Here is a 230686-nt window from a genome sequence, read left to right on the forward strand (position 1 = left end):
CCTGCGCGAACAACTCCGCCACCCGATCGGTCTTCGGCAGCCACTCCTGATCGGTGTACTTGTCGAAGAACTCACCGCTGGCGTACTTCGAGCGCTCGAACCCGGCGAACGCCTTACCCCGTTCGCGCGCAATGGCATTCGATGCGCGCAAGGCGTGATAGAGCACGGTGTAGAAGTAGATGTTGGTGAAGTCGATACCCTCGTCGCTGCCGTAGAAGATGCGCTCACGGGCAAGGTAGCCGTGCAGGTTCATCTGCCCGAGACCGATCGCGTGGGACTCGTTGTTGCCGTGCTCGATCGACGGCACCGAGGTGATCGAGGTCTGGTCACTGACGGCGGTCAACCCACGGATCGCGGTCTCGATGGTCTGCCCGATGTCGGGCGAGTCCATGGTCTTGGCGATGTTGAGCGAGCCGAGGTTGCACGAGATGTCCTTGCCCACATGCGCATAGGAGAGGTCATCGTTGAACGTCGAGGGCGTCGAGACCTGCAGGATCTCCGAGCACAGGTTGGAGTGGGTGATCTTGCCGTCGATCGGATTGGCCCGGTTCACCGTGTCCTCGAACATGATGTAGGGGTAACCCGACTCGAACTGCAGCTCGGCGAGGGTCTGGAAGAACTCGCGCGCCTTGATCTTGGTCTTGCGAATCCGCTTGTCCTCGACCATTTCGTGGTACTTGTCGGTCACGTTGACGTCGGCGAACGGCACCCCGTAGACACGCTCGACGTCGTACGGGCTGAACAGGTACATGTCGTCGTTGTTCTTGGCGAGCTGGAAGGTGATGTCGGGGATCACCACGCCGAGGCTCAGCGTCTTGATACGGATCTTCTCATCCGCGTTCTCCCGCTTGGTGTCGAGGAAGCGGTAGATGTCGGGGTGGTGGGCGTGCAGATACACCGCACCGGCCCCCTGACGGGCACCGAGCTGATTGGCGTAGGAGAACGAATCCTCGAGCAGCTTCATGATCGGGATGACACCCGAGGACTGGTTCTCGATCTTCTTGATCGGCGCACCGTGCTCACGGATGTTGGACAGCAGCAACGCCACCCCACCACCGCGCTTGGACAGCTGCAGAGCCGAATTGATCGACCGCCCAATGGATTCCATGTTGTCTTCGATACGAAGAAGGAAGCAACTGACCGGCTCGCCGCGCTGCTTCTTACCGGAGTTGAGGAAGGTCGGCGTGGCCGGCTGGAAGCGACCCTCCATGATCTCGTCGACGAGATTACGGGCCAGCGCGGTGTCACCGTCGGCCAGCGTCAGCGCGACCATGCAGACACGATCCTCGAACCGCTCGAGATAGCGTTTGCCGTCGAAGGTCTTGAGGGTGTAGCTCGTGTAGTACTTGAACGCACCGAGGAAGGTCGGGAAGCGGAACTTCTTGCCGTAGGCATGCCCGAAGAGGAGTTTGACGAACTCGCGGTCGTACCGGGCGAGGACCTCGGGCTCGTAATAGTTCTCCTCGACGAGATAATCGAGCTTCTCGTCGAGGTCGTGGAAGAAGACGGTGTTCTGGTTGACGTGCTGCAGGAAGTATTGGTGCGCGGCCTCGCGGTCCTTCTCGAACTGGATCCTGCCGTCGCGGTCGTACAGGTTGAGCATCGCGTTGAGGGCGTGGTAATCGAGCTCTCCCGGGTCGTGACCCGCCGGCGAGGCGTGCACACCCGACTTGCTGGCCGAGGTGGTGGTGTCGGTGGTCACGTCGGAGACGGATGCGGTGGGCGACACGAGAACTCCTGTGCTTTCGGGGTGTGCGGACGGGCGTGAAGGACTGATCGGGGTGGGGGTCGGCGTGTGCGGCTTCGACGATGAAACGACTACCGCGTCACTGTAGTGAGAGGGTCGGACAAGTCCGGGCGCTCGAAGGCAGGAGTCGCCGCGAACTCGACGAGACCCTCCCGAACCCGCGAGACGTCGTGGTCGGTGCCCATCAGCTCGAACCGATACAGGTAGGGCACGTGACACTTGCGCGAGATGATGTCCCCGGCGAGGCAGAACTCCTCACCGAAGTTCGTGTTACCCGCGGCGATCACCGCGCGAATCCACGATCGGTTGTCGGGGTTGTTGAGGAACTTGATGACCTGCTTGGGAACGAATCCTCCGCCGATCGCGGTCGATGACCTGCCGCCGCCGTAGGTCGGGCAGATGAGCACGAACGGTTCGTCGACTCGGAACGATTCGATGCTGAGCCGATCGGCGACGGGAATCCGTACCGACCGCAGTCCCAGCTTGCGGACGAAACGATGGGTGTTCTCCGACACGGAGGAAAAGTAGACGACCAATGGCGCGGTGCCCGTCATCTGTCTCACCCCTACCGAGTCTGATGAACGTTGTATTCGGTCAACGGCTATCCGATCAAGGGCCGTATCTGGTTGAACACCGTGATCACATGCGGAATTTCTTGGTCCGGTTGCCTGCCCCGGTGGATCGCACGGGGCAGGCAACCGCGCACGTGGCTGCACGTCGACCCGCCGGCGGTTCGATCCCGACTTCCCCTCCGGATCGAACGAGCGCGGCGGGCTCAGGCAGCGTTGGCGGCGAGCGCCTTGATGCGGTCGGGACGGAATCCCGACCAGTGGTCATCGCCGACCACGACCACCGGCGCCTGCAGGTAACCCAGGGCCATCACGTAGTCACGGGCCTCGTCGTCGGTGCTGATGTCGACGACCTCATAGGACAGCCCGTGCTTGTCGAGCGCCTTGTAGGTGGCATTGCACTGCACACAGGCCGGCTTGGTGTAGACGGTGATGGCCATTGATGAACGCTCCTCGGGTCACGTGATGATCGGCAGATGCTCGTCGGATGGGTGGCGGTCGGTTCGGTTTTCCAGCGTGAAGAACGTGACGCAGGTCACCGCATCTGGCCTTCACCCGCGGCCGCTGACGCCTCTGTGCATCTCGGCCCTGCTGGTGTTGAGAACACTACACCTAGTGCCTGACATTTCAGAGCACCCCAAGAAGTTGTGAATCACATTCATGAAACTCGCAGGTCGCGACGCATGCAGAATCGCGAATCCCGGCGTGTTGCGGTGCCGCCGGGCGTGTCGCGTTTGCGCGCCCCCACGACCCCTGCTCACGGCTCGCAGGTCACCGCGAACCGTGGCGTGGTGGTCAGACGCGGGCGGGCACCTGATCGGCCAGCACGCGCACGGCAGCACCCACGCCGTCGACGACGTCGGCGGGCAGCGCACCGTCGTCGAGTCCGACCGTCTGGATTCCGAAGTCCACTTCTTCCACGACGCGCCCACCGGCGATACCGACCGACTTGCGGGTGTCCTCACGCGACCAGGTGCCCGCGTAGCGGCCCAGCGCAGCTCCGATGACGCCGACCGGCTTGTCCTTCAGCGCACCATTGCCGTAGGGCCGCGACAGCCAGTCGATGGCGTTCTTCAGTACGGCCGGAGTGGAGCCGTTGTATTCGGGCGTGGCCAGCAGAACCGCATCGGCCGCACCCACCTGCGCGCGTAGCCGCGCCACCGCGGGATCGACATCGCCGGCCACCGGTCCGGTCGCGGAATCGAGGTCCTCGTTGTAGAACGGCAGTTGCTCGAGGCCGTCGACCAGGGTCACCGACACGCCTTCCGGCGCATTGTCGACAGCGGCCAAGGCCAACCGACGATTGATCGAGTCCTTGCGCAGACTCCCCACCAGCGCCACCACATGAACGGTCGAATCGGACACGACATCTCCTCCTGCACTCGAGTATCAGTTGATAGAATCAACCGGACCACGGTCCGAATATTTCTGCATGACGTCGAGAGTTAGGTACATCACGTGTCCGAGTCAGAGCACAACGCGCTGTCTCTGCGCCTGTCCGGCACCGGCGAACCCGAACGCGCCGACGCCGCGCGCAATCGCCGCCTACTGCTCGCCGCAGCGCAGACGCTCATCGACACCCGCGGTGCCGCGGCGGTGACGATGGATGCCGTCGCGGCAGCGGCAGGCGTCGGCAAGGGAACGGTGTTCCGTCGCTTCGGCAGCCGGACCGGGTTGATGCACGCCCTGCTCGACCACTCCGAATCCGAGCTCCAGCAGGCCTACCTCTCCGGTCCCGAACCCCTCGGCCCCGGGGCACCACCCCTCGACCGCCTGCTCGCCTACGGGCGGGCGCGGCTGAAGATGACCGTGGATCATCTCGACATCCTCCTCGAGGCCGGCGCCGACAGCGGCGAGTTCATGAAGCATCCGGTCTGGCGCGCTTCCACCCAGCACGTGCAGATCCTGCTGCGCCAGTTGGGTTTCGGCGACGACGTCCACACCGTGGCCATCGCGGTGCAGGCACCGCTGGCGGCATCGTCGGTGCAACACCTCACCGACACCGTGGGACTCGACGTCGCCACCATCACCGATCAATGGGAACGCATGGTGCGGACCCTCGCGGCGGGCTGCGCCGCCCGCTGACCACACCGGCGACGGCCACGGTTTCTCCCCCGGAGACCATCGACGGGCAGCATCCTCGACGCGCGCGAGCGCCCCGATCCCCTTAGCCTGTAGTGGTTCTGCGGGAAGGAAGTGTTGTGAAGGCTGTCATCATCGGGGCCGGTATGGGTGGACTGAGTGCGGCGATCGCGCTCAAACAACTCGGCATCGAGGTCGAGGTGTACGAGCAGGTCACCGAGAACAAGCCGGTCGGAGCGGCGATCTCGGTGTGGTCCAACGGTGTCAAATGCCTCAATCATCTCGGACTCGAGCGGGAGGTCGCCGAGCTCGGCGGCATCGTCGAGACGATGAGCTATGTCGAGGCGAAGACCGGCGACACCATGTGCCGCTTCTCGATGCAGCCGCTCATCGACGAGGTGGGCCAGCGGCCCTACCCGGTGGCGCGCGCCGAGCTGCAACTGATGCTGATGAAGGCCTACGGGATCGACGACATCCACTTCGGCAAGAAGATGATCTCGGTGAGCGACGGATCAGACAGTGGCGACGGATCAGACAGTGCCACAGTCGAGTTCGCTGACGGCACCACTGTCACCGCGGATCTGGTCATCGGCGCCGACGGCGCCAAATCGCTGACCCGCGAATACGTGCTGGGCGGACCCGTCACGCGCCGCTATGCGGGATACGTGAACTTCAACGGACTCGTGGAGATCGACGAGGCGATCGGGCCCGCCACCGAGTGGACCACCTACGTCGGCGACGGTCGCCGGGTGTCGGTGATGCCGGTGGCCGGTGGCCGGTTCTATTTCTTCTTCGACGTCCCGATGCCCGAGGGTGCGCCGTACGAACGGGGCAGTGCCAGAAAGGTTCTCGCCGCCGAGTTCGCCGACTGGGCGCCCGGCGTACAGACGCTGATCGCCGCCCTCGACCCGGCGACGACCAATCGCGTCGAGATCCTCGACCTCGACCCCTTCCACACCTGGGTCAAGGGCCGGGTCGCGGTGCTCGGCGACGCCGCACACAACACCACCCCCGACATCGGACAGGGCGGTTGCTCGGCGATGGAGGACGCCGTCGCACTGCAGTACGCGTTCCGCGACCATCCCGACGACGTACCCGCAGCGCTCGCCGCCTACCAGGCGGCGCGCACCGAGCGCGCAGGCGAACTCGTGCTGCGGGCACGCAAACGCTGCGACGTCACCCACGCCAAGGACCCGGAGAAGACCGCGCAGTGGTATCGCGAACTGCGAGAAGAGGACGGCACCAACATCATCCGTGGGATCGTCGGCAACATCATGGGCGGTCCGGTGACCCCGGTCTGACGAGTGGGGTGTGCCACGATCCCGATCGGCCCGGTCGGACACCCTGCTCGGGCGGCGCGCCCTAACCGGCCGGCACGGCGACCGGCGCGCCGGCGGGGTCGGCAGCGATGGCATCATGCGCGACGAGCGCATCGTGGCGCGACAGCGTCGGTCCCGGGGTGAGCAGTGAGACCACCGACCACGGTGCGAGCGCAGGAGCGTCACCGAGACCCAGGATCCGGCCGGTGGCCAGATCCGCGACGCCGAATCGAATGCCCGAATCATTCAGGTAGAACAGCGATTCGGACCGGGTGCTGTCCGGCTCGTTGCCGGTGACGCGGAGGTACTCACCCGACCCCGGGCGAAGGAAGACCTCGTCGATGCCGGGGCCGCTGCCATCGGCACTGGTCAACGTGACCGGTCGCTGCGACGACTCGATCGGTAATCCGCGGCCGAGGAGCATCGTCGTGGTTGCACGCGGGTCGTCGGCACCTCGGGCCCACGTCGTACACAGCGTCGGGGCCGCCGGCACGTCCACCAGATGCGGTGGACGAGACGGAAACTCGCCGACCGGCAAGGCGGTGCCGGTGTGCGGCACCGCATTGACGACGGCCGGTGCCACCGTCATCACCTCCGCGGCACCACCGTCTTCGGCGAGCCGCAACATCTCGGCAGTGGCCGCTCCGACGGGCTGCACCGCGCCGGCGAGCACCGCGTAATAGTGTGCGGCACCGTCGATCCCGACCGTGCGCACCACCGACCCGATCCGTACACCCGGCGCAGAGATCACCGGCGCCGCCGTGCCGGCAGCGAGGTCGGGGACCCGCAGCGGCGCCACCTCCGGCACCGAGTTGAGCAACCCGGTACTGACCGTGCGCGCCGTGGCCCCCTCGAGTCCGAAGGCCCGCATGACCGCCGGGTCCGCGGTGTCGACCTCGGCGCGCACGGGCACCGGCCGGTCCCCACGCCGGACCGTATACAGCAGGAAGGTCGAACGGCCGTCGGAGGCCAGTACCGCGTCTTCTGGTGCGGCCGTGCGGAATCGGTCACCGAGCGCCGGCCTCTCCCCGATCACCGCCAGCCGCACCGCGTGCGGCCCATCCGGCCGGCCCGCGAGTTGTCGGTCGTCGATCCGGTCGCACACGCTCCACGTCGAGGTCCCGGGGTGTGCCGATCCGGGTAACCCGGCAGGCGCTCCCGGGATACCCAGCAGCGCACCGCGCGGATAGTCCGCCAACTTGCGGTCGCTGACCGACGTCGGAGCGGCGGCGTCGCCGACGATCAGGCGCGCCGAGGCGAGATTGAGAACGGGATGCAAGGTCTCGTCGATCACGACGAAGAGGCCGCCGCTGTTCTTGCTCACCAGGATCGCCGACTTGCCCACACTGCCCTGTGGTTTCACCAGACCCCAGATCCCGAAGCCGGCCAACGCCAGCAGCGCCAGCACCGTTCCGAGTACCAGAGCGCGCATCTGCGAGCGCATCGGATCGTGCAGCATCCGGGCGTCGCGGCGGACCAGAGCGTGCTCGAGTCTGCTCAGCAGAAACCGGTAGCCGTTGACCTGAGCCTTCGTGGTGAGTTGCCGCGCCATGCGATCCCCTCCCTGCGCACACGACGGTGTTGATACCCGATTGGACGCACCCCATGTCCATTCGGTTCCCCCTGTGGACTACCGAGTCACCGATCCGCCTTCGCGGCGATTTGTGCGATTTGGGTAGTACCCTAACCGATACACGCGGATCGGCTCGGCACGATGTGCAGACGTCGTTTGCGCACACCTCGTCCGGGACGGTCGTGCACCGGTATGTCGGGGGAGACAGGTCGAACAGGGGGCACAGGTGGCATCGAACAGGCGGGGGCGGACGGGTTCCGGACAGAACGGGGTGGGCGCGCAGCCGCGAGCGCATCGGCGGGCCGCAGGTCCATCCCCGGTGCGGTGCGTGGTGCTCGTCGAGGTGCTGCTGGCCCTGGGTCTGATGATCTGGGCCGTGAGGGGCGCCCACCTGGGCGGGCCGGCACTGGCGATCGCCGCGGTGGCGGCACTCATGATGATCCCGTGGCGCGAGCACACCTCGCCCCTGCAGCGCATCGGTCGCCGATGCGCCTTCGCCTGGGCGCGTCTGCGTCGGCGCACCGACGACGTCGCCCCCGCACCGTTCGACATTCCGACCCGAACGGTCGTGGGATCACGCGTCGCCGACGTCGACGAGGCGCCGATCGGCGCCCGCTGGGCCGGCGACACCCTGATCACCGCGCTGCGGATCCGCCCCGGCACACCCGTGCTGACCCGGCTCGGCGCGCCGGCCGGCGTCGGTTCGGGGACCGCCGAAGCGCATGTCCCCCTTGACGTTCTCGCCGAGTGCATCGATCCGTTCGACATCCCACTCGCCTCGATCGACGTGGTGAGCCACGGGACCCGACTCCGCGGTCGGGGCCCTGCGGCGTCGACCTATCTGCGGACCCTGGGGCGACTGTCGGCCACCGCCCACCGGAACGTGTTCGTGATCCTGCGACTCGATCCCCGGGACTGTCCCGACGCCGTCGCCCGGCGTGGCGGCGGCGCCGAAGGTGCACTCCGGGCGGCGACGATCACCACCAAACGGGTCGCCCGCCGGCTGACCGAACGCGGGCTCGCCGTCACCGCGCTCTCGGCGGCCGAGATGACCGCGGTCACCGACCATCTCACCGCCGGCCACGAGCTCGACGAGCTGACCGAGGAGTGGGACGGGTTGCGCGGCTCCCGACTGACCACGCGGTCGCTCGCCGTCGATCCGGACGAACTCCCGCGGGTGGCTGCCGACATCTGGTCGCAGCCGAGCGCCGCGACGACGCTGACGATGCGTCTCGGACGAGGCACCGATGGTCGTCTGCGGGTCGCCGCACTGGTCCGTCTCGACGGTGGCCCGGCCGACGATGGGCCGAACGGCAGCGGCCCGAACAGCGGTGACCCGGCCGGCACCATGCGGTTGCGCGGCCGCCAGTTCGATGCGTTCACCACCTCACTCCCGGTGGCATCGCCCTCGCGGCTCGCACGCGCGCTACCCGCGGCCGAAGGCGCACGTGCCGCACGACTCGTCGAGCACCTCGCGCTCCCCGCCGGCGGCTGCGGACAACTCCTCGGCGCCGATCGGAGCGGTCACGCGGTCGCGTTGCCGCTCGTCGGTCCGGGCGTCGAGGTGGTCGTCCTCTCGGGCTCGTTTGCGATGATCGCCCAAACCGTCCTGCGCACGGTTGCGATCGGGGCTCCGGTGGTGCTCCACACGGCCTCCGCGCAGCGCTGGCACCACCTCGTCGCCGCCGTCGCCGATCCCCCGATGCTGCATGTCGCACTCGCCGACAACGCGCCCCGCGGGGTCCGGGTGGATCTCTACGACGGGATCGACCCGCCGGCCGGTCCCCCACCGCCGGGCGTCACGCGTTTCGTCGTCGACGACGGCACGCGCCGTCCCGGATCGGCCGCGACGATCTCACTCATCCAGAATCCGCGTGTGCCCCAACAGATCTCGGTGGTCACCGCGACCGCCCGGACGACGGTGACCATGGTCGCGTTACCCGAGGAGTGGGCGATGATCGGAGAGGCCGCGCGCAACGAGCCGGTGCCCGCCGGACGCGGATAACCCCGATCACCCGTGGATCGGCACCAGGGCGCGGAAGAACACCGCACGCGCCGACGCCGCGCGGACCACCACGTCGGGATCGGCGTCGGTCAGCCAGGCCGCCCGGCCCGCGGTCACCGCCAGCGGTGCACCCCCGGCCGGACGGACCTCGATGGTGCCGGACAGCACCGCGAGGATCTGCGGGCCCGGCATGTCGAAACTGATCGATGACGGCTGCGTCATCCCGGTGCCGTCGAGTTCCACACGGGACAGCCGGAATTCGGGTGCCGGGGTGAGATAGATGCGTTCGGCGCCGACGGTGCGGATCGCCGGGATCAGGTCGGGCACGTCGACCGGCGTGAAATCGAGGACCCGCAACAGTTCGGGCACGTCGATGTGTTTGGACGTCAACCCGCCGCGCAACACGTTGTCGGAGTTGGCCATGATCTCCACCCCGGTGCCGTCGAGGTAGGCGTGCAGGTTGCCGGCCGGCAGGTACAGACCCTCACCGGGTTGCAGTCGCACCCGGTTGAGCAGGAGCGAACCCAGCACCCCGGGATCGTTGGGATACATCTCGCCGAGTTCGAGCAGGGTCCGCAGTTCGTCGCCGAACCCGCTCTCACCCGATTCGAGCACGCGCACCGCAGCGGAGAGCACAGCGGGCGTCACCCGTTGGATCGTGGCCTCCGGCAGGGTGAGCCAGGTGGTGAACAACGCGCGCAGACCGTGTGAATCCGGTTGGCCCACCAGCATTCCCAGGAACGGATCGAGTTCGCTGACCTGCAGCTCGCGCAGCAACTCGACGGTGACCGCCGGGTCGCGGAAACCCGCGAGAGCATCGAACTCGGTGAGCGCGACCACCAACTCCGGCTTGTGCCACGGATCGCGGTAATTGCGGTCACGCGCGTCGAGGGCGAGCCCTTGGGCGTTCTCCCGCGCGAAACCCTCACCGGCCTGGTCGGACGAGGGATGCGCCTGCAGCGACAGCGGTTCGTCGGCGGCGAGGACCTTGAGCAAGAACGGCAGCCGACCGGAGAACCGCTCGACGGTCGGCGCACCGAGGGCGGCGGTCCGATCGGACTCGATCACCGAGAGCAGATCGGCGCCGATCGTCGTCCCGTCGTCCTCGACGACGCACGCCGGACCGGCGCTGTGAGCGCCGAACCACAACTCGGCCTCGGGGTGCGGTGACGGTACCGGTTTGCCACGCAGTGAGGCGATCGCGGTACGCGACCCCCACGCATACGTGCGGACGACTCCCTCGATGACCTTCATCCTTGCTCGGCTCCGATCAGTCGCAGGTACACCGCTGCCATTTCGATACGCAACATCAACACCAACAGGGACGTGAGATCGCCGGGGGCGTCGGCCGGTTCGGCGGGGTCACCACCGACCACGGGCGGGACCTGCGCATCGGCGTCGGCTCCGACGAGGACCTCCGTCGACGCCAGGGCGCCGATGCGACGACGCGTGTCCCACTCGCGGGCGGCGGTGGTGGCCACCATCACCCGCGGTGGGCCATCGCCGCGCGGCCCGTCGATCTGCGGGTCGTAGAACAGGGAGTCGGCGGCCGACCCGGCCTCGGCGACCGACCAGATGTCCCGCGAGACACGTGAAATGTCGGCGAGATCGGCTGTCGCGCACCGACTTCCAGAAACCGCGAAGAGCACCGCGGCGGCTCGATCGGCCACCGCAAGTGTCGCGGGTGAGTCACCGGTCCACATCACCGGCCCCTCGCCGAGCCGAGCGGCGAGGATCTTGGCCTGGTTGTGGAAGGTCTCGCGCGCGGGATGATCGGCGGCAGCCTCGGAGTCGAGCGCGTCGGCGAGGTCGGACACCGTGGGTGCGGATCCGGTGAACCGGACCTGGGTGAGCGCGGTGAACACCGCGAGCAACACTGCCACGAAGCCGGGGAAGCGAAACCGGGGATCGACGTCCACCCGAGGCGAGAAGTCGATCCCATTGCCCCCCAATGCATCCCGTAACGGACCTTCGATGGGCGCACTGATCACGACCTCGGCGCGACGCCGCAACGACCGCGCTGCGGCGTCGGCGAGAGTCATGTCACCGCCATCGATACCGGCGAGAACGACGACGTCGAGCGGACCGATCCAACCGGGCAACGCCGAGGTACACACGATGGGGACGTCGACCCGCGTGGCGAGCATCGCACACACCATCGCGGTGGCGCCGGCGGCCGGACCACCCGGGGCGCACACGATGACCACACTGCGGGGACGCAACTCCGAGAGCGGCTCGGCGACACCCTCACGCACGGCCTCGGCGACCGAGCGCACCTGCGCCCCGGCGAGTGCGGCCGCGTGCAGGAGTCCCTCGGTGTCGGCCGCGATCAGGTCGTCGACGTCGTCGAGATCGGGGGCACCGGTTCGCATGACCCCTACAGTAGTCAGCCGTTCGGCACGGCGCCCACACAGCGCGCGACCCGATGACGGGCGGCCGTCGGCGGTTCGGTGCGCCGGAGTGCACGAGCCATCGGTGGGCACTCGAGGCGAGCGGTCAGTCGACGGGGTCGGGCAGGACCCGGAGGTGGCCGCGCCGGCCCGGGCGCGGTTTGGTGGCACCACCACGCGGCCCGGGATCGGCGGGATGTGCGTCGCGGGTGGGCGCGCGGTGGCGCCCCGGACGCATGTCGTCGAACGCATCGATCGGATCGGGATGGGACATGTCCGCGGCAACCCGCCCGGCACGTCCTCCGGAGCTGGCCTCGCGCACGGCCTCGGCAAGGGCGGTCAGCTCGTAGTCCTCGGCCAACGGCGCCGAGAAACCCCGTTCACTGCGCAGCATCTCCCAGCCGCGGGGCACGGTGATCCGGCGCGCATGCTCGTCGCACAGATCCCAGGAATGCGGTTCGGCCGAGCTGGCGAGGGGTCCGATCACGGCCGTCGACTCCGCATAGACAAAGGTCAGGGTAGCCACCGCGGAACGGGTGCAGCCGGGCCTGCAGCACTGGCGGGGAAGCTTCACGTCATTGAGGTTAGCCCGGCCCGGATCGATCCGGTGATCCCGACACGCGTGAACCGTCGACACCGACACCGCGGACGGGCAACCGACACGAGACAGGCACCGGCACGAGACATTCGGCAGGCGCCCTCCTACACTCGCGCCATGCGATTCGATGGTTTTCGGCCACCGCGCGCCGGTCGCACCGGGCCGGCGCGTACCCCTCGGCGTCGTGAGCGCCGCGGGCGTGGATTGCGGACACCGTTGTTGCCGCCGAGCGTGCCCGCCTGGCGCAGCAAATCCGACGAATTCGACGCGGTGGCCATCGAGGCCTTCGCCGAGATCGATGCGCGGTGGCACGACGAGCTCGCCGGACTCGACATCGCCGTCGACGAGATCCCCCGCATGTTGCCGCGGGATCCGGAGACGATCCAATGGCCCGACGAGGTGACCGCCGACGGCGCGATCCCGCTCGCGCGGCTCATCCCGGCCGGTGTCGACGTCCACGGGCAGCCGACCCGCGCGAAGATCATCTTGTTCCGCAGACCACTGGAGAGCCGCGCGCGTCGCGACACCGAACTGATCGAACTGATCCACGAGGTGCTGGTGCAGCAGGTCGCCACCCACCTCGGCGTCGACGAGGACACGATCGACCGGGGACTCGACTGACCCGGCACGGCGGGACGGCGTCGCTGCGTCAAGATCTCACCGTGGCCGGCCTCGGTGGCCGACGCCGATGGTGATCACCGCACGGTGATCACCATGACCGGCGCTCGCCGGCCGCGGCTCAGATGATGCCGCGCTTGAGGCGGCGGCGCTCGCGCTCGGAGAGGCCGCCCCAGATCCCGAACCGCTCGTCATTGGCGAGCGCGTATTCGAGGCACTCCGCCTTGACCTCACATCCGGAGCAGATGCGTTTGGCCTCGCGGGTCGATCCACCCTTCTCCGGGAAGAACGCCTCGGGATCGGTTTGGGCGCACAGCGCCCGGTCCTGCCACTGCTCCTCCACCGCGTCGAACAGATCGTCGAACTCGTTGGGCACCAACGACAAATGCCGTCGCGGGGCGTCGGACTCGGCGTCGAAGACCCCGACCTGCGGTGCGGTCAGGAACGTTTCGTTCACCGGTCCGAGACTGCGATACAACGCGTCGTCCGAGCCGGTGATGTGTGAAGGATCTTGTGGTTCAAGGGGATTGCCGATCGGGTTGTCGAATGCCATCGTCGGCCCCTCCTGCCTGGGAAGTCGTTGTACTGCTGCTGTCTCGCGCCACGGCGTCACTGCCGCGTCACCCCGTCCACCTGTTCGTCGTTCGATCTTCACCAGTGCCCGGCGTTCCGAGTCGCACTCACACCACGCGAGCACCACATCGACCCGAAGCGACATCCGGTCGAACATTCTATCGAAAACACTTAGCTCTCAGTGATTCTCGATCTCGAACCGAAAATGACACTGATGTGATTACACACGCTGGCGGCCACTCAGGTCAAGCCGAGCGAGAAATCTTCTTAATACCACTGGCCGAGGAAAACCGGAGTCGCGACACGTGGGGAAGATGATTCGTCAGGAATCTCACATCGCCTGCGCGGCCGGACGTCCGGGTTGCGACCTCAGCCGCACCCGGACACCGACCCGTACGGTCTACCGGAAGCGCGGGCGCGGCGCCACCCGGGTCGGTGTCGGTCGCGCGCGTCGGTCGTCGGTTCTGGTTCACCCGCTTGTCGTGGGGTCACCAGAGTCGGGCCGCTGCCGTCGGGTCACTACAGTGGAGCGCTGTGAAGGTGACCGTTCTCGTCGGTGGCGTCGGTGGCGCTCGATTCCTGCAGGGTGTCCGCGAATTGTTCGGGCCGACGCCGTTTCCCGCGCCCGCCGAGGACTCGGCGGGCGACGAGTCGGCAACTCCCCCTGGCCCCCATGAGATCACTGCGATCGTCAACGTCGGTGACGATGCGTGGATGCACGGGGTACGGATCTGCCCCGACCTCGACACCTGCATGTACACCCTCGGCGGTGGCATCGACACCGAGCGCGGGTGGGGGCGCAGGGGTGAAACCTGGCACGCCAAGGAGGAACTCGCCGCCTACGGCGCCGATCCGGACTGGTTCGGGCTCGGCGATCGCGACCTCGCCACCCATCTCATCCGCACCCAGATGCTCGACGCGGGCTACCGGCTCTCCGACGTCACCGCCGCACTGTGCAAACGCTGGCAGCCCGGTGTGCGGCTGTTACCGGCCACCGACGACCGCCACGAGACCCACGTCGTGGTGTCCGCTCCGGGCGGCGAGGACGGCGCCCAGGTGGCGATCCACTTCCAGGAGTGGTGGGTTCGGCACCGGGCCAAGATCCCGACATTCGGTTTCGCCCAGGTCGGTTCGGACGACACGCACGCCGCTGCAGGGGTGATCGAGGCGATCGCCGACGCCGACGTCGTCCTGCTGGCCCCCAGCAACCCGGTGGTGAGCATCGGCGCGGTGATCAGCGTGCCGGGCGTACGCAGCGCGTTGCGCACCACCGGGGCACGCGTCGTCGGCGTGAGTCCCGTCATCGACAACCGGCCCCTGCGCGGCATGGCCGACGAGTGTCTGTCGGTGATCGGGGTCGAGACCACCGCCGAGGCGATCGCGGCACACTACGGCGCGCGCAGCGGCAACGGGCTCCTCGACGGGTGGCTCATCGCCGACGGCGACGAGGCCGCGGTCGAGGGCATCTCCATCGGCGCCGCTCCCCTGCTGATGACCGACCCGATCGCCACCGCGCACATGGTGCGCGCGGCGTGTGCTCTGGTCGGCGTCGACACCCCGGAGATCGCCGGACCGGACTCCACCGGAGCTGATCGATGACCACGGGCGACGGCGCATCTCCGATCACCGATCACCGCGCCCCTGGCATCATCGAGGTGCGCCCGGTGATCGGGTTGCCGGAATTCGACACGACCACCGACCTCACCAGCGAGATCCTCACGGCCGCACCGTGGTTGGCGTCCGGCGACGTGCTGGTGGTGACCAGCAAGGTCTTCTCCAAGACCGAGGGCCGCATGGTGCCCGCCCCCACCGACCCCGACGAACGCGACGCCCTGCGCCGACGCCTCGTCGTGCAGGAATCGGTGCGGGTACTCGCGCGCCGCAACCGCACACTGATCACCGAGAACCGACTCGGCCTCGTGCAGGCCGCCTCCGGCATCGACGGGTCGAATGTTCCGGTCGACGCGCTCGCGCTGTTGCCGGAGAACCCCGACCGCAGCGCCGCCGAACTCCGCGCGTCCCTCGCCGCGGCCGCGGGCATCGATGTGGCGGTGATCGTCACCGACACGATGGGCCGCGCGTGGCGGACCGGCCAGATCGACGTGGCGATCGGAGCGGCGGGGATCGCGGTCACCCATCCCTACGAGGGTGGCGTCGACAGCCACGGAAACCCGTTGGTGGTCACCGACATCGCCGTCGCCGACGAGATCGCGGCCGCGGCCGATCTGGTGAAGGGCAAACTCGCGGGCGTACCGGTGGCCGTGGTGCGTGGATTGCAGCCCACCGACGACGGGTCACGGGCGGCCGATCTGATCCGGCCCACCGACGAGGACCTGTTCCACCTCGGTACCGCCGAGGCGATCGAGCAGGGCCGCCGGGAGGCACTGCTGACGCGGCGGTCCGTGCGCGCCTTCGCCGACACCCCGGTCGACCCGGAATCGATCACCGCGGCATGCGCAGACGCGCTCACCGCACCCGCTCCGCACCACACCCACCCGGTGCGATTCGTGTGGGTCCGCGACGCCGCGCGCCGAACGCGACTGCTCGATGCGATGGGCGAGGCCTGGCGCGCCGATCTCGGCGCCGACGAGAAGACCGCCGAGTCGATCGAGAAGCGCGTCGCGCGCGGGCGCATCCTCTACGACGCCCCGGAACTGGTGATCCCGTTTCTGATCCCCGACGGCGCCCACACCTATCCCGACGAGCGTCGCAACGCCGCCGAGCACACCATGTTCACCGTCGCCGCAGGTGGCGCCGTCACCGCCCTGCTCGTCGCCCTCTCGGTACGCGGACTCGGCTCCTGCTGGGTCGGTTCGACCATCTTCGCCGCGCCCGTGGTGACCTCCCACCTCGAGGTCCCCGCGGACTGGGAACCGTTGGGCGCCATCGCCATCGGCCACCCGGCACAGGAGTCCGGGCTGCGTGGGAGCGCGCCCACCGACGACTGGCTGATCGTCCGGTGAGCGCCGAATCCCTGCACGATTCGGCGGTGGCGACGCTCGAGGACTGGACGGCGCCCTCGCCGGAACAGGACTCACTGCGGCACACCTATCGCGCCTTCCTCGACGCCGCCGCGCAGGCCTGCCTACGCGCTCACGCGCCCGGTCACCTGACCGCGTCGGCGATCGTCTTCGACGCCGGCGCCGACCACGTACTGCTGACCCTGCATCCGCGGGTGGGCAAATGGATTCAACTCGGTGGGCACTGCGAACCCGACGACGCGACCATCGCCGACGCCGCGCTGCGTGAGGCGCGCGAGGAATCCGGCATCGACAGTCTGGAGTTGGCCGGGCTCGCGCAACTGCACACCCATCCGATCACCTGTTCGCTCGGCGTGCCGACACGACACCTCGACGTGCGGTTCGTCGCGGTGGCCCCACCGACGTCGGACGGCGGCCTGCCGCCGATCACGATCAGCGACGAGTCACTCGATCTGCGGTGGTGGCCGGTCGAGGCGTTGCCCGCCGACACCGAGGGCACCGATATCGTCACCCTCGTCGCCCTCGGACGCAGCATCCTCGCACCCTGAGCGAGACACCGGAACGCTGAGCAGACCGGCGCCCCGGAGCGCTCAGACGCGGATGTTCTTGCCGACGGTCACCACACCACCGGCACTGACCGCGAAGCGCTGACGATCGGCCTCGAGGTCGGTACCGAGTTGTTCACCCTCGCCGACGACGACGTTCTTGTCGAGGATGGCGCGTCGGACCACCGCACCCTTGCCGACCCGCACGCCGGGCATCAGCACACTGCCCTCCACGACGGCACCGTCCTCGATCATCACGTTCGCCGAGAGCACCGAGGTGCTCACCGATCCGGCCGACACGATGCATCCGGCGCCGACCACCGAATCCTGGGCGTGACCGCCCTGCACGAACTTCGCGGGCGGCAGATGCAGTGTCTCACCGCGAATCGGCCAGCGACGGTTGTACAGGTTGAACACCGGGTGCACCGACACGAGGTCCATGTGTGCGTCGTAGAACGCGTCGAGCGTCCCGACATCACGCCAGTACCCCCGGTCGCGTTCGGTGGCACCGGGCACCTCGTTGTCGGCGAAGTCGTAGACGAACGCCCGCTGCTGGTTCACGAAGGCCGGGATGATGTCGCCGCCCATGTCGTGATCGGAATCGGAGTCGGCCGCGTCGGCGCGGATCGCCTCCACGAGCGCCTCGGTGGTGAACACGTAGTTGCCCATCGAGGCGAAGGTGACGTCGGGGTCGTCGGGAGTGCCCGGCGGATCGGCGGGTTTCTCCAGGAACCGGGTGATCAGCCCCGACTCGTCGGCATCGATGCACCCGAACGCGCTGGCCTCCGCGCGCGGCACCCGGATGCCTGCGACGGTGACGTCGGCGCCGGAGTCGATATGCGCCTCGACCATCTGCGACGGGTCCATCCGATACACGTGGTCGGCACCGAAAACGACGATGTAATCCGGTTGTTCGTCCTCGATGAGGTTCATCGACTGGAAGATCGCATCGGCGCTGCCGGTGTACCACCGCGGACCCAGACGCTGCTGCGCGGGCACCGGGGTGATGTACTCCCCGTGGAATCCCGATGACCACCAGGTCTGCGAGATGTGGCGGTCGAGTGAATGCGACTTGTATTGCGTCAGAACGCAGATGCGTTCGTAACCGGCGTTGACCAGATTGGACAGGACGAAGTCGATCAGCCGGTAGGCGCCACCGAATGGGACCGCCGGTTTCGCGCGGTCCATCGTCAGCGGGTACAGGCGTTTACCCTCACCGCCCGCAAGGACGATACCGAGCACGTGCGGCTGTGATCTCACACTCACAACTTAACCGCCAATCTGTGCACGGGCCAGACGAACACACACCTCGATCCACGGATGTTCGCGATGTTCTCGCCTCGACGACATCCGGCTCCCGCCGAGTTTGCCCCGCTTTCGTGGCGAACTGCGCGCGCGGGCACTAGCGTCGTCGTCATGAGGGTGGCGATGATGACACGGGAGTATCCACCCGAGGTCTACGGTGGTGCCGGAGTCCACGTGACCGAGCTGGTGCGACACCTGCGCGCACTGATCGAGGTCGACGTGCACTGCATGGGACAACCGCGGGACACCGCGACGGTCTACGCGCCCGACCCGGGGCTCGCCGGCGCCAATGCGGCGATCACAACGCTGTCCGCCGATCTGCGGATGGCGGTGGGTGCCGCCGGTGCCGACCTGGTGCACTCGCACACCTGGTACACCGGTCTCGCCGGGCATCTGGCGGCCGAGTTGCACGGTGTGCCACATGTATTGACCGCACACTCACTGGAACCGATGCGGCCGTGGAAGGCCGAACAACTCGGTGGCGGCTATCGGGTGTCGAGCTGGGTGGAACGCAACGCCGTCGAGTACGCCGACGCGGTGATCGCGGTCAGCTCCGGGATGGCCAACGACGTATGCGAGACCTATCCGCGCCTCGATCCCGATCGAGTCCACGTGGTACGCAATGGGATCGACACGTCGCAGTGGTTTGCCGTCGACGACCCGTTCGGTCCGGACTCGACGTTGACCACACTCGGCGTCGACCCCGATCGGCCGATCGCGGCTTTCGTCGGCCGGATCACGAGACAAAAGGGCGTCGCCCATCTCGTCGCGGCCGCCCACCATTTCGATCCCGACGTGCAGCTCATCCTGTGCGCAGGAGCACCGGACACCCCGGAGATCGGCGCGGAGGTCGAGTCGGCTGTCGCCTCGCTGTCGGCCTCGCGCCACGGCGTGCACTGGGTCCGGGAAATGCTCCCACTCCCGCGCATCCGGGAAATCCTGACCGCGGCAACGGTATTCGTCTGCCCGTCGGTGTACGAGCCACTGGGCATCGTGAACCTCGAGGCCATGGCCTGCGGAACGGCAGTGGTGGCCTCGGCAGTCGGCGGCATTCCCGAGGTGGTCCGCGACGCCGTCACCGGCGTCCTCGTCCCCTATGACCCCGCCGATCCGGTTGCGTTCGAGCGCGGCCTTGCCGACGGCGTCAATGCGGTGGTGCGTGATCCGGCGACCGCCGAATCGATGGGCAAGGCCGGACGCGAGCGGGCCGCCGCGGAGTTTTCCTGGGATGCGATCGCCGAGCAGACCCTCGGGGTGTATCAGGCAGTCACACGCTGAAATCCGGCCCCGACGGATGGGGCCGGTCACCGCGAATGCGGCACACCGTGACGGTGACCGCGACGGTGATCTGCAGGCTGCCACCGTGAGCGCCGGCCACGGCGTCGGCCACCTCGTCGATGTGCGCACGGTTGTGGTGAAATGCCGAGGGCCCCATGGCGACGAGGTCGGCGATCGTCGGCGCGGTCACCGTGCACTTCTCCTGCACCACCCGCCGGTCGACGATGTCGAAAGCCGGTGACAACGCGGCCTCGATCCGATCGTCCTTGTCCGGTCCCACCGTCAGCATGCCCAGCGGGCCCACGAGTTCGGTCAGGTGATCGGGACGGGGGGCCACGATGACCAGATGACCACCCGCGCGCAGGACACGCGCGGTCTCGGCGATGTTGCGCGGGGCGAACACCGACAGCGCCACCGCTGCCGAACCCGACCGCATCGGGATCTGCCGCCACACGTCGGCGACCACACTCGCGGTGGTCGGCTCGCCGCGCGCCGCCGCCCGGGCGCACGCCTTGGACAGGTCGATGACCACCCCACGCGCGTTCGGGGCCCGGCGCAGGCACGCACGGAGGTACACACCCGGGCCGCCCCCGAGATCGACGATCAGGGGGGACTGCTCATCGGCGGGGCACAGACCGGCAGGGCACAGATCGGCGACAGCGGTGGCGGTGGCCTCGACGACCGGCGACAGGACGCCTGCGTCGTGCACACGGAGTCGAGCGGCAACCATCTCCGGGGTGTCGGCACGGAGCGCACCGGAGCGCCCGTCGAGGAGCGCGACGTAGCCATGGCGGGCGATGTCGAAGGAATGGCGCCGACCGCACCGCAGCGCGGCGTGGTCGGCGGTGAGATCCAGGGCATCCGTGCAGATCGGACACCTCAGGTCGGGAAGTAGCTCGGTCAGCGCCGAGCGGGCCTGCGACCCGGTCAGCCGGTGACCCCGCGGAGTTCTTCGCCGAGAGCCGCGGCCTCGTCCGGGGTCAGCTCGACCACCAGACGTCCACCACCCTCGATCGGAATGCGCACGACGATCCCACGTCCCTCCTTGGCCGCTTCCAGTGGCCCATCTCCAGTTCGTGGCTTCATCGCCGCCATTCTCAAACTCCCTTCAGAGTCTCGCGTCGCCGAGGGCTCCCGGCCGTCGCCGGACGATCGTTCCGACATGACGGCGCAGCCCGGATCGCGGCCATGCGGCCGGTGACGGTGGTTGCCGCCAGAGCAATGATACGTGGCGCGCCGACCTGCAGATGCCCACGCGCCCGCATGTCAGTCACGCGTTTCGGTCACGGACCCGGCAGTGGGGTCGGCAGAAGCCGCCCCGGCGCCCTCCGGGAGGGACTCGAAGGCGGCCCCCTGTGGGTCCTCGACACCCGCGGACGCCGTGCCCGCCTCGTGACGACCGATGCCGGCGGCGACCGGGTGCACCGACGCGGCGTCGCGGTCCTGCAGCTGCTGGATCAGCGCGCGGAGATCGTCGATCTCGTCGGCGAGCCGGGCCAGCGCCCAGTCGACCTCGCTCTGCTTGTACCCGCGGACGGTGAGCGCGAACCGCAGTGCGCGCACGTCGTATCCGTTGATCCCGTTCCGCGGAAGACGGGTCAGCGTCGAGGTCGCGTCGACCGGTGGAAGGTCCTCACCGCGACCGAACACGAACCAGACCACGGCGAAGACGACGGCCACCACGACCGCCATGATCAGCAGGTACAGCAAGAGGGTCTGCATGATCCCATGGTGTCAGAGAGGTGACCGGCCGCGCCGCCGTGGCCTGGTGCCACGTCGCGATCACCACGGCCCGAGGCGAGCGCCCGCCGGGCGAGGCGAGCGGCCTACGAGGCGATCTCCTCGTCGTCGGCGGCGATGTCGACCGCGCGCAGGGTCTTCATCGGCGGACGGTCCTCGAGATAGACGTCGGTGGTGTGCGGGGTGAACGTGCCGTCGGGCTCCGCGGTGAACTGCGTCAACCCGACGCCCGAATCCTCGATGCCGCACCGGCGCATCAGGGTGCCCACGATTTGGCGGCTCATCACGCCGAGCTCGATGAGCGGGCGGTTGCGGTGGGTGCGCACCCCGAGATTCACCTGGCCGATGCCCTCGAGGCCGTACCGGTCGTAGGTGTCGATCAGCAGGCCGATCTCCACCCCGTATCCGGGCGCGAACGGCACCGAGGAGAGCATCTCGCGGGTGCCTGCGTACTCCCCGCCGAGGGGCTGGAGCACCGCGGTGAGTTCGGGTTTCTGCGAGGCGAGCAGTGGCCGTGCGACGAGTTCGGTGACGCGGCCGCCGCCGTTCGCGTCCTGCGTGCCCCCGGTGCGCAGGGGGCGGCGGTAGTAGCCCTTGACCAGCTGGATGTCGGGGTTCACCAGCAGGGGTCCGAGCATCTTCGGCACGAACATCGGATCGGGGTCGATCAGATCGGAGTCGACGAAGGCGATGATGTCACCGGTCGCGACGGCGATCGAGCGCCACAGCACCTCGCCCTTGCCCTTGACGGGCTCGAGTTCGGGGACCGCGTCCTCGCGGCTGATCACCTCGGCGCCGGCGGCCCGCGCCCGTTCGACGGTTGCGTCGGTGGACCCGGAGTCCAGCACGATCAGCTCGTCGACGAGTGTTCCGACCAGCGGCCGGATGGTGGCGATGACGTCGGCGACGGTTTCTTCCTCGTTCAGGGCGGGCAGGACCACCGATACCGTGCGTCCGTCCTTGGCGGCGACGAGGTCGTCGATCGTCCAGTCCGGTTGTTCCCAGGTGTGGGTGGTCGACCACGAACCCCGGTCGGCGGTGTCTGCGGGCGCCGGCCACATGGCGGCCTTGTCCCGACCGGTGGATGCCGTCGGTGTCCGACCGGCGACGTGTGGGCGGTTCTGGGTTCGACGTACCTTCTTGGTCATGCGAGTCCCCTGACTGTTCTGGCTGGAGGCCGTGTGCCCGCTATCGCGGCGACCATGTCGACCACGCGGCGGGTGGCGGCGACCTCGTGGACGCGGAAGATCCGGGCGCCGTGTTCAGCGCTCAGAGCGGTCGCCGCGAGTGTGCCCTCCACCCGGTGTTCGAGGTCCACTCCCAGAGTCTCCCCCACAAAATCCTTGTTGCTCAGCGCCATCAGCACCGGCCAACCTGTCTTAACAAGATCTTTTACGTGACGTAACAAGGTCAGCCCGTGGTGGGTGTTCTTGCCGAAATCATGCGTCGGATCGATCACGATCGAGTCACGGGCAACACCCGCGGCCTCGGCCCGACGGGCCGCCGACGTCACCGCTTCGAGCACATCGGCCACGACGTCGGTGACCGCATCGCCGTAGGCGACCCGATGCGGTCGGGTCCGCACCACCGCGCCGCCGGTGTGCGAACACACGATCCCGGCCCGGTGGGCGGCGGCCACCTCGACCAGTCCCGGGTCGGCTCCGGCCCAGGTGTCGTTGATGAGGTCGGCGCCCACCGCACACGCCTGATCGGCGACCTCGCTGCGCCAGGTGTCGACGCTGATGAGCAGATCGGGGTAGCGATCACGAATCCAGGCGATGAACGGCACCACCCGCGCGATCTCCCCCGCGGCGTCGACCTCCTCGCCCGGGCCGGCCTTGACACCGCCGATGTCGACGATGTCGGCGCCCTCGGCCACGACGCTCTCGACCCGTTCCTTGGCCGCGTCGTCGGTGAAACTGGCCCCGCGGTCGTAGAAGGAATCGGGTGTGCGGTTCACGATCGCCATCACCAGCGCCCGATCGGCGGCGACCGGGCGGCCGCACAGGGTCTCGCCCCCGTACTTCACACGTCGCGCGTCCATGGCGACCAGACTACGAAAGCACTCAGTTCTTGGGTGCCTTGGCCGCTGCGACGTCGTCGGGATAGGAGTCGTAGTACTCGACGTATCCGTCGGAGCGTCCGGCGAGCACGTAGAGCGGGTCGTCGCCGACCTTCTCGTAACCCTCGTCGCGCAGCTCGACCTTGCGGTTCTTGAACGTGGAGGTGGCCTCGAGCTGACCGACGATCCGGATGAACAGCGGCATCGCATACGACGGCAGGGCCTCGTAGAGGTGCGACGCCATCTCCTTGCCGTCGAAGCTCGCACCCTCGCGCAGCGTCACCGCCGCCATTCCGGCCTTGCCGTCGGTGCCCGGGACCTCGACGCCGAAGACCACCGACTGCGCGATCGACGGGTGGCCGTCGAGCCCGGCCTCGACCTCGGTGGTCGCGACGTTCTCGCCCTTCCAGCGGAACGTGTCGCCGAGTCGGTCGACGAAGGCGATGTGGCTGAAGCCCTGGTCACGAACGAGATCACCGGAGTTGAACCAGGCGTCGCCGTCCTTGAAGGCATCGCGGACGATCTTCTTCTCGGTTTCCTCCGGATCGGTGTAGCCGTCGATCGGGACGCGGTCGTTGATGCCGGAGATGAGCAGGCCCGTTCCGCCGCGTTTCACCTTGGTCAGCCGACCGTCGGCGTTGCGTTTGGGCTTGCCGTCCTCGTCGTACTCGACGATCGCGTACGGCAACGGACAGAACCCGGCGGTGCGGCTGGCGCTGAAGGCGTTGACGAACACCAGGTTCAACTCACTGGCCCCGTAGAACTCGACGATCCGGTCGATGCCGAACCGCTCGCGGAACTCGTCCCAGATGTCGGGGCGCATGCCGTTGCCGACCACGAGACGCACGCTGTGGGCGCGGTCGGTCGGCTTCTCCGGCTGCGCCAGCAGATAACGGCACAACTCACCGATGTAGCAGAACGCCGTGGCGCGATTGAGGATGACGTCGTCCCAGAATTTCGACGCCGAGAAGTGTTTGCCGATGGCGATACAGGCGCCCGAGGCGAGCACCGAGGACAACGACACCGACAGTGCGTTGTTGTGATAGAGCGGCAATGGCACATACATGGTGTCGCTGGCGCGCAGGCGCACCGCGAGGCCGCCGATACCCGAGAGACTGGCCAGCCACCGGTTGTGGCTCATCACGCTGGCCTTGGGCAGGCCGGTGGTCCCGGAGGTGAAGATGTAGAACGCCTCGGTGGATGCCGGCAGGGTCGCGGTGACCTGCGGGTCGGCCTCCGACCGTCCCTGCGCCGCGGCATCGAGTGCGGCGAAGTCGAGAACGTGCTCGGGCAGTGCGCTCTCGGGAATCGACTCGAAGGCCTCCGCGCAATCCGGGTCATGGACGAACACCCGGGCTCCGAGGAGCTTCATGCTGTGCTCGAGGACGTTGCCGCGCTGGTTGTAGTTGATCATCCCGGCGATCGCGCCGAGCTTGACCGTCGCGAGCATCACGAACAGATCTGTTGGGCAGTTCTTCGACAGGATCGCCACCACGTCGCCGGTCTGCACACCCTTCTCGGCGAGCACCGCGGCGTAGCGGTTCACCGTCCGGTTGGCCTCACCGTAGGTGGTCGACTTACCGCCGAACCGCACGAACGGCCGGTCCGGGTGGTTGGCGGCGTGCTGCGCGAAGATCAGGCCGATGGTGCGCTTGGCGTCAGCGGGCCGCCTGATCAGCCCGGGTGCGTGCTTGATCATCTGGGGCGCCTGCGGCGCCATCTTGAGCACGCCTTTGAACAGATCTGTGATTCCGACGGTGTCCTGGGACGACATCGACTTACTCGCTCTCCGATTGGACGACGATGGCGCGCGCTGTCCGCCGCGAACACACGACGCCAGCTCGTGTGCACACCTTACCGGGCAGTAGCATGACGCAGCGCACCCTCTACCGAATCGGTGACGACGAGCCGGTCCAGCGAACTCTGTGCGACGAATCCCGGCGCCACCAGACCCTGTAACCACGACAACAGCGGCGTGTAGAAACCCACCGGGTCGAGCAGCACCACGGGTTTGGTGTGCATGCCGAGGAATCCACCGGTCCACGTCTCGAACAACTCCTCGAGCGTGCCGATACCACCGGGCAACGTGATGAAACCGTCGGCCCGATCGTCCATCAGCTTCTTGCGTTCCCGCATGGTGTCGGTGATGACGAGTTCATCGGCGTCGAGGTCGGCGACCTCGCGCTGCATCAGGGTCCGCGGGATGATCCCGACCGTCGTACCGCCGGCCGCGCGCGTGGCGTCGGCGACCGCACCCATCATCGACACATTGCCGCCGCCGGAGACCAGCGTGTGTCCGCCCGCCCCGATCGCGGTGCCGAGTTCGGCCGCGAGATCCAGATACTCCTGCCCCACATTGCGTCCCGACGCGCAGTACACGCAGATCGCGCTCATCAGTCCCCCACTCTCTCGCTGTCTGTCCGCGGACCTCATGGTCGGCGAATGGAGTGTTCGTGTCGCCCGGCCGGTGCGTTCCGTGCGTGGCCGGGGCCGTGCCGGTCGGGGCAGCCGGTCAGTCGGCCTCGCCACGCGCGGCGAGGCGCTGCGCCGCCGCCCGGATGACCTCGACCGCCTCGTCGGGTTCATCGACGACGGTCACCAGATCGAGATCCTCGGGCGAGACCATCCCCTTGGCGACGAGGACCTCGCGCATCCAGGCGAGCAGCCCGGCCCAGTGCTCGCGGCCGACGAGCACGATCGGGAACCGGACCACCTTCTTGGTCTGCACCAGGGTCAGCGCCTCGAAGAGCTCGTCGAGCGTGCCGAGACCGCCGGGCAGACAGACGAAGGCCTGGGCGTACTTCACGAACATCGTCTTGCGGACGAAAAAGTAGCGGAAGTTCATGCCCAGGTCGACCCAGGGGTTCAGATGCTGCTCGAACGGCAGCTCGATGTTGAGTCCGATCGACGTCGCCGACGACTCGTGGGCTCCCTTGTTCGCGGCCTCCATGACGCCCGGCCCACCGCCGGTGATCACGGCGTAGCCGGCCGCGCCGAGGGCTCGGCCCACGCGCACCGCGAGCTCGTAGTCGGGTGAGCCGGGTCGTAGTCGCGCGGACCCGAATACCGTGACCGCCTCGGCGACGTCGGAGAGGGCATCGAAACCCGCCACGAATTCCGACTGGATACGCAGCACGCGCCACGAGTCGCGCATGGTGCGCTCGGCCCGGCGCTCGGCGTCGCGCGGATCGACCCACTCGAGCAGCCGACGGTCGGTGGTGCGCTCGTCGCCGTCGGTGCGGCGCACGCGCATGGGGCCGATGTAGCGGGTGCCCTGCTGATCCTCGATGTCGACGTCGGTGACCGGGTCACGCTCTGCGGGCTCGCTGCCAGAAGTCGTCTCGCTGCCAGAAGTCGTCATGGGCGTAACGCTAGCGCGCCCGGCCGATGTCCCCGCCGCACCGACGGGAACCCGGTGCGCGTCAGTTCAGCTCAGGTAGGTCCGCAACAACTCGGTGACCTCGCGGATCTGGGCGACCGGGACGCGTTCGTCGACCCGGTGGGCCAGGCTCGGGTCCCCCGGTCCGAGGTTCACCGCGGGAATACCCAGAGCCGAGAATCGTGACACGTCGGTCCAGCCGTACTTGGCGCGGAATCGCCCCTGCGCGGCGTCGACGAGTGCCGCAGCAGCCGGATGCGACAGGCCGGGCAACGCGCCTGCGGCGGAATCAGTGAGTTCGAGCGTCACCGCACCGGAGGCGAGCGGCCCGGCGAACACCTCGCGAACGTGGTCGAGTGCGCTCTCGATGCTGTGGTCGGGCGCGAAACGGAAGTTGACGTCGACGTGGGCGGCGTCGGGTACGACGTTGCCGGCCACCCCGCCGCCTATCCCGACGGCCGAGAGTCCCTCGCGGTACTCGCATCCGTCGATGTCGACGCGGCGCGGCGAGTACCCGGCGAGGGTGGTGAGCACCTCCCCCAGCTTGTGAATCGCGTTGTCGCCCATCCACGCTCGCGCCGAATGTGCCCGCGTCCCGGTCGCGGTCAGGCGTACCCGCAGAGTGCCTTGGCATCCTGCCTCGATCTGCCCGGCCGTGGGTTCCCCGAGGATCGCCACGTCGCCGGAAAGCCACTGCGGCAGTTCACGTTCGATGACCCCCAGCCCGTTGTACTCGGCGGCGATCTCCTCGCAGTCGTAGAAGATGAGCGTGAGGTCGTGGCGCGGATTGGCCAGCGTCGCCGCGAGATGCAGGAACACCGCGTCACCGGATTTCATGTCCACGGTTCCGCACCCGTGCAGGACCTCGCCCTCGGCGGTGTCGTCGGTGCGCCGGCTCGGCAGATTTCCCGCGACCGGCACCGTGTCGAGGTGCCCGGCGAGGATGACCCGGCTGTCGAGCCCCCGGTCGGTGCGCGCGAGCACCCGGTTGCCGTGACGGACGATCTCGAAGCCGGTGGTCTGCTCCCGGAGCGCGGATTCGACGGCGTCGGCGATGGCCGTTTCGTCCCGGGATTCACTGTGGATGTCGACCAGCGCCGCGGTCAGGTCGATCGGATCGCCATGGAGGTCGAGAGCATTCACGCCCCCACCGTAACGAAGCCGATGGCGCGGCGCCGAAAAGGGTTACACCCGCGTGGTTTACATCGCACGGGTTGCACGACAGGGGTCATGAAGGTCGAAGCTCGGCGGCGCCGAATGACACGTCGAACTGCACACACCACAGCACCACCGCCGGGAACCGGGCGAGGTCGGTGGTCGCGGGCACCGCATACACCTGGTCGCCACGGTTGCCCTTGATCGGGCCGAGGTCGACGCGCGGGGCGCCACCTGCGGTACGCCAGCCGGCGAAGCCGCCGATCACCTCCCCGGCCGAGAGCCACACATGCACATCGGGGCCGGTGGTCGTGTCGAGGTTCTCGATGGCGAGAATCCTTGAGCCATCCGGCTTCTCGATGACCGACACGGTGCCGGTGGTGTCATGTTCGTGGCTGATGAAGGTCCCGGACGAGAGCACCACGGGCGTGGCCGGTGGCGCGCCCGACGCCGGCGTACCGCTCGCGGCGACCGGGATCTCGTCGGCGATCTCGGTGTCGACGAAGACCAACCACGGCTTGAAGATCACGCCGCCGATCACCACCACGACGATCACCACCACTGCCAGCCCGGCGAGCACCCACGGCCATCGCCGGCGTCGGGCCCGCCCGCCCTGGTGCGGAGTCCGGAGTCCACGTTCGGCCATGATGCGACAATACGGACATCGCACGGTCGCGACCAGCGCGTTCGGCCGTTCGGATGATGGCTCGATCGTGTCCGGAGATGATCGGCGAAACGCCTACTCGGCTGTCGTGACCGTCGTAGCGTGGAGGTGTAGCGGAGTGTTCGAACCGAGGAGATGATCGCCATGTCCGCTCGTTCTCATGATTCCCATCGTTTTCACGATTCCCACGGTCAGCATCCTTTGGGAGTGTTGGCGTTCTTCCTGCTCATCGTCGGTTTCGCGAGCCTCGCCGTGCTGCTCGTGTCGGTGGTGGTCGGCAACACCGCGCTGGCCGTCACCGCCGCCGTCGTCGGGCTGGTGGCCTTCGGTGTGGCCGCCACGACCATGACCATGCTGGGCCGGAAGTCGCATCACAGCGCACTGATCCCCGACTACACCGACACCGAGACGGAGCACTACCTGCGCGACTATCGACACGGTGCTTGATCTGGCGGCTCCGCCGCGGCTTGATCTGGCGGCTCCGCCGCGGCTTGATCTGGCGGCTCCGCCGCGGCTTGATCTGGCGGCTCCGCCGCGGCGTGATCTGGCGGCTCCGCCGCGGCGTGATCTGGCGGCTCCGCCGCGGCGTGACTTGGCGGCGTGATCCGGCTGCCGACCGCACGGCGCCCCACCGGTAAGCTCGGGTGCCGTGACGAACAATGGTGCACACGCAGTCGGAATCGCCACGGTGACCAACGGGGGTTCCGCTGATCCCGGCGTCATCCTCGACGTCTGGTTCCCCGAGCCGCAACTCGGTACGAGTGAGCAGAGCGGCACGACGATCCTGGACGACACCGCGACCCCCGGCGATCTTCGTGACCTGGTCGGTGTCGACGCGGTCCGCCGGGTCAAGACCGTAGCCGTATCGACCACGATCGCCGATCTCTCGGCGCCACCGGTCGACGCCTACGACGTCTACCTGCGTCTACACCTGCTCTCGCATCGTCTCGTCGCGCCGCACGGCACCAACCTCGACGGCATCTTCGGCCTTCTCGCCAACGTGGTGTGGACCAATCACGGCCCCTGCCCGGTCGAGGGATTCGAGAAGATCCGCGCCGGACTGCGCGCCCGCGGCAACGTGACCGTGTACAGCATCGACAAGTTCCCCCGCATGGTCGATTACGTCGCGCCCGGCGGTGTGCGCATCGGCGACGCCGACCGCGTCCGGCTCGGCGCACACCTCGCGCCCGGCACGACGGTCATGCACGAGGGATTCGTGAACTTCAACGCCGGCACTCTCGGCGAATCGATGGTCGAGGGCCGTATCTCCGCAGGTGTCGTCGTCGGCGACGGCTCCGACATCGGCGGCGGCGCATCCACGATGGGCACGCTGTCCGGCGGCGGCAAGGAGCGCATCGTCCTCGGCAAGCGCTGCCTGCTCGGCGCGAACTCCGGCTGCGGCATCCCCCTCGGCGACGACTGCGTCATCGAGGCCGGCCTCTACGTCACCGCGGGCACCAAGGTCACCGGGCCCGACGGCACCACCGTCAAGGCCCGCGACCTCGCAGGCCAGTCCAATCTGCTGTTCCGTCGCAACAGCCTCAACGGCGCCGTCGAAGTGGTGCCCTGGAAGGGCGACGGCATCGCCCTCAACGAGGCCCTACACAAGAACTGACACACACCACAGCGCGCCGGGGACCTGTCCGAAACGTTCAAGACACCCGGGGTGCGGTGACCATACGGTGATCGCATGACCGACACCGCACGCATTACAGGACCGATCCTCGATGCCCTGTCCATCGTCGTCGCCGACATGGCGGCCACCGTCGATTTCTATACGCTTCTGGGTCTGCAATTCGAGCCCGGCGCCGCCGATGCCCCCCACGCGGAGAGTGCGGTGGGCCCGATGAGGATTCTCTTCGACACCCGCGCCGTCGTCGGCTCGTTCATGCCCGGGTGGACCGAGCCCACGGGTGGCCATCGGATCGCGCTCGCGTTCGCCTGCGCGACACCGACCGATGTCGATGCCGAGCACGCAACGCTCGTCGCCGCCGGGCACCGGTCGATACTCGAACCGTTCGACGCCGTCTGGCATCAGCGGTATGCGGTCATCGCCGACCCCGACGGCAACCCCGTCGACCTCTACAGTCCGCTGGTCTGAGCACCGCCGGTCCACGCCGTCGGCGGCGCGCCGGTGAGTTCGGCGAAGTCGCGGCACATGTGCGCGTGGTCGGCGTACCCGGCGCGCGCAGCGATACCGCTGAGATCCTCCCCGGCGTCGTCGAGTAGCGCCAGCGCAGTCCGCATCCGCAGGATCCGGGCGAGCGTCTTGGGGCCATACCCGAAGTGCTGCAACGACATCCGATGCAGGGTGCGCGCCGATACCGACACCGTGTCGGCGCATGCGGAGACCGGGACACCGCGTGCAAGCATCAAGGGCAACGTCGGCACCCACGGCGGGGGTGATTGACCGGGCGTGGCGTCGCACAGCGCGGACAGCGCGGCCCCGACGTCGTCGGCGGCCGCGAGCGTGTCCTCCCAGCGTCGCACGTCCGACGACGGCCAGAGATCGCTCAGCGGCACCCGCGAATCCCGGAACTCCGACGCGGGGGCGCCGAGGAGTCCGGGCGCGTACCCGGGCGCGAAGCGCAATCCGGTCATGTCCCGGCGCCGGTCGGTGCCGAAGACATACGGCCCGGTGTCGGGGCCCGCGATCAGGAGCTCCTCGCCGGTCCAGATCAGGTCCATGCATCCGTCGGGCAGGATGACCGACTCGCCGGGAGCGGTGTCGGCGCGCCAGCACGTCGCCGGTCTCGCAGAGCGCTCGGCCAATGTCACCTGCGGTCGCGGCTCAGGCCAGTCGTTGTACCGCGGTGGCGATGCGCTCGTCGGTCGCCGTCAGCGCGATCCGCACGTGGTCGACGCCCGCGGGTCCGTAGAAGTCCCCTGGCGCGGCAAGGATGCCGCGCTGCGCAAGCCAGCCGACGGTCTCCCGGCACGGTTCGCCGCGGGTGGCCCACAGATACAAACCGGCTTCGGAGTGGTCGATGGTGAAGCCGGCTGCGCGGACCGCCGCGGCCAGCTCGGTCCGGCGTTTGGCATAGCGGGCACGCTGGACCTCGACGTGCGCATCGTCGGTGAGCGCTGCGGTCATCGCCGCCTGAATCGGGTACGGCACCATCAGCCCGGCATGTTTGCGTACGGCCAGCAGTTCGGCGATCAGTTCCCGGTCACCGGCGAAGAAACCCGCACGATAGGACGCCAGGTTGGAGATCTTCGACAACGAATGCACCGCGAGCAGCCCGGTGTGATCGCCGTCGGAGACACGCGGGTCGAGCACCGAGACGGCCTCGGCGTCCCACGACAAACCGAGATAGCACTCATCGGAGATGACGACGGTCCCGCGTTCGCGCGCCCACTCGATCACCTTGCGCAGGTGGTCGATCCCGAGGATTTTGCCGGTCGGGTTGGACGGCGAGTTCAGGAACAGCACGGCCGGGCGCGCCGGCCCGAGCGCCACCGTCGAATCGGCACGCACCGGTGTCGCACCGGCCAGCAGGGCACTGACCTCATAGGTCGGGTAGGCGACCTCCGGGATGACGACCATCTCGCCGACGCCGACACCGAGCGTCGCGACCACCCCGGCGATGGCCTCCTTGGTTCCGATCACCGGGAGGATGCTCGACTCGTCCACGCCGACGGCGCCGTAGCGACGACCCAGCGCCGCGGCTGCGGCGTCGCGCAGAGCCGTGGTCCCGATCGTCGTCGGATAGCCCGGGAACTCCGAGGCCTGTGCGAGGGCCTCACGGATGACCGGATCGACGGGATCGACCGGGGTGCCGACCGAGAGGTCGACGATGCCATCGGGATGAGAGTTCGCGGTGGCCTTGGCCTCGGCCAGGGTGTCCCACGGAAAGTCGGGAAGGGCGGCACTGACCCGGCGTCGGGCCGGACGGTCACCGGTCACCGCGAGCTCAGTCCTCGTCCTCGTTCATCGGGGGCAGCTGCTTGATGAAGGGCGGGTCGAAATCGGTCTTACCGACCTTGCTGGCACCGCCCGGCGAGCCCAGCTCGTCGAAGAAGTCGGCATTGGCACTGACGTACGGATCCCATTCGTCGGGGACGTCATCCTCGTAGAAGATCGCCTCCACCGGACACACCGGCTCGCAGGCACCACAGTCCACACATTCATCCGGCTGGATGTAGAGACTGCGACCACCTTCGTAGATGCAATCGACCGGGCATTCCTCCACGCATGCCTTGTCCATCACATCCACGCAGGGTTCCGCGATGATGTAGGTCACCACACACTCCTTTGCTGCAAGCACTTCGGTCGGCCGCCGTCGCACGGCGGGCCGAGATGTACGCGAGGGCTGGTCGCGCCGAGCACGCATGCAGCGGCAATCCGCAGCTCTGAAAGACCGCACACACGTGTTGCCCTAGAGTATCTGCCCACCACGCAGCTCTCCCACACCCGCCCCTGCTCACCGACGGTCGTTGAGTCACAGATCACACCGGGGCCCGATTGCACCCAGGGTGAGGAGAACCCTCCCGCTCACGTCGATGCGCGGTCACCCTGGTCGCGTGAGCACTCCATCGAGGCGATGTCGCGGCCGTCACCGTATCCGGCGCACTCCCCTCGACCCTCGTTCACAGGAGAACTCATGACCTCGACCCTGCCCTCCCGTACCCAGCCATCTCGTACCCAGCCCCCCCACACGCTCCGCCCGGACCGTTCTGCCCGCCACACCGCTGCCCACCTACCGACCCGGCTGCGCCCGGCAGACCTGCTGCGGATCACCGACCAGGGCGTCGCCGACGTCCTCGACGGACGTTACGACCACCTGCTGCCCACCGCCTGGGACCCGGTGGAGCGGTGGTCGACCCGTCTGGAATCCGACGACGACCTCGACCTGTGGCTGATCAGCTGGACGCCGGACCGCTCGACCGACCTGCACGACCACGCCGGATCGCTGGGCGCACTGACCGTGTTGAGCGGCGCACTGCGCGAATACCGTTGGACCGGTGACGATCTCGCGCTGCGCATCCTCTCGGCCGGCGATCAGGCGGCTTTCCCGCTGGGCTGGGTCCACGACGTTCAGCACCACGGGAGCATCCCGCCGGCGCGTGGTCTCACCGTCCCGACGGGCGATACCTCGGTGGCCACTCCGAGCGGCCCGACGCTCAGCGTCCACGCCTACTCCCCGCCATTGACCGCGATGTCGTTCTACGAGGTGACCGAAGGCGGCGCACTCCGCCGGACCCGGACCGAACTGACCGACGAACCGGAATAGAACGCCTATCGTGAACCCATGCCGATGACCATCGACGACATGCTGCTCGTCGCGCGGGAGTCCCTGCAACGACTGCCTGCCGAGGATCTCGACGCCGAACTCGCCGCCGGTGCCGTGCTCGTCGACATCCGCCCGGCCGCGCAACGTGCCGCCGAGGGTGAGGTTCCCGAGGCACTCGTCATCGAACGCAACGTCCTGGAATGGCGATGTGATCCGGCCAGCGACGCACGGATCCCACAGGCCGTCGACCACGACGTGCGGTGGATCATCCTGTGCTCGGAGGGATACACCTCCAGCCTGGCGGCGGCATCGTTGCAGCAGTTGGGATTACACCGCGCCACCGATGTCATCGGGGGATATCGGGCCCTCGCGGCACATCACGATCCCCGGTGAATCGCCGACCCCGATGACCCCGACCGAATTCATCGCCTTCATTCGCTCCCACCCGCTCGGGGTCGTCGCGACCGTCTCGCCGGACGGAGCACCCGAGGCGGCGCTCGTCGGGATTGCCGTCACCGACGCCGCGGAGATCGTCTTCGACACCTCACGGTCATCCCGCAAGTTCGCCAATCTCGCGGCCGATTCCCGGGTCGCCCTCGTGGTCGGCACCACCGAGGAAATCACCGTGCAATGTGAGGGGCGGGCGGACATTCCGCACGGCGAGGCTGCGCAGCGGTGCCGGGACGCTTACTTCGCACAGTATCCGGACGGACGGCAGCGGGCGGCCGATCCCGACATCGTGCACGTGCGCGTCCGACCGCAATGGGTGCGCTGCGCCGACTATCGGCCGGACGGCGGCGGGGTCACCGAGAGGCACTGGTGAGCGGCGCCCCGCTCACGATCGGCAGCCAGACCGCTCACGCCACCGCCGACCACGCCCGGGGTGACGGAATCCGGTCGGCAGCCAGACCGCTCACGCCACCGACGACCACGCCCGGGGTGACGGAATCCGGTCGGCAGCCAGACCGCTGTGCGGATCGCTCAGGGCCACCACGTGCTCGTGCAGTGCCGGGTCGATCCAGGACGACGCGTCGAGGATGTACGGCGGCTGCGCGGTGAGACGTTCGGTCAGGGTGAACCCGGCGCCGGCGGTGAGATCGGCGAGCACGTCGAGGTTGGGCCAGGGACGTTCGGGATTGACGTGATCGGGCGTCAGCGGTGACACCCCACCCCAGTCGTCGACGCCGGAGGCGATGAGTGCCTCGCACTCGGCCGCCGACACGAGGTTCGGCGGCGCCTGGATACGCATGTGCGGACCGAGCACGATCCGCGCGGTCGCGACCGCGGCGAGGAACTCGGTCATCTCCGCGTCCGGGGTACCACGCATCGCGGTGTCCGGCTTGGCCCGGAAGTTCTGCACGATCACTTCCTGGATGTGCCCGCCGGCCGCGGCGATCTCGGCCATCGCAAGCAACGATTGCGCTCTCTCGGTGAGACTTTCACCGATGCCGACGAGGATTCCGGTGGTGAACGGAATCCCGAGGGCACCCGCATCACGCAACACCTGCAGCCGTACCAGGGGATCCTTGTCGGGGCTGCCGTAATGAGGCATGCCCTTCTCGGTGAACAGTCGGCGCGAGGTGGTCTCGAGCATCATGCCCATCGACGGCGCGACCGGGCGAAGGGCGGTCATCTCCTCGGCGCTCATCACACCCGGATTCAGGTGCGGCAACAGTCCTGTTTGTGACAGGACCGCGATGGCGGCGGCGCGGACGTAATCCAGCGTGGAGGTGTAACCACGCTCGGACAGCCATTGCGCGGCCTGCGGCCACCGATCCTCCGGGCGGTCACCGAGAGTGAACAACGCTTCCTTGCAACCGAGTTCGGCACCCCTGCGTGCGATGTCGACGACCTCGTCGAGTTCGAGGTACATGCCCGCACCGGCGCGGGCGAGCTTCCCCGGGATCGTCACGAAGGTGCAGTAGTGGCATCGGTCGCGGCACAATTTGGTCAGCGGGATGAACACCTTGCGCGAGTAGGTGACCTGCCCGGATCGTCCGACGGCCGCAAGGCCCTCGTCGCGGAGATCGGCGGCGATCCGTTGCAGCGCATGCAGATCGGCGCCGGACGCCGACAACAGGGTGCTCACCACCTCGACGTCGGTGATCTCGGTGGTCGTCGCGGCATCGAGTGCCGCGGCCATGCTCATGGACGGCATGGGTGCTCACTCCCCTCGTTCGCTGGTGGTGGCCACTGTCGATCGGGTGACGAACGGCTCCGGCTCGAACGTGCCGTTACGCTCCCGGAACGACAACGCCGTACCCGGCCAGAGCAGTGTCAGCCGACCACTCTCGGGATCGACATACCAACTGTCACAACCGGTCAACCACACCGTATCGGAACTCCGGTCGTCGATCTCCCGGGTGTAGGCGGCCTCGGCGTCGGCGGTGACCTCCAGTGCGGCAACCCCCGCCTCGGCCATGTGATCGAGGGCGCCGACGACATAATCGAGTTGCGTCTCGATCATGTAGATCGCCGAATTGTGGCCGAGCGCCGCATTCGGGCCGTCGAGCACGAACATGTTCGGGAAACCGGCGACCACGGTCGAGGCATAGGAGACCATGCCGTGTCGCCAGTGGTCCGCGAGCAACTCGTCGTCCCGGCCGTGCACGCGCGTGGCGACCGGCGGTCGTGCCGCCTCGAAACCCGTTGCCATCACCAGGATGTCGAGCTCGTGACTGCGGCCGCTGGACGCGCGCGCCTTGGCTTCGACGACCGATTCGAGCGCCCCCGGCTCGAAGACGACGTTCTCACGCAACAGCGTCGGATAGAAATCGTCACTGAGAAGTATTCGCTTACAACCGATCTCGTAGTCCGGGGTCAGTTCGGCACGCAGCACCGGATCGGGGATCTGCGCGCGCAGGTGGGTCAATGCCCGCGCCCGGATCTCGTCGATGTCGGGACGGCGGCGCAGACGTTGCGCGAACGCGGCGTCGGCGTTGCGCAACAGTTCGTTTCGATGTGCGGCCGCCCGCTGCGGATCGACGAGCTCGGCACGCTCGGCGGGATCGAGGCGACGATCCTCCCGCGGCACGATGTAGGGCGGGGTGCGGCTGAAGATGACGAGCTCGGCGGCGCGGGCGGCCACATGCGGCACGATCTGGATCGCCGACGCCCCGGTACCGACCACCCCGACCCGGGCGCCCGCCAGATCGAGGTCGGGCTCCCAGGCGGCCGTGTGGACCACGGTCCCCGGAAAGTCGTCGAGGCCTTCGATGTCGGGGATTCTCGGCTCCGACAACCGGCCCACGGCCAGCAGCAGGATCCGGGCGGTCAGCGACTGCGCACCGTCAACGCCCTCGGTGACCAGATGCCATCGGGCACCCTCGGCATCCCAAGTGGCACTGGCGAGTTCGCGACCGAGGCGGATGTGATCGGCAAGTCCTTCGTCGTGGACGAGCCGGTCGAGATAGGCGCGGATCTCGGCGCCTGCGGGATAGACCGCCGACCAGTCGGCGGGAGGACGGAACGAGAACGAATAGAGGTGACCGGGGATGTCGCAGGCGATGCCGGGATAGATGTTGTCACGCCAGGTGCCGCCGACCGCGTCGGCGCGTTCGAGGACCACGAACGATTCCCTCGCGCGCCGCGCCAGATGCGTGGCCATGCCCAGCCCGGCGAAACCCGCCCCGACGATCGCGACGTCGACCTGGGGTGCGGCCGCGGTCACCGGCCTGCCCGGTGCAGGATCGGCCGGTCGCCGGGCTGCCGATAAGCGGTGGTCCGCTGAACCGGGGTTCGGCCGGCGCGCTCCGCGAATCCGGCGAGGCGCTCGGCGTCGAGGACACGACCGGCCTCCGGTCCGGCCGACGGCATCATCGCGCCGTCGAGGAGCATGCCGCCGATGTCGTCGACCCCACCCCGCAGCACCTCGTCGACGACGTCGGCGTCGAGCTTGGTCCAGGCGACCTGGATGTGGTCGAACCGACCCAGGGTGACCAGCCGCGTGACGGCGTGGATCGCCCGCGTCTCGCGGCGTGAGGCGCTGGCCACCGCGACCGACCGCAGATGAGATGGCGTGTTGTCGGCAACCATCGGCATCAGGATGAGCTCACTGAACCCGCCTGTACGCGACTGGATCCCGCACAGGGTCCGCAGATGGGCGAGGACGTGGCCCGGCGTTTCGACATGCCCGTACAACACCGTCGCCGTCGAAAACAGTCCCGCCTCGTGCGCTGCGGAGATGACCTCGATCCACCCGTCCCGGGTGTACTCGGTCCCGGGCGGTGCGAGGACCGCACGAACCTCGTCGTCGAGGATCTGCGCCGCGGTCCCCGGCACCGAACCGAGTCCGGCGCCGCGTGCGCGGCGCAGGAACTCCTCGACGTCGATGCCCAGCCGGGCGGCGGCGTCGCGGATCTCCGGTGGGCGGAACGCGTGCAGATGGACCGGCGCCGCGGCGGTGATCCGCTCGATCAGGCGCAGGTACCCCTCGGCGGGGGCATCGGCGGGCAGTGGCCCCTGCATGCAGATCTCGGTCGCCCCGAGCCCGTGGGCCTCGACGACCAGATCCTCCAGCGACGGGTCGGTGGTCAGGCTCGCGGCCACCGCGGTGTCGAGATTGCGATTCACCACGTAGGTGAGGGCCTCGGGGTCGGTGACCGCACGGCGGGCCGCGTCGGCGTGCGCGCACAGCTCGTCGAGGAGATCGCCGTCGGCGCCGAGCAGCGCGATCCACTCGTCGTCGGAGAGGTCGGCCGGCGTTCCCACCGGGGCGGCGGACAACCGCTCCAGCGCCGCGGCGACCCGCTCGACGGGCGCCCGATGATCGGTCGCCCACGCGCGCAAAACCATGGACCCACTCTAACCGCAGGGTCCCCGGCGCCCGGGGTGGCTCGGGGCGCTCAGGCGTCCGGACGTGGCAGCCGGCCCGACCAGATGAGCGCCACCGGGATGCCGAGGCCGAACAGCACCAACATCAGCGTCGCGGGAACGGTGGTGCCACCGAGGTAGAGCACCACGTCGCCACCCGGACCGGTGAACGCCGCGACCAGCAGAACCAGAACCCACGCGGCCAACGGCGCGAACCGCAGCGGCGAGTCGGTGGTGCGCGCGGCCAGCCACAGCAGTATCGCGTTCACCAGGCCGGCGACGATGGCGATGACCGGAACTGGCTGTCCCCAGAACCGCAGGTAACAGAACGCGACCGATCCCAGCCCGACCACGACACCGTCGACGATCAGCATCGCGAGGAGGAAGCGGTCGAGCACGCGGGTCACGGTCGCGCCTGTGCGGGACGGCGTTGCGGGGTGAACAGATCGCCGTTGCGGGCAGCGGGCCCTTCCGGTGCGGGGCTGCGCAGGATGAAGTGCTCGACGTCGAAGATCGGCTGAAGGATGTTGTTGGACAAGGCGTATTCGGTCCGCGACGGCGCCACCGTCACCTGCGTCGCGTGCGCGGCCAGGGCATCGACCTTGCGCTGATACACCCCGCCGACGTCGATGGCGGTGGTGATCCGATCGTCGGGGTAGCTGGGCAGTTCGGTGTCATGCGGCATCCGCCAGCCGTCGGGAACGCGGTCGGCCGCCGTGGCGAGACCGGCGCGCAGTGCGCTCGCCTCGGTGACCGACTCGTACACCAGGTACTCGGTTCCGGTCCGCCTCGACGCGATCGGTAGCGCGGCGACCGAGGCCTCGTGCACCGTCATGTGGTCGGGATGTCCGTAGGTGCCCGCGGTGTCGTAGGTGACGACCACCTGCGGATCGAACTCGGCGATCTCGTCGGCCAGCGCCGCGACGACCGCGTCGAACGGGCCCTGCGCCAGTGCACGCGGATGCTCCGCCGACGGCGTCCCGGCCATCCCGGAGTCCCGCCAGCGTCCGGCGCCACCGAGGAATCGCGGGGTGAGCGGTGGCCGACCGGGCGGGGTGAGCGCCTCGAGAGCCCGGGTCAATTCGAGGATGCGGTAGCCGCCGAGCTGATCGGCACCGCCGTCGGCGACCAATTGCGCCCAGCGATCACCGATCACCTCGCCCTCTTCACCCAGGGTGAAGGTGACCACGCGCACGTCGACACCCTCGTCGAGATACCGGGCGATGGTGCCGCCGGTCATGATGGTCTCGTCGTCGGGGTGGGCGTGCAGCAGCAGCAGTCGGCGTCCTGCCGACTCGGACGGTTCGGTCATTTGATGTCCCAGGTGGCGGCGGTGCCGTAGATGGAGGTCTGGATCGGCCCGGACAGCGGCACACCGGTCACCGCCGGCGTCACCCCCACGAGCATGCTGTCCTGGTAGAGCGGCAGATAGATCGCCTGATCGGCCAGCAACGGTTCGGCCTCGGCGAGCATCGGCGTCGGGTCATCGGCCGAGAGCGCATCGCGGGCAAGGGAGATCAGCGCGGGATCGCACACCCCGGAGATGTTGCTGGCGTACACGGTGGTCGCCCCCGACGCGTCCTGGCTGGGTGCGACGCTGGTGGGCGTCGGGGGTGTCGACAGCGACGGCGCGGTCCCGGGCTTGGGCTGATCGCAGTCGACCTGCGAGGCCAGCGCCGCCGCCGGGGGCACACCGAGCCCCGTCCATCCGACGACGAGATCGACGCGTGAATCGGTCAACGCGACGCCGTAGAGGTCGCTGTTGGGCAGGGACACCACCCCGGCGCGCACACCGGCGGAACGCAGTTGATCGACGATGTTCGCCGCGGCCGACGTGGACCGGGGGTCACCGCTGATCGCCCCGACCCGGACCGTCAGGTCCTGGCCGTCCTTCTCGTACGGGATGACGCCGTCGGGCACCGGGGCAACGCTGGGCGCCGCCGCCGTCGGGGTACTGCTACTCGGTGCGGATGAGCTACTCGGGCTCGCCGAACTCGACGGGCCGGCCGAACCCGATGGGCTGGGCGTACCGGATGTCGGGGGCTCCGGAGCGGGTGGCGTGCGCTTGTATCCCGCGGCGGCGAGCAGATCGTCGATCGCCTGCGGAGCCGGGCGTGGACGGTTCACCGGGAAATACCCCGGGTCCGACGGTGCGTACACGGTGTTGGCGTACTGCTGCACCACCCATTCACCCGCACCGGCGAGCGTGGCGAGGTTGGTGTCGATCATCGACAGGATCGCGCGCCGCACCTCCACCCTATTCATCACCGGGGTACGCGCGTTGACGCTGACCGTGAGGGCCCGCGCGGTCGGGCCGCGCTGATCGGTCACCCCGGGTACCGCGGTGAGCTCGGCCGCGGTCGCCGGGCCCGCGCCGACGGTTGCCAGCGCCGAGCCACCCGAACGGATCGAATCGATCATCTGCGAGTCGGTACCGGCCCGGCGCAACACCACCTGATCGAGCTTCGACGGCGTCATCCAGTAGCGGTCGTTGCGGATCAACCGCACCTCGTCACGGGTGGGGTCGAGCGAAAAGATCTGAAAAGGACCGGCCGACACCGGTTTTCCCGAGTCCATGCCGGTCTGGAAACCGGCCGGGGTGCCACGCAGCACGTGGCTGGGCAGCAGGTTGGTGAACAGCTCGCGCCACCGCGGATAGGGCTGGGCGAAGCGGACCTCGACGACCTTGCTCCCCGCACTGGAGGTCACCGAGTCGATCAGCCGATAACCGGCCGGCGCCACCACATTCGGCTGTCGCGACATCTGCTGCCACAGGTAGTTGAAATCGTCTCCGGTGACCGGCAGACCGTCGGACCATTGCGCATTGGTGTGGATGCGGTAGGTGACCGTGAACGGCGCGGTCGAGGTGACCTCCGCCGAGGTCACCAGCGCGTCGTTGCGTTGCCACACAACACCGTCGGGCGTCTGCACCGGAAGGAACGCACTGGGCAGGGTCATCGCGGCGATGGCCGTGGTGACCGGATTCTGGTCGGCGCCCAGATGCGGATTGAAGCCCGTGCCGATCGAGTCGGTGGCGACGTAGATCGTCTTGCCGTCGGGATACTCGGTCGGCGTCTGCGGGGTCGCGGTGTCCCGCACGGGCGGCGGCGGGTTGGCGGTACACGCCGCCACCCCGAGCACCGCCGCGAGGACCGTGAGGACGAGCAGGAGCGATCGCCCGGCCGAATGCGTCACACGACGCCGCCTCGACCGCTCACATCCCACGTCCATCACGAATCCACTCACCCCCAGACCACGACCACGTTCACCCGACCGCGTACGGGACTCAGCCCGCCGCGGCATCCCGCGTCTTGGCGCGCGAACGCTCACGGGCTCGGGTGGTGGCATCGAGATGCACCTTACGCACCCGCACCACCTCGGGAGTCGCCTCGACACACTCGTCGGCGGCACAGAATTCCATCGCGCCCTCGAGCTCGAGATGCATCGGCTTGGCGAGGGTCTCCATCACATCGGCCGACGACTGCCGCATGTTGGTCAGCTTCTTCTCGCGGGTCACGTTGATGTCGAGGTCCTCGGCGCGCGGGTTGATGCCCACGACATGGCCCTCGTAGGTGTCGTCGCCGGGATTGACGAAGAACGTGCCGCGGTCGGCGAGCTGGATCATCGCGAACGGCGTGACGGTGCCCGCGCGGTCACTGACCAGCGACCCGGTGTGCCGGGCGCGGATCTCGCCGGCCCACGCGGCGTACCCGTCGAAGACGGCATTGGCGATACCGGTACCACGGGTCTCGGTGAGGAAGTCGGTGCGGAAGCCGATCAGGCCGCGGGAGGGCACGGTGAACTCCATGCGCACCCAGCCCGAGCCGTGGTTGTTCATCTGGTCCATCCGCCCCTTGCGGGCGGCGAGCAGCTGGGTCACCGCGCCGAGGTACTCCTCGGGCACGTCGATGGTGAGGTGCTCGAACGGCTCGTGCACCTTGCCGTCGACCCGGCGGGTCACCACCTGCGGCTTGCCGACGGTCAACTCGAAGCCCTCACGACGCATCTGTTCGACCAGGATGGCCAGCGCGAGCTCACCACGACCCTGCACCTCCCAGGCGTCGGGCCGGTTGATGTCGACGACGCGCAGCGAGACGTTGCCGATGAGCTCGGTGTCGAGTCGATCCTTGACCATGCGCGCGGTCAGCTTGTGGCCCTTGACCCGACCGGCCAGCGGCGAGGTGTTGGTGCCGATGATGACCGAGATCGCCGGCTCGTCGACCGTGATGCGCGGCAACGGGACCGGATTCTCGGCGTCGGCGAGGGTGTCGCCGATCATGATCTCCGGGATGCCCGCGATCGCGACGATGTCACCGGCCACAGCGGATTCGGCCGGACTGCGCTCGACACCGACGGTGGCCAGCAGTTCGGTGATCTTGGCGCGTTCGATGACGGGCTCGAGCGTCCCGTCCTCCTTGGTGACCGCACGGCACCAGGCGACGGTCTGCCCCTTCTTCAGGGTGCCGTTGTGGATACGCACCAGCCCGAGACGACCGAGGAACGGCGAAGCGTCGAGGTTGGTCACGTGGGCCTGTAGCGGCGCCTCGGGATCGCCCTTGGGGGCGGGCACGTGCTCGAGCAGGACGTCGAAGAACGGGTCGAGGTTCTCCCCGTCGGGCACCTCACCGTTGGCGGGCTGCTCGGTTGAGGCGATACCGGCGCGACCCGAGGCGTAGAGGACGGGCAGGTCGAGCACCTGTTCGGCCGCCGACGCGGCCTCCTCGTCGAGGTCGGAGGCCAGATCCAGCAACAGATCATGCGTTTCTTCGACGACCTCGGCGATACGGGCATCGGGACGGTCGGTCTTGTTGACCACGAGGATCACCGGCAACGACGCGCTGAGCGCCTTGCGCAGCACGAACCGCGTCTGCGGCAGCGGGCCCTCGGAGGCGTCGACCAGCAGCACGACCCCGTCGACCATCGACAGACCACGCTCGACCTCACCGCCGAAATCGGCGTGACCCGGGGTGTCGATGACGTTGATGACGACCTCGGTGCCGTCGGGCTGACGACGGTGGACCGCGGTGTTCTTGGCGAGGATGGTGATGCCCTTCTCGCGCTCCAGGTCACCGGAATCCATCACGCGGTCGACGAGCTCGGCGCGCTCGCCGAACACCCCGGACTGTCGGAGCATCGCATCGACCAACGTGGTCTTGCCGTGGTCGACGTGCGCGACGATCGCGACGTTGCGGAAGTTGGGAGCAGGGCTCACTGAGATCTCTTTCGTGTACGGGGGCGGTCACTCGGCGCACGCGGAACCGGCGCCGGCAGACTGACGACGGCTAACAGCGTATCGGGTCCGCGGGAGAGACCGCGATCACAGCGGAGTGTCAGTGGGTGAACAGCCGGTGCTAGCGTCACCGCATGGGCACGAAAAACCCGGCAAAGGTCGCCGACCTCAAGCCCAAGAAGAAGTGTTGTCGCTCCAAGACCCGCTGCGTACGCTGCCCGGTCGTCATCGCGCGAATGCGCAAACTCGACATCGACTCGATGAGCAAGAAGGACCTCGGCAAGGCCCTCAAGAAGGCACGGGCCGCCTGACCGATCCCTCGCCGACAGCGCCCGTCCCACCGCCGACAGCGCTGTGACCACGCGGAGCGACTACGCAATGGCGTCGACCGCACCGATCACCAACGCCTCGACGTCGATCTCGACCACCGCTGCCATCGGTTCAAGCGCGCGATTGGCCACCAGCACGGCCAACCCGTGAATGGACATCCAGAAACGGACGGTGGCGGTCCACGAATGATGATCACCGACGAATTCCGCAACGACTGAGTGCAATTCGGCGATCATGGGTACCGATAGCGATCGCAGGTCGCCACCGGCCCCGTCGAGAATGTCGTGGCGGAACATCAGCTCGAACATCGCGCGCCGGCGTCGGGCAAAGCCGACGTACGCGTTCGCCGCGGAGACGAGTCGATCCCGCGGAGGCGTTGAGCGGTCTCGCAGTACCGGCGCGATCTCCGTACCAAGGTCGTCGAGTCCGCTACGAGCGACGGCGGCCAGGAGTTGCGCATGCGTCGGGAAGTACCGCCGTGGGGCACCGTGAGACACACCCGCGCTCCTCGCGATCGCCCGCACCCCCAGTGCCGCGAGCCCGTCACTCTCGAGCAACTCCACTCCCGCCGCCACCAGACGAGAACGTGTCGTGTCAGAGGGTTTCTCTTCTTCGGCAGCAACCATGTAGACATTGTCTACCATGGGCGCGTAGACAGTGTCTACGTCTATTCAACGGTCCTTCCATCGACGAGCACAGGGGAAATGCGCATGTGGTACCGGCTGTTCAAGTACGTCCTGATCGGGCCGGCATTGTTGGTGACCTGTCGCCCTCGGATCGTCGGCCGCGATCTCCTACCCCCGACTGGTCCGGTCATCGTCGCGGCCACTCATAGCGCCTTCATCGACTCGCTCCTTCTGTGCCTGGTCCTCCCCCGCCGGTTGACCTTCGTCGCGAAAAGCGAGTACTTCGACCGACCGGGCTTGCGCGGGCGGATGCAGCGATGGTTCTTTCTCGCGGCCGGTCAGACTCCCATCGATCGATCCGGTGGGGACCGTGCCGCCACCACATTGGCCACGGCGACCAGCCTGGTGTCGAGAGGTGGCGCGTGGGCCATCCATCCCGAAGGGACTCGTAGTTGCGACGGCCGCGTGCACCGCGGCCATACCGGCGTGATGCGGGTTGCCCGGGCAACCGGCGCGCCGGTGGTCCCTATTGCCTTGCGCGGCACCGAGCGGGTAAATCCCCCGGGTCGTCTGATGTGGCGCCCGCATCGGGTCGACATCGTCATCGGATTCCCAGTTCCCGTCGACCAGGCAATGGCAGACGACGACCTACGGAGCGCCACCGACCGCCTGATGATCGAACTCGCGGCAATGGCGGGGCGACCCTACGAGAATTCCTACGCCGAACGCCGTCCGCAGGCACCGACGGCAACACCGTGAGCGCTATCGCCGACGTGGAGAGCGCCGTCGGCGAGGTGGAGGGCGCCGTCGGTGAGGTGGAGGGCGCTGTCGGCGCGGATCAGGCGCGGCGTAGCCGCGCCACCAGTTCCGGAACCCACACGGTGTCGGCGGGGACCAGGCGGCCCTCGTCACACAGCGTCGACAGTTCCTCCGCATCGACCCACCGCACCGCCTGATGTTCACGCGCAGTGGGTTCGCCGGCGATCACGCGCGCCCAGCGGGCGATCAACACCAGCTCGTCGGAGAGCACCACCTGATCGCGTAGCTCGAACTCGACGCCGACGGCGATACCCAGCTCCTCCGCGAGCTCACGACGCAAGGCTTCCTCGTCGGTTTCCCCCACCTCGGCCTTTCCGCCGGGCAGTTCCCAGAGACCGGCCAATTCGACCGGCCGCGCCCGTCGCGCCAGCAATATCCGCGTGCCCGAGGAGTCGAGGATGGCGCCGGCCAGCACGTGCCGACGTCTCATCGTCCGATCACCGCGACCCGGTCGGGAATCAACCGCACCAGGACCCGGTCGCCGACCGCGATCGCACCGGCGCCGATCGCGTCGATCTCACCGTGATCGGTGGCCACCCGTACGCGAGGACCTCCGGGGAGGTCGGCGACAACCATCGCCGTGCCGACTGCACCCGATGTCGTGTCGCTCTCCTCAGTGTCACGACCTTCGGCCGGCTCGGCAAGCACCGACTCGGCCCGCAGACCCAACCTCGCGCCCGTTTCCGGCAGATCGACGGCAAGTGCTCCGAAGACGGTGTCGGCCAGACCTTCTCGCTTCTTGCGCCCATCAATGATCGTGGTACACCCGAGGAATCGCGCCGTCCACTCGTCCGCCGGCGCCGACCACAGACCGGCCGGTCGCGCTGTCTGGACGATCTCGCCATCGCGCATCACCGCGACGGAGTCGGCCATCAATGCCGCCTCCGTGTGGTCATGGGTGACGACGATCGTCGGAGTTCCTGCGGCACGGACGATTTCGGCAATCTCCACAGCCAGGCTGTCACGGAGGCGGCGGTCGAGGGCGGCCAACGGCTCGTCGAGGAGCAGCAGCCGCGGCCGGGGAGCCAGCGCGCGCGCCAGCGCCACCCGCTGCGCCTGACCACCCGAGAGCGACTCGACGCGGCGTTTCTCGACGCCGGGGAGTCGTACGAGTTCGAGCATCTGGCCGACCCGAGCGGCGATGTCGGCTCTCGACCACCCCCGAACGCGCAGTCCGTAGCCGATGTTCGCGGCCACCGTGCGTCCCGGAAAAAGCTGACCGTCTTGGAAGACGACCCCGAAATCCCGCCGGTGGGTGGCGATCTCGGCGAGATCGCTTCCGTCGAAACGGATCGTCCCGGCGGTCGGTCGCTCCAGTCCGGCGACCGCGCGGATCAACGTCGACTTGCCGCATCCGGAAGGCCCAAGTAGCGCGGTGACGAGTGAATCCTGGCCGCCCACAGACCAATCGAGCCCGTTGACGACCGCTTCGGCCCCATACGCGACGCTCAGTTTCTCGATCTGCAGCATCAGATCAGTGTCCCCGAGCGAGGTCGGAAGATCTCCACCGCGAGCACCGCGACAGTGGTGACGACCACCAACACCATCGATGCAGCCATCGCCGTGGCGAGTTCGGTGGCACCCGGGCGGTTGAGGGCCGATCCGATCAGGACCGGCAGGGTGGTGGTGTCGGCGCGCGCGAGAAAGCTCGTCGCACCGAACTCCCCGAGTGCCATGACGAAAGCGAAACCACCTGCGGCACCGAGCGATCGGCCGATCAGCGGAAGATCGACGGTGCGGAACACCCGCCACGGCCCGGCACCGAGGACCGCCGCGGCCTGGCGCAATCGCTCGGGTACCGATTCCAGCGCCGGGATCACGATGCGGATGACGACGGGGATCGCGATCAGCGCCTGTACGCACGGGATCACCAACGGTGAGGCGGCGATCTCGGCCGGCAGGGCGGCCAACACGATCAGGTACCCGAATCCCAGTGTGACCGCACTGATCCCCAGGGGAATCATGGCGATCGCGTTCCCCACCACGCCGGCAACACCACGTGACCGATGCAGGGCGATCGCCGCGAGGCCACCGACCACCAACGCGATGACCATGGCCAGGATCGCGCTGAGTAGCGAATACCGCAACGTGTCCAGCGGCGTCACGCCGTTCACCGGTTCGGACAGTGCCCGATAACCGGCAAGTGTCCACGATCCGCCGACGGTCGGACGCACCGACCGGATCGCCAGCACCGCAATCGGTCCCACCAGAACCAGCACCGTCCACGCCCATGCCAGGACCACCGGTATCCATCCGATGCCGGCGATCGCCGACGGCCGACGCCGCGCGCCTGCGCCGCCGGACGCGCCACCCGGGGCGACGATCCGGGTGCACAGCAACACGGCGACCACCACGACGATCTGCAGCAGCGACAGCATCACCGCCTCCGGCAGCCGGAAGTAGCCGATCGCCTGTGTGTAGATCTCGGTCTCCAGAGTCCGCAGGGCACCTCCGCCGAGGATGATGATCACCCCGAAACTGGTGGAGCAGAACAAGAACACGAGGGCGGCGGCACCACCGGCGGCGGGGGCCAGCCGCGGTGCGACCACCGACCACCAGGCCCGGATCCGGGTCGCACCGAGCACACGGGCCGCCTCCTCGGTGCGGGTATCCAGCGAGCGCCAGGCCGCTCCCACCACCCGCACCATGACGGCGACGTTGAGAAAAGCGTGGGCGGCGAGCACCGCGGGCCACCCGCTGCCCATCCCGAGGCCGGCGAGCGGACCGTTCAGTAGAGCCCGGAAGGCCACCCCGACCACGACCGTCGGCAGGACGAAGGGCACGGTGACGATCACCGTGAGGACCACCGATCCCGATCCCGGCAGCCGGGCGTAGAGCCACACGATCGGCGCGGCAACGACGGCTGCGACCACGGTCGACGCACCGGCCTGGCCGAGGGTGACCCAGAGCAGGTGCAACGCATGGGTGCGTTCGAGCAATGCGACCGGCGAATCACCGGCGGTCCCGACATCGATCGCCCGACGCACCAGGGCCGCCACCGGCCATAGGAAGAACACCCCGAGGAACACCATCGGGATCGCCTGCAGAGCCGGCGTGGCGATGCGTCCCGGCACGATCGCACGCCGACGTCGAATCTGCCGACCGTCACGCGGTGGCCCCGGCGGGGACGGTTCCCCGCGGGTCGTCTCGGTGGACGGATCGATCAACGACCGACCGCGGCGCGCCACTGCTCGAGCCACGACTCGCGGTTCTCGGCAACGTATTTCGGCGGCATGCTGACCGTCCACTGCGGCAACGGCGCACGCTGGGCCCAGCCGTCGGGCAACGGTGTGTTCTTCTGCACCGGATAGACATACATCGACGACGGGAGCGCCTTCTGCACGGCGGGGCTCAGCATGAAGTCGACGGCCTTGCGTGCACCGGTGACGTTCTTGGTGCCCTTGAGGATTCCGACGTACTCGACCTGACGGAAGCACCCGTCGAGAAGCGCGCTGGTGCCCGGTGTCGCCGCGGGCGACGACGCGTAGGACAACACGATCGGCTTGGGCCCCTTGCCCTCTCCGGCACTGAACTGCTGGTTGTAGGCGATCTCCCATCCGGAATCGATGGCGGCTCCACCCTTGGTCACGTCCTGCCAGTACGACTTCCAGTCGTTGCCGAACATCCCGATCGTGCTGAGCAGGAAGGCCATTCCGGGTGAGGAGGTACTCGGGTCGATGAGCGCGGCCTGCGCGGCGTAGGTGGGGTTGCGCAGGTCGCGCACGCTGGTCGGCGGCTGCTGGTGGTGACTCGCGTACCACTTGTCGTCGATGTTGAGGCAGACGTCGCCACGGTCGACGGCGGTCAGTTCATTGTTCGAATCCGGCACCGCGAACTGGACGGCGCCGTCGGCGGCGGCGGGAGGGTTGTAGGACTCGAGTGCCCCGGCATCGATCGGACGGGACGCGAAGGTGTTGTCGATGCCATACACGACGTCGGCCTTGGGTGATCCGGGGGTCAGCGACACCGTCGACGCAAGGGTGCCGGCATCGCCGGACTTCACGATCTTCAGGTTCAGCCCGGTGTCGGTGCGGAAACTGTCGAGCACCGACTGCGGCAGGCTGAACGAATCGTGGGTGAGCATCACGACATCCGCCGACGACGAGGCATCGTCACCGCATGCGGTCACCAGGGTGGCGCCTGCGGCGAGGACGACGGCAGCGATCCCCACGCGCCGCAGCGACGACGCGCCGGCTCGGACGGATCTGCGCACGGACTCGCTGAAGTGACTCACGGGCTCCCCTGGACGGTGACGCGGCAATCGGGTGGACGGGCTCGGCGGGGGCACCCACCGGTCACCGGTTCTGCCGATGTCCGACGCGCGGCCGCATTGCACGCCCGCGTTGATCTAACCAGGTGATCAGTGCCCACACGAGCCCAGCCCGCGTGACACCAACAGTAACAATTGCATCAATTGCCTCACTTGTCACAACCGTTCGGAGTTAGGCTGCCTGGACACCGCCCCACCCGAGGGGCTTAGAATGACCGGCGACGTCCGCGGTGTGCTCACTGAGCGCCGGGTCCGATTACTCGGCACGCCGCAGTGCTCGAGGGTGTCGGGGGGACGTCGGAGCCAGAGAACGCCAGCGTGGGCCGTGAATGATCTCGGCGCACACCGACTTTGATAGGACCTCGCCTCGTGCGCCTGCAAGCACCGATGAGCCGATCCCGACGCCTGATCGCCGCCACCGCGGTGGCCATCGCCACGTCGCTCGCCATCCCCGCCGTCGCCATGGCGGCACCCACCAGCCCGGCGCCGACATCGCAGACCCCGAGCCCGCAAACCCCGAGCCCGCAGACACCGAACGAGCAGACACCGACCCCGGATCAGCGCACGCTCGACTCCCTCGGAGCCTTCGCACCGGCGATCATCGGTGCGGTCACCACGCCGGGTCCGGACGGCAAGGTCAACGCCGACCTGCTGCGGCAAGCACAAACTCTCGCCGACAATCCCGCGCTGCCCCCACAGATCAAGGACATCTGGAAGCAGATCACCGATTTCCTCGGTGAGCCGGGGCGTCAGCAACTCGCCGCCCAGCGGGCCGCCGAGACCCGCGTGGCCAAGCCCGGTGACCCGGTGATCCCGCAGGGCCCGAACGCTCCGCGTATCCAGGAGTTCCTGTATCCGACACTGGGCTTCGGCTGCATGCCGGGCAACGGCAACTCCCTGGGTCGGGCTCTGGTGACCGCGGGTCCGCAGGCCGCGCCCGCGCCCGGACCCAAGAGGGGCGAGGCCGGTTACGTCTACACCAGCCTCGGCACCGGTCCGGCCGTCAACAGCCCGGTCCGCAAGCTCTGGGTGAGTTGGCTCAACATCGACAACGGACGCACCGGCCAGCTGCAACTCAAGCGCAACGAAAAGATCAATGTCGCGGCGGGACCGGGCACGTTCACCGGGATCGCGGCCACCGGCAAAGGCCGGATCATCTCCACCATCTACGGCGACGTCACCACCAAGACCAAGGGCCGGGTCCTCTCGTGCACGATCGCACCGACGATCGGCATCGCGATCATCTGAGCGCTCTGCTGCCACGCCAACGCCCCGGCCTCTCGGCCGGGGCGTTGGCGTTCTGACGGGCATATCCCCACGGTCGCGGGCGCATCACAACTCGGACTCGCGACTTGTCGATCCGGCAACCCTCATGCTTTCTTTTAACTTGAGCACCATCTGTCACATTCGCCCCACTGGTTGCGGGCGAGTTGCCGCCTGAGGAGAGCCATGTCCATTGCGCCACGTTCGACGTCATCGTCGTCGCAGTCTCCGCACCCGACGCCGTCGGCGCGACATCCGCGCCGGCGATGGGGTCTCGGCGTGAGCGGTATCGCCCTGGCGACCGCGATCACCCTGGGCGGCGGTGCTGGACTGGCACACGCCGCACCGGCACCCGCACCGCATGCCCCGACCACCCACGCCCCCACCACGCGCGCAACGGCCACCACCTCACCCACCGACCAGATCGGTGACCTGATCAACCAGATCGAACTCGGCGCGGTCCCGCTCGACAGCGAACTCGCCGACGCCGTCCGCAAATTGAAGGCGGCCGGCGTGGATCAGATGGCGCTCAAGGCCGCCGAGGCCGTCAAGAGCAGCCTCGGCCAGATCTCCCCCGACCAGATCACCGGCCTGCTGGGCCAACTGCCGCTCGGCGGACTCTCCTCGGGAACCTCCCAGGTCTCCGCGCGCCGTGACGTCGACACGGTCGCCGACCCGCTGGCCGTCCTGCGCGCCGCCGGCATCCAGACGTTCACCCCGTCGATCGCACCGTTCTGCGCCGCACCGACTGCCGACAACCCGCTCGGACTGGTCACCGCCGGAGCCGGCGCGGTCGCCGGGCTGTGGCCGATGAAGTCCGAGCCGACGACCCCGATCAACCAGATCCTGCAGATGATCCCGGGTGTCAAGGTCCCACCGCTGGCACCGATCAACCTGGTCCGCGACGGTCAGACCGGATACGCATTCGTGCCGGCCTCTCCGGTCACCGACGGCAAGATCCAGGTCGCCTGGTTCAACACCAGCACCCTGCAGGGCGGTTTCGCCGATCTGCAGTCACTGACCGACAACCCGCAGGCGGCACTGCTGACCAAGATGCTCCCGGCCCTCGGCGCCATTCGACTGGCGCCGGTGGACACCGGCAAGGGCACCATCCTGTCCGCGGTCTACGGCACGGCTCGCAACGGATCGCAGTCCTGCTTCTTCCTGCCCGCCGTCGGCATCGTCGACGCGACCTCATGATCACCCTGCGGCGCCGGCCCCGCTGGGTCGCCAGACGCACCCGACTCGGTACCGCCCTCGCGACCACCGCGGTGGTGGTGTCCGCGGGCATCACCGGCTCGGTGATCGGCCTGGCGCATGCCGCGCCGGGCTCCGACCCCACCACCGAGGCCACCTCGACCACCCCGTCGGCGGGTCCCTCCGCCGATGCCACCACCTCGACGGGTATGCCGTCGGCGAGCGCGGGACAGCAGGCCGGAACCGTCTACGCCAACCGACAGATCCCCGGGTCGAACCTGTTCGCCGGGGCGCGTCAGGGCAATCAGTTCACCTACTGGAGCGTCGGCGCCGACGGTGCCGCGCACCTGAGCACCGGATCGCTCTACCTGCCACCGCAGGCAGCCCCGGCCGGCGGTTACCCAATCGTGGTGTGGGCGCATGGCTCTCGCGGTCTCGCCGACACCTGCGCCCCGTCCGTTCACCCGACCGACACCGACCTCGACGCGTTGCGCACCTGGTTGCGCCGTGGCTACGCCGTGGTCGGCACCGACTACGCCGGCCTCGGAACCACGGGCACGCCACAGTATTACGACGTCGACGCGACGGCCCGGAACATCGTCGACGCGGTCCGCGCCGGCCGGGACATCTCCGATCAGCTCTCCGCCCGGTGGGCCGTCGTCGGTGAAGGGCAGGGCGCGTCGGCGGCGATCGCCCTGGCTCGTTCGGCGCCGAAACTGCAGGGCCCGAAGCTCGATTACCGTGGCAGCGCGGCGACGTCGATTCCCGCCGACTTCGCTTCTCTGCTCAGCAATCTCGGTCCCACGACAACTCTGACCGCACCGCCGGGATGGGTATCCGACGCGCTGTACACCCTTGCCGCGATCCGCACCGCACACCCCGAGGTCGGTCTCGACGGCTACCTCAGCGACGCCGGACGTACGTGGATGACCAAGGCGCAGAACCAATGTGTCGGCGATCTGACGCGCGAGGTTGCCGGGCTCTCGCTCGGGTCGCTGTTCAGCAGGCCGCTGGCCCAGAACTCGACGCTGACCACCATCCTGTCGTCGGCGTCGACGCTGCCGTCGAGCGGGTTCACCCGGCCGGTGCTGATGACACTGACCCTGCAGGACCCGAATGTGGTTGTGCCGCTGACCCTGAAGTACATCAACGACGCCCGCACCGCCGACCGGCGTGTCTCCGGTCGCACCTATCTGACGCTCGACGAGCGCCAGGCAACCTCGATGTCGGACAACGACACCCGCGATTTCGTCGCCGGTCTGATGCGGTGAGGCGCCTACCCTACGCACTCGCCGCGGGTGTCGCCGCAGTGGCAGGCGCCTACGGCTCCCGCCGGGCCGCCGCACTCACCAAGCCGGTGCCACTGGCGTTGCTGGCGGTCGAGGTCGGTCGTGGTTGGCGCACACGCACACCGGTCGACAACGCACTGCTCGGCGCCGCGGTCGCGTTCTCGGCCGCCGGCGATCGCGCGATGCTCGCCGAGGAGTTCGCCCCGGCCGCCCCGGAGGATCACCACACTCGTCTGCCTCTCGCTCATCCGTTGAGCGCCAAGGATTCCCGGCTGGCACTGGGGGCTGCACTGTTCGCCGGTGCGCAGCTGTCGTATTGCACGCTGCTGTGGCGCCGTGGAGCCCGCCCACGGGTGCCCGACGTCGCCCCGCGAATGCTCGCACTCGCCGAGTCGGCGGCGGTGATCGGCTACCACCGACCCCGACTGCTGTCGGTTCTCGGCCCCTACGGCAACACGCTGGCGACCATGTCGGCGCTCGCCGCTTCCGCACCCACCGGGCAACCCGCTCTGCGCGTCGGCGGATTGTTGTTCCTGGCTTCGGATCTGAGCATCCTCAACCGCCGTCATCTGATGAGCGACCCGGCGCGGCGACGAGCCGTCGAGGTGTGGGTGCTCGCCTCGTACTTCGCCGCGCAGGCATTGCTCGTCGGGACGCTCGCCGAGTAACCCAGAGCTACTTGACGCGCGAGGACTTGGCCGCGTACTTGCTTTGCAGCGCCGACAATTCGGAGTCGGCCATCGCATCCATGTCCTCGAGTTCCATACCCTTGGTCTCGCGGACCTTGAATCGCACGAAGAAGTACGACGCCGCCGCGCAGAAGGCGAAGAACCCGTAGATCCACCCCAATCCGACGACCTTGCTCATTTGCGGGAACAGCATCGAGATGATGAAGTTGGCGACCCAGTTGAACGCGGTGCACACACCGAGGGCAACGCCGCGGATACGGTTGGGGAACATCTCGCCGAGCATCACCCACATCACCGGACCCCACGTCGCGGCGAAGGCAACGACGAACAGATTGGCACCGACGAGGGCCAGCGGCCCCCACGGATCGGCCAGTGACGTCTTGGGTTCACCGTCGACGACGGTGGTGACCGCCTGGGTGAAGGCGACACACGCCATGACCAGTCCGATGAACATGCCGACCGAACCCCACAGCAGCAGCACCCGACGACCGATCCGGTCGACGAACAGGATCGCCACGAAAGTCATACCGACGTTGATCGCCGAGGTGATGACCGAGGTGGTGAACGCGTCGTCGGTGGAGAAGCCCACCGACTGCCACAGCGTCGTCGAGTAGTAGAAGATCGCGTTGATACCCACGAACTGTTGGAAGATCGCGAGCCAGATACCCACCCACACCAGGGGATGCAGTCCGAACGAGGGTCCACGGATGTCGGCGAGCGAACTGTTGCGTTCGCGCTTGACCGTCAACCGGATCTCCTTCACCCGCTCGAGCGGGTTGGGTTCACCGGTGACCTCCTGCAGGATGCGCGCCGCCTCCTCGTCACGGTTGCGTCCGACGAGATAACGCGGGGATTCCGGGATCGACAGCGCCAGGAGGCCGTAGATGACCGCCGGGATGACGCCGACGAGGAACATCCACCGCCATGCGTCCAGTCCCCACCAGAGGTCCTTCTCGGGTCCGCCGGCCTGATTCTGTAGCAACGTGTCCGAGAGCAGCGCGGCGAAGATGCCGAGGGTGATCGCCAGCTGCTGCATCGACGCGAGGGCGCCGCGGTAGCGTGCGGGCGCGATCTCGGAGATGTACGCGGGAGCAATGACCGACGCGATACCGATGCCGAGGCCGCCCAGGATGCGCCACAGCAACAGATCCCACAACGTCTGGGTGTAAGCGGTACCGATGGCCGAGATGATGAACAACGCCGAACCGAGCAGCATCACCCGTTTGCGGCCCCAGGAGTCGGCGAGCCGACCGGCGAACCATGCACCGACCGCGCACCCGAGAAGCGCGACGGCCACTGCGAATCCGTTGACGAGGAAGCTCAGCTCGAAGGTGTCCTGGATGGAGTTGACGGCGCCGTTGATGACCGAGCTGTCGAACCCGAACAGGAAGCCGCCGACCGCGGCGGCGATGGAGACGCCGATGACCTTGGCCGTGTGTTGTTCGGCGATCTCGGCGTTGTGCGCTTCTGACATGATCCGAACCCCTTCGTCCGGGCCCGATATCGGAAGGGATCGGGCTACCGCGGATTACGCTACCCCGCGAATTCGCCCGGCCCCCATGGTTTCGCCCACCCGCATGTCGCCCATGACCGAAGTGTTATCGGCCTCGGGCGCACGAGAAAGGGGTGGACCGCGCGATCTCCGAGCTGTGCCTAGGCGGTTGCCTGGCCCCGACAGCTGGAGTACTGCGGGTTGACCATCGGCACGAACGCCAGCGCACCGATCTTCTGGTTGATCGTGAAGCTCACGGGGCCGCTACCGGGGTGCAACACCACTTCCCAGCCCACCACCTGGGTTCGGGTCGGGACCCGCACCGTGCCGGTGCGTCCGGTCCGCAGATTGCGCCACGCGACCGTCACCTCGACGGTGAATTCGAGTACGCCGGGCTTGGCTCGCGAGGACCCGACGAGCGAGATCGCCGGCCCGGGCAATCCGTCGGAGGGGAAAGCGATCTGGTTGTAGACGTCCACCCACACCGGAATGCGGGGCGCGGGCCACGGATTGGCGCTGTCGCAGCGCAGCGTGGTCACGTAATTGGGTTGCGGGTCGGGTAACGCCGACGCCGTACCCGAGGCCTGGGCGGTCAGCCCGAGCACCACCGCCGCCACCGAGACGACTGCGATCACCGCCGTCCGGAAGCGCCGACCGCATCGGCCACGCAACCCAGACGTCGACGGTCTTGTTGTTGTAATCGGCGTTGTTGTAATCGGCGGCGTCTCCCCCGAGCGCCGAGAATCCACGGACCCACGCAGCATGGGGCTCAGTGTAGGGGCACTACCCTGGTGCCATGGCGAAACTGCAGATTGCCCAGGATCCCACCGCCGACGAATTGTTGTCGACCGATCCGTTCGCGCTGCTCACCGGGATGCTCCTGGATCAGCAGTTCCCGATGGAGCGCGCTTTCGCCGGGCCGGCGAAGATCAAGGACCGCTTCGGCTCGCTCGATCCCGAGGCGATCGCCGCCGCCGACCCCACCGAATTCGCCGACCTCTGCGCCACCCCGCCGGCGATTCACCGCTACGGTCGCTCGATGGCCGGGCGGGTTCAGGAGCTCGCCCGAACCGTGGTGGCGGAGTACGACGGTGAGACCGAACGGATCTGGACCGAGGCCACCACCGGCGCCGAGCTGTTCGCGCGGCTGCGCAAGCTCCCCGGCTTCGGTGAGCAGAAGGCCAAGATCTTCACCGCGTTGCTGGCCAAACAACTCGACGTGAAGCCGGCCGGGTGGACGAAGGTGGTCGGCGACTACGGCAAGAAGGGTTTCCGTTCGGTCGCCGATGTGACCGATGCGGATTCGCTGCTGCGGGTGCGCGAGTTCAAGAAGGCCGCCAAGGCGGCGGCCAAGGCCGAGTCCGCACAGCGCTGACGCGCGCTATCGTTCCCCCATGAACTCCCCCGACACCGGCGACGCCGGCGCGAGTGGGTCGGTGCCTCGCCGACAGTCCCCTGGTCCGATCGACGTACGGTCCCTGATCGAGTTCCCCTTCCAGTTGGGTTTCGCGGTCACCGGTGTCACGCTCACCGCCGCGGAATCGGCGGTCAACATCGCCCGCATCACCGCCGACAGCGTGCAGCACGAGCTCAATCACGCTCTGGGGATCTCCGGTGACGAGCTCAGCGGAGCCCGGGCACCGCTGGCGTTACTCGGTCAACTGGCCGATCTCCTCGGTCCCGATCGTCCTTTCGGCCGGATCGTCGCCGCGGGCGGACCACTCGAACGCCTTCTCAATCCCGGTGGCGTCATCGACCGCCTGACCGCCAAGGACGGATTGCTCGAAAAACTCACGGCGCCCGGCGGAATCCTCGATCAGATGTCGGAGGACGGCGGCATCCTGACGCGGTTGACCGCCAAGGACGGTCCGCTGGACCGCCTCACCCGCACCGGCGGGGTGATCGACCAGTTCACCGAGAACGAGGGCATTCTCGAACGCCTGACGTCGGAGGGCGGCATCATCGACAAGTTGACCGCACCCGACGGCGTCCTGGAAAAGGTCACCGCCGACGGCGGAATCCTCGATCGCCTCGCCGAGGACGGCGGTCTGCTCGACCAGCTCGTCGGCGAGAACGGCGCGGTCGAGCGTGCCATCGCGCCGGACGGCCCGCTCGACCGCATCACCGAACTCACCGAGGTGATCGGTCAGCTCGCACCCAATCTGCTCGCCATGCAGGACACGGTGCACGAGTTGGCCGAGACCGTCGATCTGCTCAATCAGACGGTGGCCCCGCTCGGCGGGCTCGCCGAGCGCCTGCCGAAGCGCCTGACGCGAGGCCATCGGGGCGGCAACGATTCTCCGACGTCGACGCGCGGGTCGGAGCCGGACGACGGCCCTCCCCAGATCACGTCCTGACCGACTCGTTCCGGGCAGCTCACCGTCGGAGGGCGTCGGTCAGCAACGCGAGGTAACGGTCGATATCGGGGCATCGGCGGGGTGCAGCGATCACCGAAAGCGTCACGCGCGCACCGAGACCGTGCACGCCGTGGTTGAGTCCGTGCACCGGGGACAGTGCCGGGAAGCCTGCGGTGATCACGGATCTGCTGCCCCCGCCGAGCGTGAGATCGGCCGGTCCCCGATCGACGGAGGAGACCACGCTGATGCCGTCGATGCGCTCCGGGATCGGCGCCGCCCCAGCCTGACGGGCGCCGAGGATTCGGAGCGGGGCAGGAGTGGCGTGTTCGGCCCGACGGGCGGCTGCGCGTTCGGGGGTCATGTGTTCGTCACGGGCGCGGGCGATCTCGGCGGCGATCGCCGAGGCTCGACGGTCGAGGTCGGCGATGTCGGTGTGCAGGTCGATGCCGACGGTCCGGAAGTCATTGCGGGAACCGGTATTCGGGCCCGTGGTGGCCCGTCGCCGGGCGACGGTGAGGGTGATCGTCACCGGCATCGACGGGTCACCGAGGAAGCGCGGAAGTGCGTCGGAGATCGCCGTGAGGGCCCCGACGGTGACGGTGCCGCCACGGGCGGTGAGCACATCGGCGGGGACGGTCAGGGTGCGCAGTTCGCGTCCGCGACCGGGTGGCCCGTTGATCGATGTCGGCGCGACACCTGAGGTCGCCTGACCCGAACCTGTTGTCCCCGAGACCTGTCGGTGGCGGTGAAACGCGAGACCGCCCCAGAAGAGCATGCGTGCGACGTCGATGGGCATGCGGGCCACGCCGAGTGCCGCGGCGGCCGGGACGTGCACCACCGTCGTCGGCCACCGTTTGGCCAGGCACCGCGCCTGTACCTCGATCTCCTTCTCGGAGAACAGTTGTCGCGCAATGGCCGACGATCGACGGCCGTCGCCGAGCGCGTGTGCGACCTGCAGAACCGCGACGACGAGATCGCTGCCCTCGGTCACGCCCGGGGCGGGTGTGACCGCCCCGTAGAGATGTAGCCGCCACATCTGTTGCCGCGCATCGAGTTGATCCTCCATCGACTGCGCGATGTGATCGAGGCACGCCTGCCACGACAGGGGACCCCGAGTCACCCGCACCTGATCCGCGGAGACCGGAGCGCGCCGCCAGTACGGCCGGTCGAGGTGTGCCGGGGCGTCGGCGACACGCAGTCGCAGATCGTCGATCGTTGCGGCTCGACGCCGCAAGTACCCGGCGATGACGTCGAGAGACGTTCGCGGCGAGGTGAATCCGTAGACCAGGAACTGGTCACTGGGCATCGTCGACGACATCCAGTACCACATCGCGTCGACGGCACTCATCCGCTGCATCGGGCTCACCCTACCGCCGGATGCGCCGGGGCGGACATCGTCGATGACGATGCCCGCCCCGGTGTTGCCGCGCGCGGCTCAGTTGCCGGTCAGCTTGTCCTTGACCTTGCCTGCGGCGTCCTTGACGCTCTCGATGCCGTCCTTGACCGCGGCCGAGGCCTGATCGGCCTTGCCCTCGCTCTTGAGGCTGTCGTCGCCGGTGACATCGCCGCCGACTTCCTTGGCCTTGCCCTTGGCGTCTTCGACCTTGTTCGAGATCTTGTCCTCGAGTGCCATGACAGCTCCTTCTCTTGATGGTCCCGGCGCGCAGTGCGCTCGGGTCTGCCGGGGGTCCCGGCGAGTTCGTGGCGACACCGAGATGCGGTGTCGTGTCTGATATTCGTGAGTTCTGCGCTCGCGTGCGGACTCAGCGACTCGGATTCTGCAGGTGGACCAACGCCTGGACGTGGATGTCGGCCCCGTCGACCGCGCGACGGATGTTCTCCACGGCGGGCCCGAGTACCTCGGCGATCTCGTCGTAGGAGTAGCGCGGCGGTGCGGTGACGTCGATGCGGATGATGCTGCGTCCGCGATCATCGAGGGCACGCACGGTCGCCTTGTCGAACATCGTCCGTTCGGACAGTTCGTCGGCGACGGCGGCGGCGATCAGCTTGGGCGGAACCGTCAGGATTCCGTCGGCACCGCTGCCGGTCAGGGTCAGGTCGTCCACCCGACCGGGACGCGACGCCGCACCGAGCAGCGCGAACCCCCAGATCACCGCGATGACGACGACCCCGAGAAGCACCGCCCACCACCAGTTCTCCGCTGTGGTGCGGCTCGCCCAGGTGGGATCGAGATGATCGACCCAGCCGTGGATGGGGGTGATGTCGAGTTGCCAACCGATGGCACCGACACCCACCACCAGAAGTGCCAGGCCGATCACCGCGACGGTGAATCGGTGCAGGATCGCTGGACGCCGGTTCACGAGCGTGCCTCCTTGCTGCGGACCACGCGCCGGATCACCACGCGTGGAGAATGTTTCACCGGGGCCAGTGCCTCGGCAACGCGGTCGCGCATGGTCTGCTCGTCCACACCGCCCGACACGGTGACGGTGACCTTTGCCCGTCGTCGGGTGACCACGGTCGTGGCGTGCTCGACCCCGGGGACGGTGAGCAGTGCGGCACTCGCACGGCGCGCCATGTCGCCGCGGCGGGTCCACATCACCTCGAAGTCTCCGAGTGGGACGTGGGTGCGGCGCCGGGGCTTGACGGCCAGCCACACCAACCACAGTCCGACGATCACGCAGATCACCGCGACCGGCCACATCCAGTCCTGCCACGTACTTCTCGTGATCCAGTCGGCGGTATTCGTCGTCCATCGGGTCCCGTCGATCCATCCGGCGTACACGATGAGATCTCGGATCCCGACGCACGCCAGGCCGAGGAACAGGAGCCCGATCAGCGACCCGACGATCGCCGCGCCAGGGTAGGCCGCCGGGGCGAAGACCTTGCCGCCGGCGAGATCCTGGTTCTCGGCGACGACCTCGGCCCGTGGCCGCGATGCGGATTCGGGTGTCGTCGATGTGGTCATGAGTGAACCCTCTCCTGCCCTGTCTCGGTGTCGGTGACCATGTCGGTGTCGGTGTCGCGCGTCTGCGACTCGCGCTTCTCGATTTCCGAGGGAGCCGGTAGTTCCACGTAGCCGTCGCGGGTGGTCGAGTCCCCGTTGTCGGTGGTGATCGTTCCCACCGTCACATCGACCCGAGAGGGCCGAATCCCGGTGAGCCGCGCCAGTTCGTCGGCGACGTGGGCGCGCACGTCCCGGCACACCTGCGCCACCGCGCACGGCCAGGTCAGCGCAACCGTGACCTCCACGAGCGGCGCGGTGTCGGACATGTCGACGCGCACCGCGGGGTAGGTCGCGCCCAGCGCTCCCGGTCCGAGCAGTGATCCGATCGTGTTGCTGTACTTGGTGACCCCGTCGATGTCGAGTGCTGCCCGGCGGGCGATCTTGGCGCCCACGCGGTCGGCGATGATCAACGCCCCCTTGGCATCCCCGGTGGCCGGGGCCGCGGTCCCGACGGCATCCGGACGCACCTTGTCGACGCCTCGCGTCACGGTGGCGCCGGTGCGCGTCGGGGTCGACGACTCAGCCACGGTTCCGGCTTCGCAGCAGCGCACCGAGATCGATGGCGCCGTCGCGTTGTAGACCCAGTGCCAGCCCGATGCCGCCGAGGACCAGCGCGAGGACGAAACCGCCGAAGCCCCCGGTGGTGACCGCGAGTGCGAGCAACAATCCCACGATCAAGCCGATAGTTGCGTTGTTACCCATTCTGATTCCCCTCTGTCGCGCCGGGTTGGTCACCGCCGGCGGGGGTGCCGCGGCGGGAAGCCGAATTCTGTTGTTCCGCCCGTTGTCCCGGGAAGCTGATGTCCTCGATGGTCACATCGACCGGCACCCCGGCGACCTCCGTGGCAACAGCCACCGCGTGCGCGGCGACGGTACGCAGGTCGTGGGAGATGTCGACGATCACGTGCACTCCGCCGCGGTCGTCGTCGAGTTGCACACCGCTGACCCGGCCGCCGGGGAGATAGGTGGCGATCTCGCCGAACATGCCGCCGTGCAGACCGGTGACCCCGTCGACCGCGGTCACCGCGTCCGCGACCTGCTGCGCAAGGTCGGCGCCCGGCCCCCCGGAACGTGTGGGGAGCCGGTCACTTCCGGATTCGGCCTGCACGGCGATCACTGAACCCGAGGCGGGGTGTCGGTCTGGTCGTCGTCGTCATCGCCGAAGTTGATGTCGTGCACGGTGACGTTGACCTCGGTGACCTCGAGCCCGGTCATGGATTCGATCGCGTTGATCACGTTGCGCCGGATCGCCGCGGCCAGTTGATGAATGGCGACGCCGAAGTCGGCGACGATCGATACGTCGACGGCGGCCTGCTTCTCGCCGACCTCGACGTTGATGCCCTGGGTGGTGCTGACCGAGGTTCCGGGAATGACCTCGCGCATCTTTCCGACGACACGCTCGGCAGCGCCACCGACATCGTGGACGCCGTCGACCTCGCGGGTCGCGATGCCGGCGATCTTCGCGACGACCGCATCGGCGATCACGGTCCTGCCGCGGTCACCGGGCGCGCCACTCTCGCGGGCCAGTGCCAGGCCCTTTCCCGTGGGCTCACTGGTGTCCGTCGCTGCGGCGGCGGTGGTGGTCTTGGTCTTATCGGTCACAGTTGAATCGGTCACGAGAACTCCTCTGTACTCACTCGACTACACACGGTGGACACTGTTCGCGGCATCCGCCGCACCGAGCGCGGCGAGAAGACCTCGGTGGTCTCATCGTCGTCCCGGATTGCGGCGCACGATGCCGGTATAAGGTCAGTCGTAGTGGAACCGAAATGTGCACGCGTGAATTCGAGTGAGTCCGGTCACAGCCCGGCGGCTCCGGGTCTGGCGTTGGGCGGTCTGTCCGACGACGAGTTGGCCGCGGCCGCCGCCGTCGGCGACACCGAGGCGTTCTCGGAGCTGGTCGCCCGGCTGTCCCCACCCTTGCTGCGGTATCTGCGCCGTATGGTGCCCGATTCCCAGACCGCGGAGGACCTGGCCCAGGACACGTTGCTCGATGCCTGGCGGGGGCTGCCGGACTTCGCTTTTCGCAGCAGCGTCAAGACGTGGGTCTTCGCGATCGCGCACCGCAAGACGATCGATTATCGCCGCCGTCGCCGAGACATTCCGACCGACGACGTCCAATTCGCCGACCTGGCCGCCGCCGAACCGCTACCGTCGGATGAGGCGATGCGGCAGACCCTGGTCGAGGCGCTGGGTACCGAGTTGCTCACCCTGCCGCAGAATTCCCGGGCGGTGTGGTGGCTCCGCGAGGTCGAGGGATTGTCGCTGGCCGAGATCTCGCGAATCCTGCAGATCAGCACCGGATCGGTCCGCGGACATCTGCAGCGCAGTCGCCGCTATCTCGCCACCCGGTTGGAACCCTGGCGGCCCGGTGGCCGATCGTCGGACCCGCCCAACGACCCCGGCGCCGATACCGACACCGACCCGACGCCGACACCGACACAGCAGGAAGGAGCCCAGGAGTGAGTAGCCAACTCGACGACGAACAGACCGACGCCTGGCTCGTTGCTGCCGGACGTGAACTCGACGGTGCCACCGACCGTCTCAGCGAGGACGCCAATCGCCTCGTCACCGCGATCACCGCGAATCTCGGGCGGGTGCGCCGGCCGGGCCGCCCCCTCGACACCGACACTCCCGGGGTTCAGGTCTCCGACCGGGTCCTCAAGCAGGTCCTCGCGGTGCGCATCCGCCGCACCGTGGGTCGCCTGGTGGTGCATCTGCTCGTCGACGGCGAGGACGGACGCGTCGACCGCATCCGGATCGGCCTGATCGCCCGCTACCACGACGTGCTGCCGTCGGATTCGGAGCAGGTGCGCGACATCATGACCGAGGTGCTGACCGAGTTACTCGGGCCCGAACACGCGGCGGTGGCCGCCTCCCACCTCGATGTCCGCTGGCAGGATCTGGAAACGCACGAGTGGTCGGCGTGAACCGCCGACCACTCGCCGTCACTTCCACCCGCGCCCGGGCCGGGCGGGTGAGCTGCCCTTACTCGCCCTGTGCTGCCTCGTCTTTCACCGACCTGCGGTCACCTGCGCTCCACGCATAGGGCAGATCGGCGCCGTTGAGGACATGATCTCCGATGGCGCGCAGCTTGAAGATGAGCGGGTTGTGTACCGAGATCACCCGCGCGTTGCGCCAGTGCCGGTCCAGGCGCAGCCGTTCGGAGGTGATCGACGCCCCGCCGACCTCGAACAGGGCTGACGTGGCGTCGAGCACCGTCGTGATGACCGCGTGCTGGGCGCGGGCGACGTCGAACTCGACCTCGTCGAGCAGCGCCTCGTCGGTGGCGCCCTCGTCGAGGAGCAGATCGAGCTTGCCCGCGATGTCGAGGACCAGGGTGCGCGCGGTGTAGGCAGCAGCGGCCAGGCGCCCGATGACCTGCTGCACCAACGGATCCTCGCGGGGTAGATCCGCCGCGGCGTGGGTGAAGGTGCGGGTGCGGGCACGCACCCATTCGGAGGTATCGTCCAGCGCGCGTTGCGCGATACCCGCGAGCACCGACAACTGCACCAGCTGCAGATACGACGTCGCATACGTCCGGCCGGGGGCTCCGTATCCGGCGCCGAGCAGCCGATCAGCGGGCACCTCGACACCGGTGAACTCCGTGGTGCCGCTCGCGGTCAGCCGCTGACCGAAGCCGTCCCAGTCGTCGTGCTGGGTGACCCCGTCGGCGTCGGCGTCGACGAGAACCGAGACACGTTCTCCCCCATGATCACCCGCGACGAGGATGTGGTCGGCGTAGAGACTGCCGGTGCTGTAGTACTTGGTGCCGTCGACGCGGTATCCGCCCTCGGTGTCGGTCACCGTGGTGCGATAGCGGTCCACGGCGCCCACGCCGGGCTCGGTGATGGCGTTGCCGACGAGCGTTCCGTCGGCCACGGCCTGCAGCCACCGCTGTCGGGCGGGCGAGTCGTCGGCGAGCAGCTGATCCTCGACGAAGGACCAGTGCACCCGAAGCGCTTGGGGCAGATTGGATTCCGCCGCAGCCAGATCGATCAGCAGCCGGAACAGGGTCTGTACCGACGCCCCGTAACCACCGAATTCGACGGGGACACGCAACGCACCGAACCGGACCTGTTTGAGCCACGCGATCTCCTCGTGGGCGAGACGGCGGTCCTCCTCTCGCGCGACGGCCCCCTCGGCGATCCGGGCGAACACCGGCCCGAAGACGGCATCGAGGTCGGCGTCGGTGTACTCGCCACTTGCGGGGGTGCTTGCGGCGCTCGAGGTGGTTGCGGCGCTCGAGGTGCTTGCGGCGCTCGAGGTGCTTGCGGCGCTCGAGGTGGTTGTTGCGGTCACGGTGGTCCTTCCACGGCACCGACCGCCGGTGTGCGGATGCGGCGGCCGAAATCTTCTGGGTCTGTCCTGTCGTCTGTCCTGTCGGAGCTGCCGGTGCGGCATCGCGAGACGAGGCCCCGACAGTCTCCTCCGCCGTTCCGCTGCCGCCCACACTTCTACGCAGTGCGCGCAGAAGGCGTGCGGATCGGCGTGACTCATCCCTGCCGGGTGATTTGTCCGGGCTCGCGGTCGCCGAAGCACCCACGACGGGCACCACCGGACCTAGTCTTTTCGCAGAGCACGTCATCACAGGGCGCTCGGTGGTCTCCGCGCGCCGCCGGAGAAGGGGCACACCCGAAATGGCCAAAGCCCACGCACCCATGTCGTTGCGCGCGAACCCCCCGGCGTGGTCGATGCCGCGCGGTGCCATCGTGCTGGTGTCGATCGCCGGCATCGTGGTGGCCGTCGCGGGTATCCGATCGGTCTCCTCCCTGGTGGCACCGATCTTCTTGGCGTTGATGCTGACGGTGGCGGTGGCCCCGGCCGCGAGTTGGATGCGGCGCAAGGGTTTACCGGCCTGGCTGGCCTTCGTCACGGTCCTGGTGCTGGTGTACGGAATCCTGGTGGGACTGTTCGCCTCGCTCGCCTACTCGGTGGCGCGCCTGGCGACGATCCTGCCGAACTACAGCGACAGGTTCAACGATCTCCTCGCCTCGTTCCAGCGGTTCCTCACCTCGCACGGGGTCAGTGAACAAAAAGTGCACGACATGCTGCACAACATCGACTCCAGCAAGATCATCGGCGCGGCCACCGACATCGTGCAGTCGACCGCCGGCGTCGCCTCGTCGTTGGTCCTGATCCTGGCGCTGCTGTTGTTCATGGCCGCCGACTCGGTCGGTTTCGGGGACCGGATGGAGTATCTACGCGCCGAGCGCCCCGACATCGCGTCGGCCTTCTCCGCCTTTGCCCAGGCCACTCGCAGTTATCTGTGGGTCTCCACGCTGTTCGGTCTGATCGTGGCGGTGTTCGACAGCGTGGCGCTCGCGATCATCGGCATACCACTGCCCATCCTGTGGGGCCTGTTGTCGTTCATCACCAACTACATCCCGAACATCGGATTCGTCATCGGCGTCATCCCGCCCGCGCTGCTCGGGCTCCTCGACGGCGGTGTGCCGACGATGCTGGTGGTCATCGTGGTCTACAGCGTGATCAACGTCGTCATCCAGTCGGTGATCCAACCGAAGTTCGTCGGCGACGCCGTCGGGCTCTCGACCACCTTGACGTTCGTGTCATTGCTGTTCTGGGCGTGGGTCCTCGGTCCGCTCGGGGCGATCCTGGCGGTGCCGTTGACCATCATGTGCAAGGCTCTGCTGCTCGACATCGATCCGTCCACCCGATGGGTCGACGCGCTGCTCAATTCCTCTGTCCCGCAACGGGCGACGACGCCGTCCGACAAGTACGACGAGCCAGATGAGCCCGACGATCCCGATCCGGCAACGCCGCCGGAGGACGGACCAGGCCGCGCCGACTCACCCACCGAGACGCGTTAGGAAGACTCGGAGGAGTTCACCGGTCGGTCCACACCGGCGCTCGTTTGGCCAAGAACGCCGACATCCCCTCCTGCGCATCGCAGGTCATCGCGTTGGTGGCCATCGTCTCGGCCATGAGCTCGTATGCGCGCGTCTCGGTTTCGTCGATCTGCTGATAGAAGGCACGTTTGCCGATGGCCAAGGTGGAGGCGCTCGACCCGGCGATGCGCAGCGCGAGTTCACGGACCGTCGTCGCCAGTTCGTCGGGTGACACGACGTCGTTGACCAGTCCCCAGTCAGCGGCGGTGTCGGCGTCGATGGCGTCACCGGTGAGCAGCATCTTCATCGCCCGCTTGCGCCCGATCGCACGCGTGAGCGCCACCATCGGCGTCGAGCAGAACAATCCGATGCGCACACCCGGGGTCGAGAACGTCGCGGTCGTGGCGGCAACGGCGAGATCGCAGGTCGCAACGAGCTGACAGCCGGCGGCGAAGGCCGCCCCGGCGACCTCGGCGATGACCGGACAATCGAGTTCGTGGACCGCGGCCATCATCTCCACACAGGTGTCGAAGACAGCGCGCTCGTCGTCGAGGGTGCGGTCGACGAGCTCGGACAGATCATGTCCGGCGGAGAACGCCGGCCCGTGCGCGCGGATCACCACCACCCGGACGGCGTCGTCGGAACCCAACGTCCGCAGGGCCGCGGTGACGGCGCGCATCGTCTCCGTCGACAACGGGTTGCGCCGACGCGGGCGGGTCAACGTCACGATCCCCAGTGGCGCCTCGACAACCACCTCGACCGGATCCGGATCCGAGGACCCCGTGCCGACCCCTGCTGCCGGCTGTGCTGTGTGCGTCATGTCTTCTCCTCGCTCCCACCCCGCGTAGGGCTGTACCGGAGTCCAGTGTGCCGATCACCTCGACCCGGCATCGGCATTTCCCGACGAACCCGCCACGCCCCGTCCGTGTGGGCAGGTGGCGACCGGTCAGTCGACGCAGGGAATGGTGCCCGTGTTGACCACGGCCGGGCCGCTGTCGGGCGCGGGTCCGGAGTCGTCGGCACTGGCGTCCTGGGCCCCGTCGGAGGAGTCGTCGGTCGTCGGGGTCGCCTCCGACCCGGAGTCCGACGACGACGCACCGGACTGCGAACCGTCGGACTGGGAACCGCCGGACTGGGAGGTATCGGATGAGGACGGCGCGGGCGCAGCGACCGGCACACCGAAGGCGCGCTGGACCTCGGCGCGGATCGCGACGGGATCGATGATGTTGACGTCTTGATCGTCGACGGTCGCATACCGCACGACGGGCAGGGTCTGGAAGCTGATCTTCTGATCGGGCACGCCGATCATGTCCTGGGCCCAGGACACCACATCCCAGCCCTGGGAGAAGACGACGTCGTCGTCGACGACGCTCATCAGCCGGTTCAGCTTGCCGACGTCGGTGAGCGTCCCGGCGCTCTGCACCTGATGGAGGGCGGAGAGCAGGAAGGCCTGCTGGCGGTGGGTGCGGTCGAGGTCGCCGCGGGTCAGCCCATGACGCTGGCGCACGAAGGCCAATGCCTGCGACGCCGACAACCGATGCATGCCCGCACTGAAGTTCGCGCCCGAATAGTCGTCGGACACCGCGTGATTGAGGCACACCTCGACGCCGCCGAGTGCCTTGGCGACGTCGTAGAAACCGATCAGGCTGACCTCGGCGAATCGGTCGATGGGCACTCCGGTGAGGGTGCGCACCGCCTTGATCGTTGCGGTGCGGCCGGCATCGCGGCCCTTCGCCTCGAGCGTGGCCGGATCGCTGATGCCCTCGTTGGCCAGTTGGTCCTCGGTGGCCGCCTTCGTGCGGCCGTACACCTCTTTGATCTTGGCCTGGGACACGTCGAGATCGGGCGTCTCGACGAGGTCGTCGCGCGGGATGGAGTAGGCGACGATGTTCTTCCGGTCGGCCGGGATGTGCATCAGGATCAGCGTATTGGTGTTGTAGCCGCCTGAGTCGCCGTCACCGGCGTGTAGCTGTCGCATCACATCGTCGGGAAGATCGTTGCCGTTCTTGTCTTTTCGGGTGTCGAGCCCGATCAGCAGGATGTTCTGGGCGCCATCGGTCGACCGCGGCGCACCCTGCAGCGCGTTGGAGTACCCGAGCCCGCCACGAAATGTGCTCGCCCCCATCCACATCGCCCCACAGACGACGAATGCGATGACCGAGCACACCACGACTGCCGCGCGTGCCAGTCCGATCGCGGTCCGGCGGCGCGCGGGCCGCGCGGAATCGTGCGCTGATCGTCGTGGTGCACGACGCCGTGCGGGGTCGGGTTCGACCGAGTGGCCCCGTGCGGTGCCGCTGCGGGCCGGGATGGCCCGGAATGTGCCGGCATCGGCCCCCACCGTGCCGTCGTCCGGTGTCGACGCTGCCGCCCGCTCGTGCGGCCGGGGGCGACGATCCGATGTCGGGGTCGTCGGGATGGGGCGGGTCGGGTCCTCGGAGACCGAACGGCGGGTCGGCTGCGGCTCGGTGGGGCTGACGTCGAGATCGGGGTGATCCGGCACGTCCGGTTCCGCGGGGAAGCCCCCGACCGGCGTCCAGACCGAGGTGTCCTCGTCGGCTCGGCGCTGCGCCGCCCGGCGATACACCTCGCCCGCAGTCGGCCGATCGGGCCGTGCGGCGCGGTGACGTCCGGAGGACGCACGCGACCGACGTCGATCGAACTCGCTGGCCATCCGTTCTCCACTCGTCGTCAGGGCGCCGTTGCGCGCCGCATCATCCCCTGGGGCCGGCGGCGTCGGCACGTAAACCGCGCAAGGCTAACCCCCCGGACTGTGAGGGGACTGAGCACGCGCTCGCCCGCCCGGTCCGACGTAGACGACGAATTGCGCATTCCGCGAGCAACTTTCGACATCAATGCCGCGAAACGGACAGCGACGCAACCGAAAACGCGTGACACGAACCACAAACTCACTGTGCGCTTGGTCACAAAACAAGGGTCCCGCCAACCCCTGGTCGAGGAGCGCGACACGCCGTGATGCGCAGGCATTTCCTGGTCACTTCACAGCGTTATCTCACCGTGATGATTTTCCCGCAGGTCGCAAGCGCGGGCGTGACCTGACCGTTATCGAGCCCGTAGGGTCGCCTCCGGTCCGAGAATCACCTGCCCACCACCGGGCGGATGAGAGGAGGAATGGATGACGACCACCATGAAGAAGCTAGCTGTGCGCGCCGGAGTGATCGGTGCCCTGGCGGTGGCCCCGTTCGGCGTGGCAACCGCGACCGCATCGGCCGACACCGGCCACAACTGGGACGCCGTCGCGCAATGCGAGAGCGGCGGCAACTGGGGCATCAGCACCGGCAACGGCTACTACGGCGGCCTGCAGTTCACCCAGTCCACCTGGGAAGCCAACGGCGGCACCGGCAACCCCGCCAACGCCTCGCGCGAAGAGCAGATCCGCGTCGCCGAGAACGTGCTGGCCACCCAGGGACCGGGCGCCTGGCCGGTCTGCGGTCAGTACCTCTGATCGACAACGACGCAGCACGGATCCGGTATGTCCCGGGTCCGGCCGAGGGGACGATCCACTCCAGGGGTCGTCCCCTTGCTCGTCTCGCGGACTTGCTCGTCTGGCGGGCGCCGAGACGCGGCCCACGGCGTCACGACACCGCGGACGCCGCCGTGGAGTCCTTTGGCGCGATCAACCGAGCAGCCAGCGGGAAGACCAGCACCGTCGTGGCGCCCGCGGCCACGAGTGTGGAGGCCAGCGTCGGTGACATCAGATCGCTGCTCGTCGCGACCTGGGTGACGGCGACGATGATCGGCAGGCCGGTGGCAGCGTAGAGCGCCAGCGAGATGCGCTCGCGTCCGACGCGCAGACTTGCCTCGTGGGTCACCAGCCGCTCGCCCACCCACACCGGGACGCCGCGGGCAACGCCGATACCGACGACCAGGATCACCCACAGCATCGGCGCCGACGCCACCGCCGACGGATCGATGTTCATGCCCGAGGTCACGAAGAAGACCGGGATGAGCAGGCCGAAGCCGATGACCTCGAGGCTCTCGACCACCCGGGTGTCCTCGGGGAGCAGGCGCCGAAGGGCGATGCCGGCGGCGAAGGCACCGAGCACCACGTCGAGATCGAAGACCGCGGCCACCGCCATGAACGCCGCGAGCAGCACCACGACGACGCGCACGGGCAACTGGAAGGTGCCGCCCTCCATCTCGACGAGCGCGGCGCGCAGGGCCGGAATCCGGCCGACTCGTCGCGGTAGCGCGAACAGGACCAGGGCCGCGACGGCGAACAGGGCGAGCACGATCGCCGCTCCGCCGATGTTGCGGCTGGTCAACAGCAACGACATCGCCAGGATCGGACCGAGTTCACCGACCGCCCCGTGGGCCATCACCGCGCGTCCCAACGGCTGTTCGAGTAGCCCGTCGGCCTTGATGATCGGCAGCAACGTTCCCAATGCCGTCGAGGTCATCGCGATCGCAATCGCCACGTGTGCCGTGAAATCGCCCGGCGCCACCAGCAGTGCCACCGCGATCGTCGCGATGAGCAGACTCAGCAGCCAGATCCCGCCCGCGAGCGCACCGGGCTTGCCGCGCAGGATGTGCGGGTCGAGTTCGAATCCGGCGAGCAGGAAGAGCATGCCGAGGCCGAGCTGGCTCACCGCGGCCACCGAGTCCGGATCACCCACGGCGAGGACGTGCGGCCCGAACACCATGCCGAGAATCAGCAGCACCACCACCTCGGGGACGTAGCGGCGGGTGAGTCGGGCGACCAGCGGCGCGGCCACCGCCGCCACCGCGATCCAGAACAGGGTCACCGCGGTGCTGCGGTCGGGATCCGAGGCCGCCTCGGCAAGCACGCTCACCCGCGTTATCCTGCCGCATCGCCCTCGACGTGCCTATCATGACGCGACCACCGGCCCGCCACATCGCACCGTGAGCGCCGGCCCCGATCGCGAGGAGCGCCCCGATGACCCCGCCCGCGCAGGTGCCGTCGCCGCCCGACGCGCACATCCATCCGGGAACCGACCGGTCGACGCTGTACATGTCGCTGCTGATGACGCCCGACCTCGCGAACTTCGCCGGAAACGTCCACGGCGGTGCTTTGCTCAAACTGCTCGATCAGGTCGCCTATGCGTGTGCGAGCCGGTATTCGCGCCACTACGCGGTCACCCTGTCGGTGGACCGCGTCATCTTCCGGGAGCCGATCCGGGTCGGTGAACTGCTGATCCTGTCGGCGTCCATCAACTACACCGGTCGGACGTCGATGGAGGTCGGCATCCGGGTCGAGACCGAGTCGATCCAGACCGGCGAGCGCCGGCACACCAACAGCTGCTATTTCACGATGGTCGCGATGGACGACGACGGCCGTCCGTGCGCGGTACCGCAGCTGGTGCCGGAGAACGACGTGCAGCGCCGGCGATTCACCGAGGCGCAGCAACGACGCGAGGCGCTGCGCTCGGCCAAGTGAGTCGCCCGGTGCGGGTCAGCTGTCGGCGGACTCCCCGGCCGCACCGCCGCGATCCTCGTCCTCGCTGCCACTGTTGTCGGCGGCGATCGCCGAACCGCCGAGCGCGCTGACCGCGATGCCGTAGGGCAAGAATCGCACCCGGCGTCGCGGGTCGGTGTTGTGCTGATTGGCGCGCAGGGCGTCGATCTCGGTGGCGAATACCTGTTCCACTCGCGCATCGCCCCGATCGTCGACGTCGAACACCGCCCAGACGCCCGCACCGACCTCACCCGCCGTGGGCGGTTCCGGCTTGGTGCGGCGACCAGAGGTGGCATCGACGAACGTCGAGAACACACTCGACGCCGCCGGCTCGGAGACGAAGCGCCCGAAAACCTGGCGCAAACCGTCGGCGGCCTCCCGGGCGAAGCGATCGAAGTCCTCGGGATCGAATCCGAAGTTCTCGTTGTGACCAGCCATCGTTGGGCCTTCCGTCGTGGCCTGTCGTCGGCGTCAGGCGCTGTGGTCTCCAGTGTGGCGAGCGGGTCCCGACTTCGCCACCGCGATCGGTTCGATGACCGCGATGGATTCGATCACCGCGCCCGCGGCAATCCCTCGTCGAGTGCGCAGAGCACCTCGAGGGTGGTCCGCAGCCGGTCGAGCTCGATCGGCTGCGCACCGGCCGACGTCTCCGCCTCCAGGGCCGCGGACATCGTGTGTGCCCAGAACTCGTGGAGTCGGGCGATGCTGTCGAGGGCGAGGTCGGTCGGATACAGCCGCACCGAGCGGGCATCGCCGGGATCGGGTTCCCGGACGATCATCGCCTTGTCCTCGAGGGAGCGCATGGCGACGCTGAAGTTGCTGCGCTGCAACCTTGTTGCGGTGGCACCCTGAGCCGGGGTGCCGCCGGGGTGACGGTGCACCCACCGCATCACCGCGGCCTCGCTGCCGTTGAGAGGCACCACGCCGGACGGACCGTGCGGCCCGCGGGGCTCGACCTCGCGTGCCACTCGCAGCACCACGTCGGCGATCTCGACGAGGAGTGCTGCTCGTGACCTCGGAGTGCGTTCGACAGGCGGCATATGGGTATGTTCCCATAACCATATGACGTCGTCGACACCACCCGGGATCGCAGCCGAACACAGCGGCATCACCCAACCCGACCTCACCCACCCCGGTGTCACCCGACCGGTCCTGCTCGTCCTGGCCCTGCTGTCGGCGGTGGCTCCGTTCGCCACCGACCTGTATCTGCCGGCCTTCCCGGAGATGACCGGCGATCTGGGCACCGGGGCGACCGCAATCCAGTTGACGCTCACCGCCTTCCTGATCGGTATCACCGCCGGCCAGCTCGCCTTCGGTCCACTCTCGGATCGATTCGGCCGTCGGGGTCCACTGCTGGCCGGGGCACTGCTGTGTGTGGCCTCCGGCGTGCTCGCCGCGCTCGCCCCCACGGTCGGTGTGCTCGTCGCCGCCCGGTTCCTGCAGGGATTCGGTGGTGCTGCGGGCATGGTGATCGGCCGCGCGATCATCTCCGACCTCGCGACCGGACGCGCAGCCGCCCGGGCGTTCTCGCTGATGATGATCGTCGGCGGGGTGGCGCCGGTGCTCGCGCCGCTGCTCGGCGGGTTCCTCGTCGATCCGATCGGGTGGCGCGGAATCCTCGGTGTGGTCCTCGCGATCTCGGTCGTCATGCTCGTCTCGATCGCCTGCGTCATCACCGAGACCCTGCCCCGAGATCGCCGGCTCGTACGCCGCCGCGCCGACCACCCGGGATCGACCCGCGAGCTGCGCCGGCTCGGATTCCTGGGCTACAGCGGCACTTTTGCGTTCTCCTTCGCGGTGATGATGGCCTACATCTCGGCGTCGCCGTTCGTCTATCAGGACATGATGGGGCTCTCCAGCGGCGTGTACGGGCTGGCGTTCGGGGTCAACGCGGCGGGCCTGATGGCCGTCAGCGCCCTGGCCGCGCGTCTGGTCGCCACCCGCGCGGTACGCGGGCTCGTCGCCGTCGGGATCAGCGTGATGTCCACCGCCACCATCGGTTTCGCGCTGCTGGTGGTGACCGGCGCACCGCCGGCCTGGCTGGCGGTGCCATTGTTCGTGATGGTCTCGAGTCTGGGCCTGGTCTTCGGCAACGCCACCGCCCTGGCCATGTCGTCCGTCGGCACCAACGCCGGCGCCGCATCGGCGGTACTGGGCGCCCTGCAGTTCGGGCTCGGTGCGCTGGTGTCGCCCTTGGTGAGCGTCGCCGGACCGGAGACCGCCGGCCCCCTGGCGATCGTCATGCTGGCCTGCGCGGCGATCGCGGTGTGCGCGTTCCTCGCCGCCGGCGCAGCGGCCGAGCCGCCGCACATGGTCGAACAGGCTGTGTGAGAAGAGGTTCAGACCAGACCGGCGTCGTGGACGGCGATCGCCACCTGCACACGATTGGCGGCGCCGAGTTTGCTGAAGATGTGCGAGATGTGCGCCTTGACGGTGGCCACACTCATGTAGAGCTCGGTTCCGATCTCGGCATTCGACGCTCCCTTGGCCAACGCGATCGCCACCTCGCGTTCCCGCTCGGTCAGTCGCGCGATGCCCTCGCGGGCCACGGCCGACCCCGACCGCTGCCCGGAGTCGACGACCTGTTTGATCAGCGCCGCGGTCACCGATGGACTCAGCGCGGGCTGTCCCTCGAGGACATTGCCGATGGCCGCCACGATCTCCTGCGGTGGTGTGTCCTTCAACAGGAATCCGTCGGCACCGACCGCCAGTGCCCGCACCACGTAGTCGTCGGCGTCGAAGGTCGTCAGCACGATGACCGCGGGGGCCGGCTCGGCAGCCTTCAGGGCGGTGGTGGCCGCGATCCCGTCCATCACCGGCATCCGCAGATCCATCAACACCAGATCGACCGGGTCGCTGCGGTGCGCGTCGAGCGCCGCGCTGCCGTTGGCCGCCTCCGCGGCTATCGACAAGCCCGGTTCGCCGCCGAGCAGCAACTTCAGTCCCGACCGCACCAACGGATCGTCGTCGACGATCATCACCCGTGCGACCACCGGCCACCTCCTCGTGTCTCCGTCACCCTGATCATCATGTTCTCGGGTCGTCTCTGGTCGGGTCGTCTCTGGTCGTCACGGCCGGCGGCAGCCAGACGTGCAGGATGAACATCCCGTCGTCGGTGCGGGTCGTCGAGTACCGTCCACCGCTCAACTCCACACGTTCGCCCAACCCGATCAGCCCCAGACCCGACGGCGGCAGCGTCGGTGACCGGTCGCCGATCGGCAGCGGATTGGCCACCAGCAGGTCGATCCCGCCCGAGCGTCCGGGTTCGACGCGCACGGTCACCGCCGACGCCGGTGCGTGCTTGCGTGCGTTGGTCAAACCCTCCTGCAGACAGCGATACAGGGTCCGTGCGGTGGTGGCCGCGACCGTCTGCAGGTCGTCGGTGCGCACATAGCTGACGCGCATACCCGCCGCGCGGCTCTGCTCGACGAGGTCGTCCACGTCGTCGCGGCCGGCCTGCGGCTGTTCCGGGTCGGCATCACCGGGGCCCTCGCGCAGCACCCCGAGTACCTCGCGTAATTCGGTGAGGGCCAGTCGCGAGTTCTCCTCGATCGTCGACGCGGTGTCGTGCACCTGCTCCGGCGTCAGATCGGCACGGTAGGCCAACGCCCCGGCATACATGCTCACCGTCGAGATACGGTGCGCCAGAACGTCATGCATCTCCCGCGCGATCCGCGCCCGCTCGACCGATCGGGCCTGGGCGACCTTCGCCTGCTGCTCCTGCTCGGCCAGCATGGCCCGCGAGCGCCAACTCGCGAGCAGTTCGCGCCGCGACCCGATGTACATACCCCACGCCACCAGTACCGCGGTGATCGCGACGATGAACGAGTATCGCACCAACGGTGACTCACTCGGATCGGGTCGATAGACGAACTCGTCTGCGACCGCACTACACGCGATTCCCAGCACGATCTGCGGCGCGATCTCACGCCACCGCCGTCGAGTGGACAACGAGACCAGCGCCAACGCCCCGGCTCCCGAGGAACTGACCGACACCATTGCGGCCAGGTTGGTCAACGTACACACCAGAACCGGATGGGTTCGGCGCCACCAGGTCGCGACGAAGCACATCACACCGAGGGCCAGATCGAGGGTCAGCCACCAGATCACATGAGCGCCCACATGATCGGTGCGTCCGATCATCGCCACCGCGGAGATCGCCAGCATCAGCAGCAGACGCCACGTATGGCTCCACCAATTCAGCGGCGGCTGATAATCCTCGGGACGCACCCCCTCACCGTAGTGGGGGTGATCCCCCAGCCGCCTGCACCCGACGGCCAGGCGGTATCAGACTTTCGTCGTAGATCGGGTCCATCCTCGCGCCCGATGTGCAGACCCGCCCGGTGCGGCAACGATGATCTCCATGATCACAGTGGAGAACCTCAGCAAGCGCTACGGCGAGTACGTCGCCGTCGACAACGTGTCGTTCGCGTGCCGCCCGGGGCAGGTGACCGGCTTCCTCGGACCGAACGGGGCGGGCAAGTCCACCACCATGCGGGTGATGACCGGACTGACCCCGGCGACGTCGGGCTCGGTGACGATCGACGGGCAGGCCTATCGCGACATCCCCAATCCCGCCACCGAGGTCGGCGTACTCCTCGACGCGTCCGCACAGCACGCCGGACGCACCGGCGAGGAGATCCTGCGCCTGACCGCGATGACCATCGGGGTGCCCCGCACCCGGGTCGATGAGATGCTCGAACTGGTCAGCCTGACACCGCAGGAAGCCGGCCGGCGGGTCCGCAACTATTCCCTCGGTATGCGGCAGCGACTCGGAATCGCCAACGCGCTCATGGGCGATCCGCGGGTGTTGATCCTCGACGAACCCGCCAACGGCCTCGACCCGGCGGGCATCCACTGGATGCGCAGCCTGCTGCGCGGCTACGCCGATCGTGGCGGCACCGTGTTGCTGTCCTCGCATCTGCTGCACGAGATCGAGATCGTCGCCGACGACCTCGTCGTCATCGGCAACGGACGCATCGTCGCGCAGGGCACCAAGGCCGAGTTGCTCGCAGGCACCGGAACCACGGTGCGCTCGCTCGACGACCGGGCCCTTGCCGACGCGCTCGACGCCTCGGGCATCAGCGCGCAGCCGCAGTCCGGCGGCGGACTGTCCACCGACGCCGCCCCCGAGGAGGTGGGGCGGGTCGCCGCGGCGAACGCCATCGTGCTCACGGAGTTGCGCGCCGGCGACGGCGCCAAACTCGAGGAGATGTTCCTCGAACTGACCGCCTCCACCCAACGCGAACAACCGATGACCGCAGGAGCATTCTGATGACCACCCTCACCGTTGCCCCGGCCGCGTCCGCGCCGACGCGCACCGCCGGCATTCCGATGACCCGCCTGGTCCGGGTCGAACTCCGCAAACTCGTCGACACCCGCGCCGGATTCTGGTTGGCCGCATCCATCGGCGTGCTGTCGGTGGTCGTCGTGGTGGCGATGCTGATCGCCAACCGCAACAGTCTGACCAACCTCACCTTCGGCCAGTTCTTCGGCATGATGAACATCCCGCTGGGCATCATCCTGCCGGTGATGGCAATCCTGTTGGTCACCGGTGAATGGAGTCAGCGCTCGGCGTTGACGACGTTCACGATGGAACCGCGTCGCGAACGGATCATCGTCGCGAAACTACTGACCGCACTGATCGCCTCGGTGATCGCCGTCGGCCTCGCCCTCGCGCTCGGGGCGGTGGGCAACGTGATCGCCGGTCTCGCCTTCGCCGATCCGGCCGGAGCATGGTCGTTCACCGCTGCGGGACTGGTGAACTCCTTTGTGCTGCAACTGTTCGGGCTGCTCCTCGGATTCGGCTTCGCCGCGCTCATCCTGAACACTCCCGGCGCGATCGTCGCCTACTTCGTGCTGCCGACCGCGCTGACCCTCGTCAGCCAGCTGGTGCCGTGGTTCCACGACCATCTCGGAGCCTGGGTCGATACCGGAATGACCAACGCGCCCTTCCAATCCGAGCAGTGGGCGAGCGGTGGCGAATGGGCCAAGCTCGTCGTCTCCGGAATCGTGTGGATCGGTATCCCGCTGTTCTTCGGCGTGCTGCGCATCCTGCGCGGTGAGGTGAAGTAGCCGCAGCGGCCGCCACATCGGTACATCGGGACGTCGAGGCGCCCACCGACAACGGTGGGCGCCTCGACAGTGAATTGACAGCCAATTCCACACAATCCTCTCGGATTGCTCTCAGTGACCTTGGGCAACGTGGTCTGGTGACCACAGATCGCCATCCCGACAACCACGTTCCGGGCGAGAGCACCCCAGAGACGCCCACCGCGCCGGTGAGCCCGCCACCGCATGTGCCCGCCGGCGCAACCCACCCGTACGGCCAGCCCGCCGGAGGGTGGGGCCCGACCCCCGGCTACACCCCACCTCCGTCCGGCCCGTACGCGACCGGAGGATACGAGCCTTCTGGGCACCACCCGGGTGGCCACTACCCCACCGGCCCCTCCACCACCGGCCCCTCCACCACCACGCCGATACCCGCCGGAGCCACCGCACGTCGGTCGTCGATGAAACCGATCATCGCGACGGCGGTCATCGCGGGATTGCTCGGCGGCGCAGTCGCTCTCGGCGGAAGCGCGCTCGTCGATCACAGCACCTCGGCGGCACCCCAACTCGCCACCCCGGCCGCGACCACAGCCGCCCCCGCCCAGCCGGGTTCCATCACTTATGCCGCGCAGGCGGCGTCGAAGTTCACCGCCGACATCGAGGTCGCCGGCAGCCAGGGCACCGCGGTCGGCAGTGGCATCGTGCTCTCCCCCGACGGCTACATCCTGACCAACAACCACGTGATCGCCGGAGCTGGTGGCACCTCGGCGATCCAGGTCACCACCGCCGACCAGAAGACCTACCAGGCCTCGGTCGTGGGTACCTCACCGTCCTACGACCTGGCGGTGATCAAACTGCAGAACGCGTCCGGGTTGACCCCGGCAACACTCGGCAATTCGGACGGCCTGCAGGTCGGGCAGCAGGTCGTCGCGGTCGGCAGCCCGGAGAATCTGTCCAACACGGTGACCTCCGGCATCATCAGCAATCTCTCGCGCACCGTGACCGCAGGCGATGAGCAGGGTTCGCAGGTCGCGGTCTACAACGGACTCCAGACCGATACGCCGATCAATCCCGGCAACTCCGGTGGGCCGCTGGTCAATCTGTCCGGCCAGGTGATCGGGGTGAACTCGGCGGTCGACACCGGCCAGGCATCCCAGGGCGGCGTCCAGGCCTTCGGTCTGGGTTTCGCCATCCCCATCAACACGGCTCGGCGCGTCGCCAACGAGTTGCTTGCCGACGGCCACGCGACCAAGCCCGTGCTGGGGGTGACCGGTTCGCTGGCCGAAACCAACGCCGCCGACGTCGAGGGCGCCCAGGTGACCGCGGTGAGCGGGGACGGTGCGGCCGCGGCCGCCGGCATCAAATCCGGTGACGTCATCACCAAGGTGGGCGATCAACGTGTGACCAGCTACGCCGACCTGATGGCCCAGATCCTCACCCACGAACCCGGCTCCACGGTACCCATCACCGTGTCCAGCGGCGGCCAGGAACACACGGTCACCGTGAAACTCGGCAGTGCCGTGGACAATGCGCAGACCACGGTGCCCAGCAACGGCAACGGAAACGGTGGCACCGGCGGCGGCACGGGAGGCCTGCCCTTCCCCTGATCCCCACATCCGATTCGACGGCCTGCCGTGCACCCCGGTGGGTCCGGGTGATCAGATGGTCGGCATGAACTCCAGCGCCACCGGGGACTCGCTGTCCACCGAGATCGCCGCTCTGGCCACCGACGCGGCGCGCTTGGCCGAGCAGTTGGCCGCCGTCTCGGAACCCGATGACGCACTGCGGTTCCAACTCGCCGACGACGCGATACGGCGCGCACGTCTGGATCTCACCTACGCCGACGCCGCGCTCTCCGACGCCGCGCTCGCCGACTCCTCGCCCGCCCGCTCCAGTGATCGCCGGGAGACCGTCCGACTCGTCGTCACCGCCACCCGAGCGCTGTTGCGGCGCACCGCGAACGAGGTGGCGCGAGCGCTGCGCGCCCGACCGCACGCGGTGCTGATCCGCGTGGTCATCACCCTCGCGATCAGCCTGTCGTTGGTGGTCGTCTATCGATCGGTGGGATGGGCGACCTACGAGAAGGCCGGGTCGCTGACCCTGTATGTCTTCGGTGGCGTCGTCGGGAGTGTGGTGTGCACCAACGCCTTGTGCTTCGACGCCGCACGGGTGTGGACCGACATCCGGGCCGGCGAACGTCTGTGGCGAATCCTGGTCGCCAAGAACCTGATGATCCTGATAGGGGTCGCGATAGCGGCCGTACCCATCCTCGCCTACCTCGCCGTCACCACCGATCTCGACCTCGCGGCGATGATCGACCAGTTCGTCGTCATGGTGCTCGTCTGGCTCGGTGTGGGCAACGTGCTCTCCGTGGTCGCGCCGCTGCGACACGAATCGCTCTCGGCGCGGCTTCGCGACGGAACGTGGCGTCCGTATCTGGTGTCGTTCGGCATCTCCTACGTCGTCGGGCTCACGGTGAATCTGATGATCTATTGGCGCCTGTGGGCACGCCAGCTGGCGTCGGAATCGCTGACCGCCCCGTCCTGGACACTGCAGTTGTTGCTGCTGGCCAGCGGTGCGCTGCTGTGGATTTCGTTGACCGTGATCGCGGTGTCGGTGGCCGGCCTCGCACCGGTGCGTGTGATGCTGCTGCGCGAGGTGCTCGCGACCCCCACCACCGATCAGGTACGGGCGGGTGCCGATCGCAGGACGAAGGCGGTCGCCGCGTCGACGACGACGTCGAGATCCGACCCCAGATGACCGCCCAGCCACTGCCGTGCCAGCTCGGCCATCGCACCGGCGAACATCACCGCCCCGACCTGATCGGCCCTCGGACGTGACGTCCGATCCCCTTGGCGCCGAACGGTTTCGGCCAGGACGGACGACATGAGGAGTTCCTCGGTCGCCACGCGACGGGCGGCGAGCACCGGGTTGGCGCGGGCATGGGTGAACAGGATCGCGCCGCGCCGTGGATCGTCGCCGGCATGACCGAGCACGGCGCGGATACCCGCCGCGGTGCGCGATCGCACCGATCGGCCGGCGCACTCGATCGCCGCGGCGACCACACCCGCGAGGTCGGCGGCAACCTCGTCGTAGAGCTCGCCGAGTAACTCGTCGACGTCGGCGAAACTCTCGTAGAAGTAGCGGGAGTTGAGGCCGCTCGCGCGGCACAGCGCCCGCACCGACAGCGCCGACGGGTCGTGACCGAGCAGGTCGGTACCCAGCAGGTCGTAAGCCGCGGCGATCAGCAGCGCCCGTCGTTCGGTACGCCGATCGCTCAACGACACCCCGGCCCATCGGGTCGTGTTCGACATCGTCTCACCGTACGGCGCGTGGCGAGATCACGAAAGGTCTGGTCACAGGTGTGACCAGACCGTAGTCTGGGTACATGCGTGGCCAGAATTTGTCCGGTCGCGCACCACCACGAGCGCAGGGAGAGACGATGAAGACTCCGTCCGCGATCAGGCTGCCCCGCAGCGGCCTGGGATCACTGCCGCTGCCGACCCTGCCGTTGCCGACCCTGCCGCACCAGTGGGTCGGCGACTGGCTCACCGGCTTCTTCGACGCGAACATCCGCGCAAAGTTCTTCCGGGGCATGGAGTTCGAGGAGCCGGCCGGCGATCCGGGATGGTTCGGTCCGGACAGCGCCACCTGGTATGTCCACTCGCACACGCCTGCCCTCGTCTTCGGGTTGCAGTGCGCGTCTTATCTGGAGCGCCTCGACCCGAGCATCTACTGGATGGGGATGCACCACTCCCGGCTGGTGGAACGCTCCGACGACCCGGCCGCACTGCCCCGGATCGATCCCGAGGGTGCATCCGTTCGCTTGGGACACTCGGTCGCCTTCTTCATCGGTACCGCCTACGGCAGCACCGAGACCGCCGAACGACTGGCGCGCACGGTCCGCGCCATGCATCACACGATCAAGGGCACTCGTCCCGACGGCGCCACCTACGACGCCGACGATCCCGAGTGGTTGCGCTGGAATTACGCCACCGTGGTGTGGGGATTGGCGACGGCACACGAGATCTACCATCCGCGGCCGCTGCGCGGTGCCGACCTCGATCGCTATTACGGCGAGTTCATCCGGGTCGGTCATGCGCTCGGAGGCACCGACCTCCCGACCACCAAGGCCGAGACCCTCGAGTGCCTGCGGTCGTATCTGCCGCGCCTGGCGGTGACCTACGGGGCGGCGATGGCGACCGGCACCAACGTGCCCAATCCCGCTGCGGCTGCGGTCGACTGGGCGATTCGCGACACCCTACCCCGGTGGGCGGCGCAACTGGTCATGCATTCCCCACCCCATCCCGTCGAGCGCCGCGCCCGGCGCAGCGCGGTGTGGTCACTGCTCAATGCCGCCCACGCCGGCATCGGCGAGCTTCCGGAGTTCACCGCGGCCCGCCGCCGGGTGGCCGGCGGGACGAGCGCCACCCACACCGAGCCGACACATGTGCCCGGCACCGACCCGGTGCTGGGTCGGGCCGAGATCGAGGCCGAGTTCGCTCAGGCCCGGGCGAGTTTCTCGACCCTCGCCAGATGAGCGTCGGCCGAACCGAATTCGTACTCGATGACGGTCAGTCGCCGGAAGTAGTGTCCGATCGCGAGTTCCTCGGTCATGCCCATCCCGCCGTGCAGCTGCACCGAGTTCTGGCCGATGAATCGTGCGGCCCGGCTGATCGTGGCCTTGGCCGCCGACACCGCCGCAGCCCGCTCGGCGGGTTCGGCGTCGAGCGACAGGATCGCCAGATACTGTGCGGCAACCGCCTGTTCGAGTTCGATGTACATGTCGACCATGCGGTGCGCCAATGCCTGGAAGCCGGCGAGCGGGCGCCCGAACTGCTGACGCTGGGTGGTGTAGGCAACGGTGTCGGCGAGCACCTTGCGCATCAACCCGACCGCTTCGGAGACCACCGCGGCGGTGGCGGTGTCCCATGCGCGTTCGAGTAGCGCGAGCGCGTCGGCACCGCGGGCGATCAATGCGTCGCCGCCCACCTGCACGCCGTCGAGGGTGAGGTCGGCGGCACGGCGGTCGTCGACGGTGCGGAACTCGTGCTGGGTCAGTCCGGCCGGCGTGGCGTCGCCGAGCGGGATCAGGAACAGGCCGATGCCGTCGCGGTCGTCGTCGTCGCCGGAGATCCGCGCGGTGAGGATCAGCTGATCGGCGATCGGGGCGGTGGTGACAACGGCCTTGGCGCCGTGGAGAACCCAGCCGCCGTCGGATTCCTCGGCGCGGGTGGTCACGTGGTGCAGCCGTCCGCCCGAGGTGTCCTCGAGCGCGGCGGTGGCCACGAGGGTCTCGCCCGCGGTCACCGACCGCGCAACCTCGAGTGCACCGTCGTGTCCGGTACGCGCGAGCAGACCGGCGCCGAGGACCACCGTGTCGACGAACGGTTCGACGACGAGGGCGCGGCCGAGCGCCTCGGTGACGACCATCAGCTCCTCGGGGCCGCCGTCGTCACCGCCGACCGTCGAGGGCAGGCAGGCACCGATGACGCCGAGTTCGTCGGCAAAGGCGCGCCAGATCTGTGGTTGCCATCCGTCACCGACCTTGGCGACCTTGCGGCTCTCGGTGAGGTCGTAGCGGGAATCGAGAAAGCGGGTGAGCCCGTCGGAGAGCAGTTGCTGTTCGGCGGTGAGATCGAAATCCATGGTGGGAGATACCTTTCCGGTCAGTACTGGGGCAGGCCCAGGGCGGCCTTGGCGAGGATGTTGCGCTGGATCTCGTTGCTGCCCGCGTAGATCGAGCCGGCACGGTCGTTGAGGTAGAGCAGCGGCGCCACCGCCTGCCACGCCTGCCCGCTGACGTATCCGTCGGCCGGCGGCACGAAGTCGGCGATCGGCCCGCCCGGTGCGGCGGCGTGCGGCTGATATGCCCGTCCGCGGGGGCCCGCCGCCTCCACGCCGAGCGTGGTGATCTGCTGGCTCAGCTCGGTCGAGAGGATCTTGAGCATCGACGAGATCGCGCCCGGGTTGCGTCCGGCACTCATCTCCGCGAGCGCGCGATATTCGAGCACCTCGAGAACCTTTGCGCGCGTGCGCAGATCGGCGAGCTTGGCGGCGAACGCCGGCTCATCGGCCAGCGGCACCCCCGACGGCCCGGTGACCGTCGACGCGTGATCGGTGAGGTTTTCCACCATCACCTGTAGTGCCGGCGCGGCCGCGCCACCACCGCGCTCGAACACCAGCAGATACTTCGCGACCGTCCAGCCGTCGTCGATCGCGCCGAGGACGTTCTTCTTGGGCACCCGCACCTCGTCGAAGAACACCTGCGCCTGCACCTGCTCACCCGAGGCCATCACCAGCGGCTGCACCTCGATGCCCGGGGAGTTCATGTCGATCAGCAGGAAGGTGATGCCCTCCTGTTTCTTGCCGGTGCGTGAGGTACGAACCAGGCAGAACATCCAATTGGCCTCGGCGGCATGGGTTGTCCAGATCTTGCTGCCGGTGCACACGAGATCGTCTCCGTCGGAGACCGCCGACATCGACAGCGACGCGAGGTCGCTGCCGGATTCCGGTTCGGAGTAGCCCTGACAGAAGAAGACGTCGCCGGTGAGGATGCCGGGCAGGTAGAACGCCTTCTGCTCGGGGGTGCCGAAGGCGATGATCGCGTGGGCGACCATGCGGATTCCCATGGGGGACAGCGCGGGCGCACCGGCCAGCACCGATTCGCGGCTGAAGATGTAGTGCTGGGTCAGCGACCAGTCGCAGCCGCCGTGCTCGACCGGCCACGCCGGCGCGGCCCATCCACGCTTGTGCAGGATCGCCTGCCACTCCATCGACGCCTCGTGATCGGTGTACACGCTGGTGCGCAGTCGACCGGCGGCGCGCAGCTCCGGGGTCAGTTCGGCGTCGAGGAACTCACGCACCTCGTCGCGAAAGGCGATGTCGTCATCCGACCAGGTCATGTCCATCGGTGTGCACCTCTGTCTGTATCAAATATATGATCTGCTTCAATGTACGACACAGGTCACTGTATCCACACATCGGGGGCTCGCCGATCGTTCCGCAATGGCCGTCGGCGCGCGGTCACCTGCGCAGCACTTCCGACGGCCGATCCCCGTACCGCCGACGATAGGCCGCGGCGAAGCGGCTCGCGTTGCTGAAGCCCCACCGCGCCGCGATGTCGGAGATCGTGCCCGCTCCGCTCTCGATGTCGTTGTGCGCGTGCGCCAATCGGATGTCACGCAAGGCCGCGGTCGGCGTCGCGCCGACGTATTCGGCGAAGGCCTCCTGCAGACGACGCACGCTGGTCTGCGCGAGCGCTGCCATCTCGGCGAGTGTCCACGGTCGCGCCGGGTCGGCGTGCAGGGCGTCGAGGACCCGTTTGACGGTGCGCGGTCGCAGTGGATGTGCCGCGTCGACGGGATCGGGCGCCACCGTGAGCAGGAACGCCGCGGTCACCGCGCCCGCCAGTTGCGGCCCGACCAGTGGATTGGCGAGCAGGTCGACGGGTTCGCGATGTTGCGCGGACAACGCCGCGACGAGGTCGAGCCACGATCGCCCGGCGTCGGTCGCGACGTCGATCTGGTCGGGCAGGACGAGGCGTCGGCGTACGGCACCGACGTGGATGCGGTCGGCTTCGCGTTCGAGGTGATCGGCATCGAACTTGACGCCGATCACGTCGCAGTCAGCGGTCCACCGGGTGATCTGCGACTCGCGGTCGGCGACGAAGACCGTCGCTCGTCCGGGGGTCGAGACCACCTCACGCGTTTCGTGTCGGGAGTGCAGTCGTCCCGACATCGGGATGTTGACCTCGTAGGCCCCCGGATAGGCGCAGGTGATCGCGACGTCGGTACCCCAGGTCAGTCGACCGATCGTCACGCCGCCGAGTTCGACGGTCCGCAGTGACAGCGCGACGTCTCCGGTGCCGTCGAGGTCGGTGAGTTCGTGCGGGAAGTACGCATCGGCGACGGCACGGTGCGCGGCGTCCCAGTCCCGGGTCTCCCCATCCGGTGCCCCGTGCCCGGTTGACGAGTGCCCGGTGGACGTGTGTTCGGTGAACATTCGGGTGGCGGTTCTTTCGTCGGCCCGGCCGGCGGGCTGCGCCGGCCTGGATCTTGTCTACCTCACATCGGCCACCTGATGCGATATCGATCACAACCTGATCGCGCATTCGGTGTCTCCCCCGCGCAATCGGTGTCGAGGCCGCTCCCGATCGGCCCTACCGTCTCGGGCCAGAGCAGTTCCGATTGCCTGCCACCGACCAGAGGAGTACGCCATGACGATCACCGAAACACCCACCCCGTCCGACCCCACTCCGGCACCGAGCTGGATCGACGAGATCACCATGACCGAGCTCGAGCGCAACCCGTACCCGGTGTACGAGCGGCTACGTGCCGAGCGCCCGTTGGCCTACATCCCCGTCCTCGGCTCGTACGTCGCCACCACCACCGACATCTGCCGGGAGATCGCCACCAGCGAGCACTTCGAGGCGATCATCACCAAGGCCGGCGGGCGGACCTTCGGGCACCCCGCGGTCATCGGCGTCAACGGGGAAATCCACGACGACCTGCGGTCGATGGTCGACCCGGCATTGCAGCCGCAAGAGGTCGATCGGTGGATCGATGATCTGGTCCGGCCGATCGCACGCCGGTTCCTCGAGACGTTCGAGGACGACGGCCACGCCGAACTCGTCGCCCAGTACTGCGAACCGGTCAGTGTGCGGGCGCTCGGCGACCTCCTCGGACTGCGCGAGGTCGGCTCGGACACACTGCGCGAGTGGTTCCACAAGCTGTCCCGGTCGTTCACCAATGCCGGCGTCGATGAGAACGGCGAGTTCACCAACCCCGAAGGCTTCGACGAGGGTGATGAGGCCAAGGCCGAGATCCGCGCGATCGTCGACCCGATGATCGACCGCTGGATCACCCACCCCGACGACAGCGCCATCTCCCACTGGTTGCACGACGGCATGCCCGACGGGCAGACCCGCGACCGCGACTACATCTACCCGACCCTGTTCGTCTACCTGCTCGGCGCCATGCAGGAGCCCGGTCACGCGATGGCCTCCACGCTGGTCGGACTGTTCACCCGACCGGATCAGATGGAGCAGGTCGTCGACGAACCCGGACTGATCCCCCGGGCCATCTCCGAGGGGATGCGCTGGACCTCGCCGATCTGGTCGGCGACCGCGCGCATCAGCACCGCCGACGTCGAGGTCGCCGGGGTGGCGCTGCCCGCGGGCACCGTCGTGCTCATGTCCTACGGCTCGGCCAACCACGACACCGCTGTGTACACCGCGCCCTCGGAGTACGACATCACCCGTCCACCGTTGCCGCACTTGGCTTTCGGGGCCGGTAATCACGCGTGCGCGGGGATCTATTTCGCCAATCAGGTGTGCCGGATCGGTCTGGAGGAACTCTTCGAATCGATTCCGAATCTGGAGCGCGACACCGATTCCGACGTCGAGTTCTGGGGCTGGGGGTTCCGCGGACCGACCTCGCTGCGCGTCACGTGGGAGGCGTGAGGGCGATGGCTGCTTCTGATACGACCGGCTCGCAAGCCCACCGCGTCGACGTCGTGGGTGCCGCGTCGGCGAGCGTGACCTGCACCGAAAATCAGCCACTGCTCGACGCCTTCCTGCGTAACGGCGTCTATCTGCCCAATTCGTGCAATCAGGGGACGTGCGGAACATGCAAGGTGCGCTTGTGTTCGGGCACCGTCGATGCTCCCGAGGTCCCGGAGACGGTGCTCGGCGCCGACGATCAGGCGCGTGGATTCGTCCTGGCGTGTCAGTCGCGTCCGCGCTCGGACACCACGATCGAGGTGGAAGCGCCCGAACAGACCGGCCCTCGGCACCGACTGCGCGATGTGGTCGGGACCGTGCACGGCATCGAGACCGTGGCTCACGACACGGTCACCGTGCTCGTGGATATCGATGAGCCACTGGACTTCTCGGCGGGTCAGTACATGGAGATCGCGGTTCCGGGAACCGGCGAGTGGCGTCAGTACTCGATGGCCAATCCCCCGGCGTCGGCGAGCAGGCTGGAGTTCCAGATCCGCCGGGTCCCCGGTGGTGTGGCGACCGACGGCTGGATCTTCGGCGGTCTCGATGTCGGCCACGAACTCGAGATGCGCGGTCCGTGGGGTGACTTCGCCTACGAGCCCGACGCCGACGAGCCCGAGACACCGATGCTGTTGCTCGCGGGAGGCACCGGACTGGCACCTCTGACATCGATTGCGGTGCAGGCTCTCACCGACGATCCCGACCGCGAGATCCATCTATACCACGGGGTCCGCCACGAGGCCGACCTCTACCATCAGCAGTTCTGGCGGGAGGTCGCCGAGCGCCACCGCGGGCTCACCTATGTCCCGTGTCTGAGCCGATCCGAGTGGGACGGGCGTACCGGCTACGTGGGTGACGCAGTGCTCGACGACTTCGCATCGCTGCGCGGGTACGTCGCCTACCTGTGTGGCCCGCCGGCGATGGTGGACGCCGGGGTGAAGGCATGCAAACGCCGACGCATGCCCGCGCGCAACATCCGGCGCGAGAAGTACACCCCGAGTGGTCTCGTGCCGGCCGGCCTCAGCGCATGAGACCCGGTGATGGCCTACCCTGATCGTCGTGCCCGCCAACCGCACCCGTGCCCGCCGCTACGCGAAACGTCGTCGGCGCAGAATGGACGCGGTCACCCATGACCTCACCCCCAAGCAGTGGGAGCAGTTGGTCTCACTGTGGGGTGGATGCGCCTACTGCGAGGCTGATGGCGTTGCGCTACAGAAGGATTGCGTTCTCGCCATTTCCCGGGGCGGCCGGTACACCGCCGGTAATGTGGTGCCGAGTTGCCGGTCGTGCAACGCGGGTAAGTGCAATACCGAGGTCACCTCGTGGATGCGCCGTAAACGTCTCGACGAGAAGCGTTTTCTGCTGCGCTACGCCGAGATCTGCGCTCTGATCACCTCCGACCCCGACTCCCCGTGAGCCGTCAGCGACGGATCAGTGCCGTCGTCGCGTTGCTGGCCGCGGCCGGACTCCTGGTGGCGATCCTGGTGTTCCTGGTCAACAGCGGTCTGCATTTCGTGCTCGGCGTGGCGGGTCTGGCCGTCGCAGCCCTCGGCGCATGGTGGGCGATCACCGAACGCGGGGTCCGACGCGGCGTCGGTATCGGTGTCGGGGTGCTCGGGGTCGCAGCGCTCGTCAGTGCGTTGGTGCTGGCCGTCGTTGATTCCGGCGCTTTTGTCGTGCACCTGTTCGTCGCCGTCGCGCTCGGGGTGATCGCCGTCGTCTCGGCCCGTTACGCCCTGACGCCGCATCTGCACGAGCTGGATCTGATGCACGCGCCGTGGCGGCCCCGGCATCCGGTTCTGATCTGCAACCCGAAATCCGGTGGCGGCAAGGTCGATCGGTTCGAACTCGTCGAGGCAGCACACCGGATCGGTGTCGAGACCGTCGTCCTGGGACCCGACGACGACCTCGAACAACTCGCACGCGACGCGGTGGCACGCGGCGCGGACTGTCTGGGGATGGCCGGCGGTGACGGTTCGCAGGCGCTCGTCGCCGCCATCGCGATCGAGCACGACCTGCCGTTCGTCTGCGTCAGCGCGGGCACCCGCAACCATTTCGCCCTGGATCTCGGGCTCGATCGGTCCGACCCGCGGCGCAACGTGCGAGCCTTCACCGACGGCGTGATCCGCCGCGTCGATTACGCCACCGTCAACGGACGTCTGTTCGTCAACAACGTCTCGCTCGGCGTGTACGCAACGATCGTGCAGCAGGACTCCTACCGCGACGACAAGACACAAACCACCGCGGCGCTGCTGCCCGAACTCCTCGGCAACACCGCAGAACCCTTCGACCTGCAATTCACCTCGGCCGACGGCACTGCGGAGGACGGCGCGTTCCTGATCCTGGTATCCAACAACCCGTACTCCGGCGCGCTTCTCGACGCCGGTGAACGACGACGGATGGATACCGGCCTCCTCGGCGTCGTCGCCGTCTCGCCGCGGACCGGCGCCGAAGCGGCCACACTGGTCGCCCTGTCGGCCGTCGGGTTGCGTAAGACCAGCCCGCACTGGCACGAGTTCACCACCCCGACCTTCGAGGTCTCCTCGGCTGGCGGTACCGCCTATGCGGGCGTCGACGGAGAAGCCCTCGAACTCACCACGCCGCTGCGATTCCGCAGCCACCACAATGGTTTACGTCTACTCGTGCCCTCCGACAATCCGCTCGCCGAATCCCGCCGCCGCGCCCGCGACGTCAGTGTCCGCGCGCTCGTGCAGATCGCGGCGGGCCGACCGCCCGGCTGATCACCTGTCGAGGACCTCGCCCCCGATGACGCCCTTCTTACCCTCGATGGTCGAGGTGCCCTTTGTCTGGTGGTCGAGGTGCGACGAGCGCCAGCGAGGAGCCTCGAGACCCGTTGAGCCACAGCTGGTTCCACCCCACAGCAAAAGCGACCGTCACCGCGGATAGGTGACAATCACCTGCCCACTCCGCCGACTCCGCCACTCCACCCGCCGATCGGTGTAGAGCGTTGGCACCCACTCGGCGAGATGTTTGCGTTGATGATCGGCCCGACACAGCGGGATCAGATCACCGAGCACCGTCCAGCCCCCGGCCTCGGGGTCGGTGTGGTTGAACGGCCGCCAATGATCGAGGTCGCACAGGTGTGAGGGCATGCCGCAGTAGGGGTATCGGCACCAGGGGTCGTTGGCCAACACCTCAGCGCGCAAGGTGGCGCTGGGTGCATAGGTCAATGCCCCAGGTGGTGGCACGGTGTGACCTCCGTGTCCGGTGGGGTCGGCCGGCGGGGCCTGTGCGCGGTCGGAGATCTGTGGGATCAACGGTCCAGCCGTGCGCACGGATTCGGGGTAATGGATGGTCTTCGCGACCTCGGACAGGGTGGCCGCGTAGTCGGGGTCGATCGGCCCGTATCCCTGCAACCGGGGCACGAGAATCCCGTCAGGGTCCTTCAACACCGTCAACACAGGTGCGCCGGGCACAACCAAGGCACGTCCGAACGCCACCGGAACCTCATCCGGGGTGGGCTCATCCATGGGATCGGGGATGTCGGGTTCGACGACCGGCTCCACCACATCGACAGGTTCCTGTGCCCGCGCATTGGAAGGGGCCGGCGCACTGGAAGCTTCGATGTCCTCGACTTCAGGCGCATCCGCGTCAGCGGGTTCGGGCATCAGGTCGTCCCACGCTGCCGCATCCTCGGCGTCAGAGGGTGTTTCGGCCGACCCGTTGCTGTCGGTGCCGCCACCTCGTTTTGGGCAATCATCTTGTCCGCATTCGCAGTCGAGGTGCGCCCCCGGGACGCCGGTGATCTCCCCGAGTGCGATCACCCGCAGCGACCCCACTCGACGCGGGTCCTTACGGCAGGTCCGTTCATCGATGAGGGCGTTGATCTGCGTCGTGAGAAACACCCCGTAATGGGCGGGAACAACCGCATCCAGAGAGGAGTGCCCCGCAACATCGGGGGTGATGGTCACGTGTCCCACCAGGTCGGCGATGTCTTCGCGTTCCTCGGTGACACTGTCGGGGTTCATTGAAATCAACGCAGCGTCGAGTTGTTGCGCCAGAACCGGGTCGGTGGTGGCGCGGGACCCGTAGTCCAGGACGATCTCTTCGAACGACATCTCGGACTCGTCACCGGCGTCGTTGCTGTCGGTGTCGGTGTCGGTGTCCACGTCGATGTCCCCGCCACGCTGGGCGGCGCGCGCCATGATCGAGGCCCGATTGGTGGACAGTTCACCGTTCAGATAGGCGGCACAGATGAGGGGGAACTTCTCCAACAGATCCGCCAGAGCAATCCAGTTGCCGGCCTTACTGCGGGAGATCTTGAACTGCAGAGACACTTCAGCGCGTGCGAGTTTGTCGGCGTGCTCGATCACCGAGCCCCACACCTCGACCTCGGACTGGCCCGCCAAACGCTCGCGATACACCCGCTCCGCCAGCGCGGCGGCTGCCAGGACCGCGCGCGCTTCATGTTTGCGGGACTCGCGTAGCAGGTCCGGGCCGGTCTCGGTGAGCTCATCGCGCGACATGGCTGTGATCGCGGCGGCGTCGGCATCCGGGTCTGTGAACGTCAACGTCGTCGACACCAGGTACCTCCCCTCCCGCGATCGGACGTGATGAGAACAAGTGTACGAAGGGGTACCGACAAAACCGGCCCGGCGATCGCGCGGCTCGGGAAATCTGTGGACAACTTTTTCGGGCGCTTCGACTGGGCGCTCTATTGCGTCGACTGGGCGTTAAACTTCGTCGACCGGGTGCTCGATTACGTCGAGTGGTTCGTGGATGTGGTTGCGATACTTGCCATCTCACCAGGGTCTCGAGGCTCGCCGCACGCGGCTCACACCTCGACCATCGGGGGGAAGCGTTCGAATGACGCTCCGGGCCTTCCCATCCGATGGTCGAGGTGCCGAGGAGCGATAGCGACGAGCCTCGAGACCCCTCTCGCCGATGAGTATCCCCACCACCCGTGGAACCGAACCAGCACCGGCGCAAGCGGTCTCGAGGCTCGCCGCACGCGGCTCGCACCTCGACCATCGGGGGGAAGGGCCGAACATCCGGGGGGAAGGAGCGAGCAATTCGGTGAGAGGAATGAGCGGCAGATAGCGATGCCCAGCGCACCCTCACCTAGGGGCGTAATGCAGATAGACGGTGCCGTTGGCGAAGGTCCGCTGCTCGATGAGCCGAAGGTCGAGGGCAGCGTCCGCGGGCAGGGCACGCAGTCCCCCTCCGACGATCACGGGGACGACGAACAGCCGGAAACCGGAGACCATTCCGGCGCGGATTGCAGTAGCCGCGGTGGTCGGCCCGAAGATCTCGACCGAGCCAGGAGCGCTCTCGGTGAGCTGCCGTAGTTCTGCGGTGTCGAGCTCTCGTACCAACCGCGAGCGATCGGAGGAGAGATCGTCGGGACTCATCGTCGTCGACACGACCACTTTCTCGATCGTCTGCCATCGGCGGGCGAACTCATGTTCTGCAGCCGTCCAGCTCCCGTCCTCCGGAGGGCTCTCCCAATACCGCATCAGGTCATAGGTCTTGCGGCCCAACACCTCTGCGGAGGTCTCCGCCATCCGATCAACATGCATGTCGAAGATCTCCGCATCCGGAGCACCCCAACCGAAATCGCCATCGGCGTCGGCGACGTAGCCGTCGAGGGACATGCTGGTGGTGTACATCAACTGTCCCATGCGCCGACCTCCTCGTGGCGGAATCTCCGTGGCGCACACCCTACGGAGAACGGACCACGAAATCCAGAGTCGGGTCATCGCTGGGGGTACCTGCGCGCTCAGATGCCACACGGCCGTGGTGGGCGGCGAGCATCGAGCACACCAGCAATTGGATCTGATGAAAGATCATCAGCGGCAGGATGATCAGCCCCACCGGCGCTCCGGCGAAGAGTACTGCGGCCATGGGCAGACCGGCGGCCAGACTCTTCTTCGATCCGCAGAACTGGATGACGATGGCGTCGTCGCGACCGAAGCCCAAAGCCTTTGCAGCCCATCGGGACAACACCAACACCACTCCGAGGACGCCTGCGCACACCGCCATCACCACGGCGATCGACCCCACGCTGACCGACGACCAGATGTGCTCGGCCATACCGGCGCTGAACGCGGAGTACACGACCAGCAGCACCGAGCCGCGGTCGACGGTCTTGGTCAGCAAGGGGTGTCGTCCGAGCAGTCCGGCGACCAGCGGCCGACACACTTGGCCGGCAAGGAACGGAAGCAGCAACTGAAGGATGATCTCGCCGAACGATTCCGCACTCACGTGGACTCCGCCGGTGGTGGTCATGAGGGCGACGACGAGCAAAGGGGTCAGCACGACTCCGAGAAGGTTCGACAACGACGCCGACACGATGGCCGCCGGGACGTTTCCGCGGGCAACCGAGGTGAACGCGATCGACGACTGCACCGTGGACGGCACGAGACAGGCGAACAGCACACCGGTGTAGAGGGCACTGCTCAGCACGTGTGGGGTCAGCACCCGCAGCGCGAGGCCGATCAGCGGGAACACGACGAAGGTGACCGCCAGAACCGTCAGATGCAGTCGCCAGTGGCGTGCTCCCGCCATCGCCTCGGCGGGCGAAAGCCGCGTGCCGTAGAGGAAGAACAGAAGCGCGATGGCCGCTTTCACCATTCCGTCGAGAATCGTCGCCGCCGCGCCCGCGACCGGAAACACCGATGCGAGCGCCACCGTCGCGAGGATCGAGAGCACGAATCCGTCGATGGGGAGCTTCCTGAGCAGTCGCATGAGACATAAGTCAACGCTCGTCGAAGCCATTCGGAAACACGTTGACCACGATTATTGTGATCGAGTTTGTCGATAACTAGCCTGAGATGTGTGCTCGATCCCACCGCGCTGCGCACCTTCCTCACCGTCGTCCACACCGGCGGGTTCTCAGCCGCGGCACGCCAGCTCGACGTCGGGCAATCCACTGTGTCCGGCCACATCGCCCGCCTGGAGAAACAGGTCGGCAGAACGCTGTTGCGACGCGATACGCACTCGGTCGAGCTGACCGCGGACGGCTCGGTGATGGCCGGCTTCGCCCGCTCCATCCTCGACGAGTGCGATCGCGCGCTGAGTTATTTCACCGATGACGGCATCACCGGACGCATCCGCTTCGGGGTGTCGGAGGACCTTGTGGCCACGGGGACGCCAGAGATCCTGCGCCGCTTCCGGACCGACCACCCGCGCGTCGATATCGAGCTGACCATCGGACTCAGCGAGGACCTCCACACGAGCCTACGTGCGGGTTCACTGGATCTGGTTTTGGCCAAACGCAATCCGGGCCAACGGCACGGACAGTTGATCTTCACCGAACCGCTGGTCTGGGCGGGCGCGCCGGACACTGTCCTGCGGCCCGGTGACCCGATTCCACTCGTGACCTTTCCCGAACCCAGCATCTCGCGCACCGCTGCGCTCGCCGCACTCGCCGACGCGGGGCTCGATCACCGCATCACCTGTGTCTCCAACAATCAGCAGGGGTTGCGCGCCGCGGCGCTGGCCGGGCTCGGTGTGATGGTGCATGCGCGTCGGCTCCTGCCCGCCGACGTCGTCGAACTCGACGGCCTGCCCGACCCGGGGCTCACCGAGGTTGTGGTGATCACCCGGCGGCGGCCGGCGACGCGCGCCGAGGCAGCACTGCTCGCTGTACTGCGGTCCGCGACGTGGTGAGTTCCCGCATCACACCGGCTCGCGAATCACTCCCGCGTGTCGCACCGTTCCGGACAGGCCCGGCAGTTCTTTGGGAGCCGTCCACGTCCGCAGACCGTCGCCACTGTCGGAGTAGAGGTATTTTCCCCTGGTGTAGGCGTCGAAGTACATCCGCCATGCCCCACCGGGCAGTTGGATGACCGACGGCCCTTCCACGAAGGTGCCCCAATTACCCGGTGCGACAAAGGTGTAGGGCCCGGCCAGGGTGGGGGCGACGGCGTGCTCGATGACCTTCTTGGTCTCGTTCTTGGTGAATGCGTGGTAGGTCGAACCCACCTTCACGATGGTGGTGTCGATGTGGTCGGCGCCGATTCCCGCGAGCGGCACCGGCGGCCCCCAGTTCCGCAGCGAGGAGTCCGTCGCCGTCATCAGATACGGGATGAACCCACCGCCGGTCGACATCGACAAGATGATGTTGACGCGACCGTTCTCGACGAACCAGTCCGGCGCCCACGCCTTGGTGGTGAACGGCGACAGTGAGGGCAGGTCGCTCGACCCGGCCGAACCCGACGAACCCAGCGCACCCAACGATCCCTTGCCGTCGCCGGTACCGGGAAGAAGGAAGCAGCAGAACGGGACTGCCAGGTTCTGGATGAACGTCCAATGGGTGAGGTCGGTGCTGCGCGCGAACCCGATACTGGCGCCGGCGGCCGTGGTGTAGGTGAGGTAATACGACCCGTCGGTGTTGCGGAAGATCCGTGGGTCGCGCACCAACCCGGACGGCGGACGATACGCCGCCTTCTGGAGGACGTCGAAATGAGTGCCGTCGACGGACTGGTAGACGTCCATGTCACGATCGCTGGCGTTGCTGAACGCCACCATCGTGTATCGCCACCCGGATTGTGGTGCGGCTCCGGCCGTCCCGGGAGCGGCGAGCAGCAACCCCGCGACGGCCAGGACCGCCGATATCACCACGCATATCGTCCGCTTCGTCACCGAAGCAGTATCGGTGATGGGCGACAATTCAGAAACACCTCGGCACACACGGGTACCACATCGTTATCCGCCGGTTTCGCCCGAGATGGCGTTTCTCGCAGGGCAGGTCAAGGTTCGATGTTCTCCAGATCCTCGAGCAGGCTCGGATGCGCCGGCGTCCAACCGAGCGCTTCGCGGGTGTGCGTGCTCGTCGAGGGTTGATCCACCGCGAAGATCGGACCGAACGCACCGAAGCTCTCGGTGGGAATCTGCTGCACCGGCAGTCGCAGCCGCCTGCCGATGACCGAAATGATGTCGGCGACGGTGTCGCCCTCGTCGGCGACCGCGTGCCACGCTGTCCCGGCCGGCGCCGATTCCAGCGCGAGGCGGAACAATGTGGCGGCGTCGCGGGCGTGCACGGCCGGCCAGCGCTGCGTGCCGTCGCCTGGGTATCCCGCTACGCCGCTGCGTCGTGCCTGTTGGGTCAGCAGGCCGGCAAACCCACCCTCGCCCCGGTTGTGAACCGTCCGAGGAAGACGAACCGCACTGGGGCGCACGCCTTTCGACGCGAGGTCGAGTAGCGCCAGCACCGATCGCGCCCGGCCGCCGACGGGACCGTCGGTGGGCAACGGATCGGCCTCGGTGGACGCGCGCCCCGGAATCCACGGCGTGCCCGACACCGTGACGATCGGACGGTCGGTGCCGATGAGTTCCTCCCCGATCGCCGACAACGCGGCGGTTTCCTGGGCGATCGCCGCGGCCAACGCGTCGGCTCCGTGGTCGCCGTGATCGAAGGCGAGGCTGATCACGCCGTCGGACTGCGCGACGCCGGAGCGCAGCACGTCGAGGTCGGACAACTCGCCACGCAAGACCCGCGCACCGGCGTCGGCGAGCACCTGCGCAGACCGGTCGGAACGAGCGAGCGCAAGCACGGTGTGGTCGTTACCGAGCAACTCTGAGACGACGGCGGAGCCGATGGTGCCGGTACCACCGGTGACGAAGACGTGCATGGATCTCTCCTGACGAGTGATGCGACTGTTGTCTCATCACTGTAGCGCGCTGACGGGACATGTGTCGCATCACTATGATGACCACATGGCTCGATGGGAACCCGGCGCACGCGAGCGCCTCGTCCTCGCCGCGGTGGACCTGTTCAACGAACGCGGCTACGACGCGACGACAGTCGCGCAGATCGCCGACCGTGCCGGCGTCACCCGCAGCACCTTCTTCCGGCACTTCTCGGACAAACGCGAGGTGCTGGTGGCCGGCCAGGAAACACTCAGCCGCCTGATGGCGGAGGGAATCGTCGAGGCGTCCGCCGACGCGACACCACTCGGCATGGTCAGCGCAGGTCTCGAGCGTGCCGCCGGCGAGATGGGGCCGATGAACCGAGAACTCGGACCGAGACTCAGCGCGGCGATCGCTGCCAGCACCGAACTCCAGGAGCGCGACGCCCTCAAGAGCGTCGGGCTCGCCGCCGCGATGACCGACGCCCTCATCACCCGCGGCGTTGCGGATGCGACCGCGCGGGTCGCCGCCGAACTCGGTGTGCTCGCCTTCAAACAGGGATACGCGAAGTGGACCGAGGGCGAGAAGGACGACGGCGCGCCGCTCGTGCCGTTCGTACTCGAAGCGCTCAGCGAATTACGCTCGGCCGCAGGGTCACTGGGCTGATCCCGCACATGAACACGCTGGCCGCAGGCCGAGGACACTCGGTCGCGTGTCGCGAGGACGGGACGGTGGTGGCGACCGGCGACGGTCGCGCCGGCGAATGTGACGTCTCGTCGTGGTCGGGTATCTGTGCCGTGGCCGCCGGCAACGTGCATGCCGCGCGCAATACCGGCCGCTCCCACAGCGTCGGGTTGCGCAGCGATGGAACGGTTCTCGCCACAGGATGGAACGGTGACGGACAGACCGACATCGACCGATGGCGTGGGATCGTCGCCGTGGCAGCCGGATGGAGAACCACCCTCGGGCTCCATGCGGACGGCACCGTGGTCGCGACCGGTCGCACCGCGGAGGGTCAGTGTGATGTGGCCGCGTGGAAAGACGCCGTCTCGATCGCGTGCGGAGACTGGCATTCGGTCGCCGTATTGGCCGACGGCACAGCACTATCCGCCGGCAGCAATCGGCGCGGGCAGTGTGCGGTCGGCGGCTGGCACGACCTGATCGGCATCGGCGCCGGTTACCTGCACACCGTCGGCTTGCGCGTCGACGGCACCGCACTGGCCACCGGCGACAACGCCGGGGGCCAGTGCGACGTCAGCCGATGGCGCAGCGTCGTCGCGGTGTCGGCGGGCAGCCACCACACGGTGGCGCTCCTCGCTGACGGAACCGTGCGGGCGGTCGGCGACAATCACCACCGACAGTGCGAGGTCGCAGAGTGGCGTGGCGTTACTGCCGTCGCGGCCGGATCGGCGCACACGCTCGGACGTCGCGACGACGGAACCGTCATCGCGACCGGAGACAATTCGCATGGTCAGTGCGACGTGAGGCCCTGGCGCCTGCTGGCAGGGTGATTATCGTCGGCCGTTCGACCGGAGCCACCTCACGGAGACGCAAGAGTCTCGACCGGTTGCCCCGTGACGCTTGCGATCAGATCAAAATCCTTGTTTACCGCGAGGACTGTGAGCCCCAACTTCTCCGCTGTCGCAGCGATGAGCAGATCTGGAATCGATGGTGCCCGATGCTGACCGCGATCGGCGAGGACCATCTGCACCTCGAACGCACGATCCTCCATTGCCGGAGCCAGGTGCTCGATCGGCATGAGCGACAGCGGCGGAACCCCGAATGCGCGACGCCCGGACTCCCCCTGACCGCGCGGAGAATCCCAGCTCCAATCGCGTCACCGTGGACAGCCGCACGAGACCTCGCTCGATTCGAATGTTCCACGCGTCGAGTCCCTCTGCCCGTCCCGACTGCATTCGAACATAAGCCGATTTATCGATCAGCCAGCTCGCAACTGCCACGCGCCATCCATCACATCAGGATCCGCGAGATCGGCAAATGTCTCTGCAGACTGTTGCCAGTCCTTGGCAGTCAACGGACCAGCTGCGACTGCGACAGTGTCGCCTTCGAGCTTCCGACCCAGGAATTCGTTACGGGATAACCCCAGAGCGGACGCCTCGGCATCGATACGCGCGATCGCGGCCTCACTGACTCCCCGAAGCAGGACATTCGTCATCAGGACCACCTCCGACTGGACGATATCTACCACGGGCGGCGCCAGAGAGTTCAGGCCAGGCAGAAACGCCACTACGAATCGACACCAATGCGGTGCGCTGCCCGTGGCGCTCATCGATGACTCTCGACGTCATGGCAACGCCGGCGGCGACTATCCGGGCGGCCGACACGAGGCGTCCGGCCCCAATTAACGTCGATCCAACGCGACAGACTTCTGGACGTTGAACCGGAGCTCCACCAAGTTCCGTGACCGATAAACATGCGTTAGTAGACGATCGCTCCGGCGAACGAGCACGGCTGACTACCGCGACCGAGCACTAGCCAGGCTCCGCACCCCCCGATGGTTGAACTGATTGCGTCCGCTGCAAGAGCCAGGAAGATGCCTGGGATTTGAACGGTTCCAAGCGCCGATAGGCGTCGCGTGCGAGTGAGATCTGCCAAGCAACATCTGTTTGGCGGAGCTCCGCGTGAATATGGATGTAATTCCTGGCGGTGTAGAACCCCTTAATCTCGCTACCAAGACTCTCGTCAATGATTTGGAGCTCTACTGCCGCGCGAACCTTACTATCGAACCGAATCTTAGATTCTTGCGTACGACGCTTGGCCCACACCGCGCCCAGAATCCTGTCAGCATCGTCAGAACCAAGCTTTCGGATGCGGTCAAGGATGTGGCCTGGCAGTGCACGCTCAACTAGTGCCTCGTACTCGAAAAGGCGTTGAACTTCCAACGTAGCCCGAGCTTCAACAAACAGGAGGTGATGAAGGGACGCTTCGTAGATCGAGGCGTATTGCTGAACCTGCAATTGAACCTGCGCCTGCTTTACCCAAAGGTCATTAACTCTAAGCCCCTCCCACAGTTTGTACAGAAACCTGGCTGCATAGAATTCTTGCCCGAGCCGATCACGAAGATCTTTATCGCCAATGAAATCAAAATAGTCGACATGCCAGGCGAGATCGCCTGGCAGGTCCGCGCTCGCATAGGCCACAATATCCGAACGAGTTGACTCAGGAAGAGGCATAGAGAAATCTCCAGTCAGATGGGCCCGACAACCAATCATTCAGTTGTTATTACTATAACCGTATTGGAGCGAGCCTACTGGGCCCGGGAACCGGGCTGTACATTGAACCGGAACTCTACCAACTTGCGCGACAGATACACTTATTGGTACGTCGACCCCACACGCCGCCTGCCGATGCCGGACGCACGTTCGTTCGCGTACGGATAGCGTTCGCGCGGCGAGGTATGGCGCAAGCGCGCCCGCGAACGTACGCCGCGTTCCAGCGGGCGCAGAAGGGTCGTCCGCCGCTCGGCGTCCGGCTCACCGGTTATCCTCCCCAACGGGAAACAGTGCCCGCTGAAGCTAAGATCGTCCGGCGGGTGTTCGCGCTGTTGATGTGACTTGCCGTTGTCGCCAGGTCAGTACGCACGGTAGTGCTCGCGCACCTTCCCAGCCCAGTTCTGGATCGAAATCTCGACGGCCTGGACGGACTCGGTTGTGAGGTCGCCAACCGGGAGCGTCTGGACGAACGCAGAACTAACACCCAAGCCAAAGATTCCACCGTCCACGCCCGCCTGACGGAAGACCATCAGGGGAATCTTGAGCGCAAACAGGATTCCGGCCTCCAAATTGTTCCAAGGCGTCGGGAACGACACCGACTCTTGCTCCTTCTCTTCTACGGTACCGGGCCTGAACACTGCGCCAGTGGCCCGGACCTGCTCGAAGCCAAGGACGATACCGCCCGAGCAATGGCGCGCGATCGAAAACACCTCCTTGAGGGGATACTCAGACCCGAAATCCGATCTCCCAAGGGCGCGGGGCTCAAAGTTCTCACGGTGGACTCGGTCGACGATAAACTCGTACGACTCCTGTTGTTCGGAGTTCAGCGTTGATGGAGCTGAAACAAAGACTGGCACTCTCGCAACCATGTAGGTCCTCTCTATAGTGCGGGATCGAGCGACATAGTTCGCCGACGCACAAGACGTTTATCTGTGCCGGAACTCGACGCGATACTGCTCGATCACCCTAACTCTCAGGTACCTGTAGCTGCCGGAACTCGGGCGGTCGTACTTCTTAGCCCAGATGGGTCGTGCTGACTCATCGACTACATGCGCGGGCACCAGAAACACATCGCCCGAAACCCTTGTGACACCTTGGAGTACCCCTGGCTCTGACGTCACGAGTCGACAGGATGTATCGTCGCGAAGCACAGCAAAGCCGAGATGAGTAACTCCCTCCGCTACCAGGTATCCGCGACGACCGGCGTCCCACTCGACACACGCGCGCGGGCCTGTGCCATCAGTATCTGCGTCGAGAAGTCTCGCCACCTTGGCGTCCACGCGCATGTCTCGCGCAATGCTCTCTACGTCGTACCCCGGATGCCGTGGCTTGTGCACTACTGCGTCCTGATCCAGCAAGTGCACGGCTTCCGCAACGAGCGCCTCGGCGAGCGCGCCACGCACGTGCTGAGTGAGATCCCAAGCTGGCTCAGCCATGTTTACTCCCCGGAAGCCGCAGGCATTTAGACGTTGAACCGGAACTCGACCACATCCCCGTCGGCCATCACGTAGTCCTTGCCTTCCATGCGCACCTTGCCCGCGGCTTTGGCTGCGGCCATCGAGCCGGCGGCGTCGAGGTCGTCGAAGGAGACGATCTCGGCTTTGATGAAGCCCTTCTGGAAGTCGGTGTGGATCACGCCTGCGGCCTGGGGCGCGGTGTCGCCCTTGTGAATCGTCCACGCGCGCGACTCTTTCGGGCCGGCGGTGAGGTAGGTCTGCAGGCCCAGGGTGTGGAATCCGGCACGCGCGAGCGACCGCAGGCCGGGCTCGTCCTGCCCGATGGAGTCGAGGAGTTCCTGCGCGTCGGACTCGTCGAGTTCGAGGAGTTCGCTTTCCACCTTGGCGTCGAGGAAGACCGCATCCGCTGGTGCCACAGCGGCTTTCAGCTCCGCCTTGCGCGCGTCGTCGGTCAGCACCGACTCGTCGGCGTTGAAGACGTAGAGGAACGGCTTGGCGGTCATCAGATGCAGTTCGCGCACCGACGACAGGTCGAACGAATCATTCTGCGCGAACAGTGTTGTGCCACTGTTCAGGATCTCCTGCGCCTTCTGCGCGGCGGCGAGCACCTCGGCGGTGTCCTTGTTCTTGCGGGCTTCCTTCTCCAGCCGCGGAATCGCCTTCTCCAAGGTCTGGAGGTCGGCGAGGATCAGCTCGGTTTCGATGACCCCGATGTCTGCGAGCGGATCCACCCGACCGTCGACGTGCACGACGTCGTCGTCGGCGAACACGCGCACCACCTGACAGATCGCGTCGGCCTCGCGGATGTTGGCCAGGAACTGGTTGCCCATGCCCTCACCCTCCGACGCGCCCTTGACGATGCCGGCGATGTCGACGAACGACACGGTCGCGGGCAGGATGCGTTCACTGCCGAAGATCTCGGCGAGACGGTCGAGCCGTGTGTCCGGGAGCTCGACGACGCCGATATTGGGCTCGATGGTGGCGAACGGGTAGTTCGCGGCGAGCACATCGTTGCGGGTCAACGCGTTGAACAGGGTGGACTTGCCGACGTTGGGCAGTCCGACGATACCGAGGGTGAGACTCACGGGCGCCCAGTCTATCGGGCAGCTCTCGGCACACCGAGGCCGGTGACGGACTCAGGCGGTGCCCGGCACCGCCCCGCCGGTGTCCTCGGCGTCCTCCGAGTCCTCATTGGCTCCCACACCCGGTCCGCCGTCGTCGGATGCCTCGTCGAGAGGTGGCGGCTTCTCCCCCACCCGGATCGCGATCTGCTCGTTGAGGTACCGCAGGATGACGGCGATGGTCGCCGCGGCAGGCACCGCGAGGAATGCGCCGATGATCCCGAACAGGCTGCCGCCCAGAGTGACCGCGAGCAACACGATCGCCGCGTGCAGGTCCATCGACTTGGACTGCAGCCACGGTTGCAACACATTTCCCTCGAGTTGCTGTACGGCGAGGATGATGCCGAGGACGATCAGCGCCGTGGTGAGTCCGTTGGACACCAGCGCGATGAGCACCGCGAGCGCGCCCGCGACGAAGGCACCGACGATCGGGATGAAGCCACCGAGGAAGGTGATCACCACCAACACCCCCGCCAGGGGGACCTGCAGGATGAACAGTCCCGCACCGATGAGCGAGGCGTCGACGAAGCTGACGATCGCCTGCGTCCGGATGAAGCCGCCCAACGAGTTCCACATCCGTGACAGCACCTCGCCGAGGTGCGCACCCGCCGGATGCCCGATCGTGCGCTGCAACCACGGAACAAAGCGCGGGCCGTCCTTGAGGAAGAAGAACACCAGGATGAGCGTCGTGAACAGGGTGATCAGCACCGACGTCGCGGTGCCGATACCGCTGAACACCCCGGCCGCAATGGTGCTGGCACTGGATTGCACACGTTGGGTGATCGCCGACACCAGGCCGTCGATCTGCTCATCGCCGAGATTCAGCGGCGGACCCTGGACCCAGTCCTGGAGTTTGTGGACACCGCTGACGGTGCGGTCGGCGAGCTCCGGCGATTGATCGACGATCGAGGGCACGATCAGCCCGATCACCCCGCCGAGCAGGCCCACCGCGACGAGCATCATCAGCAGGGAGGCCCCGGCGGGCGGCACCCCGTGTCCCCGCAGCCAGCGCACCGGCGGCCACAGCAACGTGCACGCGATGATCGCGAGGAGGACCGGGAGCAGGATCACCCAGACCTCACCGACCACCCACATCACCACCCAGAGGGCGCCGACCACCAGGATGAACTGCAACCCGACGATCGAGGTCGACCGCAGGCCACTCAGGAACACCTGCATTCTCGAGGGGCCGTTCGCACCGGGGACGGGCAGCGGCGACGAATCGTCAGAATCGGTCACGCCACGATCCTCACACACCACTGCGACGAGACCTCCGACCGAGGGCGGCGCGGCGAGGGCTCGCCCTTCTCAGGGCAATGGATCAGTGACTCCGAGCGAAGCGGGTCAGCGACGACGCAGGAAGCGCAGCACCAGCGCACCGAGCGCATCGGCCGCGACCAACTCCGCCTCCAGCGGCGACAGCGGACGCACCGGATCGTCGGTCTCGATCGAGTCGGCGCCCGCGAGATGTGTCCGTGTCCTGCGCTGACGGGCGCATTCGGCATCGATGGTGTCCGGTCCGTACAACCCGCGCATGATGTCGAGTCCCCAGTCGGGTAACTGCGCGAGCGGGGTCTCCGGCTCCTGACCTCGCTGTCGAGGGCCGTCGAACTGCGTGCTCATGCAGACATCGTGGCACGAAGTGTTAGCTACGTCACTCAATTGCCGAACCTGGGCGACCGAGTGTCGCCGGTCCGGTGAAGCGATGGCCGATTCCCGCCAGAAAAGGCCGCCGGGCGGTGAGAGGGTGGAGCCATGACCGCTTCCACCGACGCGCGACCCCAGTCCTCGACGACGGCAGGCACCGACCCGGTCCGGGCGTCGACGGGGCTCGATTTCGAAGGGTGTTACCGCGCGCTGCAGGCTCGGGATGCGCGTTTCGACGGCCAGTTCTTCGCCACCGTGCGCACCACCGGAATCTATTGCCGGCCGTCGTGCCCGGCGCAGACCCCGCGACCCGAGAACGTCGCCTTCGTCGCGACCGCGGCCGGCGCGCAGGCGGGCGGATTCCGCGCCTGCCGGCGCTGCCTGCCGGACGCGGTTCCGGGTTCACCGCGCTGGAATCTCAACAAGGATCTCTCCTCACGGGCGATGCGGCTCATCGCCGACGGGGTCATCGAACGCGAGGGGGTCGGTGGTCTCGCCGGACGACTCGGGTATTCGACACGGCATCTGACACGGGTGCTGAGCACCGAACTCGGTGCCGGCCCGCTCGCCCTGGCCCGGGCGCATCGCGCGACCAGCGCGCGAATCCTCATCCAGTGCACCGATCTACCGATGTCCGACATCGCCTTCGCGGCCGGGTTCACCAGCGTGCGTCAGTACAACGACACCATCCGCGAGGTGTTCGGCCTGACCCCGCGCGCGCTGCGCTCGCTGCGACGGGCCAACTCCCGCAGTGACATCGACACCCCGACCGCAGCATCCGCGGCCACCGGTAGAGGCGAGCGATCGTCGGCGATCACGCTGCGCCTGGCATACCGCGAACCGTTCGACACCTCCTGGTTCGGGTGGTATCTCGCCGCGCACTCGGTCGACGGCGTCGAGCGGTATCGACCCGACGCCGATCGGCAGTGGATTCATCAGCGTGTGCTGACCCTTCCGCACGGGCCGGCGCTGGCGGAGACGACGCCCGGCGACGGATTCCTGCGCGTGCGACTCGAGCATCTGGACCTCCGGGATCTGAGTGCCGCGGTGAATCGACTGCGCCGGTTGTTCGACCTCGACGCCGACATCGTGGCCGCAACCGACGCCCTGTCCACCGATCCGGCTCTCGGCCCGGTCGTCGGCGTCGCACCGGGGGTTCGGGTACCCGGAAGCATCGACGGCGGCGAGTCACTCATCCGCACCATGATCGGCCAGCAGATCAGCGTCGCCGCCGCGCGGCGGCACGTGACGCGGCTGGTCGACGCCCTCGGTGAGCCGACGGGCTGGCCGACGGCGGCCGGCGATGACGGGGGCGACGACGGTGCGCGATCGTGGCGACAGTTCCCGACGGCCTCGGCCATCGCCGAACGCGGCAGCACGATCCTGACCGGGCCCGCCCGCCGGATCTCGGCGATCATCGGCGCGGCACAGGCGATTGCCGAACATTCGGTGGAACCACACATGGGGGTCGATGCGTCCGATCTTCATGCACAATTGCTCGCCCTACCCGGAGTGGGGCCGTGGACCGCCGACTACGTCACGATGCAGGTGACCGGTGACCCCGACGTCCTCCTCCGGCACGACCTCGTCGTTCGCCACGCCGCCCGCGATCTCGCCATCGACCTCGACGACACCGCCCCGTGGGCACCGTGGCGGTCCTACGCCTCGATGCACCTGTGGCGCCATCGGCTCATCCCCTCAGACGCCGGTACCCCGCCCACCACTACCGCAGACACGACCACCCAAGGAGCAACCCCATGACCGACACCCTCGAAACACCCTCCACCCCAACCATTTCCACCCCCAAGGACGGCTCCGGCCTGTGGACGACGGTCTCGACGCCGGATGGCGCATTCACCGTCGTCACCGACACCGACGGCATCATCCTGGCATCGGGGTGGACCGACACCCCCGAATATCTGGTCGCACTCGTGCACCGCGACCTGCGGCCACACGATCTGCGCGGTCCCGCAGAGCTCGGCCGCACACCGGAATTGACCACGATCACCGAGGCCGTCGAGGCCTACTACGCCGACGACTTCGGTCCGGCCGCGGCCCAACCGGTCGTCCAACGATCGGGTCCGTTCATCGAAAAGGCTTGGGCCGCATTGCGTGGGGTCACCGCGGGCACCGCGGTGACCTACACCGAATTGGCCGAGCGTGCCGGCGAACCGGCCGCCATCCGGGCCGCAGCCTCGGCCTGCGCGCGCAACGCCGCGGCACTGTTCGTGCCGTGCCACCGTGTGCTGCGGCGCGACGGCAGCCTTGGCGGATTCCGTTACGGACTGGACATCAAGCGGTCGCTGCTCGACCGGGAGACGCCCGACCAGGAGGTACCCCTCCCCGACGCGGGCTGAACGACCGCATCGCGGGCGGCGAACCGATTCTGTCGGTGGTCGCGGGCAAGATCACCGACATGATCGGCATCGTGCTCGCATTCACCGTCGGCATCGTGCTCGGCGTCGCAATCGGTTGGCTCGCGTGCACGAGCCGGTCGGCCGGCGCCGTCGCCGCCGCACGCGCCGAGACCGCGGCGCTGCGGTCCTCCCAGGACCTGGTCGGACGATCGCTCGCCGCGGCCTCCGAAGACGCAGCGCGGCGGCAGTCGAACGCGATCGGCGCCGAGCTCAGTCACATCGTCGATCCACTGCACACGCTGGTCGGACAGATGGCCGACGAACTACGACGTGTGGAACGCGACCGCACGAGTGCCTACGCCGGCCTGTCCGAGCAGGTACGGGGCATGCAGATGATGTCGACGCGGCTCTCCGATCAGACCCGGGCGCTGACCAACGCACTACACACCCCGCATCTGCGGGGCCGGTGGGGTGAGGTCCAGCTCGAGCGGGTCGTCGAACTCGCCGGGATGACCCGCCACTGCGACTTCAGCACCCAGGTGTCGGCGAGTTCGGAGGCCGGGTCGGTCCGCCCCGACATGGTGGTGCACCTGGCTGGTGGCCGCGACATCGTCGTCGATGCCAAGGTGCCCCTGCAGGCGTATCTGCAGGCCGCGGACTGCGAGGACCCGCAGATGCGGCGCGACCTGCTCTCCGACCATGCCCGGGCGGTGCGTGCGCACATCACCGCGCTCTCGGCGAAGTCGTATTGGTCGGCCTTCGACGACACCCCCGAGATGGTCGTTCTGTTCTTGCCCGCCGACGCGGTGCTCGAGTGGGCGGTGCGCGCCGATCCCACGCTCATCGAGTTCGGCATCACCAAGAATGTGGTGCTCACCACGCCGTCGAGTCTGGTGTCGTTGTTGCGCACCGTCGCGCTCGGTTGGCGGCACGACGCGATGGCACGTGACGCGGCGGTGATCCACGAGCTCGGCGTCGAGCTGCATCATCGGCTCGACTCGGTACTCGGCCATCTCGATCGGGTCGGGACGTCGCTGCGCAGGGCGGTCGATGCCTACAACTCCACTGTGGGAGCACTGGATTCCCGGGTCGGGGTGACCGCCCGCCGGCTGGCATCGCTGGAGGCGCTCGGCGATCTCGACGAGCCCACCACGGTCCGCACGGTTCACGACACCGTCCGCGAGACCCGCACGGCTGATCACGGGGCCGGGTCGAGCCCGATCGCGCAGTTCGACGCGCACATCACACAGAACGGACATGGCGCCCCGATCGGGTCGCCGGATCGGCCAACATGACCCGGCGGTTGGCGGGAAATCGCGCTTCACCCGGTACCGTCTACATGTGCCCTTTCCGCAACGAAGCTCTTCCGCGGTGCCACTGGACCAGCAGTCGGTGCTGCCGACCGTCCGTGGGGTGCCCTGGTGGGGTGCCGTCCTCATCGCGACAGCGCTGACCGCGATCGGCGCGATCATGGACGCCAAGAATCACGGCAACCTCGGCGCGGTGTTCAATTTCTGCCTGCTGGTCGGGTGCTGCCTGGCCGCGCTCGCCGTACGTCGCCGGGCATTGTTCACCGCGGCCGCCCAGCCGCCGCTGATCGCATTCTGCGTCGGCGTGCTGGCGCTCTACAGCCTCAATGCCGGCAACGCATCCGGTCTCAAGTCCTTGGTACTCAAGGTGCTGCTACCGATCGCCGCCAACTTCCCGTGGATGGCCATCACCTTTGTGGTGACGCTCGTGCTGGTTCTGCTCCGGTGGTTGCTGACCCGGCCCGAGGGCTGGAACGCGAAACTCTGGGGCGGCAAGAGCAACAACCGGCCGCCGGCCAAACGACGCGCGAACAAGAGCACTCGCGCTGCGGGCACACGCGCCTCCGGCGCACGCACCGAGGGCGACAAGGCCACGCGCACTCGTCGGACCGAGACCGCCACATCGTCGAGCAGCCGCGCGGCGACCGCGCGCACGGGTTCGTCTCGTGCTGCCACGAGCACCTCGTCGAGCAGCCGCGCCGCCCGGCAGAAAGACGCCGACGCCCGCAGCACCGCATCGAAGCCCCGCGCGAGCGCATCGGTGGTCGGCGCCGCAGCCACCGCCGCCGACGACTCCGGTCGGGCACGTCCCCGGCGAGCACGTGCCGGCGACGCGGCCCGCAAGACCACCGAGTCGTCGGAGGCACCGCGTCGTCGTGCCGGCGATGCCGGCCGACCCACCGCACGACCGGTCCCCGTCACCTCCGAGGAGACCACGCGCATCCCCGCGGATCAGGCCGACCGACCGCGCCCGCGCGCCCGCTCGGCGGCCGCGGACCTCGACCGGTACGAGTCCGGCGCTGCCGCCGCCTATCAGTCGACGCGCTCACGCAACCGCTCCTGACCGGCGCCTCGGTACGTCGCGCCGACGTACCTCCTACGCAATAAGGTGCTCGGACACCCACCGCCCGAGCGTGCGGGCCGCCTCGTCGACGAGTGACGGCCAGTCCATCGCCCCTTCGTCGGCGCCGTCGGTGACCACCTTCACCAGCCGGCAGGGCACCCCGAACGCCGCCGCCACATGGGCAATCGCCGCACCCTCCATGTCGACGAGATCGGCGCCGGCGGCCAGTTCGGCGCGGCGGACCGGGTCGGCGACGAAGGTGTCGCCGGTGGCAAGCACGGTGCCGTCGCCGTCCGGCAGCTCCCATCGGTCGACGATCGGATACCCCATCGCCCGCAGCTCGGTGCTGCTGATGTCGTGTTCGACGACGGCCGACGGTACGAAGAGTCCCTCGTGACCGACCGGCAGATGGTGGTCGTGCAGCGCGCCGGCGGTCCCGATGTTGACGATGCGTGTCACCGCGGGTCCGGTGCTCAGTTCTCGGGTCAGCGCGACCGACGCGGCGACCTTTCCGATGCCGGTGACCAGAAGCCGGGTGCCGTCGGGGATGTGGCGTGCCTCCGACCGGGTCGCGGAGACGACCAGTACCCCGGTATCGGACGACGAGGAATCTGCGTGCATCCGATGATTGTCCGTCAGCCTCTCAGCGGGTGAGCGCGAGGGTTGCCTGCGCCGCCCGCCCCAACGCCGACCCGTAGGAGGGTCCGTGGCCTGCAGCGTGGACGGCCAGCGGATGCAGTTGGTGCAGCGGGATTCGGTCGCGCCACCCGGCCGCCAATGGGTGGGTCTGGTCGTAGGCGGAGACGATGGCGTCGAGTTGTGGACAGCCGAACAGCGCGAGCATCGCCAGGTCGGTCTCGCGGTGACCGCCGTGAGCGGCCGGATCGATCATCACCACTCCGTCGGGTGTCCACATCACGTTGCCGCTCCACAGGTCCCCGTGCAGCCGGCTCGGTGACTCGTCGTCGTCGAAGACTCCGTCGGCGATGGCCGCACAGGCCGAGCGGGTCAGTTCCTCGTCGTCGGCGGTGAGATATCCGGCGCGGCGCGCGGGTTCGAGGTAGGGCTCGACGCGTTCGGCAGCGTAGAAGGCGCCCCAACTCGCGTGGGTGCGGGAACTCAGCGGCCGTTCGCCGATGAACTGTCGTCCGTGGTATCCGGCGGGCGGCGCACCGAACGAGTCGGCACCCGCGTCATGCATTCGCGCCAGAGCGGCGCCGAACTCGCGTGCGGCGTCGGCGTCGGGGAAGGCGGAGTCCAAGCGCTGCAACTCGATTCCGCTGTCCCACACCGCGATGACGTCGACGACGGGTGCTCCGGCCTCGGCCAGCCACCGTAGACCGGCGGCCTCGGCCGCGAAGAAATCCGGGTCGGCGTCACGGCGGGTCTTGCGGAAGACGTTCTCGTCCAAGGAGTTATCGCTCTCGCGCGGCATCCGGGTCGGCCGGCACGGGGTCGACCCGCGACACCGCACTGATCCGGGCGAGGTGCGCGAATCGATCGTTGGCGATTCGCATGACGATCTCGTAGGGCAACGCGAACTTGCGTGCCCACCAATACCCGAACCGGATGTCGAAGGAGGTGTAGACCATGAACCGATTCTTCTTGATCCCCTTGATGATCGCGGCGGCGGCGGTGTCGGGGGTGACCGAGACGCGATGGAATGCGTCGATCTGCTTGGCCACCCGCGGGTCCGTGCGATCGATACCAACGATCTCCACGCTGTTGACCAAGGGGGTGGCGACCGCACCCGGGCAGACCAGTGACACCCCGATGTGATGACGACGCAGGTCGAATCGCAGTACTTCCGAGACCCCGCGGATGCCGAACTTCGATGCACTGTAGGCGGCATGCCAGGGGAAGGCGAGCAGTCCCGCAGCCGACGACACATTCACCAAATGTCCGCCGTGCCCCCGCCGAACCATCTGTGGCACAAAGCATTCGATGATGTGAATGGGACCCATCAGGTTGACGTCGACGGCCGATCGCCAATGCCGGTGCTCGAGGTTCTCCACGGTGCCCCAGACCGAGATACCGGCGATGTTCATCACCACGTCCATCACGCCGACCTCGGAATCGACCTCATGGGCAAAGCTGCGGACCCACTCGTAGTCGGAGACGTCGCCCGCGGAATGGAAGGCGACGTGCCCGCCGGCCTCGGTGACGGTGGTCACCGCCTCGTCGAGCTTGTCGGCGTGCAGGTCGGTCAACACGAGTTCGGCGCCATCACGTGCCGCGGCAAGTGCCGTGGCCAAGCCGATTCCGCTGGCCGCCCCGGTGATCAACACCCGGCGTCCGCGCAGGGTGGGAACCGGCGGGTCCATTCTGATCAGATCGCGTAATGACATGACCTCGACCCTAATCCGACTGTCGAGGACACTCAGCCGATCGGTAGCTTTCCGTCGAACAGGCCGTAGACGATCTCGAGCATGGCGTTGAGCACCTGCGCCGACGCGTCCTGACCCTCGGTGAGCATCAACCGCATGATCTCCGCGGGATCCTTGGTGCCGAGCAGTTGCTGGATGAACGGAAGGACCGCCGACAGTTCATCGTCGTCACCGGACGACTGTGGGGTCGTCGTTCCCGGCGTCGTGGCACCCGGGGTCGTCGTACCGGGCGTGGTGGCACCGGGGTTGCTGACGCCGGGGATCGTGGCGGCCGCAGAGCCCTTGACGTAGTTGATGATCCCGTCGGTGATGGCCATCGAGTACTTGACCTGACCGTCACGGGCGGCCAACGCGGCGGCTTCCTGCGGGTTGGAAAGGTTGCCCATTTCGATGAAGACGGCCGGGACCTTGGTCAGGTTCACCGCCGCGATATCCGAGCGGGTCTGGATTCCGTCGTTCACCCCGGCGTAATTGGCGGCCGGGAAGCCCGCCTTGAGGAAGGCGTCACGCATGATCGTCGACGCCTTGCGGCCTTCGCCGCCCTGTACCTGATTGACCGTCGCATCCGGGATCGGCAGCGTCGGCACGATCATGTGGAAGCCCTTTTTGGTCGTATCCGTACCGGTGGTGGTCGAATCCGCGTGCAGGCTGACCGCGATGGCCGCTCCCGACCGGCTCGCCGCGGCAGCGCGCTCGTCGACGCATCCGCCCCAGCCGGTGTCGTCGGGTCGGCTCAGGACCACCCGCGCGCCCTGACTCTCGAGTCCGGCCTTCACCAGCTGCGCGACGTCCCAGTTGACGGTGTGCTCGGCCACGCCGTTCACCCCGGTCGCGCCGGTCGTCTGGCAGTCCTTGGTGCCGCCGCGTCCGTCGGGAACCTGCTTGGCCAGGTCGTGGCCGGCCGCGCCGCCCTGATGGCCGGGGTCGAGGAAGATCGTCTTGCCCGCAAGACTGGTGCCCGTGGCCGGTGCGGCCGATGCGGGTGCACTTCCGGTGGTGGCGGTGAGCACCGCCGACCCCGTCAGCAGGGCGACGGCCGCCCCCGTGATCGCGAGTCGCGCTCGCGAGCCTCGTCTCCGGGCGATCGACATGTTCGCACATCCTCAGCGTCGTCGTTTCGGTCGTCGCCACCCCAAGTCAAAGCAGCAACACTGGCCACAATAGCCACAGCTTTCACACAGTCAAACAGTCGCGGGTGAGATGCGGAAATCGGTGACCTGGGCTGATCGGATTCGTTAGCCAGCTGTGACGTGACGGGCACGGGATCGAGACACGGAGGTCAGCCCAGCCTGACGACACGGGGTCGGCGCAGGTCAGCGCGCGGGCAGGTGTCGGGTGATGTGCAGGATGCCGTGCTCGTCGTCGGCGGTGGTGTCGTCGGCGACGGCCGCGGTCAAGACGCTGAGGACCTCGTCACGGTCGATCCCCGTTCCGATCGCGACGATGCTGGTCTGCCTGGCCTGGCCGGCCCACGAGTCGCGACGCACCTCGACGAAGCCGCCGACCCCGTGCACGATGTGGCGCTGCCGATGCCCCGGCAGGTCGAAGTGCGCGACTCCTTTGATCCGATAGCAACCGACCGGCGGCCGCTCGAGGAATCGCGCGAGCCGGCGCGGGTCCATCGGCGCGGTCGAGGTGAACTCGACCGAGGTGAACTCGTCGTGCAGGTGTCGGTGACCGTGTGTTCCCGGCCCGAGATGGTCTCCATGGCCATGCTCGTGCTCGTCGGCGGTACCGCAATCCAGGGTCTCGGAGTCACGGCGTCCGGGATCATGGAGCAACGCATCGAGGGTGAGCTGCACCGGTCCTGTGTCGTCGCCGGCACTGTCCGGTGCGTCGGCATCCGGCGCGACGACCGGATCGAACAGCATCGCCGGGTCGACCCGGGCGTCGATCACCGAGATCTGCGCCGCGGTCGGGTTGAGCTCACGCAGGACCGTCGTGATGTCGTCGAGTGCCTCGGGCTCGACGAGGTCGATCTTGTTGAGCACCACCAGATCGGCGACGGCGATGTGCAGGTCGATCTCCGGGTGCTCGTGTCGGGTGCGGGCGAACATCGCCGCATCGACGACGTAGACCAGTCCCCCGTACCGCATCCGGGGATCGTCGGAGCCGGTGACCATGCGGATCAGTGCTCGTGGTTCGGCGATGCCGCTGGCCTCGATGACGATGGCGTCGATACGGGCCGACGGCCGCAGGAGTGTCGACAGCGCGGCGTCGAGTCCGTCTCGGTCGACCGAGCAGCACATGCACCCGTTGGCGAGGCTCACGGCACTGTCGGCCTGCCCGGCGACCAACATGGCATCGATGTTCACCGCTCCGAAGTCGTTGACCAACACCCCGATTCGCGCGCCGACGGAACCATCGCGACCGCCCTCCCGCAGCAGGTAATTGAGCAGCGTTGTCTTGCCCGACCCGAGGAATCCGGCGACCACGACGACGGGAACGCCTGCCCGGCTCATCGCGGCGTCACCGAAATCGAGGCATCACCCGACCCGGTGACACCCGCGGCGGCGAGACAGTCGGCGCAGATGACCGCGAGGTCGCGACCGAGCCGATCGGGATGGTTGGCCACATTGCTTGTCGCCGATCCGCATTCGACGCAGGCCGCGATCACGTCGGGATGGTCGGAGAACGCGACGTTCATCCGGTTGTCGAACACGTAGAGCGAGCCCTGCCAGAGTCCGTCGTCACCGAACTCCTCGCCGTAGCGAACGATCCCGCCATCGAGCTGATAGACCTCCTCGAAGCCGCGGTTGCGCATGAGCGCGGTGAGCACCTCGCACCGCACCCCGCCGGTGCAGTAGGTGACCACCGGACGGTTCTTGAGGTGGTCGTAGGCGCCGCTGTCGAGCAGCGGCACGAAGTCGCGGGTGGTCTCCACCGGCGGGGTGAGCGCGCCGGCGAATCTGCCGATTTCCGACTCGATGCGGTTGCGGCCGTCGAGGAAGACGACGTCGTCGCCGCGCTGCTCGACGAGTTGATGCAGATCACGGGGGGTCAGTCGGTCACCGCCGCCGATCACGCCGGACTCGTCGACCTTCAGTTCCTCGGGCGCGCCGAAGGTGACGATCTCCGGTCGCACGCGCACCGACAACCGCGGGAAGTCGTCGCCGGTGCCCTCCGACCACTTGATGTCGGCTTGGGCGAACGGTGGGTATTCATGGGTGGCCCTGACGTACCGTTTCACTGCGGCGAGGTCGCCGCCGACGGTGCTGTTGATGCCGTGCCGTGACAGGATGATCCTGCCGCGCAACCCGAGAGAGGAACACACGGCCTGCTGCCACAGCCGGATCGCCTCAGGGTCGGGCAACGGGGTGAACACGTAGAACAGGACGATCTTGGGGGTCGACACAGTGCAAGGGTACGGATCGCGATGGTCGCGCCGCGTGTCGATATCACTGGCCGCGATCGGGATCGTCCTCCTCGGCGCCGGCGCGACGGCATGCTCGCTGTCGGGCGGCAACGGTCCGTCCCAGATCGTGCTGCCGCCGACCGATCAGCTGACCACCGAGTCCGATGCCCCGAGCACATCGACGACAACCGCCTCGATCACCAACACCGCCACCGAATTACCGGATTGGAGTATCGGCCGAGTGGTCTCGCTCGCACCGCGCGCCGATAATTCCAATTATCACGACGGTGCCACCGGCTCGACGGATCCGCTGCAAGAAACGTCGGGATTTCACTTCTCCACCCCCGACCGCAACCTCAGTTGTTCCACCGGCACCAATGGGCGGGCCACCTTGGCATGCCGCATCAACAACGCAGCTGCGAACGGCACTCCCCCGGCATCGGAGTCATCGACCTGTCAATGGGCAGCAAACCTGATCACCCTGAGCGCCGACGGCCCCACTCACGGCGCCTGCTCCAACGAGTATCCGGTGCTCTATCGCAGTTCGATTGTCGACTTCGGGACGACGATTGCCGTCGGTCGATTCCAGTGTCTGGTCTCCCCGTCGGGCACGTATTGCCTCGAGTCGACCTCCGATACCGGATTCGCGGTCACCTCAACGGGTTATCGCAAGATCTACGCGAACGAGCGCGCACCGCAGTCGCTGCTCGGGCTCGACGACACTGACTCCACCGACGCCGGCGGCACTCCGTCCGACACCGATGAGCCGTCGAATCCCGCACCACCAAGCTGAGGATTCCTTCACGTTTTTCGCCGATTTTCGGCGTCTGTTGAGTGAGTGATTCTTTCAGGTTTCTCTTATTCGATTCCGGCTACCATACGGCTACGCCCCCCACATTCTGGGCAGTGCCGACATTTCGGTGACGCCCGGCAGCCGTCATTCAGGGCGGGCAGAAGTGAAGGCTCTGGAGGTCCACATGGCAAAGGTTCAATCGGTCGAGATCGTCGACGACATCGACGGCAAGATTCTCGACGAATACGAGACCGTTCGTTGGTCTATCGACGGCAAGGATTACGAGTTCGACACCTCGGCTCGCCACGCTCAGCAATTCCGCGACGCGGTGGCCCGATACATCGAGGTGTCGCGCACCGCGGGTTCGGCCCGCAAGCCGGCCGCCAAGCGCGCCACGAGCGGCGCGGGCACCCGCAGCAAAGAGCAGACGCAGGCCATCCGCAAGTGGGCAACCAAAAACGGGTTCGAGGTCAGCGACCGGGGCCGTATTCCGGCCAACGTGCTCGAGGCTTTCGAAGCGGCTCACTGACCCAACCCTCTGCCACCGTTCAGCGACGCCTGCCGACGCTCGACGCGGCCCTGGCCGAACGCTCGGCTCGCTCGTTGGTGACCACCCGTTACAGTCGAGTGCGTGACTGAGCGGCGCAAGACCTCGAACGCCTCGCGCGCGAAGCCCTCGGCCGCGTCGTCGCGGAAATCCGCCACGTCGACGCCGTCCGGCCATCAGCCCCGGTCGACCTCCAGCAAGGCGACCTATGTACTTGTCGGCGTCGCTGTGGTGGCAGTGGCGGCGCTGGTCATCCTCGGCTTCGTCTGGAACGCGAACAAGAAGGACCTGGGGCCGGTCAGCGACACCGTACTCAACGAGAACGCCGCGCTGATCGTGGGTGAACCCGCCGCCCCGACCACCATCGATGTGTTCGAGGACTTCCTCTGCCCGGTGTGCCAGCAGTTCGAGAAGCAGTCCGGCCAGCCGATCATCGATGCCGTCAATTCCGGCAAACTCCGGGTGCGCTATCACATGCTGACGTTCCTCAACTCGAGGTCGGCGTCGGGTGACTACTCCGAACGCGCCGCGGGAGCCCTGCAATGTGTCGGTGACGCCAAGGACCCAGCGCTGTTCTTCCGATTCCACACCGCGCTGTTCGTCGATCAGCCCAAGGAGAACGGCGACTCCGACCACTCCAACGCCCAGCTGGCGCAAATCGCCGCCGCGCAGGGAGCCGCTCCCCCGACGCAACAGTGCATCGCCACCGGCGCCAAGCTCGCCGAGGCAAAGCAGGCTGCAGCACAGTCGCGCACTCAACTCGAAAAGGCCATGGAAACCACGGCAGTGGGCACCCCGACGGTGTTGCTGAACGGAGAGCCGGTCAACGGGATCACCGACGGCCCGGGGTGGCTGACGGCCATTCTGACCAAGGAGACCGAGTGAACCACTGCCCTCCGAGACCGCGTCGCTGACAAGGCGATTTGTTTACCGTTCACGCGATGGTGTAACTTCGCCAGTGCCCATTTCGAGGGGCGAGAGAACAGAATACGGGGCTATGGCGCAGCTGGTAGCGCACCACACTGGCAGTGTGGGGGTCAGGGGTTCGAGTCCCCTTAGCTCCACTCGAGAGAAACCTCTCCGACTTCGGTCGGAGAGGTTTCTTCGTTACAGGGGTGAGCTCGGGCGCGATCAAATGTGACCCCCGTGGCTTCGCCTGAAGAGGGTTGCGCCCTTCTCGATGACGTCGGGGTTCGAGCGGGCTTCTGTGGGGTGATTCTCCGGCTTGTTTCTGGGCCGGCCGGCGGGATCGACCTCGTCGATGTCGAGCGGGGTGCCGTTGAGGTCGCCGGCTCAGGCTGCCGGGTCGACGTGTGCCCAGCGACGCACGCCGCCTCCCCCCACACGCCTCGGTGGCCGCCAATCGTAGGTGGCTCACTCAGTGCCTGAGGCGATAGGCGGCCAGCGCGCTCGCTGTGGGTCCCCGCCAACCTTGTCAACCGATTCCGCGTCCCCATTCTTGGGGATTGTTTCAGGTCCAGAATTTTCGCATGTCGCTAGGACCAGCACACTTGCAGGATCAAAGAAGTCGATGGCGATCTTTAGGTTGCCGAATTCTGTGAGTCGTGTTTGGGTACTCGGGAACAGTTCAGAATCTGGCATCGCAGTTTTGTTGTGATGCACTAGTGTGGTGGGGGCGGTGTCACGGTGAGCGATGGCAGTCGGGTGCGGAGACGATCAGGACTGACAGGCGTGTGTGCGGCGCTGGCTGTGGCCGCGTCGGCGCTCGGGGCGGGTTTCTCTAGTGCGGCACCGAGTTCGATTGCTGATCAGCAGGTCACGAAACGCACGGATGACGGGTGGGTCGTCTCGGCGATCAAGTCCCAGGAGCAGGTGCGGTCGGTGCCACCGCTTAACCAATCACCGTGGACCCGTGAGGGTTTCCTGAGTCTGAAGGGTGAGGGTGCCATCGCCGGGTCGGGTTCGGTGCCGGTCCAAGCGGGCACCGTCGCGGCAGGATTTCAGATCGGCTGCAACACCGATGTGACGTCGGGGGCCACGGTCGGGATCTCGGGTGGTCCGTCGGCGCAGATGAACATTTCCTATCCGCCGGCGGTGGTGATCGGTGCGACGGTCACCCCGAACATTTCCACGACGTTGCGGCCGGGCACGATCGCCGATATCCCGTTCGGGTCGAAGAAGATGCAGACCGGGAAAGCCGGCATCACCGTCGATGGGGTGCATGTGAAGGTCGACGGCTGTTTGGGGCCGGTCGCACTACGCGCGTACGTGACCGTGAGTGTGTCAACAGCGTTGAACGACAACACGATCAACGTGTACGGCAAACCGCACTATCTCTGACCTGACGGCGCTGACCTCCGCCCCGGTATGCGGTGCGTAAGGCACGACGTTCTCTCACTCTCCTCGTACTTTGAGTCTTTTCACTGAAGGGCTGTGATTCCGTATGACTGCTCCTACCTCTTCGTCGTCGGTGTCGGGCGGCGCGCATCGCCTCGATGCCGATGCCGTGACCACTGAACTCCCTGCGGCATCCGATGCTGCGGGGCGCTCGTCCGCTGGAAACGACGCCGAAAGCGAACCTGACAACGCCACAGGTGGCGGCGGTGTGCCGGTGCTCAAGGTGGTGTTGTTCCTCGTCGGCTGCGTGCTCTTAGTGCTGGCGGCAGCGAACCTCTCCAATCTCGGTGAGTGGTCGGACCGGTGGGGTGTGATCCCGGTATTCCTGGTCTTCTTTCTGGTCATGTCAATCGCCGGACGCTGGTTCTGGGCCGGCGCGGACGCGATCCTCGGTGCCCTGATGTGGGGCAAAATAAATGACTTCCAGTAGCCAGCGATACGAAGAGCCGCGTCGGGGGCGTCACCGGCTCCCGCGCCGCCGACTCGGCACCGGGCTGCTCGCCGCTGCGGTGTTGGCGATCGGCGGCGGAGTCGCGGTGGCTGCGCTCGGCAGTGAACCAGCTCCAGCACACGCCGATGCGTTGTGTGATCAGATGCGCGCCCAGTACGGGGCGAACTGGCCGTGTATCTCGGTACCCACCAACACCTTCCAACCGACAACGAACACCCCGGCACCCACAACTGGCACCAATGGTGCGGGATCGGGCGGCCCACAGGTCGGTTCCAATATCGGGCCTGGACCGGGCGAAGGGAACGGCACACCGATCGTGACTGTGCCCGGACAAGCCGGCCCACAGCCGCCAGCGGGTGGTGGCAACGGTGGATCGGAACCGACCGCACCGAACGCTGGCGGTGTCCGGCCAAGAGCACCGCAACCGGTACCCCCGGGTGACACCACCGGGCAGACGCCGGTAGTGCCTACTACCGCTGCTCCTGCGGTGACGGTACCGGGCGCGGTCACTGCGAACCCTGAACCAGGTACCCCGCCCCATGCTCTGGATTCCGGGTCGAAACAGCCCGACATCCCGCTGGCGGCGTGGGTCGTGGCGGGTGCGGCGGCATTCGCCGCGGCGAATCCGCGGGTACGGCGCGCAGCGTCCGCTGGTGGGCTGCGGAGTTGGTCGTTGTTGCGGCGTGGCGGATCAGAGCGGGCGACGGTGGGTCCGTCGCAGTTGGTGTTGATCAACGATCCGAGCAGTCCGAAAAGTTATGTGTTCCATGAAGACGTGCCACCGGGTGGGCATATCGGGGTGAATCCGGACGGGTCGGCCACCGTCTACGACGCCACCGGAAAACCAGTCAGCCAGATCGCGAAACCGTGGGCGTTCGATGCCGCTGGGCGACCACAGAAGACCTGGTACACCGTCGACGAGAACGGTGACCTGGTCCAGCACGTCGAACCCGCACCGAACGCGCTGTATCCGATCCTGGCCGACCCGTTGAACGGTGGTGAAAACCCAATCACGGGCCGAAGCATCACCGCGACACCGCTGGCGAACGGCCAGGAAGCCGTCGAGGGCGAAGGAGCGGGCACCGCGGTCGTCGGCAATCCCGATCCGGGATACAGCCCGTATCAGCCGACGCAGGACTCGATGCTGCCCAATAGTCAGACCACCGTCGACCAAGGAAACGGGACGACCAATGTCTCGTCGACGGACTCCTCAGGGCAGATGACAACGACGAACGTGTCGACCGCGCAAGCCAATCAAATGCAGGCACAAGCGCAAGCCGACAATGAGCGGGCGGCGCAATCGCCGTCCGCGCCGGATGGCGGTTCAGATTCTGATGATGAGGGATTGCGTTCGCTCCTGGCCCCTTGGGGAGAGCCGCAGGATGTTGCACCTCGCGGCCCCACACAGGGGCTGCAGCCCGCACCCGGTCAGGAGCGCTCGTACGGCGACTGGGTTCAGAACAACCTCGGTGGACAGACTCTCGACGGTGTGAACGTGCAAGCCGGGCCGGATGGCGAACCCCAATACGTCTGGACCCAGAACAATCCGGACGGTTCAAGCACAGAACACACCGCTACCTCGGCTCACCAAGGACCCGACGGGCAGCTGGTCTACCAAGACGGAAACGGACAAGCTGTCAGCGCGGCCGGAAAACCGGCGTTTGTCGACGGTAACGGCAACGGCTGGGTCCAAGGAGAAACGGTCAACGGGGAGACTTACTGGTCGGGGATTGAAGACGGCAAAAACGTAGAGTTTGCTACCGGTCGAACTCCGGACGGTCTCTTCTACGTACGGCGTGGTGGGGACTTCTACTTCTATGACCAGAACGGTGACCTGGTTCTAGATGACCACCTCGACCCAGGTCAGGCTCAAGAACGACCCATTGGGCCCGACGTAGCGACCGTTGTCGTTGGTGCCTGGCCTGCACTTCCACCTGGCCTGAAAGCCCAGGCGTTGAACGGCTTGCAGAAGCTCGGTGACGCCGAGACGCAGCGGGCGCTTCAGCCGGGGCAAGACCGTGGGGATGGCCGGGACATTCTCGGACACTGGGTATCAGGGAACGGACCTTCCCACAATGGAAAGCTTGCGGAGCAACAGAAGATCGAGGAGTTGCGGAGGCGATACCCTGGTCTGATTTCTCAGCAAAAGCGGGCCTCGTTCCCAGCCGCCAACTCCCGGGGACGGTATTATGATGCCCTGGTTCCAAATTCCGACGGTACATATACCGGGATAGAAATAAAGAGCGGAAACGCACGGAAAACTGCTAACCAGCGAAACTTTGACGACGCGGTTTCGCCAAGTAACCCCGCTAAGGTAACATTGCCCAATGGAAAGACCGTAAGGATCACACGGGTGCGTGATTTCGATGCGTAGTACTCGTTTGACATTGAGCGGGGACTGCAAGAAAGACTGGGATAACGTGGCGACTCCAACGCACTTGATCAACACTGGCCAAAGCGACATGTACATCGGCCCGCACGAGACAGTTGATGACTTCGAAGCAGAGCTTCGGGCTCTCGACGGCGGTGTCAACTGCGCGATTAGCCTTTCTAAACTGCCCAGGCCAGGGTGGTCGGGAGACTTCAGTTCATCGGAGCTGTTCGCACTGAAGAGCTTCTATGTCCAGGCTGCGGGACGGGCTGAGGAGATGACGATAGAAATTCGAAAAGCCGTCGATGCGAGTGTCGCTCAGTTCGTTGTCGGGTTACCTCCTGCGAGCAGTCAATCGGAGCATCCTGAGGTCCATATAAAGATTGGTGACCATGGGACGATGGTGTACTCGAACGAGGTATTTGATGCACAATCGGGAGCGCAAGTCTTCTTCGAGTATTACTTGACGGGGGAAATATCCAGCAAATACAGCCTCAGGCGAATCGAAGTGTGAATCTCAATATCGATTATGGACGCGGCGTTACGTATCGATCCACCGATGATTAAGGGACTCACACACACCGTACCGATCAAACGATAGGACAATATGGTAGCTGCTGCCCTTGGCCGGAGTCATCTTCTGCCACTGCAGCGTGAAGCTGCCATCGGGGTGTTCTGTCCTGGCGGTGGGATCGCCTAGAACCCAGGTCAGTTGGTTTACAGGGCGCGCTACGGGGTCGATGCTCATGACGCGCGATACCCGGAGCAAGCTTCTTGCGCCTCTTGGGAGCGGTCCGGGATATGGGATCTGGCTCCAGACGCAATCTGGCGGCACTCGGTCGCCGGGTTGAGGCGGTGTGGATGTGTCGAAAGTGTATCCACGCGCCGCTGGGGGTGCGACGTCGGCTGCGTAAGGCACGAAGTTTGCCGGCGGTTCGGGGGGCGGCGGGCGCAGCAGCTCGATCATGTGCGGCCGGTCTGCGGGGTTCTTCAGCGGGATGTTGTGCTCGGCTCCGTCAGAGGTGTGGAGGACAACGCGAGTCTTCTTCAGTTCAGTGGCGTCGATGAGGTCTGTGCGCGCGCGGTGAAACGTGGGCGTCGGGGTCAGCGAAGGATCGCGTGGAGTTGGGGCGATCCATACTCGCTGTGAAGTGATGATGCAGTGGTCGTGCACCGGGGAGATTCCCGACGTCCGCAAGATATAGTCGATGCGCTCGTCGGGCAAGAGTACGTGGGCCATTTCAGCTGCCCACATAGTCATCATTGTTGGTGTGATGCCGAGTCCCGCACTGAGGGGGAACAGCTTGCGTGCTTCGCCGAACGGTGGTGCTTCTACGACTTCGATATACAGGTCACCGTGGCCCCGATAGGCGTCTGGCGCACCCTGACCTGCGAGCCGGATCTTCATCCCAAACCGGACGGAGGAAGGGATGCGGAACTGTACCGTCCGCTCCTCGGCGATGTACCCGCGGCTCTCGCAACGGGGACAGCCGATCGTCTTGCAGTCTTCGCAGGCGCTGTCGATCTGAACCTGCAAACGGTGCAGTGAGCCCGGCTGGCTGAGCTGGTCGGTGGAGAATGCTGCCGTGACTAGCCGATCGCCCGAAGTTTCCGGATCTTGCATGGCGAAAGCTCCTGTTGCTCGGCGTGGTTCACATCAGTCTGTCAGAGCGCGCCGAGGCATCGTGCCGGATATGGCCTAACCAAATTGTTCAAGGCTCTCCTTGAAACGAGAAGGCGGTCCCATCGGCGAACTCCACTGCCACCAGATCGCGCAGGCCACCAATAACCCAGCCCCATTGTTCGGTGTCGATAGCATCGCGGCCGTTCACGTCCACCCGGCTCTGGCGAATGTGTAGCTCTCCGGCCTCCACGTCCAGATCTCACCACGGGAGGCCGCCCAACTCCTCCCGACGGAGACCAAGGAGGGGCAGCGCGGAGCAGCCGGCCAGACAGTGGCCGGCCACGGCCGCGTAGTCCAGGAATTAGGTCATCTGGGCCGCGATCCGCATTTCCCCTCGGCCACGGGCCACCATCACCTTCTGCTCCGGGGCCCGGGCGTGCGTGGACGAGTCATATGAGGATCCTTGCTGACAGCATTCGAGGCGCCCCGCCGGCCAGACCCCTTCCACCACGCCGAGGGCATCCTTCTGTCAGACCAACCCCTGCCGTCCTACCGTCAGCCGACCAACACCCTCTCCTCCCCCCGGATGTCGGCCGGGAGATCCTCGTGGGCGTCGCCGAGCCCGAGATGCTCACGCAGGGTTGCACCCTCGTATTCGCGTCGGAACAGTCCGCGTCGCTGCAATTCGGGCACCACGTAGTCGACGAAGTCGTTGAACGTTCCCGGTGTCTGAGCACTGGACACGATGAACCCGTCGGCCTCTCCCCCGGTGAAGGACGCCTCGATCTGGTCGGCCACATCGGTGGCGGTACCCACGAACTGCGGCAGCAGCACGCCCTGGGCGTAGAGCTTGCCGATGTCGCGCAGCGTCAGGCTGTCGCGGTGGCTGAGCCTGCGTGCAACCTCGAACAGTCCCTGCGTACCGCTCACCCTCACGTCCTCGACGGGTGCGTCGAGGTCGTACTGCGAGAAGTCGTGGTCGGTGTGCACCGACAGCGTGATCAGACCGGAGATCGGGTCGGCGAGCTCGTTGTGGAATGCCTGCTTCTCGCGGGCGATCGACTCGGTCTCGCCGATGAACGGAATGAACGACGGGAACACCTTCACGTGGTCGGGATTGCGACCGAAGTTCACGACGCGCGATTTCACGTCGTCGTAGTAGGCGCGCCGGCCCTCCGGGGTCGGATCGATCTCGAAGATCGCCTCGGCCCATCGGGCAGCGAAGTTCTTACCCGTTTCCGACGATCCCGCCTGGATCAAGACCGGTCGATGTTGCGGCGAGCGCGGCTGATTGAGCGGCCCGCGGGTGCGGTAGTGCTCGCCGATGTGGTCGACGGGATGGATCTTGGTCGGGTCCGCCCACACGCCGGTCGCCTTGTCGGCGGTCACCGCGTCGGCGTCCCAGCTCGACCACAGTTTGATGGCCGTCGAGACGAACTCTTCGGCTCGTGCGTAGCGCTCCTCGTGGTCGACGTGCGCGTCATGACCGAAGTTGCGGGCCTCTGCCTGCGTCAGCGATGTGACGATGTTCCACGCGATCCGTCCCCGCGTCAGGTGATCGAGCGAGCCGAAGACGCGTGCCAGCTCATACGGGTGAAAGTACGTGGCGGACTTGGTGACCGCGATCCCGAGTCGACTGGTGACCGCGGCCAGCGACGCAGCGACGAGACTGGGGTCGATCGTCGCAGCAGCCTGCGTACCGCGACGGAACGGTTCGGACTGATCACCGCCGAAGCGGTCCGGCGCGGCCAGGAGATCGGCGAAAAACGCGAAGTCGAACTTACCGCGCTCCAGGATGCGCCCCACCCGATGGTAGTGCTCAGGTCCGAAATAGTCGGTCTCCGAACCTGGATGACGCCACGCCGCATGCGAATGGGTGACGGGTGAGGCGATCAGGAAGCCGCCGAGATGCAGCTGTCGGGTCATGGGGAGTCCTTGTGCGTCGAAAGCGATTACGCGCCCCAGTCAATCGATCAGCCCCGACTGCGCCCAGGTTTGCGATCTAAGTGATCGCATCGACCAACCTGGCTGCACCTGCGGGTCGTACCTGCGAGACGACAAGATGGAAGCTCGCCACCGAGGAGTCATCGACGGCGGCGGCGCCTGTCCAACACCTCAACGCGCGTACCGGCGAGGCCCGGATCAACGCCTGCCGACCGAGTTCCATAGCGAAACCCACTGCGCGACATCGAGGTCCCGCGGCAAAGCGTTCGGGGGGATCAACGCTGCGCGCAGCTCGCCGGCAACCTCGCGACCACCGCCGCGGCGGCGCAGAATGGCCGCAAGGCCACGACCCCGGCCGGTGAAGACGTCACCAACGAACCGTTCGTAACGACGTCGGTCGTGGGGATCGATCAGCGGCCGGCGGCGGCGTGTGATGGTGAGGATTCCGCCGTCGACGGTGGGTGCCGGACGAAAAGCGCGGGCCGGAACACGGCCGTGCAGCGCGAAGTCGAACCACGGCGCCGCTTGCGCCGTCATCATGGTGGCACCCCCGATGCCCGCGCGGCGTCGTGCCACCTCCCACTGCACCAACAGAACGGCGTCGGTCCAGGTGTTGTTGCCGAGAAGTCTGCGCAGGATGGCGGTGGTCAGATGGAACGGAATGTTGCCCACGACCACCGGCGCGTCGATGACGTGGCTGAGTACATCGGCATGCTGCGCACGGATGTGTGGAAACCGTTGCTGCAGAGACTGTATGCGGCGTGCGTCGATGTCGATGGCGGTCAGCGGCCGGTCGAGGGCGGCCAGATGAGCGGTGAGCGCGCCACCGCCTGAGCCGATTTCGAGGATGGGCCCGTGGGTGATGTCGACGAGACCGACGATGCGTTGAATGGTTGGCTGGTGGACGAGGAAGTTCTGTCCGAGTTCATGGCGTCCGCCATGAGATGAGGAGATGGGCACGGTGCGCTCCAGCGTGGATCGTGACGTGAAGCACCCCGGCAGCGGCGGATGAACCGCACACGGCGATGATCTCGCGGCCGAGGTGCATGGACATCTCGGTCGACGGCGCGAGAAAAAGATGATGAGTCGTCGCGCCGTCAGGCGAGACGCAGCCGACCCAAGTTCGTGTTGAGCGCCGACGACGGCGCGCTGTTCAGCGTTCCCATGGCGGCGACTGTAGTCGCCTACGGGCACCACCCGCGACAGGTTTTCCGCCGCGGCATGGGCCGGATGTACCGGCAGGCCAGTGCCCGCCACCCCTACCATGTGACCATGGGCGAAACCGACAAAGACGACATCTTGGTGGGCCATCCCGAACGAGAGCGGGCTATCGGCCTCCTCAACGACGCCTTCTCGTCGGGGTATCTCGACGTCGCAGCGTTCGAGGACCGCTCGGGCGCGGTGTATCCGGCACGCAACCGCGGCGAGCTCCGTGCGACCGTCGACGGGCTGCCCACTGCGGCGGTGCTGTTCCCCGACGAGCAGACGACCGCCTCGGAGTCATTCGCAATGACTGCTCCGATGCAGCTCGACGCGAACTGGGAGACCGTGCGCCGCAAGGGCGTCTGGGAGGTACCGCCACGCATCCTCGTCACCGGGTCGATGGGTACGGCCGATCTCGATTTCACCAGCGCCGTCTTCCTTGGGCCGGCCCTCGACCTGGAGGTGCAGGTGTCGGCCACGAACGTGAAGCTCAAGCTGGGGCGCAATCAAGAGATCCGCTATCCGGACCTATCGAGGTCGGGATGGTCGTCGATCAAGGACAAGGCCGGATCACCGTCGCAGCTTGGCGGACCGATCATCACCGTGTCCGGATCGATCTCGGGGATGTCCGGCCTCTACGTCAAGCGTGCGTGAATTCGCAAGGCCGGGCTGCGAAAAGAGGCGTCGGAGTCCCACTCAGGCGCCGAGGAACCCGGCGACGGCCATCCGCGCGCGTGGCGAACTCATCACGGTGACGTGGCCGCGGCGCGGGACCATCAGCAACGTGCTGTGCGGAATGAGTCGCGCTGTCTCGGAGAACAATTCGGCGTCGTAGAAACGGTCTCGACGGCCACCGACGATGAGGGTACGGGCCTTGATCGTCGGCGCCTTCGCGAGGTCGAAGCCGTCCTCGGCGCGAATCGTGGTCACGAGATCCGCAGCCGCCGCGTCGTCCATCATGCGGTGCGCCCCCAGCCATCCCGCGCCATAGGCCAGCGTCCGCGTGCCTCGCGGCACCAGATCGGCGACCGTCATCGCCATGGCCCGCCGATTCTCGCCACGTTCGACGAGGTCGCCGACAGTTGCCTGGAACTCTCGCGTCGATGCGCTGAGCCGGCAGCCGGTGCTGACGAGGATCAGCCGGTCAACGAGATCGGGGTGGTCGGCGGCGAGTTGCTGCGCGATGCTGCCGCCGGTTGATTCGCCCAAGACCTCCGCCGGCCCATCGAGGTGATCGCGTAGCGACTCGGCGAGGTCGTCGGCCATCTCACCCATCGTCATCGGCGACCGGAGGCCGGGACGACGGTTGATGACGATCAACTGTCGACCGGTGACCTCGCGTAGCGGCGCACATGAGCCCCGGACAAAGCCATCGCCGGTGATCCCCGTGGACGGGGTCAGTCCGGTGAGTACCACCAGCGGTGGGCCCGAGCCGATGACGGCGGCGGGATACCGGCCGATGAGTTCTCTGGTGAAGGAGGCCATGACTACTGACGATAGGCTTCGAAGTTTCGCGTCTGCTGTGAGTTTGCTCCGAGCCCGGGCGGCGGTGCTCGCTGAGGTCATGTGGCCCGGGGGCGCCGACCTCATCTGGCCGGGCACCAACACCGAGTTTCTTGCCGATTGGGTGCGTCGAACGACATCGGTGAGGGTTATTGGTGCTCGGCCGGTACCGGCCCGCATCGTCCGACGTCGGGCTGCCGCGACAATGCTGTGGTGAGACGCGCGGCGAACTCCCGCGGGGCATCGGCACTGACATGAATATGCTTCGGTGCCAGCGGCATCGGGCTGCCGTCGAGGATGACGCCGGCATTCTCGACGAGGTCGACGCGAAGTACTGCCGGCCCGGAAGCGATCGTGGCCGTTCGGCCGTCATCGCTTGTCCGCCAGCGAGAATGGCCGAACTCCGGGCGCTCGCCGAGTACGACCGAGTCGACATCGGCGACTGGGAAGGACACGTGTGTCCCGGACGCGTTGCGCAGATGCACGATCGGGCCGTCGACCGTGTGCGGGCGGGTCATCATCCCGGCCAGCAGTCCGAACAACAAGTACACGCCATAGATGTGCAGCCCCAACACGATCCACACCCATGGCGGATGTCCGAAGATCAGCACCAGGATCAGATGGGTGAGAGCGCCTTCCACCACGGTCAGTATCCCGGCGGTCCACAGGATGAGGTGAAGGTCGCGGTGGTAGCCGAAGGCGTCACCCGGTGGTCTCGCACGCCGGACCCATGCGGTCAGGGCCGCGACTCGACGCGTTTCCGCGCGTATCGGCCGCACGATCAGCTTTTTCGCGGCCGTCATGACCACGCCTGCCGGCCCAATGCCACCATTCGCTGCACGCATCGGCGTTGCGCGTCCGACAGTTCGTCTGCGCCGGTGAGTGCGTCGAGCAGATCGTCGGTTCCGAACCGGCCCCCGAAGTCGATTCTCTCGAGTTCGCCACGCGCCATCTTGCCGAGTTCCCTGCTGCAGGCGACGATGTCGCGGGCCAGGCATTCCACTTCGTCGTCTCCCGGGTCGGCCATCGCCAAAGCCTCGAAGCGCGTTGCGAGCTCGGCACTACGCGCTGCCATGTTCTCGTCGGCGAGGGCGGAACGATAGAGCGAGGTGACCTGGGGATCGAGCTCGGTGAAGACCTCCAACAGCGAATGCTCGATTTCCACTGTTGTCTCCGCGCCGGAGTAGATCTCGGCCAGTCGGTCCGCGATGTCGGCGACCTCATCCCGCAGCACGCCGGCCGACAACGTGCCGCGTAGATCGGCGATCCGTTGCCGCTGCCGCTGGATCGCCTCGGCTCGACGGGCAAGGTCGGCGTCGAGTTCGGTCAATACGTCGTCGAGGTCGGCTGCCCCGTCCTCGGCAAGGACGTCCCGGACCTCATCGAGCGCCAATCCCAGTGCGGTGAGCCGACGAATCCTCAGGAGAGCCACCACGTCGTCGAGTGCGTAGCTTCGGTATCCGTTGGAATCCCGTGGCGGCTCGGGAAGCAACCCGAGCCGGTGGTAGTACCTGATGGTGCGCGTGCTGACGCCCGCCAGCCGTGCCACCTGCCCGATCCTCATCGGCACCCCTTTCTCGCCTGTGGTGATCGCAGTACACACGTTGACGCCGCGTCAAGGTCAAGTCGCGTGTCGCCCGATGCGCAGCGACGCACACCACCAGTCGATCATCCCAATATATGGGACTATGGTTTCATCATTTGGATTCCGCGCGCTACCGTCTGGTCAGGCATCGAACCCTGGATGCCGATCCGGTGACCACCCGCATCACTTTCCCCACCAGCCCTTCGGAAGTGATGCCCCATGTCTGCCTTGTCCATTCCCCCATCGCGCGCCCTCAAGTCGATCCGCGGGTCGGCCATCCGAGATCTCCTCGCGGTCACCGAACGGCCCAGTGTGCTCAGCCTCGCGGGCGGTTTGCCTGCCACCGATCTCATCCCCACCGCACGGATCGCGGTTGCGGCGCAACGTGCGATCGCCGACGCTTCGGCGCTCCAGTACACGGCGAGCACCGGCGTTGCGCGGTGCCGCGAGGCCATCGCCCACCTGCAGTGCGCCGCTCCCGAGCAGATCCTCATCACCCATGGTTCACAGCAGGCACTCTCGCTGCTGGCACAGGCGCTCGTCGATCCCGGATCGACGGTCGTCGTCGACGATCCGGTGTATGTGGGTGCACTGCAAAGCTTTCAAGCCGTGTGCGCCCGGATTGTCGCCCTACCCATCACCGGCGCCGGCACCAACGTCACCGAGCTCGAGACACGGCTTCGGTCCGGACTACGGCCCCGGATCGTGCACACGGTCAGCAACTTTCACAATCCGTCAGGAGTCACCGCGAGCGCGCAGACCCGCATACGCCTCGCCGAACTCGCCGATCAGTACGGTTTTCTCGCGATCGAGGACGACCCCTATGGGGCGTTGCGATTCACCGGCGACCCGATTGATCCGATCCCCGGCGATCGGGTCATCCGACTCGGCAGCGCGTCGAAGATCCTCGCACCGGCGTTGCGGGTGGGCTGGATGCAGGCACCGCCGTCGATCGTCGGCATGGTCGAGCGCCTGCGTCAGAGTGCCGACCTCTGCGGCTCGGCGTTCAGTCAACTGATGACCGCCGACCTGCTCAGCGACACCGGGTGGCTAACCGACCACGTGGATCGCCTGTGCGCGCAGTACCGGGTTCGGGCAACCGCGCTGACCGATGCACTCGACCGCCACCTCGGGGGCCGGATCGACTGGCGCCCACCGGAGGGCGGGATGTTCTGCTGGGCGCGCCTGCACGATGTCGATACCTCCAACCTCCTGCCTGCCGCCGTCGACCAGGGCGTCGCCTTCGTGCCGGGACGTGCGTTCGCCGTCTCCGACGATCTCGGCGAGTACCTGCGACTGAGTTTCGCGACGCTGCCACCGACGGAACTCGACGAGGGCGTCCGACGACTCGCGGCGGCGCTGGACCACCTCTGACCGTCTGTGGTCGGCTGTTCGACCGATACCGTTGCGTCCTGACTATTACTCGATTAGAGTAAAAGACATGAACGAGTACGACCCCTTCGAGATCGTCCGGCTGATCGAGAACGCCCGCCGACCCGACGACGTGTTCGCGGGAACACCGACCGATCCGTCCGCCCGGCGCGCGGCACGTCGCCGTCACCGCGCCCTGCTCGCCGCGGTGCACCCCGACCGCGCGACGATCCTCGGACTGTCGCCGGAGGTTGCCCGCGACGCCGCACTGACCCTCAACGCGCTGTATTGCGCCTGGTGCGAGACGGTGACGGCTGCGTCGGGCACCGGTGACACCACGGCATTCGTGGGCGGGGCGGCCACCCACGTTCTGCGCGAACGCCTTTGGGTCACCGACCAGATGAGCGCGTATCGCACCGACGACCCCGATATCCGTGTCGAGATCGGGCGCATCGCCGGCGTCGCGAGTGTGGTTGCGCTGCCAACGGTCGCCGCTCATCTGGCCGGCCACGGTATGCGGGCTTTCGCGCCGTGCGTCGTCGACACCGCCGTCACCGACGGCCATCCCTGGGTCGCCTACCGTGTACCCGCCGGAATGGTCTGCCTGGACGAGGTGCACGCGTCGTATCCCGCCGGACTCGACGGCCGCGACTGGGCGTGGATGGTGCGCCGCATCGTCATGACCCTTGCCGCAGCCGGCCGTCCGCACGGCAACCTCGGCGTCCACTCCGTTCTGATCCATCCCGACGAACACGGTGTCGTGTTGACAGGGTGGACCGGCCCCGCGACCGCCGGGGACGGCAGCCCGCCGGCACGCGACGGGAACGCCGTGGCACGGTTGTTCGGCGTCATGCTGGGCGACCGCTGTCCTCGACAGCGAGCATTCGCCTGTGCTGCCGAGACTCTCGACCCGGACACCTGGCTACACGAATACGACCTGTTGTTGTCGGCGCTCTACGGTCCGCGCCGGTTCCGGCCGTTCACGCTGCCGAGACCACAGCCGATGACGGCGTGACAGCCATTCTCGACATCTTCACCACCAGAAAGGAATCCATCATGGGACAGGGTTATTGGGACACCAGCGCATTTCGCAACGCCGCGGCCGCCCGCCGGGCAGCCGGCGCCGCCGACTTCGGCTACTCGGTCCGGATGCGTGAGACGCCACGTCACCTGCGCGTCGCGGCGCCCTCACTCAACGCCTACGGCGTCACCACACGCGAGTCACGCGACAGCATCGACCACCCCCGGTCGACCCCGATCGTCGTCCTCTTCGATGTCACGGGCTCGATGGGCCGCGTGCCGATCACCGTCCAGAAACGTCTCGGCGATCTGCTCGGTCTGCTGACCCGCGGCGGCTACGTCGACGATCCCCAGATCATGGTCGGAGCCATCGGCGACGACCAATTCGATGTCGTGCCACTACAAATCGGCCAATTCGAGTCCGACAACCGCATCGACGAACAGCTGCGCGACATCTACCTCGAGGGCGGCGGCGGAGGCGACAAGCGTGAGGGGTACGCACTGGCCGCGTACTTCCTGGCCACTCGGGTCGTCACCGATGCCTGGGATCGGCGCGGCCGCAAGGGCCACGTGTTCTTCATCGGCGACGAGATGAACAAGGATGTGCTCTACGCGGATTCCGTACGCCGGTTCATCGGCGACGACATCGGTGAGGATCGCGACGTCGCCGACGTCTATCGAGAATTGGCTCAGCGCTTCCACATTCACTACATCCTGCCGAATCTGACCAGCTACTACGACGATCCGCAGATCGAGGACCACTGGCGGGCCATCGTCGGCGAGCGATTCCTCAAGCTCGACAATCCCGACGGGGTCGCCGATCTGATCGCGCTGACCATCGGGGTGATGGAGAACGCCATCACCGTCGATGAGGGCATGGCCGATCTGCGTGATGCCGGTGCTGCCGCGGCACCCGCGGTCGGGAAGGCATTGGCGCAGGTGACTCCCCGTCCGATCACCGGGACCGGCACGTTGCCGGCGGACCTGTGAGAACCACGACGGCGTCGACCACGGCCGCGCCCGGTGCAGAGATCCTGCCCGGGCGCGCGCCCGGCGCTCCCGTCATCGTCGTCGGTCTCGGGTACGGCGACGAGGCCAAGGGAGCGACCGTGGACTTCTTGGCGTCGATGATCCCCGATACCACTGCGGTGGTGCGGTTTTCCGGGGGCGCACAGGCCGCCCACAACGTGTGCCACGGCAGCCGGCACCACACCTTCCGGCAATTCGGGTCGGCGAGTTTCCTCGACGTGCGTACCCTGCTCACCGCCCCGATGATGGTCAATCCCCTGCGGTTGGCGCAGGAGGCCGCGGAACTGGCCGACGCCGGTATCCGCAACCCGTTCGGATTGCTCACCGCCGACACCCGCTGCCAGGTCACCACACCGCTGCACATCGCCATGAATCGCGCCCGAGAAGCGCTGCGTGGCAACGCCCGTCATGGCTCCACCGGTGAGGGTATCGGCGAGACCACCGCCTACGCAATGGCAGTGGAGTCCGGTGCCCGGCGGGGGCAGCGGGTCGGCAACTTCGTGATGCATGCCGACGCTCCGGATGCAGCTGTGCCCACTCTCGGCCTGCTGCGTGATCGCCGAGCAACGATCCGCGCCCTCGACGCGCTGGCGGCCTACGCACGGCCGCTGTTGGCGGCCGCATCCGAATCCGAGGCGCCCGTCGACTCGGTCACCGACATCGCCGACACGCTGTGTGAGATCGCCGATTCGATTCGCGTCGTCGACGACATGCCCGCCTACCTGAGCGCGACGATCGATGCCGGTACCACCATTTTCGAGGGATCGCAGGGAGCGCTCCTCGACGAATGGCACGGCTTTCACCCGCACACCACGTGGTCCACGGTCGTGCCCGGGCCGCTCGTGCAGTGGCTGCGAAACACCGGCCACCGTCCGTACGTTCTGGGTACGACGCGGTGTTACGCAACACGTCACGGGTACGGTCCGATGCCCACCGAGAGCGACGATGTCGTGTTACCCGACGTCCACAACCGTGAGGGTCGCTACCAGGGTGCCTGGCGGACAGGGCATCTCGACCTTCCCGCGCTCCGCTATGCCGCGGCTGTGGCGGGTGTGCTCGACGGTGTCGCGGTCTCGCACCTCGACATCCTCGGCACCGCAGGTCTTTGCGTCGCGGACACCTGGGACGGTGATCCGACCCCGCTGTCACCCACGCGCGCGGGCGACCTCACCGCACTCGCGCGGCTGACCGAGATCGCCGCGCACGCCACGCCGGATCTACGACAGCTTCCGGCTGATGCCGATGGGGTGGCACAGTTGATCTCGCAGGCGACGGGGGCGCCCGTCGTGATCCGCGCGACCGGGCCTGCACGGACCGACAGGAGTATCACGTGGCCCAGCCCGAGCCCGGCATCCTGAGTGTCGTCAGCGTCGACGTGGTGGCGCTGACCTACGACGCCGAGGCGCGCGCGGTGCTCGTCGCCACCCATCGCCGTACGACCGAACCGCATCTCGGCGAGCGAGCCCTCCCCGGCGTCGTCGTGCGCAGCGGTGAGCGCCTCACCGATGCCGCCTCACGAGCTCTGACGAAACTCGGCGTCAACGAGCCGCCGTCGGCGATCGGCCAACTAAAGACCTTCGACGAGCCAAGTCGAGATCCACGCGGACCGTCACTGTCGGTGGCCATGTGGGCGACCTTCTGGGACTCGCCAGACATCCGGACGGAACAGGCCGTGTGGACACCGATCGACCGCGACCACCCACCGGCGTTCGATCACGCCGAGATCATCACCGCCACCCGGTCCATCCTTGCCGAGAAACTCTGGCGTGACCTCGGTTTCACGCGCGGCCTCACCGGCCCGCAGTTCACCGCCACCGACGCCGTCACGATCACCCGGTCACTCACCGGCGCAGAGGTGCACCGCGCCAACCTCAATCGCGACCTCGCCCGGATCACCACGCTCACCGAAGCAGGCGTCGCGCCCGCCGCCGGCGGTCGTCCACCCAAGATCTGGCGGTGGTCCCCGATCCCGACCGACTCCCCCTGATCGATGGTCGAGCGCCTCCATCCCCCGATTGTCGAGCGCCTCCATCCCTCCGATGGTCGAGGTGCGAGCCGCGTGCGGCGAGCCTCGAGACCGCTTGCACCGGTGCTGGTTCGGCTCGGCGGGTGATGCGAACAATGATCGGTGACAAGGAAACGCCCGGAGTAGAACGACGGCGCATTTCCTGACCGACGCTCGCCCCTCCCCCGATGGTCGAGGTGCGAGCCGCGTGCGGCGAGCCTCGAGACCGCTTGCACCGGTGCTGGTTCGGCTCGGCGGATGATGCGAACAATGATCGGTGACAGAGGTCTCGAGGCCTCGTCGCTGGCGCTCCTCGACACCTCGACCACCGGATGGAAACGCCCGGAGCATCAATCGGTTCTTTGGATCGATGGTCGAGGGCTTCCGCCATCCGACGCTTACCCCTTCCCCGATGGTCGAGGTGCGAGCCGCGTGCGGCGAGCCTCGAGACCCGGCGAGATGGCAAGTATCGCAACCATATCCACTATCCGCTCGACGTAATCGAGCGCCCAGTCGATGAGTGAGAAAGTTGTCCACAGATTTCTCCAGCCTGGCGATCATCGGACCGGTTTTGTCGGTACCCCTTCGTACACTAGTTCTCATCAAGTCCGATCGCGGGAGGGGAGGTTGTTCGGATGTCGACCACATTGACGTTCACCGACCCGGAAGCCGACGCCGCCGCGATCACATCGATGTCGCGCGACGAACTCACCGAGACCGGCCCCGAGTTGTTGCGCCAGTCCCGCAAACATGAAGCGCGCGCGGTCCTGGCAGCTGCCGCGCTGGCCGATCGGGTGTATCGCGAACGTTTGGCAGGACAGTCCGAGGTCGAGGTATGGGGCTCGGTGATCGAGCACGCCGACAAACTCGCACGCGCCGAAGTGTCTCTGCAATTCAAGATCTCCCGAAGCAAAGCCGGCAGTTGGATAGCGCTGGCGGACCTCCTCAAAGAACTCCCGCTGATCCGCGCTGCGTATTTGAACGGTGAACTGTCCACCAACCGGGCGTCGATCATGGCGCGCGCCGCCCAACGCGGCGCGGACAGCGACACCGACAGCGACACCGACAGCGTCGATACCGGTGACGAGTCGGAGATGTCGTTCGAAGAGATCGTCCTGGACTACGGGTCCCGCGCCACCACCGACCCAGTGCTGTCGCAACAACTCGACGCCGCACTGATTTCGATGAACCCCGACAGTGTCATCGAGGACCGCGACACCATCACCGACCTGGTGGGACACGTGACCATCACCCCTGATGTTGCGGGGCACTCCTCTCTGGACGCGGTCGTGCCTGCGCATTATGGGGTGTTTCTCACCACGCAGATCAACGCGCTGATCGATGAACGGACCTGCCGTAAGGACCCGCGTCGTCTCGGGCCGAGGCGGGTGATCGCCCTCGGGGAGATCACAGGCGTCCCGGGGGCCCACCTCGACTGCGAATGCGGACAAGATGATTGCCCAAAACGAGGTGGCGGCACCGACAGCAACGGGTCGGCCGAAACTCCCGCTGACGCCGAGGACGCGGCAGCATGGGACGACCTGCTGCCCGAACCCGCCGATGCCGACGCTCCCGACGTCGAGTTGGTGGAGCCGGTCGTCGAACCCGAGATCCCCGACCCCCTGGACGAGCCGATCCCGGATGAGGTGCCCGTGGCGTTCGGGCGGGCCTTGGTGGTGCCCGGCGCACCTGTGTTGACGGTGTTGAAGGACCCGGACGGGATTCTCGTGCCCCGGTTGCAGGGATACGGGCCCATCGACCGCGACTACGCCACCACCCTCGCCGACGTGGCGAAGACCATCCACTACCCCGAATCCGTACGCACGGCTGGACCGTTGATCCCGCAGATCTCCGACCGGCCCCAAGCCCCACCGGCCGACCCGACCGGACACGGTGGTCACACCGTGCCACCCCCTGGGGCATTGACCTATGCACCCAGCGCCACACTGCGCGCTGAGGTGCTGGCCAACGACGCATGGTGCCGATACCCGTACTGCGGGATGCCGTCACACCTGTGCGACCTCGATCATTGGCGACCGTTCAACCACACCGACCCCGAGGCCGGAGGCTGGACGGTGCTCGGTGACCTGATCCCACTGTGCCGGGCCGATCACCAACGCAAACACCTCGCCGAGTGGGTGCCGACGCTCTACACCGATCGGCGGGTGGAGTGGCGAAGCCGACGGACGGGGCAGGTGATTGTCACGTATCCGCGGTGACGGGGTCTCGTTGTGGGATGGAACCAGCTGTAGCTCAACAGGTCTCGAGACTCCTCGCTAGCGCTCGTCACACCTCGACCACCAGAAAAAGGGCACCGCGACCACCAGGAAAAGGTGCACCTCAACCACCAAGAAAGGGCACCTCGACCATCGGGGGAGGGCGACCTCAGAACAGCCGACCGGCGTCCTCGGCGGACGGTTCCTCCAGACTCAGCAGGATGCGCTTGCGCTCGAGCCCACCACCGAATCCGGTAAGCGAACCGTCGGCGCCGATCACCCGATGGCATGGAATGATGATCGCGATCGGATTCCGGCCCACCGCCTGGCCTACCTGCTGCGCCAGCGACCGGTCGCCGAGCTGCGTCGCGATGGCACCGTAGCTGGTGGTCGTGCCGTACGGGATGTCGAGCAGGAGTCGCCATATCGATTCTGCCAGCGCTCCCCCGCGCGGTAGAAGCGGCAGATCGAAGTCCTGCCGGAGTCCGGCGAAGTACTCGTCGAGCTGAGCGACCGCCGGGCTCAGTACCGGGTCGTCGTCACCGGCCAGCGATCCCCACTCCGACTCAGGGATACGGTGATTGGCGAAATGCAGCCCGATCAGCCACTCCCCCTCTGCAAGCAGGAGAACATCATCGACCGGCGTCGGCACCGACCGATATCGACGGGATACATCGCTGGTCTCGTGTGTCGTGCTCACGCCCACTCCCTCTCGCGTGTGCCACCGAGGCTACCCCTCGGCGCGATACGGTGGACCCATGGCACCCGGCGATCTCGTCCTACGGTCCGGTGAGGCAACAGTTGGCGTCAGCCCGGCGTCGGGATCGATGACCTCGCTCCGCATCAAAGGAACCGATACCTCTATCAGGGACCGGGTTTCGGATGCTTTCCGATGGCCCCGTGGTGCGGACGGCTGCGCGATGGACTCCTCGACTTCGATGGAGAGCATCATCGATTCCCCCGCAACGATCCTCCACATGCCCTGCACGGTACGGTCCGCGACCATCGCTGGGAGGTGCTCGACCACAGCACCACACGGGCGAGCCTGGGCGTGCGCCTCGAACCGTCATGGCCGTTTCCGGGCAGCGTCACCCACCAGATCACCCTGACCATCGACAGACTTCGGCTGCAGATGCGAATTCACGCCGATGACAGACCTTTTCCCGCACAGGCCGGATGGCATCCATGGTTTCGTCGACATCTCGACGTCGAGTCGGCTGGCTCGTTGGAGCTGCGGTTCGCCCCCGCATGGCAGGAGGAGCGCGGCTCCGATCACCTGCCGACCGGCCGACAGATCGCACCGCAGGAACCACCGTGGGACGACTGCTTCGCCATGCCCGATGGGGTGGACGTGGTCTGTGAATGGCCGGGGCACTCAAGGATTCACGTTCGTAGCGACGCCCGATGGGTGGTGGTGTACGACATGCGCGAATACGCGGTCTGTGTGGAGCCGCAGTCAGGACCACCCGACGGACTGAACACAGCTCCCCGGGTGGTGACACCGGGTCACGACCTCGTGGTCAGCACCACCTGGTCATGGTGACGTCTCAGCACAGATGCGCCCCACGCCCCGGCCGGACCGCACGGATCGTCGGCGCCGGATAGCCGGCGTCCGCGACGGTCTCCCCCAGTTCGTCGGTGATCCGATGCGCGACTTCATCGCTGCACAACGCGATCACCGACCCGCCGAAGCCACCACCGGTCATTCGTGCCCCGAGCGCACCGAGTTCACACGCACGCTCGGCAATGAGATCGATGTGCTCGGTGGTGATCTCGAAATCATCGCGCATCGATGCGTGGGACAGGCACATCAAACGCCCGAGAGTTGCGAGGTCGCCATGACGCAGAGCCTCCGCCGCGTCGAGAACCCGCGTGTTCTCGGTGAGGATGTGACGGGCTCGAGAACGTTCCGGCTCATCACGGAGCCTCCTCCAGGCTTCCGGATCGACCTCGCGCAGACTGGACACGCCGAGTTCTCCGGCGGCATTCTCACACGAGAGTCGTCGTTTCGCGTATTCGCCGGCCACATTCTGGTGTGGCGCATGGGAGTCGATCACCAGCAGTCGATGTGCGTCGCCGAGATACATCGGCACCTCGGTGACCTCCAACGACGAGAAGTCCACCAGCAGAGCCGTATCCGCCCGACCATACAAACTCGACAACTGGTCGAGCAGCCCGGTCGGCGCTCCCACGTAGTCGTTCTCCGCGCGCTGCGCGATCCGGGCGACCTCGAGCGGCGGTAGGGGTCGCTCTGCTGTCAGTGCCAGCAGCACTGCACATTCCAGTGCTGCCGACGACGACAAACCTGACCCCATCGGCACCGTTGAGGTGATCGACATCCGCCCACCCCGCACGACGTGCCCGGACTGCTGCAGCGCCCACACACATCCGGCGACGTACGCGCCCCAGCCGTCGAGGTCGCCGGGCGCCGTGTCCACCGCGACGGTGAGGTCCTGCGACTCGGCTTCGGACGTGACCGCCAGGACGTCTCCATCGTCGGCGGTGAACGTCACCGACGTTCCCGAGCGCAGCGCGATCGGGAGCGCATATCCGAGGTTGTAGTCGGTGTGTTCACCGATCAGATTGACCCGGCCAGGCGCGTACGCCCGTACCGTGGTGGCGATCTCGGGTGTCATCGCATCACCTCTCGCAGGTCGGCGGCAATGTCCTCGGGGGTCTTGTCGGTGACGAAGGCGCCACGGCCGGACTCCGATCCCGCCAGATACTTGAGTTTGTCCCGACTTCTCCGGACCGAGAACAGTTCTGCATGCAGGTAGCCCTCCGCGGCGGAGTGCCGATACTGATGCCATGACGCGATGTAGGGCAACGGATCACCGTAAAGGCCGTCGTACGCGCGCAATACGGCCAGGTACACCGCGGCGATATCGTCGGCCTCGGCGTCGGTCAGCTCGGCCAGCGAGCGCACATGACGTAACGGGTAGATGTGGACCTCTGCGGGCCAGCGCGCCGCGAACGGCACGAATGCCACGGTGTGCTCGGTGCGCCGCAATATCCTTGCTCCGCTGCCGATCTCGGCGTCGATGATCGACTCGAACAGATCACGGCCGGTCGCGTCCCGATGACATCGCGCAGCGCGGTTCAACGACGCCGTCCGCGGGGTGATGAACGGATAGGCATAGATCTGGCCGTGCGGATGCGACAACGTCACCCCGATCTCCTCGCCACGGTTCTCGAAGCAGAACACTTCCTCGATCCCGTCGCGCGACAACAGGTCGGTGGTGCGCTGCGACCACGCGTCGATGACGAGCCGAGCGCGGTCGACGCTCAACGTCGCGAATGAGCCCTCGTGGTCACTGGTGAAGCAGACGACCTCGCAGCGACCGTATCCGGGAGCGGCCACGAACGGGTCATCGTGGCCGTCGGGCAGCCGGAATCCACTGCCCGCCCGCGCCGTCGACAACGACGGGAAACGATTCTCGAAGACCACCACCTCGTAGTCGTCGGCGGGGATCTCGCTGGATCGGCCCGTCGGGTCGGGGCACAGCGGACACATCTGTCGCGGTGGCTTGTAGGTACGTTCCTGGCGGGCCGGGGCGATCATCACCCACTCACCGGTGCGGGGGTCGCGACGAATCTCATTCGGCGGGTCCGTGGGCCGGGGCGGCAGATCGCGGTGATCGGTACCGGGTCGCGAGGCGGACTCCGTGGAGAAGAACAAGATCTCGCGGCCATCGGCGAGCGCACCCCGTACCGGCTCGTTCAGCGACCGACCCGACGAATGCGGTTGCCGCCCACTCTGGTTGCCGTCGACGCCGCTCACCCGTCACTCCCGTCGGCAATGGTGAGGGTGACGACGTCGGCCAGCCGGCGACGATCGGCCGCCGACAACCCGGCATCGGTGATCAGTCGGTCGATGCGGTCGAACTCGGCAAAGAGGTGCGCACCGATCTCCCCGTACTTGGTGTGGTCGGCGAGCACCACCACCGATCGCGCGGTGCCGAGGAGCTTCCGGTTGGTTTCCGCCTCACCGAGATTCGGCGTCGTCAGGCCGGCGTCGGGGTCGATCCCATGGGTCCCGACGAAGGCGAGATCGGTGCGATAGCGTTCAAGCGCCGCGTTGGCCAGCGGTCCGACCAGCGCGTCGGAGGGTGTCCGTTGCCCGCCGGTCAACTGCACGGCCGACGCATCAACCGTGTCGTCGGCGGGGTCGGTCAGCACCTCGAAGATGGTGACCGAGTTGGTGATCACGTCCACCGCCCGCCCCCGAAGTGCGCGTGCCAGTTCCAATGTGGTGGTCCCCGCACCGATGGCCACGGTCATCCCGTCCTCGACGAGGTCCAGCGCCGCGCGCGCGATCACCCGCTTGGCACCCGGTTCGCGAGCCGCCTTGAGAGATGACGGCGGCTCCACACCGCGGGCCTCGGTCGTGGCGGTCGAGCGCACCGCACCGCCATGCACCTTGCTCAACTCACCCGTGGTCTCCAGATACTCCAGGTCCCGTCGGATCGTCATCTCCGAGACCTCGAGCTCGTTCGCCAGGTCGGAGACCCGCACAGCGCCCCGATCGACGACCGCGGTGAGGACGTGGGCACGCCGTTCCGCTGCAAGCATGTCGCCGATCGTAGCAAGTTCGCACTTAAACGAACCAAATTTCACAACTTCGCACGATCTTCTGTTGTTTCCTGTTAGCTTCTGATGGACATTGATCGGTTGAAGTGCAACAAGGGAGTTGCCATGAATCTGGCATCCGGCGAAGTACTGCGGTTGAACACCGGCGTACTCGACTACGTCCTCGTCGCCATCTATTTCGTCTTCGTCCTGGGAATCGGCTACATCGCCCGCAGCCAGGTCGCCACCAGTCTCGACTTCTTCCTGTCGGGACGACGCCTGCCGGCATGGGTCACCGGTATTGCCTTCGTGTCGGCCAATCTGGGCGCCGTCGAGATCATGGGCATGTCGGCCAACGGGGCCCAGATCGGCCTGGCCACGATGCACTACTACTGGATCGGCGCGGTCCCGGCAATGGTGTTCCTCGGCCTGGTGATGATGCCGTTCTACTACGGCTCCAAGGTGCGTAGCGTGCCCGAGTTCATGCGACGCCGCTTCGGCACCGGCGCGCATCTGGTGAATGCCCTCAGCTTCGCGGTGGCGCAGGTTCTCATCGCGGGGGTCAACCTGTTCCTGCTCGCCACGGTGATCAACGCGGTCCTCGGCTGGCCGCACTGGGTGTCGTTGATCGTCGCCGCCGCGGTGGTGTTGACCTACACCGCACTCGGCGGGCTGTCCGCAGCGATCTACAACGAGGTGCTGCAATTCTTCGTCATCCTCGCCGCACTCGTGCCACTGACCGTCATCGGTCTGATCAAGGTGGGCGGGTGGAGTGGACTGCGCGACAAGGTGATCGACACCCACTCCGACTCCGGCGCGGTGACCGCGACGGTGCACGAGCAGCTCACGTCGTGGCCCGGGCAGGCGCTCAGCGGCTTCAACTCGCCGGTGTGGTCGGTCGTCGGCATCGTGTTCGGCCTGGGCTTCGTGCTCTCGTTCGGGTACTGGACCACCAACTTCGTCGAGGTGCAGCGGGCGATGGCGTCGGACTCGATGTCGGCGGCTCGGCGCGCTCCGATCATCGGCGCGATCCCGAAGATGTTCATCCCGTTCGTGGTGGTGATTCCCGGAATGATCTGTGCCGCAGTGGTCGGCGACATGATCCACCTCAAGAACACCGGTACCGGCAACGGCATCACCTACAACGACGCCATGCTGCTGATGATGCGTGACATCTTGCCCAACGGCCTGCTCGGCGTCGCGGTGGCCGGTCTGATCGCGTCGTTCATGGCCGGCATGGCGGCCAACGTGTCGGCGTTCAACACCGTGTTCAGCTACGACATCTGGCAGCAGTACGTGGTGAAGGATCGCGAGGACTCGTACTACATCACGGTGGGCCGCGTCGCGACCGTGGCGGCGGTGCTGCTGGCGATCGGTACCGCGACGATCGCGGCCGGCTACTCGAACCTGATGGACTACCTGCAAACGCTTTTCGGCTTCTTCAATGCACCGCTCTTCGCGACGTTCATCCTCGGTATGTTCTGGAAACGGATGACGCCGACCGCCGGCTGGGTGGGATTGGTACTCGGAACCGCCTCTGCCGTCGTCGTTTTCGTGTTGCAAGAGACCGGGGTCATCGACCTACCCGGTCAGGGCATGCCGTTCGTCGCCGCATCGATGGCATTCATCGTCGACATCGTGGCATCGGTGGCGGTCTCGCTGGTCACCCGTCCCAAGCCGGCCTCCGAACTGACCGGCTTCGTCTACTCGCTGACCGACAAGGCCACACTCGCCGGCGACGACTCGCGGACCGCCTGGATTGCGCGGCCCGTGCCGCTCGCCTCGATCGTGGTGATCCTCGTGATCATCCTCAACATCGTCTTCCACTGATCGGAGTACGCACATGAACGACCAACCAACCTCGACGCCGACAACCGCTTCGACCTCACGACAACGTCTGCTGGTGCGTCTGTTCGACATTCGCAACATCGTCGGCGCATTGCTGGGGATCTACGGGATCCTGCTGCTGATCGCCGGGCTGATCCCGGCGTCGGGGACGGCAGGCGCCGGGGACCGCGCCGAGTCCGCGTCCCACGACGTCGTCGACCTGTCGGTCGGTAGCAGCGCCAACCTGTGGGTCGGTGTCATCCTGCTCGTGGTCGCGGCGTTGTTCTGCGGTTGGGCCACCTGGCGGCCCAGGCCCTGATCGCCGGTAGCCCTGATTGCCGGTGGCCCCGAACGCTATGGTGGGTGCCGTGACGATGGCGGAACCGTGGTGAAGCTGGGCCTGGCCGATCTGCGGCAACCGGTGTCGGCGGCGGACCTCGCCGACACCCGCGCGTTCTATGCCATCCGGGTCGGCGGTGTCGGACCGCGCTCGGCGACCGAGCTCGCCGCCGTCAGGGCCGCGCGGGCCGTCGATCCACAGGCGCCGACCCGGGCTCGCTCCGAGATCATCGAGGTCGACGGACACCGAATCCCGATCCGCATTCTCCTGCCCGATTCCGGGCACCCCACGGGCATTCACCTCCACCTGCACGGTGGCGGGTTCTACATGGATTCCGCCGCCCGGCACGACGCGCAGAACGCACGCCGCGCCGACGCCCTCGATGCGGTGGTGATCGGCGTCGACTACCGCCTCGCCCCCGAGTCGCCGTGGCCGGCCGCCCCCGACGACTGTGCGGCGGTGGCATCGTGGCTGATCGCGACGGGCACCGAACGATTCGGCACCACCGCCCTGACCCTCGGTGGCATGTCGGCCGGCGCCACGTTGGCGATGACGACACTTCTCCGCCTGCGCGATGCCGGCGTGGTTTCCGAGGTCGACGGCGTGGTCCTCGAGGCCGGAAGCTACGACCTCAGTGCCCACACCCCCTCCGGTGCAACAATTGCCGACGAGTACTTCATCGAGGCGTACGTCGGTCATGTCACCGACCGCACCGTCGCCGACATCTCACCGATCTTCGGCGATCTACGGGGCCTGCCGCCGGTGCTCGTCGTCATCGGGGAGGAGGATGTGGTGCTGGCCGACAACCTCGCCATGCTCGCCCGGCTCACCGCCGCGGGAAACGACGTCGATCTACGGCTGTATCCGGCTGCACCGCATGGTTTCACGATGCATGACACACCCATCGGCCGGCAGGCAGTCGATGATGTCGACACGTGGCTGCGCGCACGGCTCGCCCGCTGACGCACCCACGCTCACCGATGACCGGCCCACGCCAGCAACCGGTCCACCGGCCAGGTGGTGATGATGCGATCCGGGTCGATGCCGTGCTCGTGGGCACGCTGCGCTCCGAGCACCGTGAATTCGAGCTGCCCCGGTGCGTGCGCATCGGAGTCGATCGCGAACAGGCAGCCCGCCTCGATCGCCATGGTCACGAGTTCGTCGGGCGGGTCGACACGTTCGGGGCGGGAATTGATCTCGACCGCGGTCTGATGGGTTGCGCACGCCTCGAACACTTCTCGGGCGTCGAAACTCGACGGCGGCCGGTGTCCGCGGCCGGTGAGTACGCGCCGTCCGGTGCAATGTCCCAGCACGTCGACCCGCGGGTCGGTCGCAGCTGCCACCAATCGCCGCGTCATGGCGTCGTGCTCCATCCGCAGGGCCGAATGCACCGAGGCGGTGACGATGTCGAGCCGGTCGAGGAGCGCATCGGTCTGATCGAGTGCACCGTCGTCGAGGATGTCGACCTCGATTCCCGCCAGCAATCGAACCTGCGTCTCGGGTAGCCGCCTCCCGGTGATGTTCGCCCCGCGGTTGTAGGCCTCGATCTGCTCGATCTGATCGGCGAGCCGTTCTGCACTGAGACCGTGTGCCACGGTCAACCTCGGCGAATGGTCGGTGACCGTGAGCCACTCGAGTCCGAATGCGGTTGCCGCCGCTGCCATCTCCGTCAGCGGGGCACCGCCGTCGCTGGCGTCGGTATGGCTGTGGCAGTCCCCGCGTGCCGCGGCGACGAGATCGGCGGCGGCGCCGGGTGGATACGGCGACTCCGTCGACTGCAGACGCGCCAGATACTCCGGCAGATCTCCGTCGAGGGCCTCGGCGATGACCGTGGCGGTGGTCTTGCCGATACCCGTGATCGACGTCAGAGTGCCTTCCCGCGAACGACTCTCGAGATCATCTGGGTCGAGTCGGGCCGCGGCCCGGGCCGCCTTGCGGAACGCCTCCACCCGATAGGTGCTCTCCCGCTGCCGCTCGAGCAACCACGCGATCCGCTGCAACGCGACGATCGGCTCGACGGGTGCGCTCAGCGGCTCCAACGTTCTCATCGTGGCACGCTCACGCCAGCGCCGCGTCGACCACCTCTTGTGCCTGCACCTGGACTTGGGCCAAATGCTCGGGCCCCTTGAAGGATTCGGCGTAGATCTTGTAGACGTCCTCGGTGCCCGACGGCCGGGCGGCGAACCATGCATTCTCGGTGGTGACCTTCAGCCCACCGATCGCCGCACCATTGCCGGGTGCCTCGGTCATGATCGCGGTGATCTTCTCCCCGGCCAGTTCGGTCGCGGAGATCTGGTCGGCCGACAACTTCGCCAGGACCGCCTTCTGCTCCCGCGACGCAGGCGCATCGATACGCGCGTAAGCGGATTCGCCGAAGGCGTCGGCGAGTTCACGGTAACGCTGCGAGGGCGTCTTGCCGGTCACCGCAAGGATCTCCGAGGCCAGCAGATCCAGGATGATCCCATCCTTGTCGGTGGTCCAGGGCTTGCCGTCGAAGGTCAGGAACGACGCTCCCGCACTCTCTTCGCCGCCGAAGGCGATCGAGCCGTCGAGGAGTCCGTCGACGAACCACTTGAACCCGACCGGCACCTCGACGAGACGTCGCCCGATGGCGCCGACCACCCGATCGATCAACGACGAGGAGACCAGGGTCTTGCCGACCCCGGCCTGCTCCGACCATCCGGGCCGATGGGTGAACAGGTAGTCGATCACCACGGCCAGATAATGATTCGGGTTCATCAGGCCTGCATCCGGGGTCACGATCCCGTGCCGGTCGGCGTCGGCGTCGTTGCCGGTGGCAATGTCGTAGTGATCGCGTGCACCGATCAGAGAGGCCATGGCATTCGGCGAACTGCAGTCCATCCGGATCTTGCCGTCGGTGTCGAGGGTCATGAACGAGAACGTCGGATCGACGGTCGGATTGACCACGGTGAGCGTGGCGAGGTTGTAGCGGAATCCGATGTCCGCCCAGTATCCGACCGAGGCACCGCCGAGCGGGTCGGCGCCGATGCGGAAGCCCGCGGAGCGGATCGCGGCCATGTCGACCACGTCGGCCAGCCCGTCGCAATACCGCCTCATGAATGGATAGTCGGTGACGAACTCACTCGAACGGGCCTGCTCGAACGGAATCCGCTTGACGCCGACGAGCTTGGCGCGCAGCAATTCGTTGGCGCGCGCGGCCACCCACGAGGTGATCGACGTGTCGGCCGGTCCACCCGATGGCGGGTTGTACTTGAACCCGCCGTCACGCGGCGGGTTGTGCGACGGGGTGACGACGATGCCGTCGGACTCCACACCCGGATTCTCGGCATTGAACTGCAGGATCGCGCGACTCACTGCAGGCGTCGGGGTGAAGGAGTCCCCCTCGGCGGTGAGGGTGGTGACGCCGTTGGCGGCGAGGACCTCGAGTGCGGTGCGCCATGCCGGGACCGACAGTGCGTGCGTGTCGAATCCGATGAACAACGGCCCACCGATCCCCGCGCCGGTGCGGTACTCGACGATCGCCTGGGTCGTCGCGAGGATGTGCGCCTCGTTGAACGAGGAGTCCAGACTCGATCCGCGATGGCCGGACGTGCCGAACACGACCTGCTGCAACGGATCATCGGGGTCGGGAGTGCGGTCGTAGTAGGCCTTTTCCACTGCGGCCACGTCGATGAGGTCTTCGGGCAGTGCCGGGGTACCGGCTCGAGGGTGTGCCATGTGACGAATTCTGCCACCGATCGAGCGGTCCGCAGGGCGATGCGAACCGAACAGTTACTGTGAACCACCCGCACGTCCGCCAGCAAGGAGCACTCTCGATGCCCGTGCGCAGCGCCGATCCTCGGCTCGTCGTCCTCGTCCTGCCCGGCGGGACCGATTCGAGTTACCGTCCGTTCTCACCGTGGCAGGCCTCGGCGCTGCGCATGTATCCGTTCACCTGGTCGATCCGGGCGCGCTTCGGTCGGGCCGTCGACGTCCGCCAGGTGCGCTACCGCGTCTACGGCTGGAACGGCGAACAAGCCTCGCCCATGCCGTACGCGCGGGCCGCGCTGGCCCGTGCGCGTCGTGCACATCCCGACACCCCGGTGGCGCTCATCGGGCACTCGATGGGCGGACGCATCGCGGCGCAATTGGCCGCCGACCCTGCGGTCACCGGAGTGCTCGCGCTGGCCCCGTGGTGGCAGTTCGCCGACTGGCGGATGATCAACGACGACGCCCGGGTGGTCGCCGTCCACGGTGACGCCGACACCATCACCCTGGCCCGCAAGACCGCCAAGGGCATCGCCGAGTTGCGCGACCGTGGCGTCGACGCCACCTATGTGTCGGTGCCCGGTGGGCACCATCCGATGCTCGACCATCTGGGCCTGTGGCAGGGCTCCGCGCTCGCGTTCGTCCGCGAGGAATTGGCGCGCCGATCAGAACGCCTACCCCAGAGCTGACCACGACGGTCAGACGGCAGCGCGGGGTCCGGCGAGTGCGGTGACGAACCCGTCGTAGAACTCGACGTATTCGTCGCCGTCGAGGACGTACACGGGATCGTCGCCGGTGTCGCCGAACGACTCGGTGCGCAACTGTGTCCGCATGTTCTTGAAGGTCGAGGTGTGCTCGAGATGGTCGGTGAGCCGCACGAACAGTGGCACCGCGTATCCGGGCAGTCCGGAGCGGACATGCTCGGCGAAGGCGACCGGGTCGAACGTGGCGCCGGGCGTGAGGCTGATCGCGGCCATACCCGCCTTGCCGTCGACCCCGGGCACCTGCACCCCGAACACCACCGCCTCCTCGACGGCCGGGTGGGCGTCGAGGACGGCCTCGACCTCGGTGGTCGCCACGTTCTCGCCCTTCCACCGGAACGTGTCGCCGATCCGGTCGACGAATCCGATGTGCGAAAACCCTTGGTCGCGTACCACATCGCCACTGTTGAACCACCTGTCGCCGGCTTTGAACGCTCCGGTGACGACCTTCTTCTCCGATGCCGACGGGTCGGTGTAGCCGTCGAACGGGACGCGCCGGTTGATCTCGGCGAGGAGTAGGCCGGTCCCATGCCGGGGCACCTTGACGACTTTGCCGTCGGGTCCTCGCCGCGGTTGCCCGGTGTCCTCGTCGTACTCGACGATGGCATATTTCAGGGGCGACCAGCCGGCCGTCTTGGGGATGCCGAGGACGTTGATGAAGCCGATGTTGGCCTCACTCGCGGCATACAGTTCGACGATGCGGTCGATGCCGAACCGTTCGGTGAACGCATCCCAGATGTCGGGGCGCAAGCCGTTGCCGACCGCCACCCGCAATCGGTGGGCGCGATCGGTGGGCCGCTCCGGTTGCGCGAGCAGGTATCGGCAGAGTTCGCCGATGTAACAGAACGCCGTCGCGTCGTTCTCGATGATCTCGTCGATGAATCCCGACGCGGAGAACTGTCGGCCGATCGCCAGGCACGCACCCGAGGCGAGCACCGACGACACCGAGATCGTCAGTGCGTTGTTGTGGTAGAAGGGCAGCGCGGTGTACATGACGTCGTCGCGGCGCAACCGGATGCCGAGCCCGCCGATGCCCGACATCGCCGCGAGCCACCGATAGTGGCTCATCTTGCTGGCCTTGGGAAATCCCGTCGTTCCGGAGGTGAAGATGTAGAACGCGGTGTCCGACAGCGGGATCGAGTCGGTGACGGCGGGATTGCGCGGGGAGCACCGCGCCGCGCCGCGGTGTAACTCGGCGAAGTCGAGGCGAACCTCGGGCAGCGCCGACTCCGGTACGGACTCGAGCACCTCGGCGAGATCGGGTTGGTAGATCAGGACCTTTGCGCCGATGAGCCCCAGGCTGTGTTCGAGGACCGCGCCGCGCTGGTGAAAGTTGAGCATCCCCGCAATCGCCCCGAGTTTCACGATTGCCAGCATGGTGATCACGACGTCGGGATGGTTACGCGATTCGATGGCCACGACGTCGCCGCGTGAGATCCCCTGCCGACTCAGGAAGTCCGCGATCCGGTTGGCGTGCGCGTTGGCGTCACGGTAGGTGATCGACTGCCCCTCGAAGCGCAGGAAATCGCGATCGGGATAGGCCTCGACGGACTGGACGAAACGCTTCCCGATGGACATCTGCCGACCGGGCGGACGCGGAATCAGCGCCGGCAACGACCGCAGCACTCCCCCGAGGTCCGGGCGCAGAGACGCGAGCCCCGACAGGATGTCTCGCAGGGTGATGTCGGGAAGAAGTCCCGTATCTGCCGAATGCGGAGTTGTCATCACGTCCTTTCCCCGGGCATCCACCTCGATGCCCGTCATTTGCCCGGCAGGGGCGAGATGCCGCCGCTGATGTCGGTGATCTGCCAGTTCTTGCCGTCCACCGTTATCGGGTATAGCGCAGTCGTCTTCACCCCGTCCGGTGATTGGACGTTACTGGTGGTCACGTCGAGGAACACCTGAACGTGGTACGTGCCGTCGTTGTGGGTGGCGATGTCGCTGCCGACGAGCGTGCCGGTGGAGACCCACTGCAGTTGCCCGAGAAGATCACGCAACGCGGGTTCGCTGGTCTGGAACTGCTGTGCCAGCGGCTGGTTGACGTGTGAACGCAACGCCGCGAACCACGGGTCGAAATTGCGGTAGTCGATCCGCGCGGCGGCCACCGCATAGTCGGAGGCGAGTTGTCGTGCGTGCGCCTCGTCGGCCGACTGTGCGCGCAACGCGTCGAGCTCGTCGCCACGCTGGTGCGCTTGCCACCCGAAGACGCCCGTCGCCACCGCCAACGCCAGGATCACCGCGACGATCATCGCCGCCACGAACGGCCGCGAACGCAGCCGGGCCGTCAGCGACACGCGGCGTCCCGGAGGCTGGTCGGCTTCTGCCACCTTCTCGTCTGATTCTGTTGCCCCGTGCGGTGATTCGGTATCGGCCGGTGTTCTGTCGTCCGGTGCTGTGTCAGCCTGCTCCGTGTCGGCCTGCTCCTCGGCAGTGTCCGTATCGGCAACGTCGGTGTCACTCATGTCATCTCGGTTCGTGTCGGTGGGCGGTGGGGATTCTCGGGCTCGTGGCGGCCGATGCGGCTCGGTGGTGGCCGATGGGCTGGGTGGTGCGGTCATGGCGGGTCCGCCACGGTCAGTCGCAGGACGCCGTTCTCGTCGACGATCCGCAATCCCTGCTCGACCAGGGTCGCCAGATTCACCCGACCGGCCGGTGCGACTGCGGTCAGGGTGGGCTGGAGCACCCGCATGATCGCGGCGACGTCGGGCATCGTCTTGTTGAGGTACTCGCCGATCTTCTGGGTGAACGGGATGATCACGTCGTACCAACCGGTGGCGCCCTCGGTGGCCTGCGCGAGTCCGGGCAGCAGGCTCCACAAGGTGGAGAACGGAATGTTCATGTGCGCCAACTTCGGTGCGGTGGCGCGCATCACGGCGCCGATCCGGGCACCGTCGAGGCGCGTCAACAGTTCCTGTGCGTGGTCGAACAGGCCGGAGAACTCGGATCGGTAGGTGCCGATCGTGCGGGCGGTCAGCGAGGAGAATCGGCCGATGGTCGCCAGGTCGGCGTCGCGGCCCTGCCAGCCCTCGGAGATGGTCCGCGCGATCTCCTCGAGGGTGGCCGGATCGAATTGGCTGGTGAGTCCGTGCATGGAGGTCAGCATGTCGGCCACCGAGACGCCCGGGTCGATGCCGTTGCCGATCACGGCACCGTCGGTGAGGTACGGGCCCGATCCGGTGGTCGAGGTGAATTCGACGTACTGCTCGCCGACCATGGACAGATTCGCGATGCTGACCGTCGCGTCGGCCGGCACGTCCGCGCCGGGCCTGATCCGGAGGGTGGCCCGCAGCCCGTCGGGTCCGGTCCGCAGATCGGTCACCGTGCCGACCTGGATGCCGTTATAGAGCACCGACGAATTATTCTGCAGGCCACCGGATTCGGTGAGGTCCAGCGATACGGTGTCGTATCGGGTGAACGGGTGCAGATGCAGGACGCCGACGACGAGGTAGGCGCTGAGCGCGATCGACACCACCACCAGCATCACCAGGCTCCCGATCGTGCGGCGTGCGGTCATCGCATGGCCCCGATCATCCGGAGAACCGCGGCGACGGTCCGGGTGTCGGTCGCCGACCCGCCGGTTCCCCGGCCATCGGGTTCGGTGACGTCGACGACGTCGATCGACGGGTTACCCGCCCAGGCGACGAGTCGGTCGCCGAGCAAGTCATCGAGACGGCGGATGTCGGCGGGTGCCTGTGTGTCGAGCCGTACGGCCGTGGCGACCAATGGGTCGACGACCCCGATGAGGCCCTGAAGAGTCGCATAGCGCGGGATGATCAGGTTGCCGATGGGGACGACGTTGGGCCCCAAGGCATTCAAGACGTTCGACAGTCCGAGGAATGCCGAGACCGCGCCGCTGACCCGTCGCGGCCCGAATTCGAAGGCGAACGCCAATCGGGACCGGTTGACGTCGAGGGTGTGCGAGATCGTCTCGATCGAATCGATCATCGACCGGATGTCGTCGCCCTGACCCGCGCTGCGCGCGATCAGCGCGCGCAGCACCTCGATGCCGACGTCACGTTCGGTGGTGTCGGACGGAAAAGCCTTGTTGGCGTTGGTGATGATGCGTTGCAGGGTGGCGATGGTGCCTCCGTTGGCGAGTGCGGCCACACCTCCGAGAAGATCTTCGACCTGTGGTGACACCGTGGTCCTCGACAGCGGGATCGTCTGGCCGGCGGCGATGGTCGCGGTGGTGGCGCCGGCCGGTGGTGACAGCGCGATGAAGAAGTCGCCGAGGAGGGTCGCCTGCACGAGTTCGGCGGTCGTGCCGGCGGGCAGCCGGACGTCGGCGGAGAGATCGACGGTCGCGACCGCCACCCGGCGACCGTCGTGTTCGGCCAGACCCACCCCGCGCAGTACCCCGATTCGTGAGCCGTTGTAGACCACCTTGCTGCGTGCGGGAAGGTTGAGTACCGAGGCGAATTCGATGTGTAGCGGGTAGCTGTCACCGTCGACGCGGGTACCGGGTAACGGCAGATCGGTCGGCGCAATGCCGCACGCGGCCACGAGAACCGTGAGACTCGCCAGCACTGCCGCCCACGCTGCGCACCATCGGGATCGGATCATCACCGGCCCCCTGCGGACGCGAGTACGAGTTGGACCAGCGCGAGGTCGACGTGTCCGGTGGCTCCGGGCGACGGCCGGCAGGCCTGTGCCATGACCGCGTTGACCGCCGCGCAGACAGCCGAGCTCGACGACGCGGTGACCCGCACCGCCGGCGGAGCCGTCTCGATTCCACCGACTGCCGCGCCACGGGCGAGGATGCGTTGGACTCCTGTCGACACCAGGGGCAACCGCCGCAGCAGGGCGAGGATCTGATCCATCGGGACGCGATCGAGTAACGGCATGAGAGCGTCGAGGACGGCGAACACCGGCGGCGAGTAGGTACGGATGAGACGCAACAGCGACGGGGTCAATTGGGTGGTCTGGACGACGGCCGGATTGAGCACCGAGAACCAGGCATCGAAGGTCTCGGCGAATTCACCGAGTTTGGTCAGTCCGAGTTGCAGATCCGGCCAGCGCTGAACGAAGAAATCGGTCAGCTCCCCCACGTTGGTCAACAGCGAACGCAACTGTTGATCCCGTAGCCCCGGGTCGCCGAGCGCCGCGGCGAGTCCGGCGATCGCAGCATTGAAATCCGCGCCGGTGCCGCGCAAGGTCACATCGACGCGATTCATGCTGTCGCGCACCAGTTCACGGCGCTCGCCGGACTCCGACGCGGCGGCGGTGACCTGGGAGGCGAGCTTGTCGAAGGCGGCGTAGGCGGCACTGACACTGGTCGGGGTGTGCGTGCGCGCCAACGGAATACATCGCCTCATGTCCCACGCGGCGCCGGTGGTCCGACCCGACGGGATCTCCAGGTGCCGGTCGGTGACGATCGAATCCGAGGTGGTCACCGCCGACACGTCGGCCGGAAAGTCGACGGGCGTGTCGAGGGTGAACCGCACGACCACGTGCCCGGCCTGCGGGGACACGGCGGTGACGGAGCCGATCCTTACGCCGCGCATCGTGACGTCGTTGCCTGGGTAGAGGCCGACGGCGTCGGCCATGTCCGCGCACCCCGACACGTGGCCGGCTCGCCGTTCGACGATGACCAGCGTCGCACCGACGATCACCGCGATCGTGAGCACCCCGACGATGATCCGGCGCCATATCTTCGGTGACCGAGACATCTCAGCACCGCCGATCCGGGCTCGGGACGCACAGCCCACCGGCCGTCACCTGATCGGGGGTGATCTGCACCTGCGGTGCGTTGACGACCACCGACGACAGATCCACCCGACCTGAGGAGTTGGTGACGCCCATGGCATCTCCGATCTGATCGACGATCGCGGTCAGCGTGCCGAGGAGGTCGTCGATGCGGGCGGGCTGGGCGCGCAGGGTGTTGAGGACGTCGAGAACCTGCCGGAACGGTGGTTCGATGGTGCCGGTGAAGGCATCGACCGGCTTGGCGATGAAGGCGAACAGCGCGCCGATCGACCGCACGGTCTCCACCCCTTCGGCCTTGACCTGATAGGCCTTGGCCCCGACATAGCCGATCAGGCGCAGCAGTTCGACCAGATCGGCGCGCCCGCTGTTGAGTCCGGAAATGTACTCGTCGCTCAGGGCGACCGCGGCGTCGAGGTCGTCGGATCGCGCCCCGACCGCGGTGGTCAGTTGTTCGGTGTCGGCGATGATCTGCCGGATCGCGTCGGGTTGTCCGGCCAGCGCGGCATCGACCTTGCGCAGTGTATCGGCGATGGTCTGTCCGTTCACCTTCGACACGACCGCTCCGGAGTCGGCGAGAACGTCACTGAGCGTGTATGGCACCGACGTACGTTGCATCGGGATGATGTTGTGGCCCAGCGCTGTCCGGCCGGCCGGCGCCAACGCGACGTAGTGGCCCCCGATGGCGGTGGTCAACCGGACATCGGCCGACGTCTGATCACCCAGTGCGACATCGGAATCCACGCGCATGGTGACCTCGACGCGATCGGGATGCAGGGCGATCGCCGACACCTCACCAACCCGCACACCGGCGATGCGGACCTCATCACCGGATCGCAGGCCGCCGCTGGTACTCAACGCCACGAGGACATCGCGGTGGCCGAACGGGTCGAGGTAGATGACACCGCACACCGCGGCGAGCACGACCGCCACCCCGAGACCGATCATGCCCAGCCGGAATTGCCTGCGCCGCATCGATGCTTCGTCGCGTCGCCGGGTCATCGGCACACCACCACCGGGACACCCGCGAGCAGAACCCGCGTCAGCGGCGTGGGGATCGCCTGTCCCGAGCCGCACTGATAACCACCCTGACCCGCGGCGTGCGCCGTGGCATCGAGCGCGTCGATCAACGCGGGCAGCCGTCCCAGGGCGGCGGTCGCGGCGTTGACGGCCGGCACCCAGGTGCGCAGCAGGTGATCGACGGTGGCATAGTTGCCGTAGTAACTCTCATCGAGGCTCTCGAGGAGTTGCCGTACGGGCCCGAGACTGCGCGCGGCCAATCGCATCGACTCCTGGGTCTTGTCCGCCGACGCCGCAAGCACCCCGAAGGCGTCTCCCATCCGGGAGATCAGATCGTTGAGTTGCGGTGACTTGTACCGGATCTCACCGGCGACACGGCCCAATTGGGTGATGACGGTCGCGATGAGCGTCGAACGATCGGAGACGACATCGGCGAGCTGACGCAGCTGGTTCAGCACCGAGCCCACGTCGGGGCCGCGGCCCTCGATCACCGCCAGGATGTTGTTCATCAGCGAATTGAGTTGGTCGGGTTGCAACGTGCCGAACAGCGGCCGGAGCCCGTTGAACATCTCGGTGATGTCGAAGGAACCGATGGTCCGCGAGGCGGGGATGACCGCGGTGGTGGCGAGTTCGTGTTTCGGGGCGGTGGCGTCACCTGCGGGGGTCTGCAGGTCCAGGTACCGCTGTCCGACGAGATTCAGGTAGCGGATGGCGATCTGGGTGTCGTCGTAGACCGTGGTGGTGGTGTTCACGGTGAAGCGCACCTGCGCCTGGGCCTGGTCGCCGGAATCGTCGAGCAGCGAGATGGATTCGACCTTGCCCACCCGCACACCGAGTTCGCGGACGTCGTTGCCGACGGTCAATCCCGACACGTCGGTGAAGCGGGCGGTGAACGTCCGCCCGGCGCCGGGCACCGAGGGATCGAGCGCCTGGACGATCACCCACCCGGCGAGCAGCATGGCGACGACGAACAGGACGAAACCCGCAGTGGCCGTGGGCCGCACCCGGTTCATCGGCCGCCACCCCCGGTACGGACGGCACCTGCGGCCGGCAAGGCCGAGGTGATCGCGGGCAACGACTCCAGCGTGAGCCCGAGGCGTAACCGCACGGTGCCGTCCACGCGCGGCAGCATCTTGTCGAGCCGGCCGATCAGCTCGTGTGCATCGTCGGCTGCTGCGGGCACGGTGGACAGGGTGTAGCCGAGCGGGGCCCCGAGAGTGAGTGAGGCGTCGAGAACGGTGGCCAGGTCACCCGGATCGGTGCCGACGACCTGGCCCAGGGTGATGAAGGTCTGCACGAGGCCGGTCAGCGCACCGGTGACCTTGGCCGTCTCCCGCGGGTCGGCATACATCGCGGTCTTCTCCACCAGGGTGGTGAAGAGGTTGACGAAGGGGTCCGACAACGCGGCCGCACCGCGTAGGGTGTCGTCGGCGATACGCAGCATCTGGGCGAACGGCATCTGTTGGTGCTGATGCGCGAGTGCGAACAAATCGAAGCCCGACCGCATCAGCGGCGAGATCTGGGTGACGACCTCGTCGAGCCGGTTGATCATTGCGGTGACCTCGGAGCCGGTGAGGGTGGAGCTGATCGATCCGATGTCACGCAGGACGCTCACCGCCGATACGTCCGACGAATCATCCTGCGCCGCAATGATCTGTCCGTTGCGTAGCGCCGGTCCCGGTGCGGTGGGGGTCAATTCGATCCCGGTCACACCGAAGATGTTCGACGGCGCGAACGTCGCGGTGAGGTGGCCGCCGATGTGGTCGGCCTGGGTGGCGTCGACGGCCAGGCGCATCCGCTGATGCCCCTGATCGTCGATGGTGATCGACTCGACGTGCCCGACGAGCAGTCCCTGGTATTTGACGTCGGCGCCTGCCGAGAGTCCTTCGGAGATGCGATCGGAGGTCACGGTCACCTCGACGGTGTCGTCGAAGACTCCGCGCGCGTAGAGGGTCACAGGTATGGCGATGGCGGCGAGTACCGCGATCGCCGCGAGGCCCCACCGGGTCAGCACACCGGTGGACGGACCACGCCCGGACACGTCGATCGGTGGCCCGATCATCCGGAGAACCTGAATCCGACGTCGGAGCCCCAGAACACGAGGGTCAAGATCATGTCGAGCACCACGATGAGGATGAAGCTGAATTTGATGGCGCGGCCGGTGGCCGTCCCGACCCCTTCGGGTCCGCCGCGGGCGTAGTAGCCCTGATATCCGTGGACGAGGACCACGGCGACGATGAACACCACCGCCTTGATCAGCGAGTAGATGACGTCGACCGGACGCAGGAAGGCGGTGAAGTAGTGGTCATAGGTGCCGCTGGATTGACCGTGCATGCCGGTGACCACCAGCGCACAGGTGAGGTAGGCGAGGATCAGGGTGATCAGGAACAACGGGATGATGGTGATGACCCCGGCGATGGCACGTGTGCTGACGACAAACGGGATCGGTTGCACGGCTTGCGCTTCGAGTGCGTCGATCTCCTCGGCGATCCGCATCGACCCGATCTCGGCGGTCATCCGGCAACCGGCCTGCGCGGCGAACCCGATCGCCACGACGATGGGGGCGATCTCGCGGGTGGTGGCATACGCCGAGAGAAAACCGGTGAGCGGACCCATGCCGAACATGTCCAGTGAACCGAAGGCCTCGACCCCGATGGAGCCACCCACCGACGCCCCGAGAACCACCAGCACCGCGACGGTCCCACCGCCCACTATGACCGTACCGTTGCCCCACATCATGTCGCCGAGGACGGCCAACGTCTGGCGACGGTAGTGACGCAGCGCGTGCGGCATGGCGCCGAGCACCTGTGCGGTGAAGCGCAACTGATGGCCGAGCTGCGCCAGCAGTCGCGCGGGCGCGCCGGTGATCGCGCCGAGCCGGCGCACCCGTGGGTGGGCGGCGAGGTACACCTCGAGTCCCAGCATCGGCAATCACCCGACCTTCGTCTGCACGAACATCGACAGCAGCTGGGTGGCAAGGAGATTGAGCACAAAGCTGGCGACCACGCTGAGTACGACGGCGGCGTTGACCGCGTCGGCGACCCCGCGCGGACCGCCGCGCGCCTCCATCCCACGCTGACAGGCGATGGCGACGACGACCAGACCGAAGATCTCGGCCTTGCCCAGCGCCGCCCACAGATCGACGAGGCCCGCGAACTCGCCGAACGACCCGAGATAGCTGCCGGCCGCACCGCCCTGGAACGCGACGTTGACGAAATATCCGGTGGCCACACCGACGAAGACGATCTCCACACAGATCAGGGGTGCGATCACGGCCACAGCCGCAAGGCGGGGGGCGATCACCCGCCGCGCCGGGTCGATACCCATGGTGCGCAGGGCGTCGATCTCCTCACGAACCGTCCGCGACCCCAGGTCGGCGGCAACCGCCGAGCCGACCGCCCCGCCCAGCAGCAGTGCGGTGGCGATCGGGGCACCCTGCCGCAGCACCCCGAGCGCACCGGCCGCGCCGGCCATCGAGGACGCCCCGATCTGCGAGGTCAGGCTGCCCACCTGCACCGAGATGATCACGCCGAACGGGATCGCCACCAACGCGGCGGGGATCGCGGCGACCCCCGCGAAAAACACCATCTGCCGGTAGGCCTCACGCACCGGGAACCGGCCCCGAACCACGTCTGCGACGCCGAACCCCACCGAGGTCGCGAAGAGATCGAGTAGGCGCCCGAGGGTCGACACCGAGGAGCCCAGCATGCCCGTCACTCGGCCCCGCTCGCTCACACGCATCGCCACTCCGGTGTCCCCGCCGACCCGATCCGGGTCCTCGTCCGCTCCCGACACTCACGCCACCCGAAGGGCGCGTCGTGCCAGTGTGACACGAAAAACAAATTCTGGGTTCATTTTCAGTTTTTTGCGGTTGTCAGGGCATCGCGGCACGTCAACGGCCTGTGACGAGCTCGGCCGGGATTGCTTCTGGACCGTGATTGGTTACACACTGGTGGCATGGACGACCCCGACTCCCCGCCGACCATCACCCCGGACACGGAACCGACGGGTCCACTCGACGGCATCACCGTGCTCGAACTGGGCACCCTGATCGCGGGCCCCCATGCCGCTCGCCTGCTCGGCGACATGGGCGCCGAGGTGATCAAGATCGAGCCACCCGATCGGCCGGACCCGATCCGCACCTGGGGGCAGGCCGAGGTCGAGGGCCAGCGCTTCTACTGGACGGTGCACGCCCGCAACAAGCGGGCGATCACCCTCGATCTGCGCGACGACCGCGGACGCGAACTGTTCCTGCGATTGGCCCAGCGCGCCGACATCGTCGTCGAGAATTTTCGGCCCGGAACGCTCGAACGGCTCGGGATCGGGCCCGAGGTGTTGTGGCAGCACAACGCGGGACTGGTCGTGGTGCGGGTGTCGGGGTACGGCCAGACCGGGCCCGACGCGGCGCGCGCGGGATATGCCTCGGTCGCCGAGGCCGCCAGCGGGCTGCGCCACATCAACGGCTACCCCGGGCAACTCCCGCCGAGACTGTCGCTGTCGCTGGGCGACACCCTCGCCGGAATGTACGCCGCGCAGGGCGCACTCGCGGCACTCTACCGCCGGACCGTCACCGGCAAGGGGCAGGTCGTCGACACCTCACTGCTGGAATCATGTGTGGCGGTGCAGGAGTCGACGATGGCCGACTACGACATGGGCGGTATCGTGCGGGGGCCGTCGGGCACCCGTCTCGACGGCATTGCCCCGTCGAATCTGTATCCGACCGCCGACGGAACCCACGTGATCATCGCCGCCAACCAGGATTCGGTGTTCGCCCGGCTGTGCGCGGCGATGGGACAGCCCGAACTCGCCGCCGACCCGCGCTTCGCCGACCACGCTGCCCGTGGACGCAATCAGGATGAGCTCGACGCCCTCATCGGCGAGTGGTCGGCGCAGCACGGGGCCGACAAGCTCACCGAGGTGCTCTCGGCGGCGGGAGTCGTGGTCGGGCCGGTGAACACGATCGAACAGGTCGTCGCCGACCCCCATCTGCAGGCGCGCGGGATGATTGCCGAGCATTACGACGCCCGGGTGGGCCGGGTGGTCCACGGCCCCGGTGTGGTGCCCCGCTTCGGCGACACCCCGGGTCGAATCCGCAATGCCGGGCCACCGGTGCCCGGTCACGACAACCACGCGGTGTTCGCCGATCTGTTGGGATTGACGGACTCCGAGATCGACGAACTCCACGAACAGGGCGTGATCTGATGAACGTCACCCTCCGCGACGTCGCCATGCGAGACGGATTGCAGATCGAGGAGCCGATCTCCCTCGACGCCAAAGTAGAACTGTTGCAAGCCATCTGCGATACCGGGGTGACCGAGGTCGAGGTGACTGCGTTCGTCTCGCCCAGCAAGGTACCCGCACTCGCCGATGCCGCCGAGCTCTGCACGCACCTCGGCGAGTTTCCCGATGTGCGGTTCTCGGCGTTGATCGCCTCGGTCAACGGCACCCGCCGTGCGCTCGACTCCGGTGTGAGCAATCTGGAATATGTTGTCTCGGCCTCTGATTCACACAGCCGGGCCAATGTCGGACGCGACACCGACGCGTCGACGGCACTGATCGACGAGATCGTCGGTATCGCCCACGACGCGGGAGCCACACTCGAGGTGATCATTGCGACCGCCTGGGACTGCCCGTTCGACGGCCCGACGCCACCGGAGCGGGTCACCACGATCGTCGCCCACGCGGTGGCGGCGGGCGCCGACCGCATCAGTATCGCCGACACCATCGGCACGACGACCCCGAGACGGGTGACTGATCTTGCCGCACAGGTGTTCCCGCTGATCGGTGATCTGCCGCTGGGCGCACACTTCCACAACACGCGGGGTACCGGGTTGGCGAGTGCCTACGCCGCCGTGCAGGCCGGCATCACCCGGCTCGATGCCTCGGTCGGCGGACTCGGCGGTTGCCCCTTCGCACCCGGTGCGAGCGGCAACATCGCCACCGAGGATCTCGTCTATCTGTTGCGCGACTGCGGCATCGACACCGGCGTCGATCTCGATGCCGCCATCCGCGCCGGACGCGTCGCCATCGGTGCGGTCGGTGGCGGTGACGGGAGCGCGCTGATGCGCGCGGGCGATCGGAAGCTCGCCACCGGCGAGCCACGCTAGACCGGCCACCTCTCGCCGCAATATCGGTGCGCGGTGGGATGCGTACGGTCAGTGCTCGTCGATGTCGCGGTAGGCGGTCTTCTCGTCACGCATGCGCCGCAGCGGTGTGAACAACGCCCAGGCGGCGGCGATGAGGAAGACACTGATCCCGCCGACGACGAGCGCGATGTCGCGTGTCCGGGTGGCGGCCCGGTCGGGCGGGACCGGCCCGGCGATCTGCTTCTGCAGCAAGGTGTTCGACGCGTGAGGCTGGTCGGGGTCGACGGCGGCGATCGGGTCCACCAGACCGTACCCGGTCGCCATGTCGGGCCCCCGTCCACCTGTGTGGGCGGTGCGCTTGATCAGTTCGATCACCTCACCGGCAGACATGGTGGGGTGCTCGGCGCGGACGAGGGCGACCACCCCGGACACCACTGCGGCGGCGAAGCTCGTTCCGTTGAACGATGATTGGGCACCCTTGATGACCTGCCGGTTGACCAGCCCGGAGCCGGTGCTGCTCAATGAGACGACGTTTTCGCCGGGGGCGGCGACCGAGACCCACGGACCGGTCAGTGAGGTCGACGCCGGCTCGTCGTCGGCGGTCACATTTCCCACCGACAGCACATAGTCGGAGAACCACGCGGGACTGGCGTAGGTGGTCATCCTCGACCATTCGGTGGAGCGGGGTACGTTCGGGTCGACGCCGGGATTCTGCGGGCAGCGATCCTTGTCGGCGTTGCCTGCGGCTGCCACCACCACCACGTTGCGTTGGTAAGCGGCGCGCACGGCGCGGCCGAGCAGGTCGTCATCGACCGGGGATCCCGTTGTGCCGCAGGCTGCGGCAGAGATGTTGATGACTGTGGCGCCCAGGGACACCGCACGGGTGATCGCATATGCCAGCGTGGTGGTGTTGCCGTATCCGGAGGAGACGGCATCGCTGTCGTCGCCGTTGTTGCCGTCGACCTGGTAGGAGTCGCTGTTCTGCCGGATCGACAGGATCGTCGCGTCGGGGGCGATGCCACTGAAGCTGTCGGCGGTCGAGGGACGCGCCGCGATGAGCCCAGCGACCAGCGTGCCGTGTGAGTCGCAGTCGGTGAGCCCGTCTCCGCTGCCGACGTAATCGCCACCACCGATCACCTTGCGGAGCCGGGGTTGCGGATGCACACCGGTGTCGATGACCGCGACCGTTTGCCCGGCCCCCGTGCTGTATGTCCAGGCAGCGCGATAGTTCACGGCGAAGCCTGTCGGGTCGACCTGGGACAGATCGGTGCCGGCGGCGAGTACCGGTGTGGCGCACTGCTGTTGCTGTTTGGTCTTGTCGGTGGGCCCCACCGGACCGCTCGGTGCACCGCCCGCAGCGATCCGCGGTGGGGTCAGGGCTGCGGCGGGCCCTGTGCCGACGAGTACCAATACCAGCACCGTGGCCAGATGGGCGATGACGACAATCGTGCGTCGCACCCTGATCGGGAGCGTCATCCCCCCACGACCTGGGCGTACAGGCCTGCTGTCCACGCCAGCACGGGGAGGACCGCAGCGAGGGCGAGGTAATCCAGGTGGTCGCCGAATCGCGCCCACCGTGGCGACCTACGGTCGGCGGCGAACACCGCGATGCCCACTCCGACGACCACCAGTGCGAGGAGGGCGAGAGCGGCGACCGCATACATCGCCGACGGCGCCGTCCGGAGTGCCAGGGCGGTGATCACCAGAATCGCGACACCACCGAACAGCAATGACGCCGACGGCACGAACGGCAGCTTGCGTGCGCTGCGCAGCATCATCGCGGCCGCGACGACGGCGTTGAACGCGATGACCGCCCACGGTGTGGGATCGGTACCGAGGGCTGCGATCGCCGTGCCGGCGATCACGGTTGCCGCGGCTGCCAGATAGACCGCTGACCGCGTGGCGCGGGCACGCTCCACGGATTCGGCCACGGCCTGGGCAGAAGGGACCTGTGCGCGGGCACCGGCCGCCGTCCGGCGCTGCTGCTCGCGGCGCTCGGCACGGTCGAACGGGTTGGTGAACAGCTCGGTGGTGCCTGCCTGCGCGTCGCGGGAGGATTCGCGCTGATTGGTGAGTGGACGGAGCCGGCGACGGTTCATGATGAGTGGGTCGGCTCCCACCGCGACAAACAGACCACAAGTGGCCAGGACGGTACCCGACAGTTGGTCGGTCCAGTGGAAAGCCGCGTGCGCCACGGCCACGACCGCGCACAGAGTGAACCCGACCGCCACGCCGACGAATCCGACGTGTCCGGCGCGGACGATGACCTGCCCACCGATCGCGGCGAGAATCATGACGCCGCACACGATGGCCGGCGCCCAGGCGTTCACACCGACGGGCAGGTGTGCGCCGCCCACCGATGCCACCCCGAATACCAGTGGCAGGGCCGCCCATCCCAGTGCTGCGGCGATCGGCGGCTCGGCGTAGTAACGGCGCGCGACGACGGCGCCGATGACGAGGGCTACGATCACGCCGACAGTCTGATAGGCGAGCGCGGTGCGCTGGGACAAGCCGAAGTCGCCGAGCAGGAGCAGGTCACACACCGCAACGGCCATTGCCAACCCGACAAATGCCATCACGCGGGCTGCGCGGGAACTCCACGCCGGGTATCCCTCCCGATTGAGTCGGGCCACCGCATCGACGACGTCATCGAACAGTTCGGGCGGGGTCAGCGCTCGTTCGGCACTCAGACTGAACTGGTCGCCGTCCTGCGACCCTGCCATGGCCAGGGTCTGGTCTCCTCGCACCTCACGACCGTTCGCGAGCCGGGTCAGCACCCACCGGTCCCGTTTGTTGGGAATCCCGTTGGGTTCGTCCTCACGCCTGACATCCCGCGAGGCGATCAGCTCGGCGAGTTCGGGGACGAGGTTCACGACGGGAACATCTATCGGCAATTCGATATCGAGTTGGGTACGTCCGCCGAACACCGACACCCGTATGGTCCGCGGCGCGGCCGCGACCATCACCGTCTGCCGAAGCTCCCCTATCCCCGTCACAGCGCTCCAATCTAACCGACCGGACACTCCCGTGTGACCCGTGGTCATCCGGATGTCCGATATGGCGGTGCGTGCCCCTACCGCAACCGATTCCGACGATCAAACACCAACGCGCCCGGCAGATACTGCGACTGCACCCCCACCTCAAACCCCGAATCCACCGCCGCACACACCGGCCCCAAAATCCGCCACGGCACAAACCCCTCCTCCGCACGCACCCGATTCTCCACCGGCCGAGTAAAGAACTCCTTATTGCCCTCCAACGCCACCCGCACATCCACCGGAAACTCACTACGACTCCCCGACACCACATCCCACAACAACCGCACCGACGGAAACACCCGCTGCAACACACTCTCCGCCCCCGCCAACGGCGCCAACTCCGGATCCGTCAACCGCATCACCTCCACCACCTGCTGCGCCACCGGCTCACCCCGCTCACCCCGCAACAACATCTGCCACGCCCGCGCCCACTGCTCCTGATACGGGTCAAACCACACCCCCTCCTCCCTCGACGCCTCCCGCCACTCCGGTTTGAAATCCCGCAACGCATCCAACAACCCCCGATCCCGAGCCACCAACCCCAACCACAACCCAGCCAACCAATCCGGCGCCATCGTCCGCGGATTCGGACCCGACGACCCCGTCTCCAACGACCTCCCCAACACCTCAAACGACAACCGATGCTCACCCTTCGGCAACGACGCCCGCACAAACTGCACCCGACACACCTCACACGCCGCATCCAACAACGACCACACCTCCTCACCCACCACACCACCCGAACCCACCAACGACCACACACACAACTCAATCAAGTCAGTCCGCAACCCATCGATTCGCAGACTATTCCAAGGCCGATCCGACCCCAACGAACGCTCTACCCCGTACCGAGAATCATCAATACGCCACTGCACATAATCCGCAGGCTCCCACTCATGCCACCGCTCAACATCCACCATCAGCCAGAATCTCCCGACCGCAATCGATCGCGACGATCAAACACCAACGCATCCGGTAAATACTGCGACTGCACCCCCACCTCAAACCCCGAATCGACCGCCGCACACACCGGTCCCAAAATCTGCCACGGCACAAACCCCTCACGCATACGCACCCGATTCTCTACCGGCCGCGTGTAATACTCCTTATTCGCCTCCAAAGCCACCCGCACATCCACCGGAAACTCACTACGACTCCCCGACACCACATCCCACAACAACCGCACCGACGGAAACTCCGTCTGCAACACACTCTCCGCACCCGCCACCGGCGCCAACTCCGGATCCGTCAACCGCATCACCTCCACCACCTGCTGCGCCACCGGCTCACCCCGCTCACCCCGCAACAACATCTGCCACGCCCGCGCCCACTGCTCCTGATACGGGTCAAACCACACCCCCTCCTCCACCGACGCCCGCATCCACTCCACCTCAAAATCCCGCAACACATCCAACAACCCCCGATCCCGAGCCACCAACCCCAACCACAACGCCGCCAACCAATCCGGCGCCATCGTGTACGGATTCGGACCCGACGACCCCGTCTCCAACGACCGCCCCAACACCTCAAACGACAACCGATGCTCACCCTTCGGCAACGACGCCCGCACAAACTGCACCCGACACACCTCACACGCCGCATCCAACAACGACCACACCTCCTCACCCACCACACCACCCGAACCCACCAACGACCACACACACAAATCGATCAACTCGACCTGAAGATCATGAATACGATCACTATTCCACGGAAGCTCAAGACCCAACAGGTCCTCAACATCCTCTCGCGCCTCATTCCAGCGCCGCTCCACATAATCTTCGGGGCCCCACTCGTGCCAACGCTCAACATCCACGATATCCACCATCAGCCAGAATTCCCCTACCGCAATCGATCGCGACGATCAAACACCAACGCATCCGGTAAATACTGCGACTGCACCCCCACCTCAAACCCCGAATCCACCGCCGCACACACCGGCCCCAAAATCCGCCACGGCACAAACCCCTCTTCTTCACGCACCCGATTCTCCACCGGCCGAGTAAAGAACTCCTTATTGCCCTCCAACGCCACCCGCACATCCACCGGAAACTCACTACGACTCCCCGACACCACATCCCACAACAACCGCACCGACGGAAACACCCGCTGCAACACACTCTCCGCCCCCGCCAACGGCGCCAACTCCGGATCCGTCAACCGCATCACCTCCACCACCTGCTGCGCCACCGGCTCACCCCGCTCACCCCGCAACAACATCTGCCACGCCCGCGCCCACTGCTCCTGATACGGGTCAAACCACACCCCCTCCTCCCTCGACGCCTCCCGCCACTCCGGTTTGAAATCCCGCAACGCATCCAACAACCCCCGATCCCGAGCCACCAACCCCAACCACAACCCAGCCAACCAATCCGGCGCCATCGTCCGCGGATTCGGACCCGACGACCCCGTCTCCAACGACCTCCCCAACACCTCAAACGACAACCGATGCTCACCCTTCGGCAACGACGCCCGCACAAACTGCACCCGACACACCTCACACGCCGCATCCAACAACGACCACACCTCCTCACCCACCACACCACCCGAACCCACCAACGACCACACACACAACTCAATCAAGTCAGTCCGCAACCCATCGATTCGCAGACTATTCCAAGGCCGATCCGACCCCAACGAACGCTCTACCCCGTACCGAGAATCATCAATACGCCACTGCACATAATCCGCAGGCTCCCACTCATGCCACCGCTCAACATCCACCATCAGCCAGAATCTCCCGACCGCAATCGATCGCGACGATCAAACACCAACGCATCCGGTAAATACTGCGACTGCACCCCCACCTCAAACCCCGAATCGACCGCCGCACACACCGGTCCCAAAATCTGCCACGGCACAAACCCCTCACGCATACGCACCCGATTCTCTACCGGCCGCGTGTAATACTCCTTATTCGCCTCCAACGCCACCCGCACATCCACCGGAAACTCACTACGACTCCCCGACACCACATCCCACAACAACCGCACCGACGGAAACTCCGTCTGCAACACACTCTCCGCACCCGCCACCGGCGCCAACTCCGGATCCGTCAACCGCATCACCTCCACCACCTGCTGCGCCACCGGCTCACCCCGCTCACCCCGCAACAACATCTGCCACGCCCGCGCCCACTGCTCCTGATACGGGTCAAACCACACCCCCTCCTCCACCGACGCCCGCATCCACTCCACCTCAAAATCCCGCAACACATCCAACAACCCCCGATCCCGAGCCACCAACCCCAACCACAACGCCGCCAACCAATCCGGCGCCATCGTGTACGGATTCGGACCCGACGACCCCGTCTCCAACGACCGCCCCAACACCTCAAACGACAACCGATGCTCACCCTTCGGCAACGACGCCCGCACAAACTGCACCCGACACACCTCACACGCCGCATCCAACGCAGACCACACCTCCTCACCCACCACACCACCCGAACCCACCAACGACCACACACACAAATCGATCAACTCGACCTGAAGATCATGAATACGATCACTATTCCACGGAAGCTCAAGACCCAACAGGTCCTCAACATCCTCTCGCGCCTCATTCCAGCGCCGCTCCACATAATCTTCGGGGCCCCACTCGTGCCACCGCTCAGCATCCACGATATTCACCATCAGGCAGAATTTCCTTCGCTCGATTCGACAATCTTCTTAGGCAGATTTCTTCGGATATCGAATTCACGGTGCCTGTACCCCGAATACGATCCTTCTCTGTCAACGGTTGCCCGCACCAACTCGTAGCGTAACGCGCCACTAGACAGAGCCTTTCGAATTTGGCGGCCAAGTCGTTGAGTAACCACGTCTGGACTTCCACGCATAGCGGAAGCCACTGATTGCAGATACTCCCTTCGCCCCTGCTGATAGTCACGTTTGTCTGGCCCGCGCCTACTCCCCAACTCCGCATGCGGCCCCTTTGCCTCCACCACGACCAGGATCGGGCCGGTGATTCCTTCCTCGTTCTTCACGCCTTCCCGCGGAGTAACCCTGAACACTCCATCGACACCTCCGGCACCCCGGGAACCGAGAGGCAGCAAGGTCTCGACCTCGAACTGACTGGCGCGGTATCGATTTGGGATCGCCTCCGCCGCCGCATGCAGACCCGCTAGTTCGCCGGCGTCTGTCATGATCCGGAAAGCACTCTTTCGCTCAGCATCTGTCGCGTCCAGCTTGTTCAGAACGTGCTTCAGCTGAGCGCGCGCCCAATCCCGCAAGCGGCGCAATTCTTCCGCCACCCGGTGAGCCCCATAGGTCACTTTCTCGTCGTAGGCCCCGTACGCGGCTTCCTCGACCTTGACCATCTTCTCGGTCGTGATCTCATCGTGCTCATCAAGCAGCGGAATACGATCACCGTCAGCGTCCAACGCCCCCTTGATGTTTCGATCCCACCGCGGTCTCCCGTCGTGGTGGGTCCGATGGTAGTACTTCTCCAGGTACCGACGATCGGCAACTTTGTCGACAACCGACTTACCCGAGTGCTCCAGGCCATTGATCGGCTCCCTGGGATCTGTTTTTCCCCTGCCCGGAGCATCGGTCGGGTCCGGTTGGTCCGGGACCGGGTCGTGCTCGCCGTCGCGAGGCTGACCGGTATCGCGGTGCGGACCGTCTACACCTCCCGCCCGCGCATTCTCGGCAGGTCGATCTCCGTCGACGCGCTCCGTCGGTACGTCCGACTCGCCATCACGCGCGAGCCTTCCCGACGAGAGTGGCACGCCCGCGTCATCGCGCTCGCGAGAACGACCTGCATGACCGTTGAGGTCGGCGTCGGCATCATCCGCTGGTGCTCGCCTCGTGCCCGACCCGCCGCCGTCGTCTCCGGCCCGGCGAGTCCCACTCCGCTCGCCGTCGTCCTGTTCATTGCGCTCGTCGTGTTCAGTGCGCTCGTCGTGTTCAGTGCGCTCGTCCCGGAATTCGCCCTGCCGCGGCCCCTCGCGCCGGGTCCCGACCAACTCGTGATCGCCGAATACCTTGCGGCCGCCCAACTCGGCTCTCGGATGCGTCAGTCGCGCGTCTTCGGTTCCGACGGGTCCACGACCGTCATGGTAGGCGGCGCCGAATTCCGTGAAATGACCCAGTCCGTCGGCCAAGCTCATCACCCGCTCACCGGCGGGCGCCGAGGGGTCCAAGACCACGTGCTCGCCGTCGAGACGTGCCACGGTCACCGCATGCAGATCGCCACCGGCCTCCGTGCGCCCCACCACTGTGGCCGATGCGTGCTCGCCCAAGCCGTGTAGCGAACCGGCGACCGAATCGACCGATGCGCGGTCGAATCCGTCCACCCCCAACCGATCTGCCAACTCGGAGGTACTGAGCCCCGCGAAGTCACTGCCTCGGTTTTCCGGTGCCACCGCCTCGCCCGACAACAACCCATCACGCACCGCGATCGCCTGGTCGCCGCATTGCTGACCGGACACATTGGATTGGTCCAGAACCCCGAGAGCACGGTCGGCTTCTTCCCGCGTCATCGACGATGACAGCGCCACCCGGTCCGGCACCCCGGAAGCGGCGTCGATGACGCCGACCTCCGCGGCATCGTCAATCCCCTCGGGCCGAATGCCCTCGGGTGCATTCGGTTCGGGATCGTGAGCGACAGCAGGATGTTCGGTGCGTGCGCCTCCCAGACGTGCTCGCACCGCATCGGTCAGCCGCGCCGCGCCGTGAAAGGCCGCCTTCACCGACACCGCACCCAACAACGACCCCGACACCGCCAGCATCGTGACCGCGTCCGGCGCCGGGTGCACGTCACCGCCGACGCCGGCCTGCAGCCCCTCCGCGCGCGTCGTCATCGACGACATCACCTTCTGCGCCGCATCATCGAAGCTCTTCAGCACCCGCGCAGGGGCCTCGCGCGACTCCCGTTCCATCCGCTGGGTAGCCGTGTCATCAGCCACCCTGCGCGCGGTGGCGAGTTCTTCGGTCTTCTCTGTGCGGCCGCCGTCGTGCGACGTGGGCGGCTGTGCCGCATCGTCGGGGTCACGATCGGGCACCACGTCCCCGTCGCCGTCACCCTCGGTACGCACCGGGCGCGAGCTCTCCGCCGGAGGCTCCGACGAGATGTGACCGGCCCCGTCACGGTCGATCAGATGCGGTAGGTGCGCGGCGTCATGCGGAAGTCCGTCAACGGCAACGATTTCCATCCGGACCGGCAGATCGCCGAACCGTGCGGTCACCACTCGCGCGGCTTCCGCCGAGGCAACGTCGGCTGCCGAATCCGGTACGTGGGAGACCTCGGGGTCTGCGGGCTCGCGACCATGACGCCCGCCCGTCTGCTCGTCGCCGCCGTCGTGTGCGGTGAACCGCCGCGGCTCGTCCCCGCCACCGTGCTGATGCGTTGCGGACTCTCGCGTGTGAGCATCCCCGTCTGTCGGGCGGGTGGACCCGCCCTCTCGACCGGCAGGGCTCGAATCCGTTGCGCGCGCGGGTTCAGCCGTGCGCGCCGAATCCCCGGATCGGGAGGCGTCGGTCATGGGACGCTGGGCCGGCGGCGGTCCGCCACGCTCACCGGACTCGCCCTCGCTGCCGCCGGTGGAACGACCCGACGATCCGGCGTCGGCGGCAGGCCGCGATACCCCGTCGGGCCCAGCCGACCGGGTCGCGTCCGCGGTTGCCACCGAAGCCCGCGCGGTGACACCGCGCTCCGCGCCGATGCGCTCGGCTCCCCCGGCCGGTGCCGCGGCTTCTGCGCGCACCGCGGTCGCCGCGGTCAATGTCCTTGGCGTGCCAGCGCCTTCGGGTCGCGCGGTCACCGACGCACCCGACGCGGCGGGGTGCTCGGCGATCGCCGACACCGTCGGCCTGCCACCGGCCGCGGCCGCGGTTGCGGCGCCCGTCGACGAACCCGTGCCCGCCGTCGGTGCCGCCGAATGTCCCGCTGCGGCAACGGGACTACCCGGCGCCGAGGCCGCTGCCGAGGGTCCCGCTGCGGTGGCCGCGGTCGTCGCGGGCGCATCGGCAGCCGTCGAGGGTGACACCGACTCTGGATGCGCGCCGCCGACGGGCACTCCCCCGGTATCGGCCGCGACACTCGGCTCCGGTTGCAGCCCAACACTTCCCGCGCCATCGTGAGAAAGATCGGCTGAGCCGGCAACTCCGTCGGCGGGTGAGGAGGATCCGTCGACATGTGTGTTTGCCTGCGGCGCCGTCGATCCTGCAGAAGTGTCGCCTCCGCCGGGATGCGAGGTGTCGGCGAGCACCGGGGCACCCGGCCCCGCAGTCGCCTCGGTGGTGGTGGCGTCGGTGATCGCGCCGTCGGGGTGTCCGGCAGTTCCGTGCTCACCCAGGCCGTCTACGGCGCCGGGCGTCGGAGAACCGCCGACCGTACCGGTGATCGTCTCGCGCCCGGCACCATCCGCGGCGAGTCCGGCACCCTCGGATTTCCCGGGCAGCGCCCCCATCAGCGACGACCCGAAAAAGCCTGCGGCATTGAAATGACCACCGGTCAACAGCATCGCGCCACTGTTGCCCGCTGCACCACTGACGTAACCGATCACCCCGCCGCGAGCGAGGATGGCACCCTTCGAGGTGCTCTCGGTGACCTGCCCGAACGCCCGGTCGGCGAACTTGCTCATCCCCACACTCGAGGCGCCACCGATCGCACCGCCGAGTGCGTAGGACTCGACCACCGAGCCGAGTTGTCGCACGTCGATTCCCGACCGGTGGCCCTGCGAGATCTGATAGCCCTGGATACCGAGTTCTTGTGCCGCCCCGAGGGCGGTCCACTTGAGGGTCTCGAATGCGATACGCCCGACGGTGGTTTCGATCAGCTTCTTGATCGTGGTCGCCGCAACGGTCTCGCCGATCTTCTCCACGATCTCTTTGAGGAGCGTGCGCTCCATGACGGCGATCGCAGCGCGGGTGATGGCCTCGATGATCGGGATCCCGGCCAGCGACCCGCCGAACGTCTCCCAGGCGTTGGCGAGCGCGATGGCAATCTGGATGGCCGCAATGCCCAGGGAGGCCAGGATGTTGAGCTTGGTGTATTGAATCTGGGTTCCCGTGGCCGAGGCCAGATCTCCCAAACCGTCCATACCCTCGGCCAGTTTGTCCACGGCGTAGTCGCCGGAGAACATCTTCGTGAACTCGTCTGCGATCGCCTGCGCAGAGGCGCCCTCGATGACCGACAGCGTCTCCTGGGTGACGGAGTCGAGATCGGGAATCAGATCCCGCAATTGGTCGGCGTGGGTGCGCCAGGTGTCGGCGATACGCCACATGGCGTCCTCGTCGCCCTGGGGCCACTTCTCACCGGCCAGATACGACACCCATTGCAACCATCCGGGAATCCCGATGGTCACGGTGCGCTCACCGGTAGGGCGGTCCCGGTCTCGCGGCGGTGGTCAGCGCTGAGGTTCACGTCCCGGCCGTGTCGCCGCCCTCGAGGTTGTCAGCGGTGTTCCGCAATCCCTCGGAGTAGGTGGTGAGCAGATCGACCTTCGCCGAGATCGCTTCGGACACACCCTGCTTCTGCCCCAGATAGCCGCCGCCCGCACCGCCGGTGGCGAACTGGGTGCCGGGTTCATCGTCGCCCCACGGCGCGCCTTCGCCGGCCAGACTGGACTCGAGACTCGACAACACCTCGCCGAGATTACTGCTCGTGGCGGCGAGATGCGCAGCGGCGGCACGCAATGCCGCGGGTGTGACTCCTAGGTCAGCCATGGTCGTTCCTTCGGGGTGTCGATGCCGGTGGACATCACTGTGCGCCGGCCGCGGGCGGATGGGGTGTTCGTCGTCGGGTCACGTCCAGCGACCGGCGCCCGGATGTCGGGCCGTCGACCGCTCGGCCGAGCCCGGTGGCGCCGTCGAGATCTGTTCGGGAGTGATCGCGAAATCACGCAAATCGGGTGCGCCGTCGATGACTTCGGACAGCGACGGAAGTGCCGCGCCCGCTCGTCGCACCGATTCCATCAGGGCTTCACCTTCACGGGCGACCTTCGCGGCGGCCTGTTGGGCCGCCTGGGTGACAAACCCCGACAGATCCTCGAGATCGTGATCGTCGAGGAAATCGGGGTCGATCTCGGTCTTGATCACCACGCCTTGGGCGTTGACGTGCACCGTGACCGTCCGGTCGGCGACGGTGGCATGTGCCATCAGCTGGGCCCGGCGCCGCTGCACCTCCCGAATCGCGGTGAGTTGCTCTTGTGCGCTGGCCATCAGCTCGTGGAAATCGAACCCGAGTCCGTCGTCCGCCGTCGTCACACGTCCCCCAAGTAGGTGCTCTGCACAGTTGGCCGCAATACTTTCACAGGCGAATGACCGCCGCTAGCCGCCCGACACGCCAGACCCTACGATCACGACGTCCGACCACCACCGCACACGCGTCCCGAGGGAGACCCATGACCTCATCGCCGACCCCCGAATCCGCCGACGACGTGTCGCTGGACTGGGGTTTCCGTGACATGGGCGGCGACGCCGAGCCACCGGCCGCCCGCGCGGGGGCCGACCGCAGCCCCGAGATGCTCCTCGGTGAGGTTGTCGGTGGAATGCATGACACGCTGCCGCCGGCCTGGTCGTTCTATATCGCCGAGATCGCCATCGCCGCCAACGAGCACCGCACCCGAGCGGCCGTCGAATTGCCCGACGGACGACTGCTGCCGCTCACCGTTGATCCGGCGGTGCTGCGTGCCGCCGCGGCACACCGCGAACTCACCGCCGGCGACGCGCCGTGGATGTGGCTGCGGATCACCGAGCATCGCGGACAGCAACCACAGATCGCGGCATTCGACGGCTTCGTCGGCGCCCCGCCCGACCATCTGCTGTTCCCACCGGCGAGCTACCTGACCGACGTCAGCATGTCCGCCGGGGTTGCCACCCCGTTGTGGTTACTCGCACATGTCCACGCCACCGGCGCCCAGCTGCGTGCGGCGTCGGTGGCCGCCGAAGCACCGCCGGCAGAGTGCGTGCACCCTGCCGATGAATTGCCGCCGCTGCCCCTGCTGTGGCCGCGATTTGCCGCGCTGTCGGCGATCTTCGCCGCGGTCGATGCCTTCGACGGGCCGCGCATGACGAGCTCGGTCGGGATCTTCCGCGGCGAACTCGGCGGTTGCACGCTCACCCGACTGCCCCGCGGTCGAGCCGTGCTCTCCGGCGGCTCCGATCATTCGGCGCTGATGACCGCCGCGTACCTCGGACATCTCGAACCACCCGACTTCTATCGCGGCGCGCCCGCCTGGGTCAGCAACATCGTCCTCGACGAGCGCGCGGCCGCCGGGATGCTGACCTTCTGCTACTGGTGGTCCGAGGGCCGGTGGTCCCGAGCGCACCTGACCGGCCCTCCGGAATGGACCCCGATCGCCGAGCTCACGCCTGCCGTCCCCGGGGTCTGGACCTCCACGACGACCGCCGAGTTGGTCCGCTCGACCTTGGCCCAGGCCGGCATCGAGGTGAGCGCGCAGGCCGCAACAGACTACGTCGGGCAGGTCGGCTCCGGCGACATCCGCCCCGAGTTGCTGGCCTCGCTGCCACATCCCCCGGCCTCGTCGGCGGAGGGATTCACCGTCCTCGATCTCGCCCAATCATGGTGACGCGTTGCGCCACCCAGCAGCAGAACTGGATAGGGTGACCGCATGAGCACCGCCCACTCGGTATTCCCGCACGCGGGATGGGAGATGGTCTACGACCTGCGCGCCGCGGTCCGGGACGGTGACGTCGACGCGGTCTCCGCGCTGGTCGGGCAGGTCGACGTCGAGCAGGCTCGACAGTTGGGCATGATGGCACCCACCCTGCTCGCGCAGTACACCGGTACCCATCCGTCGCCGGAGACGATACGACTGACCGCGCGCACCCTGCACCGTCACCTCGCGCGCTTCGACACCCGTCATGCGTTGACCGTCAATCACGTCGTCGACATCCTCGCGCCCCTACTGGCCGGAAATCCCCTGCCCGACTGGGTGGACCGACCGGTGATCCTCGCGACGCTGGTCGGATTCCTGATGCCCGACGGCGCCGCCGAGGACCGGCTACGCGACGACCTCGAGCCGGTGTGGGCCGGGGCGATGGAGTCATGATGCCCTCACCGCTGAGCTTCGACAGGGCATGGTCGGTCTTGACACTCGTGAGTTCGGCTCGGGGGCAACGAGATCGGTGGCCGATCGAAGAGGACTTGCTGACCCTGCCCGACGGTGACGGCGAGGTGATGATTGCCGTCGCGATGACCGCTCTGCAGGTCCGCCTGCAACGCATGTGCGACGGCAACCCGACGGAGAACCAGCTATGGCTCATCGCCGGGTTGCTCGAGCACCAACTGCTCCTACCGGAGGGCTACACGCGCGCACACCTCTACCGACTGCTCACGGCGATCGCCTCGCACGACGAGGCCGCCGTGACCAGCCCGGATGTCGTCGCGCTCCTCGAGCTGGTGTGGGGGCTCAAACTCCCGGCCGATCCGGAAGGAGCCCGAGAACAGTCACTGCGCCGGTGGCGCCACGACAACATCACTTCCGGCGCGGACTTCACCGGCGAAGACTTCGTGATGCTGATCCTCGGCTCCCTGGACCGGGCATGCCCCGAGGACTGGATCAGCTTCGAGGGCACGGTGACCATGGCGACGGGTCAGCTATTGGCCAACTTGTCCGTCACGACGCCGGCCGAATCCGAGGCGGTTTTCACCACACTCATCCTCATGCCCGACCTCATCGGATACCGCGAGGCGCATGGACTGTCATGGCTCGGGCACATTGAAGCCTCCGACACCGGTGCCGAGTTGGCAGTGATGAACCGCAACACGACGCCGCACCCCTCACAGTTGTTGCGTATCAGCGACTTCTATGCAGAGCTACCACCCGGACCGTTGGCCGAGGACACCCCCGGCTGGCTCCGCAGCTATCTGACCGAGGGCACCATCGATTACGGCTCGGGGCAACGGCCGGTCGCCGGGCCCGCCGAGGCACTCGACATCGTTCGGCGCAAGGCAGCCGAACGAGGTCTCGGACCCCGGTTCAACACCCGCATGCTCGTCGCGGTGCGGCTGCCGGTCGGCTATCGGGTGTTCATGTACCAGCCACCGGACACCCCGTTCGATCAATTGATCGTCGGTTCACCACGGTTCTACGTCGGCGACGACTGTCGGATCTATCCCACGCGCGCAGGGCTCCCGGCACATTCCGACGAAGAGTTCCGCGTCGCCTTCGAACAGCGTCATGGCTACGACTCCACCACCGGCGACCCGTGGGTTCGGCCCGCCGCGATCATCGGCCCCCGAAAGCCGAACTGAGGTGAGCGGGGTCGGTGTGTTCTCCGAGCGGGGATGGGATGCGGTGTACCGCATTCGGTCTGCAGTCAACTCCGACGATGCCGACGGCTTCGGCGCACTCTCGCGACACCTCGACCCCGAAGTGGCGGTGCAGGTGACGATGATCGGTGAGACACTGCTGCGCGTCGCGCTCGGTGATGCCCCGGCGGCGGCGACGCTGGCCGGCGCGGCAGCGACCCTCGCCCCGCATCTGCGACGCTTTCTCGGCGCACCCACCCTCGAACCCGAGCACGCCGCCGACCTCATCCGGACCGGTCTGCGTCTGCGTGATTGTCCCGAATGGGCTTCTCGCGCACAGACGATGATGTTCTTCTGCGGATTCCTCGCTCCCGTCGACGACGCCGACTTCCTCGACTTCCGGCTCCGCGCCGAGCCGGCATGGTCCGCCGCGATCGAAGACCACGTGCGGTGAGTGCCGTCATCGATCCGGTGGTCGCCGACCGATGGTTGCGAGAGTTGGCCGTACTGGCGGCGGGCTGCGCCCCGGGCGAGCGCAACGCGCGGTGGAACACCATCCGAGACCGCCACTCCCCCACAGATATCGATGAGATGCTGCAAGTCGCGATCCGCGCGGTGCGCGTGCGAATCGACGAACTACTCGATGGCCGGCCCACCGTCGAGGGCGTTCTGGGTATCGCGGCCATGAGCATGAATCGGGTCGGGCTCGACGACCCGGCACGTACCGGATCGCTTCTCGCCGGCTGCCTTCCCGGAGCCGGTCACACCATAGGAACCCTTGACGCCCAACGTCTTCCGTGGCTGCTGGCCACCATCGGGATGCCAGCCGATCACGAAGAGCTCCGAGGTTGCTTCGTCGTCGACTGGCTGCACACCCAGCGCGTCGACATCACCGAGTCGGCATCGACACTCCGACAAGCGATACTCGACAGCCTCATCCGCGCCGCACCGCCCGGCTGGACGTCCATCACCGGAACCCTGTGCGCCGCAGCCGGAGCAGCCCGCGCCACGTTGCGGGTCACGCGCGCCGGAGGCGACGTCGGCATCTGCGCCCCGGTACGGATACCCGCGCTGCACCGGCTCCGCACCCTCGACGCCGGCAATGGAATGCCCTGGTGGCGAGCCGAAGTCTGCATCACCCACGACGGCGGCACGTTTCTCACGACATCACCCGAGATCGCGCCACCGCCGGTGGACCTGATGCGCCCCAGCGATTATCGTGCCGAAGCAGAGGTCAACGGAATCGACTTGCCACCGTGGGCAGTCCGGTTCTGCGCCACCGGCGTCGTTCCTCCCGCCACCGCACCCGTACTCGCACCGGCCGCCGCGACCGATGCGGCCCTGATCTGGTTGGCCTGTCGGAACATCGAGGCCGACCCCCGACATCTGATGATCGAGCGGGTGGCCGCCGGATATCGCGTGCACGCCCGCGCCGGGCACGACAGTCACGTCGTTCACGTCACCGATACCGGCGAGACGTCGGAAATGCCGTAGATGTCGGACCCGCGGACGGCTTGTGGACCTCGCGGCGCTGAATGCTTGGGACGCTGGTAATCTCGGCGCCGGTCGGCGAGGTGCGTTGGACACCCGAGACCACAGAATGCCGACGTGCTTGGGGGAATGTCATGACGGGTCCGTACCACGAACAAGGTCACGCCGCAGGACCGTCGACCGGATTCGGGCCCGTTCCCCAACCTCCACAGGGCCGTCCGGGCTGGGGACCTCACACCGGGCCGGGTGGTTCTGCGTGGCCTGCGCCGCAACCGCCGCAACATCCTAAGAAGAACCGGAAGCCGCTCATCATCGGAGGCATCGTGGTTGCGGTGGCAGTGATCACCGCAGTGGTGGTGACGGTGGTGGTGCTGCTGATCGGAAGTGGCGGCGACCAATCCAGCAGTCACGATCGCGCCGAGTTGATGAGCGAGGTCACGATGGATGCGAAGTCCGTCTACGGCGCAGGCAACGTCAGCTCCATCACCTGCCCGCAACAACCACCCACCACGGTCGGGGCGAGCTTCACCTGCACCGCCGAGGTGGTCGGTGAGTCCGCGCAAACCATCAAGGTTCAGGTGACCGACGGCGGGTGGACCGTGTCCATGCGGCCGCTACGCCCTCACATCACCTACCCCAGCATGACGTTGCCGTCGAACTGAGTCACCTCAACGGCGACCTTCATAGATCTTCCTGACGGCGGCGACGTAGGTGTCGAATGCCTTCGCCGTGCGCTCCGGAGTCGCTGAGACCACTTGTCTGGCAGCCCGGTTGACGATCAGGTCGCCATGGTCGCGAACACTCACGATGTCGAAGGTGTGAGAACTGTCGTCGCTACGCCAATCAATGGCCGGGCCGGCGAGAATACCCACCGGAATGACGGCATCCAATCCGCCGGCGAACATTGTGGCCAATTCACGCTCTTTGGCCTGCTCGTCTGCAGTCGAGCGGCCTCCCGTGAACCGCCACTCACGCTGCGGTTGACCGGGTACGACCGCGAGAGTGGCCGCGAGCGCTCGACCCACGTCCGACGAATGTACAGCACGCAACCCCACTTCACCACCAGCGTCTTCATCGACTCCCGGCTGTTGAGCTGCGATGCAGGCGATCTCGCCACGGACACCGACATGCAGGCGAATCGGGACCCCCCTCCGCGAGCCGAAGATCTCGATACGAACCTCGGGATTGGTCAGAGCCGTGAGCGCGGGTTCGTACCATTCGGTGAGTGTTCTGTGCGCCTCTTGGAGCGCCACACTTCGTTCGTCAGCGTATTCGCCCAGTGTGGGCGACGTCGATCGAACCTGCATCGGATAGGGAAGCCGATCGTAGTGGAACTGCTCCCACATTTCTTTGAACGCAACCGGACTCATCCGCCACACCGCCGAGACCATCAGGCGCGTACCCCTCCGTCCGGACCGGGATTCTCGCCGTTGTCGTCCGTGGTCACGGGCGCTGCGTCGTCTTCGGCGACACCGACGATCGCCTCTCCATTGACACGTGTACGCAATGCCTTGAGTACCTTGTGGACTTTGTCTCCGCCACCACCCGCTCCCCGACCTCCCGCGCCGGGCGCTCCTGCACCCGAGGTCCCCGTCCCCTGTGATGTTTGTGCGATGCCTGCGGCTGGACGCGCAGTCGTCGATTGCTCAGATGAAGTGGTTCCGGCTTTGGTGGTGCGTTCCGTGGGCTTCTCCGGGGTCCCTCCGCCGGGCGCGCCACCGCCGCCTCCGGCGCCTTTACCAGCTCCACCGCCACCTTTGCCTGCGCCACCGCCCCCGGCGCCGGAGCGCAGTGCCGCCGGACTCACCATTCCGGAGAACCCCGATGCCTCGCCGGTTGGTGCTGTCGCCGAAACCTGCTGCGCTGCTTGTTGTGCCGCCTGTTGCGCGGTCTGTTCGGCTTGGGAGAGCGCTTGCTGGACCCCTTGCGCTGCCTGCGAACCCAATGAACTCAATGCCTGGCCCGCGGTGTTCGCAACCTGTTGCATCGGATTCTCCGAACCCGACGCAGGGGTTACCTGCTGGCGTTTGATGTCGTCGAGTGCTCGGTTCACAGCTTTGGAGACGTCCGGGTGCGGGGCCCCGCCTCCCCCGCCACCTGCTCCGCCACCGCCGCCACCTGCACCACCGCCCATGGGCCCACTGTCGAACCCGCCTGTCGGGTTACCACTGGCTGGGGCCATGGTCGGCATATTCTGTAGGACGGCATCGAGCGCTTGCGAGTAGTTGGTGGTCAACAATTCTTTGGCCTTCGTCGCGGCCGCATACGAATCGTCGAGTATCTTCTTCAGATCATCAAAAGGCGAGTTCTCGTCGCCGTCCATATCGGCGAACTTCCAGGTATAGCCTCCGGTATAAGTATTTTCTGTCACCACTTCGTCGTAGGAATAGTAGTTGCGAACTTCCGCCATCGATTCGTTGTTGAACTCGTGGTGTTGATAGCGCGACTCCGGTGTTTCCGGAAAGTTCGACACCACGAGGTCGAAATTCTCCGCGAGACGGGTCAGCCTGTCGGACAACGAACCGCCGAACTCCCGAATGCTCTGCGGGAACTCACCGACGAAAGAACTCACGGCGCCGTTGGCGGCAGATGCCGCATCACCCGTCCAATCACCACTGGTCACATCTGCGATGTTCTTCTTGTACGATTCCATCGCGTCGGCCCATTCTGAACCGAGGGTCTTCCAGCCGGCTGCAACGGCGCGCACCGTGCCCGCATTGAGGCTGTCCTTGACATCACGCATCTGCAAGAACGTCTTGGAGTCCCAATTCTCATGATTGACCGCCAACGATTGCGTGTCCGTCCCCGGCTTTCGCTGCGTCGCGTTCTGCAGCGAAATCAGGGTGTCGAGGGTGTTACGGACGGCCGTCGGAACCGACGGCACACTGATCGACGTCCGGGTCTCCTCGCCCACTACCTCGGCCCGTCGGCATCGCGCACGTGTTTGAGCGCGCTGTCGATCAGCAGCTTGGTGTCATCCACCATGTCCGACTGGTGGTGCCGTTGTGTATCCAGATCGGTCAACAAACCCTGCAGGCGTCCCTTGGCGCTCTGTCCGTCCAATGCCTTACCGAGCACATCACCGAGATCGGGGACCAACGTCGACATGCTTTTTCCGAAGAAGTTCTTGATATCTGAAAGCGCTTGATCGACTTGGCCTTCGACGGCTGGGGACAAATGAAGCCCCAGGCCTTTGTCGTTGGCCATCTTGCCCATCTGGTTCTCGGTCACAGCTAACCCCTCCCCGTCGTCACATCATCAACTGGATCATCCCCGAACTCTGCGTCCGCGAGATGAACATGCCTCGTCCCGGCGGCATGGGATGCGGCCGGAAGTTGCCCAGCAACGGACCTTCGTCTTTTGTACCACCCATGATCAGGCCGTTGCAGGACAAGTCCTTCAGGCGTCCGACAAACGGGTCGTACAGGGCGCGGCCGGCTCCGCCGACGCGGCGCGTCACCACCACCCGCAGGCCGATGTCGCGGGCCTGCGGCAGGTAGGGCACCACGGGCGCCAACGGGTTGTTGGTGGCGGTGACGATCAGGTCGTAGTCGTCGATGAGCAGGTAGACATCGGGGCCCGACCACCATGAGCGCTCCTTGAGTTGCTGCTGGGTGACGTCGTCGGGTGGGAGGCGGAGTTTGAGCAGGCCCGCGAGATTGGCCATCATCTTGGTCGCCGAGTCCTCGGCGGTGGCGTAACCGCCGAGTTGCTCACCCTCCATCACACCGAGTAGTCCGCGGCGGTAGTCGATCATGATGACCTTCGCCTCGTCCGGCGTGGCGTTGCGCACAACACCTTCGGCGATGTTGCGCAACAGGGTTGTCTTACCCGCCTCGGCCTCGGCGAACACGACGAGGTGCGCCTGCGCCTCGAAGTCCACGACGACCGGTGCGAGTGCCGCCTCGTCGATGCCGATCACGATGCGCGACTTGGAGAGCGAGCCCTCCCGCTCCGCGCGCGCGAGCACCGGTACCGGGTCGAGTCGATCGGGTAGCGTGCGGACCTGCGGTGCGCGCCGGGCGCCGTAGAATTCGGTCATCTGGGCGACCATGGTCTGCACCCCCTCGGGTAGAGAGTCCACCGACGAGTCGGAGTCGATGCGCGGCAGGCCGATCAGCAGGTGCAGACGCTCACGCCCGATCCCCCGTCCCGGCCGATTCTCCGGAATGGCCTCCTGTGCTTTGCGTCCCATCTCCGAGTCGGACGAATCACCGAGTTTGAGCTCGATGCGGGTACCGAGCATGTCTTTCACGTTCGCCCGGATCTCCATCCATCGCGACGCCGAAACGGCAAGGTGCACACCGTAGGACAGACCCTGCAGAGCAATGTCGACAAGTTGGGATTCCAGCGCCTCGAAGTCGCTGCGGACCGAGGCCCATCCGTCGACGACGAGGACGACGTCGCCGTGCAGATCGGCGCTGAGCGGGTCCGCGGCGCGCTCGGCCGGCGACAGGGCGGCCAGGCGCGCCTTGCGTTGCCGGAAGTCGCGCATCGATTCGATACCCAACTCGCGGAAACGTTCTTCGCGCTCGCGCAGCACCGTGGAGACCTCGGCGACCGTGCGGTTGACCTTGTCGCGGTCCATTCGCCCGGCGACACCGCCGACGTGCGGGAGATTCTGCAGACTCACCAGCGTGCCACCACCGAAGTCCAGGCAGTAGAACTGGAGTTGCTCGGGTGTGTGGGTCAGTGCGCCCGCGGCGATCATCGTGCGCAGCGCGGTGGACTTGCCGGACTGCGGTCCGCCGACGATCGCCACATTGCCTGCAGCACCGGACAAATCGATACTCAACACGTCGCGGCGCTGATCGTAGGGGCGGTCGAGGATGCCGATCGGCATCCACAGGGCCCCGTTGATGTTCGCCGGATCGCGCCAGTCGGGGCCGGGCAGCAACTCGTTGACCGCGGGACTGTCGTCCAACGGCGGCAACCACACCTCGTGTGCGGGCCGTCCATGTCCCTTCAGCCGCGCGACCACCACATCGAGCAGCGAGGGCGTGTTGCCGGTTTCGGCTGCCTTGAGTTCGGACTCGTAGCGGTCGAGGTCGGCCTGCTCGGCGGCGGTGAGCGTCGAAGAAGCCTCGGGCACCGCCGGTTTGTCCACGTGACCGACCGTGAACAGTTTGGGCGCAAGCGCTCCCAACTCCGAATGCCGAGCACCGCCGAGCTGCGCGCGGGGCTTCACATACGGCCCCGACACGTACGAGGTGTTGAATCGCTTGGGTTCGTCGGCGTCGGACTTGAGGAATGCCGAGCCCGGCACCGACGGCAGGTGATAGGCGTCGGGCACCCCGAGCACCTGCCGGGATTCGCCGGCGGAGAACGTCTTCAGGCCGATCCGATATGAGAGGTGTGAGTCCAGCCCGCGAAGTTTGCCCTCTTCGAGGCGCTGAGAAGCCAGCAGCAGATGCATGTGCAGCGAACGGCCCAATCGACCGATCATCACGAACAATTCGGCGAAATCCGGCTTTTGGGACAGGAGCTCGGAGAACTCGTCGACGACGATGAACAATGCGGGCAGCGGGTCCAGGGGTGCTCCGTTGGCCCGTGCCCGTTCGTAATCGCCCACGTTGGCGTAGTTCCCGGCGCGACGCAGCAGTTCCTGACGTCGATTCATCTCTCCGGAAAGCGCATCACGCATGCGGTCGACCATGGTGATCTCTTCTTCGAGGTTGGTGATCACTGCCGCAACGTGCGGCGCCTGATCCAATCCGAGGAAGGTGGCTCCACCCTTGAAGTCGACGAGAACCAGGTTGAGCGCCTCCGGTGAGTGCGAGGTGATCATCGACAACACCAACGTGCGCAAGAATTCCGATTTGCCCGAACCCGTTGCGCCGATGCACAAGCCGTGTGGGCCCATGCCGTACTCGGCGGCCTCCTTGATGTCGAGTTCCATGGGCTGACCGTTGGGGGTGATACCGATCGGAACGCGCAGGCGTTCGCGCGGCGAACGCGGCCGCCAGATCTCTTCGGGGATGATCTGGGCGGCGTCGGGGATCTTGAGCATCGCCATCAAGCCGGGATCGATCGCGTTGCCACGGACCTCGGCCTCCAGGCTGACGATGTGCTGGGCGGCGTTGGCAGGCCGGTACCGCCCGATCCGCCGGGCGGCCGCCTCGGCCTCGGCGACGCTGAGCGAATCGGGCACCCCGAACTTCTCCACCCCGGCCGGCCCGCGCGCTGCGATCGTGTCGGCGTCAACGAGCAACTGCAGGCCGCGTCGCGCCGCGAGTCCGTCCTTGGGCGCGTTGAGGTCGAGCACGGTGACCGACTCCAGACCGGCCTCGGTGACCAGACGCTCGTCACCGGAGACGTAACCGTCGTCGAGGACCACGATCATCTGTTTGACCGTCTGATTCGGAGATGCGTTGCGCGAGAATCGTCCCCGCTCACTGAGCTCGGCACCCATCACCGCCTCGAACTTCGACAGCGACGAGAACACCATCCGCATCGGACCGATGCCGTCGACGTGGGCGGGATTCTGGGCCTGGGGCAGCCATTTGAGCCATTGCCACACCGCGCCATCGGGATTGGCGGTGACCACCGCGATCTGCAGGTGGTCGGGACTGTGGAACAGACAGAGCTCCACCACCATTGCGCGCACCAACGACCGCGTCATCGCCCGATCACCCTCGATGTTGATCGCCGGGAATCGCCGCAGGCTGACCGCGGTCGGCAACGAATGCACCACCGCATGGGTCCGCACGAATCGGCGCAACGCCACCGTCGAGACCGGTTCGAGGTCCTCGGTGGGGCCGGTCTCCGGTGCCAGCAGTCGGGTGGCGAGTCGCTGGGTGCCCACCCCGACCCGGGCATGACAGAAGTCGGCGTCGTCGGGACGCCGTTCCCACATGCGCCGCGATCCGGCCAGGTCGATCAGAATCCGCGGGTCCGGGTGGGTCCACTCGAGTGCCGCGCGCTGCTCCTCGCCGGTGGCGTCGACGTCCTCACGGAGATTGCCCAGGTATCGGAAGTAGTCCTTGCGTTCCTCGTCGAGTTCCGCGGCCGCCTTTCCGGCCCGCTGACTGCCGCCGCCGACGAACATGCCCACCATCGACATGACCATCATCATCGGGAACATCATCATCATCGGGTTGGTCGCAAGGCTGCGCCCGCCGACGGTGAACATCAACGCGATCATGCCCACCACCGCGACGACCATCACCAGCGGCAACAGCTTCATCAGCAGATTGCCCGGGATGACACGCGGGACCTCCGGTGGCGCCTGCAGATCGACCTCGCCGCCCGGTGTCTTGGGCGCGGCGATCCGCGGCCGCCGCACAAATCCTTCTGTTCCCACGTACCCCTCGCTACCCAGGTGTCGATTCCCTGACCGAACTGAGGTCCTCCCCATCGGTACCTGCCAGTAATCTATGACGTTAGCGAAGCTCAGGGCCATCAGCCGAAAGGACCACTCGTCCAGATGACACTTCCCCCGTCGCTGCAGCCACTCGACGACCTCGAAGCGGAGTCCGCGAGTGAACCGGAACTGACCCGGGTGACCTTGCTCGTGGGGTCGTTGACCCTGGATGTCGGCGTTCCGGGAAATGTCGACATCCGGGCATTCATGCCCGATGTCCTGCGGCTGATCAACGATCGTCTCATCGCCGCCGCCCCCATAGACGGTGAACGCCTCGAACTCTTCGACGACACCCCGGGCCTGTGGACCCTGGCGGCACTCGGGCGCCCCGGCGTGGACGACACACACTCGCTCGACGAGGTCGGGTTCCGCGAGGGCGATGTCCTGTCGGTGCGCAGAGTCGGCGAACATCCGCCGACGATGCTTTTCGACGACGTCGAGGACGAGGCCGTGAGCAACGCGGCACACCTGCGCACACGAATGCCCGAATGGGGTACGGCACGACGACGGGTCGCCGCCTTCGGCGTCGCGGGCATCGCAACCATCGGCCTGCTGGTACTGCTTCTCGCCGGTGGGAATCCGCCGGTGTATGTGCCCGTTGCGGCCACGGCGTTCGCCGCGGGGCTCATCATCTTCTCCGCCTACACCGCGCGCGGCCTGTCCGACGAGTACGCCACCGGCGCAACCGTCGCATGCGCGCTGCCGCTGGTGTTCGCCGGCTCGTTGCGGCTGTTACCCGGTGCGGTGGGGTCGGTGACCTTACCGATGGCATTCGGCATCACGGCACTGATCTCGTTCCTGGCGTTCCAGATCAGCGGGGTCAATCGCTCGCTACACGCCACGGTGATCACGCTGACCGTGTTCCTCGGCGTCGCCTCGGTGTGCTGGAACCTCTTCGACGTCACGCAACGTCAGGTCGGTGCGGTGCTGACGGTGGTCGCGGTGATCGCGGTGTCGATCGCGCCCAGGCTGACCATCACGCTGGCCAAGCTGCCGGTCCCCCCGGTCCCCACCGCCGGTGAACCCATCGACGACATCGACACCCGGGGCGAGCCCACGGTGCACGGGGTCGACGCGGTGACCTCGCGATCGGTACCGACCGCCGACGGCCTCAACGAACGGATCGATCGGGCCAACGCCTATCTGACCGGAATCCTCGTCGGCTCGGCGATCACCGTGGTCGTCGGGGTGTATCTCAGCGTGGACACCTCCACGGGTCACTTCTATTGGCAGGCAACGGTGTTCGCAGCCCTTGCGGCAGCAGTACTGTGCCTGCGCGGACGCACCCATCACGATCTGCGCCAGGCTGCGACGATGGTCGGTCTCGGCCTGCTCGCCGCGCTGACGATCGTCGTCAAATCCGTGCTGCTGCTCGAGGATTGGGCCGAGTACGGGTTCCTGCTGACCGTCGGGCTGGGGATACTGGTCTTCGCGGCCGGCGTCGTCGCCCCTCGATTCGAGTTCTCGCCGATCGCCCGACGCTACGTCGAACTACTGGAGTATCTGCTGATCGGGCTGATCATCCCGTTCGCCGCCTGGATCATGGGCATCTACGGCTGGGTGCGCGGACTCGACATCTGAGTGCTCACCCGCCGGCCGCGGCCGACGGGCTCGTCGGTATCGCGCCGGAGTCCCCGTCATATCCGCCGTGCGCGATGAGTGCCGCGTCGGTCGACAGGGTCGGTCCGGCGGGCAGGAGCGACACCACATTCCACGGCGCGAGCTGCGGCAGGGTCTGCTTGCCGTCGGCGCTGCGGACGCCGGAAACGCCGAGTGCATCGGCGGTTTTCGGGTCCGGGATCGGGTAGCGCAATCCGGTGTCGGAGATGTAGAACAGTTGACCGGCGACCCGTCCCTCACCCGCGGCCTGCACGTATTCGCCGGTGCCCGGGGGAATGTAGGCGGCGTCGACGGCCGGACCGTCGCCGTCGGCGCTGACGAGAGCACTGGGCTGCGCGTTCTCGCCGATGGGCAGCCGGTTGCCGACCAGTATCTCCACCGTGGGGCTCTGCGAGAGGCTCGGCGCGGACCAGTGCGTGCAGATCGTCGAGTAGCCGCCCAACGTGTACTGGGGCACCCGGGACGGATAGTCGGTGGTGTCGACGGGCAGCGCAGCGGACTGCGGTAGCGAATTCAGTGCGGCAGGCGGCATCTCGATGGCATCGCCGAGCAGGCCTGCGTTGCTGTAACGGATGATGTCGGCCGTGGCGTCGGAGACGGGGGCCACACCGTCGGAGAGCACCACGTACTGTCGTGTGCCGCCGGATTCGACCGACTTGACGATCGACCCGATCTCGACGGGCTCGGGAAACGACAACGACGACCGGCGACCGGCGTCGGGAATGACGATGGGACTGATCGGCGCCACCGGGCGGAAGGATTGCAGCAGGCCCGCCGAGGCGCGGATCATCGACGCGTCGGTGATCTTGAGAGCGTTGATCAGTACCGGATCGGTCGGATCGATCGGCGCGCGCTTGCCGTCGTAGAGCAGGAAGTGGTGACCGTCGGAGTCCTCGGCGATGGCAGCCGAACCGGCCGGGGCGACGCCGATGTCGGCGTTGAGGGCCGGTACCGAGGACAGCACGACGGTCTCGGTGCGAAACGGTGAGGTGTCGTCACCGGATCGGGTCTGCGAATCACACACCGACCAGTCCGAACGACTCAGGTCGTCGGCCTTGGCGATCGAGGCAGGCGCGCCGATGATCCCGAGGGTGGGGCCCGCGGGCAGCGATCCGAGGTCGGAATCCTTGACCTTGGTGGGATTGTCGGGTTTGCCCGCAATCAGGCGGGCGGAGGCGAGGTTGAGCACGGGATGCAACTCGTTGTTGAACCGCACGTACAGCGCTCCCGAGGACTGCGAGGTGATGATCGTGGAATTGCCCAGTGACGGTGACGGTTTGAAGATCGCCAACGCGGCGCAGGCGCCCACCACCAGCACGCAGATCACGAATCCGACGAGCAGGGCCCGTACCTGACTGCGCATGGGGTCGTGGATCATCCGTGAATCCCGACGGATCAATGCGTGTTCGAGCCGCCGAAGCAGGAAACGGTATCCGTTGACCTGCGCCCGCGTCGTCAAGCGCGCCGGCATGAGACCCCCATCCGAACAACCGTATTCGCGTACACGATGCACCCACAATCGAGTGGCCAGGGTACCGTAGCCCGAAGTCGGGTGTCGTGGGCCGGTTGAGGCGCCCCGTCGTCGTTTGGGGGGAGGATCTCGTGGTGACAACGCCATCGACCACTGCGCCCGTCGCACAGGCCGATCCGCGCTCACAGATCGCGACCGCGCCCGGGCACTCGAGGTTGCGGTCCTCGTCGCAGAGCGCGGTGCGACGCATCGCACCGACCTGGTGCGTCCTCGTCGTCGAGCTGATCGCGCTGGGCGCGCTCGTCGTCATTGCCACCACCGGCATCCCCTGGTGGATCGCCGCTCTCGTCGCCGTGCTGATCGCGGTGTGGTTCATTCCCGTGGCCGGGCACCCGGTGGCGCAGCGGGTGCGCGAGCGGGTGTCCTTCCGAATGTCGCACGACCGCAGGCGACGCCGCGCCCAGGCGGTCTCCGAGCCCTTCGACATCACCACCTCCGACGGCTCACAGTTCGGCCTGCGCTGGGACGGTGACGCTCTGGTGTCGATGCTCGAGATCGCCGAATCCCCGGAAGCACTGACCATTCTGGAACCGGGCGCCACCGTCGATGCCGTCTGCATCCCGGTGCGGGTTCTCGCCGAGAGCCTCCGACAGTTCGACATCACGTTGGCGGCCATCGATGTGCACATCAACGGTTCCCGGTCCCGCGGCAACAGTCGGGTGGCCGCGGTCTACGACGAGGTACTCGGCCCACTGCCGGCCATCGCGCACCGGTCGGTGTGGCTCACCGTCCGCCTGGATCCCACGCTGTGTCCCGAGGCCGTCGCACGACGCGGCGGCGGATCGACGGGCATCCTCAAAACCGCCGTCACCGGCACGCGACGGGTGGCCAATCGCCTGCGCGAGCACGGATTCGACGTGCGGTCGCTGACCGCGGCCGAGATCACCCGGTCCATCACACATCTGTCCGACGGCATCGCACCGGAGACCGTCGAGGAGACCTGGGAGAACTGCCGGTCCGGCCAGATGCATTTGCGCAGTTACGGTCTCGAGCAACCGATCCTGACCTCCGCCGGTCTCGATCGGCTGTGGACGGTTCCCACCCACACCACGACCCTCGCGCTGTCGTTGCGGACCACGGAGGACGCCGACCTCATCGAGGCCACGGGTCTGGTCCGCTTCGACACGATCGCACAGCCCGCCCGGGTCGATCTCGACGGGCTCTCCCCGCTGGGCGGACATCAGTTCGACGCGCTGATCGGCTCCCTGCCACTTCCGCGCCCGCAGTCGGTGGGTGTCCGCGCAACCTACGGCAGCCCTGCCGATTTCGGTGAGCTGCGGCTCCCGGCATCGGGGTGCGGCCAACTCATCGGGGCCGACCCGCACGGACGGGCCGTCGCCCTGCCGATCTTCGGTCCGACCATCGATCGCGTCGAGATCGCGGGAAGCCTGCACCTGGTCCAACAGGTGGTCTTGCGCGCCATCGCGCTCGGTGCGCGCGTGCTCGTCTCGACGCGACGCCCGGCGCACTGGCAGCAGATGGTGGCCGCGGTGGGCAACAACCACTTACTGTGGGTCGCCGAATTCGACCGTGGCGCCATGCATGCCGGGGCCGAGGCCAACTACTCGGTGATCGTCTTCGACGGCACCCGCACGCGGCCGGTCAATACCGGTGTGACCGCACTGGTCGTGCATCCGATCGGGGCGCCGCTGTCGGACTCGGCCGATGTCACGCTGGCCCAACTCCATCGGGAATCCGACACGGTTCGTGTCACCACGCGCAGTGGGGCGGTCGTGGTGGAGATGGTGGCCGGTGATGACGAAATGGCTTACGTCGGAGCCTCTTACGATCTGGACTGAGGACCGCACACGGCCTCCAGCCGCATGGTGAGACAGCCGCAGGGTGGCACAGCCGACACGGGCGTCCGACACCGTGGTGTCGGACGCCCGGATTCGTCGATGTGTGGGTCTCAGCTGAACAGCGAGGCGTTCTTCGCGTCGAGCGCCTGCATCATCTGGTTCTGCTCACCCGCATGCTTGGTCGAGTCGTTCATGTTGTTGAACGCGTCGATGAGCTGCTGGTCGATCTGCGACTTGACGTGCTGCAGCGTGGTGGCCGCCTCGCCTTCGTAGATCTCGAGGAGCGAGTTGAACACCGCATTGATGTCGTCACGAACTTCGTTGGCCGCCTTCAGGTATGACGCCTGATCGCCGAGCGTGGTGTCAATCGAGCCGTGATTGTAGGTGATCTGTTGTGCCATGATGGTCTCCTGGTCGTGGGTGCCTGCGAATGGGAATACGGCTGCGGGTCAGTGCGAGTCGCCGGCGACCGCGTTGTTGATACCGGTCTCTGCGGCATCGACGGTGCGGTCGAGCAGCGCGATGATCTGGCCGAACTCTTCTTGATTGGCGTGGGTCTTCTGGAGATGCACGTGCGAGGCATCACCCTGCCATGCACCGCCGGTCATCTCGACGTCGGCGTCCTGAAACTTCTGCAGAAGTTGCTTGGCATGATCGCGCTTGTCCTTGATGTCGGACAGCTTGGCCTTGGCCTCTTGCGGAGAGATCTTGAGTCCCATGTCATTTCCCTTCGATGGTGTACGTCGATGGGTGCCCGGGCGGGCCACCCCCTGTTGTGGTCTTCGTTGTCGCGACGTCGGTGTCCCGACTCCCGACATCAGTGACTGTTCGGCTGGTCGTCCCTCACCACCCCTCCGGCAGCAGGGACATCAACTGCGCAACCGCCTGTGCGATCCGGTGGTCGGAACCACCTTTGAGACTGCACCACAGTTGCCCGTCCGGTGAGGTGCTCGGCGCACTCAGCACACACCCGCGCGCCGCGTAGAACACCGCGAGGGCACCGTCGGCGACGATGCTGCGGTCGACGTGCGGATCGAGTGCGGCAACCCGCATCTCCACGGCCGCACGGTAATCGGCGAGCACGGCGCCGAGCACGATCGCGGTCCGCGAATCGGCGCCGAGCGCGTGTAGTTCGTCGGCGATCGGAGTCGCGGCGCGCAGGCCGGCGAGGTGCTCGGCGACGTCGACCGCCGGTGCGCTCACCGAGCCGCAGTCGACGTCGATCGCCTTCGGCAACAATCGGGCGACCTCGGCGACCACCCGCTCGCTGCCCTCGGCCTCGAAACCGCGCACGCGGACGGTGTCACCACGGCGGGTGGCGACCACGTGAGATCGCTTGACCCGCAGCACCGATGCGCGGAGCAACCCGTCGGAGGTGATGATCCGGATCGACAGTTCCCGGTCGGGGCGGCGCATCGTGGTCAGGACATGGGCGAGGTCGGGATCGATCTCACCGTCGACGATGAGCTCTCGATCCGACAACTGCCCGACGCACCGATCCCGGACACGTTGCAGCTCGTCCACCGTCGGCTGGGTCGGCCACAGCGCCAGCGTATCCGGCAGTGTGTCGACGCCGAGCCGATCGGTCAGGGTGAGGATCTCGTCGACGCTCAGCGCGTCATCGACATCGAGGGTTGCCATACTCATCCGCGTCCTCCCCGTTCACCGATGACCGACGGCGACACCCAATCGTTGGACGAGGCCTGTTCGAGCCGGCTGCCGTCGATGTCGACCTCGTCGTCCGGGATCGGCGGTGCCGCCGTACCTCCGAAGGTCGAGGCGTCCGGACCCCAGCTGACACTGTCGACCGAGAATCCGCCGGCGCTCGACGCCACGACCGGCGACCAGCTCGCGGGCCGCGACTCGCCGGCATCGGAGAGCGAGGCCGCGGGTCGGGCGGAGTCGAACTCCTTGTCGTCCCCGCCGGCGCGACCCATCGCCCCCATGGGTCCCATCGGCCCGGATGTCGTGGCGCCCGCCGAGGTTGCGGACGCGGCGACCACCCGCGAACCACGTTGCGAGGTATCGGAATTGATCGTCGGCGTGCCGAAGGCGCCCAAGGGCATCGCGGGTATCCCGCCACCGGCCGGGGCGCCGCCGCCCGCACCACCGGCCGGGGCGCCGGCACCCGTGCCCTGGGTGGTGTCACCGTCTCCGGCGGCTCGCTTGGCGGCGGACTTGGCGATATTCGGTGTGGCCTGGGTGTCCCAGGGCGCAGCCAGCGGGGTGACGGTGTGCTCGTAGCTGTTCATGATCGCGACCGCGTTCGCGGTGGCCGCCTGCACGGCGGCGTCACCGGCTCCGAGTGCGCCGACGACGAGACCGTTCGGGTAGCCCTGTAGGGAACTCCCGATCGCGAAGGCCTCCTGCAGTTTCACCGCTTCGGGCACCGTGGGCATGGCCAGCACCGCCACGCCGTGCGCCACCGCGGCGGATTCGGCACGCCGCGCGTTGGCAGCGGCGTCGAGCGCGATGGTGTCGAGCCAGTGGGCGAACTCCTCGAGTTTGGCGTGCACGGCCTCCGATTGCTCCGAGCGCCAGGCCTCGTCGAGCTTCGCGAGCAACGCGCGGTAGTCCTTGGCGATGTCGGCGAGCTCGCGGGCAAGCCGTGACCAGGTCTCACCCGCCTCCCCCATCGGACCCGCACCGGCACCGTTGACCAGGTCATGTGCCAGCCGTCTCAGGTCACGCGAGGCCCAGACAACCCCCGTGAAGCCCACGTCGTCCCCTCCCCGTCGGTCGGTCCATGAACAATGTGCGAACAGTGAATGAACAGTGTTGTGGGCGATGGCTTTTCGTCCACAACACGAGCGATCAGGTGGTGATGAACCCCTGGTCGGTGTCGGTATCGGCAAGCGAGGAGGACACCGTTGCGACGGCGTCGGAGATCTCTCGCAGTTCGGCGACACCACCGTCGCCGGCCTTCCGGAACGTCTGGTGCACCTGCCCCATGGTGGTCGCCGCGCGTACCGACACCTCGTCACTGCCCGCAGGCTGCGGCGTCAGTGAGGCATCAGCGGTGTTCAGCACGCCATTCAGTCGATCGGCGAGTTTGCCCAGTTGCCCGGCGACCTCGGAGATCTTGGCGGTGTCTGCACTCAGTTCGGTCATGAATCCTCCTGTGTTGTGGGTGTTCTGGTGAGATCGCGCCTCGCGAGACGTCAGATTCTCAGGTCGATGTCGGGGCGGGCCTCGGTGTCGTCGTCCTTTTCGCCGATCACGGCCGGCGCCACATCGGCGAAGTCCCCGACGATCTCGCTCCCGGATTCGGAGGTGTGCAGGAAGTCGGCGGCGGTGTGGCCACTGCCCGTACCCTTGCCCGCCCCGGCTCCTGCTCCGGCCGAGCCCATTCCGCTCATCGGCGCGTAGCCACCGTTGCCGGTGGTCGTGGCCGACGCGGTGGTCGCCGCGGCCGTGCGCTGCTGACCCGAGGTCGTTGATTCCTCGGTCGGTGGGGTGCCCGACGGGGTGGTGCGGCTGCTCGGTGGTGCGGAGACCGGCGAAACCCCCACGCCTCCGCCACCGCCACCGGCGCCTGTGGGCTTCGAACCACCACCGCCACCACCCATTCCGGCCGGGCCGCCGGCACCGAGCCCGACGGGGGCTGCCGTCGTCGACGTACTGGTATCCGTGTCGGTGGACGTCTTGTGCTGGGCCTTGTCGATCGCCTCGCCGATCTTGGTCCCGGCCTGCACCGATGACTGCACGATCTTCTCCCCGGCGGAGAACACCTGCTCGACGACGCCAAATGCGGGTTGTATCAACCCGGTTCCCATCTGCACCATCGAGGAGAGCATCTCGGTGGGGACCTGCGGGGCGTTGGTCACCGACACCGGCGCACCGTCGGCGGCCACTTCGGCGGTGTTGACGGCCATCAGTCCCTTGTGGACGCCCATGACCGCGGTGGTACGGGTGATCGCGTCGGTGGCGGCCGCCACGGCCATCGCCTGTCCCCACGGTGTGACGATTTGTGGAAGCGCGACGGCCATGGTGGCCTCGAACTGCGAGATGATCTCCAGCAGATGCGCTTCGGTGGTCTTGGTGTCCACCCCGGCCTGCACCACGTTGCCTTTGATCTTGCCGGACTGGACTCCGACCTCGGTGCCGTCCTTGCCCAGTTGGGCCGTCTTCATCGCCGCCGCGTCGGCGCCTTCGCCCTGCCAGCCCTGCTGCATCGCGGAGATCACCGTCGGCAGTGACGACGCCACCGAGGAGAAGGCGCTGGTGATGGATTCGAAGATCTTGGTCGGGTCGAGAGCCTCGAACACCCCACTACCCAACGTGCCGAGCGCATCGAGCACCGGCTGGATCAGTGCACCGCCGTCGATCGATGCCAGGGTGTTACCACCTGTGGGCAGACCGGGCAACGCCGGGAGCCCCGGAATCGGTCCGGGCGTGGGGATTCCGGGTGGTACAGGTAGACCCAGGCGACTCAGGATCTCACCGGTCGGGGTGTTCAGGTACTCGTCGAGGCGACTTTCGATGGCACCGATCACCGGACCGGGGTCGTACCCCGGCATCTGCGTCGCAGCAGCGGCGACGGCCTCGGTGGGACTCGCCACGCCCTCAGGCCTGCATTCCGTCGGCGAAGTAGGTACCGGCGGCCGCGCCCGTGGCGCCCGCCGACATCATTGCGTGCCCCGCCGACACCAGGAAGGAGGCGGCCAGATTTGATGCCTGCGCGGGCGCATAGCCGAGGAGGTACTCGACGCCGATCGGACCCACCGCCAGCGCGACCGCCGCGACCATGGCCTCGGCATCCGCACTCGAGGCCAGTGCGATGAGATCACTCGCCGACATGTTGGCCGCCGCGAAGGTCTCGATCACTCCCGGCGTCACCGCCAGAACTCCGTTGGACATGTTTCGTGGACCCCCACCCTGTGAAACCGATCGTTAGCAACTTGAACCAAGTCAATCAATGGATCACCACACGTGCAACCTCAACGCGGGTATGTCGTCACCATGAATGACTCCGGCTCGTCGCCGCGTCGGATACTACGGTGTATTCGTGGCCGACGATGCGTCCTCAGCCGTTGTCGCGCAGGCTTTCCGGAGATGTCCGCGGTTGCGGATCGGGCAATTCCGACAAAGGGCGCCGAGGGGTCACTGTTGTCCCGTCCCACCGCTCGAGTGGCTCGTTCTGCTGGCGACCGAATTGATCGGTGAACTCGTGAATCAGGGTGTTGCGGCGGTGTAGCGAGGCGCGCGCGGCGTGCTGTGCGGTCTCGACGATCAACGCAGAAAGCGACGAATCGGTATGCCGGGTGATGCCGGGCCCGAGCCACAGCCCCGTCATCGCGCCGACGCCGTCGACCTCGACGGTGACGACCTTGTCCGGGCTCGACACCCTGACGCGAATGCCGGCGGTCTGTGCCTGCAGCGACTCCATCAGGTCGCGTTGTTTCTCGATGCGCGCGAGCACCGAATTCGCCAGCGTTCTCATACCGACCTCAGCCATCCGTCACCGGACTGTTCGTCCTGTGCACGCTCGTTGAGTTCTTCGAAATCGTGCAAATCGTCCTCGGTGGGCAGCTGCGCATACCGGATGACCTGCGGATCAGTGCCCTGCTCGACGAGTTGCCGCCGGATCTCGACCTGCGCGCGCATCGCCGCGAGCCTGCTCAGTCGCAGGATCTCGTCGGCGAGCGCCTGGGGGTCGCCCTGAAGCTTGCGCGGGTCGATGCGGAGTGCAACCGGCAGTCCCACCTGGGTTGTCCGCACCGCGACGGCACCCGAACGGGACTGTGCTGCCGACATCATCGGCGGTGGCAGAGCCATCAATCCTCCCATTCACTAACATGACGCAACAACACCCTTGCGCACGGCTCACGATACAGTCGGCTGAGGTCAGGACACGCGCCGCCGAAGGTGCGATGCGTCGAACGGGGTACAGATGTTTGCAGACGATCACGGGGAGTCACAGACCCCTTCGTGGCTGTCGGGCTCCCCGGACGACGACGCAAATACCCTTGGCAACAAGCGATCCCACACAAGAGCGGCCACCGGCGACGCCGCGTCCGAGACCGACGCCACGCCGGGCGAGACCGTGAGTCCGACGGTCGGCGCCGTCAGTCCTCGAGACGACCCCACCAGCGCCGACTTCAATCCCTTCGCGGGGATTCTCGGTGGCGCGAGCCCGCTGACATCGGCGGGTCCGGGTTCCACCGACAACGTCGACGACGACGAGGACAACCCGCTGTTGGCGGCGTTCGGCGCCCGGCCGGGTGGCACCGTCGTCACCGAGGAACCTGCACCCTCCGAGAGTTCGTCGCGCCAGGCCCCACTGCCGTCCGAGGACGACCTCGGCTTGGGCGCCATGTGGATGCCGTTGGCCTCGCCCGCCGGCGAAACTGCCGAGACCGATGATCCGCAGACCGATGACCCACGGAACGATGCCCACACCGACGGCCCACATCATGCGGCGGACGGCCCGGATGACGCCGCGGCCGACTCGGATGATCTCGACGAGATCGAAGCCCGTGCAGCACAACTCCTCTCACGACTCGGACGCCCCCAGCCGGAACCGGAACCCCACCCGGAGTTCACCATCCCGACGCTGTCCGACGAGCCCATCGCCGAGCCGTCACACGATGTCCCGATCGGCGTGGACGACCCGCCGATCCCCATGAACAGCAACATCACAGACGGCGAGGTCTCCGCGTACGACGAAACCTCCACAGGCAGTAGCTATCTCACGGACGACGAGATACCCGCCGCCGCCGGCAGCCCGACCCCGATCGACACCGGGCTGCCGATACTGCCCGAGGACACGCGGGGTGACGCCTCGCCGGACGATGCAGATGCCACCGATCCGCATGTCGCCGATGCGATGACGGTGCGTCATGCGATCACGTCACAGCCCCCGCAGCCCCAGCCCGTACCTGCACCGACGCCCGAACCGCGGCGTCGTCGTCGGCCCGCACGACCGCCGTGGCAGCAAGACCCCATGGGAATGGCCGCACCACCTTCGGACCCAACAGCTTTGGGACCGATACCACCGGGCCACATGGCACAGGCGCCGATACAGCACGTGCCCATGGAGTACGGGCCTATGGAGTACGGGCCTGCGAAGAATGGGCCGACGAACCCTGAGCCCGTGGACCAGCGTCCGACACCACCCGCGCCACCACGTGCTCCGGCGGTTGAACCGCGGGCCGAGCAGATGCCGGTCACCCCGGTGCCGTATCCCGCTGCGCCACAACCCTCTGCGCCACAACCCTCTACCGCACAACCATTTCCACCGCAGCACCGCGCACCACAACATTCGGCGCCGCCGCACCCCGCGCCGCCGATCACCGATCCCATTGCGCCTCTTCCGCGCCACTCCGAGCCCATTCCGCAGGCACCGTCCGCGCCGCCTGCTCCCACCCACCAACCACCATCGCCGTGGCCCGGACACCGTCCACCCGCTCACCAAGCCCCCGCACCGCCACCCGCACAACACTTTTCCGGGCAATACCCGGCGCCCCAGTATGCCCCGGCGTCACCGTACGCCCCTGCGCCACCATATGCCCCGGGGCCTGCACCTGCGCATCCATCGAATCCGCTGCGCCCGCCGGCCGCGGTACCGTCGTTGGACGAGGCGCACCAGCGTGATCGCAGAAGCGAAGCCCCACAAGCCGGTTGGCGCCGCGCCGTGTTCACGGTGTCCTCGGGACACGTCAATCCCGGCGAGTCGCGAGCGGCCCGGCGGCGTCAACAGCTGATCGATCAGATCCGCCGACCGATCAACGGCGACTTCCGGATCGCCATGCTGTCGATGAAAGGTGGGGTGGGCAAGACCACCACCACGGTGGGACTCGGCTCGGCGTTGGCCGCGGTGCGCGGAGATCGGGTGATCGCGGTGGACGCCAACCCCGACCGCGGAACACTCGCAGACCGGATTCCGGGCCGGACCTCGGCCAACGTCCGCGACCTGCTGAACATGGGCCCCATCGACCATTACGCCGCGGTGTCCAACCTCACCTCCACCTCTCCGAGCCGTCTGGAAGTCCTTGCTTCCGAACAAGACCCGGCTGCCGCCACCGCCTACGACGAGGCCGACTACCGGCGCACGATCGACACGCTGCAGCGTTACTACAACATCATCCTGACCGACTGCGGCACCGGGATCATGCATTCGGTGATGGGCGGGGTCCTCGACCTCGCGCATGCCATCGTCCTCGTGACCACCCCGGCGATGGACGCCGCGCGCAGTGCCTCGGCCACCCTCGACTGGCTCAATTCCCACGGGTACGGGCGCCTGGTGCGTGAGGCGCACGTCGTCCTCAGCTCGTCCCGCCCGCAAACCGGCCAGGTCAAGGTCGACAAGATCGTCGATCACTCTGCCGCACGCTGCAATTCGATTCACCTGATCCCCTTCGACCAGCACCTCGCCGAGGGTGCGGCGATCGACTTCACACACCTGCGGGCACCCACTCAGCAGGCGTTTCTCGAGCTGGCCGGAAATGTGTCCAACAGCTTCGGGATGGTGCGTCGCCACCCCGAGATCCGATACCGACGGATGGAAGTATGAGCCAGAACACACGCGATGCGCAGCGGGTCTTCGACGCCGGGGTGCTGTCCCTGGGGATAGCGATCGACGGGCTGCAGACCGAACGGGACGTGACCTACGCCCTTCGGGCCTTCACCCGCGCCACCGAACGGGACCCCGACATGTGCGATGCATGGCTGGGGCGCGCCGCATGCGGCGAGGTCACCTCGGAGGTGCGCTACAACCTCTATCGGACCTCCACCACCACGCTGTTCCGTGAGCAGCGCCGACTCGGTCTGGCACCACGGGAATTGGGCGGACGCTTCCAGACCGGGCTCTACATCGACTATCCGCTCGCGGGTTTCACCGAGATCTGGCTGGCCCACGCCGCCGGGCTGATCGACGACGGCGAGTACGGCGAGGCCGAGGGCGCGCTGGACACCCTGGCCCGGTATCGGCCGAACATGCCCGAACGCGACCGGTATTCCGACGAAATCTGCGCCTACCTGCGCGGCATCCTGCACTTCACCACCCAGCGATGGCCCGATGTGCTTGCCGCGCTGGATAAGTCGGCCTCGTTCGGCGACGAGTACATCAAGTGCGGAGCCGATCTGATGGTCGGTTCGGCCTGCGCCCAGCTCGGTCTCTTCGGCGAGGGTATCCGCCGACTGGAGTCCGCTGCGGAGGGCCCGATCCCCGCCGCCGTCACCGACGCCGAGTTCTGCCGCGGATTGACGTTGCGCGAGATGGGTCGCGAAGAGGACGCCCGCGCCATCTTTGAACGTATCTACTCCGAGAAGCCCGACTTCGAGGCCAATGCCGCTGCGCTCAACGACCCCAAGTACCGGCTGGTGATCACCGACCGCGCGACGATCGAGTCCCGCACGGACCGTTGGGATCCGAACTCAGCCCCCGATCCGAAGCTACGGGTGTCGGCCGAACAGGCCGATCGCAGCGCGAAGCTACTCGCCGAGGCCCAGGAGGAGCTCGCCGCCCAGATCGGGCTCGATGAGGTCAAGATCCAGGTCGCCAAGCTGCAGTCGTCGGCCAAGATCGCCAAGGTTCGCGCCGAGAAGGGTCTGGCAGCCACCTCGCGCAGCAACCACCTTGCGTTCACCGGTCCACCCGGCACCGGCAAGACGACCATCGCACGTGTGGTCGCCAAGATCTATTGTGGGCTCGGCATTCTCAAGACGCCCACGGTCATCGAGGCCAAACGGGAGGACTTCGTCGGTCAGCATCTGGGCAGCACGGCACTGAAGACGTCGGCACTGATCGACACCGCGATGGACGGGGTGCTGTTCATCGACGAGGCGTACACCCTCATCCAGAGCGGGCTGTCCGGCGGCGACGCGTTCGGCCGGGAGGCCGTGGATACGTTGCTGGCACGGATGGAGAACGACAGGGACCGCCTCGTCGTCATCATCGCCGGATACGACGGCGAGATCGATCGCTTTCTCGCAGCCAACGACGGCCTGGCATCGCGGTTCGCCAAACGAATCCGCTTCCCGTCCTACACCCCGTCCGAACTCGGCCAGATCGCCCGGGTCATCGCCAAGAACCGGGACTCGGTCATCACCGACGAGGCACTCGACGATCTGATCGCCGCATGCGAGCCGCTGTTCAACTCGGAGTCGGTCGATCAGAGCGGGCTACCCCGCCGCACCATCGACCGGGCGGGCAACGGCAGATTCGTGCGCAACATCGTCGAAGCCGCCGAAGAAGAACGCGAGTACCGACTGTCCGAGGACCCCGGCATCGACTTCGACGACCTCGACGCCGAACACCTGATGCGGGTGGAGGCCACCGACATGCGTGCGGCCATCAACACCGTGTTGGGGAACCTGGGACTGGGGAACTTGGGTCTGGGGCGCGTCGATACCGGCTCCCAGGTCTGAACCGCCCCGGCGACAACACACCGTCGAGAAACGACAGCGCCCCACCTGCGAGCAGGTGGGGCGCTGTCAACCGTGGAGCTGCCGGGAATTGAACCCGGGTCCTCCGTCGGGTTGGCGGGGCTTCTCCGTGTGCAGTTCACTGGGTCTCTACTCGGATCTCCCGGTCACGTGAACAAGCCGAGATGACGATCCCAGTCGCTGTTGGTTGTCCCCTTCGCACCCGCGACCGGTGCGAACGGTGAGCTCCCAAAGATGATGCCGGCACCGGACTTGGGAGCAGAGTCCGGGCCGACAGACTACGGGCCCGCTGTCAGGCAGCGAGGGCGTAGTCGCGCTGATTCTTATCGGCGCTTAATTGGTTGCCGCGACGCTTATACGGTGGTCTCTGGCCTGCACCGACACGCTTCCCCCGCCTCGGCGTACAGAGTCGAAACCGATCAGCCCCGAGACAGGTGCCCTCCGATTTCTCGGCGAGCAGTTCATTATAACAACCCGACGCGCGTGGTTCATTCCCATTTCCGTCGGCGCTCGCCCGGCAGTTACTCGCCCGCATCCTGTCCTCGCGGGAACCGTCACTGGATCGACAGCACGGCGGTGTCGTCGACGCCCACGGGCACCGACAACTCGCCGCCCTCCGCCTGATACCGGCGCCCGGTCCATGCGTCCACCCCCGACACCGACGAATCACCGGTCAGCCCGAGGCTCGACAAGCTCACCTTCAATGTGCGGGGATGGTCGGCACGGTTGGTCAACGAGACGACGAGGCCCTTGGAACCCAGAGCGCGGCTCCAGATCTCCCGGTTGGCGCCGACCATGGCGCCGGCGCGCACGCGCTCGTCCTGATCGATGCCGATGATGGCCTCATTGGCGAGGATGTCGCGGGTGCGGGTGCTCATCGCGGTGAGGTCGTTGCCGGCCATCAGCGGGGCGGCCATCATCGCCCACATCGACATCTGGGTGCGCTCCATCGCCGGGGTCAACGCGTTGCCGACACCGACGACGAGCATGTCCATGTCGACGAAGCTGCCGTCGGCAACCCGTGCGCCGATCGGGGCCACGGCGTCGATGATGTCGCGGATCCCCTGATACCCCGATGCCGGTGTCGCATCGGCACCGGCCGGCCGAGTGGTCCACACCGGCGAGATGTCGTTGGTGGTACGTGTCATGGTTGCCACACCGCCCCAATCGAATTGGGCTCCGGGGACCGATCCGGCGATTCCGCTGTTGGGGTTGATGCTGTACACCATGGGGCGTCCGGTGGATCGGATCGCGTCACGCATCGCGGTGAACGAGGCGACCTGGTCGTCGTGCGCCGAGTCACCGGAGCACCAATCGTACTTGACGAAATCGACGCCCCACGAGGCGAACGCGCGCGCGTCGGTGAGCTCGTGACCCCCACTGCCGGCCGAACCCGGATAGGTTCCGCCGAACTGCGCGCACGTCTTCTCCCGTGCACCGGCGTAGATCCCGAACTTCAACCCGCGGGCGTGCACGTAGTCGGCGAGCGCGGCCATCCCGGATGGAAAGCGCACGGGGTCGGCGACGAGTTGCCCGCCGGCGTTGCGATCGGGCGCCATCCAGCAGTCGTCGACGACGACGTAGCGATATCCCTTGGCCGCCAGGCCCGAGGACACCAGGGCGTCGGCCTGCGCACGCACGATCTGCTCGGTGATGGTGCAGCCGAAGCTGTTCCAACTGTTCCACCCCATCGGCGGGGTGGCCGGCAGTCCACCGATCGCCGGACCGTCACCGCCGATGCGCACGGTGTCGTCTCCCTCGGGCGTGCAACCGAGCGCGAGCACAACCAGGGTCACGATCACGACCGCTGCACGCGGCCACCGGTGCGACATCCTCCGGCGCGAGTGCGTCGAGGTCGGCCTCACGCAATCACATGCCCTTGACGCGGCGGCCGATCTCGCGGGCGACTTCGCGTTGCGCGGTGCGCCGCGCGATGTCCTGGCGCTTGTCGTGTGCCTGCTTACCGCGGGCCAGTGCGAGTTCGACCTTGGCCCGCCCGTCGCTGAAGTACATCGACAGCGGCACCAGGGTCAGGTTACCGTCGCGGATCTTGCCGACGAGGTTGTCGATCTCACGACGATGCATCAGCAGCTTGCGATTCCGTCGCGGCGCGTGATTGGTCCAGGACCCACTGCCGTATTCGGCGATGTGCAGTCCACGCAGCCAGACCTCACCGTCGTCGATGGTCGCGAACGCGTCGACCAGGGAGGCCTTGCCCTCCCGCAGACTCTTGACCTCGGTGCCGAGCAGGGCGATGCCGGCCTCGTAGGTGTCGAGGATCGTGTAATTGTGTCGCGCTTTGCGATTGGACGCGATCAGATTGCGCCCCTTCTCCTTGACCATGTCGGCCGTCTCACCTCCTTCACTCGCGAACGTAGACACGCAGCGTGACATACCCGGTCACCGCTGCCAACACAATTCCGCCGATGACGAGCCACGGCGAGACGAACAACACGTCGCCGATCGTCACCCGGGGCACGATGTTGACCCCGTACAAACCGGCCAGGGCTCTGTCGAAGAAGAAGAGTTTGGCCAGGAACAACCCACCGATCGCGAGCAACGACCCGATGAACGCGGCCAGCATCGCCTCGAGGAGGAACGGCAGCTGGGTGTACCACCGGGTCGCGCCGACCAGTCGCATGATCGACACCTCGGTCCGCCGGGTGAACGCCGCGATCTGCACCGTGTTGACGATCAGCAGGATCGCGGCCACAGCGAGGATCGCGGCCACCGAGAACGCGGCGTTGCGCACCCCGTCGAGCACCCCGAAGATCCGTTTGACGAGTTCACGTTGATCCAGGGCGCCCTCGACGCCGAGGTCCTGGCGGCCCGAGAAGGCGTTGTAGACGTCGTCGAAACGATCCGGATCCGACATCCGGACCTTGAACGACGCCTGCGAGAAGGTGTCCTGGGTGATCTGATCGGCGATCTCCGGCGAGGTCTCCTCGAACATCTCCTTGGCCTGCTGATAGCCCTCTTCGGGGCTGACGTAGGTGACCGATCCGACGCCGGGCTGCTTCTCGAGGTCGGCGCGCAGCGTGGTGCACGGGGCGTTGCGGCAGTTGGCGTCGGCCTTGGAGACGTCCTCGTTGAGGAAGAACTGCATCTCGACCCGGTCGAGGAAGATCTTCTGGCTCTTGTCGGCCATCTGGATCACCAACAGCCCGCCGCCGAACATGCCCAGGGTGATCGCGGTGGTGATGATCATCGCGACCGTCATGGTCAGGTTGCGGCGGAAGCCGTTGAAGACCTCGCTGAAGATGAATTGAGCTCGCATGGCTGCTCGGATGTCCTTCTGGTCGTGGGGGCTCGCGCGGATGCGCCGACGGTTCTCGGCATCGCGTGCACGCGAACCAGATCGGCACTTGTCGCTCAGCCGATGCCGTAGACGCCTTGCTCGTCGTTGCGGACCAGCCGCCCGTTGTCGAATTCGAGGACCCGACGGCGCATCGCGTCGACGATGTGCCGGTCATGGGTGGCCATCACCACCGTCGTGCCGCGCCGGTTCACCCGATCGAGGACGTCGACGATCTCCTCGCTGGTCTCCGGGTCGAGGTTTCCGGTGGGCTCGTCGGCCAGCAGCACCAGCGGCCGGTTGGCGATCGCGCGGGCGATGGCCACACGCTGCATCTCACCGCCCGACAGCTCGTAGGGCATGCGGTCGAGCTTGCCTTCCAGACCCACGTAGTCGAGGACCTCGGGCACCACCTTGCGGATCATCGACGGCGGTTTGCCGATCACCTCCAAGGCGAAGGCGACGTTGTCGGCGACCGACTTCTGTTGCAGCAGACGGAAATCCTGGAACACGCAGCCGATCGACTGACGCAGTTTGGGTACCAGACGGCCCTTGAGGGTGTTGACGTGGAAGTCGCCGACGTAGACCTGCCCGGAGGTCGGCTTGTCCTCTTTGAGCAACAAGCGGAAGAAGGTCGACTTCCCCGATCCGGAGGGCCCGATGAGGAACGCGAACTCGCCCTTCTCGACCTCGAGGGACAGCTCGGACAGAGCCGGCCGCGAGGAGGCCTTGTACTTCATCGTGACGTTGTCCAGCGTGATCACAGGGAGCCAGTGTAACGACGACGCCTGAGAGTCCCGTTCAGGCAGACGTGCGGCGCGTTGACCTCGCTCCCGCGCCGGTCGGTCGCACGTCTCAGCGCGTCGGCACGGAGGTGGTGGTCGTCGTCTCCCAGGGCAGCCGGAAGCCGGGGATGAGACCACCGCTCGGCGCCGAGGACTGTCCCGTCGACGACTCCTCCCCGGCACCGGGCGCACCGGGCGCGCCGGACTGCACCGACGACTCGCCCGAGTCCGACGACGACACCGACGACGAGGTCGTCGACGAATAGCTGGTCGTCGGTTCCCGATAGGTCGGCTCGCTCGTGCGCACCACCTGCCGGCCGGTGGACGGCTGCTCCGGCGGGGCGTAGCGCTGCGATGTGTACCCGTACATCACCCAGCACGCCACGAACAGGACCACCAGGATCGCCGTGCCGGAGCGCACGCGGGTGCCCTTGATGTGCTTCCAGTTCCGGTCGCGCCAGCCACGGCGATGCGACGTCGCGGGTGTGGGATCGGTGACCGGGCGGGCACCGGTGTCGGACTCGGCGTCGTCGTCGGTGACGATCGGGATCTGGTCGGTGTCGACGATGGGGTCGACTGGGGCATGGGTGCGCCTGGTCGCAGCCGGCGTGGCGGGTGGTGTCGTGGCGGGCGGTGGTGTCGTGGCGGGCGTCACCGCGGGCCGCGCGGCGTCGTCCGGCAACAGGTGGCGGGGCTCGCCCTCACGGGCGGGCGTCGAGTCACCAGGCGTCTTACCTGGTGGCGTGTTCTCGGGCGTCTTGTCACCGGGCAGTTCTCGGTCGGCCATCAGGCTCCCCCGTCCCGGTCGGTACGGCCGTCGGTGCCGGGTGCGCTCACGGTGTCGGCGAGTGTCGCCGGCGGGGCGGCACCGGACTGGGCGTCGTGCCCGGCGGCGACGGTGATGCCCTCGGCGGCGAGAGCGCGCACGATCGACACGCGCAGCGCCCGGCTCACCTCGAACTGTTTGCCGGGCAGCGTCCGCGCGACGATGCGGACGGTGATCGCGTCCAGTTCGAGGTCGGTGACCCCGAGTGACGACGGTGTGTCGAGGAGCAGGTCGTGCCAACGCGCGGTCGCGTAGAACTCGCGGCCCACCCGGTCGAGGGTTTCGTTGACGAGTCCGATGTCGGCCTTGGCCGGCACCGGGACGTCCACCACCGCCCGCGCCCAGTCCTTGGACAGGTTGGTGGCCTTGATGATCTGGCCGTTGGGCACGGTGATGACCTCGCCCTCGCTGGTGCGCAGTTTGGTCACGCGCAGGGTGACGTCCTCGACGGTGCCGTCGGCGTTCTGGCCGCCGGTGACCATCAGACTCACCACGTCGCCGTATCCGTATTGCTTCTCGGCGACCACGAAGAACCCGGCCAGGATGTCCTGCACCACGCGCTGCGCACCGAAGCCGAGGGCTGCACCGATCACCGCACCCGGGCCGGTCAGGCCGGTGATGGGCACGTTGAGGATCACCAGGAAGCGGATCAGCACAATCGCTATGACCACGACGATCAGCACCCACGCGACCACGTCGACCAGGGCCCGACGATGTTTGGTGTCCTCGGTCTGGACGATCAGGTCGCTGTTGTGGAAGCTGCTGTCGACGCGCGCGGCGTACTTTGCCGCCGACCATCGGATGAGACGGATGACGATGAGTCCGCCGAGGACCCACGTGACCATCTGCAGCCCGTTGGTGACCAGCCAGACGTAGATGGACCCGATGAGCTGCTCGGTCGCGTTCTGCGGACTGGTCGCAGCAAGGACGTGATGCGGACTCGTCGCCGCCAGCAACTCAGGCCTCGACATCGGCCATTCGCCAGCGGATGCCCGCCTCGATGAACTGGTCGATGTCGCCGTCGAGGATGGCAGTCGGGTTGTTGCTCTCGACGTTGGTCCGCAGGTCCTTCACCATCTGGTACGGGTGCAGGACGTAGGAACGCATCTGGTTGCCCCAGCTCGATCCGCCGTCGCCCTTGAGCGCATCGAGTTCGGCGCGCTCCTCCTGACGCTTTCGTTCCAGGAGTTTGGCCTGCAGCACCCGCATCGCCGACGCCTTGTTCTGCAGCTGACTCTTCTCGTTCTGGCAGGTGACGACGATGCCGGTGGGAAGGTGCGTCAGACGCACCGCGGAGTCGGTGGTGTTGACCGACTGGCCGCCGGGGCCCGAGGAGCGGTAGACGTCGACCTTCAGCTCGTTCTCGTCGATGTCGATGTGGTCGGTGGTCTCCACCACGGGCAGCACCTCGACCTCGGCGAAGGAGGTCTGCCTGCGACCCTGGTTGTCGAAAGGGCTGATGCGGACCAGGCGATGGGTGCCCTGCTCGACCGAGAGGGTGCCGTACATATAGGGGGCCTTGACGGCGAAGGTCGCCGACTTCAGGCCCGCTTCCTCGGCGTAGGACGTGTCGTAGACCTCGACGCCGTAGCCGTGCTGCTCGGCCCACCGCACATACATCCGCATCAACATCTGGGCCCAGTCCGCGGCGTCCACGCCACCGGCACCGGATCGGATGTTGACCAGCGCGTCACGCGCGTCGTACTCGCCGGCGAGCATGGTCTTGACCTCCATCGCGGCGATGTCGGTCCGGAGCGAGGCCCGTTCGGCGTCGGCGTCGGCCAGCGCGCTGGTCCGTTCCTCACCCTCCTCGGACTCGGCGAGCTCGTAGAGCACCGGCATGTCCTCGAGTCGCTGACGCAACTCGGTGACCCGTCGCAACTCCGACTGGGCGTGGGAGAGCTCGCTGGTGACCTTCTGCGCGTGCTCCTGGTCGTTCCACAACTCGGGGTCGGAAGCCTGCATCTCGAGTTCTTCGATCCGACGGCGCAGTTCGTCGACGTCGAGCACCTTCTCCACGGTGGTGAGGGTGGTGTCGAGGGATTCGAGATCTGCGGTCACGTCGGGATGCACGGTTATTCAGGGTACCGGCTGGGACGCGCCGTCAGGACGTCGGCGGCGGCATCTCCCCCGGGACCTGCGGCTGCGGCGGGAGTTCACCGAAATGCCAACTGGTCTCGGCCTTGCCCGGCTTGTAGACCACCGGGTGCTCGGAGCCGATCTGCGGCCACGGTTGGCCTTGTTCGAGCACCATCGTCCCGTAGACCTCGGCCGGTCGGGTGCCGGGACCGACGATGGTGCCCGAGACGGTGCAGAACGCCTCGCCCTTGCTGTCGGCCTCCGGACGCTCGCTGACCCCGGTGAGGGTCATCGTTCCCTGCACCAGGCCGGCGCCGCCGCGGGCGCCGCCTCCGATGCCGCCGACCCGGCGGCCACGCATCTGCATGATCATCGCGACGGCCATGACCGCCAGGAGGATGGCGATCGTCACGGTGATCCACATGACGGCCACCCTACCGGGCCCGGCCTCCGCGTTAGGCTTTCGCGCGTGACCTCCCACCCCGTTCCCGAATCCGACGATTCCGACCTCGGTATCGCGCTGTCGCTGGCGGTCGCCGCCGACGATCTCACCATGGCGCGTTTCGGGGCGCTGGACCTACAGGTGTCGCAGAAACCCGACCTCACACCGGTCTCCGACGCCGATCTGGCCTGCGAGGAGATGATCCGCGAGCACCTGTCGCGCCGGCGTCCCGACGACGTCGTACTCGGCGAGGAGTTCGGTGGCGAGGCGACGAGATCGGGACGCCAGTGGGTGATCGACCCGATCGACGGGACCAAGAACTTCGTGCGCGGTGTTCCGGTGTGGGCAACGTTGATCGCGCTGCTCGTCGACGGCGTTCCGACGGTCGGGGTTGTCTCGGCGCCCGCGCTGCGTCGGCGTTGGTGGGCAGCACAGGGCCAGGGCGCGTTCGCGGAGTTCGACGGCCGCACCCGGTCGTTGTCGGTGTCGGGCGTCGCCGACGTGGCCTCGGCGAGCCTGGCGTTCTCCAGCCTGTCCGGGTGGGCGCAGGCAGGCATCCGCGAGAAGTTCATCGCGCTCACCGACGAGGTGTGGCGGGTGCGCGGATACGGCGACTTCTTCAACTACTGCCTCGTCGCCGAGGGCGCGGTCGACATCACCGCCGAGCCGGAGGTCTCACTGTGGGATCTCGCGGCCCTCGACATCCTCGTCCGGGAGGCCGGTGGGCGCTTCACCGCGCTCGACGGGACGCCCGGGCCTCGGGGTGGCAACGCGGTGGCCAGCAACGGACTGCTGCACGACGCGGTACTCACCGCGCTCGCCGCGGACTGAGCCGGACCCGGGCGGGTCGGACGCACCTGTCCAGTCGACGAGTTGCCGACGAAAGTGCTTCGGGGATTCCTCTGTTCGACCTAGCGTCGACAGGAGACCCGCACCGACGTCAGGAGTTCTCCATGCCCGGCTTCCCCGCCCTCACCCACGTTGCGATCACCGTCGCCGACCTCGAGATCAGCCGGTCCTGGTACAGCCGCCTGTTCGGCGCCGAGCCCGTCCTCGAGGAGGACGAGGAGTCCGGCGCGTTCCACCACGCCGTGTACGCCCTCGACGGCGGCACGCTGTTCGGTCTGCACACCCACACCGACTCGACGCCGTCGGAGGTGTTCAGCGAGAAGCGCACCGGACTCGACCACGTCGCGTTCGCGGTCGGACAGGACGACCTCGAGCGGTGGCGCACCCGGCTCGACGAGCTCGGCATCGCCCACGGCGGCATCAAGCACGCGGCGTACGGGTCGGGCATCTCCTTCCGCGACCCCGACAACATCGCACTGGAGTTCTTCGCCCCGCCGGCGTAGATCGCGTTGGTCGGCCCGGTCGAGGTCGGGCCGGCCGTTTCGGCTTATACCGGGCGATCGTCGCCGCGGCATGGCGTGCGCCGTCGCAGCACCGTCGAAACTCCAACGGCCCGTGAATGATCGAGTGAACACAGATGCCAAAGACGCCGTGCACATCGAGGATCACTGTGGATGGGCGGGCTGTCAGCGTTCCGTGCCGAACACCGGTCAGCGGTACCCACCCCGCAGGGCGTGTCTCCCAATTCCTCTGCGATGGATTTGGGAGGAGCGCTTTCCTCCCGGTGGTCGAGGTGTCGAGGAGCGCTTTCGTCCCGGTGGTCGAGGTGTCGAGGAGCGTTAGCGACGAGCCTCGAGACCGGTTGCACCGCTGCTGGTTTCCGGCCATTCACGGAAGCACGCCCCGGGTCTAGAGTCCGCGGTCACCGAGTAGGTGGGCGAGTCGGTTCTCGATCGGCGAGCCAGGGTCGGGGGTGAGGATTTCGACGAGATCGTAGTAGCCGTGTCCGATGGGGACTCGGGTGCGGCGGATTCGGTTGGTGGGCAGCATCGATCCCCGGTCGTCGCGTTCGGCGAGATCGGTATCGGTATCACCCTGCGGTGGGTCGGGTGGTGGGTGCAATTCCGCGCGGATGCGGGCCAGTGCCGCGGTGTAGGTGGCCCCGACGTCGGGGAGTGCGTTGGTGCGTTTGGGGTTCGGTGTCGCTGCCCCGACCGGGGTGTTTGTGCGCCACCAGCACCGTCCGGCCCACGGCCCGTCCCGATATATGCCGGTCGTGAATTGTCCGGGTTTGTCGCCGACCATCCGGTTGTGTTTGCCGCAGGCGGGGGCGAGGTCACCGATGTTGGTGAGCCCACCTTTCGCATGATCTTTGGTGGCGTGATGGATTTCGACGTGCGCGGCGGGTTGAGTACACCCGGGAAACGAGCAGTATTCACCACCGTCTTTGGCGAACAACGCGATCCGCTGCCCTTGACTCGCCAACCGCGCCCGACCCAAATACAGGGGCAGACGGGTGTGGTCGTCGAACACCGCCAACCACGGCTGGCACTGAGCGGCCAATGCGATCACATCCCGGATTGGGAGGAGGGTGCCGGTCGCCGTGACTCCCATTCCGGTCTGCGCGATCAGGTCGGACAGCGATGCTTTGATGATCAGGTGTGGTGGTAGCCCGCGATGCGACTGCGGGCCGAGACCGGCATCCAACCCGGCGCGCAGGACTGCTTCCAACGCGTCGTGGTTGCGTTGCACCTGATCACGGTGATCGCGGGCTGCCGCGGCCGCCAACGCGTCGGGGTCGGCGTCTTCGCGACTGCCGGTGGGGGAATCGGGGTCGGCGGGGTTGTTCATTCCTGGGGCTGCCCACGCGGCGAGTACTGCTTCGAGGTGCGCGGTCAGGGTCGGGGTCATCTGCCCCGACAACCCACTCATCTTTTGGGCGTCTTGCCGGCCGATGCGGATTTGGCGGCGGCGTTGCCGATCCGCATCGTCGGTCAGGTGGCCGTCGGGGTCGAGGTGCGCCAACACCCGTGCCCCCAGGATCCGGAGGTCGGAGGGGGTGTGGGTGCGGGCGTAGCGGGCCATCGTGGCATCGGCCGACATTTTCTCGTCGAACGGCACTGCCGCCGGGATACGGTCCAGCACGTCGATCACCACTGCCGCATGCGAGGCGCCGGCCGCCCCGGACGCCATCGCTTCGGCGAGTGCCGGATATTGGGGGGCGGCGACCTCACCGGTGAAGGTGTGGAAGGTGGCGGTCGCTTTCAGTTGTTTCCACCGCCGCCACGGTTCCGACACACGCAGTAAGCCGATCATGGCGTCGGTGATCGACCCGAATCCGTATTCGCGGGCGAGGTGGCGGTCGGAGAATTCGACGATCTGCCGATCGCCTTGGACGGTGATGCGGGTGATCAACTGTTCGGTGGATTGAGCGACGGTGACCAGGTCGTCGTTGGACAGGCCGGTCAAATCATCGGTGGCCAGCGAATCAACCAAGCGGTGGGCGAGGGCGAGTTTCTGGGCGGTCGACAAACCGGACACGTCGGGTAACGCGGTGTCGACCATGATTGTCACCCCCCTGGCGATAGCGAACACGTGTTTGTGTGTTGTTGTGTTCGAGTGTATGCCGGGTTTGTCGGGTTGGCAAGAGGTTATCGAAAGTTTTTTCGGGTGGGTTTGGTGGTGGGGTTCCAGCGTCGGTTCGGCTCGGTCTCGAGGCTCGGCGCCTGGGGCGCCTCGCACCTCGACCATCGATCGGAAAGGACTCGACCATCGATCCAGACCGGCCTCCCACCGGTTGTGCCAGTTGAGGATGCGCGCGGGGATGCACCGACTACCTTCTCGCGCAACAGCTTCCGGCTGCTTTCCCGGTGGAGGCTACAGCAGCGGCACTGCAGCCGCCCTGGGGCGTTGCCCGAGCATCCCGCTTTGCCGCCACGATCGCCTTGTGCTCGACTTCCCCGCGGCGTTGGTCGCCGGCATGCGGGACCGGCTGAAACGCGACGATGTGCCGTCAACTGCACCTCTTTCAGAACTCGGCCGCGGATTCCTGGTCGAGTACGGCGAATTCGGTTGCCGCGTCCTTCATCTCGCTCAATCGTGAGTAGTGGATGCCGGTCCCCGCGTCGGACAGGATGGCCTGGTGGATGGGCACCGCGACGCGTGGCGCCATGGCACGCAGGTAATCCACGGACTCACTGAGTTTCATCCAGGGCGCCGCCGACGGCAGCGCGAGGACGTCGACCTTCTCGAACGGGATGTAGAACGAGTCGCCCGGGTGCATGAACCGCCCGGCGCCCTGCGACGAGTCGAGGACGTAGGCGACGTTGTCGACGACCGGGATCTCCGGATGGATGACCGCATGCCGGCCGCCGGTCATCCGGGCGGTGACCGCGCCGATGTCCACCTGCTGCCCGGGGTGCGCCGGGGTCCACTCTCCCGCCGAGTCGGCGTCATTGAGTTGCCGGGCCGTCTGCGGATCGGCGTATCGGAGGGCGTGTGGATTGGCCGCGATGAGATCCGGCAGCCGCGCAGGGTCACAGTGATCGGGATGTTGGTGGGTGATCAGGATCGCGTCGAGTCCGGTGATGCCCTCGAAACCGTGGGAGAAGTTTCCCGGATCGAACAGGATCTTCGCCCCATCGAGTTCGACCAGCAGACACGAATGACCGAAGTGCGTGAGTTGCATGCCTCCACTGTGCTCCCGGCGGCCTCATGTGTCAGCGAACCGCTTCATAACCCCTGTTCGCCCCGGCACGCGCGGCCGGCGAACGAGTCCCGGCATACAAACACGTGACTTTCTTCTTACCCATGAGTAAGATCGGTTCTTACCGCCGGGTAAGGTATCCCGGAGCCGTACCGCCCCACCCAGTCAACCACTGCGAGAAATGGTGAACATGTCTACTCACACCGAACCCCGCGACACCTCCGCCGTCGGGAAGACCCGTCATCCCCGCAACTTCATCGGTACCGCGATGCGCGTGCTGACCACGGTCACGGGCTCGGAGTTCGCCGAGAAGTACCAGATCCGTGAACCCATCAACCGGATTGCGTACCAGGCGACCAAGACCGGGTTCCAGACCCTCGGCGCCGCCAACCGCGCCTTCTCGAAGGTGCAGGGTGGGTCGGGTCCGGCCAAACGGCTGACGACCACGCCCAAGGGCTACTTCAATCTCACGCCCGACGACGAACAGCAGATGATCGCCGAGACGGTCAAGGAGTTCGCCACCGAGATCCTGCGTCCGGCCGCCTACGACGCCGACGCCGCGGCCACCGCGCCGGAGGAGATCGTCAAGCGCTCCGCGGAACTCGGCATCACCATGATCAACGTTCCCGAGGAACTCGACGGCGCGGCCACCGAACGCGGGGTCGTGACCAACGCGTTGGTCGCCGAGGCGATGGCCTACGGCGACATGGGTCTCGCGCTGCCGCTGCTCGCCCCGAGCGGTGTGGCCACCACGCTGACCAACTTCGGCAGCGACGGCCAGCAGAAGACCTACCTGCCCGACTTCGCCGGTGAGAACGTCCCGCAGTCGGCGGTCGTGATCGCCGAACCGCGCCCGCTGTTCGACGCATTCTCGTTGCAGACCAAGGCAACCCGCGTACCCAGCGGCTACCGGCTCAACGGCGTGAAGTCGTTCGTACCGGCCGCGGGGTCGTCCGAACTGTTCATCGTCGGCGCGCAACTCGACGGCCGGCCCGCACTGTTCATCGTCGAATCCGATTCCAAGGGCCTGATCGTCGAGGCCGACCCCGGCATGGGTGTGCGCGCCGCAGGCATGGGTCGACTGCTGCTGCAGGACGTCGCGGTGCCGGAGTCGGCGCTGCTCGGCGAAGGTTCACCCGATGCAGCCTTCGCGGCGTATCGCGATGTGGTGCGGTTGTCGCGTCTGGGCTGGTCGGCGCTGGCCGCCGGAACCGGTCGGGCCGTCCTCGACTACGTCATCCCCTATGTCAACGAGCGTGAGGCGTTCGGCGAGCCGATCTCCAACCGCCAGGCGGTGGCCTTCATGGTCGCCACCATCGCCACCGAGCTCGACGGCATCCGTCTGGTCACCCTGCGCGGCGCCTCGCGCGCCGAGCAGGGCCTGTCGTTCGCCCGCGAGGCCGCCCTGGCCCGCAAGCTCACCATCGACAAGGGCCTGCAGATCGGTCTCGACGGCATCCAGCTGCTCGGCGGCCACGGCTTCACCAAGGAACATCCGGTCGAGCGTTGGTACCGCGACCTGCGTGGCGCGGGTATCGGCGAGGGCATCGTCGTCCTGTAAGGCGACCCGGGAATCGAGGACACAGTCATGAGCATCAATCTGGAACTGCCGAAGAAGCTCGGCGTCACCATCGATCAGGCCCATCAGGCCGCGGCGGAGATCTTCCGGCCCATCTCACGCAAATACGATCTGCGCGAACATGATTACCCGGTCGAGCTCGACACCCTGGCGAGCCTGTACGACGGTCTGGCCGAGACCGGCCAGGCCGGTGCAGGCGCCGATGCCGGCCGGAGCAAGGACAAGGGCAAGGAGCGTCCCGAGGGCGTCGTGGTCAACGGCGGCAACATGCAGTCGGTGGTCAACGTGATGGAGACCTCCTGGGGCGACGTCGGCCTCATGTTGTCGATTCCCTATCAGGGACTGGGCAATTCGGCGATCGCCGCGGTCGCGACCGACGAGCAGCTCGAGCGCTTCGGCAAGGTGTGGGCGGCGATGGCCATCACCGAGCCCAGCTTCGGCTCGGACTCGGCCGCAGTCACCACCACCGCCACCCTCGACGGCGACGAGTACGTCATCAACGGCGAGAAGATCTTCGTCACCGCGGGCTCACGCGCGAGCCACATCGTGGTGTGGGCGACCGTCGACAAGAGCCTCGGCCGCGCCGCGATCAAGAGCTTCGTGGTGCCGCGCGAACATCCCGGTGTCGAGGTGGTCCGGTTGGAGCACAAGCTGGGCATCCGCGTCTCCGACACCGCGGTGATCCGGTTCGAGAACTGCCGCATCCCCAAGGAGAACCTGCTCGGCAGCCCCGAGGTCGACACCAAGAAGGGCTTCGGCGGGGTCATGCAGACCTTCGACAACACGCGGCCCCTCGTCGCGGGAATGGCCGTCGGGGTGGCGCGGGCCGCACTCGAAGAGCTGCGTCGCATCCTCGAAGACGCGGGCATCGAGATCGATTACGATCGTCCCGCCGCCGATCAGCATGCCGCCGCAGCCGAATTCATCCGAATGGAATCCGATTGGGAGGCAGCGTATCTGCTGACCATGCGGGCGTGCTGGATGGCCGACAACAAGCAGCCCAACTCGCTGGAGGCCTCGATGGCCAAGGCCAAGGCCGGCCGCACGGGTACCGACGTCACCAACAAGGCCGTCGAATTGGCCGGTACGCCGGGCTATTCCGAACGCCTGCTGCTCGAGAAGTGGGCCCGCGACTCGAAGATCCTTGACATCTTCGAGGGCACCCAGCAGATCCAGCAACTCATCATCGCCCGCCGGGTGCTCGGGAAGAGCAGCGCCGAACTGAAATGAGTCGCACCGGCCGATGACCCCCACGGCCGGCATTGAACACGAGATCGCCCCGCGGACACCACGTCCGCGGGGCGATTCCCGTCGGTGCAGATGTGTCGGTGTCCGTCGCGGTGTCGGTCGGGAGGGCGCGACCCGCCTCACGCCTCCGGCAGCGGCCGCCCGGATTGCTCCGACCACACCACCGGATCCTCGCGCAGCAGATGCGCCCGACCCTTGCGACGGTATCGCCAGATCTGCAGGGCGCCGACGCCCCACAGCAGGTACTGCGCCGACATCGCCGCTTTGAACGCCTCGGGCGGATAGCCGGACGCGCCGTCGGGGGTGCGCCAGTCGAGGATGATGCCGATCATCGCCATCAGCAGCAGGCTCGCGAAGAAGCCGCCCTGGTTGATGATCCCGGTCGCGCTGCCGACGCGTGAGACGGGATTGGAGGTGCGGCCGAGATCGAAGCCGATCATCGACGCCGGACCACCCATGCCGCACACGATGACCAGCAGCATCAGCAGCCAGAACGGCGCAGAACCGGGCCAGGCGAGCACAATCGTCCACATGCCGGCGATGGCGCCGACGACGCTCAGCACCAGGGTCGACCGGTGCCAGGGATGCCGCGTGATCAGCGCGGCGAAGATCGGTCCGAAGCCGATGATCGAGCACACCATGATCGTCAGCAGGGTGCCCGCCGCGCCCGCGCCCTGCCCCTCGCCCTCGACGAAAAACGGGAATCCCCAGAGTAATCCGAGGACGGTGGCACTGAATTGCGTGGAGAAGTGCATCCAGAATCCCAGCCGGGTACCCGGATGACCCCAGGCCGCGGCGAGGGTGGCACGGATACCGGCGAACCCGAGCAATGGCCCGGAGGTGGTGCGCGCCTGCGGGGAGTCGCGCACCACGATCGCCGCGATCACCAGCAGCGCCGCTCCGCAGGCGGCGGTCACCAAATAGGCGTGCGTCCACCCGAGATTCGACAGCGCCCAGGTCATCGGGACCGCGGCCGCCACCGCGCCGAGTTGGCCGAGTACTCCGGTCAACTGCGTCATCAGCGGGATGCGCCGCACCGGGAACCACGAGGTGACCAACCTCAGCACGCACACGAAGGTCATGGCGTCGCCGACCCCGACGAAGAACCGAGAGCCGAGCGCCCACACGTAGGTGTCGGCGAAGGCGAAACTCAGTTGCGCCAGCGTCAGGATCAGGGTGCCGGTGAGCAGCACCCGGCGCGGGCCGAACCGGTCGACGAGGAGCCCGACCGGGATCTGCATCAGCGCGTACACCAGCAACTGCAACACCACGAACGTCGACAACGCCGACGCCGAGATGTGAAAACGGTCGGCGGCGAGCAGACCGGCGACCGCCATCGACGACCGATGCAGAACGGCGATGAAGTAGACGGTCACCGCGACCGTCCACACCACCATCGGGTGCCCGACACGGGCGGGTGCGCTCACCGGGCCGATCTCCTCTCGTCGCGCCTACATCGTGCTACATCGCCGCAGGCCGGGACAGACCACCTCTACGATGTCGAGAACCGACGACGCCCGACCTCCGAGTTCGCCGACCCGTGTCGCCGGAATGGGGGATGGTGATGCGGACACCGAGGACGGCCGGCAGGTCACGATGGCGTCGCCCGATCGCGCTGACCCTGGTGTTCGTCGCGGCGGCGCTGGCCGGTTACGCGTGGCTGCAGACACGCGGTGACGGTGTCGGCTGGGACGACGTCGGGGTCGGCGACTGTGTCGGCACCCATGACCGGCCGGAGATGTCGCTGCTGCACCCCGGTGGCGGCTACGGCAGACACACCGCGGTGCACTGTTCGACCCCCGCGGCCACCTACGTCGTGGCGGTCCGACCGGCGGTCCCGGCGATCGGCCAGGCCCAGATGGCCTGCCCCGACCCCGGGAAAGATGTCAGCGGATTCGCACGCTACGAGATGCGCTCGGTCTCGGTGCACGGACGGTTCCTGTTCCACGACACCTCATACGGTTACGCCCCGATCTGTCTGGCACCGAACCTGCACGTCGGCAGCTGCTACGACGCCGGCGAGGATCGTGGCTCCCTGGTGTCGCCGCAACCCTGCGACGGTCTCGTCTCCTGGCTGGTGACACGGCAGATCACCGGAGTGGCCGACATCCACCGATGTCCGACGGCCACCGGACTGGTCCTGCACGCACCGCTGATCACCTATTGCGAGATCAACTATCCCGATCCCGACAACCCGCTGTTGCGCTTCGGTCCCCCGCCGCCCCGGCCACCCACCGGGTGATGCGGCGGCGCTCGCCGCTCAGCCGTTGATCACCTGCGGCACCGAGACACCCTTGAGACCCTCGACGCCGAACTCCAATCCGTACCCGGACTTCTTGACACCGCCGAACGGGATCATCGGGTGCACGCCGCCGTGCCCGTTGATCCACACGGTGCCGGCCTCCAGACGACCCGCGATCGCTCGCGCGGCATCGGCATCACCACTCCACACCGAGGCGCCGAGCCCGACATCGAGGCCGTTGGCCAGTGCGACGACCTCGTCGACGTCGGTGTAGCGGATGATCGGCAGCGCCGGACCGAACTGCTCCTCGGTCACCAGCGGATTGTCGTTGTCGATGTCGGCGACCAGGGTCAGCGGGTAGAAGTGGCCGGGGGCGTCGGTGTCGGGGTCACCGCCGGTGAGCACCTTGGCGCCGGACTCCTTGGCTGCCTCGACGAGCCGGGCGACGATGTCGAACTGCGCGCGGTTCTGCAGCGGACCCAGCACGTTGTTCTCGTCGAGGCCGCGGCCCATCGGCATCTGCCCGGCGACCTCGACGAGCGCGGCACACACGTCGTCGTAGACATCGGCGTGCACGTAGAGCCGCTTGAGTGCCGCGCACGTCTGGCCGGTGTTGATGAAACATCCCCAGAACAGGTCCTGGGCAATGGCTTTCGCGTCGACGTCGGGCAGCACGATACCGGCGTCGTTGCCGCCGAGTTCGAGGGTGAGGCGTTTGACGGTGTCGGCCGAACTCTTGATGATCGCCTGACCGGTACGAGTCGAACCAGTGAACATCACCTTGTCGATGTCGGGATGAGACGACAGCCTGGCCCCGACCTCACCCTCGCCGGCGACCGGGATGAGCACGTCGGCGGGCAGGACGCCGTTGAGGACCTCGATCAGGGCGAGCACCGACAGCGGCGTGTACTCCGAGGGTTTGACGACGGCGGTGTTGCCCATCCGCAGGGCCGGGGCGACCTGCCAGATGGTGATCATCATCGGCCAGTTCCACGGGCCGATCGCACCGACGACTCCCACCGGGCGGTAACGCAATTCGGCGTGAGTCTCCTCGTCGTCGACGACCGTCTCGCCCGGCAGTGCGGTGGCCGCGGTGGCCCGCAGCCACGCCGAGCAGGCACCGACCTCGAAGCGCGCGTTGGGACCGTTCAGCGGTTTGCCCTGCTCGCGCGAGAGGAGTTCGGCGAGGGGCTCGGCGGCCTCCTCGATGGCGTCGGCAGCCTTGAGCAGCAACGCCTTCCGGTCGTCGTCCGAGCGCGCCGCCCATGCCGGTTGTGCGGCCCGGGCACGGGTCACGGCGGCATCGAGATCGGCGACGGAACCGAAGGCGACCGTGCCGACGACCTCACCGGTCGCGGGATCGAGGATCTCGCGTCCGGCAGGGTCGGTGACGGAGTGCAGCAAGCTGTCATAGGTGGTGCTCATGATGATTCTCTTTCCTGATCGAATCAAAAACTGTCTGGGGATCAATAACTGACGGGGTGCGGTTCGTCGGCACCGATGAAGTCGGCGGCCAACGCCTCCGACCCGCGGGCCAGCAGCGCGGCGTCGGCGCCGACGAGCACGAACGTCGCGCCCGCAGCGACGTAGTCGCGGGCCTGGTCGGCGACGAAGGCGTTGACACCGAACGGTTTTCCGGCGGCACGCACTCCGTCGAACGCCGTGTGCACAGCGGCGACGACATCGGGATGGGTTTGCGCGCCGAGCAGACCCATCGACGCCGCGAGATCGCTCGGACCGACGAACACACCGTCGATACCCGGTGTCTCGGCGATCGCTCGGGCGTGCTCGACGGCCTCGATGCTCTCGATCTGCACGAACACCGACACGTGATCGGCGCCGTCGGCGAGGTAGTCGGGCACCCGATTCCACCGGGCCGACCGTGCCAGGGCACTGCCGACACCGCGCCGACCGACGGGCGGATACTGTGCGGCGGCGGCGATCTGTCGAGCCTGCTCGGCGTCGGAGACCATCGGTACGAGGATGTTCTGCGCACCGAGATCGAGAACCTGTTTGATGACGACGGCGTCGCCCACTGGTACCCGCACCATCGTTGTACACCGATATCCCGACACCGCATACAGCTGTGCGAGAACCGATTCGAGGCCGTTGGGTGCGTGTTCCATGTCGATCAGCAGCCAGTCGAGGCCGGAACCGGCCATGATCTCGGCGGCCACCGGTGAGCCGATGGTGATCCAGCCGCCATAGAGCGCGCGATCGGCGGCGTCGAGCGCCTCGCGCATGGTCGGCCTCAGCTGAATCGGCATGTCACCGTCCCCATCCGGCCGTAGTCGGCGAGCACCGTGTCGCCGGCATGCACCCACATCGGACGGGTGAACGAGCCGGCGAGCACGATCTCCCCCGCCTCCAGCCGATCCCCATGTGCGGCAAGCTTGTCGGCGAGCCACGCCACGCCGGTGGCCGGGTGGTTGAGCACGGCGGCGGCCACACCGGACTCCTCGATGGTCTCGTTGCGATACAGCAGCGCCGACACCCACCGCAGGTCGATCTCGTTCGGCTTGATGGGGTTTCCGCCGTAGACCATGCCGCCCATGGCGGCGTTGTCGCTGATGGTGTCGACGATGGTGCGACCCGCCATCTCGATGCGGGAGCTGAGGATCTCCAATGCCGGCACCACGTATTCGGTGGCCCGAAGCACGTCGAAGATCGTCGCGTTCGAGCCGTCGAGCGCCGACCCGAGCACGAATGCCAACTCCACCTCGATACGGACGTTGGAGAACCGGCCGTGATCGATCACCGAGCCGTTCTCGAACACCATGTCGTCGAAGATCGCGCCGTAGTCGGGTTCGGTGATACCGGTGGCGACCTGCATCACCTTGCTCGTCAGGCCGATCTTGCGTCCCACTGGACGACGCCCGGCGGCGATCCCGCGCCGGCGCCACTCGTTCTGCACCGCATAGGAATCCTCGACGGTCATCTCCGGGTGGCGTGCGGTCAGCAATGGGATCGTCGTCCGATCCCGTTCTGCGGCAGCGAGTTCGTCGGCGATCTCGGTGATCGTCTGGGCGGACAGCATCAGAGCTGTGCACCCAGCTTGTACTCGCCCTGCTTCCACTCGGGCATCTGTCCCTCGTCATCCTTGCGGGTGTAGGAGAAGCCGTCGGCGCCGATGGTCACCGCCATCTCCGAGTCGTCGGTGCGGGTGAGCACCGGCTGCGGGTTGCCGTCGAGGTCGAGCACCAGCGAGGCGTCGGTGTACCAGCTCGGCACCACCGGGTTGCCCCAGAAGTCGCGGCGCTGGTTGTCGTGGACATCCCAGGTGACGACGGGGTTGTCGGGGTCGCCGGTGTAGTAGTCCTGGGTGTAGATCTCCACCCGATGACCGTCCGGGTCGCGCAGGTAGAGGTAGAACGCATTCGACACACCGTGGCGGCCGGGACCGCGTTCGATCGCGTCGGAGCGGCGCAAGCCGCCGAGCTTGTCGCAGATCGCCAGGATGTTGTGCTTCTCGTGGGTGGCGAAGGCGACGTGATGCATCCGCGGTCCGTCGCCACCGGTGGCGGCGGTGTCGTGCACCGTCGGCTTGCGTCGCATCCACGCGGCGTACACGGTGCCCTTGTCGTCCTGGATGTCCTCGGTGACCCGGAAGCCCAGATCCTGATAGTGGCGGACCGCGCGTGGCACATCGGGGGTGACCTGGTTGAAGTGGTCCAGACGCACCAGCTCGCCCGGACAGTGCAGGTCGTAGCGCCACGACATCCGCTCGACGTGATCGGTCTGGTAGAAGAACTCGTACGGGAACCCGAGCGGATCCTCCACGCGCACCGAGTCGCCGATGCCCTTGACGAATCCCTGCGCCCGACGTTCCACGCGGCAACCGATCTCGGTGTAGAACGCGACCGCCTTGTCGAGGTCTTCGGGACTGCGTACCCGGTAGGAGAAGACGGCCACCGCGGCCACCGGACCCTTGCGGAGCACGAGGTTGTGGTGGATGAACTCCTCGGTGGAGCGCAGGTAGATCGCCTCGTCGTCCTCCTCGGTGACATAGAGCCCGAGGATGTCGACATAGAACTGACGCGATGCGGCCAGGTCGGTGACGACGATCTCCATGTAGGCGCACCGCAGGATGTCCGGCGGCGCGGACTGCGGGGTGGAGACGGGATTGTCGGAGCGGATGGGGGCTTCCTGCGAGACGTAGTAGCCCGACGAGGTCAGGGTCATCTCTTCGCGAGCGGTCATGGGTGGCGTCCTTGCCTGGGTCGAGAGGGGTTGGCGGATCGAGGGGTCGGGAACGAAAGCTTCTGGTGCGGTGGGGATTACTGCTTGCCGAAGGTCGGGTTGTGGACCTTGCCGAGGGTGATGTGCACGGCCTGCTGATCGGTGTAGAAGTCAATCGAGCGGTAGCCGCCCTCGTGGCCGAGGCCGGAGGCCTTGACACCACCGAACGGGGTGCGCAGATCGCGGACGTTGTTCGAGTTGAGCCACACCATGCCGGCCTCCACGGCCTGCGAGAAGTTGTGGGCCCGCTTGAGGTCATTGGTCCAGATGTAGGCGGCCAGACCGTATTTCACGCCGTTGGCCAGCGCGAGAGCTTCCTCGTCGGAGTCGAATGGGGTGATCGCGACGACCGGACCGAAGATCTCCTCCTGGAAGATCCGCGCATCGGGGGCGACGTCGGCGAACACGGTGGGGGCCACGAAGTTGCCGGTGTCGAAGCCCTCCGGCCGACCACCACCGGCGACGAGGCGTCCCTCGGACTTGCCGAGTTCGACGTAGCTCATCACCTTCTCGTAGTGCTCGGGGTGCACGAGCGCACCAACCTCGGTGGTCTTCTCGTGCGGATATCCGACGACGACCCGTTTGGCCTGTGCCGCATACCGTTCCACGAACTCGTCGTAGACCGAGCGCTCGACGAGGATGCGACTGCCTGCGGTGCAGCGCTCACCGTTGAGGGAGAACACACCGAAGATGGTGGCGTCGATCGCGGCGTCGAGGTCGGCGTCGGCGAAGACCACCGCCGGACTCTTACCGCCCAGTTCCATGGACAGGCCCTTGAGGTACGGGGCCGCGTTGCCGAAGATGAGCTGCCCGGTGCGACTTTCGCCGGTGAACGAGATCAACGGCACCTCAGGGTGTTTCACCAATGCGTCACCGGCGTCCTCACCCAATCCGTTGACGAGGTTGAACACGCCCTGCGGCAGTCCTGCCTCCTCGAAGATGCCGGCCCACAACGACGCCGAGAGCGGTGTGAACTCGGCGGGCTTGAGCACCACGGTGTTTCCGGTGGCCAGCGCGGGACCGAGCTTCCACGACTCGAGCATGAACGGGGTGTTCCACGGGGTGATCAGACCGGCGACGCCGATCGGCTTGCGATTGACGTAGTTGATCTGCCTACCGGGCACCTTGTAGGTGTCGTCGGACTGGGCGACGATCAGGTCGGCAAAGAACCGGAAGTTCTCCGCGGCGCGGCGGGCCTGACCGAGGGCCTGGGTGATCGGCAGCCCGGAATCGAAGGACTCCAGTTCAGCCAGCCGCGCATCACGGGATTCGACGATGTCGGCGATCCGGTGCAGTACCCGCGCACGTTCGCGCGGCAGCATCGTCGGCCACGGGCCGTCGGTGAAGGCGGCACGTGCGGCGGCCACGGCCAGATCGATGTCGGCCTTCTTGCCGGCAGCGGCCTGCACATAGGTCTCGTTCGACACCGGGTCGAGGACATCGAAGGTGTCGCCGTCGACCGAGTCGACGAACGCTCCGCCGATGTAATGCTGGATGCGCGGGGGCAAATCGGCCGGGACGTGACCGGTCACCGGTGAGCTCACCGTGTTCGTCATGGTTTCTCCGTTTCGGGGGGTCGGGGGTCCGGATATGGACCGGGAAGAACTAGAAGGCCGGTAGGCCCAGGGTTTCGTCGGGGTGTTCGTGGACCAGGTAGGCGTCGAGGGTGGCCGCGCGGTGACGCCGCGCGACCTTCTCGATCTCGCCGAGCGGCGCACCGATCTCGATGAGCCGCACGATGTTCTCGTGTTCACGGACCGACTCCTGTGCCCGGCCGGGCACGAAGGAGAACGTCGAGGCGCGCAGGTGCCCGAGTCGGGCCCATTCGGCTTCGACGAGGGTGACCATCCGCGGGTTGGTGCACTTGGAGAACAGGGTCGCGTGGAACTCCTGGTTCAGCGCGGTGAACAGACCCGGATCGAAGTGACCAAGCGATTCGATCATGCGCTCGTTGATGTCGCGCGCCTTGCGCAGATCGTCCTCGCTGAGCCGACGGGCGGCCAGCGCGGTGGCCGCACCCTCCAGGATCGACAACGCCTGCATGCTCTCGCGATACTGCGAGTCGTCGACCATCGACACCTGGGCGCCGACGTTGGTCTCGAAGGTGACCAGGCCCTCGGCCTCGAGTTGGCGGATCGCCTCGCGCACCGGTACCACGCTCATGTCCAGGCTCTTGGCGATGGTGCTCAACACCAGCCGGTAGCCGGGCGTGTACTCCTGTCGCGCGATGCGCTCCTTGATCCAGTGGTAGGCGATCTGCGACTTGCTGCGGCTCGGATTACCCTGGCCGGGTTGCTCACTCATCGATTCGCCTTCCATTCGAGATAGCGGGCTTTCCACTGCGCGTTGGGCGGGAACAGTCCGTCGACCGGGTGTCCGGCCGCGACCTGCTCGGCCACCCAGGCGTCCTGCTCCTCCTGGGCGAGCGCGGCGTCGGCGACCTCGGCGGCGATGGCCGGCGGGATGACGATCACGCCGTCGTCGTCACCGACGATGATGTCGCCGGGTTGGATCGTGGCACCGCCGCACGCGATGGTCAGGTCGTGATCCCAGGGCACGTGCTTGCGGCCGAGGACCGCCGGATGCGGTCCGGCGGTGAACACCGGTAGACCGATCTCGGCGACCGCGGCGTAGTCGCGTACCCCGCCGTCGGTGACGATGCCCTCGGCGCCAAGGGTTTTCGCGCGGATCGCCAGGATGTCACCGAGGGTGCCCGATCCGGTCTCGCCGCGCGCCTCGATGACGATCACCTCACCCGGGCCGACGGCGTCGAAGGTCTGTTTCTGCGCGTTGTATCCTCCGCCGTGGGAGTCGAACAGGTCTTCACGGTTGGGCACGAAGCGCAGGGTCTTGGCGGTGCCGACGATCTTGGTTCCTCGGGTCTGCGCGCGCACGCCGTCGATGGAGACGTTGTCGAGGCCGCGCTTGCGTAGTTGTCCGGACAGACCGGCGACCGGCACTCGCGTCAGTTTCTCGCGCAACTCGTCGGTGAGGACCGGCCCGGCGGGTGCCGGTAGTCCGGCCGCCTGCGCCGAGCCCCACGCCTCGGCGCGCTGGGTGTCGTCGACGGCCGGCAGCGACCCGAGGTCGGCGTCGAATCCGTTGTCGCCCTGCACCACTGTGGTGACGAGCCGACCGGAGGTCGGCCCGCCGGGAACGTCGACCTCGACCTCGACGACATCTCCGGGACCGATGACCGAGGAGCCGGCCGGGGTGCCGGTGAGGATCACATCGCCGCGTTCGAGGGTGAAATGCTGCGAGAGATCGGCGACGATCTGGGCCGGCGAGAAGAACATTCCCGCCGTCGAATCATCTTGCGCCAGGCGACCGTTCACCCAGGTACGAATGCGGATCGCGTTCGGGTCCACCGCGCGGGCGTCGATGAGGTCCGGGCCGAGCGGGGTGAATCCGTCGCCACCCTTGGACCGGACGTTGGAGCCCTTGTCGGCCGCCCGCAGGTCGTAGAGTCCGAGGTCGTTGGCGGCGGTGACGGCGGCGACGTGATCCCACGCCTGCGCGAGGCCGACCCGGCGGGCCGGGGTTCCGATGACCAGCGCCACCTCCCCTTCGAAGGCGAGCAACTCGGTGCCGAGCGGTCGCTCGACGGTACCGCCGGTCGCCGCCACCGAACTCGAGGGCTTGAAGAAGTACGACGGCTGTGCCGGTCGCCGCCCGCGCTGCTGCGCACGCGAGGTGTAGCTGAGATGGACCGCGATGATCTTGCCGGGTGTGCCGATGGCGGGTACGGCCACCGATGCCGCGGAACCCGATACTGCAGAACCCGATACTGCGGAACCGTCCCGGTGCGCGGGCTGGTGCTGGTCGGTCGTCACGGATGTCCTCTCCGTCGGCAGGATCGTATATGAAAACGTATCTTGCGAGCGATATACGAGATCGTATATGGTCTGAGACACAGAGCGCAAGTGATCCAGATCGCAGCGACTCGAGACCGTGGCCCCGGCCACCAGGACGCCCCGCGCGGGCGACCCCCCTGGCCCTCGCCGCACCGACTGCCGCACCGGGCATCTCACCGAACACCGGGAATGCCAGAGAAGGAGCCCCCATGAACGCCCCTCCCCGAACCGCATCACCGGCCGTGGTGGTGACCGAAAAGGATCGTCGCCGAGTGGTTTTCGCCACCGTCGTCGGCACCACCGTCGAGTGGTACGACTTCTTCGTCTACGCGGTGGCCGCGGGCCTGGTCTTCGGCGAATTGTTCTTCAAGCCCGCAGGCCCCGGGGTCGCGACCATCCTGTCGTTCCTCACGGTCGGCATCAGCTTCCTGTTCCGCCCGCTCGGTGCATTCCTGGCCGGACACTACGGTGACCGCTACGGTCGGCGCGTGGTCCTGATGGTGACCCTGGCCCTGATGGGCGTGGCAACCACCCTGGTCGGGCTTCTGCCCACCTATGCCGCCATCGGCATCGCGGCACCGATCCTGCTGATCACCCTGCGCATCCTGCAGGGCATCTCGGCCGGCGGCGAATGGGGCGGTGCGGTGTTGATGGCCGTCGAGCACGCCCCGGACCGCAAACGCGGTGTCTTCGGCGCCTCCCCGCAGGTCGGGGTGCCGCTGGGCATGCTGCTGGCCTCCGGAGTGATGGCCCTGATGGCCGTCCTCGCCCCCGGCGACTCTTTCGAGACGTGGGGGTGGCGCATCCCGTTCCTGCTGTCGTTCGTCCTGATCCTCATCGGTCACTTCATCCGTCGCCGCGTCGAGGAGAGTCCGGTGTTCCTCGAAATCGCCGAACGCCGTGAGGAGACCAAGACCCCGATCGTCGAGCTGTTCCGCAAGCACGCCGGACTGGTGCTCGTCGCCGCACTCGTCTTCGCCGGCAACAGCGCCGTCGGGTACATGACCACCGGCGGATACCTGCAGAGTTATGCCACCAATCCCGACGGTCCGGTCGGCCTGTCGCGCGGTCCGGTGCTGCTCGCGGTCGCCGGGTCGGCGGCCACCTGGCTGCTGTTCACCCTGATCGGGGCTCGCGTCAGTGATCGCATCGGCCGCCGCTCCACCTACCTGATCGGCTGGGTCCTGCTGCTGGCGGCGCTGCTCCCACTGTTCCCGCTCGTCGACACGGGCAACGTGTGGCTGATGTTCTGCGGCCTGGCCCTGCTGACCGTCGGCCTCGGCTTCACCTACGGCCCCCAGGCCGCCCTCTACGCCGAGCTCTTCCCGGCGTCGATCCGGTTCTCCGGCGTCTCGATCTCCTACGCGATCGGCGCCATCATCGGTGGTGCGTTCGCGCCCACGATCGCCGCGGCACTCATGCGCGCCACCGGCACCACGACCTCGATCGTCATCTACCTCGCGATCATGGCCGCCATCAGTCTTGTTGCCACACTGACGCTTCGGGACCGTACCGGAATCCCGCTCGGCCCCGACCACGAAGCACAACAATCCATCAGTCCCATCCGAGGAATGGCGAGGGCCTAGACAATGCAGTTCCATCACCACGGCTATGTGTCCACCGACCCGCGGGTCCAACCCGCCGCGGGGACCGGCCTCGACCGGCCCGACGAACTCCCCGATGAGGTCGACGTCCTCATCGTCGGCACCGGTCCCGCCGGCATGATCACCGCCGCGCAACTCGCCCAGTTCCCCGACGTCACCACCCGCATCGTCGAACGCAGGCCGGGACGACTGGCGATCGGGCAGGCCGACGGCATCCAGGCGCGCAGCGTGGAGACCTTCCAGGCGTTCGGTTTCGCCGAATCGATCATCGCCGAGGCCTACCGGATCACCGAGATGGCGTTCTGGAAGCCCGATCCCAACGATCCGTCACGAATCGTGCGCGCCGCGCGCACCCCCGACGATGCGGCCGGCATCTCGGAGTTCCCACACCTGATCGTCAATCAGGCCCGAGTCCTGGACTACTTCGCCGAGTCGATGGCCAACGCGCCGACCCGGATGACGCCGGACTTCGGCTACGAGTTCGTCGGCCTCGAGATCACCCAGGGTGAGCAGTACCCGGTGACGGTGACCCTGCGCCACACCGCGGGCGAACAGGACGGCCAGACGCGCACGGTGCGCGCGAAGTACGTCGTCGGTTCCGACGGCGCGCACAGTCGCGTGCGTGACGCGATCGGCTGCACACCACACGGCGACAAGGCCTTTCACGCCTGGGGTGTGATGGATGTGCTGGCCGACACCGACTTCCCCGATATCCGTACCAAGTGCGCGATCCAGTCCGGCTCCGGCGGGTCCATCCTGCACATCCCCCGCGAGGGCGGTTTCCTGTTCCGCATGTACGTCGATCTCGGCGAGGTCCCCGCCGACGACAACGGCAGGATTCGCACGACGAGCATCACCGAGATCATCCGACAGGCCAACGAGATCCTGCATCCCTACACCCTCGACGTGAAAAACGTTGCCTGGCATAGTGTCTACGAGGTCGGTCACCGGGTCACCGATCGGTTTGACGACGTCGACGTCGAGCAGATCGGCACCCGCACCCCGCGGGTGTTCATCACCGGCGATGCGTGCCACACCCACAGCGCCAAGGCGGGACAGGGCATGAACGTCTCGATGCAGGACGGCTTCAACATCGGTTGGAAGCTCGGTCACGTGCTCTCCGGTCGTGCGCCGGAGGAACTGCTGAGCACGTATTCGGCCGAGCGGCAGGTGATTGCGCAGAACCTGATCGACTTCGACCGCGAATGGTCGTCGATGATGGCCAAACGTCCCGAGGAGTTCGACTCACCGTCGGAGCTGGAGGACTTCTACGTCAAGACCGCCGAATTCCCGGCCGGTTTCATGACGCAGTACTCGCCGTCGATGATCATCGCCGACGCCACCCACCAGGATCTCGCGACCGGCTTCCCGATCGGCAAACGGTTCAAATCCGCGCCCGTGGTCCGCGTCGGCGATGCCAATCCGGTCCAGCTGGGCCATCACCACCGAGCCGACGGGCGCTGGCGGATCTACGCGTTCGCCGCCGATCCGTCCGCCGGCATGAACAACGCCGCACCCGATGTGTCGGCTCTCGACGACTGGGCCACCTGGCTGGCCACCGATCCGGAGTCACCGGTGGTGCGTCATACCCCCGCCGGCGCCGACCTCGACTCGGTGTTCGACGTCAAGGTGATCTACCAGCACGATCACACCCGCGTCGACCTCAACGCGGTGCCGAAGATCTTTCTGCCCAAGGTGGGACCGTTCCAGATCACCGACTACGAGAAGGTCTACGCGACCGACCCGCACGTCGACATCTTCGCCGAGCGTGGCATCGACCGCCGCGGAGCCGTCGTCGTGGTGCGCCCGGATCAGTATGTGGCGCACGTTCTCCCGCTCTCCGCCCGTGCGGAGCTCGCGGACTTCTTCGCCCGCAACCTGCTGCCCGCCAACACATCCGCACGTGCCAAGGAGTCGGTGTGACCACCCGCGCCGACACCGACACCGATGCTGCCTGCCCGCTCGGTGCCGGCACCCACCCGTTCGCCTGACATGTCCGCCGCCTACCCAGCAGTGCGCAACTCCTCGAGCCATCGCTCGAACATCTCGTCCTGCCGGGCGGGCGGTAACGACTCGGGTGTGAGCACGGCCATCACCTGCATCCCCATCAACAGGGTCAGCAGGGTGTCGGCGGCCAGTGCGGTGTCCGCCGACGCCAGTTCGCCGTCGGACACCGCCTGGTCGAGAAACCCGACCATCTGCGTACGCCACATCTGCCACGACTCGGCGTTGACCTTCTTCATCACCGGGTCATACATGGCGTGCTCCCACAGCGTCGTGGCGATCCGCGCCTCGAGCAGGGCCTCCTCGGTGCGGGGCATGATCTCGCCACACAGGATGCGCAGCGCGTCGAGACCCCGCGCGTCGCCCATCAACCGCGCCACGCGATCGTTGGTGGCCAGCGAGACGTGCTCGTAGGCCCGCCGGATCACCTCGTCCTTGTTCGCGAAGTAATAGCCCAGCACCCCGTTCGCGTAGCCGGCCTCCTCGGCGATCATGCGCATACTCACCGCGCTGATCCCCCGGGACGCGATCAACCGCCACACCACGGCGATGATCTCCCGGCGCCGCTCGTCGTGATCGACCACCTTGGGCACGTCCGCCCTCACCTCCTGGTGGCCTCACCACCGTCCGCCTCGTTCGGCGCATCCCGCGCCGGATCCACGCCCGTTACAGGGTACGTAACACAAAACGCACACACCGGAAACAACTCGTGCCTACTATTTCCTACAACCGTAGGAAAAACGATTCCGGTTGCGGCACACCATCTTGAACGGAGACACCGATGGCCGTCAGTCCTGACACCGTGGACCATCCCCTGTCCATGCCCACCGCCGCGGAGATCGACGATGTCACCGCGATCCTGAGGGCGGCCGAACTCGTCAGCGATACGAGCCGCTTCGCCTATGTCGGG

At 67.1% G+C, this 230686-nt stretch carries 223 protein-coding genes, 1 tRNA gene, 1 other RNA gene and 1 pseudogene (2 of these 226 only partly in view); 84 read left to right on the top strand and 142 right to left on the bottom strand.

Going from position 1 to position 230686, the window contains the following annotated elements; translation table 11 throughout:
• The 4 genes from nrdE to AC5ZH6_RS16925 form a co-directional block, all read right to left on the bottom strand.
• On the bottom strand, positions 1-1729 hold the 5' portion of the coding sequence (nrdE, locus tag AC5ZH6_RS16910) for a class 1b ribonucleoside-diphosphate reductase subunit alpha (protein ID WP_020170732.1). It extends 479 nt beyond the left edge of the window; only the first 1729 of its 2208 coding nucleotides appear in the window; the start codon lies at positions 1727-1729; its stop codon lies off the left edge, out of view.
• 89 nt (positions 1730-1818) lie between these two features.
• Positions 1819-2301, bottom strand: a complete 483-nt coding sequence (gene nrdI / locus AC5ZH6_RS16915) for a class Ib ribonucleoside-diphosphate reductase assembly flavoprotein NrdI (RefSeq protein WP_020170731.1) — start codon at positions 2299-2301, stop codon at positions 1819-1821.
• A gap of 221 nt (positions 2302-2522) precedes the next feature.
• Positions 2523-2756, bottom strand: a complete 234-nt coding sequence (locus tag AC5ZH6_RS16920) for a redoxin NrdH (RefSeq protein WP_006367608.1) — start codon at positions 2754-2756, stop codon at positions 2523-2525.
• 355 nt (positions 2757-3111) lie between these two features.
• Positions 3112-3681 carry an NAD(P)H-dependent oxidoreductase gene (locus tag AC5ZH6_RS16925; RefSeq protein WP_020170730.1) on the bottom strand — a complete coding sequence of 190 codons (570 nt, stop codon included), beginning with the start codon at positions 3679-3681 and terminating at the stop codon, positions 3112-3114.
• Between the two features lie 93 nt (positions 3682-3774).
• Here AC5ZH6_RS16925 and AC5ZH6_RS16930 point away from each other — a divergent pair, with 93 nt between their 5' ends.
• Both AC5ZH6_RS16930 and hpxO read left to right on the top strand, forming a co-directional pair.
• The gene (locus AC5ZH6_RS16930) at positions 3775-4401 is read left to right on the top strand and encodes a TetR/AcrR family transcriptional regulator (protein ID WP_006367610.1); all 627 of its coding nucleotides are present in this window, start codon (positions 3775-3777) and stop codon (positions 4399-4401) included.
• A gap of 116 nt (positions 4402-4517) precedes the next feature.
• Positions 4518-5699 (top strand): FAD-dependent urate hydroxylase HpxO, encoded by a 1182-nt coding sequence (hpxO, locus tag AC5ZH6_RS16935; protein WP_006367611.1) that lies wholly within the window; start codon positions 4518-4520, stop codon positions 5697-5699.
• A gap of 61 nt (positions 5700-5760) precedes the next feature.
• Here hpxO and eccB (AC5ZH6_RS16940) read toward each other — a convergent pair whose 3' ends face one another.
• On the bottom strand, positions 5761-7269 hold the full coding sequence (eccB, locus tag AC5ZH6_RS16940; protein WP_020170728.1) for a type VII secretion protein EccB: 1509 nt from the start codon (positions 7267-7269) through the stop codon (positions 5761-5763).
• A gap of 349 nt (positions 7270-7618) precedes the next feature.
• Between eccB (AC5ZH6_RS16940) and eccE (AC5ZH6_RS16945) the strand changes: the two genes are divergently transcribed.
• Positions 7619-9295, top strand: a complete 1677-nt coding sequence (gene eccE, locus AC5ZH6_RS16945; RefSeq protein WP_020170727.1) for a type VII secretion protein EccE — start codon at positions 7619-7621, stop codon at positions 9293-9295.
• Positions 9296-9301: 6 nt separating this feature from the next.
• Here eccE (AC5ZH6_RS16945) and manA read toward each other — a convergent pair whose 3' ends face one another.
• From manA to AC5ZH6_RS16960, 3 genes are all read right to left on the bottom strand, one after another.
• Positions 9302-10549: a mannose-6-phosphate isomerase, class I gene (gene manA, locus AC5ZH6_RS16950; RefSeq protein ID WP_014360596.1), complete on the bottom strand. Its 1248-nt coding sequence runs from the start codon at positions 10547-10549 to the stop codon at positions 9302-9304.
• Positions 10546-11667: a hypothetical protein gene (locus AC5ZH6_RS16955; protein ID WP_014360597.1), complete on the bottom strand. Its 1122-nt coding sequence runs from the start codon at positions 11665-11667 to the stop codon at positions 10546-10548. Before AC5ZH6_RS16955 ends, manA begins: the two co-directional genes overlap by 4 nt.
• 124 nt (positions 11668-11791) lie before the next feature.
• The gene (locus tag AC5ZH6_RS16960) at positions 11792-12259 is read right to left on the bottom strand and encodes a DUF3499 domain-containing protein (RefSeq protein ID WP_081482465.1); all 468 of its coding nucleotides are present in this window, start codon (positions 12257-12259) and stop codon (positions 11792-11794) included.
• 141 nt (positions 12260-12400) lie between these two features.
• Here AC5ZH6_RS16960 and AC5ZH6_RS16965 point away from each other — a divergent pair, with 141 nt between their 5' ends.
• Positions 12401-12904, top strand: coding sequence for a metallopeptidase family protein (locus AC5ZH6_RS16965; RefSeq protein ID WP_050955222.1), 504 nt, complete (start codon positions 12401-12403; stop codon positions 12902-12904).
• 118 nt (positions 12905-13022) lie between these two features.
• On the opposite strand, the gene AC5ZH6_RS16970 is transcribed toward AC5ZH6_RS16965, so the two are convergent.
• Positions 13023-13286 (bottom strand): WhiB family transcriptional regulator, encoded by a 264-nt coding sequence (locus AC5ZH6_RS16970; protein WP_170320161.1) that lies wholly within the window; start codon positions 13284-13286, stop codon positions 13023-13025.
• Positions 13287-14008: 722 nt separating this feature from the next.
• On the opposite strand from AC5ZH6_RS16970, the gene cofD reads away from it, so the two are divergent.
• Genes cofD through AC5ZH6_RS16985 form a run of 3 tightly spaced genes read left to right on the top strand, consistent with a single transcriptional unit; the run spans position 14009 to position 17003 of the window.
• Positions 14009-15073 carry a 2-phospho-L-lactate transferase gene (gene cofD, locus AC5ZH6_RS16975; protein WP_170320159.1) on the top strand — a complete coding sequence of 355 codons (1065 nt, stop codon included), beginning with the start codon at positions 14009-14011 and terminating at the stop codon, positions 15071-15073.
• Positions 15070-16437 carry a coenzyme F420-0:L-glutamate ligase gene (locus tag AC5ZH6_RS16980; RefSeq protein WP_496167541.1) on the top strand — a complete coding sequence of 456 codons (1368 nt, stop codon included), beginning with the start codon at positions 15070-15072 and terminating at the stop codon, positions 16435-16437. The genes cofD and AC5ZH6_RS16980 overlap by 4 nt, the downstream gene beginning before the upstream one ends.
• A complete protein-coding gene (locus AC5ZH6_RS16985; RefSeq protein WP_496167542.1) occupies positions 16434-17003 on the top strand; it encodes an NUDIX hydrolase in 570 nt (189 codons plus the stop codon). Before AC5ZH6_RS16980 ends, AC5ZH6_RS16985 begins: the two co-directional genes overlap by 4 nt.
• A 42-nt stretch (positions 17004-17045) precedes the next feature.
• Here AC5ZH6_RS16985 and glgC read toward each other — a convergent pair whose 3' ends face one another.
• Positions 17046-18260: a glucose-1-phosphate adenylyltransferase gene (gene glgC / locus AC5ZH6_RS16990; protein WP_496167543.1), complete on the bottom strand. Its 1215-nt coding sequence runs from the start codon at positions 18258-18260 to the stop codon at positions 17046-17048.
• Positions 18261-18416: 156 nt separating this feature from the next.
• Here glgC and glgA point away from each other — a divergent pair, with 156 nt between their 5' ends.
• Complete coding sequence (gene glgA, locus AC5ZH6_RS16995; protein ID WP_496167545.1) at positions 18417-19583, top strand: glycogen synthase; 1167 nt, start codon at positions 18417-18419, stop codon at positions 19581-19583.
• Here glgA and AC5ZH6_RS17000 read toward each other — a convergent pair.
• The 10 genes from AC5ZH6_RS17000 to AC5ZH6_RS17045 all read right to left on the bottom strand — a co-directional run bounded on the left by AC5ZH6_RS17000 (position 19573) and on the right by AC5ZH6_RS17045 (position 28499).
• Entirely contained in the window at positions 19573-20454 is an 882-nt protein-coding gene (locus AC5ZH6_RS17000) for a putative RNA methyltransferase (protein WP_496169239.1), read from the bottom strand. The two genes, glgA and AC5ZH6_RS17000, sit on opposite strands and share 11 nt — an antisense overlap.
• 56 nt (positions 20455-20510) lie before the next feature.
• Positions 20511-20678, bottom strand: coding sequence for a DUF3117 domain-containing protein (locus tag AC5ZH6_RS17005; RefSeq protein WP_006367626.1), 168 nt, complete (start codon positions 20676-20678; stop codon positions 20511-20513).
• A gap of 171 nt (positions 20679-20849) precedes the next feature.
• On the bottom strand, positions 20850-21305 hold the full coding sequence (locus tag AC5ZH6_RS17010; protein WP_006367627.1) for a DivIVA domain-containing protein: 456 nt from the start codon (positions 21303-21305) through the stop codon (positions 20850-20852).
• A gap of 104 nt (positions 21306-21409) precedes the next feature.
• Positions 21410-22471, bottom strand: a complete 1062-nt coding sequence (locus tag AC5ZH6_RS17015; protein WP_496167547.1) for a glucosyl-3-phosphoglycerate synthase — start codon at positions 22469-22471, stop codon at positions 21410-21412.
• Positions 22468-23367, bottom strand: coding sequence for a dihydropteroate synthase (gene folP, locus AC5ZH6_RS17020; protein ID WP_079930336.1), 900 nt, complete (start codon positions 23365-23367; stop codon positions 22468-22470). The genes AC5ZH6_RS17015 and folP overlap by 4 nt, the downstream gene beginning before the upstream one ends.
• 22 nt (positions 23368-23389) lie before the next feature.
• Positions 23390-25159: a long-chain-acyl-CoA synthetase gene (locus tag AC5ZH6_RS17025; RefSeq protein ID WP_271353670.1), complete on the bottom strand. Its 1770-nt coding sequence runs from the start codon at positions 25157-25159 to the stop codon at positions 23390-23392.
• Positions 25160-25239: 80 nt separating this feature from the next.
• Positions 25240-25779, bottom strand: a complete 540-nt coding sequence (locus AC5ZH6_RS17030) for an LOG family protein (RefSeq protein WP_006367631.1) — start codon at positions 25777-25779, stop codon at positions 25240-25242.
• A gap of 118 nt (positions 25780-25897) precedes the next feature.
• The gene (locus AC5ZH6_RS17035) at positions 25898-26746 is read right to left on the bottom strand and encodes an LOG family protein (RefSeq protein ID WP_496167550.1); all 849 of its coding nucleotides are present in this window, start codon (positions 26744-26746) and stop codon (positions 25898-25900) included.
• A gap of 66 nt (positions 26747-26812) precedes the next feature.
• Complete coding sequence (dapE, locus tag AC5ZH6_RS17040; protein WP_496167552.1) at positions 26813-27907, bottom strand: succinyl-diaminopimelate desuccinylase; 1095 nt, start codon at positions 27905-27907, stop codon at positions 26813-26815.
• Positions 27908-27992: 85 nt separating this feature from the next.
• The gene (locus AC5ZH6_RS17045) at positions 27993-28499 is read right to left on the bottom strand and encodes a DM13 domain-containing protein (protein ID WP_496169240.1); all 507 of its coding nucleotides are present in this window, start codon (positions 28497-28499) and stop codon (positions 27993-27995) included.
• Positions 28500-28727: 228 nt separating this feature from the next.
• On the opposite strand from AC5ZH6_RS17045, the gene AC5ZH6_RS17050 reads away from it, so the two are divergent.
• The 3 genes from AC5ZH6_RS17050 to AC5ZH6_RS17060 all read left to right on the top strand — a co-directional run bounded on the left by AC5ZH6_RS17050 (position 28728) and on the right by AC5ZH6_RS17060 (position 30684).
• On the top strand, positions 28728-29030 hold the full coding sequence (locus AC5ZH6_RS17050) for a hypothetical protein (protein WP_496167554.1): 303 nt from the start codon (positions 28728-28730) through the stop codon (positions 29028-29030).
• 202 nt (positions 29031-29232) lie between these two features.
• Entirely contained in the window at positions 29233-30198 is a 966-nt protein-coding gene (dapD, locus tag AC5ZH6_RS17055) for a 2,3,4,5-tetrahydropyridine-2,6-dicarboxylate N-succinyltransferase (RefSeq protein ID WP_014360609.1), read from the top strand.
• A 75-nt stretch (positions 30199-30273) separates the two neighbouring features.
• Entirely contained in the window at positions 30274-30684 is a 411-nt protein-coding gene (locus AC5ZH6_RS17060) for a VOC family protein (protein ID WP_006367637.1), read from the top strand.
• Here AC5ZH6_RS17060 and AC5ZH6_RS17065 read toward each other — a convergent pair.
• From AC5ZH6_RS17065 to fdxA, 3 genes are read right to left on the bottom strand one after another with little or no spacing between them, the layout of a single operon-like run.
• Positions 30666-31361, bottom strand: a complete 696-nt coding sequence (locus AC5ZH6_RS17065; protein WP_035726845.1) for a helix-turn-helix domain-containing protein — start codon at positions 31359-31361, stop codon at positions 30666-30668. The genes AC5ZH6_RS17060 and AC5ZH6_RS17065 overlap by 19 nt on opposite strands.
• A gap of 13 nt (positions 31362-31374) precedes the next feature.
• Positions 31375-32490, bottom strand: a complete 1116-nt coding sequence (gene dapC / locus AC5ZH6_RS17070; protein ID WP_014360611.1) for a succinyldiaminopimelate transaminase — start codon at positions 32488-32490, stop codon at positions 31375-31377.
• A gap of 7 nt (positions 32491-32497) precedes the next feature.
• On the bottom strand, positions 32498-32830 hold the full coding sequence (gene fdxA / locus AC5ZH6_RS17075; RefSeq protein WP_014360612.1) for a ferredoxin: 333 nt from the start codon (positions 32828-32830) through the stop codon (positions 32498-32500).
• A 357-nt stretch (positions 32831-33187) separates the two neighbouring features.
• On the opposite strand from fdxA, the gene AC5ZH6_RS17080 reads away from it, so the two are divergent.
• Genes AC5ZH6_RS17080 through AC5ZH6_RS17090 form a run of 3 tightly spaced genes read left to right on the top strand, consistent with a single transcriptional unit; the run spans position 33188 to position 34640 of the window.
• Complete coding sequence (locus tag AC5ZH6_RS17080; RefSeq protein WP_014360613.1) at positions 33188-33817, top strand: cysteine dioxygenase; 630 nt, start codon at positions 33188-33190, stop codon at positions 33815-33817.
• A gap of 18 nt (positions 33818-33835) precedes the next feature.
• On the top strand, positions 33836-34210 hold the full coding sequence (locus AC5ZH6_RS17085) for a rhodanese-like domain-containing protein (protein ID WP_006367642.1): 375 nt from the start codon (positions 33836-33838) through the stop codon (positions 34208-34210).
• A 13-nt stretch (positions 34211-34223) separates the two neighbouring features.
• Entirely contained in the window at positions 34224-34640 is a 417-nt protein-coding gene (locus AC5ZH6_RS17090; RefSeq protein ID WP_006367643.1) for a pyridoxamine 5'-phosphate oxidase family protein, read from the top strand.
• A gap of 90 nt (positions 34641-34730) precedes the next feature.
• Here the strand turns inward: AC5ZH6_RS17090 and cofG are convergent, their stop codons facing one another.
• From cofG to typA, 7 genes are all read right to left on the bottom strand, one after another.
• On the bottom strand, positions 34731-35975 hold the full coding sequence (cofG, locus tag AC5ZH6_RS17095) for a 7,8-didemethyl-8-hydroxy-5-deazariboflavin synthase CofG (RefSeq protein ID WP_006367644.1): 1245 nt from the start codon (positions 35973-35975) through the stop codon (positions 34731-34733).
• Between the two features lie 6 nt (positions 35976-35981).
• Complete coding sequence (locus tag AC5ZH6_RS17100; protein WP_020170712.1) at positions 35982-37487, bottom strand: flavin-containing monooxygenase; 1506 nt, start codon at positions 37485-37487, stop codon at positions 35982-35984.
• Positions 37484-38611, bottom strand: coding sequence for an FO synthase (locus AC5ZH6_RS17105; protein ID WP_496167558.1), 1128 nt, complete (start codon positions 38609-38611; stop codon positions 37484-37486). Before AC5ZH6_RS17105 ends, AC5ZH6_RS17100 begins: the two co-directional genes overlap by 4 nt.
• A 50-nt stretch (positions 38612-38661) precedes the next feature.
• Complete coding sequence (locus AC5ZH6_RS17110; RefSeq protein ID WP_006367647.1) at positions 38662-39036, bottom strand: hypothetical protein; 375 nt, start codon at positions 39034-39036, stop codon at positions 38662-38664.
• Positions 39033-39941 (bottom strand): N-acetyl-1-D-myo-inositol-2-amino-2-deoxy-alpha-D-glucopyranoside deacetylase, encoded by a 909-nt coding sequence (gene mshB, locus AC5ZH6_RS17115; protein WP_496167559.1) that lies wholly within the window; start codon positions 39939-39941, stop codon positions 39033-39035. Before mshB ends, AC5ZH6_RS17110 begins: the two co-directional genes overlap by 4 nt.
• On the bottom strand, positions 39938-41824 hold the full coding sequence (locus AC5ZH6_RS17120) for an ABC transporter family substrate-binding protein (RefSeq protein WP_020170710.1): 1887 nt from the start codon (positions 41822-41824) through the stop codon (positions 39938-39940). Before AC5ZH6_RS17120 ends, mshB begins: the two co-directional genes overlap by 4 nt.
• Positions 41825-41915: 91 nt before the next feature.
• Complete coding sequence (gene typA / locus AC5ZH6_RS17125; protein ID WP_006367650.1) at positions 41916-43841, bottom strand: translational GTPase TypA; 1926 nt, start codon at positions 43839-43841, stop codon at positions 41916-41918.
• A gap of 152 nt (positions 43842-43993) precedes the next feature.
• On the opposite strand from typA, the gene AC5ZH6_RS17130 reads away from it, so the two are divergent.
• Positions 43994-44170, top strand: coding sequence for a hypothetical protein (locus tag AC5ZH6_RS17130; RefSeq protein WP_006367651.1), 177 nt, complete (start codon positions 43994-43996; stop codon positions 44168-44170).
• Positions 44171-44230: 60 nt separating this feature from the next.
• Here the strand turns inward: AC5ZH6_RS17130 and AC5ZH6_RS17135 are convergent, their stop codons facing one another.
• Positions 44231-44833: a TetR/AcrR family transcriptional regulator gene (locus tag AC5ZH6_RS17135; protein ID WP_014360619.1), complete on the bottom strand. Its 603-nt coding sequence runs from the start codon at positions 44831-44833 to the stop codon at positions 44231-44233.
• Between the two features lie 66 nt (positions 44834-44899).
• On the opposite strand from AC5ZH6_RS17135, the gene AC5ZH6_RS17140 reads away from it, so the two are divergent.
• Entirely contained in the window at positions 44900-45574 is a 675-nt protein-coding gene (locus AC5ZH6_RS17140) for a lysophospholipid acyltransferase family protein (protein WP_006367653.1), read from the top strand.
• A gap of 79 nt (positions 45575-45653) precedes the next feature.
• Here AC5ZH6_RS17140 and AC5ZH6_RS17145 read toward each other — a convergent pair whose 3' ends face one another.
• From AC5ZH6_RS17145 to AC5ZH6_RS17160, 4 genes are read right to left on the bottom strand one after another with little or no spacing between them, the layout of a single operon-like run.
• Positions 45654-46064 carry a (deoxy)nucleoside triphosphate pyrophosphohydrolase gene (locus tag AC5ZH6_RS17145; RefSeq protein WP_006367654.1) on the bottom strand — a complete coding sequence of 137 codons (411 nt, stop codon included), beginning with the start codon at positions 46062-46064 and terminating at the stop codon, positions 45654-45656.
• Positions 46061-47104 (bottom strand): ABC transporter ATP-binding protein, encoded by a 1044-nt coding sequence (locus AC5ZH6_RS17150; RefSeq protein WP_020170707.1) that lies wholly within the window; start codon positions 47102-47104, stop codon positions 46061-46063. The genes AC5ZH6_RS17145 and AC5ZH6_RS17150 overlap by 4 nt, the downstream gene beginning before the upstream one ends.
• Complete coding sequence (locus tag AC5ZH6_RS17155) at positions 47104-48822, bottom strand: ABC transporter permease (protein WP_496169242.1); 1719 nt, start codon at positions 48820-48822, stop codon at positions 47104-47106. The genes AC5ZH6_RS17150 and AC5ZH6_RS17155 overlap by 1 nt, the downstream gene beginning before the upstream one ends.
• Positions 48798-49868, bottom strand: coding sequence for a thiamine ABC transporter substrate-binding protein (locus AC5ZH6_RS17160; protein ID WP_006367657.1), 1071 nt, complete (start codon positions 49866-49868; stop codon positions 48798-48800). The genes AC5ZH6_RS17155 and AC5ZH6_RS17160 overlap by 25 nt, the downstream gene beginning before the upstream one ends.
• A gap of 423 nt (positions 49869-50291) precedes the next feature.
• Here AC5ZH6_RS17160 and AC5ZH6_RS17165 point away from each other — a divergent pair, with 423 nt between their 5' ends.
• From AC5ZH6_RS17165 to AC5ZH6_RS17180, 4 genes are all read left to right on the top strand, one after another.
• Positions 50292-51152 (top strand): Rv1157c family protein, encoded by an 861-nt coding sequence (locus AC5ZH6_RS17165; protein ID WP_020170705.1) that lies wholly within the window; start codon positions 50292-50294, stop codon positions 51150-51152.
• A 201-nt stretch (positions 51153-51353) separates the two neighbouring features.
• Complete coding sequence (locus tag AC5ZH6_RS17170) at positions 51354-52367, top strand: hypothetical protein (protein ID WP_496167563.1); 1014 nt, start codon at positions 51354-51356, stop codon at positions 52365-52367.
• On the top strand, positions 52364-53635 hold the full coding sequence (locus AC5ZH6_RS17175) for an alpha/beta hydrolase family protein (protein WP_496167564.1): 1272 nt from the start codon (positions 52364-52366) through the stop codon (positions 53633-53635). The genes AC5ZH6_RS17170 and AC5ZH6_RS17175 overlap by 4 nt, the downstream gene beginning before the upstream one ends.
• Entirely contained in the window at positions 53632-54321 is a 690-nt protein-coding gene (locus tag AC5ZH6_RS17180) for a lysoplasmalogenase family protein (RefSeq protein WP_496167566.1), read from the top strand. The genes AC5ZH6_RS17175 and AC5ZH6_RS17180 overlap by 4 nt, the downstream gene beginning before the upstream one ends.
• A 7-nt stretch (positions 54322-54328) precedes the next feature.
• Here AC5ZH6_RS17180 and AC5ZH6_RS17185 read toward each other — a convergent pair whose 3' ends face one another.
• Together AC5ZH6_RS17185 and AC5ZH6_RS17190 are read right to left on the bottom strand one after the other, a co-directional pair.
• The gene (locus AC5ZH6_RS17185; protein ID WP_006367662.1) at positions 54329-55816 is read right to left on the bottom strand and encodes a sugar porter family MFS transporter; all 1488 of its coding nucleotides are present in this window, start codon (positions 55814-55816) and stop codon (positions 54329-54331) included.
• A gap of 179 nt (positions 55817-55995) precedes the next feature.
• The gene (locus AC5ZH6_RS17190; RefSeq protein WP_006367663.1) at positions 55996-56469 is read right to left on the bottom strand and encodes a hypothetical protein; all 474 of its coding nucleotides are present in this window, start codon (positions 56467-56469) and stop codon (positions 55996-55998) included.
• A 161-nt stretch (positions 56470-56630) separates the two neighbouring features.
• Between AC5ZH6_RS17190 and AC5ZH6_RS17195 the strand changes: the two genes are divergently transcribed.
• Together AC5ZH6_RS17195 and AC5ZH6_RS17200 are read left to right on the top strand one after the other, a co-directional pair.
• Positions 56631-57209 carry an HhH-GPD-type base excision DNA repair protein gene (locus AC5ZH6_RS17195; RefSeq protein ID WP_006367664.1) on the top strand — a complete coding sequence of 193 codons (579 nt, stop codon included), beginning with the start codon at positions 56631-56633 and terminating at the stop codon, positions 57207-57209.
• A gap of 19 nt (positions 57210-57228) precedes the next feature.
• The gene (locus tag AC5ZH6_RS17200; RefSeq protein WP_006367665.1) at positions 57229-58191 is read left to right on the top strand and encodes a hypothetical protein; all 963 of its coding nucleotides are present in this window, start codon (positions 57229-57231) and stop codon (positions 58189-58191) included.
• 19 nt (positions 58192-58210) lie between these two features.
• On the opposite strand, the gene AC5ZH6_RS17205 is transcribed toward AC5ZH6_RS17200, so the two are convergent.
• The 8 genes from AC5ZH6_RS17205 to AC5ZH6_RS17240 all read right to left on the bottom strand — a co-directional run bounded on the left by AC5ZH6_RS17205 (position 58211) and on the right by AC5ZH6_RS17240 (position 62773).
• The gene (locus AC5ZH6_RS17205; protein ID WP_035734773.1) at positions 58211-59548 is read right to left on the bottom strand and encodes a hypothetical protein; all 1338 of its coding nucleotides are present in this window, start codon (positions 59546-59548) and stop codon (positions 58211-58213) included.
• Between the two features lie 78 nt (positions 59549-59626).
• A complete protein-coding gene (locus tag AC5ZH6_RS17210) occupies positions 59627-59824 on the bottom strand; it encodes a CsbD family protein (RefSeq protein WP_006367667.1) in 198 nt (65 codons plus the stop codon).
• 130 nt (positions 59825-59954) lie between these two features.
• A complete protein-coding gene (locus tag AC5ZH6_RS17215; RefSeq protein ID WP_006367668.1) occupies positions 59955-60512 on the bottom strand; it encodes an Asp23/Gls24 family envelope stress response protein in 558 nt (185 codons plus the stop codon).
• The gene (locus AC5ZH6_RS17220) at positions 60509-61117 is read right to left on the bottom strand and encodes a DUF6286 domain-containing protein (RefSeq protein ID WP_020170700.1); all 609 of its coding nucleotides are present in this window, start codon (positions 61115-61117) and stop codon (positions 60509-60511) included. Before AC5ZH6_RS17220 ends, AC5ZH6_RS17215 begins: the two co-directional genes overlap by 4 nt.
• Positions 61114-61683, bottom strand: a complete 570-nt coding sequence (locus AC5ZH6_RS17225; protein WP_020170699.1) for an Asp23/Gls24 family envelope stress response protein — start codon at positions 61681-61683, stop codon at positions 61114-61116. Before AC5ZH6_RS17225 ends, AC5ZH6_RS17220 begins: the two co-directional genes overlap by 4 nt.
• A complete protein-coding gene (locus AC5ZH6_RS17230; RefSeq protein WP_006367671.1) occupies positions 61676-61858 on the bottom strand; it encodes a hypothetical protein in 183 nt (60 codons plus the stop codon). Before AC5ZH6_RS17230 ends, AC5ZH6_RS17225 begins: the two co-directional genes overlap by 8 nt.
• Positions 61851-62273 carry a hypothetical protein gene (locus tag AC5ZH6_RS17235; RefSeq protein WP_006367672.1) on the bottom strand — a complete coding sequence of 141 codons (423 nt, stop codon included), beginning with the start codon at positions 62271-62273 and terminating at the stop codon, positions 61851-61853. The genes AC5ZH6_RS17230 and AC5ZH6_RS17235 overlap by 8 nt, the downstream gene beginning before the upstream one ends.
• Positions 62270-62773, bottom strand: a complete 504-nt coding sequence (locus AC5ZH6_RS17240) for an Asp23/Gls24 family envelope stress response protein (protein WP_006367673.1) — start codon at positions 62771-62773, stop codon at positions 62270-62272. The genes AC5ZH6_RS17235 and AC5ZH6_RS17240 overlap by 4 nt, the downstream gene beginning before the upstream one ends.
• A 162-nt stretch (positions 62774-62935) precedes the next feature.
• On the opposite strand from AC5ZH6_RS17240, the gene AC5ZH6_RS17245 reads away from it, so the two are divergent.
• Both AC5ZH6_RS17245 and AC5ZH6_RS17250 read left to right on the top strand, forming a co-directional pair.
• A complete protein-coding gene (locus AC5ZH6_RS17245; protein ID WP_026919988.1) occupies positions 62936-63622 on the top strand; it encodes an RNA polymerase sigma factor in 687 nt (228 codons plus the stop codon).
• Positions 63619-64086, top strand: coding sequence for a hypothetical protein (locus tag AC5ZH6_RS17250; protein ID WP_006367675.1), 468 nt, complete (start codon positions 63619-63621; stop codon positions 64084-64086). The genes AC5ZH6_RS17245 and AC5ZH6_RS17250 overlap by 4 nt, the downstream gene beginning before the upstream one ends.
• Positions 64087-64144: 58 nt before the next feature.
• On the opposite strand, the gene AC5ZH6_RS17255 is transcribed toward AC5ZH6_RS17250, so the two are convergent.
• Positions 64145-65458 carry an acyl-CoA dehydrogenase family protein gene (locus tag AC5ZH6_RS17255; protein ID WP_094600796.1) on the bottom strand — a complete coding sequence of 438 codons (1314 nt, stop codon included), beginning with the start codon at positions 65456-65458 and terminating at the stop codon, positions 64145-64147.
• A 338-nt stretch (positions 65459-65796) separates the two neighbouring features.
• On the opposite strand from AC5ZH6_RS17255, the gene AC5ZH6_RS17260 reads away from it, so the two are divergent.
• Positions 65797-66987, top strand: coding sequence for an AI-2E family transporter (locus AC5ZH6_RS17260; protein ID WP_026919987.1), 1191 nt, complete (start codon positions 65797-65799; stop codon positions 66985-66987).
• 16 nt (positions 66988-67003) lie between these two features.
• Here AC5ZH6_RS17260 and AC5ZH6_RS17265 read toward each other — a convergent pair whose 3' ends face one another.
• Together AC5ZH6_RS17265 and AC5ZH6_RS17270 are read right to left on the bottom strand one after the other, a co-directional pair.
• The gene (locus AC5ZH6_RS17265; protein ID WP_020170695.1) at positions 67004-67825 is read right to left on the bottom strand and encodes an enoyl-CoA hydratase; all 822 of its coding nucleotides are present in this window, start codon (positions 67823-67825) and stop codon (positions 67004-67006) included.
• Between the two features lie 126 nt (positions 67826-67951).
• Entirely contained in the window at positions 67952-69679 is a 1728-nt protein-coding gene (locus AC5ZH6_RS17270) for an LCP family protein (protein ID WP_094600797.1), read from the bottom strand.
• A 462-nt stretch (positions 69680-70141) separates the two neighbouring features.
• Here AC5ZH6_RS17270 and AC5ZH6_RS17275 point away from each other — a divergent pair, with 462 nt between their 5' ends.
• Positions 70142-70471, top strand: a complete 330-nt coding sequence (locus AC5ZH6_RS17275; RefSeq protein ID WP_014360644.1) for a transglycosylase family protein — start codon at positions 70142-70144, stop codon at positions 70469-70471.
• A 130-nt stretch (positions 70472-70601) separates the two neighbouring features.
• Here AC5ZH6_RS17275 and AC5ZH6_RS17280 read toward each other — a convergent pair whose 3' ends face one another.
• Positions 70602-71819: a cation:proton antiporter gene (locus AC5ZH6_RS17280; RefSeq protein ID WP_020170693.1), complete on the bottom strand. Its 1218-nt coding sequence runs from the start codon at positions 71817-71819 to the stop codon at positions 70602-70604.
• A 104-nt stretch (positions 71820-71923) separates the two neighbouring features.
• Between AC5ZH6_RS17280 and AC5ZH6_RS17285 the strand changes: the two genes are divergently transcribed.
• Positions 71924-72424, top strand: a complete 501-nt coding sequence (locus tag AC5ZH6_RS17285; protein WP_006367683.1) for an acyl-CoA thioesterase — start codon at positions 71924-71926, stop codon at positions 72422-72424.
• Between the two features lie 15 nt (positions 72425-72439).
• Here AC5ZH6_RS17285 and AC5ZH6_RS17290 read toward each other — a convergent pair whose 3' ends face one another.
• Positions 72440-72880 carry an Rv0313 family protein gene (locus AC5ZH6_RS17290; protein ID WP_006367684.1) on the bottom strand — a complete coding sequence of 147 codons (441 nt, stop codon included), beginning with the start codon at positions 72878-72880 and terminating at the stop codon, positions 72440-72442.
• A 113-nt stretch (positions 72881-72993) separates the two neighbouring features.
• Positions 72994-73482, bottom strand: a complete 489-nt coding sequence (locus tag AC5ZH6_RS17295; RefSeq protein WP_014360646.1) for a MarR family winged helix-turn-helix transcriptional regulator — start codon at positions 73480-73482, stop codon at positions 72994-72996.
• Between the two features lie 22 nt (positions 73483-73504).
• Here AC5ZH6_RS17295 and AC5ZH6_RS17300 point away from each other — a divergent pair, with 22 nt between their 5' ends.
• Positions 73505-74773 carry a multidrug effflux MFS transporter gene (locus AC5ZH6_RS17300; RefSeq protein WP_094600798.1) on the top strand — a complete coding sequence of 423 codons (1269 nt, stop codon included), beginning with the start codon at positions 73505-73507 and terminating at the stop codon, positions 74771-74773.
• 8 nt (positions 74774-74781) lie between these two features.
• Here AC5ZH6_RS17300 and AC5ZH6_RS17305 read toward each other — a convergent pair whose 3' ends face one another.
• Positions 74782-75435 (bottom strand): response regulator, encoded by a 654-nt coding sequence (locus tag AC5ZH6_RS17305; RefSeq protein WP_020170691.1) that lies wholly within the window; start codon positions 75433-75435, stop codon positions 74782-74784.
• Positions 75436-75469: 34 nt separating this feature from the next.
• Positions 75470-76672 carry a sensor histidine kinase gene (locus AC5ZH6_RS17310; protein ID WP_006367688.1) on the bottom strand — a complete coding sequence of 401 codons (1203 nt, stop codon included), beginning with the start codon at positions 76670-76672 and terminating at the stop codon, positions 75470-75472.
• A gap of 124 nt (positions 76673-76796) precedes the next feature.
• Between AC5ZH6_RS17310 and AC5ZH6_RS17315 the strand changes: the two genes are divergently transcribed.
• From AC5ZH6_RS17315 to AC5ZH6_RS17330, 4 genes are all read left to right on the top strand, one after another.
• The gene (locus tag AC5ZH6_RS17315; RefSeq protein ID WP_020170690.1) at positions 76797-77717 is read left to right on the top strand and encodes an ABC transporter ATP-binding protein; all 921 of its coding nucleotides are present in this window, start codon (positions 76797-76799) and stop codon (positions 77715-77717) included.
• Complete coding sequence (locus tag AC5ZH6_RS17320; protein WP_014360651.1) at positions 77717-78517, top strand: ABC transporter permease; 801 nt, start codon at positions 77717-77719, stop codon at positions 78515-78517. The genes AC5ZH6_RS17315 and AC5ZH6_RS17320 overlap by 1 nt, the downstream gene beginning before the upstream one ends.
• A 137-nt stretch (positions 78518-78654) precedes the next feature.
• Positions 78655-80100 (top strand): S1C family serine protease, encoded by a 1446-nt coding sequence (locus AC5ZH6_RS17325; protein WP_240523963.1) that lies wholly within the window; start codon positions 78655-78657, stop codon positions 80098-80100.
• 64 nt (positions 80101-80164) lie between these two features.
• Positions 80165-81253, top strand: coding sequence for a hypothetical protein (locus AC5ZH6_RS17330; protein WP_231386640.1), 1089 nt, complete (start codon positions 80165-80167; stop codon positions 81251-81253).
• Here AC5ZH6_RS17330 and AC5ZH6_RS17335 read toward each other — a convergent pair.
• Positions 81175-81807, bottom strand: coding sequence for a TetR/AcrR family transcriptional regulator (locus tag AC5ZH6_RS17335; protein WP_020170687.1), 633 nt, complete (start codon positions 81805-81807; stop codon positions 81175-81177). The genes AC5ZH6_RS17330 and AC5ZH6_RS17335 overlap by 79 nt on opposite strands.
• Positions 81808-81935: 128 nt before the next feature.
• On the opposite strand from AC5ZH6_RS17335, the gene AC5ZH6_RS17340 reads away from it, so the two are divergent.
• Positions 81936-83033, top strand: coding sequence for an oxygenase MpaB family protein (locus AC5ZH6_RS17340; protein WP_205741420.1), 1098 nt, complete (start codon positions 81936-81938; stop codon positions 83031-83033).
• Here the strand turns inward: AC5ZH6_RS17340 and AC5ZH6_RS17345 are convergent.
• The 3 genes from AC5ZH6_RS17345 to AC5ZH6_RS17355 form a co-directional block, all read right to left on the bottom strand.
• Complete coding sequence (locus AC5ZH6_RS17345; protein ID WP_094600800.1) at positions 82997-84142, bottom strand: acyl-CoA dehydrogenase family protein; 1146 nt, start codon at positions 84140-84142, stop codon at positions 82997-82999. The two genes, AC5ZH6_RS17340 and AC5ZH6_RS17345, sit on opposite strands and share 37 nt — an antisense overlap.
• Positions 84143-84162: 20 nt before the next feature.
• Positions 84163-85404, bottom strand: coding sequence for an acyl-CoA dehydrogenase family protein (locus tag AC5ZH6_RS17350; RefSeq protein WP_014360657.1), 1242 nt, complete (start codon positions 85402-85404; stop codon positions 84163-84165).
• Between the two features lie 115 nt (positions 85405-85519).
• Positions 85520-86497 carry an AraC family transcriptional regulator gene (locus tag AC5ZH6_RS17355; protein WP_094600801.1) on the bottom strand — a complete coding sequence of 326 codons (978 nt, stop codon included), beginning with the start codon at positions 86495-86497 and terminating at the stop codon, positions 85520-85522.
• Positions 86498-86711: 214 nt separating this feature from the next.
• Here AC5ZH6_RS17355 and AC5ZH6_RS17360 point away from each other — a divergent pair, with 214 nt between their 5' ends.
• The 4 genes from AC5ZH6_RS17360 to AC5ZH6_RS17375 are packed head-to-tail and all read left to right on the top strand — an operon-like array spanning position 86712 to position 90736.
• Positions 86712-87956 (top strand): cytochrome P450, encoded by a 1245-nt coding sequence (locus tag AC5ZH6_RS17360; protein ID WP_094600802.1) that lies wholly within the window; start codon positions 86712-86714, stop codon positions 87954-87956.
• Between the two features lie 5 nt (positions 87957-87961).
• Complete coding sequence (locus AC5ZH6_RS17365; RefSeq protein ID WP_496167575.1) at positions 87962-89026, top strand: 2Fe-2S iron-sulfur cluster-binding protein; 1065 nt, start codon at positions 87962-87964, stop codon at positions 89024-89026.
• 28 nt (positions 89027-89054) lie between these two features.
• Complete coding sequence (locus AC5ZH6_RS17370) at positions 89055-89411, top strand: HNH endonuclease (RefSeq protein WP_094600804.1); 357 nt, start codon at positions 89055-89057, stop codon at positions 89409-89411.
• Positions 89408-90736 (top strand): diacylglycerol/lipid kinase family protein, encoded by a 1329-nt coding sequence (locus AC5ZH6_RS17375; RefSeq protein WP_094600805.1) that lies wholly within the window; start codon positions 89408-89410, stop codon positions 90734-90736. The genes AC5ZH6_RS17370 and AC5ZH6_RS17375 overlap by 4 nt, the downstream gene beginning before the upstream one ends.
• A 153-nt stretch (positions 90737-90889) precedes the next feature.
• Here AC5ZH6_RS17375 and AC5ZH6_RS17380 read toward each other — a convergent pair whose 3' ends face one another.
• From AC5ZH6_RS17380 to AC5ZH6_RS17390, 3 genes are all read right to left on the bottom strand, one after another.
• Entirely contained in the window at positions 90890-92539 is a 1650-nt protein-coding gene (locus AC5ZH6_RS17380; protein ID WP_265076694.1) for an HNH endonuclease signature motif containing protein, read from the bottom strand.
• 534 nt (positions 92540-93073) lie between these two features.
• A complete protein-coding gene (locus tag AC5ZH6_RS17385) occupies positions 93074-93637 on the bottom strand; it encodes a dihydrofolate reductase family protein (protein ID WP_014360663.1) in 564 nt (187 codons plus the stop codon).
• Positions 93638-93677: 40 nt separating this feature from the next.
• On the bottom strand, positions 93678-94703 hold the full coding sequence (locus AC5ZH6_RS17390; RefSeq protein ID WP_265076695.1) for a bile acid:sodium symporter family protein: 1026 nt from the start codon (positions 94701-94703) through the stop codon (positions 93678-93680).
• 90 nt (positions 94704-94793) lie between these two features.
• Here AC5ZH6_RS17390 and AC5ZH6_RS17395 point away from each other — a divergent pair, with 90 nt between their 5' ends.
• Positions 94794-95627: a LysR family transcriptional regulator gene (locus AC5ZH6_RS17395; protein WP_265076696.1), complete on the top strand. Its 834-nt coding sequence runs from the start codon at positions 94794-94796 to the stop codon at positions 95625-95627.
• Between the two features lie 9 nt (positions 95628-95636).
• Here AC5ZH6_RS17395 and AC5ZH6_RS17400 read toward each other — a convergent pair whose 3' ends face one another.
• Both AC5ZH6_RS17400 and AC5ZH6_RS17405 read right to left on the bottom strand, forming a co-directional pair.
• Positions 95637-96581: a glycoside hydrolase family protein gene (locus tag AC5ZH6_RS17400; RefSeq protein ID WP_265078053.1), complete on the bottom strand. Its 945-nt coding sequence runs from the start codon at positions 96579-96581 to the stop codon at positions 95637-95639.
• 128 nt (positions 96582-96709) lie between these two features.
• A complete protein-coding gene (locus AC5ZH6_RS17405; RefSeq protein WP_265076697.1) occupies positions 96710-97591 on the bottom strand; it encodes an SDR family oxidoreductase in 882 nt (293 codons plus the stop codon).
• Positions 97592-97676: 85 nt separating this feature from the next.
• Between AC5ZH6_RS17405 and AC5ZH6_RS17410 the strand changes: the two genes are divergently transcribed.
• Positions 97677-98255, top strand: a complete 579-nt coding sequence (locus AC5ZH6_RS17410) for a TetR/AcrR family transcriptional regulator (protein WP_014360667.1) — start codon at positions 97677-97679, stop codon at positions 98253-98255.
• Positions 98256-98263: 8 nt separating this feature from the next.
• The gene (locus tag AC5ZH6_RS17415; RefSeq protein WP_265076698.1) at positions 98264-99100 is read left to right on the top strand and encodes an RCC1 domain-containing protein; all 837 of its coding nucleotides are present in this window, start codon (positions 98264-98266) and stop codon (positions 99098-99100) included.
• A 29-nt stretch (positions 99101-99129) separates the two neighbouring features.
• Here AC5ZH6_RS17415 and AC5ZH6_RS17420 read toward each other — a convergent pair.
• From AC5ZH6_RS17420 to AC5ZH6_RS17455, 8 genes and pseudogenes are all read right to left on the bottom strand, one after another.
• Positions 99130-99505, bottom strand: a pseudogene (locus AC5ZH6_RS17420) (PIN domain-containing protein).
• 23 nt (positions 99506-99528) lie between these two features.
• Entirely contained in the window at positions 99529-99879 is a 351-nt protein-coding gene (vapB, locus tag AC5ZH6_RS17425) for a type II toxin-antitoxin system VapB family antitoxin (protein WP_265076699.1), read from the bottom strand.
• Positions 99880-100081: 202 nt separating this feature from the next.
• Complete coding sequence (locus AC5ZH6_RS17430; RefSeq protein ID WP_288438846.1) at positions 100082-100783, bottom strand: hypothetical protein; 702 nt, start codon at positions 100781-100783, stop codon at positions 100082-100084.
• A gap of 398 nt (positions 100784-101181) precedes the next feature.
• Positions 101182-101691, bottom strand: a complete 510-nt coding sequence (locus AC5ZH6_RS17435) for a hypothetical protein (protein ID WP_265076701.1) — start codon at positions 101689-101691, stop codon at positions 101182-101184.
• Positions 101692-101748: 57 nt separating this feature from the next.
• Positions 101749-102258: a hypothetical protein gene (locus tag AC5ZH6_RS17440; RefSeq protein ID WP_265076702.1), complete on the bottom strand. Its 510-nt coding sequence runs from the start codon at positions 102256-102258 to the stop codon at positions 101749-101751.
• 26 nt (positions 102259-102284) lie between these two features.
• On the bottom strand, positions 102285-103364 hold the full coding sequence (ychF, locus tag AC5ZH6_RS17445; RefSeq protein ID WP_006367714.1) for a redox-regulated ATPase YchF: 1080 nt from the start codon (positions 103362-103364) through the stop codon (positions 102285-102287).
• Between the two features lie 51 nt (positions 103365-103415).
• Complete coding sequence (locus AC5ZH6_RS17450) at positions 103416-104579, bottom strand: AI-2E family transporter (protein ID WP_231386950.1); 1164 nt, start codon at positions 104577-104579, stop codon at positions 103416-103418.
• 165 nt (positions 104580-104744) lie between these two features.
• Positions 104745-105023 carry a hypothetical protein gene (locus AC5ZH6_RS17455; RefSeq protein WP_006367716.1) on the bottom strand — a complete coding sequence of 93 codons (279 nt, stop codon included), beginning with the start codon at positions 105021-105023 and terminating at the stop codon, positions 104745-104747.
• A gap of 132 nt (positions 105024-105155) precedes the next feature.
• Between AC5ZH6_RS17455 and AC5ZH6_RS17460 the strand changes: the two genes are divergently transcribed.
• The 4 genes from AC5ZH6_RS17460 (at position 105156) to AC5ZH6_RS17475 (ending at position 109777) form a co-directional block, all read left to right on the top strand.
• The gene (locus AC5ZH6_RS17460) at positions 105156-106808 is read left to right on the top strand and encodes a DNA-3-methyladenine glycosylase 2 family protein (protein ID WP_265076703.1); all 1653 of its coding nucleotides are present in this window, start codon (positions 105156-105158) and stop codon (positions 106806-106808) included.
• The gene (locus AC5ZH6_RS17465) at positions 106805-107404 is read left to right on the top strand and encodes a methylated-DNA--[protein]-cysteine S-methyltransferase (protein ID WP_006367718.1); all 600 of its coding nucleotides are present in this window, start codon (positions 106805-106807) and stop codon (positions 107402-107404) included. Before AC5ZH6_RS17460 ends, AC5ZH6_RS17465 begins: the two co-directional genes overlap by 4 nt.
• Before the next feature lie 59 nt (positions 107405-107463).
• Positions 107464-108699 (top strand): DNA recombination protein RmuC, encoded by a 1236-nt coding sequence (locus AC5ZH6_RS17470; protein WP_210739616.1) that lies wholly within the window; start codon positions 107464-107466, stop codon positions 108697-108699.
• Between the two features lie 76 nt (positions 108700-108775).
• Positions 108776-109777: a DUF6542 domain-containing protein gene (locus AC5ZH6_RS17475; RefSeq protein ID WP_006367720.1), complete on the top strand. Its 1002-nt coding sequence runs from the start codon at positions 108776-108778 to the stop codon at positions 109775-109777.
• A 33-nt stretch (positions 109778-109810) separates the two neighbouring features.
• Here AC5ZH6_RS17475 and AC5ZH6_RS17480 read toward each other — a convergent pair whose 3' ends face one another.
• From AC5ZH6_RS17480 to trhO, 6 genes are all read right to left on the bottom strand, one after another.
• Positions 109811-110398 (bottom strand): nucleosidase, encoded by a 588-nt coding sequence (locus AC5ZH6_RS17480; protein ID WP_006367721.1) that lies wholly within the window; start codon positions 110396-110398, stop codon positions 109811-109813.
• Positions 110399-110420: 22 nt separating this feature from the next.
• On the bottom strand, positions 110421-111212 hold the full coding sequence (locus AC5ZH6_RS17485; RefSeq protein WP_288335844.1) for a fructosamine kinase family protein: 792 nt from the start codon (positions 111210-111212) through the stop codon (positions 110421-110423).
• Positions 111193-112125 carry an SDR family oxidoreductase gene (locus AC5ZH6_RS17490; RefSeq protein WP_020170669.1) on the bottom strand — a complete coding sequence of 311 codons (933 nt, stop codon included), beginning with the start codon at positions 112123-112125 and terminating at the stop codon, positions 111193-111195. The genes AC5ZH6_RS17485 and AC5ZH6_RS17490 overlap by 20 nt, the downstream gene beginning before the upstream one ends.
• Before the next feature lie 32 nt (positions 112126-112157).
• The gene (locus AC5ZH6_RS17495) at positions 112158-113255 is read right to left on the bottom strand and encodes an N-acetylmuramoyl-L-alanine amidase (RefSeq protein ID WP_288335840.1); all 1098 of its coding nucleotides are present in this window, start codon (positions 113253-113255) and stop codon (positions 112158-112160) included.
• Between the two features lie 222 nt (positions 113256-113477).
• The gene (locus AC5ZH6_RS17500; protein WP_288335839.1) at positions 113478-114626 is read right to left on the bottom strand and encodes a CobW family GTP-binding protein; all 1149 of its coding nucleotides are present in this window, start codon (positions 114624-114626) and stop codon (positions 113478-113480) included.
• Entirely contained in the window at positions 114623-115519 is an 897-nt protein-coding gene (gene trhO / locus AC5ZH6_RS17505; RefSeq protein WP_288335838.1) for an oxygen-dependent tRNA uridine(34) hydroxylase TrhO, read from the bottom strand. The genes AC5ZH6_RS17500 and trhO overlap by 4 nt, the downstream gene beginning before the upstream one ends.
• 34 nt (positions 115520-115553) lie before the next feature.
• Here trhO and AC5ZH6_RS17510 point away from each other — a divergent pair, with 34 nt between their 5' ends.
• The 8 genes from AC5ZH6_RS17510 (at position 115554) to AC5ZH6_RS17545 (ending at position 122553) form a co-directional block, all read left to right on the top strand.
• The gene (locus tag AC5ZH6_RS17510; RefSeq protein WP_265076707.1) at positions 115554-116312 is read left to right on the top strand and encodes a hypothetical protein; all 759 of its coding nucleotides are present in this window, start codon (positions 115554-115556) and stop codon (positions 116310-116312) included.
• A gap of 184 nt (positions 116313-116496) precedes the next feature.
• A complete protein-coding gene (locus tag AC5ZH6_RS17515; RefSeq protein ID WP_006367728.1) occupies positions 116497-116841 on the top strand; it encodes a histone-like nucleoid-structuring protein Lsr2 in 345 nt (114 codons plus the stop codon).
• A gap of 102 nt (positions 116842-116943) precedes the next feature.
• Positions 116944-117744, top strand: coding sequence for a DsbA family protein (locus AC5ZH6_RS17520; protein WP_238534722.1), 801 nt, complete (start codon positions 116944-116946; stop codon positions 117742-117744).
• A 106-nt stretch (positions 117745-117850) separates the two neighbouring features.
• Positions 117851-117923 (top strand) — tRNA-Ala (locus AC5ZH6_RS17525).
• A gap of 583 nt (positions 117924-118506) precedes the next feature.
• Positions 118507-119160, top strand: coding sequence for an MspA family porin (locus tag AC5ZH6_RS17530; RefSeq protein ID WP_265076708.1), 654 nt, complete (start codon positions 118507-118509; stop codon positions 119158-119160).
• A gap of 166 nt (positions 119161-119326) precedes the next feature.
• The gene (locus tag AC5ZH6_RS17535; RefSeq protein ID WP_288338341.1) at positions 119327-119647 is read left to right on the top strand and encodes a hypothetical protein; all 321 of its coding nucleotides are present in this window, start codon (positions 119327-119329) and stop codon (positions 119645-119647) included.
• 745 nt (positions 119648-120392) lie between these two features.
• A complete protein-coding gene (locus AC5ZH6_RS17540; RefSeq protein WP_265076710.1) occupies positions 120393-122042 on the top strand; it encodes a hypothetical protein in 1650 nt (549 codons plus the stop codon).
• On the top strand, positions 122026-122553 hold the full coding sequence (locus AC5ZH6_RS17545) for a hypothetical protein (protein ID WP_265076711.1): 528 nt from the start codon (positions 122026-122028) through the stop codon (positions 122551-122553). Before AC5ZH6_RS17540 ends, AC5ZH6_RS17545 begins: the two co-directional genes overlap by 17 nt.
• Before the next feature lie 27 nt (positions 122554-122580).
• Here the strand turns inward: AC5ZH6_RS17545 and AC5ZH6_RS17550 are convergent, their stop codons facing one another.
• From AC5ZH6_RS17550 to erm, 4 genes are all read right to left on the bottom strand, one after another.
• A complete protein-coding gene (locus tag AC5ZH6_RS17550; RefSeq protein ID WP_265076712.1) occupies positions 122581-123663 on the bottom strand; it encodes a hypothetical protein in 1083 nt (360 codons plus the stop codon).
• Between the two features lie 88 nt (positions 123664-123751).
• Positions 123752-123913 (bottom strand): hypothetical protein, encoded by a 162-nt coding sequence (locus AC5ZH6_RS17555; protein ID WP_265076713.1) that lies wholly within the window; start codon positions 123911-123913, stop codon positions 123752-123754.
• Positions 123914-124218: 305 nt separating this feature from the next.
• The gene (locus tag AC5ZH6_RS17560; RefSeq protein ID WP_265076714.1) at positions 124219-125589 is read right to left on the bottom strand and encodes an LLM class flavin-dependent oxidoreductase; all 1371 of its coding nucleotides are present in this window, start codon (positions 125587-125589) and stop codon (positions 124219-124221) included.
• Positions 125590-125805: 216 nt separating this feature from the next.
• Complete coding sequence (gene erm / locus AC5ZH6_RS17565) at positions 125806-126561, bottom strand: 23S ribosomal RNA methyltransferase Erm (protein WP_265078054.1); 756 nt, start codon at positions 126559-126561, stop codon at positions 125806-125808.
• Between the two features lie 318 nt (positions 126562-126879).
• On the opposite strand from erm, the gene AC5ZH6_RS17570 reads away from it, so the two are divergent.
• A complete protein-coding gene (locus AC5ZH6_RS17570; protein WP_265076715.1) occupies positions 126880-127464 on the top strand; it encodes a DUF1707 SHOCT-like domain-containing protein in 585 nt (194 codons plus the stop codon).
• A gap of 42 nt (positions 127465-127506) precedes the next feature.
• Here AC5ZH6_RS17570 and AC5ZH6_RS17575 read toward each other — a convergent pair whose 3' ends face one another.
• The 3 genes from AC5ZH6_RS17575 to AC5ZH6_RS17585 all read right to left on the bottom strand — a co-directional run bounded on the left by AC5ZH6_RS17575 (position 127507) and on the right by AC5ZH6_RS17585 (position 129877).
• A complete protein-coding gene (locus tag AC5ZH6_RS17575; RefSeq protein ID WP_020170659.1) occupies positions 127507-128295 on the bottom strand; it encodes an alpha/beta fold hydrolase in 789 nt (262 codons plus the stop codon).
• 167 nt (positions 128296-128462) lie between these two features.
• The gene (locus AC5ZH6_RS17580) at positions 128463-129116 is read right to left on the bottom strand and encodes a hypothetical protein (protein ID WP_265076716.1); all 654 of its coding nucleotides are present in this window, start codon (positions 129114-129116) and stop codon (positions 128463-128465) included.
• Entirely contained in the window at positions 129113-129877 is a 765-nt protein-coding gene (locus AC5ZH6_RS17585; protein ID WP_265076717.1) for a MerR family transcriptional regulator, read from the bottom strand. Before AC5ZH6_RS17585 ends, AC5ZH6_RS17580 begins: the two co-directional genes overlap by 4 nt.
• Before the next feature lie 240 nt (positions 129878-130117).
• On the opposite strand from AC5ZH6_RS17585, the gene AC5ZH6_RS17590 reads away from it, so the two are divergent.
• The 6 genes from AC5ZH6_RS17590 to AC5ZH6_RS17615 all read left to right on the top strand — a co-directional run bounded on the left by AC5ZH6_RS17590 (position 130118) and on the right by AC5ZH6_RS17615 (position 137542).
• Complete coding sequence (locus AC5ZH6_RS17590; RefSeq protein ID WP_265076718.1) at positions 130118-131272, top strand: aminotransferase-like domain-containing protein; 1155 nt, start codon at positions 130118-130120, stop codon at positions 131270-131272.
• A 67-nt stretch (positions 131273-131339) separates the two neighbouring features.
• Positions 131340-132284: a hypothetical protein gene (locus AC5ZH6_RS17595; protein ID WP_265076719.1), complete on the top strand. Its 945-nt coding sequence runs from the start codon at positions 131340-131342 to the stop codon at positions 132282-132284.
• Positions 132285-132325: 41 nt separating this feature from the next.
• Positions 132326-133279 carry a hypothetical protein gene (locus AC5ZH6_RS17600; RefSeq protein ID WP_370530221.1) on the top strand — a complete coding sequence of 318 codons (954 nt, stop codon included), beginning with the start codon at positions 132326-132328 and terminating at the stop codon, positions 133277-133279.
• Complete coding sequence (locus AC5ZH6_RS17605) at positions 133276-134676, top strand: adenylosuccinate synthetase (RefSeq protein WP_265076721.1); 1401 nt, start codon at positions 133276-133278, stop codon at positions 134674-134676. Before AC5ZH6_RS17600 ends, AC5ZH6_RS17605 begins: the two co-directional genes overlap by 4 nt.
• Complete coding sequence (locus AC5ZH6_RS17610; RefSeq protein ID WP_265076722.1) at positions 134649-135305, top strand: NUDIX hydrolase; 657 nt, start codon at positions 134649-134651, stop codon at positions 135303-135305. Before AC5ZH6_RS17605 ends, AC5ZH6_RS17610 begins: the two co-directional genes overlap by 28 nt.
• A gap of 653 nt (positions 135306-135958) precedes the next feature.
• Positions 135959-137542 (top strand): HNH endonuclease signature motif containing protein, encoded by a 1584-nt coding sequence (locus tag AC5ZH6_RS17615; protein ID WP_265076723.1) that lies wholly within the window; start codon positions 135959-135961, stop codon positions 137540-137542.
• Positions 137543-137708: 166 nt separating this feature from the next.
• On the opposite strand, the gene AC5ZH6_RS17620 is transcribed toward AC5ZH6_RS17615, so the two are convergent.
• The gene (locus AC5ZH6_RS17620; RefSeq protein WP_265076724.1) at positions 137709-138245 is read right to left on the bottom strand and encodes a methylated-DNA--[protein]-cysteine S-methyltransferase; all 537 of its coding nucleotides are present in this window, start codon (positions 138243-138245) and stop codon (positions 137709-137711) included.
• Positions 138246-138431: 186 nt separating this feature from the next.
• Between AC5ZH6_RS17620 and AC5ZH6_RS17625 the strand changes: the two genes are divergently transcribed.
• Entirely contained in the window at positions 138432-139082 is a 651-nt protein-coding gene (locus AC5ZH6_RS17625) for an aldose epimerase family protein (protein ID WP_265076725.1), read from the top strand.
• A gap of 4 nt (positions 139083-139086) precedes the next feature.
• Here AC5ZH6_RS17625 and galK read toward each other — a convergent pair whose 3' ends face one another.
• The 3 genes from galK to AC5ZH6_RS17640 are packed head-to-tail and all read right to left on the bottom strand — an operon-like array spanning position 139087 to position 142111.
• Complete coding sequence (gene galK, locus AC5ZH6_RS17630; RefSeq protein WP_265076726.1) at positions 139087-140175, bottom strand: galactokinase; 1089 nt, start codon at positions 140173-140175, stop codon at positions 139087-139089.
• The gene (gene galT, locus AC5ZH6_RS17635; RefSeq protein ID WP_265076727.1) at positions 140172-141320 is read right to left on the bottom strand and encodes a galactose-1-phosphate uridylyltransferase; all 1149 of its coding nucleotides are present in this window, start codon (positions 141318-141320) and stop codon (positions 140172-140174) included. Before galT ends, galK begins: the two co-directional genes overlap by 4 nt.
• Complete coding sequence (locus tag AC5ZH6_RS17640) at positions 141317-142111, bottom strand: DeoR/GlpR family DNA-binding transcription regulator (RefSeq protein WP_014360719.1); 795 nt, start codon at positions 142109-142111, stop codon at positions 141317-141319. Before AC5ZH6_RS17640 ends, galT begins: the two co-directional genes overlap by 4 nt.
• Positions 142112-142234: 123 nt before the next feature.
• On the opposite strand from AC5ZH6_RS17640, the gene AC5ZH6_RS17645 reads away from it, so the two are divergent.
• The 3 genes from AC5ZH6_RS17645 (at position 142235) to AC5ZH6_RS17655 (ending at position 145238) form a co-directional block, all read left to right on the top strand.
• Positions 142235-143938 carry a sodium:solute symporter family protein gene (locus tag AC5ZH6_RS17645; RefSeq protein WP_043456611.1) on the top strand — a complete coding sequence of 568 codons (1704 nt, stop codon included), beginning with the start codon at positions 142235-142237 and terminating at the stop codon, positions 143936-143938.
• A 13-nt stretch (positions 143939-143951) separates the two neighbouring features.
• Positions 143952-144254: a hypothetical protein gene (locus AC5ZH6_RS17650; protein WP_014360721.1), complete on the top strand. Its 303-nt coding sequence runs from the start codon at positions 143952-143954 to the stop codon at positions 144252-144254.
• 69 nt (positions 144255-144323) lie between these two features.
• The gene (locus tag AC5ZH6_RS17655; protein WP_043456613.1) at positions 144324-145238 is read left to right on the top strand and encodes an alpha/beta hydrolase; all 915 of its coding nucleotides are present in this window, start codon (positions 144324-144326) and stop codon (positions 145236-145238) included.
• Between the two features lie 11 nt (positions 145239-145249).
• Here AC5ZH6_RS17655 and AC5ZH6_RS17660 read toward each other — a convergent pair whose 3' ends face one another.
• Together AC5ZH6_RS17660 and pgm are read right to left on the bottom strand one after the other, a co-directional pair.
• A complete protein-coding gene (locus AC5ZH6_RS17660) occupies positions 145250-146323 on the bottom strand; it encodes a PHP domain-containing protein (RefSeq protein WP_020170644.1) in 1074 nt (357 codons plus the stop codon).
• 10 nt (positions 146324-146333) lie between these two features.
• Positions 146334-147974 carry a phosphoglucomutase (alpha-D-glucose-1,6-bisphosphate-dependent) gene (gene pgm / locus AC5ZH6_RS17665; RefSeq protein WP_020170643.1) on the bottom strand — a complete coding sequence of 547 codons (1641 nt, stop codon included), beginning with the start codon at positions 147972-147974 and terminating at the stop codon, positions 146334-146336.
• 98 nt (positions 147975-148072) lie between these two features.
• On the opposite strand from pgm, the gene AC5ZH6_RS17670 reads away from it, so the two are divergent.
• Positions 148073-148693, top strand: a complete 621-nt coding sequence (locus AC5ZH6_RS17670) for an alpha/beta fold hydrolase (RefSeq protein ID WP_035734767.1) — start codon at positions 148073-148075, stop codon at positions 148691-148693.
• A 9-nt stretch (positions 148694-148702) separates the two neighbouring features.
• Here the strand turns inward: AC5ZH6_RS17670 and AC5ZH6_RS17675 are convergent, their stop codons facing one another.
• The 10 genes from AC5ZH6_RS17675 to AC5ZH6_RS17720 form a co-directional block, all read right to left on the bottom strand.
• Entirely contained in the window at positions 148703-150490 is a 1788-nt protein-coding gene (locus tag AC5ZH6_RS17675; RefSeq protein WP_035734765.1) for a long-chain-acyl-CoA synthetase, read from the bottom strand.
• Between the two features lie 35 nt (positions 150491-150525).
• Entirely contained in the window at positions 150526-151227 is a 702-nt protein-coding gene (locus AC5ZH6_RS17680; protein WP_020170640.1) for a hypothetical protein, read from the bottom strand.
• A 92-nt stretch (positions 151228-151319) separates the two neighbouring features.
• Positions 151320-152279: an MlaD family protein gene (locus AC5ZH6_RS17685; RefSeq protein ID WP_014360727.1), complete on the bottom strand. Its 960-nt coding sequence runs from the start codon at positions 152277-152279 to the stop codon at positions 151320-151322.
• A complete protein-coding gene (locus AC5ZH6_RS17690) occupies positions 152276-153328 on the bottom strand; it encodes an MlaD family protein (protein ID WP_026919978.1) in 1053 nt (350 codons plus the stop codon). Before AC5ZH6_RS17690 ends, AC5ZH6_RS17685 begins: the two co-directional genes overlap by 4 nt.
• Complete coding sequence (locus tag AC5ZH6_RS17695; protein WP_035734764.1) at positions 153328-154434, bottom strand: MlaD family protein; 1107 nt, start codon at positions 154432-154434, stop codon at positions 153328-153330. The genes AC5ZH6_RS17690 and AC5ZH6_RS17695 overlap by 1 nt, the downstream gene beginning before the upstream one ends.
• 1 nt (position 154435) lies before the next feature.
• The gene (locus AC5ZH6_RS17700) at positions 154436-155470 is read right to left on the bottom strand and encodes an MlaD family protein (protein WP_026919977.1); all 1035 of its coding nucleotides are present in this window, start codon (positions 155468-155470) and stop codon (positions 154436-154438) included.
• Complete coding sequence (locus AC5ZH6_RS17705; protein WP_020170636.1) at positions 155467-156501, bottom strand: MlaD family protein; 1035 nt, start codon at positions 156499-156501, stop codon at positions 155467-155469. The genes AC5ZH6_RS17700 and AC5ZH6_RS17705 overlap by 4 nt, the downstream gene beginning before the upstream one ends.
• The gene (locus tag AC5ZH6_RS17710) at positions 156498-157550 is read right to left on the bottom strand and encodes an MlaD family protein (protein ID WP_020170635.1); all 1053 of its coding nucleotides are present in this window, start codon (positions 157548-157550) and stop codon (positions 156498-156500) included. Before AC5ZH6_RS17710 ends, AC5ZH6_RS17705 begins: the two co-directional genes overlap by 4 nt.
• Positions 157547-158413, bottom strand: coding sequence for an MlaE family ABC transporter permease (locus tag AC5ZH6_RS17715; protein ID WP_006372833.1), 867 nt, complete (start codon positions 158411-158413; stop codon positions 157547-157549). Before AC5ZH6_RS17715 ends, AC5ZH6_RS17710 begins: the two co-directional genes overlap by 4 nt.
• A gap of 6 nt (positions 158414-158419) precedes the next feature.
• Positions 158420-159283, bottom strand: coding sequence for an ABC transporter permease (locus tag AC5ZH6_RS17720; RefSeq protein WP_006372834.1), 864 nt, complete (start codon positions 159281-159283; stop codon positions 158420-158422).
• A gap of 162 nt (positions 159284-159445) precedes the next feature.
• Between AC5ZH6_RS17720 and AC5ZH6_RS17725 the strand changes: the two genes are divergently transcribed.
• Together AC5ZH6_RS17725 and AC5ZH6_RS17730 are read left to right on the top strand one after the other, a co-directional pair.
• Positions 159446-160690 (top strand): CaiB/BaiF CoA transferase family protein, encoded by a 1245-nt coding sequence (locus AC5ZH6_RS17725; RefSeq protein WP_014360735.1) that lies wholly within the window; start codon positions 159446-159448, stop codon positions 160688-160690.
• On the top strand, positions 160690-161595 hold the full coding sequence (locus tag AC5ZH6_RS17730) for a hydroxymethylglutaryl-CoA lyase (RefSeq protein WP_014360736.1): 906 nt from the start codon (positions 160690-160692) through the stop codon (positions 161593-161595). Before AC5ZH6_RS17725 ends, AC5ZH6_RS17730 begins: the two co-directional genes overlap by 1 nt.
• 48 nt (positions 161596-161643) lie before the next feature.
• Here AC5ZH6_RS17730 and mycP read toward each other — a convergent pair whose 3' ends face one another.
• From mycP to AC5ZH6_RS17775, 9 genes are all read right to left on the bottom strand, one after another.
• The gene (gene mycP, locus AC5ZH6_RS17735) at positions 161644-163050 is read right to left on the bottom strand and encodes a type VII secretion-associated serine protease mycosin (RefSeq protein WP_020170634.1); all 1407 of its coding nucleotides are present in this window, start codon (positions 163048-163050) and stop codon (positions 161644-161646) included.
• A complete protein-coding gene (gene eccD, locus AC5ZH6_RS17740) occupies positions 163047-164570 on the bottom strand; it encodes a type VII secretion integral membrane protein EccD (RefSeq protein ID WP_231386638.1) in 1524 nt (507 codons plus the stop codon). The genes mycP and eccD (AC5ZH6_RS17740) overlap by 4 nt, the downstream gene beginning before the upstream one ends.
• Before the next feature lie 77 nt (positions 164571-164647).
• Entirely contained in the window at positions 164648-165373 is a 726-nt protein-coding gene (locus AC5ZH6_RS17745; RefSeq protein WP_353954492.1) for an immunity 49 family protein, read from the bottom strand.
• A gap of 158 nt (positions 165374-165531) precedes the next feature.
• On the bottom strand, positions 165532-166272 hold the full coding sequence (locus tag AC5ZH6_RS17750) for an immunity 49 family protein (protein ID WP_496167593.1): 741 nt from the start codon (positions 166270-166272) through the stop codon (positions 165532-165534).
• Between the two features lie 182 nt (positions 166273-166454).
• Positions 166455-167180, bottom strand: a complete 726-nt coding sequence (locus tag AC5ZH6_RS17755; protein WP_370530143.1) for an immunity 49 family protein — start codon at positions 167178-167180, stop codon at positions 166455-166457.
• A 158-nt stretch (positions 167181-167338) separates the two neighbouring features.
• On the bottom strand, positions 167339-168079 hold the full coding sequence (locus AC5ZH6_RS17760) for an immunity 49 family protein (protein ID WP_337999390.1): 741 nt from the start codon (positions 168077-168079) through the stop codon (positions 167339-167341).
• Between the two features lie 167 nt (positions 168080-168246).
• Complete coding sequence (locus tag AC5ZH6_RS17765) at positions 168247-172920, bottom strand: WXG100-like domain-containing protein (RefSeq protein ID WP_020170626.1); 4674 nt, start codon at positions 172918-172920, stop codon at positions 168247-168249.
• Positions 172921-172975: 55 nt separating this feature from the next.
• Positions 172976-173281: a hypothetical protein gene (locus tag AC5ZH6_RS17770; protein ID WP_020674394.1), complete on the bottom strand. Its 306-nt coding sequence runs from the start codon at positions 173279-173281 to the stop codon at positions 172976-172978.
• A 78-nt stretch (positions 173282-173359) separates the two neighbouring features.
• Complete coding sequence (locus AC5ZH6_RS17775; protein WP_006372845.1) at positions 173360-173821, bottom strand: YbaB/EbfC family nucleoid-associated protein; 462 nt, start codon at positions 173819-173821, stop codon at positions 173360-173362.
• A 137-nt stretch (positions 173822-173958) separates the two neighbouring features.
• On the opposite strand from AC5ZH6_RS17775, the gene AC5ZH6_RS17780 reads away from it, so the two are divergent.
• The 6 genes from AC5ZH6_RS17780 to AC5ZH6_RS17805 all read left to right on the top strand — a co-directional run bounded on the left by AC5ZH6_RS17780 (position 173959) and on the right by AC5ZH6_RS17805 (position 178984).
• On the top strand, positions 173959-175146 hold the full coding sequence (locus AC5ZH6_RS17780; protein ID WP_014360747.1) for a hypothetical protein: 1188 nt from the start codon (positions 173959-173961) through the stop codon (positions 175144-175146).
• A gap of 42 nt (positions 175147-175188) precedes the next feature.
• On the top strand, positions 175189-175629 hold the full coding sequence (locus AC5ZH6_RS17785) for a hypothetical protein (RefSeq protein WP_014360748.1): 441 nt from the start codon (positions 175189-175191) through the stop codon (positions 175627-175629).
• Positions 175629-176834 (top strand): hypothetical protein, encoded by a 1206-nt coding sequence (locus AC5ZH6_RS17790; protein WP_231386634.1) that lies wholly within the window; start codon positions 175629-175631, stop codon positions 176832-176834. The genes AC5ZH6_RS17785 and AC5ZH6_RS17790 overlap by 1 nt, the downstream gene beginning before the upstream one ends.
• A 1-nt stretch (position 176835) precedes the next feature.
• Positions 176836-177285 carry a hypothetical protein gene (locus AC5ZH6_RS17795; protein WP_265076729.1) on the top strand — a complete coding sequence of 150 codons (450 nt, stop codon included), beginning with the start codon at positions 176836-176838 and terminating at the stop codon, positions 177283-177285.
• Positions 177282-178325 carry a hypothetical protein gene (locus AC5ZH6_RS17800; RefSeq protein WP_020170625.1) on the top strand — a complete coding sequence of 348 codons (1044 nt, stop codon included), beginning with the start codon at positions 177282-177284 and terminating at the stop codon, positions 178323-178325. Before AC5ZH6_RS17795 ends, AC5ZH6_RS17800 begins: the two co-directional genes overlap by 4 nt.
• Before the next feature lie 329 nt (positions 178326-178654).
• Positions 178655-178984: a DUF4333 domain-containing protein gene (locus AC5ZH6_RS17805; RefSeq protein WP_231386633.1), complete on the top strand. Its 330-nt coding sequence runs from the start codon at positions 178655-178657 to the stop codon at positions 178982-178984.
• Positions 178985-178990: 6 nt separating this feature from the next.
• On the opposite strand, the gene AC5ZH6_RS17810 is transcribed toward AC5ZH6_RS17805, so the two are convergent.
• From AC5ZH6_RS17810 to AC5ZH6_RS17825, 4 genes are read right to left on the bottom strand one after another with little or no spacing between them, the layout of a single operon-like run.
• The gene (locus AC5ZH6_RS17810) at positions 178991-179692 is read right to left on the bottom strand and encodes an ESX secretion-associated protein EspG (protein WP_231386632.1); all 702 of its coding nucleotides are present in this window, start codon (positions 179690-179692) and stop codon (positions 178991-178993) included.
• 20 nt (positions 179693-179712) lie between these two features.
• Positions 179713-181236 (bottom strand): PPE domain-containing protein, encoded by a 1524-nt coding sequence (locus tag AC5ZH6_RS17815; protein WP_265076730.1) that lies wholly within the window; start codon positions 181234-181236, stop codon positions 179713-179715.
• Positions 181236-181553 carry a hypothetical protein gene (locus tag AC5ZH6_RS17820; protein WP_265076731.1) on the bottom strand — a complete coding sequence of 106 codons (318 nt, stop codon included), beginning with the start codon at positions 181551-181553 and terminating at the stop codon, positions 181236-181238. Before AC5ZH6_RS17820 ends, AC5ZH6_RS17815 begins: the two co-directional genes overlap by 1 nt.
• A 19-nt stretch (positions 181554-181572) precedes the next feature.
• Positions 181573-185625, bottom strand: coding sequence for a type VII secretion protein EccC (locus tag AC5ZH6_RS17825; RefSeq protein ID WP_020170623.1), 4053 nt, complete (start codon positions 185623-185625; stop codon positions 181573-181575).
• A 123-nt stretch (positions 185626-185748) separates the two neighbouring features.
• Here AC5ZH6_RS17825 and eccD (AC5ZH6_RS17830) point away from each other — a divergent pair, with 123 nt between their 5' ends.
• Positions 185749-187266, top strand: a complete 1518-nt coding sequence (gene eccD / locus AC5ZH6_RS17830; RefSeq protein ID WP_014360754.1) for a type VII secretion integral membrane protein EccD — start codon at positions 185749-185751, stop codon at positions 187264-187266.
• Between the two features lie 4 nt (positions 187267-187270).
• Here eccD (AC5ZH6_RS17830) and eccB (AC5ZH6_RS17835) read toward each other — a convergent pair whose 3' ends face one another.
• Positions 187271-188776, bottom strand: coding sequence for a type VII secretion protein EccB (gene eccB, locus AC5ZH6_RS17835; protein WP_496167597.1), 1506 nt, complete (start codon positions 188774-188776; stop codon positions 187271-187273).
• 134 nt (positions 188777-188910) lie between these two features.
• On the opposite strand from eccB (AC5ZH6_RS17835), the gene eccE (AC5ZH6_RS17840) reads away from it, so the two are divergent.
• A complete protein-coding gene (gene eccE / locus AC5ZH6_RS17840) occupies positions 188911-190635 on the top strand; it encodes a type VII secretion protein EccE (RefSeq protein WP_231386631.1) in 1725 nt (574 codons plus the stop codon).
• 110 nt (positions 190636-190745) lie between these two features.
• Here eccE (AC5ZH6_RS17840) and AC5ZH6_RS17845 read toward each other — a convergent pair whose 3' ends face one another.
• From AC5ZH6_RS17845 to AC5ZH6_RS17885, 9 genes are all read right to left on the bottom strand, one after another.
• Positions 190746-191036, bottom strand: a complete 291-nt coding sequence (locus AC5ZH6_RS17845) for a hypothetical protein (RefSeq protein WP_006372859.1) — start codon at positions 191034-191036, stop codon at positions 190746-190748.
• A gap of 48 nt (positions 191037-191084) precedes the next feature.
• Complete coding sequence (locus AC5ZH6_RS17850; RefSeq protein ID WP_006372860.1) at positions 191085-191354, bottom strand: hypothetical protein; 270 nt, start codon at positions 191352-191354, stop codon at positions 191085-191087.
• A 124-nt stretch (positions 191355-191478) separates the two neighbouring features.
• Positions 191479-192282, bottom strand: coding sequence for an ESX secretion-associated protein EspG (locus tag AC5ZH6_RS17855; RefSeq protein WP_006372861.1), 804 nt, complete (start codon positions 192280-192282; stop codon positions 191479-191481).
• On the bottom strand, positions 192279-193355 hold the full coding sequence (locus tag AC5ZH6_RS17860) for a PPE domain-containing protein (RefSeq protein ID WP_014360758.1): 1077 nt from the start codon (positions 193353-193355) through the stop codon (positions 192279-192281). Before AC5ZH6_RS17860 ends, AC5ZH6_RS17855 begins: the two co-directional genes overlap by 4 nt.
• A 94-nt stretch (positions 193356-193449) precedes the next feature.
• Positions 193450-193746 (bottom strand): PE family protein, encoded by a 297-nt coding sequence (locus tag AC5ZH6_RS17865; RefSeq protein ID WP_014360759.1) that lies wholly within the window; start codon positions 193744-193746, stop codon positions 193450-193452.
• Positions 193747-193796: 50 nt separating this feature from the next.
• Positions 193797-195197: a hypothetical protein gene (locus AC5ZH6_RS17870; RefSeq protein WP_014360760.1), complete on the bottom strand. Its 1401-nt coding sequence runs from the start codon at positions 195195-195197 to the stop codon at positions 193797-193799.
• Positions 195198-195201: 4 nt separating this feature from the next.
• Positions 195202-195495, bottom strand: coding sequence for a hypothetical protein (locus AC5ZH6_RS17875; protein ID WP_006372865.1), 294 nt, complete (start codon positions 195493-195495; stop codon positions 195202-195204).
• A 166-nt stretch (positions 195496-195661) separates the two neighbouring features.
• The gene (locus AC5ZH6_RS17880; RefSeq protein ID WP_020170618.1) at positions 195662-196078 is read right to left on the bottom strand and encodes a YbaB/EbfC family nucleoid-associated protein; all 417 of its coding nucleotides are present in this window, start codon (positions 196076-196078) and stop codon (positions 195662-195664) included.
• On the bottom strand, positions 196075-196413 hold the full coding sequence (locus AC5ZH6_RS17885; RefSeq protein ID WP_006372867.1) for a DUF2694 family protein: 339 nt from the start codon (positions 196411-196413) through the stop codon (positions 196075-196077). Before AC5ZH6_RS17885 ends, AC5ZH6_RS17880 begins: the two co-directional genes overlap by 4 nt.
• 115 nt (positions 196414-196528) lie before the next feature.
• On the opposite strand from AC5ZH6_RS17885, the gene AC5ZH6_RS17890 reads away from it, so the two are divergent.
• The gene (locus AC5ZH6_RS17890) at positions 196529-199150 is read left to right on the top strand and encodes a MinD/ParA family ATP-binding protein (protein ID WP_265076732.1); all 2622 of its coding nucleotides are present in this window, start codon (positions 196529-196531) and stop codon (positions 199148-199150) included.
• Positions 199147-201006, top strand: a complete 1860-nt coding sequence (gene eccA, locus AC5ZH6_RS17895; RefSeq protein ID WP_265076733.1) for a type VII secretion AAA-ATPase EccA — start codon at positions 199147-199149, stop codon at positions 201004-201006. The genes AC5ZH6_RS17890 and eccA overlap by 4 nt, the downstream gene beginning before the upstream one ends.
• A gap of 70 nt (positions 201007-201076) precedes the next feature.
• Here eccA and ssrA read toward each other — a convergent pair.
• The 9 genes from ssrA to AC5ZH6_RS17940 all read right to left on the bottom strand — a co-directional run bounded on the left by ssrA (position 201077) and on the right by AC5ZH6_RS17940 (position 208433).
• Positions 201077-201451: a transfer-messenger RNA gene (ssrA, locus tag AC5ZH6_RS17900) on the bottom strand.
• A 127-nt stretch (positions 201452-201578) separates the two neighbouring features.
• Entirely contained in the window at positions 201579-202856 is a 1278-nt protein-coding gene (locus AC5ZH6_RS17905; protein WP_265076734.1) for a glycoside hydrolase family 27 protein, read from the bottom strand.
• A 37-nt stretch (positions 202857-202893) separates the two neighbouring features.
• A complete protein-coding gene (gene smpB / locus AC5ZH6_RS17910) occupies positions 202894-203367 on the bottom strand; it encodes an SsrA-binding protein SmpB (protein ID WP_006372871.1) in 474 nt (157 codons plus the stop codon).
• 19 nt (positions 203368-203386) lie between these two features.
• On the bottom strand, positions 203387-204301 hold the full coding sequence (ftsX, locus tag AC5ZH6_RS17915; protein WP_006372872.1) for a permease-like cell division protein FtsX: 915 nt from the start codon (positions 204299-204301) through the stop codon (positions 203387-203389).
• Positions 204302-204396: 95 nt separating this feature from the next.
• Complete coding sequence (gene ftsE / locus AC5ZH6_RS17920; RefSeq protein ID WP_006372873.1) at positions 204397-205083, bottom strand: cell division ATP-binding protein FtsE; 687 nt, start codon at positions 205081-205083, stop codon at positions 204397-204399.
• Between the two features lie 91 nt (positions 205084-205174).
• On the bottom strand, positions 205175-205891 hold the full coding sequence (locus AC5ZH6_RS17925) for a hypothetical protein (RefSeq protein ID WP_265076735.1): 717 nt from the start codon (positions 205889-205891) through the stop codon (positions 205175-205177).
• The gene (locus AC5ZH6_RS17930; protein WP_043456617.1) at positions 205891-206901 is read right to left on the bottom strand and encodes a mechanosensitive ion channel family protein; all 1011 of its coding nucleotides are present in this window, start codon (positions 206899-206901) and stop codon (positions 205891-205893) included. Before AC5ZH6_RS17930 ends, AC5ZH6_RS17925 begins: the two co-directional genes overlap by 1 nt.
• Positions 206888-208003 (bottom strand): peptide chain release factor 2, encoded by a 1116-nt coding sequence (gene prfB, locus AC5ZH6_RS17935; RefSeq protein WP_014360767.1) that lies wholly within the window; start codon positions 208001-208003, stop codon positions 206888-206890. Before prfB ends, AC5ZH6_RS17930 begins: the two co-directional genes overlap by 14 nt.
• Positions 208004-208034: 31 nt before the next feature.
• Complete coding sequence (locus AC5ZH6_RS17940) at positions 208035-208433, bottom strand: hypothetical protein (protein WP_043456619.1); 399 nt, start codon at positions 208431-208433, stop codon at positions 208035-208037.
• 45 nt (positions 208434-208478) lie between these two features.
• Here AC5ZH6_RS17940 and hisN point away from each other — a divergent pair, with 45 nt between their 5' ends.
• Both hisN and AC5ZH6_RS17950 read left to right on the top strand, forming a co-directional pair.
• Positions 208479-209282 (top strand): histidinol-phosphatase, encoded by an 804-nt coding sequence (gene hisN, locus AC5ZH6_RS17945; RefSeq protein WP_014360769.1) that lies wholly within the window; start codon positions 208479-208481, stop codon positions 209280-209282.
• A 122-nt stretch (positions 209283-209404) separates the two neighbouring features.
• A complete protein-coding gene (locus tag AC5ZH6_RS17950; RefSeq protein WP_006372879.1) occupies positions 209405-209803 on the top strand; it encodes a VOC family protein in 399 nt (132 codons plus the stop codon).
• Positions 209804-210209: 406 nt separating this feature from the next.
• Here AC5ZH6_RS17950 and AC5ZH6_RS17955 read toward each other — a convergent pair whose 3' ends face one another.
• Positions 210210-211865: an HNH endonuclease signature motif containing protein gene (locus AC5ZH6_RS17955; protein ID WP_496167601.1), complete on the bottom strand. Its 1656-nt coding sequence runs from the start codon at positions 211863-211865 to the stop codon at positions 210210-210212.
• A 463-nt stretch (positions 211866-212328) separates the two neighbouring features.
• A complete protein-coding gene (locus tag AC5ZH6_RS17960; protein WP_006372881.1) occupies positions 212329-212988 on the bottom strand; it encodes an MBL fold metallo-hydrolase in 660 nt (219 codons plus the stop codon).
• A 208-nt stretch (positions 212989-213196) separates the two neighbouring features.
• On the opposite strand from AC5ZH6_RS17960, the gene AC5ZH6_RS17965 reads away from it, so the two are divergent.
• Positions 213197-214567: an acyl-CoA dehydrogenase family protein gene (locus AC5ZH6_RS17965; RefSeq protein WP_094602051.1), complete on the top strand. Its 1371-nt coding sequence runs from the start codon at positions 213197-213199 to the stop codon at positions 214565-214567.
• Between the two features lie 27 nt (positions 214568-214594).
• Complete coding sequence (locus AC5ZH6_RS17970) at positions 214595-215815, top strand: acyl-CoA dehydrogenase family protein (RefSeq protein ID WP_006372883.1); 1221 nt, start codon at positions 214595-214597, stop codon at positions 215813-215815.
• A gap of 137 nt (positions 215816-215952) precedes the next feature.
• Here the strand turns inward: AC5ZH6_RS17970 and AC5ZH6_RS17975 are convergent, their stop codons facing one another.
• Positions 215953-217260 (bottom strand): MFS transporter, encoded by a 1308-nt coding sequence (locus AC5ZH6_RS17975; protein WP_205741422.1) that lies wholly within the window; start codon positions 217258-217260, stop codon positions 215953-215955.
• A 137-nt stretch (positions 217261-217397) separates the two neighbouring features.
• Here AC5ZH6_RS17975 and AC5ZH6_RS17980 point away from each other — a divergent pair, with 137 nt between their 5' ends.
• Positions 217398-218075, top strand: coding sequence for a hypothetical protein (locus tag AC5ZH6_RS17980; RefSeq protein WP_133092113.1), 678 nt, complete (start codon positions 217398-217400; stop codon positions 218073-218075).
• A gap of 18 nt (positions 218076-218093) precedes the next feature.
• Here the strand turns inward: AC5ZH6_RS17980 and AC5ZH6_RS17985 are convergent, their stop codons facing one another.
• The 7 genes from AC5ZH6_RS17985 to AC5ZH6_RS18015 form a co-directional block, all read right to left on the bottom strand.
• Complete coding sequence (locus AC5ZH6_RS17985; RefSeq protein WP_006372885.1) at positions 218094-219500, bottom strand: aldehyde dehydrogenase family protein; 1407 nt, start codon at positions 219498-219500, stop codon at positions 218094-218096.
• A 41-nt stretch (positions 219501-219541) separates the two neighbouring features.
• Entirely contained in the window at positions 219542-220342 is an 801-nt protein-coding gene (locus AC5ZH6_RS17990) for an HpcH/HpaI aldolase family protein (protein WP_035728892.1), read from the bottom strand.
• The gene (hpaH, locus tag AC5ZH6_RS17995) at positions 220327-221112 is read right to left on the bottom strand and encodes a 2-oxo-hept-4-ene-1,7-dioate hydratase (protein ID WP_006372887.1); all 786 of its coding nucleotides are present in this window, start codon (positions 221110-221112) and stop codon (positions 220327-220329) included. The genes AC5ZH6_RS17990 and hpaH overlap by 16 nt, the downstream gene beginning before the upstream one ends.
• Positions 221112-222275 carry a 3,4-dihydroxyphenylacetate 2,3-dioxygenase gene (gene hpaD, locus AC5ZH6_RS18000; RefSeq protein WP_006372888.1) on the bottom strand — a complete coding sequence of 388 codons (1164 nt, stop codon included), beginning with the start codon at positions 222273-222275 and terminating at the stop codon, positions 221112-221114. The genes hpaH and hpaD overlap by 1 nt, the downstream gene beginning before the upstream one ends.
• Before the next feature lie 77 nt (positions 222276-222352).
• Positions 222353-223870 (bottom strand): 5-carboxymethyl-2-hydroxymuconate semialdehyde dehydrogenase, encoded by a 1518-nt coding sequence (gene hpaE, locus AC5ZH6_RS18005; protein ID WP_168436291.1) that lies wholly within the window; start codon positions 223868-223870, stop codon positions 222353-222355.
• A 49-nt stretch (positions 223871-223919) separates the two neighbouring features.
• Positions 223920-224618, bottom strand: a complete 699-nt coding sequence (locus AC5ZH6_RS18010) for a GntR family transcriptional regulator (protein ID WP_006372890.1) — start codon at positions 224616-224618, stop codon at positions 223920-223922.
• Positions 224615-226066 (bottom strand): fumarylacetoacetate hydrolase family protein, encoded by a 1452-nt coding sequence (locus AC5ZH6_RS18015; protein ID WP_035728898.1) that lies wholly within the window; start codon positions 226064-226066, stop codon positions 224615-224617. Before AC5ZH6_RS18015 ends, AC5ZH6_RS18010 begins: the two co-directional genes overlap by 4 nt.
• Positions 226067-226440: 374 nt before the next feature.
• Here AC5ZH6_RS18015 and AC5ZH6_RS18020 point away from each other — a divergent pair, with 374 nt between their 5' ends.
• Both AC5ZH6_RS18020 and AC5ZH6_RS18025 read left to right on the top strand, forming a co-directional pair.
• Complete coding sequence (locus AC5ZH6_RS18020; RefSeq protein WP_006372892.1) at positions 226441-227754, top strand: MFS transporter; 1314 nt, start codon at positions 226441-226443, stop codon at positions 227752-227754.
• Positions 227755-227757: 3 nt separating this feature from the next.
• Positions 227758-229695 carry an FAD-binding monooxygenase gene (locus AC5ZH6_RS18025; RefSeq protein WP_006372893.1) on the top strand — a complete coding sequence of 646 codons (1938 nt, stop codon included), beginning with the start codon at positions 227758-227760 and terminating at the stop codon, positions 229693-229695.
• 80 nt (positions 229696-229775) lie between these two features.
• On the opposite strand, the gene AC5ZH6_RS18030 is transcribed toward AC5ZH6_RS18025, so the two are convergent.
• Positions 229776-230369, bottom strand: coding sequence for a TetR/AcrR family transcriptional regulator (locus AC5ZH6_RS18030; RefSeq protein ID WP_006372894.1), 594 nt, complete (start codon positions 230367-230369; stop codon positions 229776-229778).
• 188 nt (positions 230370-230557) lie between these two features.
• Between AC5ZH6_RS18030 and AC5ZH6_RS18035 the strand changes: the two genes are divergently transcribed.
• Positions 230558-230686, top strand: partial view of a primary-amine oxidase gene (locus tag AC5ZH6_RS18035; protein WP_006372895.1) — the 5' end (the start) only. 1842 nt of this gene lie beyond the right edge of the window; 129 of the gene's 1971 nt are visible here — the first part of the coding sequence; the start codon lies at positions 230558-230560; its stop codon lies off the right edge, out of view.

This window comes from Gordonia sp. YC-XJ4 (genome assembly GCF_059511865.1).

What these genes read in the sequence shown, in the direction of transcription:
- nrdI (WP_020170731.1), bottom strand. Translation starts at nt 2,301, where the DNA reads ATGACGGGCACCGCGCCATTGGTCGTCTACTTTTCCTCCGTGTCGGAG.
- AC5ZH6_RS16920 (WP_006367608.1), bottom strand. Translation starts at nt 2,756, where the DNA reads ATGGCCATCACCGTCTACACCAAGCCGGCCTGTGTGCAGTGCAATGCC.
- eccB (WP_020170728.1), bottom strand. Translation starts at nt 7,269, where the DNA reads ATGGCGCGGCAACTCACCACGAAGGCTCAGGTCAACGGCTACCGGTTT.
- manA (WP_014360596.1), bottom strand. Translation starts at nt 10,549, where the DNA reads ATGAAGGTCATCGAGGGAGTCGTCCGCACGTATGCGTGGGGGTCGCGT.
- AC5ZH6_RS16955 (WP_014360597.1), bottom strand. Translation starts at nt 11,667, where the DNA reads ATGCGAACCGGTGCCCCCGATCTCGACGACGTCGACGACCTGATCGCG.
- AC5ZH6_RS16965 (WP_050955222.1), top strand. Translation starts at nt 12,401, where the DNA reads ATGCGATTCGATGGTTTTCGGCCACCGCGCGCCGGTCGCACCGGGCCG.
- AC5ZH6_RS16980 (WP_496167541.1), top strand. Translation starts at nt 15,070, where the DNA reads ATGACCACGGGCGACGGCGCATCTCCGATCACCGATCACCGCGCCCCT.
- glgA (WP_496167545.1), top strand. Translation starts at nt 18,417, where the DNA reads ATGAGGGTGGCGATGATGACACGGGAGTATCCACCCGAGGTCTACGGT.
- AC5ZH6_RS17005 (WP_006367626.1), bottom strand. Translation starts at nt 20,678, where the DNA reads ATGGCGGCGATGAAGCCACGAACTGGAGATGGGCCACTGGAAGCGGCC.
- AC5ZH6_RS17010 (WP_006367627.1), bottom strand. Translation starts at nt 21,305, where the DNA reads ATGCAGACCCTCTTGCTGTACCTGCTGATCATGGCGGTCGTGGTGGCC.
- AC5ZH6_RS17015 (WP_496167547.1), bottom strand. Translation starts at nt 22,471, where the DNA reads ATGACCAAGAAGGTACGTCGAACCCAGAACCGCCCACACGTCGCCGGT.
- folP (WP_079930336.1), bottom strand. Translation starts at nt 23,367, where the DNA reads ATGGACGCGCGACGTGTGAAGTACGGGGGCGAGACCCTGTGCGGCCGC.
- AC5ZH6_RS17025 (WP_271353670.1), bottom strand. Translation starts at nt 25,159, where the DNA reads ATGTCGTCCCAGGACACCGTCGGAATCACAGATCTGTTCAAAGGCGTG.
- AC5ZH6_RS17030 (WP_006367631.1), bottom strand. Translation starts at nt 25,779, where the DNA reads ATGAGCGCGATCTGCGTGTACTGCGCGTCGGGACGCAATGTGGGGCAG.
- AC5ZH6_RS17035 (WP_496167550.1), bottom strand. Translation starts at nt 26,746, where the DNA reads ATGACGACTTCTGGCAGCGAGACGACTTCTGGCAGCGAGCCCGCAGAG.
- AC5ZH6_RS17050 (WP_496167554.1), top strand. Translation starts at nt 28,728, where the DNA reads ATGTCCGCTCGTTCTCATGATTCCCATCGTTTTCACGATTCCCACGGT.
- AC5ZH6_RS17060 (WP_006367637.1), top strand. Translation starts at nt 30,274, where the DNA reads ATGACCGACACCGCACGCATTACAGGACCGATCCTCGATGCCCTGTCC.
- AC5ZH6_RS17080 (WP_014360613.1), top strand. Translation starts at nt 33,188, where the DNA reads ATGACCTCGACCCTGCCCTCCCGTACCCAGCCATCTCGTACCCAGCCC.
- AC5ZH6_RS17085 (WP_006367642.1), top strand. Translation starts at nt 33,836, where the DNA reads ATGCCGATGACCATCGACGACATGCTGCTCGTCGCGCGGGAGTCCCTG.
- AC5ZH6_RS17090 (WP_006367643.1), top strand. Translation starts at nt 34,224, where the DNA reads ATGACCCCGACCGAATTCATCGCCTTCATTCGCTCCCACCCGCTCGGG.
- cofG (WP_006367644.1), bottom strand. Translation starts at nt 35,975, where the DNA reads ATGCCGTCCATGAGCATGGCCGCGGCACTCGATGCCGCGACGACCACC.
- AC5ZH6_RS17105 (WP_496167558.1), bottom strand. Translation starts at nt 38,611, where the DNA reads ATGGTTTTGCGCGCGTGGGCGACCGATCATCGGGCGCCCGTCGAGCGG.
- mshB (WP_496167559.1), bottom strand. Translation starts at nt 39,941, where the DNA reads ATGACCGAACCGTCCGAGTCGGCAGGACGCCGACTGCTGCTGCTGCAC.
- AC5ZH6_RS17130 (WP_006367651.1), top strand. Translation starts at nt 43,994, where the DNA reads ATGGGCACGAAAAACCCGGCAAAGGTCGCCGACCTCAAGCCCAAGAAG.
- AC5ZH6_RS17135 (WP_014360619.1), bottom strand. Translation starts at nt 44,833, where the DNA reads ATGGTAGACAATGTCTACATGGTTGCTGCCGAAGAAGAGAAACCCTCT.
- AC5ZH6_RS17140 (WP_006367653.1), top strand. Translation starts at nt 44,900, where the DNA reads ATGTGGTACCGGCTGTTCAAGTACGTCCTGATCGGGCCGGCATTGTTG.
- AC5ZH6_RS17145 (WP_006367654.1), bottom strand. Translation starts at nt 46,064, where the DNA reads ATGAGACGTCGGCACGTGCTGGCCGGCGCCATCCTCGACTCCTCGGGC.
- AC5ZH6_RS17150 (WP_020170707.1), bottom strand. Translation starts at nt 47,104, where the DNA reads ATGCTGCAGATCGAGAAACTGAGCGTCGCGTATGGGGCCGAAGCGGTC.
- AC5ZH6_RS17165 (WP_020170705.1), top strand. Translation starts at nt 50,292, where the DNA reads ATGAGCCGATCCCGACGCCTGATCGCCGCCACCGCGGTGGCCATCGCC.
- AC5ZH6_RS17170 (WP_496167563.1), top strand. Translation starts at nt 51,354, where the DNA reads ATGTCCATTGCGCCACGTTCGACGTCATCGTCGTCGCAGTCTCCGCAC.
- AC5ZH6_RS17175 (WP_496167564.1), top strand. Translation starts at nt 52,364, where the DNA reads ATGATCACCCTGCGGCGCCGGCCCCGCTGGGTCGCCAGACGCACCCGA.
- AC5ZH6_RS17185 (WP_006367662.1), bottom strand. Translation starts at nt 55,816, where the DNA reads ATGTCAGAAGCGCACAACGCCGAGATCGCCGAACAACACACGGCCAAG.
- AC5ZH6_RS17195 (WP_006367664.1), top strand. Translation starts at nt 56,631, where the DNA reads ATGGCGAAACTGCAGATTGCCCAGGATCCCACCGCCGACGAATTGTTG.
- AC5ZH6_RS17200 (WP_006367665.1), top strand. Translation starts at nt 57,229, where the DNA reads ATGAACTCCCCCGACACCGGCGACGCCGGCGCGAGTGGGTCGGTGCCT.
- AC5ZH6_RS17205 (WP_035734773.1), bottom strand. Translation starts at nt 59,548, where the DNA reads ATGCAGCGGATGAGTGCCGTCGACGCGATGTGGTACTGGATGTCGTCG.
- AC5ZH6_RS17210 (WP_006367667.1), bottom strand. Translation starts at nt 59,824, where the DNA reads ATGGCACTCGAGGACAAGATCTCGAACAAGGTCGAAGACGCCAAGGGC.
- AC5ZH6_RS17220 (WP_020170700.1), bottom strand. Translation starts at nt 61,117, where the DNA reads ATGACCACATCGACGACACCCGAATCCGCATCGCGGCCACGGGCCGAG.
- AC5ZH6_RS17230 (WP_006367671.1), bottom strand. Translation starts at nt 61,858, where the DNA reads ATGGGTAACAACGCAACTATCGGCTTGATCGTGGGATTGTTGCTCGCA.
- AC5ZH6_RS17260 (WP_026919987.1), top strand. Translation starts at nt 65,797, where the DNA reads ATGGCCAAAGCCCACGCACCCATGTCGTTGCGCGCGAACCCCCCGGCG.
- AC5ZH6_RS17265 (WP_020170695.1), bottom strand. Translation starts at nt 67,825, where the DNA reads ATGACGCACACAGCACAGCCGGCAGCAGGGGTCGGCACGGGGTCCTCG.
- AC5ZH6_RS17270 (WP_094600797.1), bottom strand. Translation starts at nt 69,679, where the DNA reads ATGGCCAGCGAGTTCGATCGACGTCGGTCGCGTGCGTCCTCCGGACGT.
- AC5ZH6_RS17275 (WP_014360644.1), top strand. Translation starts at nt 70,142, where the DNA reads ATGACGACCACCATGAAGAAGCTAGCTGTGCGCGCCGGAGTGATCGGT.
- AC5ZH6_RS17285 (WP_006367683.1), top strand. Translation starts at nt 71,924, where the DNA reads ATGACCCCGCCCGCGCAGGTGCCGTCGCCGCCCGACGCGCACATCCAT.
- AC5ZH6_RS17290 (WP_006367684.1), bottom strand. Translation starts at nt 72,880, where the DNA reads ATGGCTGGTCACAACGAGAACTTCGGATTCGATCCCGAGGACTTCGAT.
- AC5ZH6_RS17295 (WP_014360646.1), bottom strand. Translation starts at nt 73,482, where the DNA reads ATGCCGCCTGTCGAACGCACTCCGAGGTCACGAGCAGCACTCCTCGTC.
- AC5ZH6_RS17300 (WP_094600798.1), top strand. Translation starts at nt 73,505, where the DNA reads ATGACGTCGTCGACACCACCCGGGATCGCAGCCGAACACAGCGGCATC.
- AC5ZH6_RS17315 (WP_020170690.1), top strand. Translation starts at nt 76,797, where the DNA reads ATGATCTCCATGATCACAGTGGAGAACCTCAGCAAGCGCTACGGCGAG.
- AC5ZH6_RS17320 (WP_014360651.1), top strand. Translation starts at nt 77,717, where the DNA reads ATGACCACCCTCACCGTTGCCCCGGCCGCGTCCGCGCCGACGCGCACC.
- AC5ZH6_RS17330 (WP_231386640.1), top strand. Translation starts at nt 80,165, where the DNA reads ATGAACTCCAGCGCCACCGGGGACTCGCTGTCCACCGAGATCGCCGCT.
- AC5ZH6_RS17335 (WP_020170687.1), bottom strand. Translation starts at nt 81,807, where the DNA reads ATGTCGAACACGACCCGATGGGCCGGGGTGTCGTTGAGCGATCGGCGT.
- AC5ZH6_RS17340 (WP_205741420.1), top strand. Translation starts at nt 81,936, where the DNA reads ATGAAGACTCCGTCCGCGATCAGGCTGCCCCGCAGCGGCCTGGGATCA.
- AC5ZH6_RS17345 (WP_094600800.1), bottom strand. Translation starts at nt 84,142, where the DNA reads ATGGATTTCGATCTCACCGCCGAACAGCAACTGCTCTCCGACGGGCTC.
- AC5ZH6_RS17350 (WP_014360657.1), bottom strand. Translation starts at nt 85,404, where the DNA reads ATGGACATGACCTGGTCGGATGACGACATCGCCTTTCGCGACGAGGTG.
- AC5ZH6_RS17355 (WP_094600801.1), bottom strand. Translation starts at nt 86,497, where the DNA reads ATGTTCACCGAACACACGTCCACCGGGCACTCGTCAACCGGGCACGGG.
- AC5ZH6_RS17360 (WP_094600802.1), top strand. Translation starts at nt 86,712, where the DNA reads ATGACGATCACCGAAACACCCACCCCGTCCGACCCCACTCCGGCACCG.
- AC5ZH6_RS17365 (WP_496167575.1), top strand. Translation starts at nt 87,962, where the DNA reads ATGGCTGCTTCTGATACGACCGGCTCGCAAGCCCACCGCGTCGACGTC.
- AC5ZH6_RS17385 (WP_014360663.1), bottom strand. Translation starts at nt 93,637, where the DNA reads ATGGGACAGTTGATGTACACCACCAGCATGTCCCTCGACGGCTACGTC.
- AC5ZH6_RS17390 (WP_265076695.1), bottom strand. Translation starts at nt 94,703, where the DNA reads ATGCGACTGCTCAGGAAGCTCCCCATCGACGGATTCGTGCTCTCGATC.
- AC5ZH6_RS17405 (WP_265076697.1), bottom strand. Translation starts at nt 97,591, where the DNA reads ATGCACGTCTTCGTCACCGGTGGTACCGGCACCATCGGCTCCGCCGTC.
- AC5ZH6_RS17410 (WP_014360667.1), top strand. Translation starts at nt 97,677, where the DNA reads ATGGCTCGATGGGAACCCGGCGCACGCGAGCGCCTCGTCCTCGCCGCG.
- AC5ZH6_RS17415 (WP_265076698.1), top strand. Translation starts at nt 98,264, where the DNA reads ATGAACACGCTGGCCGCAGGCCGAGGACACTCGGTCGCGTGTCGCGAG.
- vapB (WP_265076699.1), bottom strand. Translation starts at nt 99,879, where the DNA reads ATGAGCGCCACGGGCAGCGCACCGCATTGGTGTCGATTCGTAGTGGCG.
- AC5ZH6_RS17430 (WP_288438846.1), bottom strand. Translation starts at nt 100,783, where the DNA reads ATGCCTCTTCCTGAGTCAACTCGTTCGGATATTGTGGCCTATGCGAGC.
- AC5ZH6_RS17435 (WP_265076701.1), bottom strand. Translation starts at nt 101,691, where the DNA reads ATGGTTGCGAGAGTGCCAGTCTTTGTTTCAGCTCCATCAACGCTGAAC.
- AC5ZH6_RS17440 (WP_265076702.1), bottom strand. Translation starts at nt 102,258, where the DNA reads ATGGCTGAGCCAGCTTGGGATCTCACTCAGCACGTGCGTGGCGCGCTC.
- AC5ZH6_RS17450 (WP_231386950.1), bottom strand. Translation starts at nt 104,579, where the DNA reads ATGCAGGTGTTCCTGAGTGGCCTGCGGTCGACCTCGATCGTCGGGTTG.
- AC5ZH6_RS17455 (WP_006367716.1), bottom strand. Translation starts at nt 105,023, where the DNA reads ATGAGCACGCAGTTCGACGGCCCTCGACAGCGAGGTCAGGAGCCGGAG.
- AC5ZH6_RS17460 (WP_265076703.1), top strand. Translation starts at nt 105,156, where the DNA reads ATGACCGCTTCCACCGACGCGCGACCCCAGTCCTCGACGACGGCAGGC.
- AC5ZH6_RS17465 (WP_006367718.1), top strand. Translation starts at nt 106,805, where the DNA reads ATGACCGACACCCTCGAAACACCCTCCACCCCAACCATTTCCACCCCC.
- AC5ZH6_RS17470 (WP_210739616.1), top strand. Translation starts at nt 107,464, where the DNA reads ATGATCGGCATCGTGCTCGCATTCACCGTCGGCATCGTGCTCGGCGTC.
- AC5ZH6_RS17480 (WP_006367721.1), bottom strand. Translation starts at nt 110,398, where the DNA reads ATGCACGCAGATTCCTCGTCGTCCGATACCGGGGTACTGGTCGTCTCC.
- AC5ZH6_RS17485 (WP_288335844.1), bottom strand. Translation starts at nt 111,212, where the DNA reads ATGCCGCGCGAGAGCGATAACTCCTTGGACGAGAACGTCTTCCGCAAG.
- AC5ZH6_RS17490 (WP_020170669.1), bottom strand. Translation starts at nt 112,125, where the DNA reads ATGTCATTACGCGATCTGATCAGAATGGACCCGCCGGTTCCCACCCTG.
- AC5ZH6_RS17495 (WP_288335840.1), bottom strand. Translation starts at nt 113,255, where the DNA reads ATGTCGATCGCCCGGAGACGAGGCTCGCGAGCGCGACTCGCGATCACG.
- AC5ZH6_RS17500 (WP_288335839.1), bottom strand. Translation starts at nt 114,626, where the DNA reads ATGAGCCGGGCAGGCGTTCCCGTCGTCGTGGTCGCCGGATTCCTCGGG.
- AC5ZH6_RS17515 (WP_006367728.1), top strand. Translation starts at nt 116,497, where the DNA reads ATGGCAAAGGTTCAATCGGTCGAGATCGTCGACGACATCGACGGCAAG.
- AC5ZH6_RS17550 (WP_265076712.1), bottom strand. Translation starts at nt 123,663, where the DNA reads ATGCAAGATCCGGAAACTTCGGGCGATCGGCTAGTCACGGCAGCATTC.
- AC5ZH6_RS17560 (WP_265076714.1), bottom strand. Translation starts at nt 125,589, where the DNA reads ATGACCCGACAGCTGCATCTCGGCGGCTTCCTGATCGCCTCACCCGTC.
- AC5ZH6_RS17570 (WP_265076715.1), top strand. Translation starts at nt 126,880, where the DNA reads ATGGGCGAAACCGACAAAGACGACATCTTGGTGGGCCATCCCGAACGA.
- AC5ZH6_RS17575 (WP_020170659.1), bottom strand. Translation starts at nt 128,295, where the DNA reads ATGGCCTCCTTCACCAGAGAACTCATCGGCCGGTATCCCGCCGCCGTC.
- AC5ZH6_RS17580 (WP_265076716.1), bottom strand. Translation starts at nt 129,116, where the DNA reads ATGACGGCCGCGAAAAAGCTGATCGTGCGGCCGATACGCGCGGAAACG.
- AC5ZH6_RS17585 (WP_265076717.1), bottom strand. Translation starts at nt 129,877, where the DNA reads ATGAGGATCGGGCAGGTGGCACGGCTGGCGGGCGTCAGCACGCGCACC.
- AC5ZH6_RS17590 (WP_265076718.1), top strand. Translation starts at nt 130,118, where the DNA reads ATGTCTGCCTTGTCCATTCCCCCATCGCGCGCCCTCAAGTCGATCCGC.
- AC5ZH6_RS17595 (WP_265076719.1), top strand. Translation starts at nt 131,340, where the DNA reads ATGAACGAGTACGACCCCTTCGAGATCGTCCGGCTGATCGAGAACGCC.
- AC5ZH6_RS17600 (WP_370530221.1), top strand. Translation starts at nt 132,326, where the DNA reads ATGGGACAGGGTTATTGGGACACCAGCGCATTTCGCAACGCCGCGGCC.
- AC5ZH6_RS17615 (WP_265076723.1), top strand. Translation starts at nt 135,959, where the DNA reads ATGTCGACCACATTGACGTTCACCGACCCGGAAGCCGACGCCGCCGCG.
- AC5ZH6_RS17625 (WP_265076725.1), top strand. Translation starts at nt 138,432, where the DNA reads ATGGCCCCGTGGTGCGGACGGCTGCGCGATGGACTCCTCGACTTCGAT.
- galK (WP_265076726.1), bottom strand. Translation starts at nt 140,175, where the DNA reads ATGACACCCGAGATCGCCACCACGGTACGGGCGTACGCGCCTGGCCGG.
- AC5ZH6_RS17640 (WP_014360719.1), bottom strand. Translation starts at nt 142,111, where the DNA reads ATGCTTGCAGCGGAACGGCGTGCCCACGTCCTCACCGCGGTCGTCGAT.
- AC5ZH6_RS17645 (WP_043456611.1), top strand. Translation starts at nt 142,235, where the DNA reads ATGAATCTGGCATCCGGCGAAGTACTGCGGTTGAACACCGGCGTACTC.
- AC5ZH6_RS17650 (WP_014360721.1), top strand. Translation starts at nt 143,952, where the DNA reads ATGAACGACCAACCAACCTCGACGCCGACAACCGCTTCGACCTCACGA.
- AC5ZH6_RS17660 (WP_020170644.1), bottom strand. Translation starts at nt 146,323, where the DNA reads ATGAGAACGTTGGAGCCGCTGAGCGCACCCGTCGAGCCGATCGTCGCG.
- pgm (WP_020170643.1), bottom strand. Translation starts at nt 147,974, where the DNA reads ATGGCACACCCTCGAGCCGGTACCCCGGCACTGCCCGAAGACCTCATC.
- AC5ZH6_RS17670 (WP_035734767.1), top strand. Translation starts at nt 148,073, where the DNA reads ATGCCCGTGCGCAGCGCCGATCCTCGGCTCGTCGTCCTCGTCCTGCCC.
- AC5ZH6_RS17675 (WP_035734765.1), bottom strand. Translation starts at nt 150,490, where the DNA reads ATGACAACTCCGCATTCGGCAGATACGGGACTTCTTCCCGACATCACC.
- AC5ZH6_RS17680 (WP_020170640.1), bottom strand. Translation starts at nt 151,227, where the DNA reads ATGAGTGACACCGACGTTGCCGATACGGACACTGCCGAGGAGCAGGCC.
- AC5ZH6_RS17685 (WP_014360727.1), bottom strand. Translation starts at nt 152,279, where the DNA reads ATGACCGCACGCCGCACGATCGGGAGCCTGGTGATGCTGGTGGTGGTG.
- AC5ZH6_RS17690 (WP_026919978.1), bottom strand. Translation starts at nt 153,328, where the DNA reads ATGATCCGATCCCGATGGTGCGCAGCGTGGGCGGCAGTGCTGGCGAGT.
- AC5ZH6_RS17695 (WP_035734764.1), bottom strand. Translation starts at nt 154,434, where the DNA reads ATGTCTCGGTCACCGAAGATATGGCGCCGGATCATCGTCGGGGTGCTC.
- AC5ZH6_RS17700 (WP_026919977.1), bottom strand. Translation starts at nt 155,470, where the DNA reads ATGACCCGGCGACGCGACGAAGCATCGATGCGGCGCAGGCAATTCCGG.
- AC5ZH6_RS17705 (WP_020170636.1), bottom strand. Translation starts at nt 156,501, where the DNA reads ATGAACCGGGTGCGGCCCACGGCCACTGCGGGTTTCGTCCTGTTCGTC.
- AC5ZH6_RS17710 (WP_020170635.1), bottom strand. Translation starts at nt 157,550, where the DNA reads ATGATCGGGCCACCGATCGACGTGTCCGGGCGTGGTCCGTCCACCGGT.
- AC5ZH6_RS17715 (WP_006372833.1), bottom strand. Translation starts at nt 158,413, where the DNA reads ATGCTGGGACTCGAGGTGTACCTCGCCGCCCACCCACGGGTGCGCCGG.
- AC5ZH6_RS17725 (WP_014360735.1), top strand. Translation starts at nt 159,446, where the DNA reads ATGGACGACCCCGACTCCCCGCCGACCATCACCCCGGACACGGAACCG.
- AC5ZH6_RS17730 (WP_014360736.1), top strand. Translation starts at nt 160,690, where the DNA reads ATGAACGTCACCCTCCGCGACGTCGCCATGCGAGACGGATTGCAGATC.
- mycP (WP_020170634.1), bottom strand. Translation starts at nt 163,050, where the DNA reads ATGACGCTCCCGATCAGGGTGCGACGCACGATTGTCGTCATCGCCCAT.
- AC5ZH6_RS17770 (WP_020674394.1), bottom strand. Translation starts at nt 173,281, where the DNA reads ATGGCTGACCTAGGAGTCACACCCGCGGCATTGCGTGCCGCCGCTGCG.
- AC5ZH6_RS17780 (WP_014360747.1), top strand. Translation starts at nt 173,959, where the DNA reads ATGACCTCATCGCCGACCCCCGAATCCGCCGACGACGTGTCGCTGGAC.
- AC5ZH6_RS17785 (WP_014360748.1), top strand. Translation starts at nt 175,189, where the DNA reads ATGAGCACCGCCCACTCGGTATTCCCGCACGCGGGATGGGAGATGGTC.
- AC5ZH6_RS17790 (WP_231386634.1), top strand. Translation starts at nt 175,629, where the DNA reads ATGCCCTCACCGCTGAGCTTCGACAGGGCATGGTCGGTCTTGACACTC.
- AC5ZH6_RS17810 (WP_231386632.1), bottom strand. Translation starts at nt 179,692, where the DNA reads ATGAGTCCGGTTGCGTTCAAAGAAATGTGGGAGCAGTTCCACTACGAT.
- eccD (WP_014360754.1), top strand. Translation starts at nt 185,749, where the DNA reads ATGACACTTCCCCCGTCGCTGCAGCCACTCGACGACCTCGAAGCGGAG.
- eccB (WP_496167597.1), bottom strand. Translation starts at nt 188,776, where the DNA reads ATGCCGGCGCGCTTGACGACGCGGGCGCAGGTCAACGGATACCGTTTC.
- AC5ZH6_RS17845 (WP_006372859.1), bottom strand. Translation starts at nt 191,036, where the DNA reads ATGGCACAACAGATCACCTACAATCACGGCTCGATTGACACCACGCTC.
- AC5ZH6_RS17850 (WP_006372860.1), bottom strand. Translation starts at nt 191,354, where the DNA reads ATGGGACTCAAGATCTCTCCGCAAGAGGCCAAGGCCAAGCTGTCCGAC.
- AC5ZH6_RS17855 (WP_006372861.1), bottom strand. Translation starts at nt 192,282, where the DNA reads ATGAGTATGGCAACCCTCGATGTCGATGACGCGCTGAGCGTCGACGAG.
- AC5ZH6_RS17865 (WP_014360759.1), bottom strand. Translation starts at nt 193,746, where the DNA reads ATGACCGAACTGAGTGCAGACACCGCCAAGATCTCCGAGGTCGCCGGG.
- AC5ZH6_RS17875 (WP_006372865.1), bottom strand. Translation starts at nt 195,495, where the DNA reads ATGTCCAACGGAGTTCTGGCGGTGACGCCGGGAGTGATCGAGACCTTC.
- AC5ZH6_RS17880 (WP_020170618.1), bottom strand. Translation starts at nt 196,078, where the DNA reads ATGAGAACGCTGGCGAATTCGGTGCTCGCGCGCATCGAGAAACAACGC.
- AC5ZH6_RS17885 (WP_006372867.1), bottom strand. Translation starts at nt 196,413, where the DNA reads ATGGCTCTGCCACCGCCGATGATGTCGGCAGCACAGTCCCGTTCGGGT.
- AC5ZH6_RS17890 (WP_265076732.1), top strand. Translation starts at nt 196,529, where the DNA reads ATGTTTGCAGACGATCACGGGGAGTCACAGACCCCTTCGTGGCTGTCG.
- eccA (WP_265076733.1), top strand. Translation starts at nt 199,147, where the DNA reads ATGAGCCAGAACACACGCGATGCGCAGCGGGTCTTCGACGCCGGGGTG.
- AC5ZH6_RS17905 (WP_265076734.1), bottom strand. Translation starts at nt 202,856, where the DNA reads ATGTCGCACCGGTGGCCGCGTGCAGCGGTCGTGATCGTGACCCTGGTT.
- smpB (WP_006372871.1), bottom strand. Translation starts at nt 203,367, where the DNA reads ATGGTCAAGGAGAAGGGGCGCAATCTGATCGCGTCCAATCGCAAAGCG.
- ftsX (WP_006372872.1), bottom strand. Translation starts at nt 204,301, where the DNA reads ATGCGAGCTCAATTCATCTTCAGCGAGGTCTTCAACGGCTTCCGCCGC.
- AC5ZH6_RS17925 (WP_265076735.1), bottom strand. Translation starts at nt 205,891, where the DNA reads ATGGCCGACCGAGAACTGCCCGGTGACAAGACGCCCGAGAACACGCCA.
- AC5ZH6_RS17930 (WP_043456617.1), bottom strand. Translation starts at nt 206,901, where the DNA reads ATGTCGAGGCCTGAGTTGCTGGCGGCGACGAGTCCGCATCACGTCCTT.
- AC5ZH6_RS17940 (WP_043456619.1), bottom strand. Translation starts at nt 208,433, where the DNA reads ATGTGGATCACCGTGACGATCGCCATCCTCCTGGCGGTCATGGCCGTC.
- AC5ZH6_RS17950 (WP_006372879.1), top strand. Translation starts at nt 209,405, where the DNA reads ATGCCCGGCTTCCCCGCCCTCACCCACGTTGCGATCACCGTCGCCGAC.
- AC5ZH6_RS17955 (WP_496167601.1), bottom strand. Translation starts at nt 211,865, where the DNA reads ATGGTCGACACCGCGTTACCCGACGTGTCCGGTTTGTCGACCGCCCAG.
- AC5ZH6_RS17960 (WP_006372881.1), bottom strand. Translation starts at nt 212,988, where the DNA reads ATGCAACTCACGCACTTCGGTCATTCGTGTCTGCTGGTCGAACTCGAT.
- AC5ZH6_RS17965 (WP_094602051.1), top strand. Translation starts at nt 213,197, where the DNA reads ATGTCTACTCACACCGAACCCCGCGACACCTCCGCCGTCGGGAAGACC.
- AC5ZH6_RS17970 (WP_006372883.1), top strand. Translation starts at nt 214,595, where the DNA reads ATGAGCATCAATCTGGAACTGCCGAAGAAGCTCGGCGTCACCATCGAT.
- AC5ZH6_RS17980 (WP_133092113.1), top strand. Translation starts at nt 217,398, where the DNA reads ATGCGGACACCGAGGACGGCCGGCAGGTCACGATGGCGTCGCCCGATC.
- AC5ZH6_RS17985 (WP_006372885.1), bottom strand. Translation starts at nt 219,500, where the DNA reads ATGAGCACCACCTATGACAGCTTGCTGCACTCCGTCACCGACCCTGCC.
- AC5ZH6_RS17990 (WP_035728892.1), bottom strand. Translation starts at nt 220,342, where the DNA reads ATGCCGATTCAGCTGAGGCCGACCATGCGCGAGGCGCTCGACGCCGCC.
- hpaH (WP_006372887.1), bottom strand. Translation starts at nt 221,112, where the DNA reads ATGCTGTCCGCCCAGACGATCACCGAGATCGCCGACGAACTCGCTGCC.
- hpaD (WP_006372888.1), bottom strand. Translation starts at nt 222,275, where the DNA reads ATGACCGCTCGCGAAGAGATGACCCTGACCTCGTCGGGCTACTACGTC.
- hpaE (WP_168436291.1), bottom strand. Translation starts at nt 223,870, where the DNA reads ATGACGAACACGGTGAGCTCACCGGTGACCGGTCACGTCCCGGCCGAT.
- AC5ZH6_RS18010 (WP_006372890.1), bottom strand. Translation starts at nt 224,618, where the DNA reads ATGAGTGAGCAACCCGGCCAGGGTAATCCGAGCCGCAGCAAGTCGCAG.
- AC5ZH6_RS18025 (WP_006372893.1), top strand. Translation starts at nt 227,758, where the DNA reads ATGCAGTTCCATCACCACGGCTATGTGTCCACCGACCCGCGGGTCCAA.